Consider the following 230,686-nt stretch of genomic DNA (forward strand, 5'->3'; position numbering starts at 1 on the left):
AAATGGCTTCCGGGACAGAAGCTAGAGCCAGAGGATATGAAACTAGAACGTGTTGCGAAACTTTTGAAAAAAATACACTCCTCTAAAGCACTCGTGCAGATGATTCAAAGACTTGGGAAGCAGCCGCTTCACGCACAAGAGTTATTACAACAGCTGCAACTCGTTTTAAGAGGAGATATAAGGGATGAGGAAACAATTCAGCAAGGTCTTCAATATTTAATGGATTCATTAAAGGATATTGAATACAATGAATTCGTTGTATGCCATTGTGATGTAAACCATAACAATTGGCTATTGTCAGATGAAGATGAGTTGTTTTTAATTGATTGGGATGGAGCTGTAATTGCTGACCCAGCTCTAGACCTCGGTATGTTATTATATTGGTACATTCCGCGCCAAGAATGGAGTGAGTGGCTCGGTTACTATGATATTGAAATGGATGAATCGCTGCTTAAACGTATGAGATGGTATGTGATAGCACAAACGATTTTGTCTATTCAATGGCATACAACAAAAAAGCAGCAAGCAGAAGCTGAATATTGGCATCAATATTTACAGCAACTACTTGCTTCAGAGTAATACTTAAGAAAAATTGTCCATTCCAGCAATCCACTGAGTAAGTTGTTCTTGATTATTGGAAATGTGGTTGTCCAAATTAGAGGAAGATTTACCCGATTGACTATAAGAATATACATCGTTTAGCATTGCTTTAGCGTCACTACTTATATTATCGTTTGCGAGTAACGATTGAATGAGACGCTCTAATTGCTCGCATTCAGAAACTGTCCCGCAACAATCACTTTGGTGATTGACTAAAATATCTTTCAGCACTTCTAATTGATGTTGTTGATTAATTGGCATGAACGGATCATCCTTTCGATTGTTTTTCTCTTCTTAGAAAAGTAAGAGAAAAAGCTGTTTCGTCATGGAATGTTTAATGCTGTATGTAGTTTTTATCAAAATGGTACATCTTATACTTGAAAGAAACGGACCGAGTGCTCGTACGTACTTGGTTTTTTGTTTGGTAGATTGATTAAAAACAGAAAGAAGGAATTATTCCTTTAAAATAGCTATGTAAAGAGAGGGAAACATCTATGCGTTTAAGACATAAACCATATGCAATGGATCGAATTAATGAGTATTCACATATCGTAATCGGCAACCCAGAGGAGCGCGCTGGTAACTGGAAAGAAGTATTTGGAAATGAGCAACCCATTCACATTGAAGTAGGTACAGGTCGTGGCCGCTTTATGTATGATATGGCAAAAGCCAATCCACATATTAATTATATTGGAATTGAAAAATTCACAAGTGTTGTTGTAGACGCACTTGATAAATTAATTGAAGAAGAATTACCGAACTTAAAGTTAATTAATAAAGATGCTGAAGATTTAACAGTTTTCTTTGCAAAAGGTGAGATTGATCGCGTTTATTTAAACTTCTCAGATCCATGGCCAAAGAAACGTCATACGAAGCGTCGTTTAACGTATAAAACGTTTTTACGCAATTATGAAGAAGTGCTAGTAGAAGGCGGAGAAATTCATTTCAAAACAGATAACCAAGGTTTATTTGAATATTCTCTTATGAGTATGGCTGAGTATGGTATGTTACTAACTTACTTAAGCTTAGATCTTCATAACAGTGACTTTGAAGGTAACATTATGACTGAGTACGAAGAGAAATTCTCTAGTAAAGGTCATCGCATTTACCGAGTAGAAGCAAAATATCGTACAGAGCCTATGCAGTAATGCATAGGTTTTTTGTATCTAAAATAATCAGAATTTTATGTTAGTATTAAAAGAAAAGGGGGATGAAAAATGGAACAGTTACAAGTTGGAGATATAAAAGTGACTTGGCTAAAAGGTGGGAACACATATTTAGACGGAGGAGCAATGTTTGGCGTTGTGCCGAAAGTACTTTGGTCACGTAAATATAAACATAATGATACAAATCATATTTATTTACGAACAGATCCGTTACTTTTACAAACGAAAGATGGCAACATGCTCATTGATTCCGGAATAGGAAACGGTAAATTGAGTGAGAAAATGAAGCGAAACCAAGGTGTAACAGAAGAATCATCGGTTTATGAGTCATTAGAAAAACTAGGATTAAAGCCTGAGGATATACACTGCGTTTTAATGACGCATCTTCATTTTGATCATGCATCCGGCTTAACAAAATGGGAAGGGGATCACCTTGTGCCAGCTTTTCCGAATGCGAAAGTTTACGTAAGCGAAACAGAGTGGAATGAAATGAGGAATCCAAATATTAGATCCCGTAATACATATTGGAAGGAAAATTGGGAGCCGATTGTAGACCAAGTTATTACGTTTCAGCAAGAAATAGAAATTACAGATGAAATAAAAATGGCGCATACAGGCGGTCATAGTGATGGACATGCAGTTATTGCTTTAGAAAGCAAAGGAGAAACAATGCTGCATTTAGCAGACTTATTGCCGACGCACGCCCATCAAAATGTATTATGGGTAATGGCTTATGATGATTATCCGATGACATCAATTGAAAATAAGCAAAAGTGGATGAAGTATGGCGCTGAAAAAGATGCTTGGTTCACTTTTTATCATGACGCGTATTACCGTGCAGTAAAGTGGAATGAGGAAGGTCATATCGTAGAAAAAATAGAACGAAAAACGGATATAGAAGCATAAAAAGGGGGGAGCAGTCTCATTTTTGTTGTCGTTTTTTGTCGGTAAGTCGATATATTTGAAAAATCGCCGATATAATTTGAGTTACGGTCGATATATTCGAAAAATCGCCGATATAATTTCAATTACTATCCACAATTAAAAAATAAGAGGTTCACCTAATGGGAACCCTCCTGTTTATGCTGCTATAACCTCTAAAACAGTACCTGTTTTAGCATCAACTAAAAATTCAAATCGTTCTTGTATATCATTTAACATCGTTGTAAGACCGCCGCGATATACTTCGTATGCGACATCATATTTTTCAAATGTCTCTGGAACCATATGTACCCAAGAGCCAGTAATTTCACCTTTATGACTTAATGCTTGTTTTACCATTTTCAATGCTTTTTCTGAAGAAATATGGGATTGTTCTTGTACTTTGTTTGCAACAAGATAACCAGCTGCGAAACCAACGCCAAGACCTGCTACTAAACCTTTCCAGCTCATATATTCACCTCAATTCTATAAAATAAAAATAGTGTACCGATAATAATTATAAAGCAAATACAGCTAAAAAAGAAGAAACTAGAAACATTTCGAAAATTTCGTTACAATAAAAGAGGTATTCTACTAAGGTTTGAAAGAAGGGGACTTCGTGAATAAAGAGACATTACAATTATTTCGTACGTTAACAGAATTACAAGGTGCATCAGGTTTCGAACATGATGTACGCCGTTTTATGAAGCAAGAATTAAGCAAATATGCAGATGAAATTGTACAAGACGGTTTAGGTAGCGTATTTGGTCTGAAAAAAGGGGACGAAACTGGCCCGCGTGTTCTTGTAGCAGGTCATATGGATGAAGTAGGTTTCATGATTACGCAAATTACGAAAAACGGAATGCTTCGTTTTCAACCTTTAGGCGGCTGGTGGAGCCAAGTACTATTAGCTCAGCGCGTACAAGTGATGACGAAGAATGGCCCTGTCGTTGGGGTTGTTGGTTCTATCCCTCCTCATTTATTAAGTGACGCGCAACGTGCAAAACCGATGGATATAAAAAATATGTTAATTGATATAGGCGCAGATAGCTATGAAGATGCGATTGAGATTGGTGTAAAACCAGGACAACAAATCGTGCCAATCTGCCCGTTTACGCCGATGGCAAACGAAAAGAAAATTATGGCGAAAGCTTGGGACAACCGTTACGGATGTGGCCTTGCAATCGAATTACTAAAAGAATTAAAAGACGAAACATTACCAAACACATTATACTCTGGTGCGACTGTACAAGAAGAAGTTGGTCTTCGCGGTGCACAAACTGCTGCAAATATGATTCAACCAGACATTTTCTATGCGCTTGATGCAAGTCCAGCTAACGATGCATCTGGTGACAAAACACAGTTCGGTCAATTAGGAAAAGGTGCTCTTCTTCGTATTTATGACCGTACGATGGTAACGCATAGAGGAATGCGCGAATTCATTTTAGATACAGCAGAAACACATAACATTCCGTACCAATACTTTATTTCGCAAGGTGGTACAGATGCGGGCCGTGTACATACAAGTAACTCAGGTATCCCATCAGCAGTAATTGGTGTTTGCGCACGTTACATTCATACACATGCTTCTATTTTACATGTTGATGATTATGCGGCAGCAAAAGAGCTAATTACGAAGCTTGTAAGAGCAACGGATAAAACGACGTTAGAAACAATTAAGAATAACGCGTAGAGAAGAAGGGCGAAAAACCCTTCTTTTTTTAGGTTGAATAGATGCTCGAGCGATGTATGGTAGCGGTCAGTGCTTAATTGATTCTCGCACGGGGGATTAAAACCCCGGGAGGAAGTAAGAGTAAGATTGCTTTTGGATTCGAGGTCCGCAATGTTGTGAGAAAAACTCTTCTTTTTTAGAGTGAAGAGACAAACAAGCGATGTGTATTGGCCGTGCTTCCGTGTATAAAGAACAATTTGATTAAGGGGAAATGATAAATTTTTATAGAGGTGAACGAAATGAAAGTAGTAGTTGGATCTAAGAATAAAACGAAGGTTGGAGCTGTGGAGAAGGTTTGGAAAGATGCTACAATTACATCTCTTTCTGTTCCTTCAGGAGTAGCAGCACAACCGTTTTCAGATGAAGAGACGATGCAAGGAGCGATCAATAGAGCGAAGCGAGCGCTAGAGGAAGCGGGAGCTCAAATTGGCATTGGACTAGAAGGCGGCGTAATGAAAACAGAGCACGGTTTATTTATGTGTAACTGGGGGGCGCTAGCAACAAGTGATGGTAAAATATTTGTTGCCGGCGGGGCACGTATTACGTTACCAGATGATTTTTTAGCACCTCTTGAAGATGGCAAAGAGTTAAGTGAAGTGATGGAAGAGTTTGTACAGAGAAAAGATATTCGTAGTCATGAAGGTGCGATCGGTATTTTTACGGATGATTATGTGGACCGTACGGAATTATTTGTACACGTTGTTAAGTTACTTGTTGGGCAATATAAGTATGATGAAAAGCAAGCATAAACCTTGCACCGTGCGCGATGTATGGTAGTATAAAAGAAAGATTATAACATGAAAAACTGCACTCGTTAGAGGAGGAAATATAGATGAAATCATTAGAAAGCATGGAGCAATTCCAAGAGTTAAAAAATGAAGAGAATGTAATCTTTATGTTCTCAGCAGAATGGTGTCCAGACTGCCGCTTCGTAGATCCATTTATGCCAGAAGTAGAAGAGAAATATAATGATTTCTCATTTTACTATGTAGATCGTGATGAGTTTATTGATCTATGCGTAAAATTAGACGTATTTGGCATTCCGAGCTTTGTAGCGTACAATAAAGGTGAAGAAACAGGTCGCTATGTAAACAAAGATCGAAAAACACAAGAACAAATCGAAGAGTTCATTGAAGGTTTAAAATAAGGCAATTTGCCAATTGAATTGTAAAACAACCTCTACCTTCGCGGGGGAGGTTATTTTTTTGGAAGGGAGGAAAAAGAGATGAAGATGACAAGTAAAAAGATGAAAGACGAGTTAATGAAGAAATTATCTCGCCCGGAATGGGACTTTCAGTATGATAGCGAGAAAGAGGTTCTACGTATAGAACAGAAAGACTCGAAAAAAGGTATTAACGTATCGCTTCCAGGAGTTGTAGCAAAATGGGAAGTGAATAAAGAAAAGGCGATTGAAGAGGTTGCCTATTACGTACAAGAAGCGTTAATTGCGATGCATAAGGAAGAAAATAGCGCGGCGAAAATTTTACCTGTTATTCGCTCTACTTCTTTCCCGAAACAAGCAGAAGAAGGAAATCCGTTTATTATGACGGATCATACGGCGGAAACACGTATTTACTATGCGCTAGATTCGAATAAAACATATCGTCTCATTGACGAGCGTTTATTACAAAAATTAGGGCTTACAGAGCAACAAGTACGTGAAATGGCATTATTCAACGCTCGCTCATTAGGTTATGAATTTAAACAAGACACAGTAGCAGGTAATACATTTTACTTTTTAAACACAAATGATGGGTATGATGCGACTCGTATTTTAAACGAATCGTTACTACAATCGATGCGTGAAAAGATTTCTGGTGACATGGTTGTTGCTGTTCCTCACCAAGATGTATTAATTATTGCTGATATCGTCAACGAAATCGGTTATGATATTATTGCACAAATGACAATGAAATTTTTTGCCGAAGGGCATGTTCCGATTACATCACTTTCATTCGTATATGAAGATGGGGACTTTGAACCAATCTTTATTTTAGCGAAGAATCGGAAGAAGACAGATGGAAAAGAGAAAGGATGAACGAAGTGAACGTTTTTTACAACCTTGAAGGAATTGGTGACACTCTAATTGTTGCCTTACAAGATATTACTTTAGAGAACCGTACTTTTGATCGCAAAGGAGATGTTGCACGCGTATATGATCGTGAAAGCAACGAAACAGCAGGATTCAACATCTTTCATGCATCTTCTTACTTAGAAGTAAAAGAAACAGGTAACCTTACATTAACGAAAGAACTTGTAGAAAAAATCAACGAAATTTTAGCGAAGAACGGCTTTGAAGAAACAGTAGAAGCAGATCTTTCTCCAAAATTTGTTGTAGGCTATGTAGCTGAAAAAGAAAAGCATCCAAATGCTGATAAGTTAAACATCTGTAAAGTAGAAATCGGTACAGAAACATTACAAATTGTATGTGGTGCACCAAACGTTGATGCAGGACAAAAAGTTGTCGTTGCAAAAATCGGGGCTGTAATGCCAAGCGGTATGTTAATCAAGCCAGCTGAGCTTCGCGGAGTTCCTTCTGCTGGAATGATTTGTTCAGCACGTGAATTAGAGCTTCCAGATGCTCCACAAGAAAAAGGTATTCTTGTATTAGAAGATAGCTTTGAAGTTGGACAAGAGTTTAAATTTTAATTGATATAAGAAAAGAGAGGTTGTCCTTTTGGATGACCTCTCTTTTCGTTTTTTTTTGTCAGTAAATCGATATCCTGTGTTGAATCGTTGATATATTGCGAGTTGTGATAGATATATTCAGGAAATCATTCATATTCATAAGGATGTCACTTTTTTTCTTAAAATCTATATTGTATTTTATAAACAATCTAGTTAAAATTTAGAAAAATAGAAGGGGATAGACGTATGAAACAACAACTAAAAATCGCAGAACTTCTGAAACGAATTGAAACTTCAAAACAGCAAGATATCGAGTTAGGTACTTATGAGATATATTTGTTTAGTGAAAATGAATTAGAAAAAGGACAAATCGGTTATCGATATGATAAACATAAAAATTCATTAATAAGTGAAGACCACGGAAAATGGAAAGAAGAATGGATCGTTATCGGATATGAAACAGATATGGGGGACCCAGTTTTCGTAAATGTGTCTGATGATGCGTATTTAGTTTATACTGCAGAGCGCGGTACAGAAACGTGGCAACCCGTTCATATTGGAAATATGGATGAGATTATAAAACAATTATAAAAAACTTTGAGACCGGTGCAAAGTGATGGGAGAAAAACATGAAGTATATAAAAATAATGAGCATGATTGCATTCATTGGCATATATATGGGAGGTTGCTCACAAGAACAACCGAAAAAAGAGACAACAGCTTCTATAAAAGAAACAAGCGAAAATAAAAAGGTAGACGCACCGGTAGAAAAGCAGCAAGAAGAACAAGAAAAGAAAGAAGAACCGCAAGCAGTTCAAACAAATGAGCAAGTGGAGCAAAAGCAGGAGGAAGTGCCGGCCGAAGAAAAGAAAGAGGAATCTACGCCAGCGCAGCCAGCAGAGCAACCAGTGCAAAATAATGAACAAAAAGTAGAGAGTAATGAAAAACAAGGAAAGTTTCTCGTTGTTATTGATCCAGGACACCAACAAAAAGCAAATTTAAATTTAGAGCCGATTGGGCCAGGCGCAACGACGCAAAAATATAAAGTGACAGATGGTACAACTGGTGTTGTGACGAAAAAAAGAGAGGCTGTTCTTGTATTAGAAATGGCTTTCGTATTAAAAGAAAAGTTAGAAGCAAAGGGAATGCAAGTATTGATGACGAGAACGTCACAAGATGTGGATATAAGTAATAAAGAACGCGCGACATTTGCGAATGATCATAAGGCAAACTTGTTTTTACGTCTTCATGCAGATGGTTCTGAAAATCCGAATCAAAGTGGATTCGCTGTATTGACGCCGGCAGAAGGAAGTCCGTATACGAAAGAGATTTATGCGGAAAGCCTTCAAATCTCTCAAACGATAGTAAATAAAATGAGAGAGAATCATCAAGTGAAAGTAAATGGAATTAAATTCAGGGATGATCTTTCTGGATTTAATTGGGCCAAAGTACCTGGCGTACTATTAGAACTTGGGTTTATGTCAAACCATGAAGAAGATAAAAAATTATCTGACCCGCAGTATGTAAATTCTTTATTGCAAAGTGTAACGGATAGTGTAGATGAGTATCGGAAGAGTAAAGCTTAAACGCAGTCTTACATGTAAGGCTGCGTTTTTCCATATGAAAACACTCGTAAATTAGAATATTATGGATAAATATGACATGCTTAATTTTACCTGCACTTTTTGCCGAATGCTGATACAATAAAGGATGTTACTATTTAGTAGAAAGAGTGGTAAGCATGTTAGATTGGATGAAAAAGCTGTTTAACAAAGAGGAAGAACAAACAGCGATGAATAAAGAAGTACAAAAGCAAGTTGAAAGTCAGCCGAAAATTCCTCGTGTAAACCACTACACCGAAGCAAGAGAAGCACAAATGGCAAGTAGGAATGCAGGTAAATGCCGTTTTCCATTAGTACCGGATAATGGGTTCGACGAAGAAGATGTTATAGAAACAGGGCATTTTGAAGAACAGCCTGTTCAAGCTGTAACGTATGAAAATCAGCCTATTCAAAGAGGAATCAAAGTGGAAAGAAGCAGACGACAGTATGTGGAGAAGGTAGTTTCTACATATGAAGAGCCGGAAATGCAATATGAACCGGAGCAAGAGCCTGTCGTAAAGAAAGCATCTACACCAGCGCAAGAAAGTAACCGTAGACCATTTCGTCCAACAGAAATGATTTCGCCAATTTACGGATATAATCGTCCTTCAGTAGAGAAAAAGGAAGAAAAGCAGGAGGAAGTAAAGGAAAGAGAAGACCTTGAAATATCTGTAGAGGGCAAATCAGTCGTTGATGCATGGTTAGAGAAAAAAGGATATACATTATCCCATTTCTCAGAAGGACAAGCACCGACTTCTTCCAGTCATGAAAGAGTTGATCAGCAAGATCAACAGAGTAAAAAGGAAGAAAAGTCAGTTGTCGATCAATGGCTAGAGAAAAACGGTTATGAAATTGAACGCCAAGAGCCTATAGTAGAAGAAAAAGAAGTGGTTCAAGAAATGAGTGCACCGCAGGAAGTTCCAGCGGCTGAATTACTTCATGAAACAATTGCTGAGCGTATGGAAGATGCGAAGCAAGAAAAAGATGTAGTGGTAGAAAATGTTCTACAAACAGAATCATTAGCTTCTAAAGTAGAGCACGAGGATACAATATTATCAGAAGAAATGAAACGTAATACAGAAATAGAACAGCCTACTATTGAAGTAGAAAAACAAGCACCAGAAGAATCAGTGATTGTTAAAGCAGAAGAAAAGCTTGAAGAAACAATCATTGTAGAAATACCAGAAGAAGTAGAAGTAATTGCGGAAGCAGAAGAGTCAGAAGAAGTGGAAGTAGTTGCAGAAGCAGAAGAGTCAAAAGAAGTGGAAGTAATTGCGGAAGCGGAAGAGTCAGAAGAAGTTGGAGTAATTGCAGAAACAGAAGAGTCAGAAGAAGTGGAAGTAATTGCGGAAACAGAAGAGTCAGAAGAAGTGGAAGTAATTGCGGCAACAGAAGCACCAGAAGAAGTGGAAGTAATTGCGGAAGCGGAAGAAACAGAAGCACCGGAAGAAGTGGAACCTGTAGTACTTGAGGAAACGCAGCAAGAAATGGTGTTAAATGAAGCAATTGAACAAAAGAATGAATTCATACATGTTGCTGAGGCTGATGAACAAACGAAAAAAGATGTTCAAAGCTTTGCGGATGTTTTAATTGCAGAAGAAGCAGCGATTGTAGAAGAACAACCAGTTGTGGAAGAAGCAGTGATTGCAGAAGAACAACCAGTTGTAGAGGAAACAGCGATTGCAGAAGAACAACCAGTTGTGGAAGAAGCAGTGATTGCAGAAGAACAACCAGTTGTGGAAGAAGCAGTGATTGCAGAAGAACAACCAGTTGTAGAGGAAACAGCGATTGCAGAAGAACAACCAGTTGTGGAAGAAACACTGGTCGCAGAAGAACAATCAGTTGTAGAAGAAGCACCGATTGTAGAAGAACAACCAGTTGTACAAAAAGAAGAACCAAAACGTGAGAAAAAGCGTCACGTACCATTTAATGTTGTTATGTTGAAACAAGACAGAACGCGATTAATGGAAAGACATGCGGCTAGAACAAATGCAATGCAACCTTCTATGAGTGAACGAGTAGAGAATAAGTCTGTACATCAAGTAGAAGAAAAACCAATGCAGCAAGTAGTGGTAGAACCACAAGTGGAAGAAAAACCAATGCAGCAAGTGGTAGTAGAACCACAAGTGGAAGAAAAACCAGTGCAGCAAGTGGTAGTAGAACCACAAGTGGAAGAAAAACCAGTGCAGCAAGTGGTAGTAGAACCACAAGTGGAAGAAAAACCAATGCAGCAAGTGGTAGTAGAACCACAAGTGGAAGAAAAACCAGTGCAGCAAGTGGTAGTAGAACCACAAGTAGAAGAACGTCCAGTGCAGCAAGTGGTAGTAGAATCTCAACAAGTACAAAAGCCAATTTCAAGTACGGAAGTAGAAGAGAAAGCATATGTTGTAAATCAAAGAGAGAATGATGTGCGAAATGTATTGCAAACACCACCGACGTATACGATTCCACCATTAACATTGCTATCGATTCCGCAGCAAGCAGCATTAGATAATACAGAATGGTTGGAAGAACAGAAAGAATTATTAGATACAACGTTTAATAATTTCCACGTTGGCGCACATGTTATTAATGTATCGCAAGGTCCAGCAGTAACTCGTTTTGAAGTACAGCCAGATCCAGGTGTGAAAGTAAATAAAATTACAAACTTAAGTGATGATATTAAGCTAAGTTTAGCGGCGAAAGATATTCGTATTGAAGCGCCGATTCCAGGGAAGAGTGCGATTGGAATCGAAGTTCCAAATAAAGAAAGTAAGCCAGTATTTCTTCGTGAAATTTTAAGAAGTCCTGTGTTTACAAAGAGCGAATCACCGCTTACAGTTGCGCTTGGACTTGATATTTCAGGTGATCCAATTGTAACGGATATTCGAAAAATGCCACACGGACTTATTGCGGGTGCAACAGGTTCTGGTAAAAGTGTATGTATTAACGCCATTTTAACGAGCATTTTATATAAAGCGAAACCACATGAAGTGAAGTTAATGTTAATCGATCCGAAGATGGTTGAGCTTGCACCATACAATTCTGTTCCACATCTTGTAGCACCTGTTATTACGGATGTAAAAGCAGCGACAGCTGCATTAAAATGGGCAGTTGAAGAAATGGAGCGCCGTTATGAATTATTTGCGCACGCAGGAGCTCGTGATTTAACTCGTTACAATACGATTGTAAGTGAGCGAGAAATTCCGGGAGAGACATTACCTTATATCGTTATTGTCATTGACGAGTTAGCCGACTTAATGATGGTAGCACCTGGTGATGTTGAGGAAGCAATTTGTCGTATTGCGCAAAAGGCACGTGCTTGTGGTATTCATTTATTAGTAGCGACGCAGCGTCCATCTGTAGATGTTATTACAGGTTTAATTAAGTCAAACATTCCAACGCGTATTGCGTTTACTGTATCATCTCAAGTTGATTCGCGTACGATTATCGATATTGGGGGCGCAGAGAAATTACTTGGCCGTGGTGATATGTTATTCTTAGGGAACGGTACATCTAAGCCAGTTCGTGTACAAGGTGTATATGTATCGGATGATGAGATTGAAAAAACAGTTGATCATGTGAAAAAGCAAATGAAGCCGAATTACTTATTTAAGCAAGAGGATTTATTAGCGAAAACAGAACAAGCTGAGTCGGAAGACGAATTGTTCCTTGATGCATGTCAATTTGTTGTAGAACAAGGGGGAGCGTCCACATCTTCTGTACAGCGAAAATTCCGCATCGGTTATAATCGCGCGGCACGTCTCATTGAAGAGATGGAATCGCAAGGAATTATTTCTGAAGGTAGAGGAACGAAGCCAAGAGACGTCCTTATTTCTGAGGATGAATTTGCCGCTATGCAGGAAACAAATGTATAGTAAACGGTTTTGCTGTATACTAAGAGAAAATGTTGGATAGTAAAGTAGGGAGTAAAGCGACATGAAAGAAATTGAATTAAAATTAAAAGGTGAAATAAATAGACTAACAAATAAAACATTTAAATTTGACGAACGCGTTGGAGAAGGTTGGTTCTCTGCCGTTTACTTTTTAAAGACTAGAGAAATCATCGAAGAATTTCGCCCGAAAAGTGTTGTAACGATGCAATTTTTCCAAAAGGAAAATGCAGTTCTTTGCGGAACAGACGAAGTCATTGCATTGCTACAAACATTCGCTAAAAATCCTGAGGAACTTGAGATTAACTCTTTAAAAGATGGCGATAAAATTAGTCCATTTGAAACAGTGTTAACAATTCATGGTCCTTATGAAAATTTCGGATTTTTAGAAGGTGTCATTGATGGGATTTTAGCTCGTCGTACATCGGTTGCGACAAACGTATATAACGTTGTCCAAGCTGCGCGTAGCGTAGATAAAGAAAAACCAGTTATTTTCATGGGAGATCGTGATGATCATTATACACAACAAGCTGGTGACGGTTATGCAGCATACATCGGAGGTATGAGCGCACAAGCGACGCATGCGATGAATGAATGGTGGGGCAAAAGTGGTATGGGGACGATGCCTCACGCATTAATTCAAATGTTTAATGGTGATGTTGTGGAAGCGGCAAAAGCATATCATAAGAAATTCCCAGAAGATGAATTAGTTGTATTAATTGATTACAACAATGATGTTATTACAGATGCACTTCGCGTAGCGCGTGAATTTGGATCAACATTAAAAGGTGTACGTGTAGATACGTCCCGCACGATGATTGATCAATACTTCATTCGCCACCCAGAAGTACTTGGAACATTCGATCCACGTGGTGTAAACCCATCGCTCGTATTCGCACTTCGTAAAGCACTTGATGAAGAAGGATTCCAGCATGTAGACATCGTTGTAACTGGTGGATTTGATGAGAAGCGTATTCGTGAATTTGAAGCTCAAAACGTACCTGTTGATATATACGGAGTAGGAAGTAGCTTATTAAAAATGAATATTGGCTTTACTGGTGATAACGTAGAATTAAATGGAAAACCAGAAGCGAAAGCTGGTCGTAAATATCGTCCAAACCCACGTTTAGAGCGTGTTCAATTAGAAAAAAGAGAAGATATGTAAAAGACAGAAAAACTGATAGGTGATTGACCCTATCAGTTTTTCTGTTATCATAGTATAGCGGCTTCTTTTTTGCTATAATGGATTTGTTATGGACATAAAAAAGAAGTACGTACGAGTTTATCCTGATAAGTGAAGGGAAGAATAACTTCACTACATCAAAAATGTATGATGATTACCAAAATAAGAAAAGATTCATATACTGTCTTATAGATAGGCCGTTGTATTAGTTCGAAATGTTGGAGGTTCTTTAAGATGACAGTTTACCATTTTGTAGGAATTAAAGGAACAGGAATGAGTTCATTAGCGCAAATTCTTCATGACATGAAGCATACTGTTCAAGGGTCTGATTATGAAAAGCGTTTCTTTACACAAACAGCGTTGGAAAAGCGTAGTATCTCGATTCTTCCTTTTGATAAAAGTAATGTAAAAGAAGGACAAGTGATTATTGCAGGAAATGCATTTCCTGATACGCATGAAGAAATCGTAGCAGCAAAAGAATTAAACATCCCAGTACATCGTTACCATCACTTCTTAGGTGACCTTATGAACCAATACACAAGTGTTGCTGTAACTGGTGCACATGGAAAAACATCAACAACTGGTTTGTTAGCCCATGTAATGCAAGGTGCACACCCTACATCTTACCTTATTGGAGATGGAACAGGGCATGGGGTAGAAAATAGTAAGTATTTTGTATTTGAAGCTTGTGAGTATCGTCGTCATTTCTTGTCTTACAATCCAGACTATGCGATTATGACAAACATTGATTTTGATCATCCGGATTATTTCACAGATATCAATGATGTATTCAATGCATTCCAAGAGATGGCATTGCAAGTGAAAAAAGGCATTATTGCATGTGGAGATGATGAAGAACTTCAAAAAATTCAAGCGAAAGTACCTGTTATTTTCTATGGATTTGGAGAAGATAATGATTTCCAAGCACGTAACATTCAAAAGAGAACAGATGGTACTATTTTCGATGTATTCGTTCGTAATACGTACTATGACACGTTCAAAATTACAGGATACGGCAATCACAGCGTATTAAATGCATTAGCAGTAATCGCGCTTTGCCATTATGAAAACGTTGATGTAGAAGCAGTTAAGCATCAGTTAACAACTTTTGAAGGCGTAAAACGTCGCTTTAATGAGAAGCCGATGGGAGAGCAAGTTATTATCGATGACTATGCACACCATCCGACAGAAATTAATGCAACGATTGAAGCAGCTCGTCAAAAACATCCAGAACGTGAAATTGTTGCTGTATTCCAGCCACACACATTCTCACGTACAGAAAAGTTCTTAGATGAGTTCGCTGAAAGCCTAAGCAAAGCGGATCAAGTATACTTATGTGATATTTTCGGATCAGCGCGCGAAAACAAAGGTGAATTAACAATCGAAGATCTGCAAAAGCGTATTGACGGTGCAGAACTAATTACAGATACAACAACGGATGTACTAAAGAAACATAAAAACGGCGTTCTCATTTTCATGGGCGCAGGAGACATCCAAAAATTCGAAGCAGCTTACGTAAAAGAAGTTCAAGTTGCAGAGAAGTAATAGAAAAGACGCATAGCTTAGCTGTGCGTCTTTTTTTGTTGTGTTTGATTTTTAATTACGTATTGACCTAGAGCTAACTCTAGGTTGTAAGATGAATATGTAAAAACAAGGGGGAGAGAACATGTATAAAATCGGTGAAGTAGCAGAATTAACAGGGATGGGCATTCACACTTTGCGCTACTATGAGAAATTAGGTTTATTACCACCACCAACGCGAAATAGCGGGATTCGTCAATATACAGAAGGCGATGTACGTTTATTAAAATTTTTATATTCATTAAAACAAACCGGGATGTCATTAGAAGAGATGGCTGAGTTTGCAAGTGATGGGTGCATTATAGAGGAAATTAGGCAGAAGAAAGAGGAAGTACCAGCGAAAGTGAAAAAGAGAATTTCAATTTTAAAAACTCACTTAGAAAGGTTAAAAGAACAGCAAGAACAATTGCGAAAAGTTGTCCAGCTAACAGAAGAGAAGTTAGAAATTTATTACGGTTTTCTAGAAGGAAAAGACTCGGAGGCCGGCAATGAAAAATAAAGTATATGCGCAGTTATTAGGATTTGCAATATTTACTGGAGGAACATTTAATGCTTCGAAATATGCGGTGCAGTATTTCGAAGCGATTCATATAGCGGCATGGCGTTTTGGGATTGCTGCATTTGTGATGTTATGTTTGTTAAAAATACGAAAAGATTTTGAGGTGGAGGTATGGAGGCAGAACAGGGTCTATTACTTTTTGTTAGGTATTGTTGGTGTATTCGGTTTTAACTTCTTTTTCTTTTTAGGAATGAAACATACAGAAGCTATGAATGGTGCACTTATTATGGCGACAAACCCGCTTGTTACGACGCTGTTAGCAAGTGTCATTTTACGGGAGAAAATAGTAAAGCGCCAAGGTATTGGAATGTTACTTGCACTACTTGGTGTTGTTTTTGTACTTACACAAGGTTCGTTTACAATACTACAACATTTATCATTTTCAAAAGGGGATTTTTATATTTTATTAGGGAATATTTGCTGGGCGTTATACGGCGTGCTAGGCAGAAGGTTTATTAAAACTGGTAATCCAATACAAACGACGACATATACGATGACTATTGGTGCACTTGCCTTTATGATCATATCTTCTACACAAAAAAGTATAGTACCAGTTTTAGAAATTCCTTTGTTGGCATGGGGAGCGATTCTCTTTATGGCAATCGGAATGAGTGTGCTCGGTTACTTATGGTGGAACAATGGGATTGCTCAAATTGGTGCAGCAAGGACATCTTTATTTTTTAATCTAGTCCCTGTTGTTACAATGATTATTTCTTTTGTAGAAGGAGTAAATATAGCACCCGCACAATGTATAGGGATGATATTAGTTATTATGGGAGTATTGTGTTCATCAGGTTTTATACAAATAAAATCAAAAGAAAGTGTGAATATTTAACATTTTTTATTTAGAAATGTTAGAATAATAAGAAAAATAAAAAGGAGAGCTAAAAAATGTTCACACTCCGAGTAGACGACGAAATCGAATTACAGTTATTAGAAAAGCATCATAAAGAGGAACTATATCAATTAATAAATCAAAACCGCAATCATTTAAGAAGATGGCTTCCTTGGGTAGATGGGACGAAATCTGCTGATGCTTATAATGAGATTTGTCCGATGTGGTTAAAGAAGTTTGCAGAGGGAGACGGTTTTGAAAGTGGCATACGTTATAAAGGAAAGCTCGTTGGGATGGTAGGTATTCATCCAGTGAGCTGGGGGAAGAAAGCGGCAAGTCTCGGATATTATCTTGCAGAAGATGCTGGTGGGAAAGGTATTATGACGCGTAGCGTGAAGGCTGTACTTCACTATGCATTTGAGAATTTAAAATTAAATAAAATGGAAATTAGATGCGGTGTTGAAAATGTGAAAAGTCGCGCTATTCCAGAACGTTTAGGGTTTAAGTTAGATGGTATTTTAAGAGATGATGAATGGCTATACGATCATTTTCACGATATCGCTGTATATAGTTTACTAGCTTCAGAATGGAAGGAGATCCGATGAACGAGAAGATACGCATTATTCCGTATGAAAGTACGTTTCAAGATGAAGTAGTAGATCTTATCGTTCATATTCAGCAAAAAGAGTACAATGTTCCCATTACGAAAGAAGAGCAGCCAGACCTACTTGAAATAGAAACGTTCTATCAAAGGAATCATGGGAACTTTTGGGTAGCAACTTATGATAGTAAAGTAGTCGGAACAGTGGCCTTATTAGATATTGGGAACGATCAAGTAGCACTAAGAAAAATGTTCGTAAAAAAAGAGTTTCGCGGAAAAGAGTGGGGCGCATCACATAAGTTGCTCCAAACGGCAATTTCGTGGGCTGAGAATAAAAAGCTGAAAGACATTTACTTAGGAACGACAGTTAAATTTTTAGCAGCACATCGCTTTTATGAAAAGAATGGTTTTCAAAGTGTGAGTATAGATGAGTTGCCAAAAAGTTTTCCAGTGTTGCAGGTGGATAAGAAATTTTATAGATATATTGTTTAAGAAGGTCATGTAGAAATGGCCTTTTTTTTTATGAACTAAAATGGAAAAAGTGGTATAATTTAGGTTAGGGGGTGCGTGTATGAACTTTCCGATTCAAAGAAGTAAGTCAGTAGTCATTTTCGTTTGTCTTACGTTAGCTTTTATGTTTGTATATCCACTCGTCATGATTATCGCTAATAAAGAGCAGTGGATGACAGCGTTAATTGGGATGAGTTTATGCTTCCTTGTTAATGTACCACTCGTTTGGGAAGTATTTATTAAAAAGCATAAAGTAGAAAATGGTGTATTAAAGTACGGTGTTTTAAATGACGATATCGTATTGAAAGAGATAAGAATCATTCGTCAAGTTGGGAAATCTCTTGAAATTACGACCAATGCATACAAAGTACATATGGTTGCGATGCCGCAACATATGACTGAATTTTTGGCGCTTATTGAGAAAGAGAATCCAAATGTGAAAATAGAAATGGTAGGGAAGAAATGAAATATGTAAAACCTTTGTTTTGCTTAGAAATCTTATTTGTGCTTATTGGTTGCACTAGAGTATATATGAAATGGGATCTGCCTTTATATGTACCAATATTAATAGGTACTATCGCAGTGGCGCTTTTATATTATTTTCATTTTCAGCAAACGAAAAGCGAGAAAAGTAGCTCTATATAGTTAGGAGAATTAGAAATGAAAAAAGTCCTTATGTTATTTGTATTTCTGCTAACCGCATCCTTTCTTTTACTAGGATGTAGTACGAAGAAGGAAAAGACGGATCTAAACTTAGAAAAGGCACAAAAAGTTGAAATTGAATCACTTACTGATTCAATTGAAAAGAAAGTAATTATCGATAAGAAAGAAATTGAAAAGCTGTTTGAAGTCATGAAAATGGATAAGTGGGAAATGCAGTCAGCTCCTTTAGATACTCCGCAAGGGAAAACATTTAAAATGTATCAAGAAGGTACAACAAAATTATCGGAGTCGAGTAAAGATAAAAAGGAATTACATGAAATTGGTACGATGATAGTATATAAAGATGTCCCGTATGTTGAAGTTGAAATGAAAAATAAGAAAATGAGTTTTAAAGTGCCAGAAGATGTGGCGAAAGAGTTATTAAAGTATTAAAAAAACGCTCGGAAAAAATCCCGAGCGTTTTTCATTATTTTAAGTTCTCTGGGTTTAAAGCTTCTAATTCAGGTACAACAAAGCGTCCGTCTTTACGGATTAGTACGTCGTCGAAGTAAATTTCGCCGCCGCCGTATTCAGGGCGTTGGATACATACTAAATCCCAGTGAATGTTCGAGTTGTTACCGTTCCATGCATCGTCGTAAGCTTGTCCAGGAGTGAAGTGGAAGCTGCCATCGATTTTTTCATCGAATAGGATGTCTCCCATTGGATGTAAGATGTATGGGTTTACGCCAATTGCGAACTCACCAACGTAGCGTGCGCCTTCGTCTGTATCGAAGATTTTGTTAATGCGCTCTGTATCGTTTGCAGTTGCTTCAACGATTTGGCCGTTCTCGAACTTAAGTTGTACATTTTCAAATGTATAACCGTTGTAAGGAGATGGCGTGTTGTAAGAAACTGTACCGTTAACAGAATCACGAACTGGTGCAGAGTATACTTCACCGTCTGGAATGTTTAAATGACCTGAGCATTTAATTGCTGGAATGTCTTTAATAGAGAATGTTAAGTCAGTTCCAGGTCCAGTTAGGCGCACTTTATCTGTTTTATTCATTAATGTAACAAGGCTATCCATCGCCTTATCCATTTTACCGTAGTCTAAGTTACAAACTTCGAAGTAGAAGTCTTCGAAAGCTTCTGTGCTCATTTTAGCAAGCTGCGCCATAGAAGCATTTGGGTAGCGAAGAACAACCCAGCGTGTTTTTGGAACGCGAATGTCTCTATGAACTTTCTTACCAACTGTTTGACCGTGAATTTGCATTCTTTCACTTGGCACGTCAGCTTGTTCGTTAATGTTATCGCCAGAGCGAAGACCGATATAAGCGTCCATATCTTTCATTACGCTTGCTTCATATACAGCGATTTGTTCAAAATGTTCTTCAGTAGCACCCATTAATAAAGAGCGATCTACTTGATGATCTTTTAAAGAAACGAATGGGAAACCACCAGCTGCATATGCTTCTTTAACAAGTGCAGTTACAAGTTCTTTTTGTAAGCCAAAGTTTTCAATTAATACTTTTTCGCCTTTTTGTAAGCGAATAGAGTAGTTAATTAAATTGTATGCTAACTTTTCAATGCGTGGATCTTTCATATGTAAAGCCTCCCTACTAATTATGTATCCTCTCCTATTGTAACCTACTTAGTGGAATTTGTTGAATCATTTATGTTAAAGTTAACGAATAAGTATGAAAATTCTAACGGAAAGATAGGGATTAGAACGAAACGGAAAATGATTGTATAATAGGGGAAAGTATGAAAAAGATAAAGGAAGTGATGAAATGCAAGTTCTTTTATATGTAAGTGCAGCTATTATCGCGGTTGCTTTCGCTGTATTAGTAGTGTATGTATGCAGAACGTTGTTATCGGTTCAGAAGACGTTAGAAAACGTTGCAAGCACGCTAGAAGGTTTAGAAAAGCAAATGCAAGGAATTAGCGTAGAGACGGAGCAATTATTACATAAAACAAATGCGTTAGCTGATGACATCCAACAGAAGTCACAATCATTAAATAAAGTAGTATCGGGTGTAGATGGAATTGGAACGACAATCCATTCCTTAAATACGAAACTTCGTAATGTATCAGAGTCTGTTACGGACGAAATTGAAAATAATGCAGATAAAGTAGCGCAAGTTGTACAGTGGAGTAGCGCGGCAATTGAAGTATACAATCATTATCGTGCGACAAGACAAGAGAAAAAAGTTGAAAAAGAAGAGCGTAAATTAGAAAGACTTGAGAAAAAAGCTGAAAAGAAAGAGAAGCGCTCTAGACTTCGTATGAGAGGTGAATCGTAATGAATATGACAAAACTTGAAACAATTGAAGAGCTTGAAGTACTAGTAGAAAAAAACGAGCCTTATGTTCTTTTTAAACATAGTACGACATGCCCGATTAGTCATGGTGCCTATACAGAATTTCAAGCTTATTGTAGTGAAGAAAGAGCGGTACCAGCGTATTACTTATACGTACAAGATGCGAGAGATGTTTCGAATCGTGTTGCAGAACAGTACAGCATGAAACATGAATCTCCGCAAGTGTTATACATAAAAGATGGGATGGTAGTATGGAATACGTCTCATTGGAACATTAAAAAAGATGCTTTAGAAGAGAATATTAAGTAAAAAGAAGCAAGCGAAAGGTGCTTGCTTCTTTTTTTTGTTTTTGTTGAAATATATTTAATGGTAAACTGTTAATAGTTCAAACTAAATAACTAGATTGTTGAAAGTAGGTTTTAAGTAATGAAGAAAATGGCATTATCCTTCGCAGTCGTAAGTTTATTACTAGGAGCTTGTAGTAATGATACGATTAGTAAGAAGGATGAAGTTATACAGAAAGATACGAAAGAAAAAAGCATGATTCCGAGAACTGCTGTTTCTAAAGATTATTATAGAACTGTAATTCCTTTAAAAGAACAAAAGGTTATAAATACAGCTAATGTAAAAACAAATTCTAAATTAGATTTAGCAGAGTATGAAAATGGTTTAATGAATATTGCAAAAGAGCAATTTGATACAGAAAATCATGTGCTTCAATTGAATCAGTATATTCCTGAGAAGTTAGTTGATGAACTAGTCGCAAAAGTAGAAGCGCCCGTTTTGACAAATATTATAGAACAAGACTATTTCGGGAAACAGAATTCAAATGAATTAAGTTTATCTGGCGTTGTAATTGGGTTAGCTATGTCTTCAAGTGTATCGAATGAAGAAGCAATGTCTAAAGGGACTGAAGTTGCCAAGCAGCTTATTGAAGCTATTCATAAAAATGACAAGTATAATAAATCCCCAATTACGTTTGCTATTTTTAAGCAAGAAAGTACAAGTTCTTTAAAAAATGGTACGTATATTGCTAGTGCTACCGTTCAAAAGAATGATATGAACCTTGGAAATTGGAATGCGATTGAAGAAAAAGCGTATTCATATCCTTCCGATGAATTTACACAAGCACATGGAGAAGATAATGAAAAAATAAATAAATTTGCTAAGGCAATGAAAGATTTTTCTCCTGGAGATTTTATCCCAGTAAATGCTAAAGTTTCTTATAAGAAAGATCAAATGGATACATTAAATATGAATATTGTTATTAAATATAACGGTAAAACAGAATTAATGGCTCTTACTCAACTCGCTGCTCAAAGTATGTTAGAACAGTTACCTAAAGATGCAAAAGTACAATTGCAGATAAAGTCCGAGAATAAAATCGAGGCAATTGTTATAAAAGAGAAAAACAGCGATAAACCGTTTGTTTCCTTCTTATAAAAAAAGACAGTGTTTAAACTGTCTTTTTTTATTGTAAATAAAAGTGTGTTATGACGGGTGAGCCAAATCAAATTCAGAAAAGTAAGAGGTGAATAATATGAACTTAAAAGATTTAAAACATAAACATATTAAGTATGATTGGAAAACTATTTTTGTAGGCGTCCAAGAAAATTATTTTAGCAAAGACGTTATTTCTGATTATGCAGTAGAGTTAATGGGAATTGGTGATGAAAGCGAGTTTGTTAATGAACTTACATGGGGATTCTCTAATGAAGATTTAGGTAAGATAATGTTAGAAATAAAAACTAATTATTTTCCTCAATTAGATGAAGAAAACAAAATGTTAGTGGAGGAGAAAAGAAAACTAAGATTTGTTTATTTATCTGAAATAAAAGAAAGGTGTAAAGAAGATAATGAGTTATTAAATAAAATTACAGAGTTTTATGGAAATCATCACTATCCAGAAGATATGGTGAGATTTGTTAATTATATGCCTCAAGAAGTTTCGACTACGAAAGAAGATATATTGAATAGGTTTGGGGAATTTTTGAAATTAGAGGAAATACGTTATAGTTAGTGTCTGAAAATGGAAAAATAAAATGTATTGAAATTAATGGTGATGGAAATCAGTATTTTATTATGGGACCATGCGCAGTGGAAAGTTATAAACAAATATATTAAGTTGCTGAAGTAATGAAAGAACGCCGCGTAATACGCTCCATATTTCCCACTGTACTGATTTTAAAGAGAGAAGCCTATTTATACCCCTTGCATCGACAATTGTGAAGTACTCCCAGATCCAGCGCATCAAATGCCTATCATTGTCGGTTTTTGTTGGTAAGTCGATATATGAAAAAAATCGCTAATATAATTGGAGTCGTGGTTGATATATTTGGGAAATTGCTAATATATTTTGAGTTGCGGTCGATATATTCGAAAAATCACCAATATAAATTTCATTTACTATTGTACTGCTTGAAATAAGGTTTCTACTTATGAAACATCTATATTTTTACAAAAAATGCCCTTTTTTTCATAAAAAATACGAAAATACGAGAAAAGAAGCGAATTTTTTCGAAACTTTTGCGGGAAAATATTGTATGAGTCTGCGTTTTTATCGTATCATTAGTAAAAGGAAGAACTCGGGACGATTGGTGGCATCTGCAAATAGAGTTGATGTCTTTTTTTCATTCAAGTAACCGATACATAAAAATAGATAACAAAAATAGAAGGAGTGTGCGATGAGATGAACGTAACAATATATGATGTAGCGCGCGAAGCGAACGTTTCAATGGCTACCGTATCACGCGTTGTGAACGGTAACCCAAATGTAAAGCCTACAACAAGAAAGAAAGTATTAGAAGCAATTGATCGTTTAGGATACCGCCCAAATGCGGTAGCACGTGGACTAGCAAGTAAGAAGACAACTACAGTAGGTGTTATTATTCCTGATATCTCAAATACGTTTTATGCAGAACTTGCTCGTGGAATTGAAGATATCGCAACAATGTACAAATATAACATCATTTTAAGTAACTCTGACCAAAACAAAGAGAAGGAGTTCCATTTATTAAATACGATGCTTGGAAAACAAGTGGACGGAATTGTTTTCATGGGTGAAGATATTACAGACATTCACATTGAAGAATTCAAAAAGTCTCCAGTACCAATCGTATTAGCAGCGTCATTTGATGAGCAAAATGAAACGCCATCAGTAAATATTGATTATACACAAGCAGCTTACGACGCAATGAAGCACTTTATTGAACAAGGACATAAGCGTATCGGTTTCGTCTCTGGTCCTTTCATTGATAAAGCGGGAAGCGCGAAGAAGTTACAAGGTTATAAAAAAGCTTTAGAAGAAGCAGGTATTTCATATGATGAAAATCTTGTAATCGATGGAGATTACACATATGATTCAGGTATCGAAGCATTTGAAAAGCTTTGGGGCCTTGATGAAAAGCCAACAGCGATCTTCGTATCTTCTGACGAAATGGCACTAGGTGTAATTCACGCAGCACAAGACGCTGGATTAAATGTACCAACTGATGTAGAAGTACTTGGTTTCGATAATACACGCCTTGCATTAATGGTTCGTCCACAACTTTCAACAGTTGTACAACCGATGTATGATATCGGTGCAGTAGCAATGCGTCTATTAACAAAGTATATGAACAAAGAAAAAGTGGAAGATCACACTGTTATCTTACCTCACCGTATCCAATTTAGAGATTCAACGAAGTAAGGATAAAAAAGCTCACAGCGATTGCTGTGAGCTTTTATTCATATTCAGGATAGTATGCTTTTACTACGGTATTCACCGTTTCATTTTTCTTAACGTGTAAAAATCTTGCGTATAATTCTTTTCCAGTTTCAAATGGTGTCTCGTCTAATTCAAACACATGCAATAGTTTTCGAAACGTCCACGTTACTTGCTCACCGTACATATTATCGTACGTATGCTCAGACTGTATAGCGATTTGTTCACCTAGTGCATGAGCTTCTTCCAAACTGCTTGCTTTAACAAGAATAATACTTTCTTCAAAAAGTGTATCGCAATCCTTTTCATAATCCTCATCAATTTTCGGAGGATTAGGCTCACCAGAATGAACAGATTCAAACAATAATTTTACAGCGTACATATTATGCTGCATGTTTCACTTTATAAATAATACTTGCAACAAGCGAAGCAGGTATTGTAAATACGTTACTTTGATAATGGTAATGTATTTGAGATTCTTCATAAGACATGTTGTCATATAATTCGTTTTGTGACACATTCATTTTCTTCTGTTTTTCTTTGAGTATTTTAATGTAGTTATACTGTATTGGGACGAGAATGATGAAATAGGCTAATACGATTAGTGAAATCCAAATCATTATGAACACTCCCTTATAAAGAATATTTATATATGATAATTATATCAATCAATAGAAAAAATAACCATTTTTAATTGGGGCTAATTTTCTTCTAGAAATGCGAACAGTTCCTCTTGGTTGCTTAAATTGCGATCAATACATGTTTGTGCAACACATTTTAACCCTTGTAATAATGCTTCTATGTGCAAAGTATCGTACTGAATTGTATTTCCCTCTATCATCGTTTCGTCTTTTTCTAAGTTAATTGATATTTTTAGTACAGCTTTATTGCTTTGTAGATTTACAACTTCGATATAAAAGAACTGTTTGTCTAAGTCAATCATAACATAATCGAATCGTTCGACTAACTCTAAATCCCCTACAGTAGTATATTCCAAATGAACCACTCCTCATTGTGTAAGTGTATGTTGTAATGCTTTCGCTACAGTTGGGGGTATTCCTTGTTATATGTCACATAAGTGTAAAAATAACTATTATAGGGCAATGTCATGTATAATAGAAAGAAAAGGCTTGTGAGGGGGGAGAAGAGATGATCGTTCTTTGGATAATTACGCTTTGTATGACTGCTATTTTTGCATATATGACGTTAAAACAAAATGGTTTAAAGCGATTTGTTCCAGGAAGTATTCTTGCGGGAATTGCCCTTATCACGTATGTAATTTCTATTTTTATTGAAAGTGTATCGGTGGAAATGAGCACAAGTTTAATGTTTATCGGTATTACACTATTTGCAAGTAGTATTATGGTACTTATGGTTGCTGGTATTATTTTATTTATTCATATGAATTCGGAAACGTTATAGCATATAGAAAAGGCATGTCCCTAAGGGGCATGCCTTTTTATCCGTTCAATTATGCTCTATCTTTAGAAGAGTTTTGTTGTTTTAATAAGTCGCGAATTTCGCTAAGAAGAACTTCTTCTTTTGTTGGTTCTGGAATTTCTTCCTCTTTTTCTTCTTCTTTTTTAGATGTTAGTTTGTTGAACACTTTAACAAACATAAAGATAGAAGCTGCAATAATTAAGAAATCAAAAATTGTTTGGATGAAGTTACCATACATAACAGCAGATTTACCGTATCCAAAGTGTAAACTTGTAAAGTCAACGCCACCTAATACCATACCAAGTAATGGTGTAATAATATCTTTTACTAAAGAACTAACGATTTTACCGAATGCAGCACCGATTACAACCCCGACAGCTAAATCAACGACATTCCCTTTGAAAGCGAACTTTTTAAACTCGTTCCACATGTGTTAATCCCATCCTTTCCACGATTCATTATGAAATTTATAATTCCTATCAACATATTCTATAGAAATTTGCGTGAGAAATAAAGGGGAAATGGGAATGAAAGTAAATTCTGAAAAATGTATCCGTTTTAATTTTTACTTGTAGCGTCCAGTAGGGATTGCAGCAGTTGCTGCGTTTTTAATCCTTCTAATCCATCTACAACAGGCTTTGTATCTCCTTGTACACATGCAATAAAATGATGAACAGCATCTTCAAAACCACGTTGTTTTAACGTCGTATCCCATGATGGGGAACCAATTTGAGAAACTGCATTTTCTTGCTCAACTTCAAATGTGTTCATGTTTTTTACGCGAATGATTTTTCCTGTTGTGACAAGTTCAATTTGTTCTAAATTTGTACCGGCATGGCGGTGCATTGCGGTAGAAAGTAACATTCCATTTGCAGTTGTATATGTATGATGTCCGTAAAGAAGTTCATTCTTTTCATTGATTTGCATCATATTATGAACGACGTTAAGCTCATCGTTAGCTAACCAGCGAGCGGTATCTACAATATGTAAGTAATCATCTAACATCGTAAAGTCGTACGTATAGGGCCCAACTTTATTTGTACGATGCTTTTCAATTCGAATCCATGAGATATTATGAGCTTGCTCTTTTGCCGCAACATACATAGGAACGAAGCGGCGATTAAATCCAACCATTAACTTTCGGTTATACTTTTCGCTCAACTCAACTAGTTTCTCAGCTTGTTCTACTGTAGCAGCTAGCGGCTTATCAACATAAACATCGATTCCTTTTTTCAGAAGTTCAGAAACGATTTCATAATGGGATGCAGTTGAACTATGAACGAAGATTGCATTGCATTCTGAAGCTAACGTTTCAATAGAATGGAAGTCTTGTATGCGGTATTGCTGGCAAACTTGTTTCCTTTTCTCTGCATTAGGTGTAAAAGCCCCTACAAAATTCCAATCTGTTTCTTTTGTAAGTGTTGGAAGATAGGCTTTTTGTGCGATACTTCCAAGTCCAATCATCCCAATTTTCGGTTTGTTCATATGTATTCCCACCCTATTCATATTAATATAACGGGTTAAATGTAGCATAGAGCGGGGGAGGAAGGCAAAAATTAGCTTTTTACTTATGTCCTTCTAGCAAAATCTTTTCTATCTCTTTAAAGTTATGAGCATGTTGCAATGGAGGGAACATGATTACGGTTGTCCACATTTGTAACTGTAAGTAAAAGGATATATAAGGTAATTTATGTTAAAATATAAAGAGGGATAAAACATCTCTGCTAATACGCACGATGGTTTGAAGGGGAGTGCAACATTTTGGGGGCTGAATTAAAGGATAATAAATCAAACAAGGTCTTAAGGATTGGAACTAATATTATAATTATTTTATTAATTATTGGTGCAATACAAATGTTTTATGATGACGATTATACGAATGATCATTTCGGCTGGTTATTTTTGGTGTTAGGTTGGATAGTTAGAAGCATTTTTAATATTACGATAGGTTTGAAAGAAGGAGATAAAAAGTCAGTGTTGCTTGATGTAGGTTTGGTGCTCTTTTCCTTTTATCTTTTATTTTTATATAGTACGAAATATTTCGTTTGAAAAGAAAGCTCATAGTCTTATAGAGGCTGCGAGCTTTCTCTAATAATAACGGTACTAGTGTAACGATTTATAAAATTTTTGAGTAGTAGAAATAAATTGAGCAGCTTCTTCTAAAAAAGGATAATGATTACTCTCTTCAAATATCACAAAAATAGAATTGCGTATGCCCTCATGCATCTCGATAGAATACTGAATCGGGCACTGCACATCGTGTCTTCCACATATAATAAGAGTCTTTGTTTTCATAGAAGGTAAATGTTCTCGTAAATTAAATGTTGGATATTCGTGAGAAAAAGCATTCATTCGGCTAGCAGACATTGTTTTTTGGATTGGCTTATCAAAATAAGAGTTGTAGTTTTCCGGTTTATATAAAGATAATTTTGTTCGTTTAGTAGATAATTCTTTCCGCTCTTCACTTGTAAGGTGAGGGCTTTTTAAGCTTTTGATGAGTTGTTGCATATAATGAAATTGTGGATGTTCTGGATGATAAATGCAAAAAGGTGTTTCGGTGTAGTTGCTTGCTGCCGCTCCAACGAGTACTAACGATTGTAAGGATTTTGGATAGGTAATTGCATATAAAAGTCCAAGCATACCACCTGTTGAATGACCAGCGAAATGCCATATTGGAAGTTGTAAAGCTTCTCGTATTGCTTCTAAGTCGTGAGCCGTTTCAATCATACGTAATTCTTTTTCTGAATTGGCTTTTGCGGAGTTACCAGCATCTCGTAAATTAATGAGCAATACACGATGTGTAGAAGTGAAAACATCCGCAAAGTAATCACCAGTTTCATTAAATTGTGAATAGTGATGTGTAATGCAAAGCGGTTCGCCACTGCCTTTAGTAAAAAGCTCGAATGTGCCGCGTTTCGTGTAGATCATTTGTTGTGTCCACATAATATCACGACCTTTCCTTATAAAGTCCGTTAGTACATAAAAATATATCAGCGATTTTCCAAATATATCGACCGCAACTCAAAATATATCAGCGATTATCAAGATATATCGACTTACCGACAGAAACCGACAATAAATAAAAGGAGGCTATTCAAAAACGAGCCTCCTTTTCCTTTAGTACAAAGATTTTGTCATATTATTCCGAATAATTTCAAGAGCTTTCGCTACAGTTAATGCGTTCTTTTCTTCAATTTCTGGTTTACGGGGGATAGGTTTATACATGTTGTCTGGATCTTCCCATGTGAGGGGAAGTTCTGTTTCTGCTTGTCCTTTCCAAGCGTCAATCCATTCTGGAGGGAGATAACCTGAGATGTTTTGGATGTTGTTCATTTCGAGCCAAATGAGTGCCCACGCTCTTGGGACGACGCGCCAATGGTCATAGCCACCACCGCCGACAGCAATCCAACGACCTTCGCAATATTCGTTAGCGATTTCGCGAGCGAGCTTCGGTATTTCACGGTAAATATTCATCGTTGCGCAAAGGTGTGTAAGTGGATCGTAGTAATGTGCGTCAGCGCCATTTTGCGTTAAAATAATATCCGGTTTAAAGTATGCGGCCACTTCTTTTACGACAGTTCGATAGGAATCTAAGAAAGATTCGTCTTCTGTAAAAGCATCGAGTGGAACGTTAAAAGAATAACTATAACCATTACCTTGTCCGCGTTCATTTACAGCACCAGTTCCAGGGAATAAATATCGACCAGTTTCATGTAGTGAAATGGTGCATACGTTGGGATCGTCATAAAAAGACCACTGTACACCATCACCGTGATGAGCATCTGTATCAATATATAAAATGCGTAAACCGTATTTCTTTTGAATATATTTCATTGCGATGGAGCTATCGTTATAAATACAAAATCCAGATGCTTTGCCGCGGAAGCCATGATGTAAGCCGCCTCCTAAGTTAAGCGCGTGTTTTACTTTCCCGGAAAGAACAGCATCGACAGCTGTTAACGTACCACCAACGAGTAATGCGCTTGCTTCGTGCATATTTGGAAACATCGGTGTATCTTCTGTTCCGAGTCCATATGTCATCGCAATTGATTTTTCTAACTTACCTTCTCCAGCACGTTTTACCGCATTTATGTACTCTTCTGTATGAACGTAGGCGATCTCTTCATCTGTAGCCATCCTTGGTGAGATGATTTGAGAAGGAGAGATGAAACCGCCCTTTTGTAATAAGTCATACGTAAGTGTGACGCGCAGTTGGTTAAAAGGATGATCAGGGCTAAATGAATAGCCCCGAAAGTCATCCGAATAAATAAACGCGCTACTCATGCTTGCATCCCCATAATGTTCGGCCATAATACGCGGTAGCCTTCTGCTTCAAGTGCATCAATCACTTTTAGCGGATTCATCGTTTGAATGCGGAAAACGAGTACTTTATCATTCTCATCTTTTGCTGGGTAGACGAGAACGCTCACGATATTGATTTGTAAATCGCTAAAAATAGCAACGACTTTTCCAAGAATACCAGGTTCATTTTTTACTTGAATTTCAATTTGTGAACTCGGTTGATGTGCCCCTGTTAATTTCACTAACGTATGCAGTACAGTTGATTCAGAAATGATTCCAACTAACTTTCCAGCCTTTGTAACAGGAAGACAGCCAATTTTATTTTCAAAAAATAAAGTAGCAATTTCCTCAACGAAATCGAGAGGATGGCAAGTCATAACAGGATGTTTCATGATCAGTTCAAGCGGTTGCTTCAGCATATCGAGTGAAACTTGTTCATCTAAAATAGACGGACTTGCATCTCTTACATCCCGATCAGAAATAATGCCTACGACATGATTATTTTGATCGACAATTGGAATGTGCCGAATGCCTTTCGTACGTATCGTTCGGATTGCTGTTTCGATTGTATCGTTTGGATGTAATGTCACTACATCTTGATTCATAATTTCTTCTACAATCATTCCAGTTGCCCCCTTTATTAGTACATAAAACGATTGTGAAAACGTAGACGATCAAATGCTTGAATAGAATCCGTATCAACGCGTTTACCGATGCGGACCATTAAACAGTTAGCAGGATGTGAACAAATTTCAGGATCATCTGTAGCCATCCATTGTAACCCGCCAGCATTCATCATCTTTTCCATTACTTTTCGGTACTCCCAAACATTTAAGCCTGTTTGTTTTAAATCCCAGTGCCAATAATATTCAGTCGTCAATATAATGTAATCTTCCATATAATCGTCCATCATGGAAACTTCTAATAAGTTTTTTCCGACAGCGCAACCACGGAAGGCTGGGACAACTTCAATTGCCCCGAGTTCAATTAAGTTTTCCATTTTTCCTTCTGACCATCGTTCAAGTGGATCAGGATACAAGTATGTAACATACCCAACAATCGTTTGGTCATGTCTAGCAATAATGAGACGAGCTTCTGGTAATTTAGAAATTTCGACAATTGCTTTATATTGCTGCTCGGCAGGACGAAACGCAATTAAGTCTGGATGAAACTCATACATTTCTAAGTTATGTGTAGAGACAGGCCCTTCAATAATTAAAGTGCCTTTCGCTGTTTTTAAGTTTCTAGCATTATATATTTTTTTATGAATCAATGTATTGCTCACCACCTTGAGGGTTTGTGAATCTATTCATATCGTACTTTATAATATATGCGATGTGAATCGAAATTTGTCATTAAAAATTTGTCTAAAAATCAACAAATATACTGAAAATTTTAAATAATGTTATTATAATAGATAATAGAATACATAGGAGGGGGATGTAAAGTATGAAAGTAGAAACGCTTCCTGTCATTAAAGGAGAAAATAATTTGCCGAATTATGATGAGGCATACGCAAATTTTAACTGGGAAGAGGTTAATAAAAACTTTACTTGGAATGAAACAGGCCGAGTAAATATGGCGTATGAGGCAATTGATAAGCATGCGAAATCCGATCGAAAGAATAAAGTAGCCCTTTATTATCAAGATGGATCGCGAAAAGAGAAGTATACATTTAAGGAAATGAAGGATTTTTCTAATAAAGCAGGAAACGTCCTGAAAAATTATGGCGATGTAGAAAAAGGCGATCGCGTTTTTATTTTTATGCCGCGTTCCCCAGAGTTATATTTCGCCCTTCTTGGTGCAGTGAAATTAGGGGCAATTGTTGGTCCGTTATTTGAAGCATTTATGGAAGGCGCAGTTCGCGATCGTTTAGAAGATAGCGAAGCAAAAGTGTTAATTACAACGCCTGAATTGTTAGAGCGTGTACCATTAAATGATTTACCAGCTTTAAAAACAGTTTTCCTTGTTGGAGATCATGTAGAAGAAGGCGGTAAAACAGTAGCATTCAATCCTTTATTCGAACAAGCTTCAAAAGAATTACATATTGAATGGTTAGGCCGTGAAGACGGTTTGATTCTACATTATACGTCTGGTTCTACTGGTAAGCCAAAAGGTGTGCTTCATGCGCAGAACGCAATGGTTCAGCACTATCAAACGGCAAAATGGGTATTAGATTTAAAAGAAGACGATGTATATTGGTGCACAGCTGACCCAGGCTGGGTAACTGGTACAGCTTACGGTATTTTCGCACCGTGGTTAGTCGGAGCATCAAATGTTATTTTAGGCGGACGCTTTAGTCCAGAGGCTTGGTATGAAGCACTGCAAGATTACAGTGTAACAGTTTGGTATAGCGCACCAACAGCTTTCCGTATGTTAATGGGTGCTGGACAAGATGCAATTAAAAAATACGATTTATCACAAGTGCGCCACGTATTAAGCGTTGGTGAACCGTTAAATCCAGAAGTAATTCGATGGGGTATGAACGCATTTGGACTTCGTATTCATGATACGTGGTGGATGACAGAAACAGGTGGACAAGTTATTTGTAACTACCCTTGTATGGAAATCCGTCCAGGTTCAATGGGTAAACCAATTCCAGGTGTGAAAGCAGCGATTGTTGATAATGAAGGAAATGAAGTGCCTCCATACACAATGGGTAACTTAGCAATTAGCAAAGGTTGGCCAGCGATGATGCGCGGAATTTGGAATAACAAGCAAAAGTATGAGTCTTACTTCATGCCAGGCGATTGGTACGTATCAGGTGACTCTGCATACATGGATGAGGATGGATACTTCTGGTTCCAAGGGCGTATTGACGATGTAATTATGACGTCAGGTGAGCGCGTTGGACCATTTGAAGTAGAAAGCAAATTAATCGAGCATGCTGCTGTTGCAGAAGCTGGTGTAATTGGTATTCCTGATCCGGTGCGCGGCGAAATCATTAAAGCATTTATCGCACTTCGTGCAGGATACGAACCATCTGAAGAATTAAAAGAAGAAATTCGTCAATTTGTAAAGAAAGGTCTAGCAGCTCATGCAGCGCCAAGACAAATTGAATTTAGAGATAAATTACCGAAAACGAGAAGCGGTAAAATTATGCGCCGCGTATTAAAAGCGTGGGAGTTAAACTTACCAACAGGTGACTTATCAACGATGGAAGATTAAGAGAGAAAGGTCTGAACGAAATAATGTTCAGGCCTTTCTTTTTTATTCTCTCTTTAACCTACATAGAAATTAAAGAGGGAATAAAATGAAAACAGAAAAAGAAAAAATGATACTAGGAGAAATATATATACCGACTGATCCAGTTGTATGAAAAGATGTGCCAGATCATGTAGTAGTTGGCGGAAATCCTGCAAAGATTATAAAAAAATAAAATATTATTTGAACGAAGTGCCTTCCTCGTCTGTATACATTTATGAAAGAATAGATGAGGGAGGCTTTTTTATGTCTAATAAATTACTTCTTACTTTTGCTTTAATTGGAGTTATAGTCGTATTTTCTTGTGGTTTGCTATTACCGATGCCAATCGGATTTAAAGTATCAATGATTACAGCTGGAGTTATGATGATTGTTATATTTTCAATCATTATTCCATTTGATAGAAAACATATAGTAAGAAAAAATGGATATAAAATTGATTTTACAAAAACAAAAGTATATTTTCGCTGGAATGTATTTGATACGATTTCGGCTTGCCTGGCAGTGTATGCATGTATATGTGTGCAAGCATTAAATATTTTAGTTTCAACTGGCGAGACAATTCAAAACCCGTATGTTCAATTTTTTACGAATCAATCACAAGTATGGATTATTGTCGCAAGTTGCTATTTAATTTCCCGTATTTCATTAACGTTAAAAGGAATAAAGGAGATCAAAAATCATGGCGCAGATTGGGATTGAGGAGGAACTTATGCTTGCGTATCAAAGTGGAGATAAGCAGGCTGGGGAAAAACTATACGTTTTAATCAAACCAGCGCTATATACATTTTTGTATCGTTTTAACCGAGATGAACAATTAAGTATCGACCTTGTGCAAGATACGTTTTTGACGCTAGAGCGTAAGAAACATATGTATGAACCTGAAAAGGGAAAAATAAAAACGTATTTATTTCAAATTGGTTATCGTCTTATGATTAATAAATTAAATAGGAGAAAAAAGTGGCGTACGCTTTTGCCATTTTTAGTGCCGATTCCGGAAAAAGAATTTTCTCACGAAGATCGGCTCACAGTAAGAGAAGCAATTTTGAAAGTTCCAGAAGAGCAAAGAGCAGTCCTAATCCTTTCTTATTATCATGACATGCAGCAAAAAGAAATTGCAGAGGTATTAGATATTCCAGTTGGAACGGTGAAGTCGAGACTTCATAACGGGATAAAGAAATTGAAACAATTGCTGGAGGTGGACGAAATTGAGCGAAAATCCCTTTAAGAGTGAATATAAATTAAAACAGCATTTAGATAGTGACCATGTAGAAGTACCGGACTTTCCAAAAACGGTAAGTCGATTCGATCGATTAATCGGGTTTCTTGGTTCCCCGGCGAAAGATCCTGTGGAGGCTACGATTGGGAATGATTTATCAATTGTATTTCATGTATCGTTATTAGTTGGGGTTCCAATTCTTTCTCTTATTACGATACTCTTTATGGCGTTATAAAGGATTGGCAAGGAGGGAAAACTGACCTCTATTTGACACGCCTATATAAATGATGGTATAAAGAAAAGTATATGAATAATTGAGCGTGGAAAGGGAGAAGTAGTGATCATTTCCCTGTTTTAGAGAGCTGATGGCCGGTGAAAATCAGCACATAGATGATCGCGAATTACGCCCCTAGAGCATCTTTTTTCGATTGAATTGTATTCAAAAGGGAAGAGACGGTGCTAAGCCGTTATGTAAATAAGGTGGTAGGCTTTTTTTGGTCTGCAACTAGGGTGGTAACGCGATAATCAAAATCGTCCCTTATTTGAAGGGGCGATTTTTTTATGTTTTTAACCTTCACGCCAGTAATGAACTTAAAGGAGAGTATGTAGGATATGGGTATTTTACAAGATCTTGAATTTCGCGGTCTAATTAATCAGCAAACAGACGCTGAGGGCCTTGAGCAATTATTAGAAAAAGAAAGCGTTAAATTATACTGTGGTTTCGACCCGACAGCGGATAGCTTACACATCGGTCATATGTTACCAGTATTAATGTTACGTCGTTTCCAATTAGCTGGTCACCAACCAATCGCACTTGTTGGCGGTGGTACTGGTATGATCGGTGACCCAAGTGGTAAAAAAGCAGAGCGTACATTAAATACGAAAGATACAGTTGCTTACTACACAGAAAGCATTAAAAATCAACTTTCAAACTTCTTAGAGTTCGAAAACGTGGACAACCCAGCAACAATGGCTAACAACTATGACTGGCTTGGTAACTTAGATGTCATTTCATTCTTACGCGATATCGGTAAAAACTTCGGTTTAAACTATATGTTAGCAAAAGATACAGTAGCATCTCGTTTAGAAACTGGTATTTCATTTACTGAGTTTAGTTACATGATTTTACAATCATACGACTTCTTAAACTTATACCAACACCATAATTGCCGCCTACAAATCGGTGGTAGTGATCAATGGGGTAACATTACAGCTGGTCTTGAATTAATCCGTAAATCAGAAGAAGATGCGAAAGCATTCGGTTTAACAATTCCACTTGTTACAAAATCTGACGGTACGAAGTTTGGTAAAACAGAAGGCGGCGCAATTTGGTTAGACCCAGAGAAAACAACTCCTTACGAGTTCTACCAATTCTGGATTAACACAGATGACCGTGATGTTGTTAAATATTTAAAATACTTTACATTCTTATCTCATGAAGAAATTCTTGAGCTTGAGAAACAAGTAGCTGAAGCACCAGAAAAACGTGCAGCACAAAAAGCATTAGGTGCAGAAATGACAAAACTTGTTCACGGCGAAGAAGCATTAGAACAAGCGATTAAAATTTCAGCTGCATTATTCAGCGGTTCTGTAGCAGAACTAACTGCAAGCGAAATCGAGCAAGGATTCAAAGACGTACCATCTGTAGAACGTACTGCAGAAGATACAGTATTAATCGACTTACTTGTAGAAAGCAAAATCTCTCCATCAAAACGTCAAGCACGTGAAGATGTAACGAACGGCGCAATCTACGTAAACGGTGAGCGTACACAAGCATTAGACTACGTTGTAACAGAAAACGACCGCATCGAAGGTAAATTCACAATCATTCGCCGCGGTAAAAAGAAATATTTCTTAATTCGTTACTAATCCGAAACGAATATAAACAAATAATACCCCGAATTATAGGCTGAAAAGTTTATGATTCGGGGTTTTTTATGTATGGATTTAAATCGCCGGATCTTTTCTTTTAAATAGAATATAAAGAACTAATATGAGCATATAAAGTAAACTAACTAACATAACGATAAATGCTGTTGGATAAAATTTTGCTGCATATATAAAGAAATCAATTTGATAAATATCTTCGTAATTAGAAACGGTGCCTTTGAAGTAATTCGTAAACTTAGCGCTATATTTCCATTCATCAGGATCATCTATTAAATTACTTCCCTGATACCAATTAATAAGCGCGGAAGTAATAAACAACATACATGCACTACCCAATTGAACCATTTGGTTTATTGTCAAAAGAGTCCACCTCCTATTTAATGGTTATTATAGCGTGCATTCATAGTTCTGTAACCTTTTTGTTGTAATCTCCTTTTCGAGTTCATACGGAAATCACATGTAAGCGGTATGATAAATGTATAACAACTAGAAAGGAGTGGTAAAACAAAATGTCACTAGAAGCGCTCATTATTTTTTCTTTGCTAAACGCGGGTCAGCTTGCAGAGAATTCGAAGGTGGATGTACATAAAGAGCAGAAAGATGCTTATGTATATGTTCAGAAAGAGGAAAATAAATAATTTTATTTTATATATAAACGACAAAAGAGGGTATCCCAAAAGGTCTTTAAAAATGGCCCTTTGGAGATATCTTCTTTTGTTATTCATTCAGCTTTGGTATACAAATCCAATACCACCTCTCAAATCCCTGCCATTACTGCATTTATTGCTAATATCATGAAGGAGGGAGAATAAGGTGGGATTCAAATGCCAAATTGGTTAATCGTACAGTTAGCTATTGGGCTTTTATGGTTTATCACTTGGTCAATAATTGGTATTTTTAGATCTCGAAAAGTAAGTTTTTTATTTGATAAAAAGGATGCTTTCAAGCTTGTATATTATATTTGCTTACCCATTAGTTATTTTGTTACTGTAATTTTAATTGAGATAATATCTTTATTGAAAAAAGGATGGGATACTTTTAGTTTTGCTCAATTAGTAATCCCTTGTATTTTTATTATTAATGCTTTTCTCAGTATTAATGTATTATCAAATACAAAAGAAAAATGAAAAAAATATTGAACAAAACATTTATCATAAGAGACAAGAATGCTTGGAATGGTTTAGAAACTTTTCATTTGTGGATGAAAAAAAAGTCCAAATCCAAATCTATGATATAAAAAACTCTATTGCTGGTAAGGCTATAATCAGCAATGTGACAGATGAAGAAGCTATGGAGTTAAAAGCATCCAAAGATTCATTTCCTGAAAATATTTCATTGCTAATTTTAAAAAAAAAAGTTAGTGGATATCAATTAAATTAAAGTTAATTAAATAGTTTTAGATAAGTATCAAGAGAATAAAATTGTAATCGGGATTAAAGAAATTAGGATATAAAATTGAGGTAAATTCAAACTTATAGAATTATTTTAGTTGAAAAAACAGCCTTTTTAAGAGTTCATCTTGAGAAGGCTGTTTTTTCTATTCTTAATTAATTTATGAAGGTTAGTTTTTGAAACTTTCTATAAATTGTAAAACATCATAAAGGCGATACATCTTAACTTCAGGACGTTTTTCCCTCATTTCAGCAGTTCCTAATTTTGATTCATCAATCTTAAAAATGAAAGATTTGGCTCTTTTTGCTTGTGAGGCATAAATGCGTCCCCCATGTTCTTTCACAAAAGATTCAACTTCTTTTACTTTCTTTTCTAATTCTTCGAAAGGATCCTCAACCTTAAAATCAAATACTTCTAAAATTGCATTTTGGCTCACTCCTCGATGAATAAAATGAGTGGCTAATAAGTCTTCAAGTGTTACTTTATCATACTGGGGTAAATTCATTGTTTCTTTTTTTGGTAATGAATCCACAATGAGTGATTCTGCTATTTGATAAACCGCACTTTTCCAATTCCTTTTAGATAAATCTACGTTTCGGTATAATTCCTCTTCCGAATAACCGAGTCTTTTTTCAACTAACCAATAAATGTTTGGTATACTAAATGGAGTTATACGGTTTATTAATGTATTCCCCTCAAAAAAGCGCTGTATGGCTAATTCACTTTCTTTGTCTAAAGATTCTTCTTCAGACAAGTTGCTATACACTATTCTGGTATCAATAGATAGTTTTTCTTGTATAGTTTTGAATAGCTCATCTCTACTTTTATCTTTATATCTTCCTGATCGCCCTTTACCGACATAAAATACTTCATTTGTATTTGTAACGAACCATTCATAAACATAATAATCACAGTGTTCTTCTCCAGTTGGTGAGATTCCACCCATTGTTGATGTAATTGTTAATGTAGATTCTATATTATTTGGTGTATCGTCTAAGAGTTTTGATGGTTTCTTTGCACCATTTGTTCTAAATAGAAACTTAAAGAGACTCATATTAATCCTCCAATTATATGTACTAGTAAATGTTTTCTTTCCCATTGTACTAATAAGTATAGTTATTTCATACATAAAGACATTACTAAAGTAGAGTTTGTCCATCAAATATTTTTAAGATATCTCAAAGTAAACGTTCCTATATTTAAAATGAAAGGCTAGTTCCTCTTATGGAATGTAATAAATAAACTGTATTGGATAATCCATCAGGGGAAGACAAAAAGTTAAAAGCGGAGTATTTTTACAAAAGAGCATCTCTAATGGATGCTCTTTTGGTCAGTTACATTTTGGATGAAGAGGTTTTTCTTGTTTTGATCTTTGAGTATTTTAAATACACTTTAGATGAAAAATCACATACATAAAAAGGTCCTTCTTCTTCTTTGTACTTTTCGTGGAATACACTTCTTTTATCATCGATAATAAAATTATGTATTAATTGTAATTCTTTTATTTTTTCTTCGCTTAAGCTTTCTACAAGATATTGTGTTTGATGTCTATCTCTCAATTGTTGATTTAAATATTTATAAAAGAAGCTCATAAATAATGGGATACAGAGGAAGATTAATACCAAAGTATTCTTTGAAGTTTGAAAGAGATTAATATCAATTTTGATATTGAAAAGGACCCAATAAATGAACATGAAATTAATCATATTAAATAGGCCAACATATCTAGTGATTCTACAAAATAGACTATTTCTATTAGTTTTAATAAAGGGAAGGGTGGTTGCTATTATTAAAAGTATTAAAAATATCAAAGAAAATAAGAGTGCACTTACTTGATATAATTTTTTAAAAATGAAAGAATAGTCAATTGGTACACTTACACTAGGTATAAAAAATTTAAAATAAAGTGCAGGGAGAATAAATACACATATTGCAGCAAGGACTATATCTTGCCAAAACATAAAAATATCCATCTGCTTACGTTTAGTTTTGTCCTTAAATAATTGATCGAATTCATTGGTAGTGGAAGATTCCATGTAAAATGAACCGAATCCTTTTATGATTCCCCACACGCCTACAGCTGCACCTACAATTTTAGCGATATCAGCAATTTCGGTAAATGACATATAACTTATATATCCTCCTTTGAAAGTTTAGGTTTAATATTCCAACTGAACCATTATATCACAATTTAATGGTGTTATTGATGCTCGCTATATATTCATTCTTTATCAAAACGGAATTTGTTCAATAAGTTATTTGCGTAACTTATGAGAGGAAGTTTTTTCTGGAAGATAGGAAGTTGTATACAATACTCACTTACAAAGGGAATAAAAAGAAAAGAGATGGAAACCAATGAATGAAAGAGATGATCTTATGGACAGGAAAGAACGTACTATATACGATAACTCACCAAGTAAAAAGTGAACGCATAGGGGGAATATTTGTTCACTGTTATTTCATTCTTTACGTTAAATATAATTCATAATCCTCATTAATACTGCTTGGATCTCCGAATGTTTCCTCGTATAGATTACACGCTTTTGTAAACCTATTTTTTAATGAAAAGTGGTAACCTTCTTTGGTTATGACTTCTTGTAATACTAAACGCTCGAAGCCTTTTTCTTTTGTGAATGTTTTAAACCATTCAAGAATAATGCTTCCTTTTCCTTGATTACTTGGTGTAATGCTTATAGCAGCAATTGCTAAATATGGTTTTGGAAAAAGCTCACTTCTAAGGCTAATAGTTATTTTAGATTCTTTAGATGAAATATGTAAAGTATATTTAGAAAACCCTTCAAACAATTCTATTTCGTCTTGTATTATTTCTTCTAATAACAATTTTAATGTTTGAAAGTCATGTATATAAAGAGGAATTTTCATGAAGTTTTCTTTCAAAATAAGTAGCTCCTTTTAGTATCTGCTTTTTGATACTTCCCCATCTCTATATACACGCCAGCTTTTTTTTTATTGTGGCCCCAATTACATTCTTTTTTATGCCTTATCTTGCATTGTTAAATAAAATAAAAAAAGCCCAGGCCCCTTGATAAACAAGGTTCCTAAGGCTTTTAATACGACTCTTTTCAGAGTACCGAGATTAACGAGAGTAGAACTCTACGATTAATGCTTCGTTGATTTCAGCTGGTAACTCAGCACGCTCAGCGTGACGAGTGTAAGTAGCTTCTAATTTGTCAGCATCGAAAGTTAAGTATTCTGGTACGAAGTTGTTAACTTCGATCGCTTCTTTAACAACAACAAGGTTGTTAGATTTTTCGCGAACGCTGATAGTTTGACCAGGTTTTACACGGTAAGATGGGATATCTACGCGAGCGCCATCAACCATGATGTGACCGTGGTTTACTAATTGGCGAGCTGCACGACGAGTGCGAGCTAAGCCCATACGGTAAACTAAGTTGTCAAGACGAGCTTCAAGAAGGATCATGAAGTTTTCGCCGTGCTTACCAGGCATTTTACCTGCTTGGTCAAATGTGCGACGGAATTGACGCTCAGTCATGCCGTACATGTGACGAAGTTTTTGTTTCTCTTGTAATTGTAAACCGTATTCTGAAAGTTTCTTACGTTGGTTAGGACCGTGAGGACCTGGTGCGTAAGGGCGTTTTTCTAATTCTTTTCCTGTGCCGCTTAGAGAGATTCCAAGACGACGAGACAGTTTCCAAGCTGGACCTGTATAACGAGCCATAGTTGACTCCTCCTTTAAAATGTTTTTATTTACGTAAAATAAAAACAGACGTAATCGATATTTACGGGCATTTTGTTTTCATGTACCTTCGCTCCAGCAGCAGGGAGTTACGAGATACACCTCCGTAGAGGAACAAAATACAAACGATAAACTCACATTACAAGGCTGCCTTTTTATTTTACACAAACGCTATTATATCTTTTACCCAGAGTTTCGTCAAGCGAGTACGTTTTTGTTTTATGCATATAAATTTTGGAAATGAACAAGAAGGAATTTAAAACGATATAAAAGAAGAGATAGAAACACAAATAAAACGCTTACATAAAATGTAGTAAAAACGTTCATCAAATTTTTGTTGGTGAATATGCGGTAATAAAAACATAAAGGGGATGTTTTTATGAAAAAGAAGCATATGGAGACAGCGTTAATTCATCACGGTTATACATCAGAGGAACATAAAGGAAGTTTGACACCGCCTTTATTTCAAACGTCTACATTTACATTTGAGACTGCGCAGCAAGGAGAAGCGAGTTTTGCGGGAGTGGATCCATCTTATATTTACTCAAGACTTGGAAATCCAACTGTGAAATTATTTGAAGAACGTATGGCGGTGTTAGAAGGAGGAGAAGAAGCGCTTGCTTTCGGATCCGGTATGGCAGCTATTTCCGCAACGTTAATTGGTTTTCTAAAAGCTGGAGATCATATTATTTGTTCAAATGGATTATACGGATGCACGTACGGCTTTTTGGAAGTGTTGGAAGAAAAATTTATGATTATGCATTCGTTTTGTGATATGGAGACAGAGGCTGATATTGAAAATAAAATTCGCCCAAATACAAAGCTTATTTTCGTTGAAACACCGATTAATCCGACAATGAAATTAATTGATTTAAAACAAGTGATTCAGGCTGCGAAGCGAAATGGTTTACTTGTCATTGTTGACAATACGTTTTGTTCACCTTATTTACAAAGACCGCTTGAACTTGGCTGTGACGCCGTTGTTCATAGTGCGACAAAATATATTGGTGGTCACGGTGACGTTGTAGCGGGTGTAACAATTTGTAAAACGAAAGCGTTAGCTGAAAAGATTCGCCCGATGCGAAAAGATATCGGCGGTATTATGGCGCCGTTTGATGCGTGGTTATTGTTACGCGGATTAAAGACACTAGCGGTAAGAATGGACCGCCATTGTGATAATGCAGAAAAAATTGTATCGTTCCTAAAAAATCATGATGCGGTAGAAGGTGTTTGGTACCCAGAAGGAGAGTTAGCATCTCGCCAAATGAAACGTGGGGGTGGCGTTATATCTTTTTCAATTAAAGGCGGGAAAGAAGAGACGCAGGCGTTTATTAATGAGCTTCACTTTATTACAATTGCGGTAAGTTTAGGAGATACAGAAACGTTAATTCAGCATCCGGCAACGATGACGCACGCTGCGATTCCAGCTGAGTTAAGACAAGAAATGGGCATTTATGATAATTTAATACGTTTATCTGTCGGTTTAGAATCGTGGGAGGATATCGTTTCTGATTTAGAGCAAGCGTTAAAGAAAATATCTACTGTTAGTAATCAATAAAAAAGAGCTAGCTATCGGTTTTGTACGTCATGTACTTAATCGATAACTGGCTCTTTTTTGTTACATATGTTTTAGGAGTGTTTCCACAAACTTTTCTAAATAGCGCTGATCTACTTCGTCGAAACGATTTTTTTCAGGACTATCAATATCAAGTACACCAATGACATTCCCATCTTTAATAATCGGTACGACAATTTCTGAATTTGAAGCACTGTCGCAAGCGATATGCCCTGGGAATTGGTGGACGTCTGCTACAAGCTGCGTTGTTTTCGTTTCAGCTGCAACGCCGCAAACGCCTCGTCCAAATGGAATGCGCACGCAAGCAGGCATTCCTTGGAATGGTCCAAGAACAAGCTGATTTCCTTCTGTTACGTAAAAGCCAACCCAATTAACGCGATCCAAAAATTGGTTTAATAATGCGGACGCATTTGATAAGTTTGCGACTACGTTTGATTCACCAGTTAATAATGCATCCAGTTGTTTTATTACTGTCTCATATTGCTGCACGCGAGATCCTGCATAACTTTCTTTAGTAAACATGGAAACAGCTCCTTTTTTATCGAGATGTGTAAAATATTAGCAAAATACGATGTATTTCACATGACTTTGTCGATAGAAAATTAAAGGAATTTGTCTTAAAAGTCAAGAAATTTACACTATAGCTGTTCAGTGAGAGGAAGTGAGCGCATGAAACAGACGAAACAAAAAGTAATCGATGCGGCAATATCGTTGTTTAACACGAAAGGGTATGATGGAACGTCGGTGCGAGACATTGCAAAGCGAGCGGATGTGAATGTAGCGAATATTTCATATTATTTTGCTGGAAAGCAGGGCCTATTAGAGCAGCTTATTACTAATTTTTTAGAAGGGTATATTCATGTGATTGAAACATCCTTTGAACAGAGGGAGTATTTGTCGGCTAAAGATGTAATGGTGCAAATGGTACGAGGGATTTTACGATATCAATTTGATAATAGGGAGCTGACACGTTTCTTTTACCGAGAGCTGTCGCTTGATACGACATTAATTCGCGAAGTGATGACCGTTTATTTTTCTAAAGAAAGATATTATATAGAGCAAGTGATTAGACAAGGACAAATGAAACAAGAGTTTAAGAAGGTATCTTTTACAATGTTTATGACGCAATTAAAAGGCATGATGAATATGCCGTTTTTATATCCGCAATATATATCAGAAGTGCTGCATTCTTTTCCATCTGAGACCTTTTTCTTAGAAATGTACACGAAAGAAATTGAACAATGGATGGAACAAACATTATGTATAACGAATATGTATCAGGAATGGCCAAGAGCTGTTCATATGTGAGAAATCCCCACCTAACGAACTGAGGTGGGGATTTTTGTGCTTTTCTTTCTTTGCCATAAATTGTTGCATAAAAGCGCGATAATTGTTAATGAAGCTCCGGAAATTTCAACCTTGTCGACTATATAACCTCGAAAGATGGAACCGATAAGTGCAAGCACAGGAACTAAATTCATAAATAATATGCCGTTAATAGATGAAATGTAGCGATTTCCTGCGTTCCAGCAAAATACTGCGATAACGCCTGCAATAATTGACATATATAAGAGTTCAAAACGAACGTTCATAATTGTAGATGGTGAAGGTACAGTGACAACGTTTGTATAAGTTAAAAAAGTGACGATAGTGATGAGTGAAATTGAGCCAAATAAACAAGTTAACGTCGTATACCTAAGTGGTGACCAAGATTGAAAACTAGCACCACCGTTTGTATAAATGACCCAGCAAGTAACGCCGCACAGCATAAGTATATTTGTTGAGAGGTGACTGGCAGCTCCAAATAATAAGTGAATATTTCCTTTTGAAATGACAAGCATAACACCGATAAGTGCAACGAACATACAAAGGAAAGTGTAGTTTTGTGGGCGTTTGTTTTTAGTTATCCACTGCAATAATAAAGCGATGAGTGGCATAAGAGACTGAATCATCGCGGCATGGATGGCTCCAGACGGTCCGGCAAGTTGTTGTCCGTAGAAAACGAGAAAACCATATCCTGCGAAACCGACTGTTCCGTAAAAAAGTAACGAAAGTGTTTTCTTTTCTAAGCGGAGTGACTTTGTCCCTTCGGTAAGTAATAACAGAATAAGAAAAATAATAGCTGCTGATCCATAGCGAATCGTTGTGAAGAAGAACGGATCGATAAACTGTAAGGCGTTTGCCATGACAGGAAACATAAATCCCCAAGCCGTTACGGCAAGTAAGCATAGGAGGGATCCGAGTAGCATTTGTTTTTTGTTCAAGAGTATCTTTCCCCTTTACATTTCGTTATAGTAAGTTGATGAAATAAGTATAAAGAGTAATTGTTTATAGAAGGAAATATCGATTTTTTATGACAGTTATAACTTTTTGTTAGAGGTGTGTACGATGGATTTAGAGGCAGTACGATCGTTTATTGAAGTAAAAAATACACGAAGTTTATCAAAGGCGAGTAAAATTTTACATATTTCTCAGCCGGCGCTTAGTAAACAAATTCAAAGGTTAGAGGCGGATTTAGAAGTTACTTTACTGAAGCGTTCCGCGCAAGGAGTGGAGTTAACAGAGGCTGGAGAGTTATTTATAAAAAGAATGTTACCGATTTTGGAACACATACATGAAGTGAAAGCCGAAATGAAGAAATTTCAAGAGAAGAGGAACATTTCAATAGGCATATTGCCAAGTTTAGCAGCACATTACATATCAAAATGTAAAGATACATTAGGTGACGGGTTCGAAATAGAATGGAAAATTGAGCATACGAAAGTACTGATAGGACTTTTTAAAGAACGGAAGATTGAAGCGATGTTCATCGATTCAGTAGTAGAAGGTGCTACGTGTATAAAAGAAATACGAGAAGAAAAAATTGTGTGTGTCGTTTCAAATGATCATCTTTATAAAGAGAAAACAGTAATTCGAATGGAAGATTTGCAAAATGAAAAGTTAATCGTATACCCAGAAATCTGTGATGTTAGAAAAATGATTACGAATCTGTTTCAAGGGATAGGTGCGAAACCGATTATTGCATTTGAAACTTCTTATGCAGAACCGATGCTTGCGATGGTTAGTGCCGGACTTGGCATCACATTACTTCCAGAAATATCAGTAGAGCAAGCGGTAAGGCAAGGAAATGTGCATGCGATTTCTATTGAACCGCCACTTGTACGTAAAATATATTTCGCATCTCATATGGAAGAAGGCCCTTTGCTGCATTCATTTGATGATGAGAGGTAATCCAAACGGAATATTGAGAAAGATTACAATTGCATTGAAAGAAACATGAAATTTTAAAAAAAACTAGGTCAAAAACAAACCATTACATGGTATGATTAGTACATTGTTAGTTGTTAAATATAGGGGAATTCCCTTTTTATACATAATGCCTTCCATTTCATAAACGGAACGGACAAAAAAAGAGATATAACTAGGAGGCTTTTTTGCATGGATTCTATCCTGACGATCGTTATCATTGTAGTAAGCTCTATTCTAGTGCTGCTCATGATAGAGCTTGTGATAAGAAATCGTTCATATAAAGATATTGAAGCACTTGAGCAGTGGAAACAAGAGATAAAAGATAAACCTGTGGCAGATGAACTAAAACGGGTGAAAGATTTAAATATGACGGGTCAAACAGAAGAACTGTTTGGTAAATGGCGTGAAGAATGGGATGAAATTGTATCAACAACCATTCCGAAAGCTGACAAAGATTTAGCGCAAGCGCGAAAATTCGCCTCGCAATTCTCCTTCCGAAAAGCAAAGCATGCGATGAATGAATCCATAAGTGGTTTAGATGACGCTGATAATCGTATTACAGACATTTTAAATGAATTACAGCAATTGTTAGAAAGCCATGAAAAAAATAGCTCGGAAATCGAAGGGTTACGTGATACATATCGTAGTATGAAGAAGAGTGTTCTTGCTCATAGACATATGTATGGAGCAGCAGAGCAGAAAATTGAAGAGATGCTAGACGCTGAATCTGAGAAATTTAAAACCTTTGAAGAAGCAACAAATAATGGTGACTATTTAAAAGCGAGAGAAATTGTTATTAGTTTGGAAGAAGGTTTAGCAGATTTAGAAATCATTATTCACCAAATTCCAGATTTATTGGTAGAGTGTCAAGCGACGTTACCAGTTCAGCTGGAAGATTTATTACACGGACATAATGACATGGTAAGACAAGGTTATGTATTAGAGTATTTGGAAATCCCTAAAGAAGTTCGCGATATGAAGAAACAACTACAAATATGTTTAATGGATATACAGGAGCTTCACATAACGGAAGCGGCTGAAAAAGTAGAAAACTTAAAAACGAGTTTAGATAGCTTCTATGATCAACTAGAACAAGAAGTACATGCGAGACATTATGTGGAGCAAAAAACACTTTCTGTTTATGAAGACTTAGAAGAAATTCGCACTGAAACGATTGAAACAAAAGCAGAAACACAGCTTGTGAAACAAAGCTATCAGTTGCAAGATAAGGACATTGAGTCTCAAAAAGTAATTGAAAAGCAAATGCACATTTTAATGAAACGTTTTGAAATGCTGCAATTACGCGTTGCGGAACAAGATATTGCCTTCTCTATTATTCGTGAGGAACTAGAAGAGATTTATGAGCAATGTGAAACATTAAAAGTACTTCATGCAGAATATAAAGAAATGCTGCAAACGATGCGCAAAGAAGAATTTGAAGCACGTGAGAAGTTACAAGAAATGCGAAATACTATTTTCGAAACGAAACGCTTTATGCAAAAGTCGAATTTGCCAGGGCTTCCAGAGAGCATTATGGAAGATTTAAAAAGAGGACAAATGGCAATGCAAGCTGTATATGAGCAATTAGAAGTGAAGCCGTTAAATATGAATGCTGTAAATAGCAGTTTAGAAGAAGCTTACACAACTGTTAATGGTGTTGCTGAAATGACAGAAGAGTTAATTGGACAAGCGTATTTAGTTGAAAAATTAATTCAATACGGTAATCGTTACCGCAGTCATGATGAAAACCTTGCAGAGAGCTTAAATTATGCGGAGAAATTATTCCGTGAATATCAATACGATGCAGCTTTAGAACAAGCGGCTTCTGTACTAGAGCAACTTGAGCCTGGCGTTGTTCAAAAAATAGCTGAATATGTAGACAATGAACAAACCCTTTCATAAGGGTTTGTTTTTTTGTGTAATTTTGCAGGCGATGTTGCTATAATGAAGAGCGGAATACAGTAAGGTTATTCGTTTTAAAATATAACGGAACCTTTGAGTAGTCTTAGCGTAATGACACGTATTTGTGATATGATTATATGATGTGACAGCGCTGAAAGGGGAAGAACGATGATCTATTTTGATAATAGTGCGACGACAAAGCCATATCCAGAAGCTCTTCAATCGTACGTAACGGTTGCGGGGAAATATTTTGGGAATCCTTCTTCTATTCATTCGCTTGGAGGAGAGGCAGAGCGTCTATTAACACAATCAAGAACAATTGCAGCGCAGCTTCTTCACGTTAAGCCTTCTGAAATTATTTTCACATCAGGTGGAACGGAAGGGAATAACCTTGCGATTAAAGGAATAGCGATGAGGAATCGTTCGCGCGGTAAACATATCATTACAACAAATATTGAACACGCGTCTGTGTTTGAAGCATATAAACAATTAGAAGATCTCGGTTTTGATGTAACATATTTACCGGTTAATGAGCATGGTGTTGTATCGGTAGAGGATGTAAAACGAGCGCTTCGTGAAGATACGATTCTTGTGTCAATTATTCACGTGAACAACGAGACTGGAGCAATTCAGCCTGTTGCTGAAATTGGAACGTTATTATCGAATTATCCGAAAATAAGATTCCATGTGGACCATGTACAAGGGATAGGAAAAGTACCGCTTAATTTATACGCTTCTCATATTGATCTTTGCTCAATATCTGGACATAAATTCCACAGTGTAAAAGGAACGGGTCTTCTTTATGTACGTGATGGCGTAAGGTTAGATCCAATTTTATCAGGTGGTCAACAAGAGCTGAAGTATCGCTCTGGTACAGAGAACTTACCTGGCATTGTAGCGATGGTGAAAGCACTTCGCATGACAATGGAGCAAGTGAAAGAAAAGGTAGCTCATTTGCAAAGTTTACAAGCAGAGCTTGTTCGTTTCTTTAAAGAAATGGAAGATGTAACGATTAATACGTCGCTTGCATATGCAGCACCGCACATTTTAAATGTATCATTTGTAGGTTTAAAACCAGAAGTGGTCGTTCATGCTTTAGAAGAGCACGGTGTATATGTATCAACGAAATCTGCTTGTTCTTCAAAAGCAAATGAAGTGAGCAGAGTGTTAGTGTCAATGGGAGTACCGCATGCCGCTGCTGCAAGTGCTATTCGCATTAGTTTGGCGCCAGAAAACACGATGGAAGAAGTAAAGCAATTTGAAGGTATTGTGAAAGAAACGATGCCAAAATTATATGAAGTGATGAGGTAAAGGAATATGATGACATATGAATATATTTTAGTTCGTTATGGAGAGATGACGACTAAAGGTAAGAACCGTTCTAAATTTGTAAGCACATTAAAAGATAACGTGAAGTTCAAACTGAAAAAATTCCCGAATATTAAAATCGATGCAACACATGACCGTATGTATATCCAATTAAATGGCGAAGATCATGAAGCGGTATCTGAAAGATTGAAAGATGTATTTGGTATTCATAAGTTTAACTTAGCGATGAAAGTACCATCAGAATTAGAAGATATTAAAAAAGGTGCATTAGCAGCTTTCTTACAAGTAAAAGGCGATGTGAAAACATTTAAAATTACTGTACACCGTTCTTATAAGCATTTCCCAATGAGAACGATGGAATTATTACCTGAGATTGGTGGACACATTCTAGAAAATACAGAAGATATTACTGTAGATGTTCATAATCCAGATGTAAATGTACGTGTAGAAATTCGCAGTGGTTATAGCTATATTATGTGCGATGAGCGTATGGGAGCTGGCGGTTTACCAGTTGGCGTTGGCGGAAAAGTAATGGTACTTCTTTCTGGTGGTATCGATAGCCCAGTAGCAGCGTACTTAACGATGAAACGCGGCGTATCTGTGGAAGCAGTTCACTTCCATAGCCCACCTTTCACAAGTGAGCGCGCGAAACAAAAAGTAATCGATTTAGCACAAGAGTTAACGAAATACTGTAAACGTGTAACACTTCACCTTGTTCCATTTACAGAAGTGCAAAAAACGATTAATAAAGAAATCCCATCTAGCTATTCAATGACAGTTATGCGCCGTATGATGATGCGTATTACAGAGCGTATCGCAGAGGAGCGTAACGCACTTGCAATCACGACTGGTGAAAGTCTTGGACAAGTAGCAAGTCAAACATTAGATAGTATGCATACGATTAACGAAGTAACAAACTATCCAGTTATTCGTCCGCTTATTACGATGGATAAATTAGAGATTATTAAAATCGCTGAAGAAATCGGCACATATGAAATTTCAATTCGTCCGTATGAAGATTGCTGTACAGTATTTACACCAGCAAGCCCAGCGACGAAGCCGAAGCGTGAAAAAGCGAATCGTTTTGAAGCGAAATACGATTTCACACCATTAATCGATGAAGCTGTAGCAAACAAAGAAACAATGGTATTACAAACGGTAGAAGTAGTGGCGGAAGAAGAAAAATTCGAAGAACTTTTCTAAAACCATAAATTACCATATCTAAAACGTGTATGAAGTCATGTTATTTATCACACTCTATACTCACAAGGAGGTGATATAACATGTCACGTAGCACAAATAAATTAGCGGTTCCTGGTGCTGAATCAGCATTAGACCAAATGAAATACGAAATCGCTCAAGAGTTTGGTGTTCAACTTGGAGCTGATGCAACAGCTCGCGCTAACGGTTCTGTTGGTGGTGAAATCACTAAACGTCTAGTTTCACTAGCTGAGCAACAATTAGGCGGTTACCAAAAATAATCCCATATGATGGCTTAGAAAGAGCGGGTTCTCCCGCTCTTTCTTTTTTGTGTTATGTCACTATTTGTCGGTAAGTCGATATATTTAATTTTCGTTAATATATTCCAAGTTGTGTTAGATATATTTGAAAAACTCTCGATATAATTTCATTTACCAATTCGACAGAACTGAAAAATTTGTCAAAAGAAGAGGGTTCAAAATTTACAGAAAATTCTTTATTATATAAGGGAGGCATAAAGAAAAAGGAGGATGTTTATGAAGAGAGAAGAATTGTTGGCACCGCCGTCTTATAATTTAGTTTCTGAAATAGAGAAATATACAGGCGATAAAGAGAAGCTTGCTTTAATTTGGCAAGATGATAAAGGGAATCGACGAGAAGTTACATACGCTGAGTTAATGAAAGGTGCAAATAAAATTGGAAACGCTTTTATAAAGAGTGGTCTGCAAAAAGGGGACAAGCTCCTCATTATGATGCCTCGTTTAATTGAAGCATACATGACGTATATCGCTGCGATTAAAGCAGGGTTTGTCGTAATTCCGAGTTCAGAAATGTTACGTAAAAAGGATATCGAATACCGTATTGGACACGGGGAAGTAAAAGCAATCGTAAGTTATGAGCCGTACATTGGACAGTTTGATGATATAGAAGCGATGGACTCTCTTCAAAAATTCGTTCTGAGCGAGCAGTCAGTAGATGGATGGATTAATTTAAAAACAGCGTTAGAAAAAGAGAGTGATATGTTAGAAATGGCGAAGACAGATAAAGAAGATATGGTCTTTTTATCTTACACGTCAGGAACGACAGGAAATCCAAAAGGTGTTGTTCATACGCATGCGTGGGCATACGCTCATTTACGTACGAGCGCTCCAAATTGGCTCGGAATTGAAGAGAATGATGTTGTGTGGGCGACGGCTAGTCCAGGCTGGCAAAAGTGGATTTGGAGCCCGTTTTTAGCAACTCTAGGCTCAGGGGCAACAGGATTTGTATACCACGGTAAGTTTGAACCAAAAACGTATTTAAATTTATTAGACGATAATAAGGTGAATGTGCTTTGTTGTACGCCGACTGAGTATAGATTAATGGCAAAAGTAGAAGACTTAAGCCAGTACAATTTAGAGGCGTTACATAGTGCTGTATCCGCAGGTGAGCCGTTAAATAGAGAAGTCATTGAAACGTTCCAAAAGCACTTTCATATTACAGTGAGAGACGGCTATGGACAAACGGAAAATACATTGCTTGTTGGTGTAATGAAAGGGATGGATATTAGACCAGGATCAATGGGAAAACCAACGCCAGGTAACCACGTTGATATCGTAAATGAGGAAGGTGTTCCAGTTAAAGTAGGCGAGGTTGGTGATATTGCAGTTCACATTGAAACGCCAGCCCTCTTTAAACAATACTACAAAGACGATGAGCGCACAGCGATGCAATTCCGCGGTGATTATTATATTACCGGTGATAAAGCGAAGAAAGATGAAGACGGCTATTTCTGGTTTGAAGGACGCGGTGATGATATTATTATTAGCTCTGGTTATACAATCGGGCCGTTTGAAGTAGAAGATGCACTTGTAAAACATCCATACGTAAGAGAATGTGCAGTTGTCGCAAGCCCTGATGAAATTCGCGGAAGTGTCGTGAAGGCATTCATCGTATTAAGAGAGAATATAGAAAAGAGCGAAGAAACATTAATTCCAATACTTCAACAACACGTCAAAGAACTCACTGCACCATATAAATACCCTCGCAAAATTGAATTTGTAGACGAACTACCAAAAACGATTTCCGGAAAAATTCGCCGTATTGAACTTAGAAAACAAGAGATGGAGATTCCTTCAAAATAATGTTGAAAATAGTGAAATAAATAGTTGAACGAAGTATTAAGCATATGATATTATAGAAACGAACGTAAGTTCGGTTTTATAAATTAAAAAGAAGAGGTGTCCGTATGATTTTAGGTATTAATCCGTACTTAGTTTTAGATGGTAGTGGGCAAGAAGCTGTACAGTTTTATAAAGAGGCGTTAGATGCAAAAGTAGAAGTCATGCAAACGTTTGGTGACATGCCTGAAAATCCAGAATACCCGGTTCCAGCTGAAGCAAAAGAGCGCGTTTTACATGCTACTTTAAAAGTTGGTAATACGGACCTTATGATTTCTGATACATTCCCAGGTAAAGGGCATACAATTGGATCTCAAGTAACAATCGCAATTCAAATTAGTAATGCAGAAAAAGCGAAAGAAGTATTCAACAAGTTACAAGAAGGTGGCGAAGTTATTATGCCACTTCAAGAAACGTTCTGGAGCCCAGCATACGGACAAGTAAAAGATAAATTTAGCATTGAGTGGCAAATTACAACGTCTACTACTGAACAAAAGTAATGTTTAGAAAAGCACCATGTTTTGAAATGGTGCTTTTTTTTATACAATAAAAAATAAAGGAGATGAAATATATGGGGGAAATTTGGTATGGCGGCACCATTTACACAATGAGAGAAGAAAATGAAAAAGTGGACGCTGTTTACGTTGAAAACGGTATGATTGTTGATGTTGGAAGTAAAGAAGAGTTAGAAAACCGATATGCTGCGGTTACATTGTACGATTTAGAAGACAAAACGATGATTCCAGGCCTTGTTGATAGCCATATGCATCTTATTGGTCACGGGGAGAGATTACTTCGTCTAGATTTATCAAACTGCACATCTTATAGCGAAGTGCTGACTCTCGTTCGGAAGCGCGTAGAAGAAGCACCAAAAGGTTCTTGGATTATTGGAGAAGGTTGGAATGAGAATAACTTTACAGATACGAAAGATGTTCACGCGCGTGATTTAGATGGAATTTCGAAAGAACATCCCATTTTATTAAAGAGAGTTTGCCGTCACGTTACATGGGTGAATTCATACATACTGCAAGAAGCAAATATAACAGAAGCGACAGAAGATCCAAAAGGTGGGAAAATTGGCCATGATTCATCAAATATGTTAACAGGGCTTTTATATGAACAAGGACAAGAATTAATTAAACATGTGCAGCCTGAAATTGATGAAGCCTATTTACAAAGAGCTCTGCAAACAGCGATTAAAGATTGTTGGCAATATGGTCTCGTTGGTGGGCATACGGAAGATTTAAATTATTACGGTGGTTTTAGAAAAACGCACAATGCGTTTTCTCATGTTATAAAGGAAATGCCATTTAAAGCACATTTACTCGTTCACCATGAAGTAGCACATGAACGAAAAGAATATGAAAATGAGCATTATATTGAATTTGGGGCAATGAAAATTTTTTCTGACGGTTCTTTTGGCGGAAGAACAGCTTTATTAAGTGAACCGTATGAAGATGCAAAGGAAACAAATGGTGTTGCAATCTTCTCACGTGAAGAGCTTGCAGAGTTAGTGAAAAAAGCACGAGACTTACATATGCCGGTTGCGATTCATACTATCGGTGACTTATCGCTTGAATATGTCATTGATGCACTTGAATTGTATCCGCCAGCAGAAGGATTACGTGACCGCATTATTCATTGTCAGCTAGCTCGTGAAGAGTTGATTGAAAGAATGAAAAACTTACAAGCCATTATTGATATACAACCAGTCTTTGTTTCATCGGATTTTCCATCAGTCATTGAAAAACTAGGTGAGCAACGTCTTCGTTATGCGTACGCTTGGAAGACGTTACTGGAAGCAGGATTACACTGTAACGGGGGCTCGGATGCTCCAATTGAGCAAGTGAATCCGTTTCTAGGCATATATAGCGCTGTTACACGTAGAAGTTTTATTGACGGTGTGTGCTATATGCCAGAGGAAAGGCTAACGGCATATGAGGCTGTCTCTTTATTTACAACAGGAAGTGCCTATGCAATTGGAAAAGAAGCGAAGCGAGGGCAAATTACAAAAGGATATGAAGCGGACTTTACGATATTAGACCGCAATATTTTTGAAATAGAGGCAGAAGAAATAAAAGAAGTACAAGCAGAAATGACCGTAATAGATGGCCGAGTCGTCTATAGAAAAGATGAGTAAAAATATATCAGCGATTATCGGAATATATCGACCGTAACTCGAAATATATCAGCGATTATTGAAATATATCGACTTACCGACAAAAACTGACAAGAATAACGGCCGGATAGCGAGAGGTTGTTGTTCGCGCCAATAGGGGTAAATAAATAACCGTAGAATTATGGGCCACCATAATTCTACGGTTATTTTAATACTATAAAAACGTTCTCTGTACTTTTTCCCAGAAAGAGTTGTTTTTTAATTTAACTGTTTTAATTTGTTTATCGCTTAAGCGTACAACAGCTTTTTCCACTTGTTTAATGCTAAGCGCTTCATTATCCATACCGATAACAGGATAATCGTTACCGTCTGGTCTTAGTTTTAAAGTTAATGTACGTTCGTGATTTAAAATGAACGGTGAACCAAGTGTACGGTATGTGTTGTTATTTAAAGATGCTAATTCACTTACTTGGAAGCAAGGGATAAGCGGATCAACAACTGCACCACGTAACGATTTATTGTAAGCTGTACTTCCTGTTGGAGTAGAGACAACTAAACCATCGCCTCTAAATGTTTCGAAATATAAATCATCAACGTGAACATCTACAACGAACGTTTTAATAATGCTAGAACGTAATGAGAACTCATTTAAACAATGGAAGGATGTACTGCCATCTACATCTACCTCAATTGTTGGATATTTTCGCACTTCAATTTCATTTTTTGTAATTTCTTGAAGGGCTGTATCAACGTGATCAATATGGAAATCGCAGTAGAATGAAATTTCATCTTTCGTAGAAATTCCTGCGTATAAACAATCTTCCCTAAAACCAGTTTTACGAACGGCTTGTAAGAAAGTTGCATCATCTCCAACACTGACGATAGCGTTTGCATTTTTTGGATGATCTAATATGGTAAATCCATTCTCTTCTAAAATACGATAGATTGGTTTCATTTTTTCAACGAGCTTTGCTTTGTCATCACCATAAAAGAAAAATAAATTGCGACGATCTGCCATTATGTATCCCTCCACTGCAGTTAAATTTTCTATGCTTCGTACTACATATCATTAGAGTCCGTTCCCTGATGATATGTTCAAATAATATATTTCGATATAAATTGTCAAAATACCTTTTTATTTTTAGAAAAATTTTTATATTCAATCTTATAAAACTCTGTTTAATGATGAATAAAGTTGTCGATAATGGGTACGGAGTGAAAGGATGATACGTATGAAGTGGTTCGTAATTGGAATAATAATTCTTCTCCTTTTTATTTTGCTTATACTATTGTCGAAAATAAAGCTTAAAGTGACATTTTTATATTCAGAAATGGAAAAGCAATGTTTGTTTCAAGTGAAAATATGGATGATTCGCTATACATTTGATGTGTTGGAAAGAATTGAGAAGCAACAGAAGAAAACCGGGCAAAAAATCGAAAAAGCTGAAGAGGATGGCGGGCTCGATAATAAAATTATGGCACAACTTGATAGCATTGGGGAACTGATAAAAAAGCTGCAAGAAGTTCATACTATCGTTAAAGATTTTCTCAAACGAGTGAAAATCAATGGTTGGAGATGGCACACGCAAATTGGTGCAGGTGATGCAGCTAGTACTGGAATTGTTACCGGATATGCATGGGGGACAAAAGGAATGGCTGCTGGAGTTGTAGGACAATATATGCATATTGTCGACGTACCAGAATTTGAAATTACTCCTGTTTTTCAAGGGAAAGGGTTTGCGTCAAGATGTGAATTAACAGCATCCTTTCGTATATTCCGTGCTATAAAAACAGGTATTAAATTAATCGCGTTTATGAGAAAACAAAGATCTGGTACGACTGAAAAATCTGTTCAAGCATAAGGGGGGATATAGAATGGACCATCCAATTCAAGGTTTAATGACAACCGCAATGCAGCATTTAAAACAAATGACTGATGTAAATACAATTGTAGGCGATCCAATTAAAGCTGCTGATGGAAGTGTAATTCTTACCGTTTCAAAAGTTAGCTTCGGATTTGCCGCTGGTGGAAGTGAATTTGGTAAAATAGAACATTCAGGCCGTCATCCATTTGGCGGGGGAAGTGGTGGAGGAGTTTCTATTAATCCTGTTGCTTTTCTCGTTATAAATGGAGAAGGCGTAAAAGTGTTACATTTAGATAAGCAAACACACGTCATCGATAAAATAATTGAATTAGCGCCACAAGCTGTTGATAAAGTGAAAGAAATGATGGATAAACGAAAAGAAGACGATCCGGAATTTCAAATTTAATGAATAAAGAAGCTGATCAATGGATTAGCTTCTTTAATTTTTTTGTAAATAAAGCGATTTTATTTGCATTATCGATAGGGACAAACTATCATTTACATTGTACATATTTTGTTTAAATAAGGGAGGATTTTCAAGTGGCAAACGTAACTTTTAAAGGTAACCCAATGACTTTAGTTGGAACAGAAGTTAAAGTTGGCGATCAAGCGCCAAACTTCCAAGTGTTAGCAAATGACTTATCTCCAGTAAGTTTAGAAACATACAAAGGCGAAGTGAAATTAATTAGTGTTGTACCTTCAATCGACACAGGTGTATGTGATGCACAAACACGTCGTTTTAACCAAGATGCAGCAGGTATTGAAAACGCGAAAGTATTAACAATTAGCGTAGACTTACCATTCGCTCAAAAACGCTGGTGTGCAGCAAACGGTTTAGAAAATGTTGTTACACTTTCTGACCACCGTGACCTTTCATTCGGTGAAGCTTACGGCTTAGTAATGAAAGAGCTTCGTTTACTTGCTCGTGCAGTATTCGTAGTAGATAGCAATGACAAAGTAGTTTACGTAGAATACGTAAGCGAAGGTACAAGCCATCCAAACTATGAAGCAGCATTAGAAGCAGCTAAAGCTGCAAAATAATGCAAAAGAAATGGCCTCTTATAAAGAGGTCGTTTTTTCTCATATATTGCTCTGTAACGGCATCGATATATGAGAAAAAACGTTATATCATATATAACTTAAAGGGGAGCTCTTTGTAGGAGGTCGCTTTTTCTTTTTGGAAAAAAACACTTTGTGGTATGATATAAGTTATGTGTAAAAGAGAGAAGGAGGAATGTACGTGAGTCAGACAGTAGAAACATTATTTTCTATTTTTGATTCTTCTGCGGTAGTTTTACGTAAAGAATTAGATGTAACATATTTAGAGGCGCTTGTAGAAACAGGTGATAACTTGTTTGAAGGAGCAATTTTACAAGAGGAATTATCAGAATCAGCAATTGAAAGGCTGAATCGTGAATATAGTACGTTTAATGAAGAAACATATAAAGGTGAAGAAATTCGTAAAGCATTTCAGTTAGCCATCTTAAAAGGAATGAAAGAAGGCGTACAAGCGAATCACGAAATGACGCCTGATGCAGTTGGTATGTTCATGAGCTACTTATTCCATAAATTTATGCAAGGTCAAAATGAAATTACTGTGTTAGACCCTGCAATTGGAACAGGTAACTTGATGACTACCGTATTTAATAGTGCCAAAGAAGGACTAACAATGAGTGGATTTGGTGTAGAAGTGGACGAAGTGCTAATTAAACTTGCTTTAGTAAATGCGAATTTACAAAAGCATGCAATCGAATTCTTCCATCAAGATGGACTAGCACCGCTTTATATCGATCCAGTTGATGCAGTCGTTTCAGACTTACCGGTTGGTTACTATCCAAATGAAATCGGTGCAAGTGAATATAAGTTAAAAGCAGATGAAGGAATGTCATATGCCCACCACCTATTTATTGAACAAAGTGTGAAGCATACGAAAGAAGGCGGATACTTATTCTTCTTAGTGCCGAACTTCATTTTTGAAAGTGATCAAGCACCGAAATTGCATGCATTTATTAAAGAAACATGCTTTATTCAGGGGTTATTACAGCTACCTGTTTCCATGTTTAAAAACGAGAAAAATGCAAAAAGTATATTTGTTCTCCAAAAGAAAGGCCCTAGTGTAACGATGCCAAAACAGGCGTTATTAGTGGAGTTACCTAAATTCTCCAACATGAAGGCGATGGAGGACATTATGGACCAATTAAATACTTGGTTTGCAACGCATAAATAAGGCTAGGTATATGTAACAGGGTTAGTAATTCATGTAGTACAGTTTTATATGATATGTCATATTTTTAAATATATACAAGATTTAACTGAATTTTTTTGAAATCTGTAATATATTTTTTTTCTTGGTGTTACAATTTTTTCACTTGAAATATATGTCGTACGATGTTTAAATTAAAATCGTGAGTATAAAATTTGCTAATGATGAAACGTTTTCATATTTAGTAAATTTGATCAGATAAAATCGAGCGGTTTGTGGAAACATCCACACAACTACCAAGAGAAAAAGGGGCGAAAGACTAGATGTCAAAAATCATCGCGATTAACGCAGGAAGCTCTTCCTTAAAATTCCAATTATTTGAAATGCCAAGTGAAACAGTATTAACAAAAGGTTTAGTAGAACGTATCGGTTTAGAAGATAGTATCTTCACTATTACTGTAGATGGCGAAAAACAAAAAGAAATTACAAACATTCCAGATCACGCAGTAGCAGTTAATATGCTTCTTAAAAAATTAACTGAAAACGGAATCGTTAAATCTCTAGATGAGATTGGCGGTATCGGTCACCGTGTTGTTCACGGCGGCGAAAAATTTGCTGACTCTGTTCTAATTACTGATGAAGTATTAGCTGATATCGAAGAATTAAGCGATTTAGCACCACTTCACAACCCAGCAAACGTTGTTGGTATTAAAGCATTCCAAGAAGTATTACCAAACGTACCAGCAGTAGCAGTATTCGATACAGCATTCCACCAAACAATGCCGGAATCTGCATTCCTATACAGCTTACCATATGAGTACTATGAAAAATTCGGTATCCGTAAATACGGTTTCCACGGAACTTCTCATAAATATGTAACTGAGCGTGCAGCTGAGCTATTAGGTCGTCCACTTGAAAGCTTAAGCTTACTGTCTTGTCACTTAGGTAACGGTGCAAGTATCGCAGCAGTAGAAGGCGGTAAATCTATCGATACTTCTATGGGCTTCACTCCACTTGCTGGTGTAACAATGGGTACACGTTCTGGTAACCTTGACCCTGCGTTAATTCCATACATCATGGAAAAAACAGGTCAAACAGTAGAAGAAGTGGTTAACGTATTAAACAAGAAGAGTGGTATGTTAGGTCTTACTGGTTTCTCTAGTGACCTACGTGACATCATTGCGAAAGAAGAAGAAGGCGACCACCGTGCGAAAGTAGCACTTGACGTATTCGTAAGCCGTATCCACAAATACATCGGTTCTTACACTGCTCGTATGAAAGGTGTAGACGCAATCATCTTTACAGCTGGTGTAGGTGAAAACAGTGCGATTATTCGTGAACGCGTATTAGAAGGCCTTGAGTACATGGGCGTATACTTCGATGCAAAACGCAATAACGTATTCGGTGAGGAAGCATTCATCAACTTCCCACATTCTCCAGTAAAAATTATTGTAATTCCAACTGACGAAGAAGTTATGATCGCTCGTGACGTACTACGTCTTGGGGATATTGGTTAATATACTATATGAAAAGAAAGACGAGATCCTATAGGATTTCGTCTTTTTTCTTTTGAATATAGTTTAAAATTCCATCTGGATACAGTGCTTTTTTCTCTTGAATGAATGCTGTAATGGGAATCCATTTCGCATATGATACTGTTTGCTCATCTTGTATCTTCACTTTTTCCATTCCATATAGTGATGTGTCTAATAAGCGTAAAGAATATAGTTGAATGATTTCATGAGCAATTTCTCCATCAAGATGAAAGATATTTTCTAAGCAACCTAAATAATCGGTGATTTCCACTTCTGTATGAAGCTCTTCTTGAAATTCACGAATAATCGTATGTGCTGATTTTTCACCAAGTTCAATTGAACCGCCAAGAGGCCGGTAATATGTTTCATCGCCTGTATGATATTCTTGTACGAGAAGCCGCTCGTGATGTATAGCAAGACCGAAAGCTTTTGCACGTGGATACATATACAATCACTCCTTATTTATTCTATATAAGGATGATTATAATGTGTTTTGTAATAAAAAGTGCCATGTATTTAAGGATGTGGTCTAATCGTAATCCCATCAAATAAGTCATTCCAAAATGCTTCATTGTACTGAAATACATGCATAATAGGACATTTTATAACGCAAATATTTTGCAATCCCCAATCTTCTTCCGTAACAGTTGGTACATCTTCAGGAATGAGTAATAGGACAGAGAATGTATGTGTAACGATTTGAGATAAAATGTGTTCCAAGGAACGTGCTTCTTCGTATGTTCCTCCAGTTCTAATAAACAATATAGATTGTGCCGTTTCAATTGTATTTAGAAAACGAGTAATACGATGCTCATAATTTAACTTAATTTCTGTATAAGAAGGCCAAGAAGTTGGTGTGTTTACATCTGTTTTAAAGTCGTGGCAGGAGTCGATTTCATATAGATTGTCCCGTAGTCTTAATTTCGCACCATCATCCCAAAATGAGATGAAGGATAAGTTTTCTAACTGTAAAAAACGGTCAAATCGATTTTGTAATAATATATTCACCTTTTCTAATGATGGGCTTAGCATAAAATCAATAACGCCAAAAAATGGTGATAATTTGAATTGATATAACGCCCAAGCAGGCCAACAGTTTTGTCCTAAACTGAATACTGCATGATATTCTTTTTTTATATCGGATAGATTCATGTGATTTATCTCATCCTTTTTTGTTAATATTTTATGTTGTGAAAAAATAGTGTGTGAATAAAGATAGACAAGCATATTTGCAAAGAATAAGCAGAAATATGTTACAATAGAAAAAAATCGAACGAGGTGGTTGTTACGATGCGATCGAAGCGAGAACAAGCCATTTTAGACAATATAAAAGAATGGGAATCGCAATTAGTTGAGCAAGAAGCGACTGATTTTCAAAAACTGTTTGATAAATGGGTACATACTACAATTGCGAAACTACCTGAGAAAAAACGAAAAGATTTCTTTACGAAAGCAGATGGATGGCTCTTTCATTTGCATGCATTGATTCAAAGTTCACAATCACAGTTAGATGCGCGTAATCGTATTTTAGGAACATCGAGATTATTTGATGAATCGATTGAGCAACTAGAGGATTTAAAAGCATTATCTATTGATCAATTAACATACATAGCAGAGCAGCAAACAGCACGCCATCGCCTATATTCATTCGTACAAGGCGGAGCAACGGGTGCTGGAGGTTTATTATTATTAACAGCTGATTTTCCGGTTATGATTGCGTTAAATGTGAAGGCTGTCCAACTTATTGCAACGTCATTTGGGCATGATGTGAACAAGCCTTATGAAATGATGCTTGCGTTAAAGGTCTTTCATGCGTCATTACTACCAGGAAGACTTCAGCAATACGCATGGTACAATTTACTGCAAGAGTTAGAGCAAGAAGATTCGTTCTTCTACGAAGGAGACGAAGCGGTGTTACAACCAGCTTCTACTGAAGTTGTGCTAAAACAAATTTTGAAAACATTTTCGATTTATGCTCTTCGTCGTAAATTATTCCAAGGTATTCCGGTAATTGGAATGGCAATCGGGTCTACAGTAAATTATCGTTTAACAAGAAACGTTACTGAATTTGCAAATAGATTTTATCAAGTGCGCCACATAGTCGAGAAGGAAAAACGGGCATAAAAAAAGCGAGAGGCCGAAGCCTTTCGCTTTTTTAATTTGTTGCATGCTTTTTGGACATTGGAAGAGATACTGGCTGCTTTTCTTCTGCTTTTTCTGTTTTTGGATAATAAATTAAATCCAATGTTTTTGCCTGTACGGCAATCGAAAGAATAGTAAAAGCAATTTCTGTCCAATTTAAATAATATAATGAAAGCGCAAGAACAATCGCGTCAAAGACGAAGAAAATTTGCCCAATTGTAAAACGTGTTTTTTTACTTAATACAATTGTTAAAATATCGTCTCCACCGGTTGCACCGCCAAATCGCAATATAAAACCGAGTCCAATACCAGCTAACGCACCGCCAACTACTGCAGCTATAAATAAATTGTTTGATAAATCGACCGTAAATGGAGAATAATTTTCCATAAGAGAATAAAATACTCCGAATGAAATTGAACCTAAAAATGAATAGCCAACCATTTTTCTACCTAACAATGACGCACATAGTAAAATAATTGGGATATCCATCATTACAGTTGAGATAGATGGTGAAATATCATAAAAATTTTGGATGAATAGTGCGATACCTACAAAGCCACCTTCTGTTAAGTGGTTTTGGAAGTGAATGTGATATAGCGCTGCTGCTAAAATAAATGAACCGATTAAAACCATAAAAATTTCTTTAATAATTTGTCGACTTTGGATGTTCCTCATCGTTATTCCTTCTTTCCGTAGTTAGTAGTCCTTTTTTGTGTTGTAAACTAACTACGAGCTCACATGTAGCTTCAGTTAGTTTACGAAAAAACTAACTACGCTATATGTCGCTGAAGAAATAACGAATAATCCTCTCGTCCATCAATTCTCCCTACTTTCGTTTTAGTTTAAGTCTTAAAACGACTAAACAAAACGTGGAGTAGGATTCTTCATTTAGCAATCCTGCTCTTCTTTGTTTTGTTTAGCTAGTAACAATTAAGCCCTAAACAAAACGCTATGTGTAAGAAGAGTCTTTTTTTTGCCAAATTATCCTTCGGGCAATCATAATTTCCCCACTCTCGTATTTTTTTCGCTAGACTAAAGTATCTGAGCTGGAAAATACGCTACGTGTATGATTCGTCAATACGATGCCACATGCTCCTTCGAGCGATCATGATATCAAAATCCCTTCCTTCAAGATTTATATTATTATATCATACTTTCAAAAAATGTATGCGGATGGAAACCGACAATAAACGGAGGAAATCTACAAAAATTGTTATGTTTAAATATTTTTGTAGAAAAGCCTAAGTTATTTTGGAGAATTGGAAAGTTTTTTTAGTTTGTCCAATAAGTAAGAAAAGAAGAGTTTCTATTCAGTTGTATTTTTATCATCATTTTTATCTTTAAAAAACGCATCCCAGCTAATCACACTGAAAAAAGTTAAAGCGATAATAACGAAAGCGCGCATAAGTGTAAGGCCTCCTTTTGTACATAGTATATGAATCGTTCACTTTGGAATGTGTCATTTTTTTACAAGTCTTAACTATTATGAGAGTATATTAATATAGATGGATGAAAGGGGAAGTGAGAATATGCTAAAAGACATGTTTAAAAGAAAAGAATTAACATGTGTTTCATGTCAGAAAAAGATTCAATATGAAGAAGAGCTCGTTGCTTTTGTAAAGTTACCGAAAGAGAGAAGTATATTAGTTGGCCCATTTGATGTGTGTTTGGCGAAGACAGCACAAGAGATATATTGTAAATCGTGTTACGACAAAAAAGCATGACCCAAAGTAATTGAGGGGCATGCTTTTTTTATTGGTGTGCTTTCCCCTCAGATACATTTTGAGTGAGTCGATACCAAAGCCAAAGGTCATTAATGATGGAAGCGAGATCGGCAATTTCTGAATTCAGTTTGCAAGAAATTTCGAAGTCTTCTTCGTTATTTAAATGATGCTGTTTTGTATTAATATAATGTTCGAGTTCTTTTATACGATCAGGAATCTTTCCGCGAACTTGTTCCCATTTTAATAAAATCGCATGTTGCATTTTTTCGGGGATATCTTCCCAGTCTTCTTGTAAATGCGGAATTTCAATTCCGAGATGTTCATCGTATAAGAAATACTTTTCCATAAGTTCACCCCCGTTTTCCTGCTTATATTGTACAAAAAAACAGAAAGAAGTTCGACGAAATTGTTTGAAAAAATTTGAAAATGACTCTTGATACATTTTGTAAAAGGTGTTAAAGTGTGAATTATTATAAAAGAAAATGAATATTTATTCTTTAGGGGGATGCAAAATGGAGAAGAAAAAAGTTGTATTAGCATATTCCGGAGGTCTTGATACTTCCGTTGCAATTAAATGGTTACAAGAGAAGAATTATGATATTATCGCGCTTTGTTTAGACTTAGGGGAAGGTAAAGACTTAGCATTTGTAAAAGAAAAGGCACTTTCAGTAGGTGCAATTAAATCATATATGATTGATGTTCAAGAAGAATTTGCAAATGAATATGCATTGATGGCGATGCAAGCGCACACGTTATACGAAGGGAAATACCCTCTCGTTTCAGCGTTATCACGTCCGCTTATCGCGAAGAAATTAGTAGAGATTGCAGAACAAGAAGGCGCGACTGCAGTGGCACACGGATGTACAGGGAAAGGGAATGATCAAGTTCGTTTTGAAGTTTCTATTCAAGCATTAAATCCTTACTTAGAAGTGATTGCGCCTGTACGTGAATGGAAATGGTCACGTGAAGAAGAAATTGCATATGCAAAAGAAAACAATGTACCAATTCCGATTAATTTAGACAGCCCATTTTCAATCGATCAAAACTTATGGGGACGTAGCAATGAATGTGGCATTTTAGAAGATCCATGGGCAGCGCCGCCAGAAGATGCATATGAGATGACATTAGCATTAGAAGATACACCGAATAAACCAGAGTTTGTAGAAATCGGCTTTGAAGCAGGCGTACCGACCACTTTAAATGGTACTGCATACCCACTCTCAGAACTAATTAAAACGTTAAATGCACTTGCTGGAAAACATGGCGTTGGACGTATCGATCACGTAGAAAATCGTCTTGTCGGTATTAAATCGCGTGAAGTATATGAATGCCCAGCAGCGATGACATTAATTACGGCGCACAAGGAACTGGAAGATTTAACACTCGTAAAAGAAGTAGCACACTTTAAACCGATGATTGAGCAGAAAATAACAGAACTTATTTATAACGGTTTATGGTTCTCGCCTTTAAAACAAGCGCTGAATGCTTTCTTACAAGAAACGCAAAAGAATGTAACAGGCATGGTGCGTGTGAAATTATTTAAAGGCCATGCGATTGTAGAAGGACGTAAATCTGAGTACTCTTTATATGATGAAAAATTAGCAACGTATACTGCTCAGGATGAATTTAATCATGATGCAGCAGTTGGATTCATTTCACTATTCGGTTTACCGACGAAAGTATACAGCCAAGTGAATCAAAAGAAGGTGGAAGCGTGAGCAAACTTTGGGGCGGACGTTTTACAGAAGAAGCGGAAGCATGGGTTGAAGAGTTCGGAGCATCCATCTCCTTCGATCAACAATTAGTAAATCAAGATATAAACGGAAGTATTGCACACGTAACGATGCTAGCAAAGCAAGGCATCGTTACGAAAGAAGAAGCAGAGAAAATAAAGATAGGTCTTCAATATTTATTAGAAGAAGCGAAACAAAATAAATTGAATTTTTCGGTTGAAGCTGAAGACATTCATTTAAATATCGAAAAGATGTTAATTGAAAAAATCGGTGAAGTAGGCGGGAAACTTCATACTGGACGAAGTCGTAACGATCAAGTAGCGACTGATATGCATTTATATTTAAAAGAAAAAGTAGAACATATTATAAAAGCTACAAAACAATTGCAAACTGTTCTTGTTCATCAAGCAGAAAATAACATTGAAACAATTATGCCTGGCTATACGCATTTGCAGCGTGCCCAGCCGATTTCATTTGCGCATCATATTCTCGCTTATTTTTGGATGTTAGAGCGTGATGTGAATCGTTATGAAGATTCGTTAAAGCGTATTAACATGTCGCCATTAGGAGCAGGAGCGTTAGCTGGAACGACATTCCCGATTGACCGAGAATATAGTGCGGAGCTTCTTGGATTTAATGGAATGTATGAAAATAGTTTAGATGCAGTAAGCGATCGTGATTTCATACTGGAGTTCCTAAGTAACTCATCTATGCTTATGATGCACTTATCGCGCTTTTGCGAAGAACTTATTTTATGGAGTAGCCAAGAGTTTCAATTTATTGAAATGAGCGATCAATATGCAACGGGAAGCAGCATTATGCCGCAAAAGAAAAACCCGGATATGGCAGAACTTATTCGTGGTAAAACAGGCAGAGTATACGGTAATTTATTTAGTTTACTTACAGTAATGAAAGGATTACCACTCGCTTACAATAAAGACTTGCAAGAAGATAAAGAAGGAATGTTTGATACAGTAAAAACAGTAGAAGGATGCCTTCATATTATGGCAGGCATGCTAGAGACAATGACTGTAAACAAAGAAAAAATGGGGCAAGCTGTAACGCAAGATTTCTCTAACGCAACAGAAATTGCCGACTACTTAGCAAACAAAGGACTACCATTCCGTCAAGCTCATGAAATTGTTGGAAAGCTAGTGCTACACTGCACACAAAAAGGAATTTATTTAGTAGATGTACCACTTGCAACGTATAAAGAAATGAGCTCGTTATTTGAAGAAGATTTGTATGAAGTGCTGTCACCATATGCAGCTGTAAAGCGTCGTAACAGTGCTGGTGGGACTGGATTTGAGCAAATTGAAAAAGCTTTGGAGAAGGCGAAGGGATTGGTTGGAGAGTTTGTAGGAATTAAATGATGTATGAGATAGAAGGTAAGGTGCTTTTTATAGAAAGCACCTTACCTTTTTGTATTTAGATTTTTACAGGAGTATTTATCATTTCATAATCATAAAATGATGTTTCTCATGTATTGCTAATAGTTGAATAGATTGAATTAAATTAGGATAGTGAGCAATTGGATCTAAAAATACGATATGCCCTGCAATATTTTCTTCTATATTTTGAACGAGTTTTTTTATTTCATTTGTTTCACGTGTAAGTAATTCTTCTAATTCAGTTACATTCATAGAGCGATAGACTTTTTTTGAAGGGATTAAAATCCAAGGTGCTTTCATTCCTTTACCATACTTTTCTTTATATTCGGCATAAATGTCATGTATGTCAGTTACAAATGGAGCATTTTTTCTTAGCTTTGCATAAGGGATAAGGATGAACGAGAATTTAATTGCTACTTTGAGCATTTTTGTAATTAAATATAAGTGATAAAAATGCTCCCCGATAGACCATTTTCTATTCTGCGGGCGATACCATAGTTGTTCTTGAGATAGTGAATGGAGATGAGGAAGGAACTCGTTCCTTTGTACATGTAATGTATGAAAATACTTTGAGATATTTTCAGATTTCATATTTTGACACCCTCCACATTTTTTCTAATTATAGCATTTTTCGTGTGGATGTAAGTAGGCCTAGAGCAATTTGCTCTAGGCCTAAAATGTATTGATTAATCGTACTTATGTCGATCTTCCGTAATTCGAATATACTCAATATCCATCAAATCTCTAAGCAATGCACCGTTACTTAGTTCCACACCATGTTTCTCTTTAAAATGAGTACGAATCGTATCTAACATTTCGATTTCTTTCCCATTCACATCTAAAATAATACGTTCAGAATCATCCATGTTGCATCCTCCTTTTTTAAACATATATATTTTGTCCGTCTATTTCTAAAAAATGTATGTTAACGTAATGTTAGGAAATAAGAAAGGGATGGAAAATGAGACGTATTTATTTTATAGGTTTAATTTTGTACACATTAATTGTATTACACAGTGCATTCCCAAATATCTTTTCATTTGAGGATGTAGAAACAGTGCATATCGGGATATTTATCTTTATTCTATTTGTAGTAGACTGCTGTATTTCGATATGGCTTTCGAAAAGAAAACATGTACATGATAAAAAAGAGATAGAACGAAAAAAGAGAAAACGTTCATTTTGGATGACGACGTATTGTTTTTCTTTAGCGATTGCTGCTGCTTTTTTTAGTGAGAATATCCCATTAGAAAGATTAAATATTGGCTTTGGAGCGTTCGTATTTGCATACTATTTTTTCATGCATTTTCTTCCTTATATGAAAGAAAAGCGAGGAGAAGAGGAAGATCCGATTGTAGAAGAAGCGAGAGAACAAGAGCATAAGAGAATAGAAGAAGATATAAAGAAACTCGGGGAACAAAAATGGTATTTGAAATCTAAAATCATATATGTTCTTTGCTTTATTACGCCGCCAATTGGTTATTTGTATGTATTCTGCCTTCGTAAAAAAATGACAGAAGATGCAAGGCAATCTTATTTAACGGTAGCTACGATTATGATGGCACTGTGGTCTTTGAAGTTTCTTCCGCCTTATGTGCTGGCGATTACCGTTGTTGTTATAGCTTGTCTTGTATTTCTAGTAAAATATGTGAAATGAAAACCACCAAGCCCATCTGGACTTGGTGGTTTATTTATAAATTAAAGCTCACCTTGCTCCTCATCACCACGAACAACAAGGACATCGCATTTCGCATAGCGAATAATATGTTCAGAGACGCTACCAATTAGGAAACGCTCAACAGCATTTAAACCAGTTGCACCACACATAATTAAATCTACTTTATGATTTGGAGCGATTTCTTTTGAAATTTTTGATTTAGGATTACCAAACTCTAATACAGTTTCAATTTTTTCAAGGCCAGCTTCAAGCGCAGTTTTTTTGTAGTCTTCTAATAAGTCTTCTGCAAATAGATTTGCACGTTCAGCAATTGCACGGCTATAAGCTTCTACTGCTGAGTATGCTTTTACATCAACGATATGAGCAATAGTTAATGTTGCATTGTTGCGTTTTGCGACTTGAATTGCTTTTTTAAAGGCTTTTTCTGCTTCTTTAGAACCATCCACCGCGATTAAAATATTTGTATATGTATTATTCATAGTAAATTCCTCCCAATCATTTTTATTACCGTTTACAACTTTATTATAAAACAAATTTTGGTAATGTGCTTGTCGGAAACGTTACAGAATTTCGAAAACTCTGTTTTGATTCATTTTAGTTGTAATTGGTGCGAGAACTTGTTACATATGAACTATAGCAATTTAAAAGGAGGCAGTTTTGTGAGACATGCGCTCATTACAGCCGGTACGAAAGGTTTAGGAAAGCAAGTAACAGAAAAGTTATTGGCTAAAGGATATTCAGTAACAGTAACGTATCATAGCGATATCACGGCTATGGAAAAGATGAAAGAAACATATAAAAATATGGAAGAGCGTCTACAATTCGTGCAAGCGGATGTCACGAAAAAGGAAGATTTACATAAAATAGTAGAAGAAGCGATAAGCCGTTTTGGCAAAATTGATTTCTTAATTAATAATGCTGGTCCATATGTATTTGAACGAAAAAAGTTAGTCGATTATGAAGAAGATGAATGGAATGAAATGATTCAGGGTAATTTAACAGCGGTATTTCATTTGTTGAAACTTGTCGTTCCGGTTATGAGAAAACAGAACTTTGGCCGTATTATTAATTACGGATTTCAAGGGGCGGATAGCGCACCGGGATGGATTTATCGTTCAGCTTTTGCCGCAGCGAAAGTAGGACTTGTTTCATTAACGAAAACAGTTGCTTACGAAGAAGCTGAATATGGTATTACTGCAAACATGGTATGTCCTGGTGATATTATTGGTGAAATGAAAGAAGCGACGATTCAAGAAGCACGTCAGTTGAAAGAACATAACACACCAGTTGGTAGATCTGGAACAGGTGAAGATATTGCAAGAACAATTGCGTTTTTATGTGAGGACGATTCCGATATGATTACCGGTACAATTATTGAAGTGACTGGTGCAGTTGATGTTATTCATAGACATCGATAGAGAAAAATAAAGAGAAGTTTCGAATAATTGGACAGTTTATCCTTTATGCAAAGAGGTGCGGATAATACTGTCCTTTCATGTAAGATTAAATCTATCGGAAAACTTGTATTATTTTTTGTCAAATATTGAGATATTATGTTAAAATATAAGAGCGTAGAAAGCGCTTTAAAAAATGATTCAGGGGTCATTTCATAACTCAAGGGGGAACTAATCATGCGTATCGGTATTCCAACAGAAATTAAAAACAATGAAAATCGCGTGGCAATGACGCCAGCGGGAGCAGTACATTTAGTACAAAATGGTCATGAAGTTTTTGTTCAAAAAGGAGCAGGTTTAGGATCTGGCTTTACGGATGAAGAATACGTACAAGCTGGTGCGAAACTTGTTGAAACTGCTGAAGAAGCATGGAATCAAGATATGGTTATGAAGGTAAAAGAGCCAGTAGCAAGTGAATACGGCTATTTCCGTGAAGGTTTAATTTTATTCACATACTTACACTTAGCTCCAGAACCAGAATTAACGAAAGCATTAATCGATAACAAAGTTGCATCAATCGCATATGAAACAGTACAATTAGACAATCGTTCACTGCCATTACTTGCACCTATGAGTGAAGTAGCTGGTCGTATGGCTGCACAAATCGGTGCACAATTCCTTGAGAAAAACAAAGGTGGTAAAGGTATTTTACTTGCAGGCGTTCCAGGGGTAAAACGCGGCAAAGTAACAATTATCGGCGGTGGTCAAGCTGGTACAAACGCAGCTAAGATTGCAGTAGGTTTAGGTGCAGATGTAACAATCATTGACTTAAGTGCAGAACGTCTTCGTCAATTAGATGATATTTTCGGTAACCAAGTAAAAACATTAATGTCTAATCCATACAACATTGCAGAAGCTGTAAAAGAATCTGATCTTGTTATTGGTGCAGTATTAATTCCAGGGGCAAAAGCGCCAAAACTTGTAACAGAAGAAATGATTCAATCAATGGAGCCAGGTTCTGTCGTTGTAGATATCGCGATTGACCAAGGTGGTATTTTCGAAACAACTGACCGTATTACAACTCATGATAACCCAACTTACGAAAAATATGGCGTTGTTCATTATGCAGTTGCTAATATGCCAGGTGCGGTTCCACGTACATCAACTCTTGCATTAACAAACGTAACAGTACCATATGCAGTACAAATTGCGAACAAAGGCTACAAAGATGCTTGCTTAGGCAACACTGCATTATTAAAAGGTATTAACACATTAGATGGATATGTAACATTCGAAGCGGTTGCAGAAGCTCATGGCTTACAATATGCTGATGCGAAAGAGCTTCTTGAAAAAGCTCCTGCTTTATCATAATAGAAATACATTCGAGACCTTCCTTTATGAGGAGGGTCTTTTTTTATGGAGAAATAAAATGTGAATAATTGTTATTTATTGGTGTAAATCGATTTTTATTATGATAATTTAGAATTATATAACAAAAAGAAGGGATTCAATGGGGAGCAAAAAGAGGAAGAAAAAGCAAGCTAAAAGACAAAAGTATATAAAGAAAAAACAGGAACAGAATATACCTCTTTCAAAAAAAGTAGTCCTTATGATAGAAAAAACATTTCGATATATTTGTATGTTCTTGTATGTAATTTTTTGTGTGTTTTTATGTGGGATGGTTAAAAGTTTGGGGATAACCCCTAATGTTATTGAAGGTATTTTTGGCGTTATACTTGTTATGGTAGAAGGAATCTTATTCTTTATATTATTTGATAAAGTGTGGCCTAGTCATGAAAGTAAAAAAGATAGAAAAAGAAGCAAAAAATCTTCATCCGATTCAAGTTTATCAAGTGGATTCGGTGACTACAGTAGCAGTGATTGTAGTAGCTCAAGTGATGGCGGAGGAGATTGTGGAGGTGGTGGAGATTAAATTAGTTTTTTCAGAAGAACGATTAATGAAAGGGTGGGACGAAATATGGAGACTGTGAATTTATTAGAATTAACAAAAGACATTCAAGATCAACATAAAAACTTCGTCGTTTCAAATGTAAATAGTCATTGCCTACGAATTGCTGTATTTACTGGTGAATACGATTGGCACTATCATTCTAATTCGGATGAATTATTTATTGTACTAGAGGGAGAATTACTTATCGATTTTGAAGATGGAGAAACAGTGGTATTAAAGCCGAATGATTCTATCTTAATTCCAGCATGCACGATTCATAGAACGAGAGCATTAAAGAGAACGGTAAATCTTTGTTTTGAAAATATAGAGGCGGATACGATTAAAGTGGAGCAATTATGAAAAAATTATCTGTAGCCGAGTATAGAAAAATCCTTCCGATTTTAGAAAGCCATACAAAAACGACGACGTTTGCTTATGCGGTATGTGATCAAGTAATAGATGGTGAGGTTTTTGCAAACGAGAAATTAACAGCAGGACTAATTCGTACAGCTAACGGTATTTATTATGTATTTGGTCATACGGATGATCAAAATTATAAAGAAGATTTATTTTCTTTTATAAAAAAGGCTATTGAAAAAACAGAGAAGAGATTTACATTGTTCTCTTCGAGTGACGAGTGGGAAATGATGATAGAAGAGCGTTTTAGTCATGTACTTCGGAACATTCCGCGAATGAAATTTCAAAGCGTAACCTTTGAAGAGAGAAAACGAGATTGTAACAAAAATACATATGAAGTGAAGCGTATTGATAGAAGAGATATAGAACGAAGCAGTGAATTTACAGAGGAGTACTACAAAGAATATTGGGGATCAAAAGAAACGTTTTTAAACGGTGGTTTTGGATTTTGTATAGAACAAGGGGGAATGATTGTAGCGGAATGTGTTTCGATATTTAGTGGGAACGGATTTGCGGAGATTGATATTGTGACGCATAAAGCATATCAAGGGAAAGGATTAGCCCAAGCTGTTGCAACACGTTTTATTGAACATTGCATGCAAAATGATATTACACCGTGCTGGGATTGTAATGTAGATAATATTTCTTCTCAAAAATTAGCTAACAAATTAAGTTTTCATAATCCGATAGAATATAGTTTGTTTGTGCGTAAGAAAATGGGGGAATAAAAATGAATGTGGAATTAACGAGATTTAAAGTGAAGCCTGGTAAAAGTCATCGTGTAGATGAATGGATGCAGCTTCTGAATGACAATATGAAAGAAGTGCTTTTGACATTAAACGACGAAAAGATGTACGTTGAGACAATTTTCCGGGAAATAAGAGATGGAGAAGAGTACTTATATTGGTATTCTGTGCAAGGGGAAGGCGGGGCTCTTGTCGAAAATTCTCATCATGAAATTGATAAAAAGCATTTGGAATTTTGGTGTGAATGTATCGATGAGGAAATACCGTCTGTTGATATGAAAACAGAAGTTGTTATGATTCAAGATGTTGTGAAGAACGCGATGAAATAATAGAATAGTATGTCGGAGAGAAGCGCATCAAAATAGATGTGCTTTTTTATTTTGAAAAAAATTAAAGAAAAGCTGTATACATTTTACACTCTTAAACGTTGAGTATATAGAGAGGAGAGCTAGATGAGCCATGATACGTTTGAATCGTTATTAATAGAGAAGTCAAAAGCAGTGTTTGGATACTTAATTAAGATTGGAGCAAACCGAAAAGAAGCAGAAGATATTGTACAAGATACGTTGTATAAAGCTTTATTGCTTATGGAGGAAATACCGTTAGAGCATTTAACACCGTGGCTCTTTAGAGTTGCGATCAATCAGCATCGAGATTTATATCGAAAAGAAAAAAGACTAAATCCCATTGCGATTGAATCTGTTGTTCTTATTGGTCAAAAGTCATTAGATGAGTTGCTTTTAACAAGTGAACTACAAGGCGAGGTGCAAGAAATATTAGAGACGATGACGGAGGATTATCGTCATATTTTACTGTTGAAATATGAATATGAACTATCTTATAAGGAAATTGCCATTTTATTAAACATGAAAGAAGAAACAGTGAAAACAAGTTTGTACAGAGCAAGAAATCAATTTAAAAAATTGTACAGGAGGAGAAACGATGGGGCGGAAGGACTTTGATTTGAATATGGATGATAAGCAGATGAAGACTTTGATGAAGAAGGCAAAGAGGAAGCAGCTTTGGAGAAACCTAGTGATTTCAGTAGTTGTGACATTAATCTTGATTGTAGGTAGTATCAGTTTATTAATTTATTTTAATCAGAAGAGTAAGCGGGAAATGGATCAGAGGGTATATTTACGACAAAGTGTTCAAGGGCCTAATATTATTTTTAATGGACATACAAAACTAAGTATGGGAATAGCTAGTGGTACGATGCTGTACAGTTCCTATAAAAATATTCAAGGACAACCAGTTAAGTGGATTGATGAAATTTATGAGTATTCGATCTTTGGTTATGGTCAAATAAATTATAATGGAAATACAGGTTTAGAAGAAGAGAACATAAATAAACAATCAGAATTTGCGACAAGGCAAGATTATAATAGACAGACAATGCAAAGAGAAATGCGGTTTTATTTACCTTTTGCAGAGTATGTAAACTATGTGAATGATTTAGAGAGGATTAGTGAATTGCAGAATAAGGTTGCAGAGGTAGCACTATCTTTTGATAAGGCATATACAGCGGAGGAAGTAGTAAAAATGCTTCCTGAAGGAATACGACCTGTGTGGCTTTGGGTAGATACATATGATGAAACGAAAGCAGAGACATATACTGGACTAGCAGATCCTGAAACCGGAGCAGTTTTAAATGCAGAGGTATCGATGAATATTTTTGGTTTTAAGGGGAGTTATGCTGATAAGAAGGAAGATGAGTACGAGGATATTAAAGGAAACTCAGCGGGATTTCTTGGATCTATGAAATCTTTAAGTGAAAATAAAGGGGGATATCAAGAGTATTTTAGGACAAACTATGATGAAATAAAAAACACTGAACCGAAAGACTTACGAATATACGGTGTAGTCGTAACAGGTAAAACAGAGGATTTACAAAGTTTACAAGGAGCACCATATATTAAAGCGGCTGTTAGAGGTGTAACAGTTGAGAAATATTAATCACAGTCTATTAATGTGAATAATCAGAAAATTTATGTTATACTATATGAAAAGGAGGTTAATATGAGGCAAATACATGGAGCAATTTATATTTACATAACAATGTTTTTCGTGGCAATATCTTATGGATTAGGGCACGTGTATTCGCATCCTATACTAACTTTTTTAAGCGGAGCATGTATGGCGTTTGCGCTTCTTGTCCACCTTTTCTCAGTTTGGATCGTGAAATTTCAATTAAATATTAGTGAAATAGAAGAAGGCACTTTCTAAGTGGCCTTCTTTTTTTAATAATATTTTGGAAGCTCTTGTAGCAATTTTTCAACTTCACATTCGGTTTCTTCACATATAGAAAGCTTGCGCAGTCTGAAAAATAAGCTGCGTAAGAAAGATTTTATGTTCCCATATAGAAACTCGTACGATTCAATATGTAATGTTTGTTTTTTGACGGGTAATTGAGCTACTAATTCATGAAGGGCTAATAGGAGTACTTCTTCCTTTAAGCCATTTTGCAGCATTGCGACAATTGGATAAACAATACGTTCATCTTCTTCATATTTGTAATAGATGGAATGGACACAAACTTTGTTTAATAAAGTTTGTAATATTTCTTCGTAATGTAAAGTTTCCAGTTTAGGACTACGAACAAGCGCTTCAAATGTATCGGAAGCATGAGCGATACTATGTGCCCAGCCGTGGTCTTGCACATATCCCCGGAAATCATGTTCATTGTTCATATATAGAATCAATTGATCTTTTACATTTAAAATATCATTCTGTGATAAGAAATTATGATTTGTATCGGCATCAATAATGAGCGCAATTAATAATGTTGTAAATGCACGGGTAAATACCGCATCTTCGTCATTTGAATAAATCTTATACAATAAATATTTTTCACTGATGCTTTCTAATAGTAGTTTCTGTAATTGCGTGTGTGAAAGGTATTCCTTTTTGATGAGATGATAAAAAGTAGAGTAAATAAGTTTGTCTCTTAAATAGCTATCGGTAACACCGATGTGCTCAAGCATATTGGAACTTAAAGAATCAATGTTAATTGTGTTATCCAGTATGTAATTATTATTACGAATTTCTTCTAACTGTTGTTGTAACATATAAACCTCCTATTTTAGAAAATTCTGTATTTTAATAGTATAATAAGAGGAAGGAATAAACAATAAATAAGTGCTTTTGAATGGAGGTACATTATGAAGAGAGCATTATTCTTTTTCATTAGTATTTTCTTTTTAGGAAGTTGTTCGATTTCGTATGTTACTTTTTCTAGTGAGAGCAAGAATTGGACGGGGCAATATAAAGGGTATATTAAGGATGACAGTGAAGATGGAATGTTTACATTTCAGTATAAGGGCGGAGATGGAAATACAGAATTTAAAAATTTAGAGATTACTATTAATGGAACCTTTAGTGCGATGACACAAACGTCAGAAAGTCATAGGGGAGCAAGGGTTGAAATGAAATCTTCTTGTGTAAGTTGCGCGCCTCTATCTAAAGATGAACCGATAGAGATTGTGATTAAATGGGATGATAAGTATGAGGAGAAGATGGTTTTAAAGCCGAAATAGCGTAGAGTGAGGAGTTGCGAATGGATAGGCATATGAAATTTTCTATGTTCATGTTTTTAGGTGTAGTTCTAATCATATTAGCAGCGTGTACTACAAAATCAGTAGAGCAAGTAGCGGTAAAAGATGTACCTAAAGAGGGGTATATCATATTAAGAAATGACACAGTGTTTTTGGCCGATGATAAAACGTTTGAAACAAAAGTAGAGTTACAAAATTATATAGAACAACAAATGAATGAAGAACATCTATCACATACGGTTTTAAGTTTTAAGGATAAAAGCGCATATAATCAATTAAAAACAGGGTGTAAAATAAAAGTATGGTCTTCTCAAACGCTTGAGAGTTATCCAGCGAAAATGATAGTAGAGAAATTCGAAATAGTAGAGAAATAAGAAGGCAGCAATTAAGCTGCCTTTTTATTATTTCACAAATTGTAATTCTTTCGGGAATTTCGTTAAAATTTCTGATCCGTCTTTTGTGATGTAAATATCATCTTCAATACGAACGCCACCTACGTTTGGTACGTAAATACCTGGCTCGATTGTGAAGACCATACCTTCTTTTAATGGAGATTCGTTGCCAGCTTTTACATCTGGATATTCATGTACGCTAATTCCAAGTCCGTGACCAAGGCGGTGCGGGAAGAAGTCGCCGTAACCTGCATCTGCGATAACAGAACGAGCAGCGTTGTCAATTGCGCCAAGTGTAACACCTGGTTTACATGCTTCAACTGCTTGTAGTTGTCCAGCAAGTACAGTGTTGTAAATACGAGTTTGTTCTTCAGAAATCTCGCCGAATGCTACTGTACGTGTAATGTCAGAGCAATAACCGTCAATGATTACGCCTAAATCAAATAGTACGAAATCGCCACGTTTCATTTTGTTTGCACCTGGAATACCGTGTGGAAGAGCAGAGTTTGCACCAGCTAATACCATCGTATCAAATGACATTTTATGTATGCCTTTTGTTTTTAATTCGTGTTCAATAATTGCTAATACTTCTAGTTCGCTACGATCTTCTTTAATTGCATTTACACCAACTTCAACAGCATAGTCTGCCATTTTAGCTGCTTCGCGTAAAATAGAAAGTTCTTTTTCGTCTTTAATTAAACGAAGTTCACGAACTTTTTCCTCAGCTGATTTGAAAGCTGCATTTGGGAATAGTTTTGTTAATTCTTCGTAGCGCTCTACGTTTAAATGTTCTTTTTCAATTGCAACTGCATTTGCATTAATACCGCGGTCTTTAATTGCTTTTGCAATCATATCCCATGGTCTGTCAGTATCAGTAAACCCGATAATTTCATGTGCCCAGCCAGCGTTACGTGCTTGGCCTTCTTCCATTTTAGGGCAAATTAAAATAGGTTCTTTTTCTTGGAATACAAACATACCAAGAAGTCTTTCGTGTGGTTCACAGTGGAAGTTTGTCATGTAGAAAACGTTTGGTGTAGAAGTTAAGAACGCAGCTTCTACGTTTTTTTCTTTTAGCCATTGCATTAAATTTTCTAATCTAGCATTCATCGATTGGCACCCCCGAGATATTTAATTACAAATATAACTTTAACTCGGAAGAAAGCGTTATGACAAGTAAATCGATGTTAGAAAAGACAGGGAATTGAAAAATCATGTAGAATAAAAAGTGAGAATGTAATAAGGGGAGGAATGTAATATGAAAGTATCTTATCATGGGCATTCAGTTGTAAAGATTGAAACGAATGGAAAAGTAATTTTAATTGATCCGTTTTTAACAGGAAATCCGAAAACAGATTTAAAGGCTGAAGATGTAAAAGTAGATGCGATTCTTTTATCGCATGGACATGGTGATCATGTTGGAGATACAGTAGAGCTTGCGAAGAAAAATAATGCAGTTGTAGTGGCACCATTTGAACTAGCGACATTTTTAAGTTGGGAAGGTGTAAAAACACATCCGATGCATATTGGTGGTTCACATGAATTTGACTTCGGAAAAGTGAAGTTTACACAAGCATTCCACGGCTCTAGTTATATTGATGAAGAAAATAAGACGATTACATATACAGGTATGCCAGCAGGTATTTTATTTATAGCAGAAGAGAAAACTGTGTACCATGCAGGGGATACCGCTCTATTCTCTGATATGAAATTAATTGGGGAACTAAATAACATTGATGTAGCATTTTTACCAATTGGTGATAATTTCACGATGGGACCAGAAGATGCTGTTTTAGCAGCAGAATGGGTTCAAGCGAAAACGGTTGTACCGATGCATTACAATACGTTCCCGGTTATTGAACAAGATCCATATCAATTTGTAGAAAAGCTACAAAATTGTACAGGGAAAGTATTAGAAGCTGGAGAAAGTATTACACTATAGAAAAGAAACCCTTCATTTGAAAAGACAAGTGAAGGGTTTTTTACGTGTGTAGGACAGCTTTTAAAGGTTGTACTTGTTTTGATGATTCTTTTCTTTTTGGAAGTGGCTGTTCAGGTGTTTCATTCAATTCCATTGCAACTTTTTTCCCGTCTACGAAAGCTAAAAATACAGCACCTACAACTTCTAATAATTTTTTCATCATGTATCCGCTCCTTTGTTTCATTTCTTGTCTTCATTGTATATGGAAGTGGCTGGACAAACTATTGAACGAGATGACAATACCATTACATTGTTGTAATGGAAGCAGTGGTGTAATGTAAGGCGTATTTTGTTATAAAAAAAATAGTACAGATATACAAAGAGAGAGTGTAACAGTTTTGAAAATATAGTATACTGAAAATACAACACATGAAGAATTTAGGGAAAAGAAAGTATGGTGAAACTATTTGGCTACCAAGCATAACCAAATTTTAGAACATATTAATAGCCTGCCAGTAGGGCATAAAATTTCTGTAAGGCAAATTGCAAAAGATTTGAGTGTAAGTGAAGGTACAGCTTATCGTGCAATTAAAGATGCAGAAAATAAAGGGTATGTTAGTACGATTGAACGTGTCGGAACAATTCGAATTGAACAAAAGAAGAAAGAAAATATTGAAAAGCTGACATATGCAGAAGTCGTTAACATTGTCGATGGTCAAGTACTTGGAGGCAGAGAAGGACTACATAAAACGTTAAATAAATTCGTAATCGGAGCAATGAAATTAGAAGCGATGATGCGCTATACAGAAGCTGGAAACTTACTTATTGTCGGTAATCGTACGAACGCACATCAATTAGCGTTAGAAACCGGAGCTGCGGTGTTAATTACGGGCGGATTTGATACGGAAGATCATGTGAAGAAATTAGCAGATGAATTAAAACTGCCGATTATTTCAAGTAGTTACGATACATTTACAGTTGCAACATTAATTAACCGTGCGATTTACGATCAGCTTATTAAGAAAGAAATTGTACTCGTTGAAGATATTTTAACGCCAATTGAAGAAACGTTATATTTAAAGCCAGATGATACAGTGCAGCAATGGCATGCGTATAACGAAGAGACGATGCACGGAAGATATCCGATTGTTGATGAAAATAAAAAGGTATTAGGTATTGTAACTTCAAAAGATATGATCGGTGTAGCGAAAGAAACACCAATTGATAAAGTGATGACAAAGCATCCGATTACGGTAAATGGAAAAATGTCTGTCGCAGCTGCGGCGCGTATGATGGTATGGGAAGGTATTGAGTTACTTCCAGTTGTTGATGAAGGAAATAAGTTGCAAGGTATTATTAGCCGTCAAGATGTACTTCAGGCGTTGCAAATGATTCAGCGTCAACCGCAAGTCGGCGAAACAATCGATGATATTGTAACAAATCAATTCATGACGCCGAAAGAAGCGAAAAATGAGCATCTATATCAATTTTCAGTGACACCGCAAATGACGAATTCAATCGGAACGCTATCTTACGGTGTATTCGCAACGATTGTGACGGAAGCAACAAATCGCGTTATTCGTGCGCAAAAGAAGAGTGATTTAATTGTTGAGAACTTAACAATTTATTTCGTAAAACCAGTTCAAATTGACAATGTTGTATCCGTTCATCCGAAAGTATTAGAAATTGGACGTAAATTTGGTAAGGTTGATGTAGAAGTACATCATGAAGGTAATGTTGTTGGAAAAGCATTGCTTATGGTGCAATTGATCGATAAATAAAAAGATGGAGCAAGCCGCTTTGGTTTGTTCCATTTTTTTTAGAACGCTACAATAGGGAGTTTGTAAATTTAGTTTGCAATCGAATCTATATTCATAAGTATGGGCACGCAATCGTTTGAAGATGCTTGAACAATAATTGTGGAGGTGTCGAATGGGAGTAATAATTCTCTTTTTAGGGGTAGTATTTGCAATAACTTTTCATGTGTTAACACATAGAAGAATGGATACAAAGAAAAAGAAATTGTATGTAGTAAGTTTGATTTTCGCTATTGTTTGTTCCTTTATCTCTACAGCTGGAGAAAATAAGGGCGATTTTCTATACTTTGGTGTACCAGCTGAAACATTTGTTTATTATGGCGGATGGGAAATTTCGTTTCATCCATTAGGCTTTTTCTTTAACTTTATTTTGTTTTGAATTTATTATTTAAGCTACGTAAGGGCTCGGGTAGAGAAGTAAAAAAATAGCAGGATATGTATCGGTGCGGATAGAAAATTGTTGATTACTCGATAAGAAAGTTTAAGCTATTAATTATTACTATGCTTTACTATACGAACTAGGGGGATAGGAATGGATTTTCACACTAGACAATGGTTATGTAAGCAATATGATTTAAATAGTTTTACGAAAGTTTCATTATTGCATGGGGGAGAAAATCAAACATATATATTTGAATCGGACAAAAATAAATTTGTAGTGAGGCAGTATAGAGAAGGTCGTTATACAGCCGAGCAAATAGAAGCTGAAATACATTGGTTAATAGCGATACAAAAACAAATGTTAGTACCAGAAGTAGTTGTAAATAAAGATGGTGACTGGGTCACACCTGTTATGAAAGATGAGGGAAGTATCCAGTATTTTGTTGTCTTTAGGTTTATAAATGGAAGTGAAATTATAGAACCAAAGGATAAAGATTATGAAAAACTTGGATCATTCATGCGCATGTTTCATGAAAAAACAAATGGAGTACTTAAAAGTGTGCCGCAAACTTGGAGAGGTTATGAAAGACCTATATATAGCGAGAAAAAGATGAATCATGAGCCTTTACAATATTTATTAAATACTTCTTTTTTATCTTATGAGGATAAAAATAAATGCTTGAGAATTGCAGAAAGAATACAAGAACTTACAAACTCAATTCAATTGGGAGAAAAACAATTTGTTCACGGAGATATGCATTTTGGAAATATTCTTGTAGACAAAGAGGATTGGTATTTACTCGATTTTGATGAATGTGGATTTGGGTATAAAGAGTTTGATATTGGTGTTCCGAGATTGCATTTAATTGCTTCGGGACAGTTAGAAGATGCATGGGGGAATTTTATGATGGGATATGGGGAACATATTTCAGAACTAGCCATTCGACTTGGAACTGCTTCAAGAATCTTTTATATGGCTGGAAAAATACCATTAAGGCTTGATATTGAACCTATTAGAAAAGATCCTGGCGCTTTTATTCGGCGATATGTTCAGTATGCTGAAAAAGAGTTATGTGGAGAAACAGTTATATAAAGAAAAGACAGAATAGTAATTCATTTAGGTTGTATATTATGTTATGATTATATTGTAAGAAAATGGATTTTAGGAAGGTGGTATGCATTATGTCATCAACAGTACTCTTTTTTGGTAGTATCGCACTATTTTACTTTCTTATAATGATACCGATTCAATATTTATACTTACAAGGTTTACATGAAAAAAAGAAAAAAACAGGATTATCTCAGCGAGAGCTATATGAAAAAATGTCTTTTGGGGAAGAACAATTACACCTTCATGTGCAAGGCAACCCATTTAATATCCCTTCTGCGTTTGTCGCATATATGATTTTAAAAGTTAGAGGACGTAAAAAAGCATCACAATGTTGATGCTTTTTTACGTTGTTTCATAGACTTCGGCTTCTTCAACTGCTAATGGTAAGAAATGTTTATATTGGCGAAATCCATTAAATACACTTGCACTACCAAATAGAACAAATAAAACACCAACGATAATACGAGCGGTTGAAAGTTCTAAAAAGAATTGGTTTATCCCGAAGAATAAGACGAATGAACCGAGTGCCATTGCGGATTTTCCTGAGAGCCAACCTTTCTCCATTGGGCGGTTTGTACGAAAGTATTTTGTTTTGTAGAAGAGATACAACATAAATGAGACGATAATACAGAAGACTAATACTGGCATCATGCACACTCCCATCGTTTTATGAAAAATAATAGTGGAGAAAAAATATCTAAACTTTCTAACTTTTATTATAAAGCAATTGTTCGCATGTATGAAATACTTTCCGTTATAATGGAGGATAAAGTGAGACTTTCATTAGTGTGGGGATGTTTCCGCGCGCTAATGATTAGCCTACATTCATTGTTTTTTTACTGCACGTTGAAGTGAAGAAGTTGAATAAAAAGGAGATTATACATATGCATGAGCAAATTTTAGGAGCAATTAAAGAGTTTGATACAATTATTATTCATCGTCATGTGCGTCCGGATCCAGATGCGTTAGGTTCACAAGGCGGCCTTAGTACAATTCTACAAGAATCGTTTCCAGAGAAAAATATTTATACAGTTGGGTACAATGAACCGTCATTAGCATATTTACGAGTAATGGATGATATTGAAGATAGTGTATACGAAAATGCGCTTGTTATCGTTTGTGATACAGCAAATCAAGAACGTGTTGACGATCAACGCTATACAAAAGGGAAGATGTTAATCAAAATTGATCATCATCCAAATGAAGATCCATACGGAGACATTACGTGGGTAGATACGACAGCAAGTTCTACAAGCGAAATGATTTATGAGTTTTATAATTATGGAAAAGATAAAGGATTACAAATAACAAAAGAAGCAGCTCGTCTTATTTTAGCAGGTATTGTTGGGGATACAGGTCGTTTCTTATTCCCGAATACAACAGCGAAAACACTTCGTTACGTAAGTGAGCTTGTTGATATGGATGTGAAATTCACAGATTTATACAATGAAATGTATAAAACAAAAGAAAAAATTGCTCGTTTAAACGGTTATATTTTACAAAACTTTACGATGGTAGAAGAAGGAGCAGCTTACATTAAATTAACGAAAGAAGTATTAGAAAAGTTTGATGTACTTCCTTCTGAGGCGTCTGGTGTTGTTGGAGCACTTGGTAATATTGATGGATTAAAGGCATGGGTTCTATTTTTAGAGGAAGACGATGTGATTCGTGTTCGCCTTCGTTCAAAAGGACCAGTTATAAATAAATTAGCAATGCAATATAACGGTGGAGGACATCCGATGGCTTCTGGTGCAAAAGCATCTTCTTGGGAAGAAGCGGATCGTCTATTTGCTGATTTACGTGAGATTTGTAAATAAGAAATTATATGTTAGAACGAAAAGAAGGAGTGGCGCTAAAGCCCTCCTTCTTTATCCCGCTTTAATGGGCAGTAAGACCCCCACCTCAAATTTCAGCGAAAGCAAAGAAGTTAGGTGGGGATCAACTGCCCATAAAAGCCCGATTGGTTCAACTAATAATCAGTGGGGGATGAAGAAAACCCCCACTGATTAAAGTTTCACTTTATTTTTCTTTCTCTATCGTAATGCTAATTTCAAGCACGGTATCAAAAGATATTGTATCGACTTTAAAACGGTATAGCCGATCGTAATGTTTGTACGTCTTGTTTTCGATTACTTTTTTGAGTAGGTCTTTATTTTTTGCGATACTTTGTATGTTTTTCGTTAAAAGATGCTGGAGGTCATTATGGATAGATGTAGTCATATTTTCGAGTGTAAGATTGTCTAAATCGTATTTTTCTCGATTTATAAGTTTTATTTTAATCTCTTGAATGGTTAAGAGCCGTTTATTTTCAGTATTCAATTTTTCTTGATCTTCGAGAAGGACGTGGAGCTTTGCTTCTTGTTTTTCTATAATTTCTCTTTGTTCTGCTATTTTACTAGCTTGTTCTTCTTGAAAAACACCGTATATGTACAAAAAAATAAACCAGCTCAACACGCCTCCAACAGCAGCGCCAGCTAAAACTAAATACCATCTTTTCGCTGTATTGGCACTTGGTACTCTCATACATGCTCCTGCGTTAGCCATTTAATAATAATAAGACCAGTTTGCATACCACCTGTTGCGAAAAAAATAAGGAGAATTTGTTTTACGATATCTTTCATATCCCCGCCAAAGAAACTTCTTTCAAAACTATAAAAAGTATCAAATGTTCCGCCAATCGCTGCAACGAGTGCCCAAATCCTTAAATTTTGGGCGAATTGATTAATGTAAGTGAGAGTTGGTTTTCCGATAAGAAATGCACCAAATCCACCAATTAATGAACCACCAAGTATAACCCCAAAGGCAATAAAATAACTAATAATAAGCAGAGAGAAAAAAGTGTGTTCTCTTACATCCATCGTCATTCCCCTTTCTTCTTCATATATATGGACAAAGTATAAGAAGTATGTTTTGATTTCCTCTTTCCTCTTCACCTATAATAAAAGTAGTCAAATAGGTAAAGAGAGGGTACAACAGTGAAGTTTGTGCATTTACAATGTCAAACCGTTTTTAGTTTATTAAAAAGTGCTTGTAAAATTAATGAACTTGTAGTTAGGGCGAAAGAGCTCGGTTATTCATCACTTGCTATTACGGATGAAAATGTGATGTATGGCGTTATTCCGTTTTATAAAGCATGTAAGAAACATGGTATACATCCTATTATCGGCTTAACAGCTTCTATTTTTAGTGAAGAAGAAGAAAAGTCTTATCCGCTTGTCTTACTTGCTGAAAATGAAATAGGTTATCAAAATTTATTAAAGATCTCTAGTAGCATTATGACGAAGTCAAAAGAAGGTATTCCTAAGAAATGGCTTGCACATTATGCGAAAGGATTAATTGCTATTTCACCAGGTAAAGATGGGGAAATCGAACAATTATTATTAGAAGACAAAGAGAGTCAAGCTGAAGAAGTAGCTCGTATGTATCAAAATATGTTCGGCAATTTTTATATGAGTTTACAGCATCATGCGATTCAAGATGAACTGCTTCTACAAGAGAAATTACCTGTATTTATAAGTAGGATAAATATTCCAGTCGTCGCAACAAACGATGTACGCTACATCAATCAAAGTGACGCACTTGTTCATGAATGCTTATTATCTGTTGAAAGTGGAACGAAAATGACGGATCCAGATAGGCCGAGGCTGAAAACAGATCAATATTATTTAAAATCATCAGATGAAATGGAAGCACTATTTTCTCACGTAGAAGAAGCGATTTATAACACAGTAGAAATTGCAGAACGTTGCAGAGTAGAAATACCGTTTCATGTAAATCAATTACCGAAATTTCCTGTTCCATCTAACGAAACGAATGATATGTATTTACGCCGCGTTTGTGAAGAAGGATTGCAGAAACGTTATGGTACGCCGAAAGAAGTACATATAAAGCGTTTGAATCATGAATTAAACGTGATTTCTAGCATGGGGTTTAGTGATTATTTCCTCATTGTCTGGGATTTTATGAAGTACGCGCATGAAAATCATATTTTAACAGGACCAGGTCGTGGATCAGCGGCTGGCTCACTCGTTTCTTACGTATTAGAAATTACAGATATTGATCCAATTGAATACGATCTATTATTTGAAAGGTTTTTAAACCCCGAACGTGTGACACTTCCAGATATTGATATTGATTTTCCGGATATAAGACGTGATGAGATGATTCGATATGTGAAGGATAAATATGGTCAGCTTCGTGTTGCTCAAATTGTAACGTTCGGGACGCTGGCAGCGAAAGCGGCAATTAGAGATATTGCGCGTGTAATGGGGCTTCCGCCACGAGATATCGACATATTTTCAAAACTTATCCCATCAAAGCTTGGTATAACGTTAAAAGATGCATATGAGGAATCGCAATCACTCCGGGAGTTTATACAAGGAAACCTTTTGCATGAGCGTGTTTTTGAAATTGCAAAACGTGTAGAAGGCTTACCACGTCATACGTCTATTCATGCAGCTGGCGTTATTATGAGCCAAGAGCCATTAACCGGAAGTGTTGCAATTCAAGAAGGGCATAACGATGTATATGTTACGCAATACCCCGCTGATGCATTAGAAGAACTTGGGTTGCTCAAGATGGACTTTTTAGGATTACGTAATTTAACGTTACTTGAAAATATTATAAAGTTTATCGTGCAAAAAACAGGAAAAGAAATCGATATAAGAAATTTACCACTTCAAGATGAAAAGACATTCCAATTGTTAGGTAGAGGGGATACAACAGGTGTATTCCAGCTTGAATCAGGTGGTATGCGAAATGTACTTCGCGGGTTAAAGCCGAATGAATTTGAAGATATTGTTGCTGTTAACTCGTTATATAGACCAGGACCGATGGAGCAAATTCCAACCTTTATTGAATCAAAGCACGGAAAAAGAAAAATTGAATATTTACATCCGGACTTAAAACCGATTTTAGAAAGAACATACGGTGTAATTGTATATCAAGAACAAATTATGCAAATTGCGTCGAAGTTGGCGGGCTTCTCGCTCGGAGAAGCAGATTTATTACGTCGTGCAGTGAGTAAAAAAAATCGTGATATTTTAGATCAGGAACGTAAGCATTTTGTGCAAGGTTGTTTACAAAATGGTTATGACGAGACATCGGCAGAGAAAATTTATGATTTAATTGTAAGATTTGCAAATTACGGTTTTAACCGAAGTCACGCTGTAGCCTACAGTATGATTGGATATCAACTTGCCTACTTAAAAGCGAATTATACGCTGGAATTTATGACGGCACTATTGTCGAGTGCAATTGGAAATGAAGATAAGATTGTGCAGTATATACGAGAAACGAAGCGAAAAGGTTTTCATGTTTTGCCGCCGTCTCTTCAGAGAAGTGGTTACAATTTCCAAATAGAAGGAAATGCGATACGTTACAGCTTACTTTCCATTCGAAACATCGGAATGGCTACAGTGACAGCATTAATCGAAGAACGAGAGAAAAAAATGTTTGAAGATTTATTTGAATTTTGTCTGCGCATGCCATCAAAGTTTGTAACAGAGCGAAATTTAGAGGCGTTCGTCTGGTCTGGATGTTTTGACGATTTTGGTGTTTCGAGAACGAATTTATGGAAAAGTCTTAAAGGAGCCTTAGAGTATGCCAATCTTGCACGTGATTTAGGAGATGCTGTTCCAAAATCAAAATACGTACAAGGAGAAGAGCTCTCTTTTATTGAACAGTTAAATAAAGAGAAGGAAGTACTAGGTTTTTATTTATCAAGCTATCCGACAGCGCAGTATGTGAAGTTAGCGAAAGAATTAGAAATTCCATCTCTCGCTCAGGCGATGCGACATAAGAAAAAAGTACAAAGAGCTATCGTGTACATAACAAGCGTGAGAGTGATTCGTACGAAAAAGTTGCAAAAGATGGCATTTATTACATTTTGTGATCAAAATGATGAAATGGAAGCAGTTCTTTTCCCCGAAACGTATATACATTTCTCAGATAAGTTACAAGAAGGAGCAATTGTTTTAGTTGACGGCATGATTGAGCTTAGAAATCATAAGCTGCAATGGATTGTAAATGGACTATATCCGTTAGAAGAAATGGATGTGTATGAGGAAAAAAAAGATGCGTCTGTTTACGTGAAATTGCCGTCTCAATATGAGAAAAAGCTTTTAAATCAGGTTACTAAAATATTGTTTGACTATTCGGGTTTTGCGAAAGTACTAATTTATTATGAAAAGGAACATAAAATGGTACAATTATCTCGAAGTTTATCGATTCATCCAAGTGAAGAATGTTTAGGAGCACTTCGTGAAATTGTCGGGGAAGAAAATGTGGTTGTGAAAATATAATGGACAATTTCCCTACACTTCGATTATTATAGTAGTAGTGTTCGTGGTCAGACCACTTGGAGAAATTGATATCAGCAAGAATAATTTGAGGAGAGTGGATAGTTTGTCAACACTTCGTGAAGAAGCACTTCACATGCATAAAGTGCATCAAGGAAAATTAGAAACTGTATCAAAAGTAAAAGTAGAAAATGCAAAAGATTTAAGTCTTGCATATTCTCCAGGGGTTGCAGAACCTTGTAAAGAAATTTATGACGATAAAAGTAAGGTATATGAATATACGATGAAGGGAAATATGGTAGCAGTTGTGACTGATGGAACGGCTGTACTTGGTCTTGGTAACATCGGACCTGAAGCATCTCTTCCAGTAATGGAAGGTAAAGCTGTATTATTCAAGAGCTTTGCTGGTGTAGATGCATTCCCAATTGCCTTAAATACAAACGATGTAGATAAAATTGTTGAAACTGTAAAATTAATGGAGCCAACTTTTGGCGGCGTTAACTTAGAGGATATCGCAGCACCAAACTGCTTCATTATTGAAGAACGTTTGAAAAAAGAAACAAATATTCCTATCTTCCATGATGATCAACACGGAACAGCTATCGTAACAGTAGCAGGTCTTGTGAACGCGCTAAAATTAGTTGGAAAGAAAATGTCTGACATTAAAGTTGTCGCAAATGGCGCAGGTGCAGCAGGTATTGCAATTATTAAACTTTTATATCGCTATGGCGTACGCGACATTATTATGTGTGACCGTAAAGGCGCGATCTATGAAGGTCGTCCTACAGGTATGAATCCGGTGAAGGATGAAGTGGCAAAATATACAAATAAGAATCGTATTGAAGGTTCTTTAGCTGATGTTGTACAAGGTGCGGACGTATTCATTGGTGTATCTGCAGAAGGTGCATTAACAGAAGAGATGGTTCGTACAATGAATGACGATGCGATTATTTTTGCAATGGCGAATCCAGTTCCAGAAATTATGCCAGAATTGGCAAAAGCAGCGGGCGCAGCTGTTGTTGGAACAGGTCGTTCTGACTTCGCAAACCAAGTAAATAATGTACTAGCGTTCCCTGGTATTTTCCGCGGTGCACTTGACGTACATGCGACACAAATTAACGAAGAAATGAAGATGGCAGCTGTACAAGCTATTGCTGAGCTTGTAGCAGAAGATGAGTTAAATGCAGACTATATCATTCCAGCACCGTTTGACGCGCGTGTAGCGCCTCAAGTAGCAGCTTACGTTGCGAAAGCTGCAATGGAGACAGGAGTAGCTCGCCGTCAAGTAGATCCAAATGAAGTTGCTGAGAAAACAAAACAATTAGCGCTGATTGGTAAAGAATAAGCGAGGAATTTCCATTGACATCATCAAATACAAAAGTATATCTCGAAATTGTAAAAAAAATCCGTTCCATTATGGAAGAGGATGGATTGGTAGCAGGGGATCGTTTGCCGTCTGAGCGTGAGTTAAGTTCACGTTTAAACGTAGGACGTTCCTCTGTCAGAGAAGCGTTGCGGGCTTTAGAACTTGTAGGATTAATTGAAACGAGACGTGGTGAAGGGACGTTTATTCGAAACTTTTACGATAACGGTCTTGTACAATTGATTGCTCCGTTCTTGCTGCAAGATGAGAAAACAATTCGTGATTTATTACAAACAAAACGATTGCTTGAGAAAGATATGATTCGAATTGTATGTAATTTACCGAAAGAAACGTTTTCTAAAGTGCTAAGTAAATTACATCAAGTGCTTGAAGGAAATGAAAACTCAGTTCCAATGCTTCACCAAACGTTCTTTAAAACACTTATTGAACAAGTCGATAATTATTTACTATATCGCATTTGGATGATCGTAAATGATTACGTATCAACTCTTTCTTGTAAAGTTTCAGGAGATTCTATCGATATGTATAGAAAGCTTTACGCTATTTTGGAAGAAAAACAAGAAAATGATGCACTAAAAATTTACGATGAATTAGTAGAGAATATACAGTTTCACTCGTAATGTATAAAATTTGTCGAAATGACCATGACACGTTATGACAAACATTCTATCGCGTAGCGGTTAAAGTTAAACGTAAAGAGTGAGGTTATTAGACAGATTGAGAAGATAAGGCTAACATCAAACTTTGGTGTTAGCCCAATTTTCTTCTTACGCTAACCTTAGCTCTCAACGAAGGGGGTCAAATTGTGCTAAGAGATTTATTCGTGAAAAAGAAAAAGTACGCTGCAATACCTTCAGAACAAGTACGAAAAGATGTGCCAGACGGCGTTATGACAAAATGTCCGAAATGTAAAAAAATCATGTATACGAAAGAGCTTCTAAAAAATTTAAAAGTATGTGTGAATTGTGGATATCATCACCCTATGAATGCATGGGAACGTCTTGATAGTATATTGGACGAAGGGTCATTCCGTGAGTATGACAAAGAAATGGTTTCATTAAATCCACTCGAGTTTCCAGGATATGAAGAGAAACTAGAGAGCGATCGTAAAAAGACTGAATTGAACGAAGCGGTTGTAACTGGTGAAGGAACAATTGATGACATGCTTGTTGTTGTTGCAGTAATGGATTCTCGTTTTCGAATGGGGAGCATGGGCTCTGTTGTAGGAGAAAAAATTGCCCGTGCGGTTGAAAAGGCGTACGACTTACAAGTTCCATTTATTATCTTTACTGCTTCGGGTGGTGCCCGTATGCAAGAAGGGATATTAAGTTTAATGCAAATGGCAAAAACAAGCGTAGCTTTGAAAAAGCATAGTAATGCAGGAGGATTATTTATTTCTGTTATGACTCACCCAACGACGGGCGGGGTTTCAGCGAGTTTCGCTTCACTTGGTGATTATAATCTTGCAGAACCAGGGGCGCTGATCGGATTTGCTGGTAGACGTGTAATTGAACAAACCGTGCGTGAGAAACTACCGGAAGATTTCCAAACGGCAGAATTCTTACTAGAACATGGTCAATTAGATGCGGTGGTACATCGTGATGATATGAGAGAATCGCTTCGTAAGATTTTAGAAGTTCATCAAGGAGGGGAAATGGCTGTATGGCAGAGCTAGAATTTGAGAAACCAGTTGTTGAGCTAAGAAATAAGATTCGTGAACTGAAAGACTATACGAAAAACAGCCAGATGGACTTCAGTGAGGAGATTCGTATTTTGGAAGACAAGCTAGAAAATTTAGAGGAAGATATATACGGCAATATGAAAGTATGGGACCGTGTTCAAATTGCTCGTCATGCAGAACGACCGACAACGCTCGATTATATTGAGCACTTATTTACTGATTTTTTTGAATGTCATGGAGATCGTCTATTTGGCGATGATGCAGCGATTGTCGGCGGCATTGCGAAGTATAAAGGGATGCCTGTAACTGTAATCGGGCATCAACGCGGAAAAGATACGAAAGAAAATATTCGCCGTAATTTTGGGATGCCTCACCCAGAAGGATATCGAAAAGCATTACGTTTAATGAAGCAGGCGGAAAAGTTCAATCGTCCAATTATTTGTTTTATTGATACAAAAGGAGCTTATCCTGGTAAAGCTGCTGAAGAACGTGGTCAAAGTGAAGCTATCGCCCGCAATTTATTTGAAATGGCAGGATTAACAGTGCCTGTTATTTGTATCGTTATCGGCGAAGGTGGTAGTGGTGGTGCACTAGGTCTTGGAGTAGGAGATTACATTCATATGCTAGAAAATTCCACTTATTCTGTTATTACGCCAGAGGGTGCAGCGGCAATTCTTTGGAAAGATGCAGGAAAAGCAAAGGAAGCTGCAGAGGCGATGAGAATTACAGCAGCAGATTTGAAAGAATTAGGTGTAATTGACGAAATTATTCCAGAGACAAAGGGTGGAGCACACCGTAATATTTTGAAACAATCAGAAAATATAGATTTAATGCTAGGGAAAACTTTTGAACAATTAAACGGAATTTCGAAAGATGAATTAATCGAAAAACGTTATGAAAAATATATGAAAATTGGGCAAGTTTCGTTTTCAAACGCTTCCATTTGGATAAAATAAGAAAAGCGTGCGTTCCACTTCGCGAATGCACGTTTTTATTATGAAAAGACACATCTTCTCCATTGTATTTTTATATTTTTTCGTGTTATTTTATTATAAGGCAAATAATCTTTATGAGGTGAGTACAAATGAAACGTATTGGTGTATTAACAAGTGGTGGAGATTCACCTGGTATGAATGCTGCCATTCGTGCAGTTGTTCGTAAAGCGATTTTCCATGATATTGAAGTATATGGTATTTACCATGGATACGCTGGATTAATTTCTGGTCACATTGAAAAATTAGAATTAGGTTCTGTTGGCGATATTATCCACCGCGGTGGTACGAAATTATATACAGCAAGATGTCCTGAGTTTAAAGACCCAGAAGTACGACTAAAAGGTATCGAGCAATTAAAGAAACACGGTATCGAAGGACTTGTTGTTATTGGTGGAGATGGTTCTTACCAAGGCGCTAAAAAATTAACTGAACAAGGATTTCCATGTGTTGGTGTACCAGGTACAATTGACAATGATATCCCTGGAACAGACTTCACAATTGGTTTCGATACAGCTTTAAACACTGTTATTGATGCAATTGATAAAATCCGTGACACAGCTACATCTCATGAACGTACATATGTTATCGAAGTAATGGGACGTCACGCTGGTGATATCGCATTATGGGCTGGTTTAGCTGATGGTGCGGAAACAATCTTAATTCCAGAAGAAGAGTATGACATGGAAGATGTTATCGCTCGTCTGAAGCGTGGTAGTGAACGTGGTAAAAAACACAGTATTATCGTTGTAGCTGAAGGTGTTGGAAGTGCAATTGACATCGGTAAGCACATTGAAGAAGCAACAAACTTTGATACTCGCGTAACTGTATTAGGTCACGTACAACGTGGTGGATCACCAAGTGCACAAGACCGTGTATTAGCAAGCCGTCTTGGCGCAAGAGCAGTTGAATTATTAATTGCTGGTAAAGGTGGACGTTGTGTAGGTATTCAAGATAACAAACTTGTTGATCATGACATTATCGAAGCGTTAGCTCAAAAGCATACAATCGATAAAGATATGTATCAATTATCTAAAGAATTATCCATCTAATCGGCTTAATGTCGGATATTTGGGAACGGTTTCATAATTTTCGGAGGTGCAATATGCGTAAAACTAAAATTGTATGTACTATAGGTCCTGCTAGTGAAAGTATTGAAAAATTAGAGCAATTAATCGAAGCAGGTATGAACGTTGCTCGTTTAAACTTCTCTCATGGTAGCCATGAAGAGCACGGCGCTCGTATTAAAAACATTCGTGAAGCTTCAAAGAAAACTGGTAAAACAGTTGGTATCTTACTTGATACAAAAGGTCCAGAAATCCGTACTCACGACTTCGTAGACGGACAAGCTGAGCTTGTAACAGGTGCAGAAGTAGTTCTTTCTACTGAGCAAGTATTAGGTACTGCAGAGAAGTTCTCTGTATCTTATGCTGGTCTTTATGACGATGTAGACCCAGGTTCTCGCATTCTAATCGATGACGGTCTTATCGAACTAGAAGTAATCGAAAAAGCTGACGGAAACATCCGTACAAAAGTTCTTAACAGCGGAACTGTAAAAAATAAAAAAGGTGTTAACGTACCAAACGTAAGCATTAAGCTTCCTGGTATCACTGAAAAAGACGTAAAAGATATCATCTTCGGTATCGAGCAAAAAGTTGATTTCATCGCAGCTTCATTCGTACGTAAAGCAGCTGACGTATTAGAAATCCGTGAATTATTAGAAGAGCATAACGCTCAGTATATCCAAATCGTACCAAAAATCGAAAACCAAGAGGGTATCGACAACATCGATTCAATCTTAGAAGTTTCTGACGGTTTAATGGTAGCTCGTGGTGACATGGGTGTAGAAATTCCACCAGAAGAAGTACCATTAGTACAAAAACGTCTAATCAAAAAATGTAACGTGTTAGGTAAACCAGTTATTACTGCAACACAAATGTTAGATTCTATGCAACGTAACCCACGTCCAACTCGTGCGGAAGCAAGTGACGTAGCTAACGCAATCTTCGATGGTACAGACGCAATCATGCTTTCAGGTGAAACAGCTGCTGGACAATACCCAGTAGAAGCAGTAACAATGATGGCTAACATTGCAGTACGTGTTGAAAAATCATTACAATATGAAGATATGTTCAAAAAACGTATTAAAGAGTTCACTCCAACAATTACAGATGCAATTAGCCAATCTGTTGCGCATACAGCACTTGCTCTTGATGTAGCTGCAATCGTAGCTCCAACAGAAAGTGGATATACTGCGAAAATGATCTCTAAATACCGTCCAAAATCTCCAATCGTAGCTGTAACATCTGACGAGCAAGTAGGACGTCGTCTTGCACTTGTTTGGGGTGTGCAAGCATTTATGGCTGAGAAGCGCGCAGCTTCTACTGACGAAATGTTAGATACAGCGATTCAAACAGGTATGGATGCAGGTCTAATCGGACTTGGAGACACTGTAGTAATCACTGCTGGTGTTCCGGTTGCTGAAACTGGTACAACAAACTTAATGAAAATCCACGTTGTTGGTGAAGAAGTTGCTAAAGGACAAGGAATTGGTCGTAAAGCTGCAAAAGGTAAAGTAGTTGTAGCGAAAACAGCTGCTGAAGCTGTAGCGAATGTAAACGAAGGTGATATCCTTGTTACAACAAGCACTGATAAAGATATGATCCCTGCAATCGAAAAAGCTGCTGCTCTAGTTGTAGAAGAAGGCGGTCTAACAAGCCATGCGGCTGTTGTAGGTGTATCAATCGGTATTCCTGTTATCGTTGGTGTAAACGGCGTAACAGCAACTTTAAAAAATGGCCAAGAAGTAACAGTTGATGCAGCACGCGGAATTGTTTATAATGGACATGCGGAAGTGCTATAAGTAATACGGAGAGAAGGATCGGAGTCCTTCTCTTTTTTTTACACAAAAATGAGGTGAAACTAGCTTAAAACGTCTGAAATTGCTTTTAAAAGCTGTTTATTATGAAGTTTGATGGGAAAGTACATTTGGCTATTATATGGTGTCTATGGACGTTGTGAGGGTGTTTAAAGTGATGATATATGAAAGGAGTGTAGAACGATGAAGTGGTTACTATTCTTGTTTATTTTAATACCAGCGATTGAGATTACAGTCTTAATTGGGTCGAGTCATGTAATAGGTTTGTGGTCTACGTTCGCTATGATCGTATTTACAGGTGTTGTAGGTGTATATTTGGCGAAAAGACAAGGGTTTAAAGTACTTGGAGAGATTCAATCTAAGTTGAATAGAGGAGAAATGCCAGGAGCAGCGGTCTTAGATGGTATTTTTATCTTTGTAGGAGGTATTCTTTTAGTGCTTCCTGGATATGTAACGGATATAATAGGTTTCATCTTTGTTGTCCCTATGACAAGGGCTTTATTGAAGCCGTTTGTTATGAAGTGGATGGAATGGAAGTTTAGAAAAAACGCAACTATTATTGTGCAGAAATAGTGCTTAGATTATAGCGATCTAAGCACTATTTTTTTGTCTGTAAAAGGATGAGAGGGTGGTTAAAGTTCAGTTAACGAAAGATGTGTTTTAACATGCGGCGAATGTGACGGTTAATAATCGACGGGGGATGAAGAAAACCCCCACTGATTAAAGTTTCACTTTATTGTATTTGTTGTGTATTTTTTCGATTGGATATGTGATTTGGGGAGTTATGAGCTCTTAATCAGTGTGTTTAAAGCGGGGATCTGAACTTAAGATTGTTTTTGTATGTAAAAGAATGAATTGGAACGAAAAAAGTTAAATAAGAGCAGGGAAATGGTCAGTTTAAGTCTCATTCTGCGCTATTTTGTATAATTATTCATTTACATAAAAAGTAATAAATGTAAGTAATAATTATAAAATTAATAGAATAAATATGTAAAAACACCGCGGAATATGCGTTTTTTATGCAAAAAAACAAGAGAATTATCTTTTTTGATTGCAATTCTCTTGTTTTATGTAATGAGTATGAAAAATAAGTGCAAGGAATAATCAGTGGGAATTTCCCACTGATTACATGTAAGTTTTTTGTTGTGTATGAATTAGAAACTATTATTTTGAAGGTGAGCCTTTAATATATTTCCACAAATCATGGAATACACGAGCTTTGTGCAATGTATTAAGTAGTACTAAGGTGACTGGACCGATGATTAATCCTAAGAAGCCGAAGAGCTTAAAGCCGACAAATAGAGCAATCAGTGTTGCTAATGGATCAAGGCCGATATTAGATGAAAGTACCTTTGGCTCCATAATTTGTCTTTGGACAATCACGACGATGTATAAAATGAGAAGACCGATGGCGAAAGCAGTGTCGCCAGTGAAAAATACGTATATAACCCAAGGAACGAAGACAGCTCCTGTTCCTAAATATGGGAGTAAATCTACAACTCCTGTAATAATCGCGATAGTAATGGCGTATGGTACGCGTAATATTAAAAGTCCGATTAATACAATAACAGTTGTCATAGATACGAGTGTAAGTTGTGCTTTAACAAAACCGAATAAAGCTTTTCTTAAATCCACAAAAATAGTTTTTCCATAGCCATGAACACGGTTGGGCAAAAACTTTCTTACTTTCTGAGCAAGACGATGCCAATCGTAACTAATGAAGAAAGTGGCTAATAAAACGAAAACAAGTACAGTTAAAGTAGTTGGTAGTGCACTAATAAAATTTGTTAACCCGCTTATAATAGCGGTTAAAAGTTCTTTCATTTGCGTCGTTGCTTCAGTTCCTAAGTTTTGAATGTTTTGTGTAATCGTATAGCGCTGTGGTTCCCCAAGATGATTAAATTTAGAAATTAAATCATCATAGAGAGGCATAATATGATTAAGTGCAAACTGCTGAGCGAATGCAACGATATCCGGAAATTTTACTGTAACAAGTTGTAGTAAGTATGTTGTAGCAGATATTGCTTCTGTTACAAGGTATGTAACGAGTCCGACGATAGCTCCAAATACGAGAATTAAGCTAACGAGTACTGCGAGTGCGCGAGGAAATTGTAGTTTTTGATTAAGGAAATTGACGACAGGATTAATCAAATAAGCAAATGCGAAAGCGATAATAAAAGGATAGATAAGTCCTGACATATATAGTAATGCATAGAACCCGGCTACCGTAGCTACAATGACAAATATGAGTCGCAATATCATATATAGTAAGTTTCGATTCAAAGATGTATACCTCCCATTCCAATTTGGATTATCCTAATTCGTTCAACTTATAACGAGTGTGCCCCACTGATTAAAGTTTCACTTTATGTTATAGTGGAATGATGGATTTTTCCTGCTTTTTCAGTATGTGAGTGACTGTGAAAGCTTGGTGTTGATGCTTCTACTATATGGTAAAAACTTCATTTTCTCTTCTTTTTATTTTACCTGTTTCTAATTAGAAAAGAAAGGAGAGACGCCCGTTTTTTAAAATGTATACATGCTTACATTTGGATGGTGAAAGTCTCAGTTTTTCATTTTAAAATGCATAAAAAATGAAGTGATTCATGTTGGATAGGCATCGATATAGCATGTATAACGATAGGTTTAAAGGTATTTTTGTTTGGAAATGAGTTCATTATTTTCAGAAAGGAAGTGCAAACATGATTAGTCAGTCAACGTTATTTTTATTCATACTACTTATTATAGGACTTATTGCGAAAAACCAATCGCTTACTGTAGCTATTGGTGTGTTATTTCTATTGAAATTTACGTTTCTAGGAGATAAAGTCTTCCCTTATCTACAAACGAAAGGGATTAACCTAGGTGTTACGGTTATTACAATAGCAGTACTCGTACCGATTGCAACGGGGGAAATAGGTTTTAAACAACTTGGGGAAGCGGCGAAATCGTATTATGCATGGATTGCTTTAGCTTCAGGGGTAGCAGTTGCTCTGTTAGCGAAAGGTGGCGTACAATTATTAACGACAGATCCTCATATTACAACTGCACTCGTTTTCGGGACAATTATAGCAGTTGCTTTATTTAATGGGGTCGCTGTAGGTCCATTAATTGGGGCTGGAATTGCCTATGCAGTTATGAGTATTATACAGATGTTTAAATAAAAAATTTTATAGTAATATAAAATTTTTGAATTCTTTCTGTTCACAAAAGTCAGATAATTGTTTATAATAGGATTAGAAACTTTGAAAAGTTACATAACAGCAGAGACTTTACACCAGATAAAATAAAAACAACATAAAACAATTTTATAATGATATTGCTTTATGTTGTTTTTATCATAAAACTCTTCGGAATTCATTTTCCTCACTAACTTGTTGTTTTGAGCGTGAGGATTCGGGGAGACATTCACGCTCATGCTTTCCATGTAAACAATGGACAATAAGAGGGGAACATCGCAACAAATTTGCATGATCGTGCATTTTGCTTGCCTAAAGAGTGAACGGGCGTTCATAATTCAAAAGGGGAGCAAATAGATATAAGGAGCAAGGTTGGGAGAATTTTCAGGAAAAGGAGAGAATGTCATGACTGTTATTCGAGGTTTAGAAGGGGTAGTAGCAACAACATCATCTGTGAGCTCTATTATTGATGATACATTAACTTATGTTGGGTATAATATTGATGATTTAGCTGAGAATGCTACATTTGAAGAAGTAGTGTACTTATTATGGCATCGCAAGCTTCCTAACGAGCAAGAACTAGCGGAATTTAAGGAGATTGTATCGGAATACTATAAAGTTCCAGGTGAGATTTTAGCATATTTGAAACAAGTAGATTTAAAAATCGCACATCCGATGTCTGTTTTACGAACTGCAATTTCCATGCTATCATTATACGATGAGAGCGCTGAAATTATGGATGAAAAGTCCAATTATTTGAAAGCGGTTAAATTACAGGCTCAAGTGGGAACTTTAGTTGCTGCTTACGCAAGAATCCGTAAAGGCTTAGATGTTGTTGAGCCTAGAAATGATTTATCATTAGCTGCAAACTTCTTGTACATGTTAAATGATCGCGAGCCAAATGAAGTTGAAATTGAAGCTTTTGATAAGGCGCTTGTACTTCACGCAGATCATGAGTTAAACGCTTCTACATTTACTGCACGTGTTTGTGTAGCTACACTTTCAGATGTATATTCTGGTATTACAGCAGCAATCGGTGCGTTAAAAGGTCCTCTTCACGGCGGGGCAAATGAAAATGTAATGAAGATGTTAACTGAAATTGGCGAAGAAGAAAATGTAGAATCATATATTCATAATGCTCTTCAAAATAAAGTGAAAATTATGGGCTTTGGCCACCGTGTATATGAGCATGGTGATCCACGTGCAAAACATTTACGCGAAATGTCTAAGAGATTATGCGTGCTTTTAGGAGAAGAGAAATGGTATAATATGTCTATCAAAATTGAAGACATTGTAACAAAAGAAAAAGGTCTTCCACCAAATGTTGATTTCTATTCAGCTTCTGTATACCATTGTTTAGGAATTGACCATGACTTATTTACACCTATTTTTGCAATTAGCCGTATGTCAGGCTGGTTAGCTCATATTCTAGAACAATATGAAAATAACCGTTTAATCCGTCCGCGTGCTGATTATAATGGACCAACACATCAAGTGTATGTTCCGATTGCACAACGATAAGCGAATAACACTATTTTGATAGTGAAAATACGCTTTCAAAAGTCTGATTTTTTCGGAAAGATGTAATGATTAGAATATTTTAATTTGACTAACGGTTTGAACTGAGGGGTTATTCCCTCAGTTTCATACATATGAAATTTCAAACATGGGGGTTATCACATTGACGACAGGTGAAAAAATTACTGTAACTAATGGTGTTATGAATGTACCAAACAATCCGATTATTCCATTTATTGAAGGAGATGGAATTGGTCCTGATATTTGGGTAGCTGCATCTCGTGTACTAGAAGCAGCAGTTGAAAAAGCTTATGATGGTGAGAAGAAAATCGTTTGGAAAGAAGTGCTTGCAGGGGAAAAAGCATTCAACCAAACAGGCGAGTGGTTACCAGAAGAAACTTTAAATTTAATTCGTGAATATTTAATCGCGATTAAAGGTCCACTTACAACTCCAGTTGGCGGTGGTATTCGTTCTCTAAACGTAGCACTTCGTCAAGAATTAGATTTATATGTATGTCTACGTCCAGTTCGTTATTTTGAAGGTGTTCCTTCACCTGTAAAACGTCCGGAAGATACTGATATGGTTATTTTCCGTGAAAATACAGAAGACATTTATGCTGGAATTGAATATGCGCAAGGATCTCCAGAAGCAGAAAAAGTTCTTACTTTCTTAAAAGAAGCAATGGGTGTGAATAAAATCCGCTTCCCAGAAACATCTGGTATTGGTATTAAACCAATCTCAGAAGAAGGGACAAAGCGTCTTGTTCGTGCTGCAATTCAATATGCAATTAACGAAAAACGCTCTTCTGTTACATTAGTTCATAAAGGAAACATTATGAAATTTACAGAAGGTGCTTTCAAAAACTGGGGTTACGAAGTGGCGGAACAAGAATTCGGCGACAAAGTATTTACTTGGGCTGAATATGATCGTATCGTTGAGAAAGATGGAAAAGATGCAGCGAATAAAGCGATGGCAGACGCTGAAGTGGCTGGAAAAATCATCGTAAAAGATTCTATTGCAGACATCTTCTTACAACAAATTTTAACTCGTCCACGTGAGTTCGATGTTGTTGCAACAATGAACTTAAACGGAGACTACATCTCTGATGCACTTGCTGCACAAGTAGGTGGAATTGGTATTGCACCTGGTGCAAACATTAACTATGTGACTGGACATGCTATCTTTGAAGCTACGCACGGTACAGCTCCAAAATATGCAGGTTTAGATAAAGTAAACCCATCTTCAGTTCTTCTTTCTGGTGTATTATTATTAGAGCACTTAGGATGGAACGAAGCTGCGAAATTAGTAACTGCTTCAGTTGAGAAAACAATTGCTTCAAAAGTAGTGACTTATGATTTCGCACGCTTAATGGAAGGTGCAACAGAAGTGAAATGTTCTGAGTTCGCTAATGAACTTATTAAAAACATGGATGTAGCGATAATCAAAAACGCATAATTAAAGCGGGGGGTAAATTATGACAATCAAACGCAAGAAAGTTTCAGTCATCGGTGCAGGATTTACAGGAGCAACAACAGCATTCTTATTAGCACAAAAAGAACTTGCAGATGTTGTATTAGTGGACATTCCACAACTGGAAAATCCAACAAAAGGGAAAGCGTTAGATATGTTAGAAGCGAGCCCAGTACAAGGTTTTGATGCTAACATTATTGGAACATCTGATTACGCAGATACTGCTGATTCTGACGTTGTTGTGATTACAGCAGGTATTGCGCGTAAGCCTGGTATGAGCCGTGATGACTTAGTAGCAACAAACTCTAAAATTATGAAAAGTATTACGCGCGACATTGCAAAACATTCACCAAATGCGATTATTGTTGTATTAACAAATCCAGTTGATGCAATGACATATTCTGTATTTAAAGAAGCGGGATTCCCGAAAGAACGTGTTATCGGTCAATCGGGCGTATTAGATACAGCTCGTTTCCGTACATTCATCGCACAAGAATTAAATCTTTCTGTGAAAGATATTACAGGATTTGTTCTTGGTGGACACGGCGACGATATGGTACCTCTTGTACGTTATTCTTATGCAGGTGGCATTCCGTTAGAAACGTTAATTCCGAAAGAGCGTTTAGAAGCAATCGTAGAACGTACCCGTAAAGGTGGCGGCGAAATTGTAGGCTTATTAGGAAACGGTAGTGCATATTACGCACCAGCTGCTTCTTTAGTTGAAATGACAGAAGCAATCTTAAAAGATCAACGCCGTGTATTACCGGCTATTGCATACCTTGAAGGTGAATATGGTTATAGCGACCTTTACTTAGGGGTACCAGTAATTCTAGGTGGTAACGGAATTGAAAAAATTATTGAATTAGAACTTCTTGCAGATGAAAAAGAAGCGTTAGATCGCTCTGTAGAATCTGTACGTAATGTTATGAAAGTTCTTGTTTAATAATGAAATAGAAGTAGAAAAAGATTCGGGGCCCCGAATCTTTTTCTACTATTTATACAAATGTTTTTTTGAAATAATATGAAAACGCTATCATTTGTAATATCCTATAATGAAACTGTAGATTTATACTATATATTGCCCTCATCATAGTAAATTTCGGATCAGGTATCGCTTTTAGTAGGATAATAAGGTGGAAAAATCGGAGGGGGTTGTAACATGTTAAAGAAAAAAGTTCAAATTGGTCGTAAAATGGATGAAATTACAGTAGGAGAGAAATTATCTATCACTGAAAAAATTGAGGATAAAGATTTGTTATTGTACTTAGGGTTAACGAATGATGCCAATCCATTATATATTCAGCATGATTACGCATCCCAAACTCCGTATGAAAAGCCGATTGTACCAAGCATTATGCTAACTGGAATGATTACAACGGCAGTTACGAAATATTTACCAGGTCCAGGTAGTCATATTACGAGAAAGGACCTTACGTTCGTGAAGCATGTTCACCATTATGAAACGTTACAAATCCACTTTGAAGTAGTGGCTGTTTCTGAGGAGGAACATACAATTGATATGCTTGTATCTGCTCATGATGAAAAAGGAGAAACGGTTGTAAAGGGTTCTTTAACAGTAACGCCGCCTTTTAAATCGGTTTCTATTATGGAAAAAGCATTAGATAATTTTTAAAAACTAAAAATATAGCGCTAGCATACCTTTCTATAAGGAGGCTAGCGCTATTTTTAGTTGAAGAATCCTTGTGTGAATCCTTCGGCGAAATCTGAACAACCTGTTTTAATTGTATCCCAGCTTGGGGCGTTGAATGTAAGAATACACGTTACTATTAAAGATAGAATAGGTAGTACTAGTCGCATAATAGACCTCCACATTGTTTATATCTATATATTTAAATTTATAATATATAAATTGTTAATGTAAGTCAATGAAAGGAGTGATTTTTAAGGTGAGATGGAAAAGAGAAGACGTTATCTTTGAAACGATGAGAGAGGCTGAAGTGTGGGCGGATTCAATTGTGAATGAAATGCATGGAAGAGTATTTGATGGGTATGAAACGCTAGATTATAAAATAGCGTATGCTCTTTCTTTTTTTTAGCCCAGGAGAGGGAGTTTACGGTTTGTACGGAAAAACATTTTGAAAAAGGTAGATTCATCTATCGAGTTTGGAGAGCGGAGAGGGGATGAAGTTTTAATTGCTTTTATTTTCGAAGTGTTAGTACAAATGAGCTCCATGTATAGACAATTATATTGAGAGGGACCTTGTTTTCTAGTATGATGAGAATAACGGGGAAAATACTAGGATGAAGAAGGTTTCAAGTCTATAACTTGGAGGAAAAGAATGAACAATCGTATTTTAGTAGTTGATGATGAGGAGTTTATCTTAACTTTAATCGAATTTAATTTACAACAAGCTGGTTTTGAAGTGATAACAGCGATGGATGGAGAAATGGCGCTTCAAAAAGCGACAACAGAACGTCCAGATTTAATTATATTAGATTTAATGCTTCCAAAAATGGATGGTATGGAAGTATGTAAAGAATTACGATTGCAGCGCGTTATGACGCCGATTTTAATGTTAACAGCAAAAGATGATGAATTTGATAAGGTGCTAGGTCTTGAACTTGGGGCTGATGATTATATGACGAAGCCATTTAGTCCAAGGGAAGTTGTCGCGCGTGTGAAGGCAATTTTACGCCGTACGAAATTACAACAAGAAGAGCAAGTTACAGAATCATCAGATGAAGAGAGCATTACAATTGCTGAACTTAAAATTTTACCAGAGTTTTATGAGGCTTATTTCCAAGGAAGAAAGCTTGAATTAACACCAAAAGAATTTGAACTACTTGTTTATCTTGCGAAAAATAAGAGCCGCGTGTTGACGCGTGATCAATTATTAAGTGCTGTATGGAATTATGATTTCGCTGGTGATACACGAATTGTTGACGTTCATATTAGCCATTTACGCGATAAAATTGAACAAAATACGAAAAAACCGACGTACATTAAAACGATACGTGGTTTAGGATATAAATTAGAGGAGCCAAAAGGGGATGAATAAATTTCGTTCCAGGCTTCTTTTTACATTTGTTTCTCTTATTGTTTTTATTTTAGTCGGACTCGGTTTATTACTGGAGACCGTGTTTGAAAACTATTATATAGATCATGCGAAAGAGAGAATGGTAAAAGAGACAGAGTATGTTGCGGTATTAGCAGAAGAACAAGGTTTTGATGATGTTTTAAAAAATCCATATGTATTTGAGAAGTTAGAAGAAAAAATACAGGCTTCTATTGCATTTGTAGATGAAAAAAAGAAGGTTCAATATAGCGGGGGAGAATCGTCTGCTTTTAGTCAAGGGATAATCAAAGATCTTTCCTCTGAAACAACGAAACAAAGAAATAAAGTCATTACGAAAGAAACAGATCAAAATAATGAATTTTACCATGCGGTGTTCGTGCAAGATGTAGCAGGGAAACAAGGATACATTTTGGTGAAGAGCACAATTGAGCCTTTGAAAGACGTTCATCAAAAAACGTGGGGATTATTAATTATCGGATTTGTTATCGCGTGTCTCGTCGTCGTATTTTTAGGTATGAAAATTACAGGGCAATATATTAGGCCGATTGAATCCGTTACGAAAGTTGCCATCGAATTAGCGAAGGGGAATTATAAAGCACGCGCTTATGAAAGTCATTCGGATGAAACGGGAATGTTAAGTAAAGCGATTAATATTTTAGCTCGTAATTTACAAGAGATGACACTTGAGCAAGAAATGCAACAAGATCGTCTGCATACGTTAATTGAAAATATGGGAAGTGGAATGATTTTAATTGATAGCCGCGGTTATATCAACCTTGTAAACCGTTCGTATAAGGAAACTTTTCACGTCACAGATGAAGAATATTTAGATCGTTTATATTATGAGTCGTTTCATCATCCGGAAATTATAGAGCTTGTGGAAGAAATCTTTATGACAGAAGTGAAAGTGCGCAAACAAATGTTATTGCCACTTGGAATTGAGCGAAAGCATTTCGAGGTATATGGAGCACCGATTATCGGGACGAACCATGAATGGAAAGGGATTGTCCTTGTATTCCATGACATTACTGAGCTGAAAAAGTTAGAACAAATGAGAAAAGACTTTTTAGCGAATGTTTCTCATGAACTAAAAACGCCGATTACTTCTATTAAAGGTTTTTCAGAAACACTTTTAGACGGTGCTATGGATAATAAAAAATTCTGCGAGCATTTCTTGCATATTATTTTAAAAGAAAGTGAACGTATGCAAGGATTAATTGAAGATTTATTAGATTTATCAAAGATTGAGCAACAAGGATTTAAATTGAGTATGGGGACCGTTGATATGAAGGGGCTTCTTGAAGACATTCATATGGTGCTTGATAATAAAGCGGGAGAAAAAGAAATCTCTTTACAAGTAAATACACTAAAACGTGTCTCTGTCATTGGAGATCCAAGTCGTTTGCAGCAGATCTTTATTAATTTAATGAATAACGCAATCGTATATACACCGGCTGGAGGCGTTGTTTCTGTAGAATTAGCAGAAGATAAATATAATGCTTATATAAAAGTATCAGATACTGGAATTGGTATTAGTAAAGATGAAATTCCACGTATTTTTGAACGCTTTTACCGAGTGGATAAAGCGAGAAGTAGAAATACTGGTGGTACAGGCCTTGGGTTATCGATTGTAAAGCATTTAGTTGAGGCGCATCACGGTACGATTACAGTGGATAGTGAAGTTGGGGAAGGGACAACATTTACAGTTGTTTTACCAAAATCAGCAACTGAAAAATAGGATGAAGGATGTTTACAATATATTAACAATGGCTTAATTAAATATTAATAAAGCTCTGTTAATATAATACATGAAAACCCCTTCATCCAAGGAGTAATTTTGGACGAGAATAGTTAAGCTGTTCTCGTCACTTCCCTTTATGCCAATATTAGTCTGTTTTATATATGAAAGAAAATAACCGTTATTTTTCTTCTCTCTATTAGTCATGTTAATATAGAGAGAGGAAAGAAACGGTTTTTTTCTGTGAAAAAAATCATTTCAAATTTGTATGGGGAGGTTTCTGATTTGGAAAAAAAGGTCGTATTAGTAGATGGTAATAATATCGCGTATCGTGCTTTCTTTGCACTACCGCTTTTAAATAACGACAAGGGTATACATACGAACGCAATTTACGGTTTTACAATGATGTTAATGAGAATATTAGAGGAAGAAAAACCGACGCACATGTTAGTAGCATTTGATGCGGGTAAAACGACATTCCGTCATAAAACATATAGTGAGTATAAAGGAGGACGTCAAAAGACTCCACCTGAGTTATCAGAGCAATTCCCGTTTATTCGTGAGATGCTCGATGCATTCAACGTACCGCGTTATGAATTAGAAAATTATGAAGCGGATGACATTATGGGAACGCTAGCGAAAGAAGCGAGTGAACAAGGAGCTAGTGTAAAAGTTATTTCAGGAGATAAAGATTTACTTCAACTTGTTTCTGATAACACGCTTGTATGCATTCCTAGAAAAGGGATTACGGAAGTAGATGAATATACGAAAGAAGCTTTATTTGAGAAATACAGCTTATCACCAAAGCAAATTATCGATATGAAAGGTTTAATGGGAGACCAATCAGATAATATTCCAGGTGTACCAGGAGTTGGTGAAAAAACTGCGATTAAATTGTTAACACAGTTTGGAACGGTTGAAGAAGTGTATGAAAATATAGATCAAGTAAGCGGGAAGAAATTAAAAGAAAAGCTGGAAGCAAATAAAGACCAAGCTCTTATGAGTAAAGATCTTGCAACGATTATTACAGATGCGCCGATTACAGTGCATGTGGATGATATGGAGTATAAAGGGTATGAAGCAAGTGATGTCATTCCAATGTTCGAGAATTTAGGATTCACATCTCTTTTAAATAAATTAGGCGTTACTCCAGAAGAAACGGCTCCAGCTGAATTAGATGATATTACATTTGATATCGTGGAAGAAGTTACAGAAGAAATGCTTCAACAAGATAGTGCGCTTATCGTTGAAGTACAAGAAGATAATTATCATAAAGCAGACATTCAAGGTTTCGGTATTCAAAATGAAAATGGATGTTACTTTATTCAGACAGACATTGCTCTTAAGTCAGATGCTTTTAAAGAGTGGCTTGCAGATGGAGAAATGAGAAAGTATACATTTGATGCGAAGCGTGCGATCGTTGCACTGAAATGGAACGGTATAGATATGCAAGGGATTGACTTTGATCTATTAATCGCTGCTTACTTACTTGATCCAGCTGATACAGATAAAGATTTCCGTACTGTAGCGAAAATGAAAGAAACGCATGCTGTGAAATCCGATGAAGAAGTTTACGGAAAAGGCGCGAAGCGTGCTGTTCCAGAGCTAGAGATAGTAGCGGAGCATGTAGCTCGTAAAGTGCATGTATTATATGATGTGAAGCAAACATTCGTTGAAGAGTTAGAAAAGAATGAGCAATATGAACTGTTTACAGAGTTAGAATTACCACTTGCACGTGTATTAGCTGATATGGAAGTAAAAGGTGTAAAAGTTGATACAGAACGTCTTCGTAATATGGGAGTAGAACTTGCAGGTAGATTAAAGGAAATGGAACAGGAAATTTATAAGCTGGCGGGAACAGAATTTAATATTAATTCACCGAAGCAGCTTGGCGTTATTCTGTTTGAGAATTTAAACTTACCGGTTATTAAGAAGACGAAAACAGGTTATTCTACGTCAGCTGATGTACTAGACAAGCTGATGGATCACCATGAAATTATTCCAAACATTTTACATTACCGTCAATTAGGGAAACTAAATTCAACTTATATTGAAGGTTTATTAAAAGTTGTACATGAAGATTCATCTAAAATTCATACTCGTTTCAATCAAGTATTAACGCAAACGGGCCGATTAAGTTCAACGGATCCAAACTTGCAAAATATCCCGATTCGACTAGAAGAAGGAAGAAAGATTCGTCAGGCATTCGTTCCATCAGAAGAAGGGTGGATTATGTACGCGGCAGATTATTCGCAAATTGAACTTCGTGTATTAGCTCATATTGCAAATGATAAAGGGCTAGTTGAAGCGTTCCAACATGACATGGATATTCATACGAAAACAGCTATGGATGTATTTGGCGTTGAAAAAGATGAAGTAACTTCAAATATGAGACGACAAGCGAAAGCTGTTAACTTCGGAATTGTGTATGGTATTAGTGATTATGGTCTTTCACAAAACTTAGGAATTACAAGAAAAGCAGCAGCGGAATTTATTGAAAAGTATTTAGAAAGTTTCCCTGGTGTACAAGAATACATGGATGACATCGTAAAAGATGCGAAACAAAAAGGATATGTGGCTACATTATTAAATCGCCGCCGTTACATTCCGGAAATTACGAGTCGTAATTTCAACTTGCGTAGCTTTGCTGAGCGTACAGCTATGAATACACCAATTCAAGGTACTGCAGCAGATATTATTAAAAAAGCGATGATTATTATGGCAGATCGTTTAGAAGAAGAAGGATTACAAGCGCGTCTTCTATTGCAAGTACACGATGAATTAATATTTGAAGCGCCAAAAGAAGAAATTGAAAAATTAGAGAAGCTTGTACCAGAAGTAATGGAGCATGCAATTGAACTCGCAGTTCCGCTGAAAGTTGATTATTCTTACGGCCCAACTTGGTACGACGCAAAATAAGGAAGTGATGAAATGCCTGAATTACCAGAGGTTGAAAACGTCAGACGGACACTTGAAAATCTTGTAACAGGAAAAACAATTGAAGATGTCATTGTTACCTATCCCAAAATAGTAAAACGTCCAGATGATGCAGAAATCTTTAAAGAAATGCTAAAAGGCGAGACGATTGAAAATATAAAGCGAAGAGGAAAGTTTTTGCTTTTATATGTAACGAATTATGTCATTGTTTCACATTTGCGTATGGAAGGTAAGTTTTTACTGCATCAAGAGGATGAGCCAATTGATAAGCATACGCACGTCCGTTTCTTATTTACAGATGGAACTGAATTACATTATAAAGATGTGAGAAAGTTCGGTACGATGCATCTCTTTAAAAAAGGTGAGGAAATGAATCAAATGCCTCTTGCTGACTTAGGTCCGGAGCCATTTGATGCTGAATTGACACCACAGTATTTACAAGAGAGATTGCAAAAGACAAATCGTAAAATAAAAGTTGTATTATTAGACCAGCGCCTTTTAGTAGGACTTGGAAATATATATGTAGATGAAGTTTTATTCCGTTCTCAAATTCATCCAGAACGAGAAGCGTCGTCTTTAACAGTAGAAGAAATTGAGCGAATTTATGAGGCGACTGTTACAACGTTAGGCGAAGCAGTGAAGCGTGGCGGAAGTACAATCCGAACGTATATCAACTCACAAGGGCAAATTGGCTCATTCCAAGAACTTCTAAATGTATATGGAAAAAAAGGAGAACCGTGTGTGACTTGCGGTACGATATTAGAAAAAACAGTTGTTGGCGGAAGAGGAACGCATTACTGCCCGATTTGTCAGCCAAGAATATAGAAAAGAGATAACATCGGATAGGCATTTGTCATATACATACAGCAGAGCTATGTATAAGGGAGGAGCTTACCGATGTACCTTTATTTATCTCTTATTTTATTAGCTTTTACATTAAGCTTGGATAGCTGTAGTGTAGGGCTAACATATGGTTTAAGAAGCGTAAGAATTCCACTAAGATCAATTATAATTATCGGAATGTGTTCAGCGGCTGTTATGCTTGTTTCAATGGGAATTGGACATATGATCGCGAAAGTATTTTCACCTGTTATCGCAACGCGTATCGGTGGGCTTGTTCTTATTGGAATAGGAATTTGGGTATTATACCAATTTTTTCGAAGTGAGAAAAAAGAAGAACCGAAGCAAGAGGAGAAGGTCTGGAAGTTAGAGATTGCCTCGCTTGGGTTAGTCATTCAAATTTTACGGAAACCGACTGTAGCAGATTTCGATAAATCAGGCACCATTTCTGCAGGAGAAGCATTGCTTCTTGGTATCGCTCTTTCTGTAGATTCATTCGGTGCTGGAATTGGTGCATCTTTATTAGGGTATACACCCGCTATGATGGCGATATTAGTTGCAGTGATGAGTTCTTTGTTTTTATTTATTGGAATGAAACTTGGAACGGTTTTATCAAATATGAAATGGTTGCAAAAATTTACATTCCTGCCTGGAGTATTACTCATTATTATTGGAATTTGGAAAATGTAAGTACGGGCGTGGAACATTAGTTTCGCGCCTTTTATTATGAGGAGGATTATTATGACAGTAGTAATTGGATTAACGGGAGGTATTGCAAGCGGAAAAAGTACAGTATCTCAAATGTTTCGCGAGCTCAGTATACCAGTTATTGATGCAGATATTATTGCACGAGAAGTTGTAGAACGAGGAAAGCCAGCATATAACAAAATTGTAGAAGTGTTTGGAACGGAAGTATTACAAGAAGATGGGGAACTGGATCGGCCGAAATTAGGAAGTGTCGTTTTTTATAATGAAGAGAAACGATTGCAGTTAAACAAAATTGTTCATCCTGCAGTGCGTGAGGAAATGAATAGGCAAAAGGAAATGTACATAAAAGAAGGTGCGCAAGCGGTTGTGTTAGATATTCCTCTCTTATTTGAAAGTAAATTAACAAGTCTCGTTGACCGCGTTTTAGTTGTAGCAGTTAAGCCACGTACGCAATTAGAACGTTTAATGAAGCGAAACAATTTTTCAGAAGAAGAAGCAACAGCTCGTATTCAATCTCAAATGCCGTTAGAAGAAAAAGTAAAACGTGCAGATGAAGTGATAAATAATGATGGCACAATTATGGGAACGAAAACACAATTACAGGTGATTTTAAAGAATTGGAACATTATTGATTAAAAAATTGTGAAATTAATGAAAATGCTTAGTGACATATCCCCTTTTTGTGTTATACTATTATTGGGATTGGAGATAAATAGTATAACGCATTCAAGGGGGATAACATATTATGACTCGTGTGGCAATTAATGGATTTGGACGTATTGGGAGAATGGTATTTCGTCAGGCAATAAAAGAAAGCGCATTCGAAATTGTAGCAATCAATGCAAGCTATCCATCTGAAACGTTAGCACATTTAATTAAATATGATACAGTTCACGGCAAGTTTGACGGAACAGTAGAAGCATTTGAAGATCACTTATTAGTTGATGGGAAAATGATTCGCCTTTTAAACAACCGCGATCCAAAGGAATTGCCTTGGACAGATTTAGGTGTTGAAGTTGTAATTGAAGCAACTGGTAAATTTAATTCAAAAGAAAAAGCAATTCTTCACGTTGAAGCTGGAGCGAAAAAAGTTATTTTAACGGCGCCTGGTAAAAATGAAGATGTAACAATTGTAGTAGGTGTGAACGAAGACCAATTAGATATTACAAAGCATACTGTTATTTCAAATGCATCTTGTACAACAAACTGTTTAGCACCTGTTGTGAAGGTGTTAGATGAGCAGTTTGGAATTGAAAACGGTTTAATGACGACAGTTCACGCTTATACAAATGACCAAAAAAATATTGATAACCCACATAAAGATTTAAGAAGAGCACGTGCTTGCGGACAATCAATTATTCCGACAACGACAGGTGCTGCGAAAGCGCTAGCAAAAGTTCTTCCGCATTTAAATGGAAAACTTCATGGTATGGCACTTCGTGTACCAACACCAAACGTGTCTCTTGTTGACTTAGTAGTAGATGTAAAACGCGATGTGACAGTTGAAGCTATTAACGATGCATTCAAAACTGTTGCAAACGGTGCGTTAAAAGGTATTGTAGAATTCAGCGAAGAGCCTTTAGTATCTATTGACTTTAATACAAATACACACTCAGCTATTATTGATGGTTTATCTACAATGGTAATGGGTGATCGTAAAGTGAAAGTACTTGCTTGGTATGATAACGAGTGGGGCTACTCTCGTCGTGTTGTAGATCTTGTAACGTTAGTTGTGGATGAATTAGCGAAACAAGAAAATGTGCAGCATATTTAATTGAATAAGGAGAGGGCAAGTGAATGTTTGCCCTCTTTTTTTTATTTTTTTCTGAAAAGGAAAAAAATTATATAAGTATATTTTTAGAAGTGGACATACCACGAAACGTTGGGGTTACTGTATTCGTGAATCATTTATTTTTTTTAGGGAAAAGTAAAGAGGAAAATATGACAGAAAATCGAAAAAACTGTTGTTGCAAAATGAAAATAAACAAAGTATACTAACACTCGTAAACTTAAGAGCTGAGGTACGTAGTCACTACTTAAAGGGTTAGGACCTCTCTGGACTAACTTTCCCCCGTGGTAGTGGAGCAAGCCAAATTGCAAATTAGTTTTCAATTCGAACAGTTAGAATAAATTTACAAGGGGGAACTGTAGAATGGATACTATGGATACGATGGGTCGTCACGTGATCGCTGAACTTTGGGATTGCGATTTCGACAAGCTTAATGACATGCCGTATATTGAACAATTATTTGTGGATGCAGCACTAAGAGCTGGTGCTGAAGTGCGTGAGGTAGCTTTCCATAAATTTGCACCACAAGGTGTAAGTGGAGTAGTTATTATCTCGGAATCACATTTAACAATTCATAGCTTTCCGGAGCACGGTTACGCGAGTATTGATGTTTATACTTGTGGGGATCGTATTGATCCAAATGTTGCTGCAGAATATATTGCAGAAGGTTTAAACGCGAAAACGCGTGAGAGCATCGAGCTTCCTCGAGGCACTGGTAGCTTCGAAATTAAGCAGAGAGAAACAAAAGCTCTTTAAAAAAGAACATAATTGATTTAAAATGTAAAGAGGTGTATAATGCACCTCTTTTTTAGTTTATAAAAAAGGAAAAATATGACGTACTCGTTAGTTGAATGAATTGAGCTCTTGCGAATAAGTTAACGCCCTATTCCACCATCTTATTTTTGGAACCGAGATGATAACATAATGCGTTTAAACTTAAAGTGGTAAGAGAGTTAGAATGAGTTATATAATACTGTATATATATTGTCAGATGAAGTAAGTAGAGAAAAATAAAGAGTATAGTGTAAAGGAGTGAATATATTGCGTTGTCCATCCTGTTCTCATAATGGTACAAGAGTGTTAGATTCGCGTCCGGTAGACGAGGGGCGCTCTATTCGAAGAAGGAGAGAGTGTGAAAGTTGTTTAAGCCGCTTTACGACATTTGAAAGAGTGGAAGAGTCACCTCTTATCGTTGTAAAAAAAGAAGGAACACGAGAAGAGTTTAATAAAGAAAAGATTTTACGTGGCTTAATTAAAGCGTGCGAAAAAAGACCAGTATCTTTAAGACAATTAGAAGAAGTAACTCAAAGTGTGGAACGTGAACTTCGTAATTTAGGTATATCAGAAGTGAAAAGTGATATGATTGGTGAAATTGTTATGGAAGAACTACGTGATATCGATGATGTTGCTTACGTGCGTTTTGCTTCTGTATATCGCCAATTTAAAGATTTAAATGTATTTATTGAAGAATTAAAAGATATACTGCAAAAAGAAAGAGAGTAGAATCTGTATTGTATTCTCTTTACATACCGTAAATAATGAGATAAGAGAGCTAGAAGCGAAAGCTAATAGCTCTTTTTCGCTAATAAATTATATAGTGAAGATTGGATGAGAGAAAGGAAAAGCAAGAATGGAAAAACAGTCATGGATGGAGCTATTGCCGATTGATCGTTATAAAGTAAGTGCGAAAGGGTTACTGCATAATTACGACCGAAAAGTGTTAACGATGTTATATCAGCCGTTAATAGGTAGTAGAGCTTTTAGCTTGTACATGACGCTATGGGGAGAGTTAGAGCAAGATCGTGTGTTTGGAAAAGAGAATACGCATCATTCCCTTATGGTGACCATGCAAATGCAACTTCCCGAAGTGTATGAGGAACGAGTAAAGTTAGAAGCAATTGGGCTTTTGAAAGTATATATTAAGAAAGAAAAAGATATTCGAATGTTTATATATGAGCTGCAACCACCTTTATCCCCGAAGCAGTTTTTTGATGATATTGTTTTAAGTATCTTTTTATACAATCGATTGAGTCGGACAAAATATAATCAAGTAAAACAATATTTCTTGGAAGAAGAATTTGATTTTGTATCGTATGAAAATGTTACGCGTTCTTTTAATGATGTATTTGGTTCGTTTAATCCAGGACAGCTTGAGCATGCGCAAGAAGATCTTCGTATTCCAAAAGCGACAGCTATGCCAAGTAATGAAAAGGGAGATGCTCCAAAAGTTTGGAATGATTTCTTTGATTTCTCCTTATTTGTAGACGGCTTGTCCGCTCTTGTTCCTAAAAAGGCGATTACAGATCAAGTGCGAGAATGTGTCATTACACTTGCTTACGTGTATGATGTAGATGTGTTATCGATGCAAAATATCGTTCTTGGTGCGGTGACAGAGATGCAGACAATTGATATCGAAAGGCTTAGAAAAGGAGCACGTGATTGGTATCAGTTCGAAAACGGTCAAGCGTTACCTGTATTAAGTGAAAGAGTACAGCCTCACGCTGCATGTATGATGAAAGAAAAAGAGCCTACATCCCAAGAAGAGATGTTAATCAAACAGTTAGAGGAAATCTCACCAAAGCAACTATTGAAAGAAATCTCTGGCGGTGCAGAGGCAACGAAGGCTGACTTGCAAATCGTTGAAGATGTAATGATGAATCAAAAGTTAACACCAGGTGTTGTGAATGTACTTATTTATTACGTTATGCTACGCTCAGATATGAAACTTGCGAAAACGTATGTGGAGAAGATTGCTGGACATTGGGCACGTAAAAAGGTCGGTACAGTTGCTGAAGCAATGGCATTAGCGAAAGAAGAAAATCGTCAATATCAAGAATGGGCTGAGACGAAGAAGAAAGGTCGTACATCCAAGAAAACAGTACGAAAAGAAATGGTACCAGATTGGCTGAAAGAAGAGCCGAAAGAACAAGAGAAAGAAACTGTGAAAAAAGATGTAAGTGCTGAAAAAGGTGCAAGTACGTTAGAGGACGAACGAAAACGATTAGAAGAAGTGTTAAAAAAATATAAGCGTGATTAATAGAAGAGAATGAACGCTCTTTGAGGTGAGAAAATGGAGCATATTCAAAATTCATTTGCAAAGTTAATGGAAAATGAAAATTTTAAAAATAGATATGAAGTATTAAAGGCGGAAGTAATGGCACATCCGCGTGTGAAAGAATTTATAGACGAACATAAAGGGGAAGTAACAACGTCTATGATTGAGCGCAGCCTTGTAAAATTATACGAATATATTGGACAAAGTGTAGGTTGCGCGGATTGTCCGGATCTAGGTTCGTGTAAAAACATGCTGCAAGGATATGAGCCAAAGCTCGTTATCCAAGGGAAGATGATTGATATTCAATATGATCGTTGCGTTAGAAAAGTAGCATATGACGAGAGGAAGAAATATGAAAAGCTCGTTCAAAGTGTATATATGCCAACTGATATTTTACAAGCAACGATGGAAAACTTAGACCCTTCAGATTTAGATGCGCGTATTGATGCGATTGGTGCAGCTAATGAGTTTTTAAGTACATATGAACCTGGTAAAAAAGTACAAGGTTTATATTTGTACGGTAAATTTGGTGTAGGGAAAACGTATTTGTTAGGAGCAATTGCGAATGAGCTTGCTCGAAAGAAAATAAGTTCGATGCTCGTATACTTCCCTGAATTTCTACGTGAAATTAAAAGTTCGATTCAAGATAATTCAATTGGGGAAAAGATTGATGCGGTGAAACGCGTACAAGTTTTAATGTTAGATGATATTGGAGCAGAAGCGATGTCAAGCTTTGTGCGTGATGATGTACTCGGTGCAATTTTGCAATTCCGTATGTTAGAAAACTTACCGACGTTCTTTACGTCTAACTTTGATTTTAAACAGCTAGAACATCATTTAACATATACGCAGCGCGGTGAAGCGGAAGAAATGAAAGCAGCTCGTATTATGGAGCGAATTAAATATTTAGCGAAACCAATTCCAATTGGCGGGAAAAACCGTCGTCATAAGTAAAGAGTAAGCTGAGAAGCTTGCTCTTTTTTTCGTAGTTAAACGCTTTTTAAAGTAGTCGAATGATAAAATGAAAAGTTCTTATTGAAAATTCCTAGTAGCTTGTATCATTTTTTTCTCCCTCCCTTAATATATATAAAATTAGCAAGCCATATCGAGTGGATTTTCTAACGATAGGAAATGTAATTCTACTAAGAGTGAACTTTCACGCGGGACGGACTCTTATAGGATTTGTAACGTATAGATACAGTCCTTTAGAGCAGGGATAAAAGGGGGGACAAAAGTGATTGAAATTTGCTTCGAAGAAAAAAATGATGCTATGCATGTATATAGACAACTACTGAAAAGAGCGGAACTGTTATATAAGGAAACGAGTGTATATTTACAGGAACAAAAAGTGGTGATTCACATACCAGTATGTGAATCAAATTATATTGAAAAGATTTTATTGCCAGTAATGGTATATTTCATTGTGAATGTGAAACAAAATGAGTGGATATATACAATATTAAAAGAGAAGTTTTTTTATGAAGAAGAGGAAGAGTGTCATCAAATATTGCATATGGCACAAGAGATTTTAAAAGGAAGAAGAAAAGGAATTGCTCGTGAATTAACACGTCACACATTTGAATCATATATTAAATCCTCTTTAAATAACTGGCTTTGTGATCCACTTTCATTCTCGTTTTCATCATATGTTCGTTTTCGTCTTCGTACATATAGGGAAATGGTAGCTAAGCTTGCTGAAGTGGCAATTGATGAGTATAAGTTAGAACAAGAATATCAAATGTTTATTGAAACGCTCCGGCAACAAGTTCGTAGCCGGAAATCACGTTTGTCATGTGTGCATCTTATTTTTGATGAAAGTTTTATTTTCTATGATGATAAAGGTAGACGTTTAAAACAAGAGAAATTGGTTCAATATATAGATGAAGACTTATTAAAACAAAAGGATGTATATATTGATACGAAAGTAATTGCACCACTTCTTTCTATTTCGCCGAAAAAAATTTATTTATATACGAAAGAACAAGACCATAATATGATTATTACTTTGCGAAATGTATTTCAAGAACGGGTACAATTACATGGATTACATGAGTTTGAGCGCAATGTGAAAAATTTAAAAAATAAAGGTAACGCCCTTGATTTTCTAAGTTTTTGAGCATATAATTACCTACATAAATGAAATATATTGAAATGTCATGATGAGGACATGAGTAGTTTTCTACGATTTTCAGAGAGGGAAGCCTTAGGGTGTGAGCTTCCTAGTACGGGATTATTACTTACCACCTCTAAACTTTAGCAGTGAACGGTTTTTCTAGTAATTGCTAACGGACAACACCGTTATGTTGAACTTGAGCAATTAACAATTATGTTAATTGGAACAAGGGTGGAACCACGAATTCAACACTCGTCCCTTTTTACGGGATGAGTGTTTTTTATTTTGAGAAAAAGAGGAGTGACCAGTGATGGCAGATGTAGTTAAAATTACTTTCCCTGATGGAGCTGTGAAGGAGTTTCCAAAAGGCGTAACAACTGAAGAAATCGCAGCTTCTATTAGCCCAGGCTTAAAGAAAAAAGCTGTGGCTGGAAAATTAAATGATGAGATGATCGATCTTGTTACACCAATCGAAGAAGATGGTGCAGTTTCTATCATTACATTAGATTCTGAAGATGGCTTATATATTTTACGCCACTCAACAGCTCACCTTTTAGCACAAGCGTTAAAACGTTTATATAAAGATGTTAAGGTTGAGCTTGGCATTGGTCCAGTAATTGAAAATGGCTTCTACTACGATATTGATATGGAAGAAGCAATTACAGTTGAAGACTTCAAGAAAATCGAAAAAGAAATGCAAAAGATTGTGAACGAGAACTTAGAAATCGTTCGTCATGAAGTACCACGTGCAGAAGCAATTCGTCGTTTTGAAGAAATCGGCGATGAGTTAAAATTAGATTTAATTAACGATCTTCCAGAAGATGCAGTTATTTCAATCTATGAGCAAGGCGAATTCTTCGACCTTTGCCGTGGTGTTCACCTTCCATCTACAGGGAAAATTAAAGTATTTAAATTATTAAGCGTTGCGGGTGCTTACTGGCGCGGCGATAGCAATAATAAAATGCTACAACGTATTTACGGTACTGCATTTGTTAAGAAAGCAGAATTAGATGAGCACTTACGTATGCTTGAAGAAGCGAAAGAGCGAGATCACCGTAAATTAGGTAAAGAATTAAAACTATTTACTAATAGCCAAAAAGTAGGACAAGGTTTACCACTTTGGTTACCAAAGGGTGCAACAATCCGCCGCATTATCGAGCGTTACATCGTTGATAAAGAAGCAAGCTTAGGCTATGATCACGTATACACTCCAGTACTAGGAAGCAGAGAGCTTTATGAAACTTCTGGTCACTGGAACCACTACCGTGATGGCATGTTCCCATCAATGGAAATGGATAATGAAGAGTTAGTTCTTCGTCCAATGAACTGCCCTCACCACATGATGGTTTATAAAAACGATATTCACAGCTACCGTGAATTACCAATCCGTATTGCGGAACTTGGAACAATGCACCGCTATGAAATGTCAGGTGCGTTATCTGGATTACAACGTGTACGCGGAATGACTTTAAACGATGCGCACATTTTCGTACGCCCAGATCAAATTAAAGAAGAGTTAAAACGTGTTGTAAACTTAACGCTAGAAGTGTACAAAGATTTCGGTTTAGAGAACTACTCATTCCGTCTATCGTATCGCGACCCAGCAGATACTAAAAAGTACTATGCTGATGATGAGATGTGGGAAAAGGCACAAGGTATGTTAAAAGAAGCTATGGATGAAATGGGTCTTGATTACTATGAAGCTGAAGGGGAAGCGGCATTCTACGGTCCAAAACTTGACGTTCAAGTTCGTACTGCTCTTGGAAAAGACGAAACACTTTCAACTGTACAATTAGACTTCTTACTTCCAGAACGCTTTGAATTAGCTTACGTTGGTGAAGATGGTAAACAACACCGTCCAGTTGTAATTCACCGTGGCGTTGTATCAACTATGGAACGTTTCGTAGCCTTCTTAATTGAAGAATACAAAGGTGCATTCCCAACTTGGTTAGCTCCAGTTCAAGCACAAGTAATTCCAGTTTCTCCGCAAGTACATTTAGACTATGCGAAGAAAGTACAAGATGAATTACGCCGTGCTGGTATCCGTGTTGAATTAGATACTCGTGAAGAGAAAATTGGTTACAAAATCCGTGAAGCACAAATGCAAAAAATTCCGTACATGCTTGTAGTAGGTGACAATGAAGTAACTGAAAACGGCGTAAACGTACGTAAATACGGTGAACAAAAATCAGAAACAATCGCATTAGATGCTTTTGTTGATATGATTAAAGTAGAAGGAAAACGATAAGAAAAAGCCGCGGTATACCGCGGCTTTTCTATGTAATATGAGTAAGGGAAATTAGAAAAAAAAACCATGTAACACTTATCGTAAAAAAGTATTGCAAGTATGTTAGTTGTTTGTTACAATATTTCTTGTTGTTAGTAAAACACATCGCGTCTTCTTGACAGACGTCATGTCCTATGATAAACTCATCAAGGATAATAGAATATTGTTTTGTGGAACAAGTAGAAGCACCCGCTTCTCACCTGATGGACGCATTCGCAGTTTACAGGTAAATGTATTTCTTACTTAAGATTTTACAAGTGTGGGTGTCGTATGCCCGCACTTTTTTTGTCGGGTTCTATGACTACAAACTATGTTCTGAGAAAACCTTGGAGGTGGCTTACTATTAGCAAGGATATGATGATTAACGAGCAAATTCGTGCACGTGAAGTACGTTTAGTTGGCGCAAATGGCGATCAACTTGGAATCAAGTCTCGTAATGACGCTTTAGACTTAGCTGCAAATCTTAATCTTGATTTAGTATTAGTTGCTCCAAATGCGAAACCGCCAGTATGCCGCATTATGGACTACGGTAAATTCCGCTTTGAGCAACAGAAGAAAGAAAAAGAACAGCGCAAAAATCAAAAAGTAATTAGCATGAAAGAAGTTCGTTTAAGTCCAACAATTGATGAACACGACTTTAACACAAAACTTCGTAATGCTATCAAGTTTTTAGAGAAAGGCGACAAGGTTAAAGCGTCAATTCGCTTTAAAGGACGTGCCATTACTCATAAAGAAATCGGTCAACGTGTTTTAGATCGCTTCTCAGAAGCTTGTGCTGAAGTTAGTACAATCGAATCTAAGCCTAAAATGGAAGGACGCAGTATGTTCTTAGTTTTAGCACCGAAAAACGATAAGTAATAGATAGAGGAGGAAATACCTATGCCTAAACAAAAAACTCATCGCGGCGCTGCAAAGCGTTTCAAAAAGACTGGATCAGGTAAACTGAAACGTTCTCACGCTTACACAAGCCATTTATTCGCTAACAAATCTACAAAAGCTAAACGTAAACTACGTAAAGCTGGTGTAGTAAGCGCTGGTGACTTCAAACGCATTCGTCAAATGCTTGACAACTTAAAATAAGTTCGGCTGATATATAGAACAATTAGGAGGTAATATTATGCCAAGAGTAAAAGGTGGTACAGTTACTCGTCAACGTCGTAAAAAAGTAATTAAATTAGCAAAAGGTTACTACGGTTCAAAAAATACATTATTCAAGGTTGCTAACCAACAGGTTATGAAATCTCTAATGTATGCATTCCGTGACCGCCGTCAAAAGAAACGTGACTTCCGTAAATTATGGATTACACGTATCAACGCAGCAGCTCGTATGAATGGTCTTTCTTACAGCCGCTTAATGCACGGTCTTAAAAATGCTGGCATCGAAGTTAACCGCAAGATGCTTGCTGACTTAGCTGTTCATGACGAAAAAGCTTTCGCTGAATTAGCAACAGTTGCAAAAAACAACATTAACTAATTAATTAGTTGAAACCTTAGAAGATTTTTCTTCTAAGGTTTTTTGTTTGTATACAAAGAGAGAGATGTCGTTATCGATATGACAAAACCCATATAAAAGCTATAGCAATATAGAAGAATATACATATGAAGTCAGGAGAATCCTCCTGGCTTCTTTTAATTATCACCCTCTGGAAAGAAGAGTATCTTTCCTACCTGAAACGACACTGCTATAATGGAAAGATGATATGGAACTTTCATCAGATAAAATAACATTTTCATTAGTGGACAATACACAGATAATGATTACCTATCACCAATCGGAGTGAACAATCTAATCGTGATGATTGAAACGTATTTGTAAATTAAGGACAAGCTATTTTGTAAAGAGGTAAATGGCTTACTTATTAATAAGAAACGAAAAATAATAATGAACTTTGAAATGAAACAACATTGTTGCGTAAAATGCGATGTTGGAGGAGGACAATAGAGTGGACTTACTACAACTATTTAAATTACAAAAGGAATTAGATGACCGTATTGCGAAAGAACATGACTTACAGCCGAAAAAATTGTTAAAAGAGAAAATGTTAGCTCTTCTTGTAGAAATTGGAGAACTTGCAAATGAAACACGTTGTTTTAAATATTGGAGCAACAAACCAGCATCAGAACGTGAAGTAATATTAGAAGAATACGTAGATGGTTTGCATTTTATTTTATCAATCGGAATTGATTTAGGTATTGATAAAAACTTCTTATTCTATAAGTGTGCACAGACGAATAAAACACAAGTAGAAATTTTCTTAGACACATATGCGAAGGTGATTCGTTTTACAGATCAACCGTCTATTACGAACTATATTGAATTATTTACAAGCTACCTTCGACTTGGACAAGCACTTGAGTTTGAACAAGAAGAGATTGAAAAGGCATATTTAGATAAAAACGAAGTAAATCATCAGCGTCAAACACAAGGATACTAAGTTAATTTTTGAATATTTCAATTTCCTTTTGTATAATGAAGTGACTGAAGAAAAAGGAGGGTGTTGGCAATGACAAAATTAGACGAGACATTGACAATGCTAAAAGAATTAACAGATGCACGTGGTATTGCGGGTAACGAGCGTGAACCACGTGAAGTAATGAAGAAATATATTGAGCCGTTTGCGGACGAACTTTCTACTGATAATTTAGGAAGTTTAGTTGCGAAAAAAGTAGGGGAAGAAAACGGCCCGAAAATTATGGTTGCAGGTCATTTAGATGAAGTTGGCTTTATGATTACACAAATTGATGATAAAGGTTTCCTTCGTTTCCAAACAGTTGGTGGCTGGTGGTCACAAGTTATGCTTGCACAGCGCGTAACAATTGTAACGCGTAAAGGAGATGTGACAGGTGTTATCGGTTCAAAACCACCTCATATCTTACCTCCAGAAGCGCGTAAAAAGCCAGTTGAAATTAAAGACATGTTCATCGATATTGGTGCTTCTAGCCAAGAAGAAGCAATGGAGTGGGGCGTACGACCAGGAGATCAAGTTGTACCTTACTTTGAATTCCAAGTAATGAAGAATGAAAAAATGTTACTTGCAAAAGCATGGGATAATCGAATTGGTTGTGCAATTGCAATTGACGTATTAAAACAATTAAAAGATGAAAAGCATCCAAACGTTGTATACGGCGTAGGGACTGTACAAGAAGAAGTCGGTCTTCGTGGTGCAAAAACATCTGCAAACTATATTAAACCAGATATCGCGTTCGCAGTAGATGTTGGTATCGCTGGCGATACACCTGGTGTAACGTCAAAAGAAGCGCAAAGTAAAATGGGTGATGGACCACAGATTATTTTATATGATGCTTCTGTTATTGGTCATACAGGTTTACGTGACTTTGTAGTTGATGTTGCTGATGAATTACAAATTCCATACCAATATGATTCAGTAGCGGGCGGCGGAACGGATGCAGGTGCAATTCATATTGCTGTAAATGGTATTCCGTCTATGGCCATTACGATTGCAACGCGTTACATTCATTCTCATGCGGCAATGTTACACCGTGATGACTATGAAAATGCAGTGAAGTTAATTGTAGAAGTTATTAAACGTCTTGATAAAGAGGCAGTACATAACATTACATTTAATTAATAGAAAAAGCGAAGGAGCCTCTCCTTCGCTTTTTTATGTTTTAAAAAGGCCGTTCTAATCCAGCTGCAGTATGAGCCCCTAAAATGATTAAACGAGTTAATTGCATAGCCATAAAATGTGGGGTATATATCATTCCTTTTTTTAGCCATGACATAATCATCCCAAGGTGGGCACCAGTAACGTAACTAATGAGAATATCACGTGGAACCATTAGTTTTTCATCGTTAGGTTGTGAAATAGAGAGGCTTAATGTTAAATGTGTTTGAATTGCTTTCATCATTTTATACGTATAATTTCCGGCAGCTTTATCACCAAGCATAACGTTATAGAAGTTCGCATTTTCTGCAATATGTTCGAACAAGGCCAAAAAACTTGGATGTGGTGAATCAAATGTAAGTTGAAAATCTTCTTTATTTCTATTTTTCGGTTTAATGACTTCTGTTAACTTCTCTAACATTTCTTCAATGCTTTTGTCTAATAAGTCATATTTATCGTGATAATGGCTATAAAACGTAGCACGATTTACAGGAGCACGTTCTGCAATATGTTGAACAGTTACATTTTCAAACCCTTTTTCGCCTACTAAAGCGACAAAAGCATCCTGTATGAGTTGTCTCGTCCGTTTTACACGTGGATCATTTGTATTTTTAATAGACATTTTTATTTCCCCTCGTTTAATTTTCTTTACTTAAACAACATATCAGCATTATATTGTTGTTTAAACGACATTTCATACGTAAATTGTCGGTTGTAGATTTAAAATAATTATTTATAATTATAAACGATAGTCCTTCAGAAATCAGCACCGCTCGCAGGTAGATAAATTTCGATTTACACCGCAGATGGTGTGATTTTTTTGTTTAAAAGTTAATATAATTAACAATTAAGCAATCTAAACAATAAGGACATAAATAGTTTAGAAAAAAATTATATGCGATATAAGGAGAGGAATGCAATGAATCAGTTTCGAAGAATGGTAATTATCAACATTATCACATTAATTGTACTAGTTGGCGGCGGTATTGGCGCTTATTACTATTACAACCAAACGGAAAATTACTTAAAAACAGACAATGCAAAGGTTGACGGAAAGGTAATTCCGATTGCCTCACCAGTAGCAGGTAAACTAACTGACTGGAAAGCTGAAGTAGGTAAGAACTACAATGAGAACGATAAATTAGGTGCTGTTACTGTAGCAGCAGCGAATGGAGAACAAACAGTAGATGTAACAATTCCACAAAACGCAACAGTTGTACAATCAAACGCAACAACAAATGCTTTCGTTGGAGCAGGTAGCCCGATTGCTTATGCATTTGATATGAACAATTTATGGGTAACAGCAAATATTGAAGAAACAGTAATTGATGATGTTCAAAAAGGCCAAACAGTAGATGTATATGTAGATGCATACCCAGATACAACGTTAACAGGAAAAGTAGAACAAGTTGGCTTAACAACAGCGAACACATTCTCAATGTTACCATCAAGTAACGCAACAGCGAACTATACGAAAGTAAAGCAAGTTGTACCAGTTAAAATTTCTTTAGATCATAGTAAATCAGTAAATATTGTTCCTGGAATGAATGTGTCAGTTCGTATTCATAAGTAAGGGGGAGATGAGATGTCCTCAATTGCAATTGCAGGATATGCACTATTTTGTATAATCGTCTTCTTCCTTGTAAATCGTCTTTTACGAAAGAAAAAAACGAACGTGGGAGAAGAACAAGTCCCAGCCGTAAGAAAAATAGAAGTAAGTAAAGTTGAAACAGAAGAGAAAGAAATTGAACACAAGCAAGAACCGGAAACTTCTAATGTAGTTGAGTTAGAAACAAGCAAGCAAGAAGAAGTAAAACAAGAAAAAGAAATGCCGAAAAAACAAACGTCTATGCCTATAGAGAATGTAAATGTAAAAGCAGTTGTAACAGTATTAATTCTCGGTATGTTCGTTTCTATTTTAAACCAAACAATTATTAACGTTGCATTGCCACCGTTAATGAATGAATTTAACGTATCAACTTCAACAGCACAATGGTTAATTACAGGATTCATGCTTGTAAATGGTATTTTAGTACCGATTAGTGCCTTTTTAGTTTCACGATTTACGTATCGTAAATTATTCGTAGCAGCAATGTTATTCTTTACTGTAGGATCTATCATTTGTGCTACATCAGGAAACTTTACAATGATGATGACAGGTCGTATTATTCAAGCGGTCGGTGCAGGTATTTTAATGCCGGTTGGTATGAATATCTTCATGACATTATTCCCACCTCATAAGCGCGGAGCAGCGATGGGATTACTAGGTGTAGCGATGATTTTAGCTCCAGCTATCGGACCAACTGTAACAGGTTGGGTAATTGAAAACTACAGCTGGAACTTAATGTTCTATGCGATGTTTATTATCGGTTTAATTATTACCTTCCTATCTTTAAAATTCTTTACACTAGCTCAGCCAGTATCTAAAACGAAATTAGATGTATTTGGTGTTATTAGTTCAAGTATTGGACTAGGAAGCTTGCTGTACGGATTTAGTGAAGCTGGAAATAATAGTTGGACTAGTGCCGAAGTTGTTATTTCACTTGTTATCGGTGTAATTGGTTTAGCGTTATTTATTTGGAGAGAGTTGACAACAGACAATAAAATGCTTGATTTACAAGTATTTAAATATCCAGTATTTACTTTCACTTTATTAATTAACGCAATCGTTACGATGGCATTATTCGGAGGTATGTTATTACTTCCAGTATATCTGCAAAACATTCGTGGCTTCACACCAATTGAATCAGGTTTATTATTACTTCCAGGTTCATTAATTATGGGAATCATGGGACCTATTGCAGGTAAACTATTTGATAAATATGGAATTCGTCCGTTAGCGATTGTTGGATTAGCTATTACAACGTTTGCGACATATGAATTTACCAAGTTATCAATGGATACACCATATAGCGTGATTATGACGGACTATATTATACGTTCAATTGGTATGTCATTCATTATGATGCCAATTATGACAGCTGGTATGAATGCACTGCCGATGAAATTAATTTCTCACGGTACAGCAACGCAAAATACATCAAGGCAAGTAGCTGGTTCAATCGGAACAGCGATTTTAATCACACTTATGACGCAACAAACAACTGCTCACGTAGCAGATTACGGTAACATGTTAACAACGTCAAACCCAATTTTAGTTGATAAAGTACATGGCATGGGGCAAAGCTTAGCGGCCTTAGCTGGATCAGCGCAAGCAGGAGATGCGATGAGTACACAACTATTATATGGACAAATTTCAAAGCTATCTGCAATTAACGGTATTAACGATGCATTCTTAATTGCAACAATATTAGCAGGTGTTGCATGGGTGTTATCGTTCTTCTTGCAATCAGGCAATAAACCAAATAGAAAAGCAGGGAATTAATTTCCCTGCTTTTTTTGTGTTGTTTATGCAGTTACATATAAAAGCTGATAACCAGCTACGGAGCAAAGCCCTGCTATAAACAAAATCGTCCCCATAGAACGAATACTCGATATGTGTCTGCCGCTTATAATAGCTAATAGTCCAGCTAAAGAGAAGAAGCACCAATATAAAGTTCCCGAAATTGGAACCATCCCCTCTAAATCTATTCCAGAACCTATACAAAAGATAGGAACAACGATAAGTAATATGCTAATGAAACCAGCTATAATAGTAAGTAATTTACGATATTTCATGCCAGCAATAATTAAAAAAATGCCGACGATGAATTCGCATAACATGAAAGTAAGAGCTAAAATCATCCAAGTTAATATTTCGAACACTTCTGTATTACCTCCGATTTTTGGGTTTCAAAAAATGTTATATATAGAATGAATCACCTACAGACATGAGCAACCAGAAAATAACCCCTAATATACCAGCGATAAAAATAATGAATCCCATATTACGGATACTTTTAATCTTTGCTTGTAATCCACTTAATCCAGCTAATAATCCGGTTAAAGAAAACAGTACCCAATATAAAGTAGTTGAAATAGGGATGATTGTATTACTCTCCACTCCCATGCCCCAAAAAACAAAAGGTAGTGTGACAAAGGAAAAGCTAAGTAGCCCCATTAAACCGACAAATAATTTACGGTGTTTCACGCTAGTAACAATTAAAAAAATACCACCGAAGAATCCACATAAAACAAGAAGTGGCATATAAACAACCCAAAGTAAGCTCAACATATATAATCTCCTTCTGTGTAATCAGTTATATTTTACTATATGAGGTTTATTTTGGATATTATTAATAAATATGTATAAATTGATAGAAATGAGTAGTACCGATACGAATTAATAGATGTAGAGCATGAGAGAGGGGAGGAGACGTATGAAAATTACAGAAGAAAATGTTGTAAATCAGCTAAGGAAAAGGAATGAAAAAGCATTATATTTTATTATTGACCAATACGGCGGACTTATAAAAAGTATTATTCAGAAGCATTTAGCTTCGTTTGAAGATGTGCAAGAGGAATGTATGGATGATGTGTTATTGGCAATTTGGAATCATATTGAAAAGTATGATGAAGAGAAAAATACGCTAAAAAATTGGATTGCAGCTATTACAAAATATAAATCTATCGATTATGCGAGAAAATATACGAAGACAGTAAATGAAAAAGGAATAGATCAAATAGATGAAATAGCGGTACATACCGATACTACTAAAAAAGAGATTAGTAATGATATGGAACATATATTAAATCATTTAAAGAAGAACGATAAAGAAATCTTTATGAAGCATTACGTGGAAGAGAATAGTGTAGAAGATATTGCGGAGAAAATGGGGGTGAAAACTTCTTTTATATACAATCGTCTATCAAGAGGTCGAAAGAAGTTAAGGGCATTATTTTTACATAACCGGATGAAATAAATAAGAAAAGAGGTGAAGGAAATGAAAGATCCATATGAAATGTTAAATGATATAAAAATGGATGAGAATGAATATGAAGAGATTAACTTAACGCACGTAGAGAAAAAGAAAATAAAAAAGCGAATTCACAAAAAAATAAACAAGAACAAAGCCCATACGAAACGGAATGTAGCTATTGTAACAACGGCCGCGGCATTATTTATTATGATGATGACTGTAGATATGAGAAGGATGATTGCAGATATACCGTTAATCGGAAGTAAAATGGAAGACTATGTGAACAGTAGAGGAGAACCTTTAAAAGAATATAAAACAACAATAGGACAAACGGTTTATGATAACGGTGTAGAAGTACGATTAGACGAAGTGATGATAGATGAGGGACAGATTATTGTTAATAGTACGTTTAAGTCTAGTCGGGTCAATTTAGAGGAAGCTTATCCTAGCCCTGATATTTATATAAATGGAAAACTGTTAAATGGCAGCGGGAGTGGCGGAGACAAAAAAATAAATGAATACACATATACATTTTTCTCAAATGTAGATTTAAAAGATGATGAAATGAGTCCTCTAGAAATTCGTGGAGAATGTGATATACAAGTTGTATATAGGGATATCTCTTTAAAAGAGGGGAATTCAACATGGAAAGGAGAATGGGGCTTTTCCTTCAAAGCATCTGGAGATAAATTAAAAGCTGAAACGAAAACAATTCCAATTCATAAGCATTTTAAATTAGAAAATGGTCAAAAAATAGAAGTGGAAAATTTAAAAGTGTCTCCTATATCTACAAAGTTGAACTATAAGATGTTGAATGGAACAAAGGTAGATGTAACATTTATCGGGAAGGATCAAGATGGTAAAGAGTTAAAACTAGATTCTGGCCTTACATTATCAAAAAATAGTTATTGGAGATTTGAAAAACTAGAGGACAGTGTAACGAAAATTGTACTGACACCTGTCCTAACTTCTGGTGAAGAGGGAGGACAGAAAACGAATTATCGAAAAGTATTAACGGAAGAAGAGTTTGAAGTTGTGATAAAAGAGTAAAGAGAGGTATCGTGATGATACCTCTCTTTATCCTAAAAAGGCTAACATATTATTCAAAATATGAAGTAATATAGCTGGAATAATGGATTTTGTTTTTTTACATAAAATGGCCATAAATAGACCCATGATGAACATACTAAACATCACACCAGTTGAGTATATATGACCTATTCCGAAGAGGAAGCTAGACCCAAGCGCTGCAATCCAAAAGGAGACGCGCTGTTGTAGGAAGTGAAGAATAATACCGCGAACTATAAGTTCTTCAAAAATAGGTACAAGTATAGCGCCACCTATAAGCAATAACAGTTTGTATTGTTTTAACATTTCTAGGTCTAAAGCGGATGACTGTTCTTTTACCGCATCAGGAAAAATATTATTAATTATAAATATATCATTAACGATATGTAGTCCGTAAAAAAGGATTATATAGATGTATGTGCTTATTTTTTTTAATGCTGTAAAGTTTAGTGTTGGGACAATTAAATTTCTTAACGGTTTATATGCATAAATTAAAATTAACAAAATACACAATACAAATAAATGTCTTCCAAAAGTAGTAAGTGATTTTGCTAAAGCAATTTGTTTTGGATCGGTTAAACCGTCTGTATAAATAACGGTAGGAAGACCTATAAAGAGGTCAGCTAGAAATCCTGTTCCCCAAATCGCGAAAACGAGCGAAAATAGAAATTGTGAGAGTGACATAGGATGTTTTTGTGGGTAAGTTAGTTGCTTGGCTTGTATAATAGTGAATCACCTATCCTTTTATACTTTATAATTATATATAAAAATTATAGGATATTTATACAAAAAAGTCATCATTGTAATAAAAATGATATTTTGAGGCTAATATTTACAGACCGTAGTAATTTTACATTGATGTTCTGTGTAAACGGAAGAAGAGTTTGAAGTTATGATAAAAGAGGTATCGCGATGATACCTCTTTTTAACTCAAGAACGCCAACATATTATTCATAATATGAAATAACATAGCTGGAATAATGGATTTTGTTTTTTTACATAAAATAGCCATTAATAATCCCATGAAGAAAGTAATTACCATAACCCCAAGTGAGTATGTATGAGCGATACCGAAGAAGAAACCTGTTACGATGGCTGCGATCCAAAATGGAAAACGTTCTGAGAAGAAGCGAAGTATAAAACCACGGAAAATAAGTTCTTCAAAAATGGGTGTGAGTATGGCGAAGCTGAGAAGCAATAATATTTGATATTGCTTAAAGACGTCTAAGCTTAGTGCGGAAGATTGCTGCTTCGTTGCGTCTTGGAACACATAATTTAACAGTATGTAATTGAGTACGATGTTTATAACGAAGAAAAGAAGTAAATATACGTATGTGCGCCATTCTTTCAGTGCTTTAAAGTTAAAAGATTTTAGTAGTAATTTTTTTGCGGGTTCGAATTTAAAAATGAAGAATAACAATACGGCTAGTTGTAATACGGTACTTGCGGTATTGGCAATAGATTCATACAGGGCAATTTGTTTTTTATTTGTGAGACCAGCTGTATAAATTGTTAATGGCATTGCGAGGAACACAGTAATAAGTCCGGTTCCGAAAAAAGCGAATAAAACGGAGCTAATAAATTGTCCCCATGACATAGAGTATTTCGGTTCATTAGAAAGTTGTGTAGCGGGTTGCATTTGTAAAATCACCTCTTTATATTTGTATATTTAATTATAAACTGTCTTGTTATCGGGTGTAATATTTAAATATTACATATAAAGGTGTATTTTCCATAAAATAATAAAAGAGGTATCACCCTATAGTGATGCCTCTTTCTTATTGATAACTATGTTCGGCTTTGTTATTCGATTTTGATTGCTCTATTTGTAATTCACGCTCTACCAATCGGTCTAACTGTTGAATTGCTTTTAGTGCTTTTTCATAAGAAATTGTTCGATAATGATGCGCTCCGCCTGGTTCTTCATCTGCTTCGTCTGCCCATTTAATAATATTTTGAAGAGACGTTCTTTCAATTTCTTGTTCCACTAAGAAAGAATCTGTATGAAGAAGAATGGCGATAGAAATTTCTTTTGCTAGTTTAGGGTGCTCTCCTAATCTAATAAGCAATTTATGAGCTCTTTCTGCTCCTTTAATTGCGTGTATATCATTCTTTTTATATAAATCATAGTCCCATTCGCCGCCTGTGTACCACGTATGATGTCCGATATCATGAAGGAAACCAGCCTTTGTAGCAGCATCGACTGAGGCGTGATGCTTTTTAGCTAAGTGGAACGCATGGTAAGCGACAGCGATCGCATGGACCATCCCAGAACGATTTACGTATTTTTGTGTAATATGGTGTTTAAAAATTTGTTCAAGCGTAATACGGTGCATAAAACATTCACTCCTTTTATCCCGCTTTAACGGGCAGTAAGATTCCTAATTCAAAATTCAGCGAATACGAGGAAGTTAGGTGAGGAATCAACTGCCCGTAAAAGCCCGATTGGTTCAACTAATAATTAGTGGGGATGAACACCCCTCCCCACTAATTAAAGTTTCACTTTATCTAATGGTGTATATGAAGAAAAATCGATCGGTTTAAATGTATTTTGAACATTGTACTCCATCATAGTTCGTTAGTAAAGTAGAAATGTTTAGGAGAAGAAAAAAATTTTTTCGCAAAAAAATCACCTTAGCTTATGCAAAGGTGATTTTCAAATTGCTTATTTTTTTAATCCTTGTTCTAGTGTTTCTAACATTTCGTGCTTTTCATTTTCATCGGCGTTTTTCCAAATGACTTCAAATAAAACACCAAGACCTGGAAGCATTTTTTCTTCACCGCTTTGAATTGCATCGACAATTGTTTCTTGTAATTGGTCTTGTGTATTACCAGATACATTTGCTAATACAGCACCGCGTAAATTAAAACTCATTGTTTTCACCTCTTCTTCAGAATTGAAACTGACGTTAGTTTTTGTTCTTTTTTATGTAAATATGTATGAAAAATAGGCTATAATGATAAGACAAGAAGAGAGGGAAATACATATTATGAAAAACATTGATTCAGTACAAAATCCGCGTGTGAAGCAGTGGAAAAAGCTGCAAACGAAAAAAGAGCGCGATAAAAAAGGTTTATTTTTTGTAGAAGGATTCCACTTAGTGGAGGAAGCTTTAAAAGCAGGAGTTGTAACAGAACTTATCGTTTCAGATCAGACAGACCTTCCGAAAGATTGGACAGTTAATGATGTAGAAATGTATATCGTACCGGAAGCAATCGTAAAAGTACTTCGTGAAACAGAGACGACGCAAGGTGTATTTGCTGTCTGTGAAAAGCATGAGAAAGAAGTAGCTCTTGCTGATGGAAAGTTTCTTTTACTAGATGGCCTGCAAGACCCAGGTAACTTAGGGACGATTATTCGTACAGCTGATGCAGCTGGCATTCATGCCGTTGTGCTTGGAGAAGGTTGTGTTGATGTTTATAATAGTAAAGTACTCCGTTCTACACAAGGCTCTATTTTCCACTTACCAATTGTAAAAGGGAACTTAGAAGAATGGGTAGACAAGTTAAAAGAAAATAACGTTCCTGTATATGGAACAGCTCTTGAAAATGGAGTTCCGTACGGGGAAGTAACACCAGCTGGTAGTTTTGCATTAATTGTAGGAAATGAAGGAAACGGCGTACGTCAAGAAATTCTTGCGAAAACGGATCAAAACTTGTATATTCCGATTTACGGCGGGGCAGAATCATTAAATGTTGCAGTTGCAGCAGGGATTTTAACGTATTATTTGCAAAGCCCGGTTGCGAACAAATAAAAAACTTCTTATAATAAGTTGAAGTACATTATATTAAAAGTTAAATAACGAAAAACGTTGATAGAGAAGAGTAGCTTACAAAATCGCCATATAGGGAGAGAATGCCGTAGACTGAAAGCATTCTTATGGTAGACGGAAGTGAATTCACCTCTGGAGTTGACGCCAGGACCATGTATATGTAAAGGCGTTCCGGTCAGAATTGATCGTTATAACTAATGAGTGGGCAGACATGTTCTGTCAATTTAGGGTGGTACCGCGAATTTACCTCGTCCCTTTTGGGGAGCGAGGTTTTTTTATTTTTAAAATTAGGAGGGTTCCAAATGGAAGCACGTTTAAAAGAGCTAAAGCAAAAAGCGTTAGAGCTTATTGAAGAAGCGAAAGAGCTAAAAGGCTTAAACGACGTACGCGTAGCGTATTTAGGAAAAAAAGGTCCAATTACAGAAGTATTACGCGGCATGGGAAAATTATCAGCAGAAGAGCGTCCACGTATGGGAGCATTAGTAAATGAAGTACGTGAAGCGATTCAAACGCGTCTAGACGACAAAATCAGCAACTTAGAAAAAGCAGTAATTGAAGCGAAATTAGCAACTGAAACAATTGATGTTACATTGCCAGGTCGTCCTGTTGAAACAGGTTGTCACCACCCGTTAACAGCTGTTGTTGAACAAATTGAAGATGTATTCATCGGTATGGGTTATGAAGTAGCGGAAGGAACAGAAGTAGAAAAAGACTACTACAACTTCGAAGCATTAAACTTACCGAAAGATCACCCAGCACGTGATATGCAAGATACATTCTACATTACAGAAGAAACGTTACTACGTACACATACATCTTCTGTGCAAGCACGTACGATGGAAAATAATAAAGAAAAAGGCCCAATTAAAATTATTTGTCCTGGTAAAGTGTATCGCCGCGATGACGATGATGCGACTCATTCACATCAGTTCATGCAAATTGAAGGTCTTGTAATTGATAAAAATATTCGTATGAGTGACTTAAAAGGTACACTGCAAGTATTCGTGAAAAAGATGTTCGGTGAAGATCGTGAAATCCGTCTTCGTCCAAGTTTCTTCCCATTCACAGAGCCATCTGTAGAGATGGATATTTCTTGTATGATGTGTCACGGCAAAGGTTGCGGCACTTGTAAAGGAACTGGTTGGATTGAAATTTTAGGCGCAGGTATGGTTCACCCGAACGTACTTGAAATGGCTGGTTATGATTCAAAAGAATATCAAGGTTTCGCATTCGGTATGGGCGCAGAGCGTATCGCAATGTTGAAATACGGCGTAGATGACATTCGTCATTTCTATACAAATGATGTACGTTTCTTACAACAATTCAAACGAGCGTAAGGGAAGGAGAGGATAAGTATGTTCGTATCATATCGTTGGTTACAAGAGTATGTAGATATTAAAGATGTAACGGCACAAGAACTAGCAGACAAAATCACGAAAAGTGGTATTGAAGTAGAAGGCGTTGAAGTATTAAATAAAGGTGTAAAAGGTGTTGTAGTTGGTCACGTATTAGAATGTGAAAAACACCCAGAAGCTGATAAGTTAAGCAAATGCTTAATCGATATCGGTGAAGAAGAACCGGTTCAAATTATTTGTGGTGCTGCTAACATTGCAAAAGGTTTAAAAGTACCAGTTGCAAAAGTTGGCGCTGTACTTCCTGGTAATTTCAAAATCAAAAAAGCAAAACTACGTGGTGAAGCTTCTCACGGTATGGTTTGTGCTCTTCAAGAGCTTGGCATTGATGGAAAGTTAGTTTCAAAAGAATATGCAGATGGTATCTTCATCTTCCCAAGTGACGCTGAAGTTGGTGCAGATGCACTTGAAATTTTAAACTTACATGATGAAGTACTTGAGCTTGGTTTAACACCAAACCGTGCAGATTGCTTAAACATGTTAGGTGTTGCATATGAAGTAGCTGCTATTTATGGCCGTGAAGTAAAACTTCCAGCTATCGACTTACAAGAAACAGCAGAAAAAACTGCTGATTACATTTCTGTAAGTGTAGAAGCGAAAGAAGAAAACCCATTATACATTGCAAAAATGGTAAAGAACGTAAAAATTGGTCCGTCACCAATGTGGATGCAAACTCGCCTTATGGCAGCTGGCATTCGTCCAATTAGCAACGTAGTTGATATTACAAACTACATTTTAATGGAATACGGTCAACCGTTACATGCATTCGATTACGATAAATTAGGTTCAAAAGAAATCGTTGTTCGTCTTGCAAAAGAAGGCGAAAAAATTGAAACGTTAGATGATCAAGAGCGTACATTACAAAGCCACCACCTTGTCATTACAAACGGAACAAAAGCTTTAGCTGTTGCTGGTGTAATGGGCGGAGCGGATTCTGAAGTTACAAATGAGACAGTAAACGTTCTAATTGAGTCTGCATACTTTGCGGGTCAAACAGTGCGCCGTACATCAAAAGACTTAGGTCTTCGCAGTGAATCAAGTGCGCGTTTCGAAAAAGGAATCGACCCAACACGTACATTTGAAGCAATTCAACACGCAGCTGCTTTAATGGCGAAATACGCTGGCGGTGAAGCACTTGAAGGTGTAGTAGAAGCTGATAACTTACAAGTACAAGAGCGTACAGTATCTGTTACTGCTGAAAAAGTAAACCGTGTATTAGGTACAAATATTTCTGCAAGTGAAATGGGTACAATGTTCACAAACTTAAAATTCCCATTCACAGAAGTAGAAGGAACATTCCACGTGAATGTACCAGCACGTCGTCCTGATATTACAATTTCAGAAGACTTAGTAGAAGAAGTGGGCCGTCTATACGGTTATGACCACATTCCAGTTACATTACCTTCTGGAACAATGACTCGTGGTAAATTAACATCAGCACAAACGAAACGTCGTAAAGTACGTCGCTTCTTAGAAGGTGCTGGTTTATATGAAGCAATCACGTATTCATTAACAAGCACTGACAAAGCGAAACAATATATGGTTGAGCCAAACGAAAAAGCGCCTGTAGCTCTTGCACTTCCAATGAGTGAAGAACGTAGCCAACTTCGTTTAAGCTTAGTACCACAATTGTTAGAAGCAGTTTCATACAATGTCGCTCGTAAAAACGACAGTGTTGCTTTATACGAAGTAGGTTCTATCTTCTTACCGACAGAAGAAGGAGAACTTCCGAAAGAAGAACAACATCTTGCAGGTGTTATGACAGGTCTTGCTCTTCACCATGCATGGCAAGGTGAGAAAAAAGTAGTAGACTTCTTCGTTATGAAAGGTGTACTAGAAGGACTATTCGACATACTTGGTGTTTCAAACCAAATCACATATGCACCAGCAAAACGTGAAGGTATGCACCCAGGTCGTACGGCTGACATCGTATTAGATGGCGAAGTAATTGGTTTCATCGGTCAATTGCACCCAGAAGCAGAAAAACAATTAGATGTGAAAAATACATTCGTATTTGAACTATCTCTTGTAAAAGTATTCGGTGCAGACGCAGAAGAAACTTACTACTCAGCGATTCCACGTTTCCCATCCATGACACGTGATATGGCTGTTGTTGTAACGAAAGAAACAAAAGCTGGCGAAATGAAGCAAGTTATTGCTGAAGCTGGTGGAGAACTTCTGAAAGACGTAACACTATTTGACTTATACGAAGGTGAAAAAATGGAAGAAGGCAAGAAGTCACTTGCATTCTCTATGACTTACTTCGATCCAGAACGTACGTTAACAGACGAAGAAGTAACAGAAGCACATAACCGTGTATTAACAGCGGTAGAAGAGAAATTTGGTGCGGAGTTACGTAAGTAATTTTTAAATAAAAAGGTTGAGTACCCTTTAATGGATACTCAACCTTTTTTATTTTTAATTACATTGTGCCTGTTTTTATTTCTGTAAAAACTTCGGTAGCAACCGTTAAAATGGTATTTAATGCTACAGGAAATCCGGCATATATAATCATCTGCATCATTACTTCAATGATTTCTTCTTCTGTCCATCCGACGTTTAAAGCTCCGTTTATATAAAATTTCAGTTGTTCAGTATTGCCTAAAGCTGTTAATCCAGCAACGGTCGCAAGTAATCGGGATTTCAAGTCGAGACCTGGTCTGGCAAAAATTTGACCGTAGTTAAATTCTACAGCTAATGTTCCTAAATCAGGTGCAACAGAATCTGCAAGGTTATTTACGATCTTTTGGTAATGTTCAGGAGCGATTTTTGCTAAAATTTTCATTCCTTTTTCATAATTCACACTAGGATTTTTCATTACATACATCTTCCTTTCTAGTATAGTGAGGCACCTTTATAAATGAGATTAGTGTAATACTTATCATGGAAATTCCAAGAATGCATACTCCGGTCCACTGCCATTTGCTCCAGACGAGTAGCCCGAAGTATGAGCCTATAGACCCACCGAGAAATGTTGCGACCATGTATATGCCGTTCAAACTACTTCGTTTCTCAGGATTTAATTGGAAAAGGTGTGCTTGACAAGCTACTTGATTTGCTTGAGTGCCAGCTGTAAGTAAAAGAGCCCCTACAATAAGTCCTGGTAACCAGTACCCTGAAAATAAAAATAGTAAAAAAGAAAAAAATGAAATAGACGTACATAAAGCGTTCGCAAATATGGCTCCTTTTTTATCTATAATGCGTCCAATAATAGGTGTTGCAAATGCTCCTGCTATTCCTACTAAACCGATTAATCCAACAGTAGAGCTTCCGTAATGATAAGGACGTGTGGTTAATAAGAAAATAAGTGTAGTCCAAAAAACACTGAAAGCTCCAAATACCATCCCTTGACTTAAACAAGCTTTTCGTAACATTTTCTCTTGCAACAAGAGTGGGATGAAAGAAAAGAGAAGCTTTTTATATTGCATGTGATGAGGCTTATCTCCTTTAGGGAAATATATTTTCACTAATAACATAAGAATGAAAGTACTTATGAAAAAAATCCCATAAACAGTTCGCCATCCGAAGTGAATATCAATGAATCCGCTAATTAATCGAGCTCCTAAAATGCCGCAAACTAGACCGATAGATACATTGCCTAAAATTTGACCCCTATTTCGATCAGTGGCGTATTGAGAGACGAAAGGGATTACAATCTGGGGAATGATTGTAACAAATCCAAGAATAAAATTAGCTCCAATTAGCCAAGTCATATCTGTTGAGAAAGCGGCTAAAGCTAAGTTAATACAAATGAGAGACAATAAAATTAAAATTAATTTTTTTCTCTCAAGTATATCCCCTAAAGGAACTATGAAGAGATTTCCTAGTGCATATCCGACTTGGGTTACAGTAGCGACAATACCGATTCTAGTTTCTGAAACATGAAAAGTATGGGCTACACTTACTAAAAGAGTTTGATTTATATACACGTTTGCTACTGTAAAACCACATATTACCGCCATAAATAAAACAAATCGCTGTGTTAGTTCAAAAGAATGTGTTTCTATATTTTTTATTATCATAAAATTCACCTCCTTTACTTATTAAGATAAAGGTAGGTTTATAATGAAAATAGGAGTGTATTTATACTGGTATAAAAACTACCACTAATAAAGGGGAATATTATATGTTAAGCGATGTAGATAGAAGGAAGGAACTAGCAGATTTTTTGAAAAGCCGCCGCGCTAGGTTGACTCCTGAGCAATTTAATTTACCAATTGGTCAGCGAAGAAAAACAAAAGGATTAAGACGAGAAGAAGTTGCACAATTAGCGGGAATTGGATTGACATGGTATACATGGTTAGAACAAGGGCGTGATATCCAAGTTTCTCAAGAAGTTATAGAGTCAATTTCTCGTGTATTTCGGTTGGAGGGAGAAGAAAGAAATCATTTGATTTTATTGGCAAATCTTTCACTATCTTCTCAAATAAGGAAGCCGATTGCTGGACATATAAATGGAGTTTTAGAGGGATTACTAGATCAATTACAATTTTGTCCTGCTTATGTAATTGATGAAAAACTTAACATTGTTCATTGGAATAAGGCTGCCAGCGTTGTATTTGGTGATTTTGGTGAAATGGATGAGAGAAATCGAAATGCGGTGTGGCGTTGTTTTACATCAAAAGAATACCGTAAACTATTTGAAAACTGGGAAAATCATGCACAGCGTTTAATTGCACAGTTCCGCGCTACATATACACAATTTATTGGGGACGAGTGGTTTAAAAATGTGATTGAGGAACTTACGGAAAGAAGTAGTGAATTTCGTATGTGGTGGTCAAATCATGAAGTGCAAGGAACACCTATTGGTCGGAAAGTACTTTTACATCCTGCCGTAGGAACGTTAGTTATGGATCATGTTACACTCCAGGTTTATGATGCACCTGAATTAAAGCTTACAATTTATCAGCCACGTACAGAGGAAGATACAGAAATGAAGATGAAAGAATTATTAAAAGTGAATTAGAATAATACGGTAGAGAATTAGTTTCTCATGGAAATCGTTTAAATATATGTTGTTAAAAAAAGAAAAATACTGATATGTTTTCCGACATCTTGCATCTTTCTCTCGAATGTAGTACATTAATTTTAGTTTAACAAAATGAAAGACGATGATAAGGAAAAGTAGTATATACTATAATCCAAAGCGAGTCAGGGACGGTGAAAGCCTGATGAGGAGGTATATGTGAAGAACACCTTGGAGTTGCTAACCGAAATTGAATCTTGTATTCAAGAGTAGACTTAGACGGGAATCCGGCCTGTTACAAACCGGGAAGTATGTATTACATACGAGTTAAAGTTGGTCTTTATGACAAATTGGGTGGTACCGCGAAGTTTAACCTTTCGTCCCTTTATGGATGAAAGGTTTTTTTGTATTTAAATATATCAGCAAAGGAGAATTTCACTATGGAAAACACATTAGTAAAAAGTCTGTATAGAGATACAGATAAATACGCAGGTCAAACAGTACAAGTATCAGGGTGGATTCGTAACTTACGTGATTCAAAAGCATTTGGTTTCATCGAATTAAACGACGGTAGCTTCTTCAAAAGCGTTCAAATCGTTTTCGATACAGAATTAGATAACTTCAAAGAAATTGCAAAACTTCCACTTAGCTCTTCAGTTAAAGTGGAAGGTAAAGTAATTGCAACGCCTGGAGCGAAACAACCATTTGAAATTAAAGCAGAAAAAATCGATATCGAGGGCTTATCAGATTCTGATTACCCACTTCAAAAGAAACGTCATACGTTTGAATACTTACGTACAATCGCTCACTTACGTCCAAGAACAAATGCATTCTCTGCAACGTTTCGCGTACGTTCTATCGCAGCGTTTGCGATTCACCAATTCTTCCAAGAGCGTGGATTCGTACATGTTCATACACCTATCATCACTGGTAGTGATACAGAAGGTGCTGGCGAAATGTTCCGCGTAACAACGCAAGATTTAAACAACGTTCCAAAAGGTGAAGACGGACAAGTTGATGAATCAAAAGACTTCTTCGGCAAAGAAACAAACTTAACAGTAAGTGGACAGCTGAACGCTGAAGCTTATGCATTAGCATTCCGTGATGTATACACATTCGGACCTACATTCCGTGCAGAAAACTCAAACACAACTCGTCACGCTGCTGAGTTCTGGATGGTTGAGCCTGAGATTGCATTCGCTGAACTAGGTGACGTAATGAACCTTACAGAAGATATGCTGAAATATGCAATGAAATACGTATTAGAGCATGCACCAGAAGAAATGGAATTCTTCAACAGCTTCGTTGATAAAACAGTTCTAGAGCGCATGAACAACGTAATCAACTCTGACTTCGGTCGTATCACTTATACAGAAGCAATTAAAGTACTTCAAGAATCAGGTGCTGACTTCAAATACCCAGTAGAATGGGGAATTGACTTACAAACAGAGCACGAAAGATACTTATCAGAAGAAATCTTCAAACGCCCTGTATTCGTAACTGACTATCCGAAAGACATTAAAGCATTCTACATGCGCTTAAATGACGACGGTAAAACAGTGGCTGCTACTGACCTTCTAGTTCCTGGCATCGGCGAATTAATCGGCGGAAGTCAACGTGAAGAAAGAATGGACGTTTTAGTAGACAGAATTAAAGAATTAGGTATGAACGAAGAGGACTACTGGTGGTACTTAGAACTTAGAAAATACGGCGGTACAAAACACGCTGGATTCGGTCTAGGTTTCGAGCGCTTCCTAATGTACATCACTGGCATGGCTAACATCCGTGACGTAATTCCATTCCCAAGAACTCCAGGTTCTTCTGAATTCTAAAATATGAAAAAAGCGAGAGGATTTCCTCTCGCTTTTTATTTTGTATAGTTTATTCTCCCGTAGCAAAAAGTAACGCGAAGGGGTGAATATAAATGAGTAAAAAAGTGAAAAAAGATCATTCAAGATCGGGCCTAGGTTCTCCAGAAGTAGAAGGACAAGGAACGACGACACATGAAACAGGTTCTCATAAAGTACCTTCATCAAATAAGAAGCAAAAACGAAGCTAACATAAAAAAGGAGGGTCTTGGCGACTCTCCTTTTTTATATATTACATCTTCTTATCGTTAATTTCTTTTGTAATGTTATCCACATCTTTGTCTAATCGATCTAAATAGAAAAACCACAGTAAGCTCATGAACACGTAATAGATTGCCATCACGCCAAGATTATCAGATATATTTTGAAATGTAGATTTAGTAGTGAAAAAAGCTCCCCAAATGGTAGAAATAGTGAGGTAAGAAAGAGGACCTACGATGTGTACGAAAGCATATAATACCTTTTTTACTTTTACAGCGTTCATATGAAAAACCTCCTTTTTCTAATCATACATTCAAGTTCCTCACAGAAGTGTTGCAGTTTTGCTGGATTATGTATTAACAAGCGGGCATCGTGTTTCCCGATAAATCTTCGAATCCGAAAGTTTAATAAGAAAGACCGGCAAGTTTAATAAGAAAGACCGGCCGTAACGCTCTATTAAATCGTTGAACTCTGTTTTCTCACTGAGCAGCTGAATGTTTTCTCTAATTTCAAACTGTCTTTCGTGTGGATCGCCTAGTAAAATATTTAGAATCATTTGTAGAAGTAGCAATGGGAATCTCCTCCTATGTTAGAATAATCTGTATATTATAATTATAACAAAACTATAAGGACAATAGTAGGGTGAAACAAAAAACAGGAGTTTGTAGGCTCCTGTTTTTGTCGATACTATTTTAATAAGCGAAACGCCTTCTCTGTATTAGCAAAATGCAGTTTCACAAACTCAGGTAATCGCTCTTTACCAAGCTTTTGAATTAATTTAGCAGCGGCGATATCAACTTGTTTACCAGCACCCTTTGGAAGCGGCATACCAGCTTTTTTACTTAGTTCGTCAAACTGTTTTACGAATGAGTAACGAGCTAAAATGGAAGCAGCGGCTACTGCTAAATGTACACTTTCACCTTTCGTCGCGAAATAAACATTTTCACGCTGTACCTGTTTTTGTTTAGCTAAATATTTGTAGTATGTATCAGGTTGTGTAAATTGGTCGATTAAGACGCCTTCAGGTTTTGTAGGTGCAATTTTAGCTAATAAGTTTGTAATAGCTTTATTGTGTAGTAAAGCTTTTAACTTACCTTGGTTGTTTCCTTTATCAAATAGCTCGTTATATTTTTCGTTATGAAGGACGAGAGAGCTGTAAGGAACAACGTGAAGAAGTTGTTTCGCAATGGCAGTAATTTGGTCGTCATTTAAGTTTTTAGAGTCTTTTACACCAAGCTCTTTTAGTAGTGGGATTTGCTTTGCATCCACATATACAGCAACTACTGTCATCGGTCCGAAGAAATCACCAGTACCCACTTCATCTGACCCTACGATTGACATTGTACCGATGGAAGCAGGCGGTGCATAACGGTGTGAATCGACAGATTTTTTTACAGCTGTTTTTGGAGTTTGGGAGACAGTTTGCCAACGGGCAGCTTCTGCTTCAGCACGTCCACCTTGGAACATTACTTTTCCGGATTTATACGCTGTAATGGTGCACGACGGCACTTTTGCCATGAAGATTCCGCCTTGCGGAGTTTTCGGGCTAAGCGAATGTTTATATTGTTGTTTCATGTCTTCAATTACTGTAGAACTTGTTTGAATTACGATAGAATTTGACATAATGTTCGCCCCTTTTTTTATATTGTTATTTTTATCATATCGGATTGTTCTTTCTGTTTCCATATTATGAAGGTTCATGGTATGATAAACTTTAGGATTCTGTACGTGATTGGAGGCCGGTGAGTTGTCACAACAAAAGGGAAAGAAAAGTCGAATTAATGTAGAAATCTATGGTCAGCAATATTCAGTTGTTGGCGATGAAAGTACAAGTCATATCCGCATGGTAGCAGCGATTGTGGATGATAAAATGCGCGAACTCAATGCCAAGAATCCTTCGCTTGACACGAGTAGACTAGCGGTATTGACGGCGGTAAACGTCATACACGATTACATAAAATTAAAAGAAGAACATGAGAAATTGAAAGAAAGTATGACAAAAAAAGGAATGGAATAACATGATTGATATTATTATCATTTTACTGCTTGTTATGGGATTTTTCCTCGGCTTACGCAGAGGGTTTATTCTGCAACTTGTAAAGTTAACAAGCTTTATTATCGCATACCTTGTTGCATACTGGTACTGTAAAGATTTAGCGCCAGCACTTGCGAAATTTATTCCGTATCCATTTGATAAAAACGTATCTGTTCCAGAATGGATTGATGCAAATAATATTGAGACAGTATTTTATCAAGCGCTTGCGTTTATCATATTGTTTATTATCACAAAAATTGCACTTTCATTACTTGGTAATTTGTTAAATATGTTTGCAGAAATACCGGTTTTAAAGCAAGTAAATGCGTTTGCGGGGGCAATCCTCGGGTTTTTAGAAGTATATATTATTTTGTTTGTCTTAATTATCATTGGGAACATTCTTCCGATTGAACAATTACAAACACCATTACAACAATCATCAATTAGCAAAATAATTGTAGACGATACACCGATTCTCTCTGAAAAGGTGAAGGAACTATGGCAGACAGGTAGCAGAGTATAACTTCTCTTTTTTCGGAAAGAGAAGTTTTTTTCTATGAAAGAAAGGCGGGACAATGATGAAAGTAAATAAAAAACAAGTGATTAAATTATTAGAGACAATCGGGCTTTTTATGGAACTAAAGGGCGCGAATCCATTTAAAATATCTGCATTTCGTAAAGCGGCAGCAGCATTAGAAAGTGATGATCGTAGTCTTTCTGAGATTGAAGATTTCACGAAGATTCCGGGCATTGGAAAAGGAACAGCGGCAGTTATTCAAGAATATATAGAATCGGGAACATCTGAAGTATTACAAGAGCTTGAACAAGAAGTGCCAAGTAGCTTATTACCTTTATTAAAATTGCCGGGCCTTGGTGGTAAAAAGGTAGCTAAGTTATATAAAGAACTTGGTGTTGTTGATATGGAATCGCTAAAAGCGGTTTGTGAGGAAAATAAAGTACAAGCTTTAGCTGGTTTCGGTAAGAAGACAGAAGAGAAAATATTAGAAGCAATCGATCAAGTAGGATCTCGTCCGGAGCGTTTACCAATCGCGATGGTATTGCCTATTGCCGGGGAAATAGAGGAGAAATTGTCGAATATTGCTGAGGTAATTCGTTTCTCGCGCGCTGGCAGTTTGCGCCGCGTTCGTGAAACAGTGAAAGATTTAGACTTTATCATTGCAACGAAAGAACCAGCTGTAGTACGTGAGCATTTACTACAATTTGATAATATGATTGAAGTAATCGCGAGCGGGGATACGAAAGTTTCTGTTCGTCTTCAATATGAATATGATATTTCAATTGATTTCCGTTTAGTAAAACCAGAAGAGTTTATTACAACTCTTCACCATTTCACAGGATCAAAAGACCATAACGTAAAAATGCGTCAAATTGCAAAAGATAAAGGCGAGAAAATTAGCGAGTACGGTGTAGAGAACTTGGAAACAGGTGAAGTGAAAACATTCGAGACGGAAGAAGAATTCTTTGCTCATTTCGGTCTTCCATTTATCCCGCCAGAAGTGCGTGAAGATGGAAAAGAAATTGAATTAATTAAAGAGTATCCAAACTTAATTCAGTTCTCTGATATACAAGGTGATTTACATATGCATACAACATGGAGTGACGGTGCTTTTTCTATTGAAGAGATGGTACAAGCGTGCCGTGCTCGTGGATATAAGTTTATGGCAATTACTGATCACTCACAATACTTGAAAGTAGCGAACGGTTTAACGAAAGAGCGCCTTCGTGAACAAGCGAAAGAAATTGAACGTATGAACGAAAAGTATCCAGACATTACAATTTTACGCGGGATTGAAATGGACATTTTACCGGATGCTTCGCTTGATTTTGATGATGAAGTATTAGCAGAATTAGATTATGTCATTGGAGCAATTCACTCGAGCTTCTCACAAGACCGTGAAACGATTATGAAACGTCTTCGTGTGGCGCTAGAGAATAAGCATGTCACAATGATTGCTCATCCGACAGGACGTCTTCTTGGACGCCGTGAGGGTTATGATGTAGATACAGACTTATTAATCGAACTCGCAAAAGAAACAAATACAGTTTTAGAATTAAATGCAAATCCAAACCGTCTAGATTTAAGCGCGAAATTATTAAAACAAGCACAAGATGCTGGTGTAAAAGTAGCGATTAATACGGATGCTCATACACTTGAAATGTTAGAAGATATGGAAACAGGTGTAGCGGCAGCGCGTAAAGGTTGGATCCAAAAAGATAACGTGATTAACACGTGGGATATTGAACGTTTATTAGACTATATTAAACGTAATAAGTAACACAAGGGGGACCTGCAACATGTTAGAAAGAACGTTGCGTGTATTAGAATACAATAAAGTAAAAGAACAATTACTTGAACATACAGCATCTTCACTTGGTCGTGACAAAGTGAAGCATTTAGTGCCGAGCACTGATTTTGAAGAAATTGTAGAAATGCAAGATACAACGGATGAAGCAGCGAAAGTCATTCGTTTAAAAGGTAGTGCACCATTAGGCGGTATTACGGATATTCGCTCAAATGTAAAGCGTGCAAAGATTGGAAGTATGTTAAGCCCAAATGAACTACTTGATATTGCGAATACGATGTATGGTAGTCGCAATATGAAACGTTTCATTGAAGATATGATTGATAATGGTGTCGAGCTTCCCATTTTAGAAACTCATGTCGCTCAAATTGTATCTTTATATGATTTAGAAAAGAAAATCACAAATTGTATCGGTGATGGCGGGGAAGTAGTCGATAGTGCAAGTGATAAACTGCGTGGTATTCGTACTCAAATTCGTACTGCGGAAAGCCGTATTCGTGAAAAGTTAGAAAACATGACGCGTTCTTCAAACGCGCAAAAGATGCTGTCTGACTCGATTGTAACGATTCGTAATGAACGTTACGTAATCCCAGTAAAACAAGAATATCGCGGCGTATATGGCGGTATTGTTCACGATCAGTCAGCTTCTGGACAAACGTTATTTATTGAACCGCAAGTCATTGTAGAATTAAATAACGCGCTTCAAGAAGCACGTGTGAAAGAAAAACAAGAAATCGAACGCATCTTATTGATGTTAACAGAAGAAGTGGCAGTAGAAGCCGATATCGTTTTATCAAATGTAGAAGTAGTTGCAAATCTTGATTTCATCTTTGCGAAAGCTTTTTATGCGAAGCGAATTAAAGCAACGAAACCGATTGTAAATAACGAGCGTTATATGGATTTAAGACAAGCTCGTCATCCGCTAATCGATCCAGAAATTATTGTGCCAAATAATATTATGTTAGGGAAAGATTTCACGACAATTGTTATTACAGGACCGAATACAGGTGGTAAAACAGTTACGCTGAAAACAGTTGGTATTTGTGTGTTAATGGCACAATCTGGTCTTCACATTCCAGTAATGGATGAGTCAGAGATTTGTGTATTCAAAAATATCTTTGCTGATATCGGTGATGAGCAATCGATTGAACAAAGTTTAAGTACGTTCTCCTCACATATGGTGAACATTGTTGATATTTTAGAAAAAGCTGATTTCGAAAGCTTAGTTTTATTCGATGAATTAGGTGCTGGAACAGACCCGCAAGAAGGGGCTGCACTAGCCATTTCCATTTTAGATGAAGTATGTAATCGTGGTGCTCGCGTTGTTGCTACGACGCATTATCCAGAATTAAAAGCATACGGATACAACCGTGAGCAAGTTATTAATGCGAGCGTTGAGTTTGACGTAAACACGTTAAGCCCAACGTATAAATTATTAATCGGTGTACCAGGACGTAGTAATGCCTTTGAAATTTCGAAACGCCTTGGATTATCTGATCGCGTCATTGATCAAGCGCGTAACCACATTAGTACAGATACAAACAAAATTGAAAATATGATTGCGAAGTTAGAAGAAAGTCAAAAGAACGCAGAGCGTGATTGGAACGAAGCAGAAGCGCTTCGCAAGCAATCTGAAAAACTGCATCGCGAATTACAACGTCAAATTATTGAATTTAACGAAGAACGTGATGAACGATTATTAAAAGCGCAAAAAGAAGGAGAAGAAAAAGTCGAAGCTGCAAAGAAAGAAGCAGAAGGCATTATTCAAGAACTTCGTCAATTGCGCAAAGCACAGCTTGCAAACGTGAAAGATCACGAGCTAATTGAAGCGAAGAGCCGTCTAGAAGGCGCAGCGCCAGAGCTTGTGAAGAAACAAAAGGTAAACGTGAAAAACACTGCGCCGAAACAACAGTTACGCGCGGGAGATGAAGTAAAAGTATTAACGTTCGGTCAAAAAGGTCAATTACTTGAAAAAGTAAGCGATACGGAGTGGAGCGTACAAATCGGTATTCTGAAGATGAAAGTAAAAGAGTCTAACATGGAATACATTAACACACCGAAGCAAACAGAGAAAAAAGCAGTTGCAACAGTAAAAGGTAGAGACTATCACGTTTCATTAGAACTTGACCTTCGTGGTGAACGATTTGAAAATGCAATGGCGCGCGTTGAGAAATACTTAGACGATGCCCAGCTTGCAAGCTATCCTCGCGTATCAATCATTCATGGTAAAGGAACAGGAGCACTTCGCCAAGGTGTACAAGATTACTTGAAGAAGCATCGCGGTGTGAAAACATTCCGTTACGGTGATATGGGCGAGGGAGGCCTAGGCGTAACAGTTGTTGAATTAAAATAGAAAACAACGAAACAAAGGGGAAACCATTATATGTTTATGGACAAACTTGCAAAAGTATTGTTAGCTTGTTGCGGAATATTTTTGGTGATTGGGGTTATTTATTTAGTTGTTTTTGCGAAGTAAACGAGCGTCAATCGTGGCATAATGATATTGCCATAGATTGACGCTTTTAATATATATGAAAAGGAATAAGCTATGAAAATCAACCAATACATAAGCGAAGCAAAATCTTGCTCAAGACGTGAAACAGATCGCCTTATTAAAGCTGGACGCGTGGCGATTAACGGCGAAATATGTACGCACGGTGCACTCGTGGGCGATGGTGATGTTGTAACGATTGATGGGCAGGTTATTGCAAAAGAAGAGAAAGAAAAGGTGTATATCGCCTTTCATAAGCCAGTTGGTATTACTTGTACAGCAGCTGATCATATTGAGGATAATATTATTGATTATATTAATTACCCTGAGCGTATCTTTCCTGTTGGAAGATTAGATAAAGCGTCAGAAGGCCTTATCTTATTAACGAATGACGGCGGCATTGCGAATCAAATTTTACACGGTGATCATGAGCATGAGAAAGAATATGTTGTCACAGTCGATAAACCTTTTACAGATTGGTTTATTGATGAGATGTCCAGCGGTGTAAAGATTAAAGATGGGATGACGAAGCCGTGTAAAGTGACGAGGGTTGATCAGTCTACATTTCGAATCGTTTTAACGCAAGGAATGAACAGACAGATTCGTAGAATGAGTCGGGCTTTCGGGTTTACTGTAACAAAGTTAAAGAGAGAACGCATTATGAATATAGAGCTAGACGATCTTGAAGTGGGAAAATGGCGAAACATTACAGATGGGGAATTAGAAATATTAATAGGACAGCTATAGGGAGGAAAAATTTTCTCCCTATATTTTTTTGTCAGAAAAAATAAAACTATTGATTTTTTAAAAAATAGCCCATATAATAAAAAACAACAAGTTTCGACAAGATATTTTATAAAAGTAATGATGAGGACATGAGTTGTATTTTACGATTCTCAGAGAGGGAAGCCTTAGGCTGTGAGCTTCCTAATACGAAAAGACAAGCTTACCACCTCTAAACTTCAAGAGTGAACTGCATACATGATGCATTGTAATTCTTGGCGGATAAAACCGTTATCAATTTACACGAGCTATAAAATGAGCTTATTTCGTTATAAATTCATTTTATTAGAATAAGGGTGGAACCACGATTTCAACACTCGTCCCTTTGTTAGGGACGGGTGTTTTTTGCGTTCTTTTACGGGGAAGTATGCTTGAAAGAGGATATGTGACGGAATTTAATTCAGAATATTTTGTTAATTCATGATTATTATGTAGGAGGTCAGTAGAAATGAAATCATCTTTAAAGTTTTCTGAGATGTTTGCAATAAGTTTAATGTTATTTGCACTATTTTTTGGTGCGGGTAATATGATTTTTCCACCAGCATTAGGACAAGGCGCTGGAACAGATGTATGGATCGCGCTATTTGGTTTTGTCGTAACAGGCGTTGGATTGCCTTTATTAGGAGTTATCGTTATAGCTTTAAAGGGAGATATTAATGAGCTAGCAGGACGTGTACACCCTATATTCGCACTAGTTTTTATTACTGCAATTTATTTATGTTTAGGCGTATTCGTAAGTGTGCCGCGTACAGGAACGGTTGCTTATGAAATGAGTGTTGCACCATTTTTACCAAGTGAGATAGCTGGTCAATCGTATCCACTTGTTATTTTTACATTTATTTTCTTTGCTGTAACTTTCTACTTAGCTTTAAACCCATCAAAATTAGTGGGCCGCATCGGTAAAGTATTAACTCCGATTTTATTAGCTGTTATTGCAATTATTGTAGTGAAAGCAATTATTACACCAATTGGAGAATTTGGTGCACCGACAGAAGCATATAATGCTCCGCTCTTTAAAGGTTTTATTGATGGATATTTAACTTTAGATGGACTTGCAGCACTTGTTTTCGGAAATGTTGTTATTAATGCTTTAAAAGCAAAAGGTGTTACAAATAAGAACAGCATTGCAAAAGTAACAATCTTTGCAGGATTTATTGCAGCGCTCGGTTTACTACTTGTTTATTTAGCACTTGCTTATCTGGGAGCTTCTAGTGTGTCTCTTGGAATGGGAGCAAACGGAGGAATTATTTTAACAAACGTTGTAAATCATTTATTTGGTAGTTACGGAACTTTATTATTAGGGATCGCAATTACAGCGGCATGTTTAACAACTTCTGTAGGTATTGTTGCAGCTTGTGGAGAATATTTCTCTTCTTTATTACCAAAACTTTCTTATCAAAAGGTTGTTTTCATTTTCTGCGTATTAGCATTTATGGTAGCGAATCTTGGATTAACTCAGTTAAATGCATTAGCATTACCAATTTTAATTGCAATTTACCCAATTGGTATCGTACTGATTGTATTATCACTTGTTGAAAACTATATTCGCCTTCCTTTAGTCATGTATGTAGGTGGTATTGTAGGAGCATTCATGATCAGCTTCTTTGATGGATTGCACAATGCAAATCTTCAAATTGCGGCATTAGCACCTATTTTGAATAAAATTCCATTATATAGTGTAGGGATTGGTTGGTTCGTTCCTGCTCTAGTAGGAATTGCAATTGGATATGTCATTTCTTTGTTTCAAAAGCAAGAAGTTGCTGTAGAAAAATAGTGAAAAGAGGCTTTCTTTCATAGGAAGCCTCTTTTTTTGTAGAAAAAGCCGTATATAGAGAAATTTAGATATTTAAAATTTTATACGTAATATAGTTGACAAAAAAATTATGAGTAGGCTAAGATTGACTTAGTTGTGGAAATATTGGAAGGAAAGTGAGGAGTGAAAGATATAAGGTTTTCTATAACGATATCATTTTTGTAAATAGAGGTGATAGAGTAGGAGAATGGGTAGTTTTATTTTTTTTGAGTTTTATTGAGAATGATAATCAACAGGATAAATAAGAACTTATGTTAAAATGTGAATCGCTCTTTATAAGGAATAAGGAGGGATATTATTTTTAACATGTAGTGAGAATGATAATCAATAATATCTAAATTACATAAATAAATTACAAGTAAATAATGGTAGAGGATTATTATTTTTTTCTTATAAATTGAGAATAATTATCATTTTCAAAAAGGTATGGATGATGGATGAACAAGGAGGAAGTAAGCCAAATGAGAAAGATTTTTGTATTACCCGCTTTTATTATAACGTTCGTATGTATGCTAGCTTTTCTTGTCATGCCATATGGGAAAGTTTCAGCACAACTAGCTGACGGTACTTACGATATTAATTACGTAATTCAAAAAGCAGAAAATGATTCAGCTTCAATGGCAAATGATTATTTTGAAAAGCCAGCAAAATTAATAGTAAAAAACGGTGAGATGAGAGTACAAGTTCCGATGAATCATAGTGCTTGGATTACAGAATTTAAAGCACCTGAGAACGGGAATTTTGTTGATGCAAAAGTTGTTAGTAAAGACGAATCGGCAGATAAAAGAACAGTAGAGTTTAAGGTAGATGACTTATCTAAGCCGGCAGCTGTAAAAATTCATGTTGTTGTACCAAGTGCAAACTATGACCACCACTATACAATTCGTTTTGCGTTTGATGCAAATGTAAAAGCTGTAGGTGGTGATAACGGCGTGACTGCTGCAATAAAAAATAATGATCAAGCGAAAACAGATACACAAGTAAAAGAAGAGAAAACAAAAGTAGAGAGTAAGGAAACAGCTAAAGAAGCGAGCAAAGAAACAAAAAATGAAAATGGAAAAGCTGAAAAAACAGATAACCCCAAAACCGGCGATGAAGCACGTATTGGATTGTTTGCAACGCTAATTCTTATTTCAGGTGTTTTCTTAATTCGTAAAGTACGTCAAAACTAAATAAAGGAGCGTTATTCCATTGAATAGATATCTTAAAATTGTTGTTGCGATGTGTTTAATGATATTTACATTCGTATCAACATTACAACCTCTTGCAGTTCAAGCAGCAAGCCAACTAGCTGACGGTGAATATTCAATCGGGTTCAAAGTTCTTAAGGATACATCAGATGAAGAATCTATGATGAATCAATACTCTGTAAGTCCAGGAACTTTAAAAGTGAAGGATGGGAAAAAGAAAGTATCCTTTACATTAACGAATAGTTCATGGATTACGAAGTTTGAAACAGAAAAAGCAGGTAAGCTAGTTGCGACAAATGTAATTAGTGAAGATAAAGAAAAAGATACAAGAGTAGTAGAATTTGATGTAGAAGATGTAGAGAAGGTATTAAATGCAAAAGTAAAAGTAGATATTGATTTTTTAAATTATCATCATGAGTACGACGTTCGTATTGCATTTGATCAAAATAGTATTACACCGATTCATGTGGAACAACCAAATGAAAAAGAGGACCCAGCTAATAAGCCAGATCCAAATGAAAAACCGGATCCAAGTCAGAAGCCCGACCAAAAGCCTGACCCAGATCAACAACCCAATTCTAACACAATTAACGATGGGAATTATAGTATTCCATTTAAAGTGTTAAAAGATAAGACAGATGAAGAATCTAAGATGAATACTTACATGGTAAATCCAGGAGTATTAAAAGTAGAAAACGGTAAGAAAAAGGCAATTGTAACACTAACAAGTAGCTCATTAATTAAAAATTTCCAAACGGAAAAAGATGGTGCATTTGTTGATGCAAAAGTAGTGAGTGAAGACAAAGCAAAAGATACAAGAGTAGTAGAGTTTGAAGTAAACGATTTATCAAAAAAACTAAATACAAAAGTATTTATCGAAATGGCATCAAGAAATTATAAGCAAACGCATGATGTACAACTTTTATTTGAACAAGATAAACTTGAGCCAATTAAAAACGAAGAAAAGCAACCAGATGGTGATAAGAAGCCAGAGGTAGAGAAACCAGAAGTAGAGAAGCCGAATGTTGAAACAATTAAAGACGGCGAATACAGCATCAATTTCAAAGCTTTAAAAGATCAAACAGATGAAATTTCAATGATGAACACGTATACAAAGAGTCCAGGTGTGTTAAAGGTGAAAGATGGTAAAAAATACGTATCATTCACATTAACGAATAGCTCATGGATTACAAAGTTTGAATTTGAGAAAGATGGTTCGTTTGTTGATGCAGGTGTATTAAGTGAAGATAAAAAAGCTGATACACGCGTAGTGGAAGTGAAAGTAGACGATTTATCTAAAAAGTTAAATGCAAAAGTAAAAGTAGATATCGATTCAATGAATTATCACCATTTCTACGACATTCAATTTGCATTTGATAAAGATAGCATTAAACCGTTAGACAACCAAGGCGGAAACGACAACCAAGGCGGAAACGACAACCAAGGCGGAAACGATAACCAAGGCGGAAACGATAACCAAGGCGGAAACGATAACCAAGGTGGAAACGATAACAAAGGCGGAAACGATAACCAAGGTGGAAACGATAACCAAGGCGGAAACGATAACCAAGGTGGAAACGATAACCAAGGCGGAAACGACAACCAAGGCGGAAACGATAACCAAGGTGGAAACGATAACAAAGGCGGAAACAATAATCAAGACAATAACACAACAATTGATCCAAACGCTCTTAAAGACGGTGAATATAGTATCGTTTTTAAAGTGTTAAAAGATAAAACTGAAGAAATTTCAATGATGAACACGTATACGAAGAGTCCAGGTATCTTGAAAGTAAAAGATGGTAAGAAATATGTATCATTCACATTAACGAATAGCTCATGGATTACAAAATTTGAGTTTGAAAAGAATGGTGCGTTCATCGATGCAAAAGTATTAGGAGCAAATAAAGAGCAAGATACAAGAGTAGTAGAAGTGGAAGTAGATGATTTATCTAAAAAGTTAAATGCAAAAGTGAAAGTGGATATTGATGCAATGAATTATCATCATTTTTACGATATTCAATTTGTATTTGATAAAAATAGTATTCAAGCTTTAGGTAATCAGGGTGGAGACAATAACCAAGGTGATAACAGTAATCAAGGCGGAAACGATAACCAAGGTGGAAGTAATAACCAAGATGGTAACGATAATCAGGGCGGAAACAACAACCAAGATGGAACGAATAACCTAAATGAAAATCCAACAGTTGATCCGAAAAATTTAAAAGACGGTCAGTACGATATTGCTTTTAAAGTGTTAAAAGATAAGACTGAAGAAATTTCAATGATGAATCAATATGTTGTAAGTCCAGCAAGATTAACTGTGAAAGATGGTAAGAAGTATGTTGCAATGACACTAAAAAATAGTGAATGGATTACAAAATTCCAAACAGAAAATAATGGTGGATTTGCAGATGCGAAAGTAGTAAGTGAAGATAAGGCTGCAAATACAAGAGTCGTAGAATTTGAAGCTAATGATTTATTTGCAAAATTAAATGCAAAAGTAAAAGTAGATATCGATTCAATGAACTACCATCACTTCTACGATGTACAAATTCAATTTGATACAAATAACATCGGAGCGGTAGGAACGATTAAAGAGGATTCAAAAAAAAATCCGAAGAATGATCCGGAAAATCCAGTAACTACACCGAAGGTAGATAATGTAAAAACAGTAGGAACTCCTGATTTTAACCGAAATGCAGATGGTAAAAAGAAAAACGAAGCTACAAATAATGATGCGAAAAAAGAGAAAAACTCAAAAACTGCAGACACAGCACAGCTTGGGTTATACATGGTGCTACTGCTTGGTTCACTTGCTTTACTAGTTCGTAAATATAGAGCAGGTAGATTGTAATTTTTGAAGTCTTGATGCATGTTGGCGTGCATCAAGACTTGTTTCATATTGTATGGAAAGGAGTGGTGATTGAGAGTGAAGAAAATTGCAAGTGTACTAATGGCTATTATTTTATTAGTGAGTATAGCTGGGTGCTCATCATCAAAGAAAGAAACGGCGAAGCAGGTAAAGAGCGAGAGTAAAGAGAGAGTTGTTGCAACGACAGTCGCTGTAACTGAAATTATGGATGCATTAGAAGTAGATTTAGTTGGTGTTCCAACAAGTTCTAAAATTTTACCAAAACGATATAAAGGTTTACCAGAAGTAGGGAATCCGATGAGCCCTGATATGGAAAAAGTAAAATCATTAAAGCCGTCAGAAGTATTATCCGTGACAACACTTGAATATGAATTAAAGCCAGTTTTTGATGGTGTGGGTATGAAAGCAAACTTTTTAGATTTAACAAGTTTGAAAAACATGCAAAATTCAATTAACGATTTAGGTAAGAAATATGGACGCGAAAAGCAGGCGGAAGAAGTTGTGACTAAGTTAAATAAAAAAGTCGCTAGCATTCAAAAAGAAGTAAAAGGAAAGAAAGAACCGACAGTGCTTATTTTATTAGGTGTTCCGGGGAGTTATTTAGTGGCAACAGAGCATTCTTATATTGGAGATTTAGTAAAACAACTAGGTGGTAAAAACATTGTACAAGGTGAACAAGTAGAGTATTTAGCTTCTAATACAGAGTATTTAAAGAAAGCTGATCCAGATATTATTTTACGAGCAGCACACGGTATGCCTGATGAAGTTGTAAAAATGTTCGATAAAGAATTTAAAACGAATGACATTTGGAAACATTTTGCGGCAGTTAAAAATAATCGTGTTTACGATTTAGAAGAGCGTTTATTTGGAACGACAGGAAACTTAGCAGCAATTGAAGCGTTAGATGAATTGAAAAAAATGATGTATCCGTGATGCATTTTAATATAAAGGAAGAGTGGAATGAATAAAAAAACTTGGAGTTTCCTCATTGTTACTGCATTACTTATTGTTATGACATCATTGTCAGCAACAAAAGGGAGTTTAGAAGTAGGTATTGTTGACCTTGTACAAGGGATATTTACAGGGGCCAATGAAGATGTTGAAGTAATTAAAGATTTACGTTTCCCGCGCATTATTATTGCACTATTTACTGGAGCAGCTCTTGCTGTTTCAGGTGTGCTCTTCCAAGCTGTTATGAAAAATCCACTTGCTGACGCTGGTGTAATCGGGATATCTTCAGGAGCAAGTTTTATGACGCTTGTTATTATTACGTTATTCCCGCAATTCTTTTTCTGGACACCAGTATTCGCCTTTTTAGGTGGTGCGTTTGCATGTTATCTCGTATATGCATTTTCGTGGAAATCAGGGTTAAGTCCACTTCGCATTATTTTAGTTGGTATAGCTATTAATGCGATGTTTACTGGATTAAATGAATCGTTCGTTACGATTTGTGGATATTTCATTAAGAGTATTAAGCAAACGACGACTTCTAACATAACGATGAAGACGTGGGGTGATGTAGAAATAATGGTTACGTATGGAACAATTGGTCTTATTCTTGCACTGTTGGTAGGAGCTTGGTGTAACTTATTATCACTACAAGATAAGACTGCGAAAAACTTAGGTTTGCATGTGACGAGAGTTCGTCTTATTATTTCTGCCATTGCAGTACTTTTAGCGGCAGTATCAACAGCGATTGCAGGAGTCATTGCTTTTGTTGGATTACTTGTTCCGCATATTTCGAGACAACTAGTTGGTTCAGACCATAAAGTGTTGATTCCATTTTCTGCTCTTGCAGGAGCGTTATTAATTTTGACGGCGGATACGATTGGAAGGTTAATTGTGCCACCTAATGAAATTCCAGCAGCAACAATTATGGCGGTCATTGGTGGGCCATTCTTAATATTCTTGCTTAGAAAGAGTGATAAAGTTCATGGAAATTAAAAATGTAACCTTTTCATACGATAATGTAACAAATCGTTTAAAGTCTGTTAGTAGTGAAATAGAAATTGGGAAAATTACAACAATCATTGGTCCGAATGGTTGCGGGAAATCAACATTACTTGGTGTTATGTCTAGAAATCATGCTCCTAATAGTGGGGAAGTAATACTTGATGGAAAAGCGATTAGTGAGTATAAACCGAAAGAGTTTGCTAGAAAGTTAGCAGTTGTCCATCAACAAAATGAGGCGCCAGCAGATATTACAGTGGAAAAACTAATAAGCTTTGGACGTATGCCATATAAAAATGTTTTTTCTTCGCAAACTGATGAAGATAGAGAAGCAATTGAGCGTGCACTAACATGTACGAATTTGCAAAGTAAGCGTGAAAAGCCAATTCATGCTTTATCGGGCGGAGAGAGACAGCGGGTTTGGATCGCGATGACATTAGCTCAAAGTACACCAATGCTTTTCTTAGATGAACCGACAACTTATTTAGATATTTATTATCAGCTAGAAATATTAGAGTTAGTGAAACAGTTAAATGAAGTGTATGGATTAACGATTGTGATGGTACTACATGATATTAATCAAGCCATTCGTTATAGTGATCATATTATCGTTATGAAAGATGGGGGAATTGTTACGAAAGGTAATCCTAATGAGGTAATAACAGAAGAAATGGTTAAAGCAATATATGGTGTAGATGTCGTTGTAAAACAAGACGAAGATACAGGGTTATACATGGTACCAATGGGAATTTAAAGGCTGGGCATAATCCGTTTTGAGGTGATAATTTGAATAGTAAGAAAGAACGGAAAAAGAATTCTTTTTTTCAACGAATACTTACAATTGTATTTTTAGGAATCTTTTTCTATTCAATGTATGAATTGGGTGGGATTTTCATGGATTATTATGAAAATCGTAAAGTAATGGCTGAAGCGCAACATATTTATAAGAGAAGTCCAATGGAAGAAAAATCAGAAGATGGGGAAGTGCGTAAACAGTTTCAAGCTCTCCAAAAAATTAATCCAGAAATAGTGGGATGGATTACGATGGATGATACACAAATCAATTATCCAATCGTTCAAGCGAAGGATAATGCTTACTATTTATTTCGTAATTACAAAGGCGAGGATATGAGAGCGGGAAGTATTTTTATGGATTATCGTAATGATGTGAAATCTCAAAACCGAAATACTATTTTATATGGTCATCGTATGAAGGACGGTTCTATGTTTGGAAGTTTAAAAAAGATGTTGGATGAAGATTTCTTCATGTCCCATCGTAAATTATATTACGATACATTATTTGAAGGATACGACGTTGAAGTTTTTTCAGTATATACGACAACGACGGACTTTTATTACATTGAAACGGATTTTGAAAGCGATGCAGCGTATACAGCGTTCTTAAAGCAAATTCAAGATAAATCCCTTTACAAAACGGATACGAAATTGACGGCTAATGATGAAATTATAACACTTTCTACATGTGACTATGCACTTGATCCAGAAGCAGGAAGATTAGTCGTGCATGCGAAACTAGTAAAAAGACAGTAAATAAAAAAGTATAGAATATGAGAAGTGGTAACGCTTCTCATATTCTATACTTTTAAAAAAACAGTCTTTACTGTGCTGCAGCCATTGGCATACGTACAACTTTCACATCATAGTAAGAGATTTTATTATCAAGAATATAATCTGGCATTCCACCTTGATGTGAGTGAGCTGCTTTAAATGCTGGGCTCTTTGTCCAACCTTGGAAATCTTCTTTTGCATTCCAGCGTGTGCTAATTGTTACCTCGTCATAATCAACTGTATTTTGCGTTAGAAGAACTTCTAATCCTAAAAATCCTGGCATTGTTTCGACTTGACCTACTTTATTAAAACGATCAATTAATTTATGTCCATTTCCCTTTGTAATTTTAGCTGTATTTGTAACAATAATCATGTTTATTCCTCCTATAAGTTGTAGCCTTTATTTTCGAGAACTCATATACATTAAATGATAATGAAAATCATTATCATTGTCAATGGTAAATATGAAATATATAAGTATTTTTTCTATTATGTTGGACAGTAAGATTTCCATTTCAAAATGTAGTAAATAGGTGGCGGTTAAGTGAGAGAATGAGTGAGTTGTACTAGCAAAGCAATAATATGGTATAGTGAAACGAGGCTGTTTTTTCAGTCTCGTTTTTCAAATGCTTCCTGTAGAGAAAGCATGCAAATGGAAAGGAAGTTATTATATGCGATCAGAAGTAACTGTAAAAATAAAACCGAAATTTATAAAAGAAATTAAAAGTGGATATCCGCTTATTTTAAAAGATGCGATTCAAAATTTAAATGATGTTCAGGAAGAAGGAACAATCATTAAAGTGGTAGATGAGAAGAACCACTTTGTCGGAAAAGGCTATTATGGAAAACAAAATAAAGGATACGGCTGGATTTTAACGAGAAAAGAGAGTGAACAAATTAATCAATCTTTCTTTGAAAGTAAAATAAAATCTGCCTTACATAAACGAAAGCAATTTTACAAATCAAGTGATACGACAGCATTCCGCGCCCTAAACGGTGAAGGTGATGGGCTTGGAGGCTTAATCATCGATTATTATGATGGCTATTATGTAGTTAGTTGGTATAGCGAAGGGATTTATACTTTCAGAGATGAGATTATAGCAGCTCTTCAAAAAGTAGCAAATTTTAAAGGTATTTATGAGAAGAAGCGTTTTGATACGAAAGGGAAATACATTGAAGGAGATGATTTCGTAGCAGGAGAGCGCGGTGAGTTCCCGCTTATCGTAAAAGAGAATGGTGTGAACTTCGCTGTTTATTTAAATGACGGAGCGATGGTTGGGGTATTTTTAGATCAGCGTAACGTGCGAAAACAAATTCGTGATAAGTATGCGAAGGGAAGAACAGTGTTAAATATGTTCTCTTATACAGGTGCCTTCTCTGTATTTGCAGCCCTTGGTGGAGCGAGCAAAACGACGAGTGTCGACCTTGCAAATCGTAGTTTAAGTAAAACGATTGAGCAGTTTAGTGTAAATGAAGTTGATTATGAAGCGCAAGATATCATTGTAGAAGATGTATTTCTTTACTTTAAATATGCAGCGAAGAAAAAAATGAAATTTGATATGGTCGTACTTGACCCTCCAAGCTTTGCACGTTCAAAAAAATATACATTTAGTGCAGCGAAAGATTATAAAAACTTATTAAAAGAAACAATTGCCATTACAGAAAATAACGGGATTATCGTTGCTTCAACAAATTGTAGCGCATTCGATATGAAAAAGTTTAAAGGCTTTATCGATACAGCATTTAAAGAAATGAATGGCAAATATAAAATATTAGAAGAACATTCTTTACCAGAAGATTTCCGTACAATCGATCAATTTAAAGAAGGAGACTATTTAAAAGTAGTTTTCATTGAGAAAATTAAAGGGTAATAAAGAAAAAGGAGCTCGAGTTTACTTGAGCTCCTTTTCTTATTGAATGATATTTTGTACTCTGCCCACTTGCCCGTCCTGCAAGCGCACTTTAATGCCATGCGGATGAGAAGGGGAGTTCGTTAAAATATCTTTTACAATGCCACGTGTTAATTTGCCAGTTCGTTGATCTTGTTTTAATACAATATCAACTTCAAGGCCGGGTACGATATTAGAACGTTTTTGTCCGTTCATTTATACACCTGTACGTCTACGTTGGTTGTTTGTTTTCTTTGTTTGTTGGTTTTGTAGTTTTTTTGTTTCTTGGCTTTGGTTTTTTGTATTTTGACCATTACCGTTACCTTGCTTTTTCTTTGCAAGTTGTTCACGCATTAAATCAGCTAAGCTTACTTTTTTGTTTTCTGACATGATAAGTCTCCTTTATATAAAGTTAATTATGAACTATCGTAGTAAATTTCATCATATCATTGTTATGGAAGGAAGGGAAGTTGGTTTGAAAATTCATATAATTGTTTCCAGTCTGTAGTAGTTACGATACAATTAAAATGTTAATGTTTGTAAAAAAGGGGATAGACATATGTCACATCATATTTTATTAGTGGAAGATGATATTTCAATTCAAGAGATGGTGCAAAAGTATTTAATAAAAGAGGGCTTTCAAGTTACAATCGCGTCTGATGGAGAGGAAGGTGTGAATACATATTTACAAGGTTCGTTTGATTTGATTATCCTCGACATTATGATGCCGAAGTTAGACGGATTAGAAGTTGTGCGCATTATTCGCGAGAAGAGTGCAGTACCGATTTTAATGATGTCTGCAAAAGATACAGATGTTGATAAAGCTGTTGGATTAGGACTAGGAGCAGATGATTACATTTGTAAGCCGTTTTCTATGATTGAATTAGCTGCCCGTGTAAAAGCAGGTATTCGGCGGTCTACGAAATATTCAGCTACAGAAACAACAGAAAAGATGATTCAAATTGGCGATTTAACAATCGATCCAATTAATTTTACTGTGGAAAAAAACGGGAAGCCTCTCAAGCTTACTTTAAAAGAATTTGAGATTTTAAAACTGTTTGTAAAGAATCAAAATCGTGTATTTACCAAAGCACAAATATATACGCTAATTTGGAACGAAGAGTATTACGGTGACGATAACGTTATTAATGTTCATATGAGAAGATTACGTGAGAAAATCGAAAGTGATCCATCTAATCCAGAATACATTAAAACGTTATGGGGTATCGGTTATAAGCTGGAAGTGATGTAATATGGTAAATTTGTTAATAGGTATTATTTTTATATTGTTATGTGTCATTTATATACAATATAAAATGAGGAAAAATAGTAGCAAAAATTTGCGATACACATATGAAAAGTTAGAAAGTATTGTTAATGAAAAAACAGGCGAGAAGTTACTCGTTATGACAGATGATCTAGAATTGCAAAAATTGTTAGTGGCAATTAATCAATTGTTAGATGCAAAACAGAAAACGAATGCAGATCATGCAAAAGTAGAAATTTCAATGAGAAAAATGCTTTCAAATATTTCACATGACTTGAAGACGCCACTAACAGTTATTCTTGGATATACAGAAATGTTAAATAAGGATAAAACGATGAATGAAGAAGAACAACAAATATTACTTGAAAAGGTGCATGTGAAAACACTAGAAGTAATGGAACTGATTCATAAGTTTTTTGATTTAGCAAAACTAGAATCTGGTGACAAGGCAATCGAGATGACAAAAGTAAATATGAATGAAGTTTGCCGTGAGAAAATTTTATCTTTTTATGATTTAGTGACGACGAAAGGTTTTCATGTTCATATTAATATACCAGAAAAAAATATATATGCACTTGGAAATGTAGAAGTATTAGGTAGAGTATTGAATAATTTAATATCAAATGCAATTACATATGGAGACGATGGAAAGACGCTCGGTATGACGTTAAGAGATGATGAAACGAATGTGTATATAGATGTATGGGATACAGGAAAAGGAATTGATGAATCTCATATTGATAAAGTGTTTGAGCGTATGTACACACTTGAAGATTCCAGAAATAGATTGTACCAAGGAAGCGGTCTAGGTTTAACGATTACGAAAAGGCTTGTAGAAGCGATGGACGGAGAAATACATCTTTCTAGTAAGCCGTATGAAAAAACAATTTTTACAGTTGCATTAAAGAAGATGCAGTTTTAGCTTGTAGAGAAGTAGATTCTACAAGCTTTTTTTTCAGCGTAAGGAATTTGTAAGGAACGGGTAAGAAAAAAGAGATTTCCGTTGTCTATTATAGAAGTATAAAGTAGTGCGAAAGGAGAAAACGACATGACATATATATTAAAAACGAATCAGTTAACGAAAGTGTTTAAGGGGAAAGAAGTTATTTCTAGCGTTAACATGCATGTGAAAAAAGGAGAGATATACGGTTTCTTAGGACCAAACGGTGCTGGTAAAACAACGATTATGAAAATGATCACAAATTTAATAAAACCGACGAGCGGTGATATTGAAATTTTCGGTGAGAAGTTAACGGATACATCTTATGAAGTATTAAAGCGCATGGGGACAATTATCGAATATCCAATCTTTTATGATAAATTAACGGCGAAAGAAAACTTAGAATTACATTGTGAATATATGGGCTATTACGATAAAAACGCAATTGACCATGCTTTACATTTAGTAAAATTGCACGGTATAGATGATAAAAAAGTAAAAGATTTTTCATTAGGGATGAAACAACGACTTGGTATTGCAAGGGCGATCATGACAAAGCCAGAATTACTCATTTTAGATGAGCCAATTAACGGTTTAGATCCAATTGGTATTAAAGAGCTACGAGACTTATTTAAAATGCTCTGCAAAGAATATGGCATTACATTGTTAGTTTCTAGTCATATTTTAGGTGAGATGGAACTAATGGCGGATACAATTGGTGTAATTCAAAATGGAAAACTAGTAAAAGAAGTTTCAATGAAGAGTATTAACGGAAAACAAACAGAGTACATTGAAATTACTGTTCCTGATGTGAAACGTGCAGCTTATATTTTAGAAGATAAACTTGGCATAAAAAATTATAAAATAATGAGTGGAAATATGATTCGCGTGTATGAATTGAAGGCGACGCAGCAAGCCATTTCAAAAGCACTTATTATGAACGATGTGGAAATTGAAAGTATGAATAAGAAACATAGTTCCTTAGAGGAATATTTCTTAAATGTAATGGATGGAGAGGGCATTCATGCTTAATGGATTGTTAGTGAATCTAGTAAGTGGATTGGTCGTAATGTTCATAAGCGGGATTTTATATTATAGGAAACCAGAGCGGAAATGGTTGTTAATTCTACTAATGATAGGAATGTTAAGCGTAGTTACTGCTGGAATTAGAATGTTAGTAGCATAGAGATAATTATGTCAGTAATGGAGGCTTGGTTTATATGTTTAAATTGATGAAACTTGAATGGAAGAAACATAAATTATCTAGTTATTTTAAAGGGGTAGCAATTTGTATTATAGCAATTTTTGCTGCGGTAAGTCTTATGGGATTGGGAGTGAAAGATGAAGTAGACGCAGCACTCACTGATTTCACAAAATATATGACTTTGGCAAACATTTTTATAAGAATGACATTTCTTATTTTTAGTGCAGTCATTTTATCGCGTTTAGTAATTGATGAATATAAGAACAAAACAATGCAACTATTGTTTATGTACCCATTACAAAGGAAATTGCTAATGAGGGCGAAATTAACAATTGTTTTTAGTTTTTGTTTTATCAGCATGATTATTGCTACGTTCACTATTAGTTTGCTCATGTTTTTTATGAACCCAATGATGGGGTTAATTGAAACACCTATTACGATGGGTGAAATAATAGCTACTGTTCCAGCTACCTTTATAAGTGCATTTATGATATCTGGTATAAGCTTAATTCCTTTATTTTTTGGGATGAGAAAGAAATCTACACCGACAACAATTACTTCTGCAGTAATAATTGGGATGCTAATGAACAGTAACGTAGGTCCTGGAAGCGGTCAAGTAAGTATGTATGATTTTATATTTATCCCAATTGTACTCTGTTTATTAGGAATTTTTATTAGTTATTTATCGTATCGTAAAATCGACAAGATCGATGTGGCGTGAAGCGAGCCTAAAACAAAAATGAACTGGGGTATAAATGGTGAAAAAAATAATAGTAATTGCAATATTATTCATTACAATTGCTAGTGCGGTTTTTGGTTTTAAAGTATTTCAAGGGAAAGATTTTAAGAAAGAAAAGTCTTTTGAGATAAATCATATAAAAGAAATAGAAGTGGATAATGAAAACTGGGACATTGAATTTAAAAGTACAGAAGCTAACAAAATAGTCATTTCGGCTCAAGGTAAACGATTAGATAAAGAGGTAGATCCTGTCGAAATAGAACAGGCAGGGAATAAAGTTATAGTTAAGCAAAAACAAACGGAGACCAGATTTTTTAATGGTTTTACGTTTAGGAAGAAAAATAGTATATGTATAGCTATTCCGAAGAAAGAAATAGATAAAATTGTATTAAATAATAAATCGGGTGATGTGAAAATAAGCGATATAGTAGTAAAAAGTATCGTGACAAAAAGCAAGTCTGGAGATGAAATGGTTGTAGGGCTATCAGCTGAGAAAGGTGAATTCATATCGCAAAGTGGAGAGTTAGCTGTAAAAGATAGTTCAGTACAAGAATTAAATATAAAGTCTACGACTGGTGATAACTATATAACAAATGTAAGTAACTCAAATATGAACATCACTTCAACATCGGGGGAAGTATTACTGAAGAATATGAAAGAAGGAAAATCGTTATTTGTAGAAACAAAATCAGGAGATATTGGCGTACGGTATAAAGGTGTTCCGACTTCTTTAAAACTTACGGCTAAAAGTAATTCGTCTGACGTAATGGTGAATGTAAAAGGACTTAAGAAAGATGAAAATACAGAAAATGTAAAATTAGGAACCATTGGTGATGCAAAAAATGAAGTGCAGATTTTAAGTGAAACAGGGGTAATTTATATCGATTAAAATGTAAATGAAAGGAGGACTATTATGCTACGTCTTATGAAGCTAGAAATGAAGAAGTTTAAGCTTGGATGGTATGTAAGGGGAGCGATTATTGCAAATATCGCTATATTGGCATTACTGATCTTTACGAGCATCGTTTCTCAAATAGAAGGCGATCCAGAAATAAGAGATCCACAGATGGTTTTGTTAATGGCTAGTACATTAGTAAGAGCAACATTTATTATTTTTGGTAGTGTGTTAATCGCAAGGTTAATAATTGGTGAATATAAAAACAAAACAATACTACTTATGTTTTCTTATCCAATTAACCGAAAGAAAATGATGGTTAGTAAGTTGGTTATTACAGCAACATTAACATTTATAACAGTTATTTTATCTAATATTTTAGTAGTAGGAGTTTTCTTTGGGATAGATAGCTATTTTTCAATTCTTCCTCATTCATTCACAGTAGATCAATTGATGCAAGAAGGGATAAACCTTGTTCCTTTAGCCGTTGCAGCTGCGGGAATAAGTTTAATTCCACTATATTTCGGAATGCGTAAACGTTCAGTGCCAACTACAATTGTTTCATCAATTATCGTTGTATCAATTGTAATTAATAACACCCCAATGTTTTCAACGGCAACTTTTCTTCCCCTTCAACTAGCATTGGCAGCAATTGGAGTTGTGATTGCATATTACGGAATTAAAAATATAGAGAAGGAAGATATAACAGTCTGATAAGAATAAATAAAAAAAGAGTTGGCGTTACACCAACTCTTTTTTGTATATGTATGCTTCGTTACTACTCTGTAAATTTGGAGTGTTTGCTTAAATACGCTTGTACTCCTGGAGAAATATTAAAGTTATTAGGACTTTTATATTCGATAGTAAACTCTCCATCTTTATTTGTTTCAAAGGCGATTGCATAGCTATTCATTTTAGCATCGTAAGAAGTGTTTTTGACTTCTGCATCTAGATTAAAATATTTTGTAATATACTCTTTTGATTCCGTAATTGCTGCTTGTTTTCCCCAAGGGGTACCATAATAGGTGAAATAAAGAGATACACTAATAACTCCAATAATAGAAGTTAATAAAATAGTTCCCAGAGCTATTTTTTATTCTTTGTATTCAATTTGGTTACTCCTCTTTATAGTATGTATTCATTTTAACCTATCTTTTCCATAAAACAACCATTTTAAAAAAATAGTTTCACATGAAACAAGTTACAGAAAAAGACAAGATGTGTAAACACCTTGTCTTTTTTTGTTGTTACATTTTAGGTGCTTCCATTCCAGCGGCAGCCCATTCTTCTTTTGCGGGACCATACACGCCAGGAACTGTTAAGCCAGCTTGACGCATTAAAACGGTCATTTGTCCGCGGTGATGATTTTGATGATTAATAAGTGTCATTAAAAATATAGAATTTGGCATAGGACGACCGAAGAAGTCATTAATAGTAGCTAAGTCTTTATCAGTCCATTTACTTTGAAGTGTTTCAACAAAAGCCGCGTTTACTTTACGGTATTCAGCTGCAATTGTTTTTGCAGAAGTTGGAACAGGATAATCTTTTGTTTCTCCTTCAAACTTTAGCCCTGTGCCAGATAGTATAACAGGAATTGCCGTCACGATATGCCAAGCGACTTTTCCTAACGTCCAGTGCCCAGGTGCGATTTCTTGTGACAAAGATTCATCTGTTAGTACATCGAGCATTTTTTGAGTAGACTCAGTCTCGTATGTCCATGATTGCAAGAAGCCTTCAATTGTTTGGTACATAGTTATCCCTCCTAGTTATGTTCATAGGTTACATTCGTGAAAAAAAGATAGTTTCCTTTTGGCCTATAAGAACAAATAAAAAAGAAGACTCCTAACAAGAAGCCTCTTTTTTATTAACTTTCTTCCCACTCTCCCTCATCAACTATAAGAAATAAGGTGCTCCAAGTACGAGAACATCAAGCTGTTTTATTAAGAAAAAGAATTTCGGTTGAGTAAGAAGGCAAAAGTACAAGCAAAAGGGGTAAGAATCGCATGTAATAATTATTAGAATGTACGGAGTAAAGTTATTCTGGGTTATTTGATAGGTGTTTTTTATTTGTTGCTTATACTTAAAAGATTGAATTTGAAGGAAGGGATCAACATGTCTTCATGGCGCAATAATATAAATGGGTATTGTGAGTGTAATAATCAAAATGGTGTACATGTTGATTCTTGTTGTTTTAGTTGCGATGGGACAGTGCCTAAGCTAGGCCCAACCGGTCCGACGGGAGCAACGGGTCCAACGGGAGCGACAGGCCCAACCGGAGCAACCGGAGTGACGGGAGTAACGGGAGCAACAGGCCCAACCGGAGTAACAGGAATAACGGGGGCAACAGGTCCAACGGGAGCGACAGGATCAACAGGCCCAACCGGAGTAACAGGAATAACGGGGGCAACAGGTCCAACGGGAGCGACGGGAATAACGGGGGCAACAGGTCCAACGGGAGCGACGGGAATAACGGGATCAACCGGGGCGACGGGAATAACAGGATCAACAGGATCAACAGGAGCGACGGGAATAACGGGGGCAACAGGTCCAACGGGAGCGACGGGAATAACGGGATCAACCGGGGCGACGGGAATAACAGGATCAACAGGATCAACAGGATCAACAGGATCAACAGGAGCGACGGGAATAACGGGGGCAACAGGTCCAACGGGAGCGACGGGAATAACGGGGGCAACAGGTCCAACGGGAGCGACAGGAATAACGGGAGCGACAGGAATAACGGGCCCAACAGGAGCGACAGGAATAACAGGATCAACGGGTCCAACGGGAGCGACAGGAATAACGGGAGCAACGGGTCCAACCGGAGTGACGGGAGTAACGGGAGCAACAGGCCCAACCGGAGTAACAGGAATAACGGGAGCAACGGGCCCAACAGGAGCGACAGGAATAACAGGATCAACGGGTCCAACGGGAGCGACAGGAATAACAGGAACAACAGGTCCAACCGGGGCGACAGGAATAACGGGCTCAACAGGTCCAACAGGTCCAACAGGCTCAACGGGGGCAACCGGAGCTACAGGTACAAGTATCACGGCGACATATGCATTTGCAAATAATACGTCAGGAACAGCGATATCAGTACTTCTTGGTGGAACGAATGTCCCGCTTCCAAATAATCAAAACATTGGTCCCGGAATTACTGTTTCTGGTGGAAATACAGTATTTACGGTTGCAAATGCTGGGAATTATTATATTTCATATACGATTAATATAACGGCTTCATTATTAGTCAGTTCACGGATTACAATTAATGGAGCACCACTTGCTGGAACGATCAATGCTCCTGCGTTAGCAACGACATCATTTAGCGCAACAATTATTACAACTCTTGCAGCAGGAGATGCCATTAGTTTGCAACTATTTGGCGTGTTAGCTGTTGCAACACTATCAACAACTACACCAGGAGCTGTGTTAACGATAATAAGATTAAGCTAAATAATAACTCTCTTACTTTTTTAGATTAGGAGAGTTTATACATATAATAAGAAGTTAATGAAGTAAAGCATAGTTATGTAAAAGTCAGAATATTATGATTGTAACGTTGTGGTGACTATAATATAATGAAAACAACCTCATGAATGAACATTCATTTATTTTTTATGTATTCGAAGGGGGAATGAAGGTGGAAAAACCATGGTTGAAAAATTATCCAGAGGAAATTCCAAGTACGATTTCTTATGATATTCAGCCGCTTCATAAATATGTAGAACAGATGGCTTCTCGCTACCCAGAAAAGAAAGCGCTTCACTTTTTAGGGAAGAATATTACATTTTCAGACTTTCATGATAAGGTGAAGAGGTTTGCAAATTATCTTCAAAAGCTCGGTGTGGAAAAGGGTGATCGAGTTGCTATTATGTTGCCGAACTGTCCGCAAGCTGTAATTGGTTATTACGGTACATTACTTGCAGGAGGTATCGTAGTACAAACAAATCCACTATATACAGAAAGAGAATTAGAATATCAGCTTCATGACTCGGGAGCAAAAGTAATTCTTTGCCTCGATTTAGTATTTCCAAGAGTAACGAATGTTCAATCTGCTACAAAAATTGAGCATATTATCGTAACGCGTATTGCGGACTTTTTACCCTTCCCTAAAAATCTATTGTATCCATTTGTGCAGAAAAAACAGTCGAATTTAGTTGTGAAAGTATCAGAGAGTGAAACGATTCATCTTTGGAATTCAGTAGAAAAAGAAGTGAATACGGATGTTGAAGTGCCTTGTGATCCTGAAAATGATCTAGCTCTTTTACAGTACACAGGAGGAACAACCGGATTTCCGAAAGGCGTTATGTTAACGCATAAAAACCTCGTTTCTAACACTTTGATGGGAGTTCAATGGTTATATAATTGCAAAGAAGGAGAAGAAGTCGTTCTTGGGGTTCTTCCATTTTTCCACGTGTACGGCATGACGGCTGTCATGAATTTAAGTATTATGCAAGGATATAAAATGGTTCTTATTCCAAAATTTGATATGAAAATGGTTTTTGAAGCGATTAAGAAGCATAAAGTGACATTATTTCCAGGGGCACCAACTATTTATATCGCTCTTTTAAATAGCCCGCTTTTAAAAGAATACGATATATCTTCTATTCGTGCTTGTATTAGTGGATCAGCACCACTGCCAGTAGAAGTACAGGAAAAGTTCGAAACAGTTACAGGGGGCAAACTAGTAGAGGGATATGGTTTAACAGAATCATCTCCAGTTACACATAGTAATTTTTTATGGGAAAAGCGAGTGCCAGGTAGCATTGGAGTTCCGTGGCCAGATACAGAAGCAATGATTATGTCGCTTGAAACTGGTGAGGCATTACCACCGGGAGAAATCGGTGAAATTGTTGTAAAAGGTCCTCAAATTATGAAAGGGTATTGGAATAAGCCAGAAGAAACAGCAGCTGTACTGCAAGATGGATGGCTCCATACAGGGGACGTTGGCTACATGGATGAAGATGGCTTTTTCTATGTGAAAGATCGTAAGAAAGATATGATTGTTGCGAGTGGATTTAATGTGTATCCTCGTGAAGTAGAAGAAGTATTATATGAGCATGAAAAAGTGCAAGAAGTAGTGACGATTGGAGTTCCCGATCCATACCGAGGAGAGACAGTTAAAGCGTTTATTGTGTTAAAAGAAGGTACGGAGTGTTCTGAGGAAGAATTAAATCAGTTTGCTCGTAAATATTTAGCGGCCTATAAAGTGCCGAAAGTATATGAGTTTAGAGATGAACTGCCTAAAACGACAGTCGGAAAAATTTTGCGCCGTGTCCTAATTGATGAAGAGAAAAGAAAGAATGAGGATGAGCAAACGGGCTAAGGCCCTTTCTTTTTGAAAAAATAGGATTGACACTTTTCTAAATAGTCAGTATTATAAGAATATGAATGACTATTCATTCAGTCATCTTCTTGAAGGGGACAGTAAAGTGAAGAAAAATAGACCGAAATACAATCAAATTATTGATGCGGCAGTCATTGTGATTGCGGAGAACGGGTACCACCAAGCGCAAGTTTCTAAAATAGCAAAGCAAGCTGGGGTAGCTGATGGCACGATTTATTTATATTTTAAAAATAAAGAAGATATATTAATATCCTTATTCCAAGAGAAGATGGGAGAATTTGTCGAAACAATTCGTCAAAAAACAGCAGGAATTGAAAGCGCTGTATCGAAGTTATTCATGTTGGTAGAAACGCACTTCTTGCTGTTGTCGCAAAATGATCCTCTTGCTATCGTTACGCAATTAGAGCTAAGACAGTCCAATCAAGACTTACGCCTGAAAATAAATGAAGTATTAAAAGGCTACTTACAAGTTATGGATGAGATTTTAGAGACAGGTATAAAGCAAGGTGAATTCCAAGCGGATTTAAATGTTCGCGTGGCAAGACAAATGATCTTTGGAACAGTAGATGAAGTTGTGACCAATTGGGTAATGAGCGATCATAAGTATGATCTGGTCGCACTTTCAAAAACGGTACATGGGCTACTTATTGCAGCTTGTGGTTATCGTCAATAATGGGAGGGATCATGTTGAAATTCCTATCTGTAAGAGTTGAAGATCATATCGCGGTGGCTACGTTAAATCATGCGCCAGCTAACGCGATGTCTTCACAAGTTATGCATGACGTTACTGAATTAATTGATCAAGTGGAGAAGGATGATAACATTCGTGTTGTTGTTATTCACGGTGAAGGGCGCTTCTTCTCGGCGGGAGCAGATATTAAAGAATTTACATCTGTTACTGAAGCGAAACAAGCGACTGAATTAGCGCAGCTTGGACAAGTTACGTTTGAGCGCGTTGAAAAATGTTCAAAACCAGTTATCGCGGCAATTCATGGAGCGGCACTTGGCGGCGGCCTTGAGTTTGCTATGTCTTGCCACATGCGCTTTGCAACTGAAAGTGCAAAACTTGGTTTACCTGAATTAACACTTGGATTAATTCCTGGATTTGCAGGTACACAGCGATTACCGCGTTATGTTGGGAAAGCAAAAGCTTGTGAAATGATGTTAACAAGTACACCGATTACTGGTGCAGAAGCATTAAAATGGGGACTAGTTAACGGAGTTTTTGCTGAAGAAACATTTTTAGATGATACGCTTAAAGTTGCAAAACAGATTGCTGGAAAAAGCCCAGCGACGACTCGTGCTGTACTAGAGTTATTGCAAACGACGAAATCGTCTCATTATTATGAAGGTGTACAACGCGAAGCTCAAATCTTTGGTGAAGTATTTACGAGTGAAGATGGAAGAGAAGGTGTAGCGGCGTTTTTAGAAAAACGTAAGCCTTCATTTAGCGGCAGGTAGTTCAATTATTTTTTTAATATAAATTAACAGAAAATTAGAATTGATAGAATCTTTCTGAAAAACAAGGGGGTAAATGGAATGAACATCTACGTACTCATGAAACGAACATTTGATACAGAAGAAAAAATCGTAATTAAAAACGGTGCAATTTACGATGGCGAAGCGGAATTCATCATCAACCCTTACGATGAATATGCAATTGAAGAAGCAATTCAAGTAAGAGACGCACAAGGTGGAGAAGTTACTGTCGTAACAGTTGGTGGCGAAGATAGCGAGAAAGAACTTCGTACGGCGTTAGCGATGGGCTGCGATAAAGCGGTATTAATTAATATTGAAGATGATGTAGAAAATGGTGACCAGTTCACGACTGCAAAAGTGCTTGCTGAGTATTTAAAAGATAAAGATGCAGATTTAATTTTAGGCGGAAACGTTGCAATTGATGGTGCATCTGGACAAGTTGGCCCGCGTGTAGCTGAAGCGTTAAATATTCCGTATGTAACGACAATTACAAAACTTGTAATTGACGGTAAAAACGTGAAGATTGAGCGTGATGTTGAAGGCGATACAGAAGTGATTGAAACTTCATTGCCAGTTTTAGTAACAGCACAACAAGGTTTAAATGAACCACGTTATCCATCGCTTCCAGGTATTATGAAAGCGAAGAAAAAGCCACTAGAAGAATTAGAATTAGATGATTTAGATTTAGAAGAAGATGATGTGGAAGCAAAGACAAAAACAATTGAAATCTATTTGCCTCCTAAGAAAGATGCAGGAAAAGTGTTACAAGGCGAGCTGCAAGATCAAGTAAAAGAACTTGTATCGTTGCTCCATACAGAAGCGAAAGTAATCTAATAAAATACGAAATTATATATGCAGGAGGGAAAATCTATGGCTCGTAAAGTATTAGTAATGGGTGAAGTTCGTGATGGATCGCTACGTAACGTTTCATTTGAAGCGGTAGCAGCAGCAAAAACAATTGCAGAAGGCGGTGAAGTAGTAGGTCTTCTAGTTGGAGACAGCGTTGCCTCTTTTGCAAATGAGTTGATTCATTACGGTGCAGATCGCGTTGTGACAGTTGAAAATGATAAATTAAAATCATATACATCTGATGGGTATGCACAAGCATTTTTAGCTGTATATGCTGAAGAAAATCCAGAAGGTATTGTATTTGGACATACAGCACTTGGTAAAGATTTATCACCAAAATTAGCAGCGAAGCTTGAAGCTGGTCTAGTTTCTGACGTAACTGCTTTAGAAGTTGAAGGTGGAAATGTTATCTTTACTCGTCCAATTTACTCTGGTAAAGCATTTGAGAAGAAGATTGTAACAGACGGCATCTTATTTGCGACAGTGCGTCCAAATAACATCGCAACGCTTGAAAAAGATGAGTCTCGCAGTGGTGACGTGTCTTCTATTACAGTAGATGTGAAAGACTTACGTACAATCATTCAAGATGTCGTCCGTAAGACGGCAGAAGGCGTTGATCTTTCTGAAGCAAAAGTTATTATCGCTGGCGGACGCGGTGTGAAGAGTGAAGAAGGATTCAAGCCATTAAAAGAGTTAGCTGACGTATTAGGCGGCGCTGTTGGAGCATCTCGTGGTGCTTGTGACGCTGAGTATTGCGATTACTCATTACAAATTGGTCAAACTGGTAAAGTTGTTACGCCAGACTTATACATTGCATGTGGTATTTCTGGAGCGATTCAGCATTTAGCTGGTATGTCTAACTCAAAAATAATCGTTGCGATTAATAAAGACCCAGAAGCAAGTATTTTCAAAGTAGCTGACTACGGTATTGTTGGCGATCTATTTGAAGTGGTACCTCTTTTAACAGAAGAGTTTAAAAAGTTAAAAGTACATTCATGATTTGAGTACCCTTGAGTTCCAAGTGAAGTACCCCTATATATAGAAAAAGGTGAGAGATCCCCTGTCTCTCATCTTTTTAGTATGTAATCCGTATTTTTATATAGTATAAAGGAACACTTTTTTGTTACAATACATAACGATACATATTATTCGCCACGTATATAAGTTAATGATATACTCTTGGTAGAATATACTTGAAGGAGGAAATAAAATGGCAATTGTAAACGCAAATGACCAAAGCTTCGCAGCTGAAACTAGCGAAGGTGTTGTATTATTAGATTTCTGGGCACCTTGGTGTGGACCTTGTAAAATGATCGCTCCTGTATTAGAGGAAATTGATGCAGAACTAGGCGAAAAAGTAAAAGTAGTAAAAGTAGACGTGGATGAAAATCAAGAAACTGCTCGTCAATTCGAAGTAATGAGCATTCCAGCTCTTTTCGTATTAAAAGACGGTAAAGTAGTTGATCAAGCGTTAGGTTACAAACCGAAAGAAGCGTTAGTAGAATTAGTTTCTAAACACTTCTAAAATAAAAGGGCTACCATTTGGTAGCTTTTTTTATTTTCCTTTTTTACACCTTTCCGTTACAATAAAAGAACGTATGTTGGGTGTTTTGGCATAGTATGTTTTCATGTGAAAATAAAAATGCTAAGCATGTAGAAATGGAGGGTAACGAGTGCACGAACATTTAAAAGAAAAATTGGCTATTTTACCAGATCAACCTGGTTGTTATTTAATGAAAGATAAGCAAGGAACGGTTATATATGTCGGAAAGGCAAAAGTGCTTAAAAATCGAGTGCGCTCGTACTTTACTGGTTCGCATGACGGGAAAACACTTCGGCTAGTAGGAGAAATTGTAGATTTTGAATATATTGTAACCTCCTCAAATCTAGAGGCTCTCATTTTAGAGTTGAACTTAATAAAAAAGCATGATCCAAAATATAACATTCAATTAAAAGATGATAAAACATATCCTTTTATTAAAATTACAGCTGAGAAACAACCACGATTACTTATTACGCGAAATGTAAAAAAGGATAAGGGAAAGTATTTTGGCCCTTATCCGAATGCACAATCAGCTCATGAAACGAAAAAACTGCTAGATCGTATGTATCCGCTTCGTAAGTGCTCAAATATGCCCGATAAAGTTTGTTTATATTATCATATGGGTCAATGTTTAGCACCCTGTGTGAAAGAAGTGACGGAAGAACAAAACAAAGAAATTGTAGATGAAATTATTAAGTTTTTAAATGGTGGGCATAAAGAAGTTCGTTCAGAATTAGAAACAAAAATGTATGAAGCTTCAGAGAAACTAGAGTTTGAACGTGCAAAAGAGTTACGTGATCAAATCGCTCATATCGATGCGATTATGGAAAAACAAAAGATGATTATGAGTGATTTAGTGGATCGTGATGTGTTTGGGTATGCAGTGGATAAAGGGTGGATGTGTGTTCAAGTTTTCTTCGTTCGAAAAGGAAAGCTAATCGAACGTGATGTTTCTATGTTTCCAATCTACGATGAACCAGAAGAGGGGTTCTTAACGTTTATCGGTCAATTTTATGAAAACAGCAGTCATTTTAAGCCGAAGGAAATTGTCGTTCCAGGAAGTATAGACTCAGAATTAGTAGAACGCTTTTTAGAAGTAGAAGCGACACAGCCGAAACGTGGTAAGAAAAAAGATCTTGTAGAACTGGCAAATAAAAATGCGAAGATTGCCTTGGAAGAGAAATTCTATTTAATTGAGCGCGATGAAGAGCGAACGATTAAAGCTGTGGAGAATTTAGGGAAGCAGCTTGGAATTGAAACGCCTTATCGTATTGAAGCGTTTGATAACTCAAATATTCAAGGCACAAATCCTGTTTCTGCAATGATTGCTTTTATTGATGGGAAACCAGCTAAGAAAGAATACAGGAAATATAAAATTAAAACGGTTCAAGGGCCAGATGATTATGAGTCTATGAGAGAAGTTGTGAGACGCCGTTATACAAGGGCACTGAAAGAGAACTTACCTTTACCGGATTTAATCATTATTGATGGCGGAAAAGGTCATCTGGCGGCTGCAAGTGATATTCTAGAAAATGAGCTCGGTTTATATATTCCGATGGCAGGTCTTGTAAAAGATGACAAACATAAAACATCCCATTTAATTATTGGGGATCCACCTGAACCTGTGATGCTTGAGAGAAATAGCCAAGAATTTTATTTATTGCAGCGCATTCAAGATGAAGTGCATCGATTTGCAATTACATTTCATCGTCAATTACACGGGAAATCTGTCATTCAATCGGCATTAGATGATATTCCTGGAATTGGAGATAAAAGAAAAAAGATATTGTTAAAACATTTCGGATCGCTAAAAAAGATGAAAGAGGCTTCTGTAACAGAATTTGTCGAAGCGGGTATGCCGAAAAATGTCGCAGAGACGATTTATACTTATTTAGCGGATAAGAAGACGTTGTAGTTTACAACGTCTTCTATTTTTTGGTATAATTTCTGAAGATTTAAAATAAATCCAAATGAATGAAAATGCAAAAAGTCAACTAAACTGATATGTCTAGTTGACTGCGGGTAATGCTACACTTCAATGAGATCTTTTATATCCCATTTTACAAGAAATGTAATAGAGTCTGAACGTTTTTTCTTTTCTTCGTAGGACTCTGCAACGACGTTTCGTTGCTTTTGAATTTGTTCAGCGATGAACCCAGCTTCTAATTGATAAGAAGAATGTCTTTTTTGTTTTTGACGTTCAGCGATGAGTGTGCCTTTAAGTTGGAACTGCATTTCACGACGCTTATGTTCAATAATGCTTAAAGTGCCCCAGCCAGCTTTTTCAAAGAACTGAATGACTTCTTCAATTGTGTCTAGTGGATATTTTCTTGCAAGGTTTCTACCGGACCAGTATAAAATACCATCTAGATCGTTACCGATTAAATCAGGTAGTAATTCTTCACGTAGCAATTCGTAAGCGAAGGCGTTCAATGAAACATCTTCTAAAGATGTTGTATCGATTGTATTTTTACTCACAATATTCCCCTCTTTCTATAGGGATTATTATATAACATTTCTCATTTATAAAAACAGATTTTTCTTTGGGAAAATCTGAATATATAAGAAGAAAAAAAGAATTGGCAAATTATATGCAAATTATGTATACGTTTTCTTGACGCTTCGACAAAAATAGGAGTAAAATGAACTTGGTATCAAATTATGCTGAAATATTTCGAATAATTTTTTCAGTTTTTCTTATGCCAATAGTGAAAAAACATTATTGCCATAAACTAATCTGAAAACAGCAGTCAATCATTCAAGGGGGGTAATGGGGACATGAAAGGCCGCGAGTATACGTTTCGTAAGTGGCACTCATTAATGGGGGTCATCCCGGTTGGTGTCTTTTTGACGCAACATTTAATTGTAAACAACTTTGCAACACGAGGAGCAGAGGCTTTTAACAAAGCTGCAGGCTTTATGGAGCTCCTTCCATTCCGGTATGCGCTAGAAATTTTCATTATCTTTTTACCAATACTGTACCATGCTATATATGGCTTATATATTGCATTTACAGCTAAGAACAATGCGGTTTCTTACGGTTATTTCCGTAACTGGATGTTTGTCTTCCAAAGAATTTCAGGTATCGTTACACTGATTTTCATTTCTTGGCACGTCTGGGAAACTCGTATTCAAGCAATGTTAGGTAAAGAGGTAAACTATGATATGATGGCAGATATTTTAAACAATCCAGCTATGTTTGCATTCTACTTAGTTGGTGTTGTTTCAACAATTTTCCACTTTGCAAATGGACTATGGACATTCTGCATCAGCTGGGGAATTACAGTATCTCCACGTTCACAAAGAATCTCTACTTATGTAACATTAGCTATTTTCTTAGGTCTATCTTATGTAGGTGTGAGTGCATTATTAGCGTTCATCGATCCACAGCTAGCAAACCAGTAAGGAGTGGGAGAGCATGAAAGGGAAACTTATAGTAGTCGGCGGTGGCTTGGCTGGCTTAATGGCAACGATTAAAGCGGCGGAAGCAGGAGTAAATGTTGAACTGTTCTCTTTAGTACCAGTAAAACGTTCGCATTCTGTATGTGCCCAAGGTGGAATTAACGGTGCCGTAAATACGAAAGGTGAAGGGGATTCTCCATGGATCCACTTTGACGATACAATTTATGGTGGGGACTTCTTAGCGAACCAACCACCAGTTAAAGCAATGTGTGAAGCAGCACCTGGTATCATTCATTTAATGGACCGTATGGGTGTTATGTTCAACCGTACGGAAGAAGGACTTCTTGATTTCCGTCGTTTTGGTGGAACGCAACATCACCGTACAGCATTTGCTGGCGCAACAACTGGACAGCAATTACTATACGCATTAGATGAGCAAGTACGTCGTCACGAAGTAGCAGGACTTGTAACGAAATATGAAGGTTGGGATTTCTTACGAGCTGTTGTTGATGATGAAGGTGTGTGCCGAGGAATCGTTGCACAAGACTTACAAACTATGGAGATTAGAAGTTTCCGAGCTGATGCCGTGATTATGGCAACAGGGGGCCCTGGTATCATCTTCGGAAAATCAACAAACTCCATTATCAATACAGGTACAGCAGCTTCTGCTGTATATCAACAAGGCGCATATTATGCAAACGGTGAGTTCATTCAAATTCACCCAACGGCAATTCCTGGAGACGATAAATTACGTCTGATGAGTGAATCTGCACGTGGTGAAGGTGGACGTGTTTGGACATATAAAGATGGTAAACCATGGTACTTCTTAGAAGAAAAGTATCCGGCTTACGGAAACCTTGTACCTCGTGATATCGCAACGCGTGAAATCTTTGATGTTTGCGTAGAGCAAAAACTAGGTATTAACGGTGAAAACATGGTGTACTTAGATCTTTCTCATAAAGATCCGAAAGAACTAGATATTAAACTTGGTGGAATTATTGAAATCTATGAGAAATTTACAGGTGACGACCCTCGTAAACTACCAATGAAAATCTTCCCAGCTGTTCACTATTCAATGGGCGGGCTATGGGTTGATTATAAGCAGATGACAAGCATTCCAGGTTTATTTGCAGCAGGTGAGTGTGATTATTCTATGCACGGTGGTAACCGTCTTGGTGCGAACTCACTATTATCAGCAATTTACGGTGGTATGGTAGCAGGACCAAATGCAATTGAATATATGAAAGGTCTTTCTAAATCATCAGATGCTGTTTCATCTACTGTTTATGAACAAAATGAATTAATCGAAACAGAGAAATTTAACAATATTTTAATGCTCGATGGTAATGAAAATGCGTATGTTCTTCATAAAGAGCTTGGAGAATGGATGACAGATAACGTTACAGTAGTTCGTGAAAATAAAAAATTATTAGAAACAGATGCAAAAATTGAAGAGTTAATGGCTCGCTACAAACGTATTAACATTAACGATACAGCGAGATGGAGCAACCAAGGTGCTTCATTTACACGCCAACTTGCAAATATGTTTGAATTAGCACGTGTTATTACAATTGGCGCATATAACCGTAATGAGAGCCGTGGGGCGCATTACAAACCTGAATTCCCAAATCGTGATGATGCAAACTTCTTAAAAACTACGATGGCGAAATTTGAAGGAGAAGGAAATGCACCGGCATTCCATTACGAAGACGTGGATATTTCATTAATTAAACCACGTAAACGTGATTATTCTTCAAAACACGATGTAGCTGCTAAGAGTGAAGAGAAGGGGGATAAACAACATGTCTGAGAAAACAATCCGCCTCATCATTACGAGACAAGACGGACCAGATGCGCAAGCGTTTGACCAAGAGTTTGAAATTCCGTATCGTCCGAATATGAATATTATTTCGGCGCTTATGGAAATTCGTCGTAATCCTGTTGATTCAAAAGGAAATCAAACAACGCCGATTGCATGGGATATGAACTGTTTAGAGGAAGTATGTGGTGCATGTTCGATGGTGATTAACGGAAAACCACGTCAATCATGTACAGCGCTTATCGATCAATTAGAACAACCAATTCGCTTAAAGCCGATGAAGACATTCCCGGTTGTACGTGACTTACAAGTTGACCGTAGTCGCATGTTTAATGCTCTAAAACGTGTTAAAGCTTGGATTCCAATTGATGGTACGTATGACTTAGGACCAGGGCCAAGAATGCCTGAGAAGAAACGTCAGTGGGCTTATGAGCTTTCAAAATGTATGACATGTGGTGTTTGCTTAGAATCATGTCCAAACGTAAATAGTAAATCGGACTTTATTGGACCAGCTCCGTTATCACAAGCTCGTCTATTCAACTCACATCCAACGGGTGAAATGCATAAAGCAGATCGCTTACGTGCAATTATGGGTGATGGAGGACTTGCAAACTGTGGTAACTCTCAAAACTGTGTGCAATCATGTCCAAAGGGTATTCCATTAACAACTTCAATTGCGGCGTTAAACCGTGATACAACAATTCAATCGTTCAAAGATTTCTTTGGTAGCGACAATAACTATTAAAAAATATTGCCTCTTCATTTCGAAGGGGCAATATTTATAACTGTATTTTTCTGTTTATTCTGTTTATTTAGAAGTGAAAAGGAGAGGGAACAATGAAGAGGATTTCTTATATTGAAGACTTTGAGCAATGGGAAAGTGGTTTTTCGTTTTACAATCCTGTAAAGGTTCGTTTTGGTGAAGTAGATATGTTTGGACATGTAAATAATGTCGTTGCCTTTACCTATTTTGAAGAAGCGCGTATCGCATTGTTTAAAGAACTTGGATTTATGCAAGAATGGACGCATGAATCTTCAGAAACGATGATTGTTGTTGCGGATTTACAATGTAATTTTATTAAGCAAATATATTTTGATGAACAGTTGAAGGTGTATGTAAAAGCGGGATCAGTTGGGAATTCTTCATTAGATTTGCATTATATGGTGAAGAATGCAGAAGGAGAAGTTTGCTTAGTTGGTCGTGGTATGATGGTCCAAGCGTCGAAAAAAACGGGAAGAGGCGAACCGTGGCCTGAAGAGTGGAAGAAAAAACTAATACAATGATAGAGTGAAAGAAAAATAAGAGAGCAAATTGCTCTCTTATTTTTTGTCTTCCATCGCCTCTTCTAATGTTAAATGATGTTTATATATGTATGTAGCGTATGGATTTCCAACGTAGCGCAAGTGCCACGGTTCATATGAATATTCTGTTGTTTCTGTTTTATCTTCTAAATAACGAATGACAAAGCCAAATTCATGAGCATGCTTTGCAACCCATTTACCTTCGTTTGTCTCTCCAAAAATAGGCTCTAATTGGAATTTAGCAGATTTTGAACTAATATCCATTGCTAAACCAGTTTGATGTTCACTCGTACCGGGAATGGCACTTACTGAATCCGCCTCAGCTTTTCCTTGACGTCTAACGTATGTATCATGTAATGATTTTTGGCGTTTGTATGAACGATAACCAGATACAGCTGTAAGTTCAAGTCCTTCTTTCTTTGCCGCTTCAAACATACTTTCAAGCGCATCTGCAGCATCTTTGCGCAGCAATGTTTTTTCTTTATCTTTTGGACTAGTAAATGGTACGTTTGGTCTCGTTAAGTCTTCAGGTGTGTATCCGTCTGGTAGTTTTCGATGTTTATTAACTAATACAAGATTAGACTCTGGATTTGTTACAACGGAAAAATCATTGTCTAGCTTCTTTGCATTATGATCAGCTTTTGGAAAAGCAGGAATCTCTTCTTTTTGGTGGTTACTATGCTGTTGACTTTCGACAGCTTTCGCATTATTTTGTAGTGGTGATTTAGAACTAAAGTAAGCGAAAGAAGTGATACCGATTACAATAGTAGTGGCAGAAATAATAATTATCTTTTTCATGATGCCTTGTAATCACAGTCCTTTCTTAATAAAATGTGTATCGTTTTTTATTATAAGTCTAGTTTACTGAAAAAGAAATATAAGAGTCGTAACGTAATAGAAATGCAAAGAAAATGTCAGAAAATGTGTGAAATTGTAGTATTTTTTCATTTAATTCATTTCTTATCTTTCATGAAATGAATTTTTTATGTAATATATATACATAAGAAGATGTAGCGATTATCGAGAATAAAGAACTTCTTGTATAGACTAGGAGTGAATGGGAATGGATTTTGCAACAATTATTGGACTTATTTTAGGATTTGTAGCAGTGGTAGTAGGGATGGTCGTCAAGGGCGCTGACGTAAATGCCTTATTGAATCCTGCCGCAGCATTAATTATTTTTATCGGTACATTTGCTGCAGTATGTATCGCATTTCCGATGAATCAACTAAAAAGGGTTCCAAAATTATTTAAAGTTCTTTTTGGTTCAAATAAAAAGGATTTGAGTTATGAACAGTTGCTAGAATTGTTTGTTCATTGGACATCAGAAAGTAGAAAATACGGTATTTTGTCTTTAGAGCAGCAATTAGACAAAATTCAAGATGAATTTCTTTTGCGTGGTATGAAATTTGTGATTGATGGCGTATCTGCAGAAGATTTAGAACAGATTCTAGAAGCCGAATTGGAAGCAATTGAAGAAAGGCATGCAAAAGGAGCGGCAATTTTTTCTCAAGCTGGTACGTATGCACCAACATTAGGGGTTTTAGGTGCTGTTATCGGTCTTGTAGCTGCACTTGGCAATTTAACAGATATTGAAAAGTTAGGACATGCTATTTCAGGTGCGTTTATTGCAACGATTTTTGGTATTTTCTCAGGTTATGTATTATGGCATCCATTTGCAAATAAGTTAAAACAAAAATCTGCAGCTGAAATCGAGAAAAAGCGTTTAATCATTGATTGTTTATTAATGTTACAAGAAGGTACATATCCGTTTATTATGAAGAACCGCATTTTAGGTTCACTTTCTGCAACTGAGCGTAAAAAGCTAGAAAAAGGAGCAGAAAACAATGCGGAGTAAGAAAAATAGAAGAGGCAAAAAGAAAAAACACGATGAGCATATCGACGAAACTTGGTTAATTCCATATTCTGATATGTTAACGTTGTTATTTGCATTGTTCATCGTTTTATTCGCAATGAGTAGTATAGATGCTGCGAAGTTTAAACAGATGGCTGTTGCTTTTCGAAGTGAATTAGCCGGTGGAACAGGCAACAAAGAATTTTTAAGTGATCAGAAGCCAAATGATGAAAAGGAATTATCAGCGAGTAGCCTTGAGGCAGAACAAACAAAAAAACAAGAAGAAGCTAGAGCCAAAGAAAAAAAAGAAATGGATGAATTGAAAGCATTACAAAAAAAGATTGATCAATATATTAATGAGAAACAATTATCCTCTTCTTTTCAAACTAAATTAACTGAAAAGGGATTAATGGTGACAATATTAGAGAATGTGTTGTTTGATTCCGGGAAAGCAGATGTGAAATTAGAATCTTTAGGGATTGCAAAAGAGATGTCTAGCTTACTTGTTTCAGCATCACCCCGTGAAATTACAGTATCCGGTCATACGGATAATGTCCCAATTGCCAATGCACAGTTTGCATCGAATTGGGAATTAAGTACGCAGCGGGCAGTTAATTTTATGCAAGTATTACTGCAAAATAAAGAATTACAACCAGAAAAATTTAGTGCGATTGGTTACGGAGAATACCGTTCAATTGCTCCAAACGATACACAAGAAGGAAAGGCAAAGAATAGACGTGTGGAAGTGTTTATCTTGCCTTTAACAGAGAATGCAAAGTAAAGAGGATGGCGAATGCCATCCTCTTTACTTTGCATCAAATGATTTTAAGTTGTCATGGCGGATTTTACCTTTTTCTGCATCTGATTTTTTGAAATCATAATCATATAAAGCACCTTCCCAATCGCCATACATTGGATTCGGGAAAATAATAAATTTCTCCCCAAATTGTGCTTTTGAATCTGCTACCGCTTGGTTTCGGTCCTTTACAGACTTTCCGTCAAAACCAGTGAAATCAGACAAGTTATCACCGAAGAATAAGACGATATCATGTGTTTGAGAAACGAGTTCACGGCGTTTTTCTTTTCCTTTTTCTTTCGGGTCTTGTAGTAATATATGTTCTTTCGTTGCTTGAGGAGCGCCTACACGCTCAAGGTTTTTAATTGTTGCATCTAGTTGGTTTGTTTTACGATTTGAGATGTAGTAAATATCTACACCTTTAGACTCTGTATATTTTAAGAAATCAATTGCACCTGGAAGGGCAGCAGCTTCAGCCTTATTAATCCAATCATCCCATTTATACGGATAGCCTTTTCCTGTTTTTACGCTCATTGCTTGATGAGGACTGTTATCTAAAACAGTTTCATCTAAATCAAGTACGATAGCGGGTTTTTTCTCCGTTCCTTTTGCAAGAGCTGCATCAAGCTTCAATTGACCGATATTGTATCCTTGGTAGTACAGTGCTTTTGTTTCACCGGCTGTTTGATACCATAAATCAGCCATTAATTGCTGGTCTGTTAATTTTACTTTCTCTTCTTTCGCCACTGTTTTCTCTTGTGTTCCTGAACATGCTACAAGCGATGTAGATAGAACCGCTACAGATAATAAAGTGGTAATGCCCCTCTTCATCTTCATATGTATCCTCCTTGATGTTAGAAAATCAGTTAATATTATATATCGAAAAATAATATTTTTCGTATGAACATTTGCATATTGTCTTTTGTATATATAGTAGTATGTCCTATATTAGAAAGATGAGAAAAAATAGTGGGAATTATTTTGACAAGTTTAATTGTCGAAATGACAATAATAATTGACAAATCATGCGATAATATTTACAATTTTAACTAAATAGAACAAATGATGGATTAAGGAGATGTTACATATTAAGAGGATGAAGTGTAGTGCTATATTTTATCTTGTATAAACATAGTCTTTGAAAGAGAGTATGAATGATAATAAAGGGGAGGCTTTATACTTTGAGTTTACAAATTCAAAACTTAACGAAACAATTTGGGGAATCAAAAGCAGTTAACGGCTTGCAAATTTCGTTACCAAAAGGTGAAGTGTTAGGATTACTTGGACGAAATGGTGCAGGAAAAACAACGACAATCAAAATGCTTCTCGGATTATTAACGCCTAATGAAGGCTCTATTACATGGGATGGAAAACCATTTGGGACTAGTGGGGTAACGATAGGATACTTACCAGAAGAAAGAGGTTTATATACTAAAAGTAGAGTAATAGACCAGTTGCGATATTTTGGTAGATTAGAAGGCATGACGAAAAAAGAAGTAGATCTTGCTATTGATCACTGGTTAGATCGATTAGCAATACCAGAATATAAATTTAAAACAGCAGGAGAGCTTTCAAAAGGGAACCAGCAAAAAATTCAATTAATTGCTGCTCTTCTTCATAATCCAGAACTTCTCATTTTAGATGAGCCATTTAGCGGACTGGATCCAGTGAATGCTGGAATGTTAGCTAGCATTATTGAAGAACAAGTACAGAGCGGAAAGACAATTATTTTATCTAGTCATCGCATGGAACAAGTAGAGGCTTTTTGCCAACATGTATGTATTTTGAAAAAAGGTGAAGCAGTCGTAAAAGGCCAATTAAGTGATATTAAAAAAGAATATGGTTTCCGTAATTTAACGATTGAAGATACAGAAGCGAATGAGAAGGGATTAGAATCTATACATGTATCGTATGAAAAACAACAAGGCCTTCTTTATGTGCGAGTACAAGATGATGCAGAAGCTCTAAACATTTTACAACAATTACAAGAACAAGGTGTTACCTTACGACAATTTAAGATGTTAGAGCCGACGTTAAACGAAATCTTTGTAGAGAGGGCGAAATAACGATGCGTAAATTTTCTCATGTATTTTCATTTTATTTTAGAGAAGCATTTTTATCTAAAAAATCATTAATTACGAGTGCGATTTTGTTTTTAGTTGTGTTTGGCCTTTTTGCCTTTAATCATTTCACTGCTGATAATGATAAAGGAAAAGATAAATTTGCTGTAATAACAGAAAGCGATACGTATAAAGTGCAAGAAAGTGATATAACAAAGTTACTTCCGTCTGCTAAAGTGATTGTAGAAAATAAGGATAAGTTTAATGAGCTACGTAAGCAAGTGGAAGATGGGGATTTAGACGGTTTATTCCGTATTACAGAAAAGAATGGTATTCCAGAAGTGATGTATATGTATAGTGGTTTTCCAAGTCAATCAACTGCTACACTTATGGCGAGTTATTTAAAAGAACAATATACAGCGGTAATGATCGAAAAAAATAATGTATCTGCCGAAGTAGCAAAGCAGTTACAGATGGAAATTCCGTTAAAGCAAGAGGCAGTAAAGGATCATGCATCTTCCTTTGGAATTGGTTATGTTTTCTCGTTTGCTTTATATATGTTTATTATTATCTTCGGTGCTGCAATTGGAACAACTGTAGCATCTGAAAAATCATCCCGTGTTATGGAGTTAATGCTTCCGAAAGTAAAACCATTAACAATGCTACATGCTAAAATTTTAGCAATTGTTTCTAGTGCTTTACTATTACTTGTTATTGCTTCCTTTGGTTTTCTTGTACCAAATTTATTAGGGTGGATAGATTTAGAAAATGCATCCTTAATAGGACTCACATTAGATTTTTCTAAATTGGATGCTGTAGTAATTAGTATGTTCTTTGTGTATTTTGTTATGGGTTACTTACTATACGCAATGCTGTATGCAGCGGTTGGTGCTGTTGTATCAAAAATTGAGGATGTGCAATCTCTTTCGTTCCCAATTACAATGTTAGGTATGGCGGCATTTTTTATTAGTCTTAAATCATTATTTGATCCAAATAGTACATTAGCTATAGTTAGTTCATATATTCCATTCTTTACACCTATGGTTACTTTTTCAAGACTTGTATCTGGTGAAGCAGGCACTGTAGAAATTATTGTGACGTTAGTCATTTTATTGGTGACTATTGTTATCGTCAATATGCTAACAAGCCGCATTTACGTAAATGGTGTAATGAATTACTCAGACAAAGTGAAATTTAAAGATTTAGCGAAATTTATAAAGCGTCAATAATGAGAGAAAAGCATGATTTCCTGTTGAAATCATGCTTTTTCTTTATGTATAAATTAAAAATAGTATATAATAATAAGAGTCGTCTTTTAATAGAATGAATAAAAAGGAGGGTGTGCAGATGGGAATTAGTAGTCGTTTTACAGTAGGTGTTCATATGTTGACATTACTTGCGATAGATCGAAACTCTCGCTGTACCTCTGAATGGATTGCCGGTAGTGTGAATACAAATCCAGTTGTGATTCGTCGCATTACAGGAATGTTGAAGAGAGCAGGACTTGTTGATGTACAAGCTGGTAAAGGTGGTACGACACTTGCTCGTGATTTAGAAGAAATTACATTACTTGATGTATATAAAGCAGTGGAAGTTGTAGAAGAAGGACAGCTATTTTCCTTCCATGAAAATCCCAACATTGAATGTCCAGTAGGAGCTAATATTCAATCAGTATTAGAAATTATTTTAATGCAAGCGCAAGAAGCGATGGAAAATGTACTTGCAAATGTAACAGTAGATCAATTAGTTACAAATTTAAAGTCTAAAATGAAAGAGTAAAAAAGCGAGCATCCTCATAATGAGGGCTCGCCTTTTTTATTTAGAAATATTGAAAATTTTATTTTTCAGTATTTAAAATGAATTTACCTACGATAGCTGCTACGATACCACCAAGAATTGGTGCGATGATGAATACCCATAGTTGAGAAAGTGCTTCTCCGCCAGCAAATAAAGCTGGTGCGATACTACGAGCGGGGTTAACAGAAGTTCCAGTTAACGGAATACCTAATAAGTGAACTAAAACTAATGTGAAACCAATTACTAATCCTGCTAGAGAAGAACTTCCTTTTTTACCTGTTACAGCAACGATTACTAAAATGAATACGAAAGTTAAAATAAATTCAACTAGAAATGCTCCAGATAAACCAAGAGTTCCAAAACCGTTTTGACCTAAATTATCTAAAGGTGTTTTAGCAGATTTTAAAATTGTTACTAACGTTGCAGTTCCTAATAAAGCACCTAAAATTTGAGCTAATACATAATAACAAAGTTCCATAGCGTTCATTCTTTTATTGATGAACATAGCTACTGATACTGCTGGGTTAATGTGACATCCAGAAATTGTTCCGATGCTATATGCCATAGCCACAATAGATAGACCGAAAGCCATAGCGATTCCTAATGTTCCAATTCCTTCAATTCCGCCGCCAATGACAGCTACTCCAGTTCCGAATAATACTAGTACAAATGTACCAATAAATTCAGCGATTGCTTTTTTTAACATAATTTACCTCCTATTGTTGCGCATGAACCGTATTATAACATAGGTTTTAGTATAAACCGTTAATGAAATACTATTCTGATAAGGCGCAATAGGGGGACAATAAAAAAAGAGTATGGTTCTTTGTCACAGAACCATACTCTTTTTTTATGCTGTTTTTTTCTGTTTAACGACTGGAACAGAACGATTTAAAATGCTATTTGCAACCATTCCTAACATAATAATAATCATTCCAAGTAGGGAAAGCCCACCAGGAAATGAACCATTCAAGAAAACAATTTCGCCAAGCACGGTAAAGACCATCGTTCCAGCTTGCGTTGCTTCAACAGCTCCAAGTAGAGCGAGATTATCTTTGGCTAAGTCAGTAGCGAAGAAAAATGTCATTGTCGCTATAACGCCAGAACATAATGCTAACAAAAATCCTTGCAGCATTTGGTTTGATGTTGGAATACCTGTAGTAGAAAATCCGTATATACCAAGTAAAATTGTTATAGGAAGACTGCCTATTGCCATTCCTAATACACGTTGGAATGTATCAAGACGCCCGCCAACAAGTTCCATCATTTTTCGGTTACCGAATGGATATAAGAAAGCAGCTAACACGACAGGTAAAAATCCTGAAATGAACTGAGTCATTGTAATGTGACCTGCTGCAGTTGCTTGCATACAAATTACACCAAGTAAAATAAATAATGCGACATATAAACTACGAAGTGGAATTTTTCCGCGTACAAGTTTCGTACCTGATTTTGTTTCTATTTTAACGAAAAATAATGGCGAGAGTAGTAAGCCTGCTAATATAGTAACTTGCCAAGTTCCAGCAACGAGCCAAGCGGGAGAAAAGACAGCTGCAAAACTTAATAAAGAATAGAAACCTATACCAGCAACAGACCCCCACCCGATCCAAGCCAATGGATGTTTCTTTAATTCTTCCCATAACCCCCTTAAGTTTTTGCGAAATAAAACGATAAGGAATAAAATAGGGAGAGCGAATAAAAAGCGGAAGGAAGCTGTCCAAGCCCAGCTCGTTCCAGATACATTCATCGCTCGATTAATAATAAAGGTTGCGGAAAAAAAGGCTGATGATAAAAGGCCTAATAAAATTGCGCGCATGAAGTATAGCACTCCTTTCGAAATTTGAATAATATGTATAGTATAATATACTTTATTATTATAAAAGTAAACTATTTTATATTTTAAGGTGGTTTTATAGATGAAAGAACATGAAGATATGCAAACGAAAGAAGTCATTCAGCAAGTAGGTCAGTTATTAAGGCAAATTCGAAATGAGCAAAAATTAAGTTTAGAAGAATTAGCTCAAAAAACAGGAGTTAGTAAATTAACGTTAGGAAAGATTGAAAGAGGTGAAACGAATCCGACGTTAGCTGTCATTTGGAAAATAACGAAAGGATTATCAATTCCTTTATCAAGATTGATGGTTGTTGGAGAACCTGTAGCTGTTGCGCGCTGCGGAGAAGGATTTGCAGTAGATGTAGGACAAGCATGGCATTTAGAAACAATGTTCCGTTATACGAAAGAAACGGGGATGGAAATGCACCGTGCTTGTTTACGATCGAATAGTATATATGAACCAGAAGCGCATCATGAAGGTGCTATTGAGCTTGTAACGGTAATGAAAGGGAAAGTATCGATTCAAGTAGAAAGCGATGTATACGAATTAAATGAGTTTGACTCGATTCAATTTGAAGCGAATAAGAAACATAGTTATAAGAATGAAGAAGATGAAGTGGCGGTATTACATTTAACGATGAAATATTCTTCATGAAAAAATCCCCTATAGAAAAATCTATAGGGGATTTTGTATACGCTATGCTCAAATATATGAAAGAAAGTTATTAGTAAGAGCGTGGCATAAGTAATAAACAAATAAAATAAACTAAAAACCCCGTCCCAAAACATAAAACAGCAATGACCCAAAGTATGCGAATGAGAGTAGAGCTAATATCAAAATATTCTCCTAAACCACCGCATATACCAAATAGCATTTTATCAGTTTCGGATTTACATAACCTTTTTGACATCTTCCAATCCACTCCTTTTTATGACAAGCTATATACTTCTATTCTATATGGAAATTTATGAGAAGACTATGAGGTTGTATTACATTTTTTTTAGGAAACAGTCGTATTAATTGTCTTAATTTTCAGTGGATATTAAAATTATATCATGAGGTGAGTTTCAATAAAGGGTGGGAGGAATAGAGATGACAGTATATTGGCTGACTAATGTAATGCTTGAATCAGGGTATACATATGAAGAGGGTAGAATTTCTCAAACAGAAACAGAATTATGTAGTTTACTCATTGAAGATGGAAGAATTAAAAAAATGATAACAGGGGCTATTCAAGAGGAAGGGGCATCAATTTTTGATGCCAATCGTTTATTAATTTTGCCTGCTTTCGAAGAGATGCATATTCATATTGATAAAACATATTATAGTGGTCCTTGGAAAGCTTGTATGCCAGCAGAAAGTATTTTTACACGTTTTCATGAAGAAGAGGAAATTTTGCCGAAGCAATTAGCAACTGCTCAAGATAGGGCGGAAAATATGCTAGCGTTATTGCTTCAAAATGGTGCAACGAATATAAGAACGCATTGTAATGTTGATCCGATTATTGGACTTGGTAATTTGGAGGCGACGTTAGCGGCGTTGGAAACATATAAAAAAACAGGTTTCTGGTAGAATTGTTGCTTTTCCGCAACATGGATTATTGCGCAGTAATTCTGTGCAACTTGTGAAAGATGCGATGCGTATGGGTGCGCATCTAGTCGGTGGAGTGGATCCAGCTACAGTGGATAATGATATTGAAAAATCATTACATACCATTATGGATATCGCAGTAGAATTTAATGCGGACGTTGATATTCATCTGCATGATGCGAATAATCTTGGGACGTTTACGATGAAGAGATTGGCAAGTTTAACAGAAGAAGCGGGATGGCAAGGTCGCGTAACGATTAGTCATGCGCTTGGACTTGGTGGTGTTACAGATAAAGAAGCTGAAGAAGTGGCGGAAAGACTAGCAACTTTACATATTGATATTACTTCAACAGTACCAATTGGGAAACAAGTAATACCAATTCCGTTATTAGATAAAAAAGGTGTGAAAGTTTCGTTAGGGAATGATAGTATTACAGATCATTGGTCACCGTTTGGAACAGGTGATATGTTGCAAAAGGCAAATCGATTAGCGGAACGTTTTGGATGGAGTGATGAAAGATCGTTAGGAAAAGCACTTCGCTTTATTACGGGAGGAAAAGAAACGTTAAACAGTGAAGGGAAGCGAGCTTGGCCGAATGTAGGGGATGAAGCGAGTTTTGTTTTGACGAATGCAACATGCGTCGCTGAAGCAGTAGCGCGTCAAACAGAGAAGAATTTAGTCGTGCATAAAGGAAATATTGTTGTTGGAAGTTTAAGTGAGGTTAAATTAAATAATCTTGTGTAAAAGAATCGTTTAAATGTTTTGAGGAGGGTTCTAATGGTGAGTAGAGAACCCTTCTTTTTTATTCTTACAATATATTTTTTATAGGAAGCTAGAAGGGATGAAAAATTTGGACAATCAACATAACCAAAATCATATTATGGGAACTTTGCAATGGTTTATCTTTTTATTAGCGAATTCAATTGCACTACCAATTGTCGTTGGCGGATTATTTCATCTTACGACGGAAGAAATATTTTATTTAATGCAGCGTACATTTTTTGTAGTTGGTATATCATCTTTTTTACAAGGGTGGGTTGGGCATAGACTGCCAATTGCGGATGGGCCAGCTGGATCTTGGGTTGGAGTATTTACCGTACTTGCTTACGCAACGGCCGGACAAGATCAATTACATAGTACATTGCAAATTTTAGAATTAGGAATGATAATTTCTGGTGTTATTTTAATAGGGTTAGGTGTAACTGGTTTTATCGGACGTATTTTATTTTTGTTTACGCCGCTTGTGACAGGGACGTTTTTACTTTTATTATGCTTACAATTAAGCGGTGTATTTTTAAAAGGAATGCTAGGAATTACTGCTACTGTTTCTCAAATCGATGGATTTACAGCAATGATCGCTTTTAGTATATTTCTGTTCGTTATTATACTATCTAATTTTGGAAAAGGTTTTGTCAAAAGTTATGCAGTTTTAATAGGATTAATTAGTGGATGGATTCTTTTTCTCATTGCAGGAAAAGTGACAATTCCAGCTCAAGTAACTCATTTTGTGCAACTTCCGCAAATATTTGCTTGGGGACTTCCAAAATGGAATACAGGTATGGCTGTATCGAGTTTCGTTATGGTATGTATTTTAGTTTCAAATACAGTGGCGGCGATTATAGCAATTAATCAAGTTACCATTCAAAAAGGGACTATTGAGCGGAAACAGTTGAAGGATGGTACGTGGGTTGGAGGGATTTCACATATCATTTCTTCTGCATTTTCAACTGTAGGTGTCGTGCCGTTACCAGCAACGGCAGGATTTATACGTTTAACGAAACAAAAATATATACGCTCGTTCTTACTAGCATGTATGTTACTAGTCGTAATGTCGATGTTCCCAAGTATTATTCGTTATTTAGCATCTTTACCATCCGCTGTCGCTTCTGCGGTTTTAATGGCTTCATTCGTACAGCTAATTGGAATTGGATTCAATAATATAAAACAAGTGGAGCTTAATGAAAGGAATGTAACAATTTTAGGCGTTGCAGTATTATTTGGCAGCGGCGTTATGTTTCTACCGTCTGGAGCGCTCCAATCATTGCCATCTGTTATGCAATATATATTTGGAAATGGTTTATTTGTAGGTACTGTTGTAAGTATATTGCTAGAACAAATATGGCGTACTGAAAAGTGAGTGGATGCAAGGAGTGTCTGCACTGTATAAAAGTCTAAAATAACATGTGAAATAAAGCCCATTTTCATTCACCACCCGCACATTTCGTTCATACAATATCTTGACTAAATAAACACCCAACTTACACATACACAGCTCTGGCTTAAGCAAGGAGGGTTATACCAGTTGAAGGAAAAAGCGTATCAATCTAAACCTTTACTCACAAAGAGAGAGAGAGAAGTATTTGAATTACTGGTTCAAGATAAAACAACGAAGGAAATTGCAGGTGAACTTTTTATCAGTGAAAAGACAGTTCGTAACCACATCTCAAACGCAATGCAAAAGCTAGGGGTTAAAGGACGTTCACAAGCAGTTGTTGAGCTTCTTCGCATGGGAGAGCTCGAGTTATAAAAAGAAAGCCGACTTTTATAAAAGAGTCGGCTATTTTTTTGCTTATATTTTGAATTAAAAAAGGTATCTCAGACTTGGAGAGGGAAGATATGTTTCAGGAAGAAATGTTAAAATAACTGTTTTAGAACATGATGAGGTATGCAGGATAGGTATTTTTGTCATTTATAAATAAGAAGGTGCACATATGAAGTTGTATTTTAAGGGTATGGAGATAGGTGAAATTAAAGATATTTTTGGAGACATGCCATGGATGTATGGAACAATTCGTTTATTCGAGAATAGTAAACTTTTCCAAAAATATTTTCGTGAGATGGTAGACGAAGATAGTATATTTGATTTTGAAAGCATAGACCCTGAATTTTTATATGAAGAAAATTGGGCTATTTTTGATGAGGATGCTCAGCGGTATTTAGGGATTGATATACCTGCTATTCATATGGAGGATAACACGATTGCGTGGCGCTGGAGATAAAGTTATCAGGTTGTGAACATCTTTGTATGAAAGAATTCAAACGAGAACAATAAGCCGACTTTTATAAAAAAGGTCAGCTAGTTGTTCTCGTTTTTTTCGCTTGCTATATGAATGATAAGAACACTCCATACATAAATAGGTAGTAAGGAGGGGATATGTTGAAAAGGATATTGTTAGTTTCAACAAGCGCTCATGATATGAATGGACACCCGACTGGTTTGTGGCTGGAAGAGCTCGCAGCTCCTTATAATTTGTTTAAAAAGGCTAAGTTCGATGTTGATATTGTGTCGATACAGGGCGGTAGAGTGCCGATTGATAGAGTTTCTATTCCGAACGGGATACCTCGTGAATTTAAGCATGTCGCTTCTTTATTGCAAAATACGAAGCCGATCTCAACGGTTCATTTTTCGGATTATGATGCAGTTTTATTTGGTGGTGGACACGGGGCGATTGTAGATTTTCCAGGTAATCCATATGTTGCAAATTTAATTGTGAATATGTACAACAACAACCGAATTGTAGCGGCTGTTTGTCACGGAGTAAGTTCCTTAGTCGGTGTGAAAAATAAGGACGGCTCGTTTTTTAGTGCGGGTAAGCATATAACAGGTTATACAAATGATGAGGAAAAAGCTGTACATTTAGAAAAGCGAGTGCCGTTTTTGTTAGAAAGTAAATTGAAAGAAGAAGGGGCTTTGTTTTATGTTGCTCCAAACTTTACGCCGCACGTCGTAGTAGATGGGCGTTTAATTACAGGGCAAAATCCGCAGTCTAGTATGGAAATAGGGAAAGCTATAAGAAGAGCTGTAAATAAATTATAGAGAAAGTGCTCGTTACTCATAAAGGTAGCGGGCATTTTTTCTATAGTGTAAATTGAAAACCACTTAAACTAAAAAGATGTATCGAGTATAATGACTTCATTTATAATTAATCGTGAATTTGCTATACTATTTTGTATGGACAAAAGGGGAGGCTCTTTTAATGAGAAAAGTTGCGTGTGCAAATACTTATATTAATAAAATAAAGCCCGTTATTAGAAAAACGAGTTTTAGTCAATTGAAAATAGATGAAATTGCGAAGTATATGGATATTAGTAAAGCTACTTTATATAAACGTTTTTCTTCAAAAGATGAGATTATTGAAGCTGTGGTAGAAGATTTTATGAACTACCTTCTTGAAGGGGATGCGGATAATCAAGATGAAAGTATGTCTTTTGCAGAACGTTTCCAAAAGACGTTTATTCACTCTTTAAAATGTGTGACGTATATTTCAGATGTCTTTTTACAGGATTTGAAAGAGGCATATCCGCACTTATCTGATCAGTTAGTCGCTGCACAACAAAATCGTAATCATAATTTGCAAATGTTTTTTGAAGCGGGTATGGAACAAGGTTACTTTAATAAAATGAACGCACAATTATTTATGGTGCAAGATGATGTGATGTTAAGACGTATAATAGATCATTCTTTTTGCATTCAGTACGATATTACGTTAAAAAAAGCGATACTTGATTTTTATCAATTAAAGAAATACCAACTGTTTAAACCGGAGTATATAGAAGCAATTGATGATTCGGAAATTGAAAAAGAAGTTATGGCTATTTTGCAAATGATTTCGTAAAAAAGCAGATTTTCCTATATGAATGGAAAATCTGCTTTTTTATTACATGTTATTTGTTTATGTGTTGCAATACTAATTCGGCTACTGGACCACCTGAAGCCGGGTTTTGACCAGTGATAACACGGTCATCTTCTACAGCAAAAGCTTCCCAAGGCTGCGTAGCTTTTTCGTAAAGTCCTCCATTTTTAATAAGTTCATCTTCTGTTAAAAATGGAACGAATTGATCTAATTCAGCTAGTTTTTCCTCTTCATTTGAGAATCCTGTTACTTTTTTACCACTAATTAAACGTTCTCCATTACTTAATGTAATATGAAATAAACCAGCAGCTCCATGACAAACAGAGGAAACAATTCCGCCATTTTCATAAATGCTACGGCTAATCATTTGGAGTTCTTTATTTTCAGGGAAGTCCCAAATCACACCGTGACCACCTGCGTAATAAATAACAGCATAGTCTTCCGGATTCACCTCACTCGGTTTCAGTGTAGAACCGAGGCGATTCATAAATTCTTTCTTTTGATACCATTCCCAATCGATGCTCTCCGCCATTGCTAAACTATGCGGATCAATCGGTGTATAACCACCTTGTGGGCTAACATAATCTACTTCGTAACCAGCTTCTTCAACTTTTTTTACGAAATGAACAGCTTCACCAAGCCAAAGGCCAGTAGCTCGATTTAAATTTGGATATTTTTCAACGCTTGTTAATACAACTAACATTTTTTTCTTCATCATAATCCTCCTGTAATGTTTCTTCTATATACAAGTTCATTATTTTATTAAGTTAGAAATTGCAAATTTGAATAACCGTGTCAGTCCTCCTTATATCGGATTCGAAATTAGTGTATAACAATTTTTGAACAAAGTAAACTAAAAACACTAAATTAGTTTACTTTGTATATTTTTCGTTGACAAACTGTAATGCTGAAACTATGATAGTTCCATGAATATCGAACAACGTACATGTTTCGTTTCGAATTCAATTTGTCGCGCGATACATTTATACATTTGATGAAGTTGTCTAGTGATAATAGAAGAGCTAAACAACTTCATTTTTCGTTTTCAATTACTACAATCAGGAGAGGTGTTACACATGGGGAAAGATATAAGTAACCATTCAAAATGGTTTGTTTTCACATTATGTTTTATCGTTTTATTGGGACCGATGAATGCGGTTTTATTTAATGTTGCGTTAGAGGATATTGCTCATGATTTATCTATTAGTCAATCGAAAGTAAGTTGGGTTGTAGTAGGTTATTCTTTAGTTGTCGGTATTGGTTCAATGATATATGGGAAGCTTGCTGATCGTTACAGTGTAAAAAAACTATTAATTATTTCGATTATCATATTTGTAGTGGGTTCTATTATTGGATTTATGAATCAATCTTATGTGATTACCATTCTTGCAAGATTAGTGCAAGCGAGCGGGGGTGCAGCGTTTATTGCGCTTAGTATGATTGCAGTGGCCAAATTAGTTGTTCCTCATAAGAAGCCTGGTGCGTTAGCGATGATTAGTTCTTCTATTGCATTAGCAGTAGGTATTGGCCCTTTAGTTGGCGGGGCTATTACAAATACACTAGGGTGGCCATATTTATTTTTATTTATGGTTATTTCAGTAGTGGGGATTTTCTTGCTTATAAAATTTATGCCAGAAGAAGCACGGCACACGGATGAAGCGTTTCATTTTGATTACATTGGAGCGGCGTTACTATTTGCATTCATTACGACTGTTTTATTAGGTGTCAATATGAATAGTTGGCTATTTGTGTTATCGATAATTTCTTTATTTTTATTCACGGTTCGTATGAAGAAAGCGGAGCATCCATTTATCGATATTGAGTTGTTTTCGAACAAAGCATTTCTTCGTTTAATAACAGTCGGATTTATAATTAATGTGGCGTTATGTGCTAATTTATTATTGTTGCCATTACTGTTAGGAAGAGAGCACGGATTGTCTCCGTTTGTTATCGGAATTGTATTATTTGTTGCATCACTCTTTGGTATTGTGTCTAGTTTTATTACTGGAAAGATTGTCCCTTCGTTTGGAAACGTGAATATAATTTATGTAGCGTCTGTCATTATGATTGTTGGCTTTTTAATTTTAGGGTTTATTCCGAATGGAAGTATAGTCGTTATTGTATTGGCGATTATTTTGACATTTATGAGTTATTCTGCCATTCAAGTATCATTGAACACATTTATACCGAAAACATTACATGCAGCTAAAGTTGGAGTCGGTCTTGGCTTATATAATTTAATTAACTTTTTCGGTATGGCATTTGGACCAGCTGTTGCGAGCAAAATTATGGAATCTACAAATAGTTATCGTTTCAATTTTATTTTAATCGTCATGTTAATTTCTGCCCATTTTTTCTTATTAATAGGAATGTCTTCTTTCCAAAAAAAGATGGAGCATTAAAGATGTACTTTATTATAGAAGAAACCGACTTTCATATAGAAGGTCGGTTGTTTTTCTGTCTTGCAAATTATGAAAAAAAGGAGCAAAATAAAAAAGGTCCTAGTCTATACAGGTACAAATGAAAATTTTCATATAGAAGCAGTTTAAGTGAGCGAACTTAAAGTGTGAAAAATATAATGATAAAATAAGATGATGAATGAGAAAACGGGTGATGAAGTTGAATAGAGCAATCGGTGTTATCGATTCAGGAGTTGGCGGTTTAACAGTGGCGAAGGAATTAATTCGTCAGTTGCCGAAAGAGCGCATTATATATTTAGGGGATACAGCACGTTGCCCTTATGGTCCACGTTCTCGAGAAGAAGTGCGTCAATTTACGTGGGAAATGACGGAGCATTTACTAGGTTTAAATATCAAAATGTTAGTTATTGCATGTAATACAGCAACTGCAGTTGTATTAGAAGAGATGCAGAAACAATTACCAATTCCAGTGGTAGGAGTTATTCATCCAGGATCACGTACAGCTTTAAAAATGACAAACACGTATCATGTTGGGATTATTGGAACGATTGGAACGGTGAAAAGTGGTGCATACGAAGAAGCGTTAAAGTCTATTAATAATCGTGTTATGGTAGAAAGTTTAGCGTGTCCACCTTTTGTTGAGCTTGTAGAGAGCGGTAATTTCGAAAGTGAAATGGCGTATGAAGTTGTAAGAGAAACGTTGCAACCGCTGAAAAACACTGATATTGATACGCTTATTTTAGGCTGTACACATTATCCAATTTTAGGTCCTGTTATTAAACAAGTAATGGGAGATAAAGTGCAACTCATTAGTTCTGGTGATGAAACGGCGCGTGAAGTAAGTACCATTTTATACCATAGTAAAATGTTGAATGAGGGAGAGGAACAAAGTGATCATCTCTTCTTAACAACAGGGAAAATAGGTCTATTTAAAGAAATTGCATCAAAATGGTTCGGTCAACCGATTGAAAATGTGAAACATATTTATTTAGAAAAAGAATAATAATAGAATTCATATAAGTGGACTCCTGAGAAATCAGGAGTTTTTTTGTTTATAGGGAGCACAGCTTGTTCTAAAACATGAAACAGCTCGTATACATAATAGTACAAACTTAGATTTTAGGGGGGAATGGCATGCCTAAATCCACTTTTAAATGGGTTGTTGGTGCTACTGTGAGCGCTGTTTTACTAACAGGGTGTGGCTTTATAAATCAAGAGAAAGCAACGGAGCAAATTGATCCACCAAAACAAGTTACGTATACAGAGGGTGGAAAGAAAGAAGTATCTAAGAAAGATAAGCAAGGACAAACGGTGAATAGAGAACTATACCTTGTTGATAAAAATGGCTATGTTGTACCGCAAACGTTAGCTATACCTACTCCGAAAGCAAATGAGGTTATTCAGCAAACGTTAGAGTACCTTGTGAAAGATGGACCGGTAACGAATTTGTTACCGAATGGGTTCCGTGCAGTCATTCCAGCGAATACATCGATGACCCTAAACTTGAAAAAAGATGGGACGGCAGTCATTGATTTTTCTAAAGAAATGAAAAACTATGCAAAAGAGGAAGAACGTCAAATCGTTGAATCTATTGCATGGACGTTGACGCAATTTAAAGAAATAAAACAAGTGCAGTTCCAAATAAATGGTGAAAAATTAGCGAAGATGCCTGTTGGTGGTACACCGCTTGGTGAAGGGGTGAGCCGTGCGAACGGTATTAACTTCGATGATGAGCAAGTAGCGGATGTAACAAATACAAAACCAGTAACACTTTATTTTATGGCACAAAATAATAATAAACAGCAATACTACGTACCAGTAACACGCCGCGTTGTAGAAGGAAAAGAAAATGATTATGCAGCAATTGTAGATGAACTTGTAAAAGGACCGATTCATCAATCTCTTCTGAACGATTTCAATCCAGGAGTTAAGCTGATTACGAATCCGAAATTACAAGATGGAAATCTTACATTAAACTTTAATGAAAATATATTTATAAACCCAGATAAAAATATGATTTCAAATTACGTATTGAAGTCATTAGTTTTATCTTTAACAGAAAAGAAAGGCGTGAAAAGCGTTTCTATTGAAGTAAATGGTAAAGCGAATCTTATAGATGAAAAGGGCGGAAAGTTAATAAAACCTGTAGATCGTCCAGAAAACGTGAATACAGGTAGTTTTTAATCGCCAATAATTTGATATACTTAAGTAAGAAAGGGGAATTGCTTTTTGGGTTCCCCTTCTTTTATTGTATACATATCATACATTTAAATTTGGCTATACTAACAAGTAGTTATGAGGAGGTTATTTTTATGCGAGTAGATGGTAGAGAGAAAACAGAATTACGCCATATACATATTCATACGAATTATTTAAAACATCCAGAAGGATCAGTGTTAATTGAGGTTGGGGATACAAAGGTAATTTGCTCAGCGACAATTGAAGAGCGTGTCCCGCCTTTTATGCGTGGCGAAGGAAAGGGCTGGGTAACAGCTGAATACGCGATGATTCCACGTGCGACAGAACAACGTACAATTAGGGAGTCGAGTAAAGGGAAAGTAACAGGACGTACAATGGAAATCCAACGCTTAATTGGACGAGCATTACGTGCGGTAGTTGACTTAGAAGCGCTTGGTGAGAGAACGGTTTGGATTGATTGTGATGTTATTCAAGCGGATGGTGGAACGAGAACAGCTTCTATTACAGGTGCATATGTAGCAATGGTATTAGCGTTTGAGAAGTTATTACAAGCAGAAAAAGTATCTAAAATTCCAGTAAAAGATTATTTAGCAGCAACGTCAGTAGGAATTGTTGAAGAACAAGGTGTTGTTTTAGATTTAAACTATGCAGAAGATTCTAAAGCAGACGTTGATATGAACGTGATTATGACTGGAAAAGGTCAGTTCGTTGAAGTGCAAGGAACTGGAGAAGAAGCGACGTTTAGTAGAGCGCAGTTAAATGAATTACTTGATGCTGCGGAACAAGGCATTTTCCAACTGATTGACATGCAAAAAGAAGTGTTAGGTGACATCGTATCTCATATAGAGTAGAGGTGGAAAGTATGAAACAAGTTGTTGTAGCGACAAAAAATATGGGGAAAGTACGTGAATTTGCTGAGTTATTTGAGCGATTTGATTTAGAAGTGAAATCATTACACGATTTTCCTCATATTGAAGAAGTCGAAGAAACTGGTGAAACATTTGAAGAAAATGCAATCTTAAAAGCGGACAGTTTGAGTAGACAATTGAATGCAATTGTAATTGCGGATGATTCAGGTCTTATTGTAGATGCTTTAAACGGGAAACCAGGTGTGTATTCAGCACGTTTTGCTGGAGAGCCGAAAGATGATCAAGCAAATATTGATAAAGTTTTACAAGAATTAAATGACGTAGCGTTTGAAAAGCGTAAAGCTCGTTTCTACTGTGCATTAGCAGTGGCTTTCCCTGAAGGGGATAAAAAGCCTGTCATTGTAAATGGGACGTGCGAAGGGTTTATTTTAGAACAACGCCGCGGGGAAAACGGCTTCGGATATGATCCGATTTTTTATGTGGAAGAATATAAAAAAGCGATGGCCGAACTAAGCTCAGATGAGAAAAATGCTATTAGTCACCGCGGACGTGCTCTACGTAAGCTAGAAGAAAAAATCCCTGAATGGTTTTTAGGAGAATAAGGGAGAGAGATTGATGAAAGCTTTAATCGTAAGCGATAGTCATAGCTCTGTGAAGGAATTACAGCAGTTAAAAGAGAAGTATGAAGGAAAAGTAGATATCATGATTCATTGCGGTGATTCAGAGCTAACGCCTGCTCATGAAGAGCTGCAAGGTTTCCATGTTGTAAAAGGGAATTGTGATTATGCTAACTTTCAAGACGAAATTGTAACGGATGTAGATGGTATTCGTTTCATAGTTGTGCACGGACATCGTCATAACGTGAAAATGACGTTACAAACATTAGTGTACCGTGCTGAAGAGGTAGGGGCGCAAGTTGCATGCTTCGGACACTCTCACGTATTAGGTGCGGAATTAATCGACGGCGTCTTATTTATTAATCCAGGCAGTATTTTATTACCGCGTCAGCGTGTAGAAAAGACATTTGCTTTATTAGAAATGGATGAAAATCAAATGGAAGTTCGTTTTGAAACACTAGACGGACAGCTAGTTGAACAAGCAGTTTTTAAAAGAGGATAAGAAAAATTATCCTCTTTTAAAAAAGGTGTTGACTTTATGTATGGTTATACATATAATAAATATTGTCGATAGGGCAACGGCGCTAACGAATGAAAATAAAATAACATATGCGGGTGTAGTTTAGTGGTAAAACAAGAGCCTTCCAAGCTCTGGTCGAGAGTTCGATTCTCTTCACCCGCTCCATGTCCCAGTAGCTCAGCAGGATAGAGCAACGGCCTTCAAGAAAAATAGGAGCCTTTATAGGGAAACAAGAACCTATAAAGTGGACGACACTATATCGGTGAAGCCTTAACAGTTCGGCTGATGGTAATACCGAGGAAACTTACGATCTTGAAAAAGATTAAGGAGTTTTGAATGATTAAGTGAAACTTAATGGTAAAGACTCTGAAGTATGATGAAAATCATCGTGAGGTTCCGTAGAGACTACACGTGTCGCACCTGAAATGGTGAAGATATAGTCCAGACTACAAACAGTAATTGCTGGTAGCGAAAGCTATGGTGGTAAGCTAAGCCGTCGGTCGGGAGTTCGAATCTCTCCTGGGACGCTAAAAAAACCTTGTTATCTTTTGATAACAAGGTTTTTTGTTTGTCTACAAATTGATGTATGTGCAAAAGGTGTGAAAAATACAACGTAATATATGGTAATTATTATGTGTAACGGATTGAAGTGCATGAAGAAAAGAGCGCCATTTATGCGCCCGATTCCTCTTATTTCATTTCAAGAATCAATAGGTTTATGATGGAACTCAAATCCATATCCAGATTCTCCTAACTGTTCACTTACAATATTATAAAACTTTTTACCGTCCTAGTACGATTGAGCAACCGTTATCGAAACTTATCCCCGTTAGTGTGTTACAATGGATAGAAGCGGAAAACGAGAATCTCCAATTGACTGGACCTGTGATTGGTTAGATGGTTTAAGAAGGTCGTATAAAAAAGGGAGATGGCGCAAAGATGGCGAGATCAAATGAGAATGAGTTAACGGAGAAATTGGCAGAAGGTCAACGGAAATATGGTGATGGCAACTTTACAGTACAGAACATCGGTGATGAAACTAATCCGAATTGGACTGTCGTAAAAAATGTGAGGAAGGGATCGGCAGGCATTCGCGAAGGAGAAGATATATTAAGACTGCGATCAAAATATATAAAATAGTACGGAAATGGGCGGAGTGGGAGTTCAAATCTCTCCTGGGACGTTAAGAAACCCTTGTTATCTTTTGATAACAAGGGTTTCTTATTTAGTTATTAATAAACTTCTCAAACACAAAACCATAATCTTTCACATTATATTGTTTCTTCGTATCAACGAGCCAGTTAAAGGCGATTTCATTCATTTCTTTAAACTGCTCTGCTAAATTTACTTGTGCGTTTGAAATACGGCTAAAAGCGTTAGAGGCCATATCTAGACTTTTATGTGCATACTGCAATGTAATGTCGTTGTCGTATGAAATTTCTTCGATTTTAAGTAAAGCCTTGTATAAATCTTTTAATTCTTCAATATGTTTTTTATGAACATCAATTGAGTAATGCTCATCTCCCATTTGAAATTTAATTTCTACATCTAAATCAATTGTTCCCGCAGTTTCAAGTGCTACATTTTTAATTTGATATTTACTATAGCTAAAGCGGCGTAGTGTACGTTTTTTACTTGTCGCACTTGTCCCGTCTAGGTGAAGTAATCCTTTGTTTGTGAAGCAATATTCATCTGATTTCGATTTAATTAGAAAATAAATTTTCTCTCCATCTTCATGCATTACGTAATCATCAGCATCGACCTTATCATAATCTTTCGGTGTAATGACAGAACCTACATCGCTTAACCCTAAAACATCAGCAGCTACTTTTTTGAACATATATAAAATCCCCCTTGTGAAAAAATTCTTAATTGCACAAAAATATATTAACATGATTTTAACAAAGAGTTTTCTTTTAATGAGAAAATGTTGGGAGGTAAGTTAAGAAAAGGAACGAATATTATTTTGAAAATATGTAAAAAGGTGCTGAGAAAAAGTGTACCATCATACAAAAACAAAAGGAGATTTAGCTGTTTTAAAGGCACAAGTTGATTTGTATGAAAAAGGATATATGATTTTAATGCCACAAACAGAGCATTCACCGTTTGATCTTGTAGTGTATAAAGATGGGATATTTAAAAGGGTGCAAGTGAAATATAGAGAGTTGAATGCAAGAGGGATACTAGAAATAAGATTTCGATCTAGTTATTCTACAGCAAGCGGAGTCACTACAAAAGAAGTGAATAAAGAAGAAATAGATGTGTATGGTGTATATTGTCAAACGGATTTTTGTTATTATTTTAGCCCGAAATTATTTAGTAAATCTATTAGTTTAAGAGTGGATTCTCCGAAAAATAACCAAGAGAAAAAAGTTAATTTTGCAAGTGATTATAGAGAAATTCCATGAAAGCACCTCAAGTGATATGAGGTGTGTTTTTCAATCTCTCTTTGAAATCTTACAATTCTGTAAGGTAACTGTAAGGTAGTTCGATGGTAACAAATTGTTAATCCTCTATAATGAAGGTAACAACGATAAAACGAGGAGGAAGAAATAATGAAGGGATTAATCGTAACAGGTTTAACAGTTGCTTTTGGATTTGTAGCGTATGAGAAATTAACGTATGTAGTTGATGTTGTAAAACATTTAATTGCGTAGAGGAAACTACCATGAGAGGGAAAGGGAATGAGTGAATGAATGGAATGGTTATTTGGAATTATAGGTACTTGTAGTGTAGTGTTATTGTTCTTTGTCCCAAGTGGTATACTTAGTTCGACGACGAGTTTGTTCTTCTTAAGTTTGTTTGCTTGTACGATGCTCATCATTATGTTTTTAATGAAGCGAAGTAAACCAATCTTCTATTTTAGCATGATTGTTATGGCAATTATTGTTCTCCAAATTATTACCCTTGTTATATACCCCACTATTATAAACGCTTTCCATTAATGATGAATCCTCTGCTTGAATTGCTGAGGGTTTTTATTTGCATATTTTTAATTTTGAGTAGGAATTCACTTGTATTGAAATGTAAAAATTAAATATTTCTATATTTCAAACAAAGGGTTTCGGGATGTTGTGTTCTCATTACTCATTTGATATATTTACTTTAAAGATAATTAAAATCTAGAAAAAGAGGCGGACGTATGGATAAAAAAGAAAATACGGTCGTATTGTTTCCGCAACTATCAGAGCGCTATATTGATGAAGGTTTTTTAGCGCTGAAAGAGCGGAAATTCGAAGATGCATTGCGCTGCTTTGAAATATTACGTCAGTATAATGCAGAAACGGAACAAACGGAACTAGCTTCGGTTATTTGTTTGTTAGAATTAAAACATATGGAAGAAGCGAAAGAGAAATGTGAACAGTTATTGGAAACGGGAGCTGTCTTATTTGGTGATATTCTTGAAACGTATGTGACAATTTTAGTTCAAACAAATGATTATGAAGGTGTTATTGAAACTGTTGAAAAAGTTTTGCAAACGAAAGATATAATGCCTGAACAAAAGGAAAAGTTAGCGCAGCTCGCTTTATTTGCAGAAGGTATGTTAAATGAAGTGGATACATCACGAGTTGATTCGAATTTTGAGTTAGATGAATTTACTAATGAAATATTTGGAGAAAGCTTTGGGCAAAAGCTAAGAGCGATTCAGCAACTTTCGTTAAAAGACTTGGATCTTGCATTACCTATTTTAAAGAAATTTTTAATAGACGAAAAACAGCACCCTTATTTGAAAACTTCTATGTTATATAAAATGATAGAAAATCAAATAGAAGAAGAGATAGAGGTAGAAAAGTTTGGGAATACGATCAAGGTAATTCCGGCATTTACAGGTCATAATGAGGAGCAATCCGATAACGTTATACATAGATTATCAAGTCGATTAGAGCAAAATTATCCTGATATATTTGATGCGATGGTTACATATTGGAAAGAATTGCAAATTAGCATTTTCCCATTCGCTCTATTAATGGATAAAGTGGAGATTTGGGCTGCTGTTTTAGAGAGAATTGGTAGAAAGCGTTTCGGGTTGACTATTGATGAAGAAGAGCTTATGACAGCGTATAATATTGAATTAGAAGAGTTTCATATTGCCTATCAATGGTTATTACGTGTTGAAAGAGAAGGATATTTGCCCGTATAATTATGAAAAAGAATCGTTCGGTTCTTGAAACGAGCATATTCTATGTTATAATGTAAGGGTTGCAAAAGGCAGAAATCTGCCTGTTTGTAAGAGAAGAGAAGTGTAATTCTCTTACTTAATATGTTTCATATTATTCTCGAACAAAATATACCGTAGTTGTCTTTTAGGCAATTAGTAGATTGGAACATTATATCTGAAAGCTTTTGCTAGATGATTATTTGTACTTTTGTTATTTCAAAAAAAGAGATAATGAAGATCTTAATCTATAGAGGTATGTGCATACATTATTATAGTTGGAGGGAAAGAATAAATGGCTGCAAAATGGGAAAAATTAGAAGGTAACGTAGGCGTTTTAACAATCGAAGTTGATGCTAAAGAAGTAAACAACTCTATCGACGCTGCGTTCAAAAAAGTAGTAAAAACAATCAACGTACCAGGTTTCCGTAAAGGAAAAATGCCTCGTCCGTTATTCGAACAACGCTTTGGTGTTGAATCTTTATACCAAGATGCTTTAGATATCATCTTACCAAAAGCATACGGTGAAGCAATCGATGAAGCTGGTATCTTCCCAGTTGCTCATCCTGAAATCGACATCGAGAAGTTCGAAAAAAATGCTAACCTTATCTTCACTGCAAAAGTTACAGTGAAACCTGAAGTTAAATTAGGTGAGTACAAAGGTTTAGCAGTAGAAAAAGTTGAAACAACTGTAACTGACGAAGATGTAGAGAACGAATTAAAATCTTTACAAGAGCGTCAAGCTGAGCTAGTTGTTAAAGAAGAAGGAACTGTTGAAAACGGTGATACAGCTGTAATCGACTTCGAAGGTTTCGTTGATGGCGAAGCATTTGAAGGCGGAAAAGGCGAAAACTACTCTCTAGCAATCGGTTCTGGTACATTCATCCCAGGTTTCGAAGAGCAAGTAATTGGTCTTAAATCTGGTGAGTCTAAAGACGTTGAAGTATCATTCCCAGAAGAGTACCATGCTGCTGAATTAGCTGGCAAACCAGCAACATTCAAAGTAACAGTTCATGAAATCAAAACAAAAGAACTTCCTGAGTTAAACGACGAGTTCGCTAAAGAAGCTGACGAAGCGGTTGCAACTCTTGATGAATTAAAAGCAAAACTTCGCACAAACTTAGAAGAAGGCAAAAAGCACGAAGCTGAGCACAAAGTACGTGACGAAGTAGTAGAATTAGCTGCTGCTAACGCTGAAATCGACATTCCAGAAGCTATGATCGACACTGAGTTAGATCGTATGGTTCGTGAATTCGAGCAACGTTTAAGCCAACAAGGTATGAACCTTGAGCTTTACTACCAATTCACAGGTACTGATGCTGACAAGTTAAAAGAGCAAATGAAAGAAGACGCTCAAAAACGCGTAAGAATCAACCTTGTTCTTGAAGCTATCATTGAAGCTGAAAACATCGAAGTTACTGAAGAAGAAGTAACTGCAGAAGTTGAAAAAATGGCTGAAATGTACGGTATGCCAGTAGACGCTATCAAGCAAGCTCTTGGAAGCGTAGACGCTTTAGCTGAAGATCTTAAAGTTCGTAAAGCTGTAGACTTCTTAGTAGAAAACGCTGCATAATAAAATAACAAGGCGCGATTTTAATCGTGCCTTGTTTTATAAATATAGAAATATATTTATAAAACTTTTCGATGAAGAAGGAAAACTTCCTTAATGAGTCGAATATACATATTTCAAAAGTTTTAAAAACTTTTTATTTGTACATAACTAGTCATATTATTTGTATTTCTCGCCACGTAGTGACATAATATGTATTTACATACGATACATTTATCGTGTACATACGAAGGCAAGAGGTTAGCACTTTGTAAGGGGTGTGAAAATATGTTTAAATTTAATGATGAAAAAGGGCAATTAAAATGTTCTTTCTGTGGTAAAACACAAACGCAAGTTCGAAAGTTAGTTGCAGGTCCAGGTGTTTACATTTGTGACGAGTGTATCGAACTTTGTACTGAAATTGTACAAGAGGAGCTTGCGAAAGACGAAGAAGTAGAATTCAAAGATGTACCGAAACCGGTAGAAATTCGTGAAATCTTAGATGAGTATGTCATCGGACAAGATAACGCGAAAAAAGCACTAGCGGTAGCGGTATATAACCATTACAAACGCATTAATTCTAACAGCAAAATTGATGATGTAGAATTAGCGAAGAGTAATATCGCACTTATCGGGCCAACAGGTAGTGGTAAAACATTACTGGCACAAACGTTAGCGCGTATTTTAAATGTTCCATTTGCAATCGCGGACGCAACATCTTTAACTGAAGCTGGTTACGTTGGGGAAGATGTAGAAAACATCTTACTTAAATTAATCCAAGCAGCTGATTATGATGTAGAGAAAGCGGAAAAAGGAATCATTTATATTGATGAGATTGATAAAGTGGCACGTAAGTCCGAAAATCCATCAATTACACGTGATGTATCTGGTGAAGGTGTGCAGCAGGCACTTCTGAAAATTTTAGAAGGTACTGTAGCAAGCGTTCCACCTCAAGGTGGCCGTAAGCATCCGCATCAAGAGTTTATTCAAATTGATACAACGAATATCTTATTCATCTGTGGTGGAGCGTTTGATGGCATCGAGCCAATTATTAAACGTCGTCTTGGTGAAAAAGTAATTGGATTTGGTTCTGAGAAGAAAAATGCTGATGTAAATGAGAAGCATGTTTTATCTCACGTATTACCAGAGGACCTTTTAAGATTTGGTTTAATTCCAGAGTTTATCGGTCGTCTTCCAGTTATTGCGAACCTAGAGCCGCTTGATGAAGATGCTCTTGTTGATATTTTAACGAAACCGAAAAATGCACTTGTTAAGCAATTCCAAAAACTATTGGAGCTTGACGATGTTGAGTTAGAGTTTGAAGAAGGCGCACTAATTGAGATTGCGAAAAAAGCAATTGAACGTAAAACAGGTGCTCGTGGACTTCGTTCTATTATTGAAGGCTTAATGCTTGAGGTAATGTTCGAGCTACCATCTCGCAAAGATATCGAGAAGTGTATTCTTACAAAAGAAACAGTAGCTGATAACGCAGCGCCAAAATTGGTGTTACAAGACGGTACTGTACTTGATACAAAAACATCTGCATAATGCGAAGGAGAAACAGCAATTTTTATAATTGCTGTTTTTCTTTATGTTTAGCTATGTTCCTCCGCGGAAATACTAAGAGATAAAACATTGCGGGAGGAAATAAATGATGAGCTGGACAAATATATTTTTACTTGTTCAACTTGTTTTTGGTGTAATTGTCGGATTGTATTTTTGGCATTTACTTCGAAATCAGCGAACACAAAAAGTTTCAATTGATCGAGAATCAAAAAAAGAATTAGAACAGCTTCGTAAAATGCGTGAGATTTCTTTAACAGAGCCGCTTGCGGAAAAGGTGCGTCCTACATCCTTTTTAGATATTGTGGGGCAAGAGGACGGGATTAAGTCGTTAAAAGCGGCTCTTTGTGGTCCAAACCCGCAACATGTGATTATATATGGTCCACCAGGTGTAGGAAAGACAGCGGCAGCACGTCTTGTATTAGAAGAAGCAAAACGAAATCCAAAATCTCCATTTCGCACAAATGCAACTTTTATTGAACTGGATGCGACGACAGCTCGGTTTGATGAACGTGGTATTGCAGACCCTTTAATTGGTTCGGTGCATGATCCAATTTATCAAGGTGCTGGTGCGATGGGGCAAGCAGGTATTCCGCAACCGAAAAAAGGTGCGGTAACAGATGCTCACGGTGGTATTTTGTTTATTGATGAGATAGGTGAACTACATCCGATTCAAATGAACAAAATGTTAAAGGTGCTAGAAGATCGAAAAGTGTTTTTGGAAAGTGCATACTATAGTGAAGAAAATACGATGATTCCAACGTATATACATGATATTTTTCGAAAAGGTTTACCAGCCGATTTTCGCTTAGTTGGGGCGACGACACGTTCGCCAGATGAGATACCTCCTGCTATTCGGTCGCGCTGTTTAGAAGTGTTCTTCCGTGAGTTAGATACAGAAGAAATTCAAAAAGTAGCGAAGAATGCGGCTGACAAAGTGGAAATGCAAATCGGTGAAAATGGTATTGAAATGATTGGGATGTATGCGAGAAATGGACGAGAAGCGATTAATCTTGTACAAATTTCTGCTGGAATGGCAATAAATGAAGAACGTCCTTTCATTAAAGATGAAGATATAGAGTGGGTTGTTCACTCTAGTCAGCTCACACCGAAGTATGAAAAACGCATTTACCCTATTCCGAGAATCGGTCTTGTAAATGGACTTGCTGTATACGGACCAAATACAGGCGCATTATTAGAAATTGAAGTAACAGCAATCAAGGCGAAAGATAAAGGATCGGTAAATGTTACCGGAATTGTTGAAGAGGAAAGTATTGGTAGTCAAACGAAATCCATTCGTCGTAAAAGTATGGCGAAAGGTTCTGTAGATAATGTATTAACAGTACTTCGATCTCTAGATGTGTTGCCAGAAGGATACGATATACATATTAATTTTCCAGGTGGTATCCCGATTGATGGGCCTTCGGCGGGAATTGCTATGGCAACAGGCGTGTATTCAGCAGTGCATCATACGTATGTGAATAATGAAGTAGCGATGACTGGTGAGATAAGTATACACGGGGAAGTGAAACCTATCGGTGGTGTGTACGCAAAAATAAAAGCTGCGAAAAAGGCAGGAGCTAAGAAAGTTATCATTCCTGCTGAAAACATGCAACCATTTTTGTACACAATAAAAGGAATTGAAATTATTCCTGTTCGGAAGTTGAAGGAAGTATTTGAGCTAACGTTTATACAGGAAAATATACATCGAGAGCTTGATGTACATACTACGATAGACGAAACAGATGCACAATCAATGTGAGAATGAACGATAATAGTATTTGCCAGACTTCGTTTAAGTTTGTATGCTTAAGCGGGGTCTTTTTTCTTTTACAAGGGAGAAAAAACGAGGGATTTACAGTTGCGGAGAATCTCTGCAATTGCATCTAGATGTATTGTAATATAAAATAGTTGAACAGGAGTTTAATTTATTATGGAGGTGCTATGTCTAGTATGAATACGAATGAAAGAATCGTGCCCCTCCTACCATTAAGAGGCGTTCTCGTATATCCAACGATGGTTCTGCATCTTGATGTAGGACGTGATAAATCGATACAAGCACTAGAGCAGGCGGCAATGGATGAAAATATCATCTTTTTAGCAATGCAAAAAGAAATGAATATCGATGATCCGAAAGAAGATGACATATATAGTGTAGGTACAGTGGCGAAAGTGAAGCAAATGTTAAAATTGCCGAACGGTACGCTTCGTGTCCTTGTAGAAGGTTTACATAGAGCAGAAGTAGTAGAGTTTATCGAAGAAGAAAATGTAGTGCAAGTTTCTATTAAAACGATAACGGAAGAAGTGGAAGCTGATTTAGAAGAGAAAGCCCTTATGCGTACATTACTGGAGCATTTTGAACAATATATTAAAGTTTCGAAAAAAGTTTCAAATGAAACATTTGCAACGGTAGCTGATGTAGAAGAGCCAGGAAGATTAGCTGATTTAACTGCTTCTCACTTGCCAATTAAAACGAAGCAGAAACAAGAGATTTTAGAGATTATATCTGTGAAAGAACGATTACATACACTTATTTCAATTATTCAAGATGAACAAGAATTACTTAGTTTAGAAAAGAAAATTGGACAAAAAGTGAAACGTTCAATGGAGCGCACGCAAAAAGAATATTTCTTACGTGAGCAAATGAAGGCGATTCAAACTGAACTTGGCGATAAAGAAGGTAAGGGCGGGGAAGTTGAAGAACTTCGTGAGAAAATTGAACAGTCAGGAATGCCTGAAGAAACAATGAAGGCTGCGCTGAAAGAATTAGATCGTTATGAAAAGTTACCAGCAAGTTCTGCGGAGAGCGGTGTAATTCGAAATTATATCGATTGGTTATTAGCGCTTCCGTGGACAGAAGCAACAGAGGATATGATTAATCTTGCTCATTCTGAAGAGATTTTAAACAAAGATCATTACGGTCTTGAGAAAGTGAAAGAGCGCGTACTTGAATATTTAGCGGTACAGAAGTTAACAAATTCATTAAAAGGACCTATCCTTTGTTTAGTAGGACCTCCTGGGGTCGGAAAAACTTCGTTAGCGCGTTCCATTGCAACATCATTAAATCGTAATTTTGTCCGTGTATCCCTTGGTGGTGTACGTGATGAATCTGAAATTCGTGGTCACCGCCGTACGTACGTTGGAGCAATGCCAGGACGCATTATTCAAGGTATGAAAAAGGCGAAATCAGTTAATCCAGTCTTTTTATTAGATGAGATTGATAAAATGTCTAACGATTTCCGTGGAGATCCATCAGCCGCATTACTTGAAGTGTTAGATCCAGAACAAAACCATAACTTCAGTGATCATTACATTGAAGAACCATATGATTTATCCAAGGTTATGTTTGTAGCAACTGCAAATACACTTTCAAGTATTCCAGGTCCATTGCTTGACCGTATGGAAATTATTTCGATTGCTGGTTATACTGAACTTGAAAAAGTACACATTGCCCGTGAACATTTATTGCCGAAACAATTAAAAGAGCATGGCTTACGAAAAGGTAATTTACAAGTACGTGATGAAGCGCTTCTTGAAATGATTCGCTATTATACACGTGAGGCTGGTGTTCGTACACTAGAGCGCCAAATTGCAAAAGTTTGTCGTAAAGCAGCAAAGATTATCGTTACAGCAGAGCGCAAGCGTATTGTAGTAACAGAGAAAAATGTTGTTGATTTACTTGGCAAGCACATATTCCGTTATGGGCAAGCTGAGAAAACAGACCAAGTTGGTATGGCAACAGGGTTAGCGTATACAGCAGCGGGTGGCGATACACTTGCGATTGAAGTGTCTGTAGCGCCAGGTAAAGGGAAATTAATTTTAACAGGGAAACTTGGGGATGTTATGAAAGAATCTGCACAAGCAGCGTTTAGCTATATTCGTTCTCGTGCAGAAGAGCTTCAGATTGATCCTGATTTCCATGAGAAAAATGATATTCATATTCATGTTCCAGAAGGAGCAGTTCCAAAAGATGGACCGTCAGCAGGTATTACGATGGCAACAGCACTTATTTCTGCACTAACAGGTATTCCTGTAAGTAAAGAAGTGGGGATGACAGGTGAAATTACACTTCGTGGTCGTGTATTACCGATTGGTGGTTTAAAAGAAAAAACATTAAGTGCTCACCGCGCAGGTTTAACAAAGATTATTTTACCGGCGGAAAATGAGAAAGATTTAGATGATATTCCAGAGAGCGTAAAAGAAAACCTTACGTTTGTGCTTGCATCTCATTTAGATGAAGTATTGGAGCACGCATTAGTAGGAGTGAAACAATGAAAGTAACAAAAGCAGATATTGTAATTAGTGCTGTTAAACCAGAACAATATCCAGACAGTGATTTACCGGAAATTGCATTAGCAGGTCGTTCAAATGTCGGGAAGTCTTCCTTTATTAATAAAATTTTAAATCGTAAAAAGTTAGTGCGTATTTCTTCTAAACCAGGAAAAACGCAAACGTTGAACTTTTTCTTAATCAATGAAATGATGCATTTTGTTGACGTTCCAGGTTATGGATATGCGAAAGTATCTAAATCAGAACGCGCAGCATGGGGCAAGATGATTGAAACTTACTTTACAACGCGTGAACAATTGGACGCAGCTGTATTAGTAGTTGATTTACGTCACAAACCAACAAGCGATGACGTGATGATGTATGATTTCTTAAAGCATTATGAAATCCCAACAATTATTATTGCGACGAAAGCCGATAAAATTCCGAAAGGGAAATGGCAAAAGCATTTAAAAGTTGTAAAAGAAACGCTTGCTGTTGAAATTGGCGATGAAATTGTTCTATTCTCTTCTGAAACAGGACTTGGAAAAGAAGAAGCATGGAAGGCTATTCATAAAATGACAAAAACAAAAAACGCGTGACGAATGTCGCGCGTTTTTTTTATTTATTAATTTTTTTAGCGTACGTTTAATGTAACCTCAATATTTCCTCGTGTTGCTTTAGAGTAAGGACATACACCGTGAGCGGCTTCTACAAGTTCTTGTGCTTCGCTATGTGAGATGCCGGCAACATGTACATCAAGTACAGCGGATAGGCCGAAACCACCGTCTGTATCTTTTCCGATAGAAACGTGAGCAGTTACTTCTGTACTTTCTACTTTTACACGTTTTGTACGAATGACAAGTTGTAATGCACTATCAAAACAAGCAGCATAACCAGCAGCAAATAGTTGTTCTGGATTTGTTGCCTCTCCGCCTGCACCACCTAGTGCTTTCGGCATTTTTACATCAAGATTTAATATGCCATCATCTGAAACTACTTTTCCGTTTCTTCCACCTGTAGCAGTTACTGAAGCAGTATATAATTTATCCATGTTTATTCCCCTTTTCTATCATTAATTGTTTTCATTGTTTCAATTAGTTTATTTAATTGAATTAATAAAGAACGATATTCTCGTTCTGTAATTCCTAAATTGGTTGCCATCGTTGTCGGCAACGAACAAGCCTTGTCTTGTAAATCTTTACCTTGTTCCGTTAATTCAATACATACTTTTCGTTCATCTTCTTTGGAACGAACGCGTTTTACAAGGTTTAATGATTCCATTCGTTTTAGCATAGGTGTTAACGTACCGGAATCTAAAAATAGACGTTCTCCAATTTCTTTTACTGTTAGTCCATCTTGCTCCCATAGTACGAGCAAAGTAATGTACTGTGGATACGTAATGCCCATTTCTTCTAAATATGGTCGGTAAAAGCGTGTAACCTCTCTAGAACAGGCGTAAATAGAAAAACAAAGTTGGTTATCTAGATGTAAAGAATCCTCTGTCATACATAACTCCTTTCTAATTAAGTTGTGCACAATTTAATTTTGTAAAACCAATATAACGAAAAAGAAATACAATGTCAAATACATTGTATTGAGAAAGTTTGTGCTACAATTTGGAACAATCATACATATTTTTCTTCATGATGAAAGAAGATAGGAAAGATGATGTTATAATTCATATGGAATAGTTTCCATCACTTGATTATGAGGACTTTTTTTGGTAACGTACAAATAGAGTTATTATTTTATAATCATTATAAAGTAGAAAGTTTTTATTTATTTTACAGAATCTCCTTTCTTACATATGGAGAATAAATAAAAAAATAATCGGTTGTTCACACGATTGTCAGATTCATAAGAGGAAAGTTGTATTATGATAGTAGATAAAGTGATAAAACGGGTGAAGGGGGACATGCTGCGTGCATATTCTTGTTGTTAGTGTAAATTATCGAACAGCCCCTGTAGAATTTCGTGAGAAACTCACATTTCAGGCAGCAGAACTAGAGCAAGCAATGACGACATTACAAAAGCAAAAGAGCGTGTTAGAGAATGTCATTGTATCAACTTGTAATCGCACTGAGATTTACGCTGTTGTCGATCAATTACACACGGGACGGTATTATATTAAGAAGTTTTTAGCTGATTGGTTTCAGCTTGAAATAGAAGAAGTCGCACCATATTTAACTATTTTTGAACAAGATGGTGCAATAGATCATTTATTCCGCGTAACGTGCGGTTTAGATTCTATGGTAGTTGGAGAGACGCAAATTTTAGGTCAAATAAAAGATAGCTTTTTAGAAGCGCAGCAAGTAAAAGCAACAGGGACAATTTTTAATGAATTGTTTAAGCAAGTCATTACATTAGCGAAACGTGCTCACTCAGAAACGACAATTGGTGAAAGTGCGATGTCTGTTAGTTATGCTGCTGTTGAGCTAGGGAAAAAAATATTCGGCGAGTTAACAGATTGTCACGTGCTTATTCTCGGTGCTGGTAAAATGGGTGAACTTGCACTGCAAAACTTATATGGAAGTGGTGCTCGTAAAGTAACAGTCATGAATAGAACGCTTTCAAAAGCAGAAATAATGGCTGAGAAATATATGGGACACGCAAAACCTTTAAGTGAATTACAATGTGCATTATTAGAAGCTGATATTTTAATTAGTTCAACTGGTGCATCGGATTATGTCATTACGAAAGAGATGATGACAAAGGTAGAGAAAATGCGCTCTGGTCGGCCATTATTTATGGTTGATATTGCAGTGCCGCGTGATATTGATCCAGCAATTGATGAGCTAGAAGGTTCTTTCTTGTATGACATTGATGATTTGCAAGGAGTAGTAGAAGCAAACCGTGTTGAGCGTTTGAAAGAAGCAGAGAAAATTCAATTTATGATTGAAGAGGAAATTGTTTTATTTAAAACGTGGTTAAGTACACTTGGTGTCGTTCCGTTAATATCAGCTCTTCGTGATAAGGCACTTGCTATCCAAAGTGAAACGATGGAAAGTCTGGAACGAAAAATACCAAATCTTAGTGATCGTGAGAGAAAAGTAATTAGTAAGCATACGAAAAGTATTATTAATCAATTATTAAAAGACCCAATTCTAGTAGCGAAAGAAATAGCTGCTGAAGAGGGAGCAGACGAAAAATTAGCGTTATTTGCAAAGATTTTCGATTTAGAAATGGAAGACGTAGAGAGTCGTGCGGAAGAAGTAGAACATAAAAGAGCGTGGACACCATCCGTTCCATCTTTATAATTTGGAAGGATGATCGGATGAGTTTTTTAAATAACAGTATTATTTATCATATCGCAATTATTTTATATGCTTGTAGCATTAGTTTATATTTTATAGATTATTTCCAAAGTAACCGAAAGGCGAACCGATTTGCTTTTTGGTTACTTTCGATTGTATGGGTTCTGCATTCTATTTTTATGTTGCTTAGAGCTACAGATTCAGAAACGAACCCTCTTTTAACCTTATTATCGGGCATTTATTTTTATGTTTGGCTATTGATTACGATGTCGTTAGTCATTAATCGATTTATGAGAATCGATTTTTTAGTCTTTTTTACAAATGTTGTTGCATTTGGCGTAAGCGCTTTTTCTATTTTTACGCCGCTTGGAAAGATGTCGCCGGTACTTGCAGAGCAATTAGTTTCGGAGCTTGTATACGTACATGTTGGTATGGCTATTATTTCTTATGCAACTTTTACTGTATCGTTCATTTTTTCTATTATGTATTTATTGCAATATCGCCTATTAAAAAAGAAAAAATGGAATGCGAGATTAAGAAGGTTAGGGAATTTACCGAAGCTAGAATCGATGTCTTACGGATTAAATTTATTTTCTGTTCCATTTTTCTTACTAGCTATTTTATTAGGGTGCATATGGGGATATACAAAATTGGACAATTTCCATTGGTATGATACGAAAGTAATCGGGTCTTTTGTCGTTCTATTTGTATATTGTGCTGGCCTATATTTACGAGCGGCAGATGTGTTACAAGGGAAGAAAATCGTACAGTGGAACATCGGAGCATTTCTCGTAATGCTAATTAATATTTTTCTATTAAGCAGTTTATCCAACTTCCACTTTTGGTATTTATAATGAGGAGAGAAAATTATGCGCAAAATTATTGTAGGGTCACGAAAGAGTAAATTAGCATTAACGCAAACAAACTGGTTTATTGATCAGTTAAAAGCGCTAGGTTTACCATATGAATTTGAAGTGAAAGAAATCGTCACAAAAGGCGATGTTATTTTAGATGTTACTCTTTCAAAAGTAGGCGGCAAAGGCTTGTTTGTGAAAGAGATTGAACATGCGCTACTTACGAAAGAAATTGATATGGCTGTACATAGTATGAAAGATATGCCGGCCGTACTTCCAGAAGGATTAATGATCGGTTGTATACCAAAGCGTGTTGACCCTCGTGATGCTTTTATCTCAAAAAACGGAGCGTCGTTTAAAGAGTTAGCAGAAGGCGCTATTTTAGGTACGAGTAGTTTAAGACGTAGTGCACAGCTACTCGCTGCGAGACCAGACTTACAAGTGAAGTGGATTCGCGGAAATATCGATACACGTTTACGCAAATTAAAAGAAGAAGATTACGATGCAATTATTTTAGCGACAGCAGGATTACAAAGAATAGGCTGGGATAATGAAGTTATTACAGAACATTTAGATGAGACGTTATGTGTACCTGCTGTAGGACAAGGTGCATTAGCGATTGAGTGTCGTGAGGATGATAAGGATTTACTGCAGTTGTTAGCTCATATGAATGATGGAGTAACAGAAAAAACAGTGGCAGCAGAACGCGTATTTCTTCATAAACTTGAAGGTGGATGCCAAGTTCCGATCGCTGGATATGCAACTCTTACAGAAAACGATGCAATCGAATTAACAGCTCTTGTCGGGTCTATGGACGGTTCTGTTTTATTGAAAGAGACAGTAGTAGGAACTGATCCAGAGAAAGTAGGATTAGAGGCTGCGGACCGTTTAATTAACCAAGGCGCAAAAGAACTTATTCTTGCTGCAAATAAGGGGCAACAATAAGTATGAACGCTCTCGCTGGCAAAACGGTATTGGTTACACGTGCCCAGCATCAAGCAAAACAAATGAGTGTAGCGGTGAAAGAAAAGAGCGGAATTCCATTGGAAATTCCGCTTTTGCGTATGGAAGGTATGTCTCATAGGCAAATTCAACATATAGCAGGGCAGTTACATTCGTATGACTGGGTTATTTTTACGAGTAAAAATGGGGTAGCTTTTTTTCTAGATCGTTTGAGACAGAAGCTACCTGTAACGACTAAAATTGCTGCAGTAGGTGTGAAAACAAAGTTAGAGTTAGAAAAACGAGGCTATCGAGTGGATTTTGTTCCAACTTCATTTGTTGCAGAAGTATTTGCAGAAGAGTTTGTAAAAAGACTAAGTGGAAACGAATGCATTTTGTTTCCGAAAGGGAATTTAGCAAGAGATGTAATTCCAGTTGCACTTCGCGAAATTGGTGTTTCTCTAGATGAGCTAATCGTGTATGGTACGAAAGAGAATGTAGAGAAAAAGCGAGAGCTGATAGAAGCGTTAGAAGTAGGGAAAGTAGACATTATTACATTTACGAGCCCTTCAACTGTTACTAGTTTTGTTCGTTTACTTGAGGGTACAAACTGGAGAGAATGGACAAAAAAATGTACAATTGCTTGTATAGGGCCTATTACGGAAAAAGAGGCGAGCCTTTATTTTCCGCATATTATTATGCCGAAAGAGTACACTGTAGAAGCATTACTACAATGTGTTTGTGAATCTATAAAATAAAAGAATGGGGATAGAAGTCTATGAACTCTTTACAATTTAATCGTCATCGTCGCTTAAGACAAAGCGGGGGCATGCGTGCGCTTGTGCGTGAAACGTTTTTACATACGGAAGATTTTATTTACCCTATTTTTGTATTAGAAGGAGAAAATGTTCGTAATGAAGTGCCTTCTATGCCAGGCGTATATCAAATATCTTTAGATTTATTGCAAGCTGAAATGCAAGAAGTTGTTGATTTAGGTATTCGTTCTGTTATTGTATTTGGTTTACCTGCTGAAAAAGATGAAGTTGGATCATCAGCATATTGTGATCATGGAATTGTGCAACGTGCGATTCAGCAAATTAAAGGTGAATTCCCTGATCTAGTAGTAGTTGCGGATACATGTTTATGTCAATTCACAAGCCATGGTCATTGCGGTGTAATTGAAGATGGTATTATTTTAAATGACGAGTCTCTTGCAGTTCTTGCAAAAACAGCTGTAAGTCAAGCGAAAGCAGGAGCGGACATTATTGCGCCATCAAACATGATGGACGGATTCGTAACAGCAATTCGCCACGCATTAGATGAAAATGGTTTTGGACATGTACCAGTTATGTCGTACGCTGTGAAATATTCATCAGCATTTTACGGACCATTCCGTGATGCTGCGCACGGTGCACCGCAATTTGGTGATCGTAAAACATATCAAATGGACCCAGCGAACCGCATGGAAGCATTCCGTGAAGCAGAATCAGATGTAATGGAAGGGGCAGATTTCTTAATTGTAAAGCCAGCTCTTTCTTACTTAGATATCGTTCGTGATGTGAAAAATAACTTTAACTTACCAGTCGTTGCTTATAACGTAAGCGGTGAATATTCAATGATTAAAGCGGCAGCGCAAAATGGCTGGATTAATGAAAAAGAAGTTGTACTTGAAAAATTAATTAGTATGAAACGCGCAGGAGCAGATTTAATTATTACGTATCATGCGAAAGATGCAGCAAGATGGTTACAAGAAGGAGGCGCTAAATAATGAAAAAGTTTGATAAGTCGATTGCAGCGTTTGAAGAGGCTCAAGATTTAATGCCTGGTGGCGTAAATAGCCCAGTTCGTGCATTTAAGTCTGTCGGTATGAATCCGTTGTTTATGGAGCGTGGAAAAGGCTCTAAAGTATATGATATCGATGGAAATGAATACATCGATTACGTATTATCATGGGGTCCTTTAATTCATGGTCATGCAAATGATCGTGTTGTTGAGGCTTTAAAAGCTGTTGCTGAAAGAGGTACGAGCTTCGGTGCTCCAACGGAAATTGAAAATAAATTAGCGAAACTTGTTATTGAGCGTGTTCCATCAATTGAGATTGTGCGTATGGTTAACTCTGGAACAGAAGCGACAATGAGCGCGCTACGTTTAGCTCGTGGTTATACAGGCCGTAACAAAATTTTGAAATTTATCGGTTGTTATCACGGTCATGGTGACTCGTTATTAATTAAAGCGGGTTCTGGTGTAGCGACGCTAGGTTTACCAGATAGCCCAGGTGTACCAGAAGGTGTAGCGAAAAATACGATTACAGTAGCGTATAACGATTTAGAAAGTGTGAAATACGCTTTCGAACAATTCGGTGATGATATTGCCTGTGTCATTGTAGAACCAGTAGCAGGGAATATGGGTGTTGTTCCTCCGCAACCAGGATTTTTAGAAGGTCTTCGTGAAGTAACAGAGCAAAATGGTGCATTGCTTATTTTTGATGAAGTAATGACAGGATTCCGTGTTGCATATAATTGTGGACAAGGTTATTACGGTGTAACACCTGATTTAACTTGTTTAGGTAAAGTAATCGGTGGTGGATTACCGGTAGGAGCATACGGTGGTAAAGCAGAAATTATGCGCCAAGTTGCACCGAGCGGACCAATTTATCAAGCAGGTACTTTATCAGGGAACCCACTAGCAATGGCAGCAGGTTATGAAACGTTAGTACAGTTAACGCCAGAATCGTATGTAGAATTTGAGCGTAAAGCTGAAATGCTAGAAGCTGGCTTACGTAAAGCGGCTGAAAAACATGGCATTCCGCATCATATCAATCGTGCGGGTTCTATGATTGGTATCTTCTTTACAGATGAACCAGTTATTAATTACGACGCAGCAAAATCTTCAAACTTAGAGTTCTTTGCGGCTTACTATCGTGAAATGGTAGAACAAGGTGTATTTTTACCGCCATCCCAATTTGAAGGTTTATTCTTATCGACAGCACATAGTGATGCAGATATTGAGGCGACAATTGCAGCGGCTGAAATTGCAATGTCAAAATTAAAAGCTTAATTGAATAAAGAAAATCGCTCTCCGTAAGGGGGGCGATTTTTTTTATTCATAAAGTCAGCTTTCCGTACATAAATCTGTAATGACATATAGTTTGGGAGGGGGAAAAGAAGTGGCAACAGATCATTCATTACGTTTTTCATTAAAAGAATCTGTTTGGTTCCAAAAAGGACAGGAAGTCGAAGAACTTTTGTCAATTTCGTTAGATCCAGACGTTGAGATAGAAGAGCTTGATCATGAGGTAATTGTGAGAGGGCAATTAGATTTAACGGGAGAGTATGTTGCACGAAAAGATGATTCAGCTTATTCATTAAGAGATCTATCGCCAGCGAAGTCCATTGATTATGTAGAAACAAGAGAAGATGGGGTTAATGAACTTGTTCATTCCTTCCCGCTTGAAATATCAATCCCAAGAAACCGTGTGAAAGTAATTGAAGAACTATATGTATCTATCGAGGAATTTGATTATGAACTAAAGGAAAATGGTTGCTTACAATTATTAGCCGATATATCTATTACAGGTTTATGTGATGAAGAAAGAATTGAGGATGAAGAGGAAGAAACGGCGTATGCTGAGTTAGAGGATGATTCTGCGCAAGAGCATGAAACTAGACCGACGCCACAAGTCGAAGAGCCAGCCTATAAGGAATCAGATGAGTGGGAAGATTACGCATTTGAACCGTTCCAACTAGAAGAAAGAAAAGAGCAGGAAGTAGAAGAAGAGGAAATAGAAGAACATGAATTTGTAGAGCGTGAAGAGGAGAAAGAAACAACGCCGCAATTTGAATTGTTCGGAAGAAAAGATTTCAAGAAAGAACAAGCGAAAAAACAAGAAGTACAAGAAGAGGAAACGTATTCACAGCGGGATGAAAATGCGCTTTATTTAACGAAATTATTTACGAAAGAACCGGAAGAAGAATTTACAAAGTTAAGAATGTATTTTGTGCAAGAAGGAGATACGATCGAATCTGTTGCAGAACGTTATGAAACATCTGTACAAAACTTATACCGTGTCAATCAAACAGAAGATATATATTTAACTACAGGACAAATTATTTATATTCCTGTTTCAAGAGCAAAAGCGAAATAAGTGAGTGTTTTCACTCACTTATTTTTCTAAGGCTATGTTTTGAATAGAAAGGGTTATTCGTATGGATATGGAATTACGAAATCGCTATGAACCCATTGTAAGGCAATATAGATTGGATACGCAGCATATGGAAGAGCACGGAAGTGTGACGAAAATTTATACGAATCAAGGTCCATATGCGCTCAAGAAAATAGAAGGCAGGAAGTTAGAGCGGAATAACTTTTTGCATCATATTCAATATTTGAAGGAGAAAGGTTTTTCAAATTATGTACCTATATACCATGCGACGGACGGAAATTATATTTTAAGTGATGGTACGTACAATTATTATTTAATGCCTTGGTTAGAGCGTGCGGAAGGGAACGGCGAGGATAATGATCAATACCATAAAATGTTTCAGACTCTCGGAACGTTGCACCAAAAAACGGTAAAAGAAGAAACATATACAGAAGAGGATTTAGAAAAACATTATACAAATATATCCGATCGCTGGGAAAATGATGGAGAGATGTTAGAAGAGTTTCTTGTAGAATCTGAAGCGAAGTGGTATATGTCTCCGTTTGAATTGCAATATTGTACGTACTATCATCATGTAATGAGGGCGCGTGAGTTTGCAACGAAGCAATTAAATGAGTGGAACGATGCGATGAAAGAAAAAGAAACAACGCGCATTACTTTTGTACATGGTAACGTATCGCTTAATCATTTTTTATTTGATTATGAACGGAATGGCTATTTTATTAGTTTAGAAAAATCGAAGTTTGCAACACCTGTGCAAGATATTGTAGGGTTTTATTCTCGGTCGTTAAACACATATCCAATTGCGCGAAGTGATCGGTTTGAATGGTATCAAATGTATCAAAAAAATTTCCCTTTTACGAAAGAAGAGCAACTACTCATGTTTGCGTATATGACGTATCCATCGCAATTTATTCGGCAAATCCACTCTTATAAGAAAAGAAGAGAGCGGCGCAATGAGGAAAATGAACTTCTCGGAGTAAAGAGTTTGCAACAAGCGCATTGGCTCGTTAGTAATATAGAATATTTCCTTTCGCAATTACAAGCTGCCCAGCAAGGGAACGGATAAAGAAGATAAGTAGAGGATGCTACTTATCTTCTTTTTTTTACTCAAAAAGCTGTAGTCTTAAATTTATCTTGACGAATAAGGTTTCGTTTTTTACACTATTGTATATAATAATTAACAATCATATAAATGCCTTGAAGGGGAAGAGTATAACAAGAAACGTCTTCAGAGAGGAGAATCATTAGCTGGGAGATTCTCTAGATAGTTATGTTAGAAGGTAGCCCTGGAGCATCTTTTCTGAACAGAATAGTTCTCATTAGGAAAAGACGGATTTGTCCGTTATCAAATTAAGAGTATAAGCAAATTCCTGAATTTGTTTGTAAATAAAGGTGGTACCGCGATGTCCCTCGTCCTTTTTTGGATGAGGGACATTTTTTATTTTAAGGAGGGAAAATAATGTCAAACACGGAAAAGAATTTACCAACTAAATATGATCATATGTCCGTTGAAGAAGGCCTTTATCAGTGGTGGCTAGAAGGCAAATATTTTGAAGCAACAGGAGACGAGAAGAAACAACCGTATACAATTGTAATTCCACCTCCGAACGTAACTGGTAAGTTACACCTAGGTCATGCTTGGGATACAACTCTTCAAGATATTTTAACTCGTACGAAGCGTATGCAAGGTTACGATGTATTGTGGCTTCCAGGAATGGACCATGCGGGTATCGCAACACAAGCGAAAGTAGAAGGGAAACTTCGTGAAGAAGGTATTTCACGTTACGATCTTGGCCGTGAGAAATTCCTTGAAAAAGCTTGGGAATGGAAAGAAGAATACGCTTCTCACATTCGTCAACAATGGGGGAAAGTTGGTTTAGGACTAGACTATTCTCGCGAACGTTTCACATTAGACGAAGGTTTATCTGATGCGGTTAATAAAGTATTCGTTCAATTATACGAAAAAGGCTTAATTTACCGCGGTGAATATATTATCAACTGGGACCCGGCAACACGCACAGCTCTTTCTGATATCGAAGTAATTCATAAAGAAGTTCAAGGTGCATTCTACCATATGAACTATCCGTTAACAGATGGTTCTGGTCACATTCGTCTTGCAACAACTCGTCCAGAAACGATGCTTGGTGATACAGCGGTAGCGGTTCATCCAGAAGACGATCGTTACAAGCATTTAATCGGAAAAACAGTTACACTTCCAATCGTAGGCCGTGAGATTCCGATTATTGCTGATGAGTACGTAGAAGAAGATTTCGGAACAGGCGTTGTAAAAATTACGCCAGCTCATGACCCGAATGACTTTGAAGTAGGTAACCGTCATGACTTACCGCGTATCTTAGTAATGAACGAAGATGGATCGATGAACGAAAAAGCTGGTAAGTATAACGGTATGGATCGTTTCGAGTGTCGTAAAGCGTTAGTGAAAGATTTACAAGAAGCGGGCGTATTAGTAGAAATCGAGCCTCATATGCATTCAGTAGGCCATAGTGAGCGTAGTGGTGCAGTTGTTGAGCCTTACTTATCAACACAATGGTTCGTAAAAATGGCTCCACTTGCTGAGAAGGCAGTAGCGCTTCAACAAAAAGAAGAAGAGAAAGTAACGTTCGTACCAGATCGTTTCGAAAACACATATTTACGTTGGATGGAAAACATTCACGACTGGTGTATTTCTCGTCAATTATGGTGGGGACACCGCATTCCAGCTTGGTATCATAAAGAAACTGGTGAAGTATACGTAGGTACAGAAGCGCCAGCAGATATTGAAAATTGGAATCAAGATAACGACGTACTTGATACATGGTTCAGTTCAGCGTTATGGCCATTCTCAACACTTGGTTGGCCAAATGAAGATGCAGCGGACTTCAAACGTTACTATTCAACTGATGCACTAGTAACTGGTTATGACATCATCTTCTTCTGGGTATCTCGTATGATTTTCCAAGGTTTAGAGTTTACAGGCGAGCGTCCATTTAAAGATGTATTAATTCACGGTTTAGTTCGTGATGAGCAAGGACGTAAAATGAGTAAATCTCTTGGTAACGGTATTGACCCAATGGAAGTTATTGAGAAGTACGGTGCAGATGCAATGCGTTTCTTCTTATCAACAGGAAGTGCACCAGGTCAAGATTTACGCTTCAGCATGGAGAAAGTAGAATCTACTTGGAACTTCATTAATAAAATTTGGAATGCATCACGTTTCGTATTAATGAATATGGATGACATGAAATATGAAGAAATCGATTTAACTGGTGAAAAGTCAGTTGCAGATAAGTGGATTTTAACTCGCTTAAATGAAACAATCGAAAGCGTAACACGTAACATGGATAAATATGAGTTCGGTGAAGCTGGTCGCTCATTATACAACTTCATCTGGGATGATTTCTGTGACTGGTACATCGAAATGGCGAAACTTCCTCTATACGGTGAAGATGAAGCAGCTAAGAAAACAACTCGTTCTATTTTAGCTTACGTATTAGACCAAACAATGCGTCTATTACACCCATTCATGCCATTCGTAACAGAGAAGATTTGGCAACATTTACCGCACGAAGGCGAATCTATTACAGTAGCAGCGTGGCCAACAGTTCGCGAAGATTTACAAGATACAGAAGCTGCAGCAGAAATGCACCTTCTAGTTGATATCATTCGCTCTGTTCGTAACATTCGTGCAGAAGTTAATACGCCAATGAGCAAAAAAGTTCAAATGCAAATTAAAGCAAAAGATGAGGCTGTACTTGCTCAGCTTACGAAAAATAGCTCTTACATTGAGCGTTTCTGTAACCCAAGCGAGTTAACAATTCAAACGGATTTACAAGCACCAGAAAAAGCGATGACTGCAATTGTAACAGGTGCAGAGTTATTCTTACCGTTAGCTGATCTTATCAATCTTGATGAAGAGAGAGCACGTCTTGAGAAAGAACTTGAGAAGTTCGATAAAGAAGTAGAACGTGTACAGAAGAAACTTTCAAACCAAGGTTTCGTAGCGAAAGCTCCTGCAGCAGTTATTGAAGGAGAGCGTGCGAAAGAGCAAGATTACCTAGAAAAACGCGAAGCAGTTCGTCAACGTCTAGCGGATCTTGAGAAATAAAAATGTTTTTTAGAGACTCACTATATTGGTGAGTCTCTTTTCTTTGCGTATAATAGAATGATGAAGGTTGTCTTTTGAAAGGGGAAAGCATACGTGATACATACATACGAAGAAGCGATAGGTTGGATTCATAGCCGATTGAGATTTGGTATTAAACCGGGATTAGAAAGAATGAGATGGATGCTAGAAGAGCTCGGAAATCCAGAGCGTCACATAAAATGTGTTCACCTTGCTGGTACAAATGGAAAAGGTTCAACGTTAACATATATGCGCTACATGTTAGAAGGTGCAAAATATAAGGTAGGAACTTTTACCTCCCCTTATATTGAAACATTTAACGAGCGTATTAGTGTGAACGGAACACCAATTGCAGATGAAGAGATTACTGAACTTGTAAAGATGGTAAAGCCAGTCGTTGAAAAACTAGATGAGACGGATTTAGGGGAAGCGACTGAGTTTGAAATTATTACTGTTATGGCAATTTGTTATTTCGGTAAAGTTAATTTCTGTGATGTTGTTTTATTTGAAACAGGGCTTGGAGGGCGCTTTGATTCTACGAATGTGATTCATCCAGTTCTCACGATAATTACGAATATCGGTCACGATCATATGCATATTTTAGGTAATACATTAGGAGAAATTGCATATGAAAAGGCGGGGATTATTAAGTCTGGTGTTCCGGTTATTACTGGTGTGCAAGATGAGGAAGCGCTGCAAGTCATTCAAAAAGTTGCAAAGGAAAATCATGCAAATGTATACGAGATAGGCAACCATTTTACATCGTTACATAAACAGTCTAGTGAAGATGGAGAACAGTTCGATTTCACTTGTCCTTTCGCCTCTTTTGAAGATGTGCGAATCACAATGAAAGGCAGCCATCAAGTAGGAAACGCAACACTTGCACTTATGGCAGTCATGTATGTAAAAACATACTTATCATTTTTAATTGAGGAAGAAGAAATAAGAACTGGATTACAGGAAGCGTATTGGGTGGGGCGCTTTGAAAAACTGCAAAGTAATCCGGATATTATTATAGATGGTGCTCATAACCCAGAAGGTATTGAAAGTCTTGTGAAAACGGTAGAATCACATTACAAAGATAAAAATGTAATAGTTTTATTTACTGCCCTTGGTGATAAACAATTGCACAATATGGTAGGTCAATTAGAAAGCATCGCCGATGAAATTATTTTTACAACATTTGCCTTTGATCGTGCTATTTCTGCTGACAAACTTGCATCGTATTCAAAGGAAGAGTCAAAATTAGTTTTTGAAAATTGGAAAGAGGCAATTGATACGAAGGTTGAAATGCTTGGAGAAAATGACGTTTTTATCATAACAGGTTCTCTTTATTTCATTTCGGAAGTTCGAAAATATATTCGCGAGAAAAACTAGATAGTCTGTACTATCTAGTTTTTTTGTTCTACAAATGAAGTCAAATGCATACATATAAGATAAATATATAGGGTTATTTGGCGAATTCCTCTGACAAATATCTCGTTTTTTTGTGAAATGAATATGATATGATGCGGACAACGATAAGAGGTGAGGTGTGAGTGTATGGACAAGCAATCACGAACGATCTCAGTGAAAGTGAATGGAACAGAAGCGAAGTATGAGGAGAAGAAGAAAGACGAATTTGACTGGATGGTAGTAGAAAGTGAAAGATCAAAAAACGTTGTTCCGTTTCAAAAATCGAAAGTAGCGTCTACGGAAAAAAATCGAAAGAAGTGGAGCAATACGTTAATTGCAATCGTTGCAACTGCAATTATTATTGGTACGGCGTTTGGAATGGGGATGCTACAGTTACTGCAAGGACAAGGTGCGACAGGAGGAAGTGAAGTAACAGCTTCGAAGCAGATGCGAAAGGAAGAATCAAAGGTGGGCGGAACGGTAGAACAAACACCAGCACCAAAAGAGGAAAAAACAAAAGCACAGACAGGAACGTCATTAGAGCCAATGAAATTATTTTTTGTTCAAGGAGGAATCTATTCTTCTGAAGAAAAGGGACAGGCCGCTCTTGAAGAGTGGAAAGGTAATGGAGGTGTAGCAGCCTTAAAACCGAGCGGTGATAAGTATGCATTAGTTGTTGGTATTGCTAGCGATGAACAAGGCATAAACCAATTAATGACGCAGTATAAA

Annotated in this window: 242 protein-coding genes, 1 tRNA gene, 5 pseudogenes and 7 other annotated features (2 of these 255 only partly in view); of the genes and pseudogenes, 185 read left to right on the forward strand and 63 right to left on the reverse strand. The window is 36.5% G+C overall.

The features are described from left to right. Positions 1 to 579: the 3' portion of a phosphotransferase family protein gene (locus ACTFRS_RS11950; protein WP_001055736.1), read on the forward strand. Its footprint begins 219 nt before the window's first position; the window shows 579 of its 798 coding nt (coding positions 220-798); the start codon falls outside the window, past its left edge; its stop codon occupies positions 577 to 579. 3 nt (positions 580 to 582) lie between these two features. On the opposite strand, the gene ACTFRS_RS11955 is transcribed toward ACTFRS_RS11950, so the two are convergent. Next, positions 583 to 861 carry a YtzH-like family protein gene (locus tag ACTFRS_RS11955; RefSeq protein ID WP_001122234.1) on the reverse strand — a complete coding sequence of 93 codons (279 nt, stop codon included), beginning with the start codon at positions 859 to 861 and terminating at the stop codon, positions 583 to 585. A 233-nt stretch (positions 862 to 1,094) separates the two neighbouring features. Here ACTFRS_RS11955 and trmB point away from each other — a divergent pair, with 233 nt between their 5' ends. Then, the gene (trmB, locus tag ACTFRS_RS11960) at positions 1,095 to 1,748 is read left to right on the forward strand and encodes a tRNA (guanosine(46)-N7)-methyltransferase TrmB (RefSeq protein ID WP_001239380.1); all 654 of its coding nucleotides are present in this window, start codon (positions 1,095 to 1,097) and stop codon (positions 1,746 to 1,748) included. 69 nt (positions 1,749 to 1,817) lie between these two features. Continuing rightward, entirely contained in the window at positions 1,818 to 2,672 is an 855-nt protein-coding gene (locus ACTFRS_RS11965; protein WP_440024938.1) for a YtnP family quorum-quenching lactonase, read from the forward strand. A 174-nt stretch (positions 2,673 to 2,846) separates the two neighbouring features. Here ACTFRS_RS11965 and ACTFRS_RS11970 read toward each other — a convergent pair whose 3' ends face one another. Next, on the reverse strand, positions 2,847 to 3,158 hold the full coding sequence (locus tag ACTFRS_RS11970; protein WP_000118543.1) for a PepSY domain-containing protein: 312 nt from the start codon (positions 3,156 to 3,158) through the stop codon (positions 2,847 to 2,849). Positions 3,159 to 3,306: 148 nt separating this feature from the next. Between ACTFRS_RS11970 and ACTFRS_RS11975 the strand changes: the two genes are divergently transcribed. The 17 genes from ACTFRS_RS11975 (at position 3,307) to ACTFRS_RS12055 (ending at position 18,884) form a co-directional block, all read left to right on the forward strand. Beyond that, entirely contained in the window at positions 3,307 to 4,380 is a 1,074-nt protein-coding gene (locus ACTFRS_RS11975; protein ID WP_139866404.1) for a M42 family metallopeptidase, read from the forward strand. Positions 4,381 to 4,658: 278 nt separating this feature from the next. Further along, on the forward strand, positions 4,659 to 5,168 hold the full coding sequence (locus ACTFRS_RS11980) for a DUF84 family protein (protein ID WP_242269735.1): 510 nt from the start codon (positions 4,659 to 4,661) through the stop codon (positions 5,166 to 5,168). Positions 5,169 to 5,251: 83 nt separating this feature from the next. Further along, complete coding sequence (locus tag ACTFRS_RS11985) at positions 5,252 to 5,566, forward strand: thioredoxin family protein (protein WP_139866406.1); 315 nt, start codon at positions 5,252 to 5,254, stop codon at positions 5,564 to 5,566. A gap of 78 nt (positions 5,567 to 5,644) precedes the next feature. Continuing rightward, positions 5,645 to 6,457, forward strand: coding sequence for a DUF1444 domain-containing protein (locus ACTFRS_RS11990; RefSeq protein WP_000784603.1), 813 nt, complete (start codon positions 5,645 to 5,647; stop codon positions 6,455 to 6,457). Then, complete coding sequence (gene ytpR, locus ACTFRS_RS11995) at positions 6,454 to 7,068, forward strand: YtpR family tRNA-binding protein (protein ID WP_001006757.1); 615 nt, start codon at positions 6,454 to 6,456, stop codon at positions 7,066 to 7,068. Before ACTFRS_RS11990 ends, ytpR begins: the two co-directional genes overlap by 4 nt. Before the next feature lie 225 nt (positions 7,069 to 7,293). Then, complete coding sequence (locus ACTFRS_RS12000; protein ID WP_139866407.1) at positions 7,294 to 7,638, forward strand: thiamine transporter; 345 nt, start codon at positions 7,294 to 7,296, stop codon at positions 7,636 to 7,638. Positions 7,639 to 7,676: 38 nt separating this feature from the next. Continuing rightward, complete coding sequence (locus tag ACTFRS_RS12005) at positions 7,677 to 8,633, forward strand: N-acetylmuramoyl-L-alanine amidase (protein ID WP_139866408.1); 957 nt, start codon at positions 7,677 to 7,679, stop codon at positions 8,631 to 8,633. A 155-nt stretch (positions 8,634 to 8,788) separates the two neighbouring features. Further along, entirely contained in the window at positions 8,789 to 12,505 is a 3,717-nt protein-coding gene (locus tag ACTFRS_RS12010) for a DNA translocase FtsK (protein WP_440024936.1), read from the forward strand. Positions 12,506 to 12,566: 61 nt separating this feature from the next. Continuing rightward, on the forward strand, positions 12,567 to 13,685 hold the full coding sequence (locus ACTFRS_RS12015) for a nicotinate phosphoribosyltransferase (protein WP_000658369.1): 1,119 nt from the start codon (positions 12,567 to 12,569) through the stop codon (positions 13,683 to 13,685). Positions 13,686 to 13,937: 252 nt separating this feature from the next. Beyond that, positions 13,938 to 15,248 carry a UDP-N-acetylmuramate--L-alanine ligase gene (murC, locus tag ACTFRS_RS12020; RefSeq protein WP_139866410.1) on the forward strand — a complete coding sequence of 437 codons (1,311 nt, stop codon included), beginning with the start codon at positions 13,938 to 13,940 and terminating at the stop codon, positions 15,246 to 15,248. A gap of 121 nt (positions 15,249 to 15,369) precedes the next feature. Next, positions 15,370 to 15,783, forward strand: a complete 414-nt coding sequence (locus tag ACTFRS_RS12025) for a MerR family transcriptional regulator (protein WP_139866411.1) — start codon at positions 15,370 to 15,372, stop codon at positions 15,781 to 15,783. Then, the gene (locus ACTFRS_RS12030; RefSeq protein ID WP_087954071.1) at positions 15,773 to 16,678 is read left to right on the forward strand and encodes a DMT family transporter; all 906 of its coding nucleotides are present in this window, start codon (positions 15,773 to 15,775) and stop codon (positions 16,676 to 16,678) included. The genes ACTFRS_RS12025 and ACTFRS_RS12030 overlap by 11 nt, the downstream gene beginning before the upstream one ends. Before the next feature lie 56 nt (positions 16,679 to 16,734). After that, on the forward strand, positions 16,735 to 17,283 hold the full coding sequence (locus ACTFRS_RS12035) for a GNAT family N-acetyltransferase (protein ID WP_070806976.1): 549 nt from the start codon (positions 16,735 to 16,737) through the stop codon (positions 17,281 to 17,283). Next, positions 17,280 to 17,771, forward strand: a complete 492-nt coding sequence (locus tag ACTFRS_RS12040; RefSeq protein ID WP_088326022.1) for a GNAT family N-acetyltransferase — start codon at positions 17,280 to 17,282, stop codon at positions 17,769 to 17,771. Before ACTFRS_RS12035 ends, ACTFRS_RS12040 begins: the two co-directional genes overlap by 4 nt. Positions 17,772 to 17,850: 79 nt before the next feature. After that, on the forward strand, positions 17,851 to 18,255 hold the full coding sequence (locus ACTFRS_RS12045; protein ID WP_139866414.1) for a PH domain-containing protein: 405 nt from the start codon (positions 17,851 to 17,853) through the stop codon (positions 18,253 to 18,255). After that, a complete protein-coding gene (locus ACTFRS_RS12050) occupies positions 18,252 to 18,434 on the forward strand; it encodes a hypothetical protein (RefSeq protein WP_087954074.1) in 183 nt (60 codons plus the stop codon). Before ACTFRS_RS12045 ends, ACTFRS_RS12050 begins: the two co-directional genes overlap by 4 nt. Positions 18,435 to 18,449: 15 nt before the next feature. Beyond that, on the forward strand, positions 18,450 to 18,884 hold the full coding sequence (locus ACTFRS_RS12055) for a hypothetical protein (RefSeq protein ID WP_139866415.1): 435 nt from the start codon (positions 18,450 to 18,452) through the stop codon (positions 18,882 to 18,884). A 34-nt stretch (positions 18,885 to 18,918) separates the two neighbouring features. On the opposite strand, the gene ACTFRS_RS12060 is transcribed toward ACTFRS_RS12055, so the two are convergent. Continuing rightward, the gene (locus ACTFRS_RS12060; RefSeq protein WP_440024933.1) at positions 18,919 to 20,034 is read right to left on the reverse strand and encodes an aminopeptidase; all 1,116 of its coding nucleotides are present in this window, start codon (positions 20,032 to 20,034) and stop codon (positions 18,919 to 18,921) included. Positions 20,035 to 20,221: 187 nt separating this feature from the next. On the opposite strand from ACTFRS_RS12060, the gene ACTFRS_RS12065 reads away from it, so the two are divergent. From ACTFRS_RS12065 to ccpA, 5 genes are all read left to right on the forward strand, one after another. After that, positions 20,222 to 20,734 carry a DUF948 domain-containing protein gene (locus ACTFRS_RS12065; protein WP_001197726.1) on the forward strand — a complete coding sequence of 171 codons (513 nt, stop codon included), beginning with the start codon at positions 20,222 to 20,224 and terminating at the stop codon, positions 20,732 to 20,734. Next, positions 20,734 to 21,060 carry a bacillithiol system redox-active protein YtxJ gene (gene ytxJ / locus ACTFRS_RS12070; protein WP_001057468.1) on the forward strand — a complete coding sequence of 109 codons (327 nt, stop codon included), beginning with the start codon at positions 20,734 to 20,736 and terminating at the stop codon, positions 21,058 to 21,060. Before ACTFRS_RS12065 ends, ytxJ begins: the two co-directional genes overlap by 1 nt. A gap of 117 nt (positions 21,061 to 21,177) precedes the next feature. Continuing rightward, a complete protein-coding gene (locus tag ACTFRS_RS12075) occupies positions 21,178 to 22,194 on the forward strand; it encodes a CamS family sex pheromone protein (RefSeq protein WP_087996634.1) in 1,017 nt (338 codons plus the stop codon). Between the two features lie 97 nt (positions 22,195 to 22,291). After that, positions 22,292 to 22,771, forward strand: a complete 480-nt coding sequence (locus tag ACTFRS_RS12080; RefSeq protein WP_440024930.1) for a DUF2247 family protein — start codon at positions 22,292 to 22,294, stop codon at positions 22,769 to 22,771. Between the two features lie 669 nt (positions 22,772 to 23,440). Next, positions 23,441 to 24,439, forward strand: coding sequence for a catabolite control protein A (gene ccpA / locus ACTFRS_RS12085; RefSeq protein WP_001103293.1), 999 nt, complete (start codon positions 23,441 to 23,443; stop codon positions 24,437 to 24,439). A 34-nt stretch (positions 24,440 to 24,473) separates the two neighbouring features. On the opposite strand, the gene ACTFRS_RS12090 is transcribed toward ccpA, so the two are convergent. From ACTFRS_RS12090 to dhp61, 3 genes are all read right to left on the reverse strand, one after another. Continuing rightward, entirely contained in the window at positions 24,474 to 24,836 is a 363-nt protein-coding gene (locus ACTFRS_RS12090; protein WP_139866417.1) for a DUF4288 domain-containing protein, read from the reverse strand. Position 24,837: 1 nt separating this feature from the next. Continuing rightward, on the reverse strand, positions 24,838 to 25,074 hold the full coding sequence (locus ACTFRS_RS12095) for a DUF3949 domain-containing protein (RefSeq protein ID WP_139866418.1): 237 nt from the start codon (positions 25,072 to 25,074) through the stop codon (positions 24,838 to 24,840). Between the two features lie 80 nt (positions 25,075 to 25,154). Then, complete coding sequence (dhp61, locus tag ACTFRS_RS12100; protein ID WP_087954079.1) at positions 25,155 to 25,451, reverse strand: protein Dhp61; 297 nt, start codon at positions 25,449 to 25,451, stop codon at positions 25,155 to 25,157. A gap of 152 nt (positions 25,452 to 25,603) precedes the next feature. Between dhp61 and ACTFRS_RS12105 the strand changes: the two genes are divergently transcribed. Then, complete coding sequence (locus tag ACTFRS_RS12105) at positions 25,604 to 25,876, forward strand: DUF3917 domain-containing protein (protein ID WP_440024928.1); 273 nt, start codon at positions 25,604 to 25,606, stop codon at positions 25,874 to 25,876. 49 nt (positions 25,877 to 25,925) lie between these two features. Here ACTFRS_RS12105 and mscL read toward each other — a convergent pair whose 3' ends face one another. Together mscL and ACTFRS_RS12115 are read right to left on the reverse strand one after the other, a co-directional pair. Further along, on the reverse strand, positions 25,926 to 26,324 hold the full coding sequence (gene mscL, locus ACTFRS_RS12110) for a large conductance mechanosensitive channel protein MscL (protein WP_000267012.1): 399 nt from the start codon (positions 26,322 to 26,324) through the stop codon (positions 25,926 to 25,928). A 128-nt stretch (positions 26,325 to 26,452) separates the two neighbouring features. Further along, positions 26,453 to 27,379 (reverse strand): Gfo/Idh/MocA family protein, encoded by a 927-nt coding sequence (locus ACTFRS_RS12115; protein WP_431084525.1) that lies wholly within the window; start codon positions 27,377 to 27,379, stop codon positions 26,453 to 26,455. Between the two features lie 276 nt (positions 27,380 to 27,655). Between ACTFRS_RS12115 and ACTFRS_RS12120 the strand changes: the two genes are divergently transcribed. Then, a complete protein-coding gene (locus tag ACTFRS_RS12120) occupies positions 27,656 to 27,943 on the forward strand; it encodes a hypothetical protein (RefSeq protein ID WP_087954081.1) in 288 nt (95 codons plus the stop codon). Between the two features lie 54 nt (positions 27,944 to 27,997). On the opposite strand, the gene ACTFRS_RS12125 is transcribed toward ACTFRS_RS12120, so the two are convergent. The 4 genes from ACTFRS_RS12125 to acuA all read right to left on the reverse strand — a co-directional run bounded on the left by ACTFRS_RS12125 (position 27,998) and on the right by acuA (position 31,469). Continuing rightward, complete coding sequence (locus ACTFRS_RS12125) at positions 27,998 to 28,837, reverse strand: alpha/beta fold hydrolase (protein ID WP_440024925.1); 840 nt, start codon at positions 28,835 to 28,837, stop codon at positions 27,998 to 28,000. 174 nt (positions 28,838 to 29,011) lie between these two features. Continuing rightward, positions 29,012 to 30,178, reverse strand: a complete 1,167-nt coding sequence (gene acuC / locus ACTFRS_RS12130) for an acetoin utilization protein AcuC (RefSeq protein WP_440024923.1) — start codon at positions 30,176 to 30,178, stop codon at positions 29,012 to 29,014. Then, entirely contained in the window at positions 30,175 to 30,819 is a 645-nt protein-coding gene (locus ACTFRS_RS12135; RefSeq protein WP_000634566.1) for an acetoin utilization AcuB family protein, read from the reverse strand. Before ACTFRS_RS12135 ends, acuC begins: the two co-directional genes overlap by 4 nt. A 17-nt stretch (positions 30,820 to 30,836) precedes the next feature. Further along, entirely contained in the window at positions 30,837 to 31,469 is a 633-nt protein-coding gene (gene acuA, locus ACTFRS_RS12140) for an acetoin utilization protein acetyltransferase AcuA (protein WP_000581384.1), read from the reverse strand. 176 nt (positions 31,470 to 31,645) lie between these two features. Between acuA and acsA the strand changes: the two genes are divergently transcribed. The 5 genes from acsA to tyrS all read left to right on the forward strand — a co-directional run bounded on the left by acsA (position 31,646) and on the right by tyrS (position 36,488). Next, positions 31,646 to 33,364 carry an acetate--CoA ligase gene (gene acsA, locus ACTFRS_RS12145; protein ID WP_440024921.1) on the forward strand — a complete coding sequence of 573 codons (1,719 nt, stop codon included), beginning with the start codon at positions 31,646 to 31,648 and terminating at the stop codon, positions 33,362 to 33,364. A 282-nt stretch (positions 33,365 to 33,646) separates the two neighbouring features. Beyond that, on the forward strand, positions 33,647 to 34,102 hold the full coding sequence (locus ACTFRS_RS12150; RefSeq protein WP_000066452.1) for a hypothetical protein: 456 nt from the start codon (positions 33,647 to 33,649) through the stop codon (positions 34,100 to 34,102). Continuing rightward, a complete protein-coding gene (locus ACTFRS_RS12155) occupies positions 34,083 to 34,628 on the forward strand; it encodes an RNA polymerase sigma factor (protein WP_029440135.1) in 546 nt (181 codons plus the stop codon). The genes ACTFRS_RS12150 and ACTFRS_RS12155 overlap by 20 nt, the downstream gene beginning before the upstream one ends. Next, on the forward strand, positions 34,609 to 34,854 hold the full coding sequence (locus tag ACTFRS_RS12160; protein ID WP_431084522.1) for a hypothetical protein: 246 nt from the start codon (positions 34,609 to 34,611) through the stop codon (positions 34,852 to 34,854). Before ACTFRS_RS12155 ends, ACTFRS_RS12160 begins: the two co-directional genes overlap by 20 nt. Positions 34,855 to 34,931: 77 nt before the next feature. Continuing rightward, positions 34,932 to 35,161, forward strand: a binding site (T-box leader). A 70-nt stretch (positions 35,162 to 35,231) separates the two neighbouring features. Next, positions 35,232 to 36,488: a tyrosine--tRNA ligase gene (gene tyrS, locus ACTFRS_RS12165; protein WP_001994474.1), complete on the forward strand. Its 1,257-nt coding sequence runs from the start codon at positions 35,232 to 35,234 to the stop codon at positions 36,486 to 36,488. A 78-nt stretch (positions 36,489 to 36,566) separates the two neighbouring features. On the opposite strand, the gene ACTFRS_RS12170 is transcribed toward tyrS, so the two are convergent. Continuing rightward, the gene (locus ACTFRS_RS12170; protein ID WP_016718675.1) at positions 36,567 to 36,869 is read right to left on the reverse strand and encodes a YjdJ family protein; all 303 of its coding nucleotides are present in this window, start codon (positions 36,867 to 36,869) and stop codon (positions 36,567 to 36,569) included. A 149-nt stretch (positions 36,870 to 37,018) separates the two neighbouring features. Here ACTFRS_RS12170 and ACTFRS_RS12175 point away from each other — a divergent pair, with 149 nt between their 5' ends. The 3 genes from ACTFRS_RS12175 (at position 37,019) to ACTFRS_RS12185 (ending at position 37,889) form a co-directional block, all read left to right on the forward strand. Then, positions 37,019 to 37,147 (forward strand): hypothetical protein, encoded by a 129-nt coding sequence (locus ACTFRS_RS12175; RefSeq protein ID WP_000050944.1) that lies wholly within the window; start codon positions 37,019 to 37,021, stop codon positions 37,145 to 37,147. Between the two features lie 186 nt (positions 37,148 to 37,333). Then, a complete protein-coding gene (locus ACTFRS_RS12180) occupies positions 37,334 to 37,636 on the forward strand; it encodes a hypothetical protein (protein ID WP_440024918.1) in 303 nt (100 codons plus the stop codon). A 43-nt stretch (positions 37,637 to 37,679) separates the two neighbouring features. Further along, positions 37,680 to 37,889 (forward strand): hypothetical protein, encoded by a 210-nt coding sequence (locus ACTFRS_RS12185; RefSeq protein ID WP_440024916.1) that lies wholly within the window; start codon positions 37,680 to 37,682, stop codon positions 37,887 to 37,889. Between the two features lie 181 nt (positions 37,890 to 38,070). On the opposite strand, the gene ACTFRS_RS12190 is transcribed toward ACTFRS_RS12185, so the two are convergent. The 4 genes from ACTFRS_RS12190 to rpsD all read right to left on the reverse strand — a co-directional run bounded on the left by ACTFRS_RS12190 (position 38,071) and on the right by rpsD (position 41,601). Further along, the gene (locus ACTFRS_RS12190) at positions 38,071 to 38,955 is read right to left on the reverse strand and encodes a hypothetical protein (protein WP_431084520.1); all 885 of its coding nucleotides are present in this window, start codon (positions 38,953 to 38,955) and stop codon (positions 38,071 to 38,073) included. Between the two features lie 280 nt (positions 38,956 to 39,235). After that, entirely contained in the window at positions 39,236 to 40,027 is a 792-nt protein-coding gene (locus ACTFRS_RS12195; protein WP_431084519.1) for a hypothetical protein, read from the reverse strand. Positions 40,028 to 40,367: 340 nt separating this feature from the next. Then, the gene (locus ACTFRS_RS12200) at positions 40,368 to 40,799 is read right to left on the reverse strand and encodes an N-acetyltransferase (protein WP_440024913.1); all 432 of its coding nucleotides are present in this window, start codon (positions 40,797 to 40,799) and stop codon (positions 40,368 to 40,370) included. A 199-nt stretch (positions 40,800 to 40,998) separates the two neighbouring features. After that, the gene (gene rpsD / locus ACTFRS_RS12205) at positions 40,999 to 41,601 is read right to left on the reverse strand and encodes a 30S ribosomal protein S4 (RefSeq protein ID WP_000135311.1); all 603 of its coding nucleotides are present in this window, start codon (positions 41,599 to 41,601) and stop codon (positions 40,999 to 41,001) included. 397 nt (positions 41,602 to 41,998) lie between these two features. Between rpsD and megL the strand changes: the two genes are divergently transcribed. Next, positions 41,999 to 43,177, forward strand: a complete 1,179-nt coding sequence (gene megL / locus ACTFRS_RS12210) for a methionine gamma-lyase (protein ID WP_440024912.1) — start codon at positions 41,999 to 42,001, stop codon at positions 43,175 to 43,177. Between the two features lie 60 nt (positions 43,178 to 43,237). Here megL and ACTFRS_RS12215 read toward each other — a convergent pair whose 3' ends face one another. After that, the gene (locus ACTFRS_RS12215; protein ID WP_000494335.1) at positions 43,238 to 43,717 is read right to left on the reverse strand and encodes a GAF domain-containing protein; all 480 of its coding nucleotides are present in this window, start codon (positions 43,715 to 43,717) and stop codon (positions 43,238 to 43,240) included. A 147-nt stretch (positions 43,718 to 43,864) separates the two neighbouring features. Between ACTFRS_RS12215 and refZ the strand changes: the two genes are divergently transcribed. After that, positions 43,865 to 44,503 (forward strand): forespore capture DNA-binding protein RefZ, encoded by a 639-nt coding sequence (gene refZ, locus ACTFRS_RS12220; protein WP_000814933.1) that lies wholly within the window; start codon positions 43,865 to 43,867, stop codon positions 44,501 to 44,503. Positions 44,504 to 44,514: 11 nt separating this feature from the next. Here refZ and ACTFRS_RS12225 read toward each other — a convergent pair whose 3' ends face one another. Next, positions 44,515 to 45,459: a DMT family transporter gene (locus ACTFRS_RS12225; protein ID WP_242293726.1), complete on the reverse strand. Its 945-nt coding sequence runs from the start codon at positions 45,457 to 45,459 to the stop codon at positions 44,515 to 44,517. Positions 45,460 to 45,583: 124 nt separating this feature from the next. Between ACTFRS_RS12225 and ACTFRS_RS12230 the strand changes: the two genes are divergently transcribed. The 8 genes from ACTFRS_RS12230 to ACTFRS_RS12265 all read left to right on the forward strand — a co-directional run bounded on the left by ACTFRS_RS12230 (position 45,584) and on the right by ACTFRS_RS12265 (position 55,174). Beyond that, a complete protein-coding gene (locus ACTFRS_RS12230) occupies positions 45,584 to 46,426 on the forward strand; it encodes a LysR family transcriptional regulator (RefSeq protein ID WP_139866430.1) in 843 nt (280 codons plus the stop codon). Between the two features lie 207 nt (positions 46,427 to 46,633). Then, on the forward strand, positions 46,634 to 48,346 hold the full coding sequence (gene ezrA / locus ACTFRS_RS12235; protein WP_000377292.1) for a septation ring formation regulator EzrA: 1,713 nt from the start codon (positions 46,634 to 46,636) through the stop codon (positions 48,344 to 48,346). A gap of 168 nt (positions 48,347 to 48,514) precedes the next feature. Beyond that, positions 48,515 to 49,657, forward strand: a complete 1,143-nt coding sequence (locus tag ACTFRS_RS12240) for a cysteine desulfurase family protein (protein ID WP_000638965.1) — start codon at positions 48,515 to 48,517, stop codon at positions 49,655 to 49,657. Positions 49,658 to 49,663: 6 nt separating this feature from the next. After that, entirely contained in the window at positions 49,664 to 50,878 is a 1,215-nt protein-coding gene (thiI, locus tag ACTFRS_RS12245) for a tRNA uracil 4-sulfurtransferase ThiI (protein ID WP_000989288.1), read from the forward strand. An 80-nt stretch (positions 50,879 to 50,958) separates the two neighbouring features. Further along, a complete protein-coding gene (locus ACTFRS_RS12250; RefSeq protein ID WP_000091640.1) occupies positions 50,959 to 51,156 on the forward strand; it encodes an alpha/beta-type small acid-soluble spore protein in 198 nt (65 codons plus the stop codon). 255 nt (positions 51,157 to 51,411) lie between these two features. Beyond that, positions 51,412 to 52,998 (forward strand): acyl-CoA synthetase MbcS, encoded by a 1,587-nt coding sequence (mbcS, locus tag ACTFRS_RS12255; protein WP_139866432.1) that lies wholly within the window; start codon positions 51,412 to 51,414, stop codon positions 52,996 to 52,998. Positions 52,999 to 53,102: 104 nt separating this feature from the next. Beyond that, entirely contained in the window at positions 53,103 to 53,534 is a 432-nt protein-coding gene (locus ACTFRS_RS12260; RefSeq protein ID WP_139866433.1) for a VOC family protein, read from the forward strand. A 71-nt stretch (positions 53,535 to 53,605) separates the two neighbouring features. Next, on the forward strand, positions 53,606 to 55,174 hold the full coding sequence (locus ACTFRS_RS12265) for an amidohydrolase (protein WP_139866434.1): 1,569 nt from the start codon (positions 53,606 to 53,608) through the stop codon (positions 55,172 to 55,174). 193 nt (positions 55,175 to 55,367) lie between these two features. On the opposite strand, the gene ACTFRS_RS12270 is transcribed toward ACTFRS_RS12265, so the two are convergent. Beyond that, positions 55,368 to 56,171 carry an NAD kinase gene (locus ACTFRS_RS12270; protein WP_000785168.1) on the reverse strand — a complete coding sequence of 268 codons (804 nt, stop codon included), beginning with the start codon at positions 56,169 to 56,171 and terminating at the stop codon, positions 55,368 to 55,370. A 205-nt stretch (positions 56,172 to 56,376) separates the two neighbouring features. Between ACTFRS_RS12270 and ACTFRS_RS12275 the strand changes: the two genes are divergently transcribed. From ACTFRS_RS12275 to ackA, 5 genes are all read left to right on the forward strand, one after another. After that, entirely contained in the window at positions 56,377 to 57,015 is a 639-nt protein-coding gene (locus ACTFRS_RS12275; protein WP_139866435.1) for a DUF2953 domain-containing protein, read from the forward strand. A 13-nt stretch (positions 57,016 to 57,028) separates the two neighbouring features. After that, a complete protein-coding gene (gene ytfJ, locus ACTFRS_RS12280; protein WP_000350002.1) occupies positions 57,029 to 57,424 on the forward strand; it encodes a GerW family sporulation protein in 396 nt (131 codons plus the stop codon). A 134-nt stretch (positions 57,425 to 57,558) separates the two neighbouring features. After that, entirely contained in the window at positions 57,559 to 58,059 is a 501-nt protein-coding gene (gene tpx, locus ACTFRS_RS12285; protein ID WP_000024530.1) for a thiol peroxidase, read from the forward strand. 199 nt (positions 58,060 to 58,258) lie between these two features. Then, a complete protein-coding gene (locus tag ACTFRS_RS12290) occupies positions 58,259 to 59,245 on the forward strand; it encodes a class I SAM-dependent methyltransferase (RefSeq protein WP_139866436.1) in 987 nt (328 codons plus the stop codon). Between the two features lie 299 nt (positions 59,246 to 59,544). Then, positions 59,545 to 60,738, forward strand: coding sequence for an acetate kinase (ackA, locus tag ACTFRS_RS12295; RefSeq protein WP_000034580.1), 1,194 nt, complete (start codon positions 59,545 to 59,547; stop codon positions 60,736 to 60,738). Between the two features lie 28 nt (positions 60,739 to 60,766). On the opposite strand, the gene ACTFRS_RS12300 is transcribed toward ackA, so the two are convergent. Together ACTFRS_RS12300 and ACTFRS_RS12305 are read right to left on the reverse strand one after the other, a co-directional pair. Further along, complete coding sequence (locus tag ACTFRS_RS12300) at positions 60,767 to 61,201, reverse strand: NUDIX hydrolase (RefSeq protein ID WP_139866437.1); 435 nt, start codon at positions 61,199 to 61,201, stop codon at positions 60,767 to 60,769. Positions 61,202 to 61,272: 71 nt separating this feature from the next. Continuing rightward, positions 61,273 to 61,908, reverse strand: a complete 636-nt coding sequence (locus ACTFRS_RS12305) for a DUF1796 family putative cysteine peptidase (protein ID WP_139866438.1) — start codon at positions 61,906 to 61,908, stop codon at positions 61,273 to 61,275. 138 nt (positions 61,909 to 62,046) lie between these two features. Between ACTFRS_RS12305 and ACTFRS_RS12310 the strand changes: the two genes are divergently transcribed. Next, positions 62,047 to 62,880: an EcsC family protein gene (locus ACTFRS_RS12310; protein WP_087954100.1), complete on the forward strand. Its 834-nt coding sequence runs from the start codon at positions 62,047 to 62,049 to the stop codon at positions 62,878 to 62,880. A gap of 31 nt (positions 62,881 to 62,911) precedes the next feature. Here the strand turns inward: ACTFRS_RS12310 and ACTFRS_RS12315 are convergent, their stop codons facing one another. Next, positions 62,912 to 63,574: a YitT family protein gene (locus ACTFRS_RS12315; RefSeq protein ID WP_139866439.1), complete on the reverse strand. Its 663-nt coding sequence runs from the start codon at positions 63,572 to 63,574 to the stop codon at positions 62,912 to 62,914. 854 nt (positions 63,575 to 64,428) lie between these two features. On the opposite strand from ACTFRS_RS12315, the gene ACTFRS_RS12320 reads away from it, so the two are divergent. Continuing rightward, positions 64,429 to 64,623 (forward strand): hypothetical protein, encoded by a 195-nt coding sequence (locus tag ACTFRS_RS12320; RefSeq protein WP_000910292.1) that lies wholly within the window; start codon positions 64,429 to 64,431, stop codon positions 64,621 to 64,623. Positions 64,624 to 64,651: 28 nt separating this feature from the next. On the opposite strand, the gene ACTFRS_RS12325 is transcribed toward ACTFRS_RS12320, so the two are convergent. Next, positions 64,652 to 64,969, reverse strand: a complete 318-nt coding sequence (locus tag ACTFRS_RS12325; protein ID WP_000417213.1) for a hypothetical protein — start codon at positions 64,967 to 64,969, stop codon at positions 64,652 to 64,654. 166 nt (positions 64,970 to 65,135) lie between these two features. Between ACTFRS_RS12325 and ACTFRS_RS12330 the strand changes: the two genes are divergently transcribed. Next, on the forward strand, positions 65,136 to 66,341 hold the full coding sequence (locus ACTFRS_RS12330; RefSeq protein ID WP_042514621.1) for an argininosuccinate synthase: 1,206 nt from the start codon (positions 65,136 to 65,138) through the stop codon (positions 66,339 to 66,341). Further along, positions 66,338 to 67,729, forward strand: a complete 1,392-nt coding sequence (argH, locus tag ACTFRS_RS12335) for an argininosuccinate lyase (protein ID WP_139866440.1) — start codon at positions 66,338 to 66,340, stop codon at positions 67,727 to 67,729. The genes ACTFRS_RS12330 and argH overlap by 4 nt, the downstream gene beginning before the upstream one ends. Before the next feature lie 78 nt (positions 67,730 to 67,807). Here argH and ACTFRS_RS12340 read toward each other — a convergent pair whose 3' ends face one another. Next, positions 67,808 to 68,338, reverse strand: coding sequence for a DinB family protein (locus ACTFRS_RS12340; RefSeq protein WP_440024907.1), 531 nt, complete (start codon positions 68,336 to 68,338; stop codon positions 67,808 to 67,810). Between the two features lie 95 nt (positions 68,339 to 68,433). Beyond that, positions 68,434 to 68,613 (reverse strand): hypothetical protein, encoded by a 180-nt coding sequence (locus ACTFRS_RS12345; RefSeq protein WP_000342760.1) that lies wholly within the window; start codon positions 68,611 to 68,613, stop codon positions 68,434 to 68,436. A gap of 95 nt (positions 68,614 to 68,708) precedes the next feature. Here ACTFRS_RS12345 and ACTFRS_RS12350 point away from each other — a divergent pair, with 95 nt between their 5' ends. Then, complete coding sequence (locus tag ACTFRS_RS12350; RefSeq protein ID WP_139866442.1) at positions 68,709 to 69,404, forward strand: hypothetical protein; 696 nt, start codon at positions 68,709 to 68,711, stop codon at positions 69,402 to 69,404. 41 nt (positions 69,405 to 69,445) lie between these two features. On the opposite strand, the gene ACTFRS_RS12355 is transcribed toward ACTFRS_RS12350, so the two are convergent. Next, a complete protein-coding gene (locus ACTFRS_RS12355; RefSeq protein WP_001066673.1) occupies positions 69,446 to 69,904 on the reverse strand; it encodes a universal stress protein in 459 nt (152 codons plus the stop codon). 147 nt (positions 69,905 to 70,051) lie between these two features. Between ACTFRS_RS12355 and ACTFRS_RS12360 the strand changes: the two genes are divergently transcribed. From ACTFRS_RS12360 to ACTFRS_RS12400, 9 genes are all read left to right on the forward strand, one after another. After that, on the forward strand, positions 70,052 to 70,843 hold the full coding sequence (locus ACTFRS_RS12360) for an SDR family oxidoreductase (protein ID WP_087954921.1): 792 nt from the start codon (positions 70,052 to 70,054) through the stop codon (positions 70,841 to 70,843). A gap of 213 nt (positions 70,844 to 71,056) precedes the next feature. After that, positions 71,057 to 72,190 carry an alanine dehydrogenase gene (gene ald / locus ACTFRS_RS12365; protein ID WP_440024905.1) on the forward strand — a complete coding sequence of 378 codons (1,134 nt, stop codon included), beginning with the start codon at positions 71,057 to 71,059 and terminating at the stop codon, positions 72,188 to 72,190. A 139-nt stretch (positions 72,191 to 72,329) separates the two neighbouring features. After that, positions 72,330 to 72,752 carry a hypothetical protein gene (locus ACTFRS_RS12370; RefSeq protein WP_242293719.1) on the forward strand — a complete coding sequence of 141 codons (423 nt, stop codon included), beginning with the start codon at positions 72,330 to 72,332 and terminating at the stop codon, positions 72,750 to 72,752. A 45-nt stretch (positions 72,753 to 72,797) separates the two neighbouring features. Continuing rightward, positions 72,798 to 73,130, forward strand: coding sequence for a cupin domain-containing protein (locus tag ACTFRS_RS12375; protein WP_139866444.1), 333 nt, complete (start codon positions 72,798 to 72,800; stop codon positions 73,128 to 73,130). Further along, complete coding sequence (locus ACTFRS_RS12380; RefSeq protein WP_139866445.1) at positions 73,127 to 73,915, forward strand: GNAT family N-acetyltransferase; 789 nt, start codon at positions 73,127 to 73,129, stop codon at positions 73,913 to 73,915. Before ACTFRS_RS12375 ends, ACTFRS_RS12380 begins: the two co-directional genes overlap by 4 nt. A gap of 2 nt (positions 73,916 to 73,917) precedes the next feature. Beyond that, the gene (locus ACTFRS_RS12385) at positions 73,918 to 74,262 is read left to right on the forward strand and encodes a DUF6176 family protein (protein WP_139866446.1); all 345 of its coding nucleotides are present in this window, start codon (positions 73,918 to 73,920) and stop codon (positions 74,260 to 74,262) included. Positions 74,263 to 74,385: 123 nt separating this feature from the next. Continuing rightward, positions 74,386 to 74,895 (forward strand): RNA polymerase sigma factor, encoded by a 510-nt coding sequence (locus ACTFRS_RS12390; protein ID WP_139866447.1) that lies wholly within the window; start codon positions 74,386 to 74,388, stop codon positions 74,893 to 74,895. Beyond that, positions 74,876 to 75,889: an anti-sigma factor gene (locus ACTFRS_RS12395; RefSeq protein ID WP_242293718.1), complete on the forward strand. Its 1,014-nt coding sequence runs from the start codon at positions 74,876 to 74,878 to the stop codon at positions 75,887 to 75,889. Before ACTFRS_RS12390 ends, ACTFRS_RS12395 begins: the two co-directional genes overlap by 20 nt. Positions 75,890 to 75,952: 63 nt before the next feature. After that, positions 75,953 to 76,159, forward strand: coding sequence for a hypothetical protein (locus tag ACTFRS_RS12400; protein ID WP_001248905.1), 207 nt, complete (start codon positions 75,953 to 75,955; stop codon positions 76,157 to 76,159). A gap of 14 nt (positions 76,160 to 76,173) precedes the next feature. Here ACTFRS_RS12400 and ACTFRS_RS12405 read toward each other — a convergent pair whose 3' ends face one another. Then, positions 76,174 to 77,001, reverse strand: a complete 828-nt coding sequence (locus ACTFRS_RS12405; protein WP_242293717.1) for a DUF2785 domain-containing protein — start codon at positions 76,999 to 77,001, stop codon at positions 76,174 to 76,176. A 93-nt stretch (positions 77,002 to 77,094) separates the two neighbouring features. On the opposite strand from ACTFRS_RS12405, the gene ACTFRS_RS12410 reads away from it, so the two are divergent. Together ACTFRS_RS12410 and ACTFRS_RS12415 are read left to right on the forward strand one after the other, a co-directional pair. Continuing rightward, the gene (locus tag ACTFRS_RS12410; RefSeq protein ID WP_242293716.1) at positions 77,095 to 77,469 is read left to right on the forward strand and encodes a hypothetical protein; all 375 of its coding nucleotides are present in this window, start codon (positions 77,095 to 77,097) and stop codon (positions 77,467 to 77,469) included. 20 nt (positions 77,470 to 77,489) lie between these two features. Continuing rightward, on the forward strand, positions 77,490 to 77,861 hold the full coding sequence (locus ACTFRS_RS12415) for a DUF3221 domain-containing protein (protein WP_087954112.1): 372 nt from the start codon (positions 77,490 to 77,492) through the stop codon (positions 77,859 to 77,861). 27 nt (positions 77,862 to 77,888) lie between these two features. Here the strand turns inward: ACTFRS_RS12415 and pepQ are convergent, their stop codons facing one another. Further along, complete coding sequence (pepQ, locus tag ACTFRS_RS12420) at positions 77,889 to 78,986, reverse strand: Xaa-Pro dipeptidase (RefSeq protein ID WP_000994026.1); 1,098 nt, start codon at positions 78,984 to 78,986, stop codon at positions 77,889 to 77,891. Between the two features lie 148 nt (positions 78,987 to 79,134). Here pepQ and ACTFRS_RS12425 point away from each other — a divergent pair, with 148 nt between their 5' ends. Continuing rightward, positions 79,135 to 79,818: a metal-dependent hydrolase gene (locus tag ACTFRS_RS12425; protein ID WP_440024901.1), complete on the forward strand. Its 684-nt coding sequence runs from the start codon at positions 79,135 to 79,137 to the stop codon at positions 79,816 to 79,818. 40 nt (positions 79,819 to 79,858) lie between these two features. Here the strand turns inward: ACTFRS_RS12425 and ACTFRS_RS12430 are convergent, their stop codons facing one another. Further along, on the reverse strand, positions 79,859 to 80,020 hold the full coding sequence (locus ACTFRS_RS12430) for a hypothetical protein (protein ID WP_000976301.1): 162 nt from the start codon (positions 80,018 to 80,020) through the stop codon (positions 79,859 to 79,861). A 244-nt stretch (positions 80,021 to 80,264) separates the two neighbouring features. On the opposite strand from ACTFRS_RS12430, the gene ACTFRS_RS12435 reads away from it, so the two are divergent. From ACTFRS_RS12435 to ACTFRS_RS12450, 4 genes and pseudogenes are all read left to right on the forward strand, one after another. Beyond that, positions 80,265 to 81,578 (forward strand): CBS domain-containing protein, encoded by a 1,314-nt coding sequence (locus ACTFRS_RS12435; protein ID WP_000201583.1) that lies wholly within the window; start codon positions 80,265 to 80,267, stop codon positions 81,576 to 81,578. Between the two features lie 151 nt (positions 81,579 to 81,729). Then, a pseudogene (locus ACTFRS_RS12440) lies at positions 81,730 to 82,043 on the forward strand (hypothetical protein). A gap of 103 nt (positions 82,044 to 82,146) precedes the next feature. Further along, entirely contained in the window at positions 82,147 to 83,088 is a 942-nt protein-coding gene (locus tag ACTFRS_RS12445; RefSeq protein ID WP_242293714.1) for a phosphotransferase enzyme family protein, read from the forward strand. 89 nt (positions 83,089 to 83,177) lie between these two features. After that, positions 83,178 to 83,441 carry a DUF3949 domain-containing protein gene (locus tag ACTFRS_RS12450; RefSeq protein WP_049111430.1) on the forward strand — a complete coding sequence of 88 codons (264 nt, stop codon included), beginning with the start codon at positions 83,178 to 83,180 and terminating at the stop codon, positions 83,439 to 83,441. Between the two features lie 7 nt (positions 83,442 to 83,448). On the opposite strand, the gene ACTFRS_RS12455 is transcribed toward ACTFRS_RS12450, so the two are convergent. Beyond that, positions 83,449 to 83,754 carry a YtpI family protein gene (locus ACTFRS_RS12455; protein ID WP_001144773.1) on the reverse strand — a complete coding sequence of 102 codons (306 nt, stop codon included), beginning with the start codon at positions 83,752 to 83,754 and terminating at the stop codon, positions 83,449 to 83,451. Between the two features lie 236 nt (positions 83,755 to 83,990). Here ACTFRS_RS12455 and ACTFRS_RS12460 point away from each other — a divergent pair, with 236 nt between their 5' ends. After that, positions 83,991 to 84,923, forward strand: a complete 933-nt coding sequence (locus ACTFRS_RS12460) for a DHH family phosphoesterase (protein WP_000545149.1) — start codon at positions 83,991 to 83,993, stop codon at positions 84,921 to 84,923. A 202-nt stretch (positions 84,924 to 85,125) separates the two neighbouring features. On the opposite strand, the gene ytrI is transcribed toward ACTFRS_RS12460, so the two are convergent. Next, on the reverse strand, positions 85,126 to 85,629 hold the full coding sequence (gene ytrI, locus ACTFRS_RS12465; RefSeq protein ID WP_001265736.1) for a sporulation membrane protein YtrI: 504 nt from the start codon (positions 85,627 to 85,629) through the stop codon (positions 85,126 to 85,128). Further along, on the reverse strand, positions 85,626 to 86,039 hold the full coding sequence (locus ACTFRS_RS12470; RefSeq protein ID WP_001998397.1) for a YtrH family sporulation protein: 414 nt from the start codon (positions 86,037 to 86,039) through the stop codon (positions 85,626 to 85,628). The genes ytrI and ACTFRS_RS12470 overlap by 4 nt, the downstream gene beginning before the upstream one ends. A gap of 42 nt (positions 86,040 to 86,081) precedes the next feature. Here ACTFRS_RS12470 and dnaE point away from each other — a divergent pair, with 42 nt between their 5' ends. The 8 genes from dnaE to ACTFRS_RS12510 all read left to right on the forward strand — a co-directional run bounded on the left by dnaE (position 86,082) and on the right by ACTFRS_RS12510 (position 96,913). Then, positions 86,082 to 89,408: a DNA polymerase III subunit alpha gene (gene dnaE, locus ACTFRS_RS12475; protein ID WP_139866455.1), complete on the forward strand. Its 3,327-nt coding sequence runs from the start codon at positions 86,082 to 86,084 to the stop codon at positions 89,406 to 89,408. Positions 89,409 to 89,541: 133 nt separating this feature from the next. Then, the gene (locus tag ACTFRS_RS12480) at positions 89,542 to 90,750 is read left to right on the forward strand and encodes an NAD(P)-dependent malic enzyme (RefSeq protein WP_011199012.1); all 1,209 of its coding nucleotides are present in this window, start codon (positions 89,542 to 89,544) and stop codon (positions 90,748 to 90,750) included. Between the two features lie 14 nt (positions 90,751 to 90,764). Then, positions 90,765 to 91,409 (forward strand): FadR/GntR family transcriptional regulator, encoded by a 645-nt coding sequence (locus ACTFRS_RS12485; protein WP_000204442.1) that lies wholly within the window; start codon positions 90,765 to 90,767, stop codon positions 91,407 to 91,409. Positions 91,410 to 91,594: 185 nt separating this feature from the next. Continuing rightward, on the forward strand, positions 91,595 to 92,464 hold the full coding sequence (gene accD / locus ACTFRS_RS12490) for an acetyl-CoA carboxylase, carboxyltransferase subunit beta (protein ID WP_000942865.1): 870 nt from the start codon (positions 91,595 to 91,597) through the stop codon (positions 92,462 to 92,464). Next, the gene (accA, locus tag ACTFRS_RS12495; RefSeq protein WP_000818797.1) at positions 92,452 to 93,426 is read left to right on the forward strand and encodes an acetyl-CoA carboxylase carboxyl transferase subunit alpha; all 975 of its coding nucleotides are present in this window, start codon (positions 92,452 to 92,454) and stop codon (positions 93,424 to 93,426) included. Before accD ends, accA begins: the two co-directional genes overlap by 13 nt. A gap of 128 nt (positions 93,427 to 93,554) precedes the next feature. Next, a complete protein-coding gene (gene pfkA / locus ACTFRS_RS12500) occupies positions 93,555 to 94,514 on the forward strand; it encodes a 6-phosphofructokinase (RefSeq protein WP_000821163.1) in 960 nt (319 codons plus the stop codon). Between the two features lie 53 nt (positions 94,515 to 94,567). Further along, positions 94,568 to 96,325, forward strand: coding sequence for a pyruvate kinase (gene pyk / locus ACTFRS_RS12505; RefSeq protein WP_001232664.1), 1,758 nt, complete (start codon positions 94,568 to 94,570; stop codon positions 96,323 to 96,325). Between the two features lie 198 nt (positions 96,326 to 96,523). Beyond that, positions 96,524 to 96,913, forward strand: a complete 390-nt coding sequence (locus ACTFRS_RS12510; RefSeq protein ID WP_440024897.1) for an FxsA family protein — start codon at positions 96,524 to 96,526, stop codon at positions 96,911 to 96,913. 591 nt (positions 96,914 to 97,504) lie between these two features. On the opposite strand, the gene ytvI is transcribed toward ACTFRS_RS12510, so the two are convergent. Next, on the reverse strand, positions 97,505 to 98,623 hold the full coding sequence (gene ytvI, locus ACTFRS_RS12515) for a sporulation integral membrane protein YtvI (RefSeq protein WP_001081377.1): 1,119 nt from the start codon (positions 98,621 to 98,623) through the stop codon (positions 97,505 to 97,507). 419 nt (positions 98,624 to 99,042) lie between these two features. Between ytvI and ACTFRS_RS12520 the strand changes: the two genes are divergently transcribed. The 5 genes from ACTFRS_RS12520 (at position 99,043) to ACTFRS_RS12540 (ending at position 104,141) form a co-directional block, all read left to right on the forward strand. After that, positions 99,043 to 99,504, forward strand: a complete 462-nt coding sequence (locus ACTFRS_RS12520) for a DUF441 domain-containing protein (protein ID WP_000625507.1) — start codon at positions 99,043 to 99,045, stop codon at positions 99,502 to 99,504. A 387-nt stretch (positions 99,505 to 99,891) separates the two neighbouring features. Continuing rightward, complete coding sequence (citZ, locus tag ACTFRS_RS12525; RefSeq protein ID WP_000503657.1) at positions 99,892 to 101,040, forward strand: citrate synthase; 1,149 nt, start codon at positions 99,892 to 99,894, stop codon at positions 101,038 to 101,040. Between the two features lie 160 nt (positions 101,041 to 101,200). Next, entirely contained in the window at positions 101,201 to 102,493 is a 1,293-nt protein-coding gene (gene icd, locus ACTFRS_RS12530) for an NADP-dependent isocitrate dehydrogenase (protein WP_440024895.1), read from the forward strand. A 19-nt stretch (positions 102,494 to 102,512) separates the two neighbouring features. Further along, complete coding sequence (mdh, locus tag ACTFRS_RS12535) at positions 102,513 to 103,451, forward strand: malate dehydrogenase (protein WP_000153232.1); 939 nt, start codon at positions 102,513 to 102,515, stop codon at positions 103,449 to 103,451. Positions 103,452 to 103,667: 216 nt separating this feature from the next. Further along, positions 103,668 to 104,141: a MaoC family dehydratase gene (locus tag ACTFRS_RS12540; RefSeq protein ID WP_000914180.1), complete on the forward strand. Its 474-nt coding sequence runs from the start codon at positions 103,668 to 103,670 to the stop codon at positions 104,139 to 104,141. A gap of 53 nt (positions 104,142 to 104,194) precedes the next feature. On the opposite strand, the gene ACTFRS_RS12545 is transcribed toward ACTFRS_RS12540, so the two are convergent. Beyond that, positions 104,195 to 104,326 (reverse strand): hypothetical protein, encoded by a 132-nt coding sequence (locus tag ACTFRS_RS12545; protein WP_001241581.1) that lies wholly within the window; start codon positions 104,324 to 104,326, stop codon positions 104,195 to 104,197. Positions 104,327 to 104,415: 89 nt separating this feature from the next. Here ACTFRS_RS12545 and ACTFRS_RS12550 point away from each other — a divergent pair. From ACTFRS_RS12550 to ACTFRS_RS12640, 19 genes and pseudogenes are all read left to right on the forward strand, one after another. Then, positions 104,416 to 104,654: pseudogene (locus tag ACTFRS_RS12550) on the forward strand (hypothetical protein). Between the two features lie 154 nt (positions 104,655 to 104,808). Then, positions 104,809 to 105,528, forward strand: a complete 720-nt coding sequence (gene phoP / locus ACTFRS_RS12555) for a two-component system response regulator PhoP (RefSeq protein ID WP_001065225.1) — start codon at positions 104,809 to 104,811, stop codon at positions 105,526 to 105,528. Continuing rightward, positions 105,521 to 107,284: a sensory box histidine kinase PhoR gene (gene phoR / locus ACTFRS_RS12560; RefSeq protein WP_062821910.1), complete on the forward strand. Its 1,764-nt coding sequence runs from the start codon at positions 105,521 to 105,523 to the stop codon at positions 107,282 to 107,284. Before phoP ends, phoR begins: the two co-directional genes overlap by 8 nt. A 285-nt stretch (positions 107,285 to 107,569) precedes the next feature. After that, positions 107,570 to 110,203 carry a DNA polymerase I gene (gene polA, locus ACTFRS_RS12565; RefSeq protein WP_139866457.1) on the forward strand — a complete coding sequence of 878 codons (2,634 nt, stop codon included), beginning with the start codon at positions 107,570 to 107,572 and terminating at the stop codon, positions 110,201 to 110,203. A gap of 12 nt (positions 110,204 to 110,215) precedes the next feature. After that, a complete protein-coding gene (gene mutM / locus ACTFRS_RS12570) occupies positions 110,216 to 111,046 on the forward strand; it encodes a DNA-formamidopyrimidine glycosylase (RefSeq protein ID WP_001114483.1) in 831 nt (276 codons plus the stop codon). A 72-nt stretch (positions 111,047 to 111,118) separates the two neighbouring features. Further along, positions 111,119 to 111,751 carry a sporulation membrane protein YtaF gene (gene ytaF, locus ACTFRS_RS12575; RefSeq protein WP_139866458.1) on the forward strand — a complete coding sequence of 211 codons (633 nt, stop codon included), beginning with the start codon at positions 111,119 to 111,121 and terminating at the stop codon, positions 111,749 to 111,751. Positions 111,752 to 111,802: 51 nt separating this feature from the next. Next, positions 111,803 to 112,405: a dephospho-CoA kinase gene (gene coaE, locus ACTFRS_RS12580; protein WP_073529853.1), complete on the forward strand. Its 603-nt coding sequence runs from the start codon at positions 111,803 to 111,805 to the stop codon at positions 112,403 to 112,405. Between the two features lie 109 nt (positions 112,406 to 112,514). Further along, positions 112,515 to 113,543 (forward strand): glyceraldehyde-3-phosphate dehydrogenase, encoded by a 1,029-nt coding sequence (locus tag ACTFRS_RS12585; RefSeq protein WP_000198972.1) that lies wholly within the window; start codon positions 112,515 to 112,517, stop codon positions 113,541 to 113,543. A gap of 387 nt (positions 113,544 to 113,930) precedes the next feature. After that, positions 113,931 to 114,314 carry an adenosylmethionine decarboxylase gene (speD, locus tag ACTFRS_RS12590; protein ID WP_002003660.1) on the forward strand — a complete coding sequence of 128 codons (384 nt, stop codon included), beginning with the start codon at positions 113,931 to 113,933 and terminating at the stop codon, positions 114,312 to 114,314. Positions 114,315 to 114,599: 285 nt separating this feature from the next. Then, positions 114,600 to 115,061, forward strand: a complete 462-nt coding sequence (nrdR, locus tag ACTFRS_RS12595; RefSeq protein ID WP_001203687.1) for a transcriptional regulator NrdR — start codon at positions 114,600 to 114,602, stop codon at positions 115,059 to 115,061. Positions 115,062 to 115,188: 127 nt separating this feature from the next. Then, entirely contained in the window at positions 115,189 to 116,595 is a 1,407-nt protein-coding gene (locus ACTFRS_RS12600; protein ID WP_139866460.1) for a replication initiation and membrane attachment family protein, read from the forward strand. Between the two features lie 33 nt (positions 116,596 to 116,628). Then, the gene (gene dnaI / locus ACTFRS_RS12605) at positions 116,629 to 117,567 is read left to right on the forward strand and encodes a primosomal protein DnaI (protein ID WP_000400101.1); all 939 of its coding nucleotides are present in this window, start codon (positions 116,629 to 116,631) and stop codon (positions 117,565 to 117,567) included. A gap of 280 nt (positions 117,568 to 117,847) precedes the next feature. Then, complete coding sequence (gene ytxC / locus ACTFRS_RS12610) at positions 117,848 to 118,729, forward strand: putative sporulation protein YtxC (protein ID WP_000569618.1); 882 nt, start codon at positions 117,848 to 117,850, stop codon at positions 118,727 to 118,729. A gap of 31 nt (positions 118,730 to 118,760) precedes the next feature. Then, positions 118,761 to 118,989: a binding site (T-box leader), on the forward strand. Positions 118,990 to 119,036: 47 nt separating this feature from the next. Further along, positions 119,037 to 120,974 (forward strand): threonine--tRNA ligase, encoded by a 1,938-nt coding sequence (gene thrS, locus ACTFRS_RS12615; RefSeq protein WP_000786081.1) that lies wholly within the window; start codon positions 119,037 to 119,039, stop codon positions 120,972 to 120,974. 210 nt (positions 120,975 to 121,184) lie between these two features. Next, positions 121,185 to 121,305, forward strand: a sequence feature (ribosomal protein L20 leader region). 62 nt (positions 121,306 to 121,367) lie between these two features. Then, on the forward strand, positions 121,368 to 121,871 hold the full coding sequence (gene infC / locus ACTFRS_RS12620; RefSeq protein ID WP_000973214.1) for a translation initiation factor IF-3: 504 nt from the start codon (positions 121,368 to 121,370) through the stop codon (positions 121,869 to 121,871). 21 nt (positions 121,872 to 121,892) lie between these two features. Continuing rightward, positions 121,893 to 122,093: a 50S ribosomal protein L35 gene (gene rpmI / locus ACTFRS_RS12625; protein ID WP_001125945.1), complete on the forward strand. Its 201-nt coding sequence runs from the start codon at positions 121,893 to 121,895 to the stop codon at positions 122,091 to 122,093. Positions 122,094 to 122,130: 37 nt separating this feature from the next. Beyond that, positions 122,131 to 122,487 carry a 50S ribosomal protein L20 gene (gene rplT, locus ACTFRS_RS12630; RefSeq protein WP_001138362.1) on the forward strand — a complete coding sequence of 119 codons (357 nt, stop codon included), beginning with the start codon at positions 122,131 to 122,133 and terminating at the stop codon, positions 122,485 to 122,487. Positions 122,488 to 122,956: 469 nt separating this feature from the next. Continuing rightward, positions 122,957 to 123,448 (forward strand): dUTP diphosphatase, encoded by a 492-nt coding sequence (locus ACTFRS_RS12635; RefSeq protein WP_000365050.1) that lies wholly within the window; start codon positions 122,957 to 122,959, stop codon positions 123,446 to 123,448. A 69-nt stretch (positions 123,449 to 123,517) separates the two neighbouring features. Further along, the gene (locus ACTFRS_RS12640; RefSeq protein WP_000163568.1) at positions 123,518 to 124,603 is read left to right on the forward strand and encodes a M42 family metallopeptidase; all 1,086 of its coding nucleotides are present in this window, start codon (positions 123,518 to 123,520) and stop codon (positions 124,601 to 124,603) included. 40 nt (positions 124,604 to 124,643) lie between these two features. Here the strand turns inward: ACTFRS_RS12640 and ACTFRS_RS12645 are convergent, their stop codons facing one another. Continuing rightward, a complete protein-coding gene (locus ACTFRS_RS12645; RefSeq protein ID WP_087954137.1) occupies positions 124,644 to 125,261 on the reverse strand; it encodes a TetR/AcrR family transcriptional regulator in 618 nt (205 codons plus the stop codon). Between the two features lie 297 nt (positions 125,262 to 125,558). Between ACTFRS_RS12645 and ACTFRS_RS12650 the strand changes: the two genes are divergently transcribed. Further along, positions 125,559 to 126,212 (forward strand): HlyD family secretion protein, encoded by a 654-nt coding sequence (locus ACTFRS_RS12650; protein ID WP_139866461.1) that lies wholly within the window; start codon positions 125,559 to 125,561, stop codon positions 126,210 to 126,212. Positions 126,213 to 126,224: 12 nt separating this feature from the next. After that, positions 126,225 to 128,024: a DHA2 family efflux MFS transporter permease subunit gene (locus ACTFRS_RS12655; RefSeq protein ID WP_139866462.1), complete on the forward strand. Its 1,800-nt coding sequence runs from the start codon at positions 126,225 to 126,227 to the stop codon at positions 128,022 to 128,024. 23 nt (positions 128,025 to 128,047) lie between these two features. Here ACTFRS_RS12655 and ACTFRS_RS12660 read toward each other — a convergent pair whose 3' ends face one another. Together ACTFRS_RS12660 and ACTFRS_RS12665 are read right to left on the reverse strand one after the other, a co-directional pair. Then, entirely contained in the window at positions 128,048 to 128,404 is a 357-nt protein-coding gene (locus ACTFRS_RS12660; protein WP_139866463.1) for an ammonia permease, read from the reverse strand. Between the two features lie 37 nt (positions 128,405 to 128,441). Beyond that, complete coding sequence (locus ACTFRS_RS12665) at positions 128,442 to 128,813, reverse strand: DNA-binding protein (protein WP_431084507.1); 372 nt, start codon at positions 128,811 to 128,813, stop codon at positions 128,442 to 128,444. A 145-nt stretch (positions 128,814 to 128,958) separates the two neighbouring features. Between ACTFRS_RS12665 and ACTFRS_RS12670 the strand changes: the two genes are divergently transcribed. Together ACTFRS_RS12670 and ACTFRS_RS12675 are read left to right on the forward strand one after the other, a co-directional pair. After that, the gene (locus ACTFRS_RS12670) at positions 128,959 to 129,501 is read left to right on the forward strand and encodes a sigma-70 family RNA polymerase sigma factor (protein ID WP_139866465.1); all 543 of its coding nucleotides are present in this window, start codon (positions 128,959 to 128,961) and stop codon (positions 129,499 to 129,501) included. A 21-nt stretch (positions 129,502 to 129,522) separates the two neighbouring features. Further along, positions 129,523 to 130,548, forward strand: coding sequence for a DUF4179 domain-containing protein (locus ACTFRS_RS12675; RefSeq protein ID WP_139866466.1), 1,026 nt, complete (start codon positions 129,523 to 129,525; stop codon positions 130,546 to 130,548). 27 nt (positions 130,549 to 130,575) lie between these two features. On the opposite strand, the gene ACTFRS_RS12680 is transcribed toward ACTFRS_RS12675, so the two are convergent. From ACTFRS_RS12680 to sspI, 4 genes are all read right to left on the reverse strand, one after another. Beyond that, entirely contained in the window at positions 130,576 to 131,250 is a 675-nt protein-coding gene (locus tag ACTFRS_RS12680; RefSeq protein ID WP_139866467.1) for a CPBP family intramembrane glutamic endopeptidase, read from the reverse strand. Between the two features lie 241 nt (positions 131,251 to 131,491). Next, positions 131,492 to 132,205, reverse strand: a complete 714-nt coding sequence (locus ACTFRS_RS12685) for a lysostaphin resistance A-like protein (RefSeq protein ID WP_440024888.1) — start codon at positions 132,203 to 132,205, stop codon at positions 131,492 to 131,494. A gap of 139 nt (positions 132,206 to 132,344) precedes the next feature. Continuing rightward, positions 132,345 to 132,902, reverse strand: coding sequence for an HD domain-containing protein (locus tag ACTFRS_RS12690; protein WP_000554788.1), 558 nt, complete (start codon positions 132,900 to 132,902; stop codon positions 132,345 to 132,347). A gap of 329 nt (positions 132,903 to 133,231) precedes the next feature. Next, positions 133,232 to 133,441, reverse strand: a complete 210-nt coding sequence (gene sspI, locus ACTFRS_RS12695; protein ID WP_000009513.1) for a small acid-soluble spore protein SspI — start codon at positions 133,439 to 133,441, stop codon at positions 133,232 to 133,234. A gap of 82 nt (positions 133,442 to 133,523) precedes the next feature. Here sspI and ACTFRS_RS12700 point away from each other — a divergent pair, with 82 nt between their 5' ends. From ACTFRS_RS12700 to pheT, 3 genes are all read left to right on the forward strand, one after another. Beyond that, a complete protein-coding gene (locus tag ACTFRS_RS12700) occupies positions 133,524 to 134,321 on the forward strand; it encodes a TrmH family RNA methyltransferase (RefSeq protein ID WP_041184144.1) in 798 nt (265 codons plus the stop codon). Between the two features lie 48 nt (positions 134,322 to 134,369). Further along, positions 134,370 to 134,598: a binding site (T-box leader), on the forward strand. Positions 134,599 to 134,641: 43 nt separating this feature from the next. Further along, positions 134,642 to 135,676 (forward strand): phenylalanine--tRNA ligase subunit alpha, encoded by a 1,035-nt coding sequence (gene pheS / locus ACTFRS_RS12705; protein ID WP_000388219.1) that lies wholly within the window; start codon positions 134,642 to 134,644, stop codon positions 135,674 to 135,676. Between the two features lie 18 nt (positions 135,677 to 135,694). Beyond that, positions 135,695 to 138,115, forward strand: a complete 2,421-nt coding sequence (gene pheT, locus ACTFRS_RS12710; protein ID WP_139866469.1) for a phenylalanine--tRNA ligase subunit beta — start codon at positions 135,695 to 135,697, stop codon at positions 138,113 to 138,115. Between the two features lie 58 nt (positions 138,116 to 138,173). Here pheT and ACTFRS_RS12715 read toward each other — a convergent pair whose 3' ends face one another. Continuing rightward, complete coding sequence (locus ACTFRS_RS12715; RefSeq protein ID WP_016718635.1) at positions 138,174 to 138,569, reverse strand: carboxymuconolactone decarboxylase family protein; 396 nt, start codon at positions 138,567 to 138,569, stop codon at positions 138,174 to 138,176. Further along, a complete protein-coding gene (locus ACTFRS_RS12720) occupies positions 138,556 to 139,773 on the reverse strand; it encodes an MFS transporter (RefSeq protein ID WP_139866470.1) in 1,218 nt (405 codons plus the stop codon). Before ACTFRS_RS12720 ends, ACTFRS_RS12715 begins: the two co-directional genes overlap by 14 nt. A gap of 104 nt (positions 139,774 to 139,877) precedes the next feature. Between ACTFRS_RS12720 and ACTFRS_RS12725 the strand changes: the two genes are divergently transcribed. The 3 genes from ACTFRS_RS12725 (at position 139,878) to ACTFRS_RS12735 (ending at position 142,776) form a co-directional block, all read left to right on the forward strand. After that, a complete protein-coding gene (locus tag ACTFRS_RS12725) occupies positions 139,878 to 140,717 on the forward strand; it encodes a helix-turn-helix transcriptional regulator (protein WP_139866471.1) in 840 nt (279 codons plus the stop codon). 136 nt (positions 140,718 to 140,853) lie between these two features. Further along, positions 140,854 to 141,105, forward strand: a binding site (T-box leader). Between the two features lie 52 nt (positions 141,106 to 141,157). Beyond that, positions 141,158 to 142,549, forward strand: a complete 1,392-nt coding sequence (asnS, locus tag ACTFRS_RS12730; RefSeq protein ID WP_000432163.1) for an asparagine--tRNA ligase — start codon at positions 141,158 to 141,160, stop codon at positions 142,547 to 142,549. Between the two features lie 92 nt (positions 142,550 to 142,641). Further along, positions 142,642 to 142,776 (forward strand): YuzL family protein, encoded by a 135-nt coding sequence (locus ACTFRS_RS12735; protein WP_000039588.1) that lies wholly within the window; start codon positions 142,642 to 142,644, stop codon positions 142,774 to 142,776. Positions 142,777 to 142,817: 41 nt separating this feature from the next. On the opposite strand, the gene ACTFRS_RS12740 is transcribed toward ACTFRS_RS12735, so the two are convergent. From ACTFRS_RS12740 to rnhC, 3 genes and pseudogenes are all read right to left on the reverse strand, one after another. After that, positions 142,818 to 143,069, reverse strand: coding sequence for a hypothetical protein (locus ACTFRS_RS12740; protein ID WP_139866472.1), 252 nt, complete (start codon positions 143,067 to 143,069; stop codon positions 142,818 to 142,820). After that, positions 143,066 to 143,357: pseudogene (locus tag ACTFRS_RS12745) on the reverse strand (hypothetical protein). The gene ACTFRS_RS12740 and the pseudogene ACTFRS_RS12745 overlap by 4 nt, the downstream one beginning before the upstream one ends. 116 nt (positions 143,358 to 143,473) lie before the next feature. Beyond that, on the reverse strand, positions 143,474 to 144,409 hold the full coding sequence (gene rnhC / locus ACTFRS_RS12750) for a ribonuclease HIII (protein ID WP_139866474.1): 936 nt from the start codon (positions 144,407 to 144,409) through the stop codon (positions 143,474 to 143,476). 124 nt (positions 144,410 to 144,533) lie between these two features. Here rnhC and zapA point away from each other — a divergent pair, with 124 nt between their 5' ends. The 12 genes from zapA (at position 144,534) to srtB (ending at position 159,798) form a co-directional block, all read left to right on the forward strand. Further along, entirely contained in the window at positions 144,534 to 144,803 is a 270-nt protein-coding gene (gene zapA / locus ACTFRS_RS12755; RefSeq protein ID WP_000082701.1) for a cell division protein ZapA, read from the forward strand. Between the two features lies 1 nt (position 144,804). After that, positions 144,805 to 145,344, forward strand: a complete 540-nt coding sequence (locus ACTFRS_RS12760; RefSeq protein ID WP_000565408.1) for a CvpA family protein — start codon at positions 144,805 to 144,807, stop codon at positions 145,342 to 145,344. A gap of 55 nt (positions 145,345 to 145,399) precedes the next feature. Then, positions 145,400 to 147,118: a DNA polymerase/3'-5' exonuclease PolX gene (polX, locus tag ACTFRS_RS12765; RefSeq protein WP_439195068.1), complete on the forward strand. Its 1,719-nt coding sequence runs from the start codon at positions 145,400 to 145,402 to the stop codon at positions 147,116 to 147,118. 19 nt (positions 147,119 to 147,137) lie between these two features. Next, the gene (locus ACTFRS_RS12770) at positions 147,138 to 149,498 is read left to right on the forward strand and encodes an endonuclease MutS2 (protein ID WP_139866476.1); all 2,361 of its coding nucleotides are present in this window, start codon (positions 147,138 to 147,140) and stop codon (positions 149,496 to 149,498) included. 195 nt (positions 149,499 to 149,693) lie between these two features. Beyond that, the gene (locus tag ACTFRS_RS12775) at positions 149,694 to 150,383 is read left to right on the forward strand and encodes a 23S rRNA pseudouridine(2604) synthase RluF (protein ID WP_139866477.1); all 690 of its coding nucleotides are present in this window, start codon (positions 149,694 to 149,696) and stop codon (positions 150,381 to 150,383) included. Positions 150,384 to 150,491: 108 nt separating this feature from the next. Beyond that, positions 150,492 to 150,747 (forward strand) — a binding site (T-box leader). Positions 150,748 to 150,867: 120 nt separating this feature from the next. After that, entirely contained in the window at positions 150,868 to 152,193 is a 1,326-nt protein-coding gene (gene brnQ6, locus ACTFRS_RS12780) for a branched-chain amino acid transport system II carrier protein BrnQ6 (protein WP_139866478.1), read from the forward strand. Positions 152,194 to 152,693: 500 nt separating this feature from the next. Next, positions 152,694 to 153,404 (forward strand): heme uptake protein IsdC, encoded by a 711-nt coding sequence (gene isdC, locus ACTFRS_RS12785; protein ID WP_440024885.1) that lies wholly within the window; start codon positions 152,694 to 152,696, stop codon positions 153,402 to 153,404. A gap of 49 nt (positions 153,405 to 153,453) precedes the next feature. Further along, a complete protein-coding gene (locus ACTFRS_RS12790) occupies positions 153,454 to 156,279 on the forward strand; it encodes an NEAT domain-containing protein (RefSeq protein ID WP_440024958.1) in 2,826 nt (941 codons plus the stop codon). Between the two features lie 69 nt (positions 156,280 to 156,348). Further along, positions 156,349 to 157,230 (forward strand): heme ABC transporter substrate-binding protein IsdE, encoded by an 882-nt coding sequence (gene isdE / locus ACTFRS_RS12795; protein ID WP_011040739.1) that lies wholly within the window; start codon positions 156,349 to 156,351, stop codon positions 157,228 to 157,230. A gap of 27 nt (positions 157,231 to 157,257) precedes the next feature. Then, positions 157,258 to 158,241 carry a FecCD family ABC transporter permease gene (locus ACTFRS_RS12800; protein WP_139866481.1) on the forward strand — a complete coding sequence of 328 codons (984 nt, stop codon included), beginning with the start codon at positions 157,258 to 157,260 and terminating at the stop codon, positions 158,239 to 158,241. Then, entirely contained in the window at positions 158,231 to 159,001 is a 771-nt protein-coding gene (locus ACTFRS_RS12805; RefSeq protein ID WP_318157541.1) for an ABC transporter ATP-binding protein, read from the forward strand. Before ACTFRS_RS12800 ends, ACTFRS_RS12805 begins: the two co-directional genes overlap by 11 nt. A 32-nt stretch (positions 159,002 to 159,033) precedes the next feature. Then, positions 159,034 to 159,798, forward strand: a complete 765-nt coding sequence (gene srtB / locus ACTFRS_RS12810; RefSeq protein WP_318157543.1) for a class B sortase — start codon at positions 159,034 to 159,036, stop codon at positions 159,796 to 159,798. A 67-nt stretch (positions 159,799 to 159,865) separates the two neighbouring features. Here the strand turns inward: srtB and isdG are convergent, their stop codons facing one another. Beyond that, complete coding sequence (gene isdG, locus ACTFRS_RS12815) at positions 159,866 to 160,189, reverse strand: heme oxygenase (protein ID WP_000587815.1); 324 nt, start codon at positions 160,187 to 160,189, stop codon at positions 159,866 to 159,868. A 298-nt stretch (positions 160,190 to 160,487) separates the two neighbouring features. Here isdG and ACTFRS_RS12820 point away from each other — a divergent pair, with 298 nt between their 5' ends. Continuing rightward, positions 160,488 to 161,687, forward strand: a complete 1,200-nt coding sequence (locus ACTFRS_RS12820; protein WP_001255958.1) for a class I SAM-dependent rRNA methyltransferase — start codon at positions 160,488 to 160,490, stop codon at positions 161,685 to 161,687. A 39-nt stretch (positions 161,688 to 161,726) separates the two neighbouring features. Here ACTFRS_RS12820 and ACTFRS_RS12825 read toward each other — a convergent pair whose 3' ends face one another. Continuing rightward, a complete protein-coding gene (locus ACTFRS_RS12825) occupies positions 161,727 to 161,921 on the reverse strand; it encodes a YwbE family protein (RefSeq protein WP_139866483.1) in 195 nt (64 codons plus the stop codon). Continuing rightward, positions 161,922 to 162,095, reverse strand: coding sequence for a hypothetical protein (locus ACTFRS_RS12830; RefSeq protein WP_001293581.1), 174 nt, complete (start codon positions 162,093 to 162,095; stop codon positions 161,922 to 161,924). A gap of 169 nt (positions 162,096 to 162,264) precedes the next feature. Here ACTFRS_RS12830 and ACTFRS_RS12835 point away from each other — a divergent pair, with 169 nt between their 5' ends. The 7 genes from ACTFRS_RS12835 to ACTFRS_RS12865 all read left to right on the forward strand — a co-directional run bounded on the left by ACTFRS_RS12835 (position 162,265) and on the right by ACTFRS_RS12865 (position 167,464). Further along, positions 162,265 to 162,957 (forward strand): response regulator transcription factor, encoded by a 693-nt coding sequence (locus ACTFRS_RS12835; protein ID WP_000018054.1) that lies wholly within the window; start codon positions 162,265 to 162,267, stop codon positions 162,955 to 162,957. Position 162,958: 1 nt separating this feature from the next. After that, positions 162,959 to 163,894 carry a HAMP domain-containing histidine kinase gene (locus ACTFRS_RS12840; protein WP_139866484.1) on the forward strand — a complete coding sequence of 312 codons (936 nt, stop codon included), beginning with the start codon at positions 162,959 to 162,961 and terminating at the stop codon, positions 163,892 to 163,894. Positions 163,895 to 164,020: 126 nt separating this feature from the next. Beyond that, positions 164,021 to 164,944, forward strand: coding sequence for an ABC transporter ATP-binding protein (locus ACTFRS_RS12845; protein WP_139866485.1), 924 nt, complete (start codon positions 164,021 to 164,023; stop codon positions 164,942 to 164,944). Beyond that, positions 164,937 to 165,098 (forward strand): hypothetical protein, encoded by a 162-nt coding sequence (locus ACTFRS_RS12850; protein ID WP_167496959.1) that lies wholly within the window; start codon positions 164,937 to 164,939, stop codon positions 165,096 to 165,098. The genes ACTFRS_RS12845 and ACTFRS_RS12850 overlap by 8 nt, the downstream gene beginning before the upstream one ends. Before the next feature lie 34 nt (positions 165,099 to 165,132). Beyond that, complete coding sequence (locus tag ACTFRS_RS12855; protein ID WP_139866486.1) at positions 165,133 to 165,837, forward strand: ABC transporter permease; 705 nt, start codon at positions 165,133 to 165,135, stop codon at positions 165,835 to 165,837. A gap of 34 nt (positions 165,838 to 165,871) precedes the next feature. Next, positions 165,872 to 166,744, forward strand: a complete 873-nt coding sequence (locus ACTFRS_RS12860; protein WP_139866487.1) for a DUF4097 family beta strand repeat-containing protein — start codon at positions 165,872 to 165,874, stop codon at positions 166,742 to 166,744. Positions 166,745 to 166,768: 24 nt separating this feature from the next. Continuing rightward, positions 166,769 to 167,464, forward strand: a complete 696-nt coding sequence (locus ACTFRS_RS12865) for an ABC transporter permease (protein ID WP_139866488.1) — start codon at positions 166,769 to 166,771, stop codon at positions 167,462 to 167,464. Positions 167,465 to 167,528: 64 nt separating this feature from the next. Here the strand turns inward: ACTFRS_RS12865 and ACTFRS_RS12870 are convergent, their stop codons facing one another. Beyond that, positions 167,529 to 167,834 (reverse strand): YfjL-like protein, encoded by a 306-nt coding sequence (locus ACTFRS_RS12870; protein ID WP_318160428.1) that lies wholly within the window; start codon positions 167,832 to 167,834, stop codon positions 167,529 to 167,531. 163 nt (positions 167,835 to 167,997) lie between these two features. Next, a complete protein-coding gene (locus ACTFRS_RS12875) occupies positions 167,998 to 168,501 on the reverse strand; it encodes a DinB family protein (protein ID WP_318157563.1) in 504 nt (167 codons plus the stop codon). Between the two features lie 361 nt (positions 168,502 to 168,862). Here ACTFRS_RS12875 and ACTFRS_RS12880 point away from each other — a divergent pair, with 361 nt between their 5' ends. The 8 genes from ACTFRS_RS12880 to uvrC all read left to right on the forward strand — a co-directional run bounded on the left by ACTFRS_RS12880 (position 168,863) and on the right by uvrC (position 177,886). After that, complete coding sequence (locus ACTFRS_RS12880) at positions 168,863 to 170,206, forward strand: BclA C-terminal domain-containing protein (protein WP_406846484.1); 1,344 nt, start codon at positions 168,863 to 168,865, stop codon at positions 170,204 to 170,206. 187 nt (positions 170,207 to 170,393) lie between these two features. Further along, the gene (locus ACTFRS_RS12885; RefSeq protein ID WP_139303026.1) at positions 170,394 to 172,079 is read left to right on the forward strand and encodes a long-chain-fatty-acid--CoA ligase; all 1,686 of its coding nucleotides are present in this window, start codon (positions 170,394 to 170,396) and stop codon (positions 172,077 to 172,079) included. Between the two features lie 106 nt (positions 172,080 to 172,185). Then, entirely contained in the window at positions 172,186 to 172,773 is a 588-nt protein-coding gene (locus ACTFRS_RS12890) for a TetR/AcrR family transcriptional regulator (protein WP_000742223.1), read from the forward strand. 11 nt (positions 172,774 to 172,784) lie between these two features. After that, positions 172,785 to 173,561 (forward strand): enoyl-CoA hydratase, encoded by a 777-nt coding sequence (locus ACTFRS_RS12895; protein WP_000911295.1) that lies wholly within the window; start codon positions 172,785 to 172,787, stop codon positions 173,559 to 173,561. Positions 173,562 to 173,639: 78 nt separating this feature from the next. Then, a complete protein-coding gene (gene etfB, locus ACTFRS_RS12900) occupies positions 173,640 to 174,413 on the forward strand; it encodes an electron transfer flavoprotein subunit beta (protein WP_074615408.1) in 774 nt (257 codons plus the stop codon). A gap of 36 nt (positions 174,414 to 174,449) precedes the next feature. After that, complete coding sequence (gene etfA, locus ACTFRS_RS12905; protein WP_000101965.1) at positions 174,450 to 175,427, forward strand: electron transfer flavoprotein subunit alpha; 978 nt, start codon at positions 174,450 to 174,452, stop codon at positions 175,425 to 175,427. Between the two features lie 211 nt (positions 175,428 to 175,638). Continuing rightward, positions 175,639 to 175,953, forward strand: coding sequence for a thioredoxin (gene trxA, locus ACTFRS_RS12910; RefSeq protein ID WP_001018943.1), 315 nt, complete (start codon positions 175,639 to 175,641; stop codon positions 175,951 to 175,953). Between the two features lie 148 nt (positions 175,954 to 176,101). Continuing rightward, entirely contained in the window at positions 176,102 to 177,886 is a 1,785-nt protein-coding gene (gene uvrC / locus ACTFRS_RS12915; protein WP_000544276.1) for an excinuclease ABC subunit C, read from the forward strand. Positions 177,887 to 177,999: 113 nt separating this feature from the next. On the opposite strand, the gene ACTFRS_RS12920 is transcribed toward uvrC, so the two are convergent. Continuing rightward, on the reverse strand, positions 178,000 to 178,449 hold the full coding sequence (locus tag ACTFRS_RS12920; protein ID WP_000042220.1) for a YslB family protein: 450 nt from the start codon (positions 178,447 to 178,449) through the stop codon (positions 178,000 to 178,002). 300 nt (positions 178,450 to 178,749) lie between these two features. On the opposite strand from ACTFRS_RS12920, the gene sdhC reads away from it, so the two are divergent. The 4 genes from sdhC to ACTFRS_RS12940 all read left to right on the forward strand — a co-directional run bounded on the left by sdhC (position 178,750) and on the right by ACTFRS_RS12940 (position 182,476). Next, positions 178,750 to 179,376: a succinate dehydrogenase cytochrome B558 gene (gene sdhC, locus ACTFRS_RS12925; RefSeq protein ID WP_000678354.1), complete on the forward strand. Its 627-nt coding sequence runs from the start codon at positions 178,750 to 178,752 to the stop codon at positions 179,374 to 179,376. A gap of 13 nt (positions 179,377 to 179,389) precedes the next feature. After that, positions 179,390 to 181,183, forward strand: coding sequence for a succinate dehydrogenase flavoprotein subunit (gene sdhA, locus ACTFRS_RS12930; protein ID WP_139866494.1), 1,794 nt, complete (start codon positions 179,390 to 179,392; stop codon positions 181,181 to 181,183). Further along, positions 181,176 to 181,937, forward strand: a complete 762-nt coding sequence (gene sdhB / locus ACTFRS_RS12935) for a succinate dehydrogenase iron-sulfur subunit (protein ID WP_001291827.1) — start codon at positions 181,176 to 181,178, stop codon at positions 181,935 to 181,937. The genes sdhA and sdhB overlap by 8 nt, the downstream gene beginning before the upstream one ends. 92 nt (positions 181,938 to 182,029) lie before the next feature. Beyond that, entirely contained in the window at positions 182,030 to 182,476 is a 447-nt protein-coding gene (locus tag ACTFRS_RS12940; protein WP_000822739.1) for an acyl-CoA thioesterase, read from the forward strand. Positions 182,477 to 182,512: 36 nt separating this feature from the next. Here ACTFRS_RS12940 and ACTFRS_RS12945 read toward each other — a convergent pair whose 3' ends face one another. Further along, complete coding sequence (locus ACTFRS_RS12945) at positions 182,513 to 183,292, reverse strand: M15 family metallopeptidase (RefSeq protein ID WP_000720209.1); 780 nt, start codon at positions 183,290 to 183,292, stop codon at positions 182,513 to 182,515. A gap of 265 nt (positions 183,293 to 183,557) precedes the next feature. Here ACTFRS_RS12945 and motA point away from each other — a divergent pair, with 265 nt between their 5' ends. Together motA and motB are read left to right on the forward strand one after the other, a co-directional pair. Beyond that, on the forward strand, positions 183,558 to 184,352 hold the full coding sequence (gene motA, locus ACTFRS_RS12950) for a flagellar motor stator protein MotA (protein WP_087954167.1): 795 nt from the start codon (positions 183,558 to 183,560) through the stop codon (positions 184,350 to 184,352). Continuing rightward, a complete protein-coding gene (motB, locus tag ACTFRS_RS12955) occupies positions 184,342 to 185,130 on the forward strand; it encodes a flagellar motor protein MotB (protein WP_087954168.1) in 789 nt (262 codons plus the stop codon). Before motA ends, motB begins: the two co-directional genes overlap by 11 nt. A 24-nt stretch (positions 185,131 to 185,154) precedes the next feature. On the opposite strand, the gene ACTFRS_RS12960 is transcribed toward motB, so the two are convergent. Next, positions 185,155 to 185,982 (reverse strand): 5'-nucleotidase, lipoprotein e(P4) family, encoded by an 828-nt coding sequence (locus tag ACTFRS_RS12960; RefSeq protein WP_242294159.1) that lies wholly within the window; start codon positions 185,980 to 185,982, stop codon positions 185,155 to 185,157. A gap of 344 nt (positions 185,983 to 186,326) precedes the next feature. On the opposite strand from ACTFRS_RS12960, the gene ACTFRS_RS12965 reads away from it, so the two are divergent. The 3 genes from ACTFRS_RS12965 (at position 186,327) to ACTFRS_RS12975 (ending at position 188,984) form a co-directional block, all read left to right on the forward strand. Next, the gene (locus tag ACTFRS_RS12965; protein ID WP_033691285.1) at positions 186,327 to 187,211 is read left to right on the forward strand and encodes an ABC transporter ATP-binding protein; all 885 of its coding nucleotides are present in this window, start codon (positions 186,327 to 186,329) and stop codon (positions 187,209 to 187,211) included. A gap of 2 nt (positions 187,212 to 187,213) precedes the next feature. Then, on the forward strand, positions 187,214 to 188,434 hold the full coding sequence (locus ACTFRS_RS12970) for an ABC transporter permease (RefSeq protein WP_033691284.1): 1,221 nt from the start codon (positions 187,214 to 187,216) through the stop codon (positions 188,432 to 188,434). Positions 188,435 to 188,552: 118 nt separating this feature from the next. Continuing rightward, positions 188,553 to 188,984 (forward strand): Rrf2 family transcriptional regulator, encoded by a 432-nt coding sequence (locus ACTFRS_RS12975; RefSeq protein ID WP_000512998.1) that lies wholly within the window; start codon positions 188,553 to 188,555, stop codon positions 188,982 to 188,984. Between the two features lie 58 nt (positions 188,985 to 189,042). On the opposite strand, the gene ACTFRS_RS12980 is transcribed toward ACTFRS_RS12975, so the two are convergent. Together ACTFRS_RS12980 and ACTFRS_RS12985 are read right to left on the reverse strand one after the other, a co-directional pair. Further along, positions 189,043 to 189,708 carry an MIP/aquaporin family protein gene (locus ACTFRS_RS12980; protein WP_139866497.1) on the reverse strand — a complete coding sequence of 222 codons (666 nt, stop codon included), beginning with the start codon at positions 189,706 to 189,708 and terminating at the stop codon, positions 189,043 to 189,045. Between the two features lie 144 nt (positions 189,709 to 189,852). Next, on the reverse strand, positions 189,853 to 190,818 hold the full coding sequence (locus ACTFRS_RS12985; RefSeq protein ID WP_242294162.1) for a DMT family transporter: 966 nt from the start codon (positions 190,816 to 190,818) through the stop codon (positions 189,853 to 189,855). Between the two features lie 100 nt (positions 190,819 to 190,918). On the opposite strand from ACTFRS_RS12985, the gene ACTFRS_RS12990 reads away from it, so the two are divergent. Beyond that, on the forward strand, positions 190,919 to 191,491 hold the full coding sequence (locus ACTFRS_RS12990) for a helix-turn-helix domain-containing protein (RefSeq protein WP_000658051.1): 573 nt from the start codon (positions 190,919 to 190,921) through the stop codon (positions 191,489 to 191,491). 70 nt (positions 191,492 to 191,561) lie between these two features. Here ACTFRS_RS12990 and ACTFRS_RS12995 read toward each other — a convergent pair whose 3' ends face one another. Continuing rightward, complete coding sequence (locus tag ACTFRS_RS12995; protein WP_000044337.1) at positions 191,562 to 191,747, reverse strand: PspC domain-containing protein; 186 nt, start codon at positions 191,745 to 191,747, stop codon at positions 191,562 to 191,564. Positions 191,748 to 191,929: 182 nt separating this feature from the next. Between ACTFRS_RS12995 and ACTFRS_RS13000 the strand changes: the two are divergent. The 6 genes and pseudogenes from ACTFRS_RS13000 (at position 191,930) to ACTFRS_RS13025 (ending at position 197,044) form a co-directional block, all read left to right on the forward strand. Beyond that, positions 191,930 to 193,172 (forward strand): annotated as a pseudogene (locus ACTFRS_RS13000) (amidohydrolase family protein). A 97-nt stretch (positions 193,173 to 193,269) separates the two neighbouring features. Beyond that, a complete protein-coding gene (locus tag ACTFRS_RS13005) occupies positions 193,270 to 194,565 on the forward strand; it encodes a purine/pyrimidine permease (RefSeq protein WP_440024876.1) in 1,296 nt (431 codons plus the stop codon). A gap of 165 nt (positions 194,566 to 194,730) precedes the next feature. Continuing rightward, entirely contained in the window at positions 194,731 to 194,955 is a 225-nt protein-coding gene (gene gerE, locus ACTFRS_RS13010; RefSeq protein WP_000659484.1) for a spore germination transcription factor GerE, read from the forward strand. Between the two features lie 184 nt (positions 194,956 to 195,139). Beyond that, the gene (locus ACTFRS_RS13015; protein ID WP_139866501.1) at positions 195,140 to 195,427 is read left to right on the forward strand and encodes a hypothetical protein; all 288 of its coding nucleotides are present in this window, start codon (positions 195,140 to 195,142) and stop codon (positions 195,425 to 195,427) included. Positions 195,428 to 195,582: 155 nt separating this feature from the next. Further along, complete coding sequence (locus ACTFRS_RS13020) at positions 195,583 to 196,245, forward strand: type 1 glutamine amidotransferase domain-containing protein (protein ID WP_139866502.1); 663 nt, start codon at positions 195,583 to 195,585, stop codon at positions 196,243 to 196,245. Between the two features lie 160 nt (positions 196,246 to 196,405). Beyond that, positions 196,406 to 197,044, forward strand: coding sequence for a TetR/AcrR family transcriptional regulator (locus ACTFRS_RS13025; protein WP_001233021.1), 639 nt, complete (start codon positions 196,406 to 196,408; stop codon positions 197,042 to 197,044). Between the two features lie 49 nt (positions 197,045 to 197,093). Here ACTFRS_RS13025 and ACTFRS_RS13030 read toward each other — a convergent pair whose 3' ends face one another. Then, positions 197,094 to 197,777, reverse strand: coding sequence for a type 1 glutamine amidotransferase domain-containing protein (locus ACTFRS_RS13030; protein WP_139866503.1), 684 nt, complete (start codon positions 197,775 to 197,777; stop codon positions 197,094 to 197,096). 361 nt (positions 197,778 to 198,138) lie between these two features. Here ACTFRS_RS13030 and ACTFRS_RS13035 point away from each other — a divergent pair, with 361 nt between their 5' ends. From ACTFRS_RS13035 to ACTFRS_RS13065, 7 genes are all read left to right on the forward strand, one after another. Next, positions 198,139 to 199,464 carry an MFS transporter gene (locus ACTFRS_RS13035; RefSeq protein WP_139866504.1) on the forward strand — a complete coding sequence of 442 codons (1,326 nt, stop codon included), beginning with the start codon at positions 198,139 to 198,141 and terminating at the stop codon, positions 199,462 to 199,464. Between the two features lie 211 nt (positions 199,465 to 199,675). After that, positions 199,676 to 200,485, forward strand: coding sequence for a glutamate racemase (gene racE / locus ACTFRS_RS13040; protein ID WP_440024872.1), 810 nt, complete (start codon positions 199,676 to 199,678; stop codon positions 200,483 to 200,485). Positions 200,486 to 200,616: 131 nt separating this feature from the next. After that, positions 200,617 to 201,666: a spore germination protein GerM gene (gerM, locus tag ACTFRS_RS13045; RefSeq protein WP_001126762.1), complete on the forward strand. Its 1,050-nt coding sequence runs from the start codon at positions 200,617 to 200,619 to the stop codon at positions 201,664 to 201,666. A 128-nt stretch (positions 201,667 to 201,794) separates the two neighbouring features. Beyond that, positions 201,795 to 202,532 (forward strand): ribonuclease PH, encoded by a 738-nt coding sequence (gene rph / locus ACTFRS_RS13050; protein ID WP_001261766.1) that lies wholly within the window; start codon positions 201,795 to 201,797, stop codon positions 202,530 to 202,532. A gap of 11 nt (positions 202,533 to 202,543) precedes the next feature. Then, a complete protein-coding gene (locus ACTFRS_RS13055; protein WP_000815935.1) occupies positions 202,544 to 203,152 on the forward strand; it encodes an XTP/dITP diphosphatase in 609 nt (202 codons plus the stop codon). Positions 203,153 to 203,165: 13 nt separating this feature from the next. After that, the gene (locus tag ACTFRS_RS13060) at positions 203,166 to 203,669 is read left to right on the forward strand and encodes a metallophosphoesterase (RefSeq protein ID WP_440024869.1); all 504 of its coding nucleotides are present in this window, start codon (positions 203,166 to 203,168) and stop codon (positions 203,667 to 203,669) included. 109 nt (positions 203,670 to 203,778) lie between these two features. Further along, positions 203,779 to 203,852, forward strand: a tRNA-Gly gene (locus ACTFRS_RS13065). Between the two features lie 535 nt (positions 203,853 to 204,387). Here the strand turns inward: ACTFRS_RS13065 and ACTFRS_RS13070 are convergent. Further along, positions 204,388 to 204,474: pseudogene (locus ACTFRS_RS13070) on the reverse strand (DUF6572 domain-containing protein); the annotation flags it as partial. 152 nt (positions 204,475 to 204,626) lie between these two features. On the opposite strand from ACTFRS_RS13070, the gene ACTFRS_RS13075 reads away from it, so the two are divergent. After that, positions 204,627 to 204,827, forward strand: coding sequence for a hypothetical protein (locus tag ACTFRS_RS13075; RefSeq protein ID WP_000124462.1), 201 nt, complete (start codon positions 204,627 to 204,629; stop codon positions 204,825 to 204,827). 85 nt (positions 204,828 to 204,912) lie between these two features. On the opposite strand, the gene ACTFRS_RS13080 is transcribed toward ACTFRS_RS13075, so the two are convergent. Beyond that, positions 204,913 to 205,527, reverse strand: coding sequence for a PH domain-containing protein (locus ACTFRS_RS13080; RefSeq protein WP_000475206.1), 615 nt, complete (start codon positions 205,525 to 205,527; stop codon positions 204,913 to 204,915). Positions 205,528 to 205,684: 157 nt separating this feature from the next. Here ACTFRS_RS13080 and ACTFRS_RS13085 point away from each other — a divergent pair, with 157 nt between their 5' ends. From ACTFRS_RS13085 to ysxC, 8 genes are all read left to right on the forward strand, one after another. Continuing rightward, a complete protein-coding gene (locus ACTFRS_RS13085) occupies positions 205,685 to 206,095 on the forward strand; it encodes a group I intron-associated PD-(D/E)XK endonuclease (RefSeq protein ID WP_440024867.1) in 411 nt (136 codons plus the stop codon). Between the two features lie 288 nt (positions 206,096 to 206,383). Next, positions 206,384 to 206,632 (forward strand): hypothetical protein, encoded by a 249-nt coding sequence (locus tag ACTFRS_RS13090; RefSeq protein ID WP_002094402.1) that lies wholly within the window; start codon positions 206,384 to 206,386, stop codon positions 206,630 to 206,632. A gap of 197 nt (positions 206,633 to 206,829) precedes the next feature. Then, positions 206,830 to 207,828, forward strand: coding sequence for a hypothetical protein (locus ACTFRS_RS13095; RefSeq protein ID WP_440024866.1), 999 nt, complete (start codon positions 206,830 to 206,832; stop codon positions 207,826 to 207,828). Between the two features lie 310 nt (positions 207,829 to 208,138). Next, a complete protein-coding gene (tig, locus tag ACTFRS_RS13100; protein WP_000729259.1) occupies positions 208,139 to 209,416 on the forward strand; it encodes a trigger factor in 1,278 nt (425 codons plus the stop codon). A 264-nt stretch (positions 209,417 to 209,680) separates the two neighbouring features. Continuing rightward, on the forward strand, positions 209,681 to 210,940 hold the full coding sequence (gene clpX / locus ACTFRS_RS13105) for an ATP-dependent protease ATP-binding subunit ClpX (RefSeq protein WP_000472282.1): 1,260 nt from the start codon (positions 209,681 to 209,683) through the stop codon (positions 210,938 to 210,940). A gap of 106 nt (positions 210,941 to 211,046) precedes the next feature. After that, complete coding sequence (gene lonB, locus ACTFRS_RS13110) at positions 211,047 to 212,717, forward strand: ATP-dependent protease LonB (protein WP_139867096.1); 1,671 nt, start codon at positions 211,047 to 211,049, stop codon at positions 212,715 to 212,717. Positions 212,718 to 212,899: 182 nt separating this feature from the next. Further along, positions 212,900 to 215,230: an endopeptidase La gene (gene lon / locus ACTFRS_RS13115; RefSeq protein WP_139866508.1), complete on the forward strand. Its 2,331-nt coding sequence runs from the start codon at positions 212,900 to 212,902 to the stop codon at positions 215,228 to 215,230. Continuing rightward, the gene (gene ysxC, locus ACTFRS_RS13120) at positions 215,227 to 215,823 is read left to right on the forward strand and encodes a ribosome biogenesis GTP-binding protein YsxC (protein WP_048531469.1); all 597 of its coding nucleotides are present in this window, start codon (positions 215,227 to 215,229) and stop codon (positions 215,821 to 215,823) included. The genes lon and ysxC overlap by 4 nt, the downstream gene beginning before the upstream one ends. A 35-nt stretch (positions 215,824 to 215,858) precedes the next feature. Here ysxC and ACTFRS_RS13125 read toward each other — a convergent pair whose 3' ends face one another. Both ACTFRS_RS13125 and ACTFRS_RS13130 read right to left on the reverse strand, forming a co-directional pair. Beyond that, a complete protein-coding gene (locus ACTFRS_RS13125) occupies positions 215,859 to 216,275 on the reverse strand; it encodes an organic hydroperoxide resistance protein (RefSeq protein ID WP_139866509.1) in 417 nt (138 codons plus the stop codon). 2 nt (positions 216,276 to 216,277) lie between these two features. After that, positions 216,278 to 216,730, reverse strand: coding sequence for a MarR family winged helix-turn-helix transcriptional regulator (locus ACTFRS_RS13130; protein ID WP_139866510.1), 453 nt, complete (start codon positions 216,728 to 216,730; stop codon positions 216,278 to 216,280). Positions 216,731 to 217,146: 416 nt separating this feature from the next. On the opposite strand from ACTFRS_RS13130, the gene hemA reads away from it, so the two are divergent. The 11 genes from hemA to ACTFRS_RS13185 all read left to right on the forward strand — a co-directional run. Next, positions 217,147 to 218,481: a glutamyl-tRNA reductase gene (hemA, locus tag ACTFRS_RS13135; RefSeq protein WP_139866511.1), complete on the forward strand. Its 1,335-nt coding sequence runs from the start codon at positions 217,147 to 217,149 to the stop codon at positions 218,479 to 218,481. A 17-nt stretch (positions 218,482 to 218,498) separates the two neighbouring features. Further along, positions 218,499 to 219,332: a cytochrome C assembly family protein gene (locus tag ACTFRS_RS13140; protein ID WP_000008996.1), complete on the forward strand. Its 834-nt coding sequence runs from the start codon at positions 218,499 to 218,501 to the stop codon at positions 219,330 to 219,332. A 15-nt stretch (positions 219,333 to 219,347) separates the two neighbouring features. Beyond that, the gene (hemC, locus tag ACTFRS_RS13145; RefSeq protein WP_440024863.1) at positions 219,348 to 220,277 is read left to right on the forward strand and encodes a hydroxymethylbilane synthase; all 930 of its coding nucleotides are present in this window, start codon (positions 219,348 to 219,350) and stop codon (positions 220,275 to 220,277) included. A gap of 2 nt (positions 220,278 to 220,279) precedes the next feature. After that, the gene (gene hemD, locus ACTFRS_RS13150) at positions 220,280 to 221,032 is read left to right on the forward strand and encodes a uroporphyrinogen-III synthase (protein WP_139866513.1); all 753 of its coding nucleotides are present in this window, start codon (positions 220,280 to 220,282) and stop codon (positions 221,030 to 221,032) included. A gap of 20 nt (positions 221,033 to 221,052) precedes the next feature. Beyond that, entirely contained in the window at positions 221,053 to 222,042 is a 990-nt protein-coding gene (hemB, locus tag ACTFRS_RS13155; RefSeq protein WP_001087058.1) for a porphobilinogen synthase, read from the forward strand. Beyond that, positions 222,042 to 223,331: a glutamate-1-semialdehyde 2,1-aminomutase gene (gene hemL, locus ACTFRS_RS13160; RefSeq protein ID WP_000712928.1), complete on the forward strand. Its 1,290-nt coding sequence runs from the start codon at positions 222,042 to 222,044 to the stop codon at positions 223,329 to 223,331. The genes hemB and hemL overlap by 1 nt, the downstream gene beginning before the upstream one ends. A 109-nt stretch (positions 223,332 to 223,440) precedes the next feature. Beyond that, positions 223,441 to 224,418 carry a stage VI sporulation protein D gene (gene spoVID / locus ACTFRS_RS13165; RefSeq protein WP_000179722.1) on the forward strand — a complete coding sequence of 326 codons (978 nt, stop codon included), beginning with the start codon at positions 223,441 to 223,443 and terminating at the stop codon, positions 224,416 to 224,418. A gap of 61 nt (positions 224,419 to 224,479) precedes the next feature. Then, positions 224,480 to 225,505, forward strand: a complete 1,026-nt coding sequence (ysxE, locus tag ACTFRS_RS13170; protein ID WP_139866514.1) for a spore coat protein YsxE — start codon at positions 224,480 to 224,482, stop codon at positions 225,503 to 225,505. A 122-nt stretch (positions 225,506 to 225,627) separates the two neighbouring features. Then, positions 225,628 to 225,860 (forward strand) — a binding site (T-box leader). A gap of 38 nt (positions 225,861 to 225,898) precedes the next feature. Next, the gene (locus ACTFRS_RS13175) at positions 225,899 to 228,544 is read left to right on the forward strand and encodes a valine--tRNA ligase (RefSeq protein WP_440024861.1); all 2,646 of its coding nucleotides are present in this window, start codon (positions 225,899 to 225,901) and stop codon (positions 228,542 to 228,544) included. 93 nt (positions 228,545 to 228,637) lie between these two features. Beyond that, the gene (locus tag ACTFRS_RS13180) at positions 228,638 to 229,939 is read left to right on the forward strand and encodes a bifunctional folylpolyglutamate synthase/dihydrofolate synthase (RefSeq protein ID WP_440024859.1); all 1,302 of its coding nucleotides are present in this window, start codon (positions 228,638 to 228,640) and stop codon (positions 229,937 to 229,939) included. A gap of 165 nt (positions 229,940 to 230,104) precedes the next feature. Further along, positions 230,105 to 230,686, forward strand: the 5' portion of a protein-coding gene (locus ACTFRS_RS13185; RefSeq protein ID WP_139866517.1) for a stage II sporulation protein B. Its footprint extends 381 nt past the window's final position; the window shows 582 of its 963 coding nt (coding positions 1-582); the start codon lies at positions 230,105 to 230,107; its stop codon lies beyond the right edge, outside the window.

Origin of the sequence: Bacillus cereus group sp. MYBK139-1 (genome assembly GCF_051916915.1) — a bacterium.
Classification (GTDB): domain Bacteria; phylum Bacillota; class Bacilli; order Bacillales; family Bacillaceae_G; genus Bacillus_A; species Bacillus_A pacificus.

Bases quoted from the DNA above. Each gene is read 5' to 3' on its own strand.
- ACTFRS_RS12360 (WP_087954921.1), top strand. From the start codon at position 70,052: ATGAACTATAGCAATTTAAAAGGAGGCAGTTTTGTGAGACATGCGCTC.
- sdhB (WP_001291827.1), top strand. From the start codon at position 181,176: ATGTCTGAGAAAACAATCCGCCTCATCATTACGAGACAAGACGGACCA.
- ACTFRS_RS12800 (WP_139866481.1), top strand. From the start codon at position 157,258: ATGAATAAAAAAACTTGGAGTTTCCTCATTGTTACTGCATTACTTATT.
- ACTFRS_RS12010 (WP_440024936.1), top strand. From the start codon at position 8,789: ATGTTAGATTGGATGAAAAAGCTGTTTAACAAAGAGGAAGAACAAACA.
- pheT (WP_139866469.1), top strand. From the start codon at position 135,695: ATGTTCGTATCATATCGTTGGTTACAAGAGTATGTAGATATTAAAGAT.
- ACTFRS_RS12540 (WP_000914180.1), top strand. From the start codon at position 103,668: ATGTTAAAGAAAAAAGTTCAAATTGGTCGTAAAATGGATGAAATTACA.
- coaE (WP_073529853.1), top strand. From the start codon at position 111,803: ATGACAGTAGTAATTGGATTAACGGGAGGTATTGCAAGCGGAAAAAGT.
- ACTFRS_RS12445 (WP_242293714.1), top strand. From the start codon at position 82,147: ATGGATTTTCACACTAGACAATGGTTATGTAAGCAATATGATTTAAAT.
- speD (WP_002003660.1), top strand. From the start codon at position 113,931: ATGGATACGATGGGTCGTCACGTGATCGCTGAACTTTGGGATTGCGAT.
- tig (WP_000729259.1), top strand. From the start codon at position 208,139: ATGGCTGCAAAATGGGAAAAATTAGAAGGTAACGTAGGCGTTTTAACA.
- ACTFRS_RS12850 (WP_167496959.1), top strand. From the start codon at position 164,937: ATGCTTAATGGATTGTTAGTGAATCTAGTAAGTGGATTGGTCGTAATG.
- ACTFRS_RS12450 (WP_049111430.1), top strand. From the start codon at position 83,178: ATGTCATCAACAGTACTCTTTTTTGGTAGTATCGCACTATTTTACTTT.
- ccpA (WP_001103293.1), top strand. From the start codon at position 23,441: ATGAACGTAACAATATATGATGTAGCGCGCGAAGCGAACGTTTCAATG.
- ACTFRS_RS12655 (WP_139866462.1), top strand. From the start codon at position 126,225: ATGTCCTCAATTGCAATTGCAGGATATGCACTATTTTGTATAATCGTC.
- ACTFRS_RS11990 (WP_000784603.1), top strand. From the start codon at position 5,645: ATGAAGATGACAAGTAAAAAGATGAAAGACGAGTTAATGAAGAAATTA.
- ACTFRS_RS12015 (WP_000658369.1), top strand. From the start codon at position 12,567: ATGAAAGAAATTGAATTAAAATTAAAAGGTGAAATAAATAGACTAACA.
- ACTFRS_RS11980 (WP_242269735.1), top strand. From the start codon at position 4,659: ATGAAAGTAGTAGTTGGATCTAAGAATAAAACGAAGGTTGGAGCTGTG.
- ACTFRS_RS12430 (WP_000976301.1), bottom strand. From the start codon at position 80,020: ATGATGAAAAAATTATTAGAAGTTGTAGGTGCTGTATTTTTAGCTTTC.
- ACTFRS_RS12830 (WP_001293581.1), bottom strand. From the start codon at position 162,095: ATGTCAGAAAACAAAAAAGTAAGCTTAGCTGATTTAATGCGTGAACAA.
- ACTFRS_RS12600 (WP_139866460.1), top strand. From the start codon at position 115,189: ATGGAAAAACAGTCATGGATGGAGCTATTGCCGATTGATCGTTATAAA.
- ACTFRS_RS12715 (WP_016718635.1), bottom strand. From the start codon at position 138,569: ATGAAAAATCCTAGTGTGAATTATGAAAAAGGAATGAAAATTTTAGCA.
- ACTFRS_RS12350 (WP_139866442.1), top strand. From the start codon at position 68,709: ATGAGACGTATTTATTTTATAGGTTTAATTTTGTACACATTAATTGTA.
- ACTFRS_RS12690 (WP_000554788.1), bottom strand. From the start codon at position 132,902: ATGCACCGTATTACGCTTGAACAAATTTTTAAACACCATATTACACAA.
- ytrI (WP_001265736.1), bottom strand. From the start codon at position 85,629: ATGAGAGTACCAAGTGCCAATACAGCGAAAAGATGGTATTTAGTTTTA.
- accA (WP_000818797.1), top strand. From the start codon at position 92,452: ATGGCAGAGCTAGAATTTGAGAAACCAGTTGTTGAGCTAAGAAATAAG.
- ACTFRS_RS12585 (WP_000198972.1), top strand. From the start codon at position 112,515: ATGACTCGTGTGGCAATTAATGGATTTGGACGTATTGGGAGAATGGTA.
- clpX (WP_000472282.1), top strand. From the start codon at position 209,681: ATGTTTAAATTTAATGATGAAAAAGGGCAATTAAAATGTTCTTTCTGT.
- ACTFRS_RS12030 (WP_087954071.1), top strand. From the start codon at position 15,773: ATGAAAAATAAAGTATATGCGCAGTTATTAGGATTTGCAATATTTACT.
- trmB (WP_001239380.1), top strand. From the start codon at position 1,095: ATGCGTTTAAGACATAAACCATATGCAATGGATCGAATTAATGAGTAT.
- ACTFRS_RS12390 (WP_139866447.1), top strand. From the start codon at position 74,386: ATGAGCCATGATACGTTTGAATCGTTATTAATAGAGAAGTCAAAAGCA.
- ACTFRS_RS13175 (WP_440024861.1), top strand. From the start codon at position 225,899: ATGTCAAACACGGAAAAGAATTTACCAACTAAATATGATCATATGTCC.
- ACTFRS_RS12980 (WP_139866497.1), bottom strand. From the start codon at position 189,708: ATGTTAAAAAAAGCAATCGCTGAATTTATTGGTACATTTGTACTAGTA.
- rph (WP_001261766.1), top strand. From the start codon at position 201,795: ATGCGAGTAGATGGTAGAGAGAAAACAGAATTACGCCATATACATATT.
- ACTFRS_RS12805 (WP_318157541.1), top strand. From the start codon at position 158,231: ATGGAAATTAAAAATGTAACCTTTTCATACGATAATGTAACAAATCGT.
- lon (WP_139866508.1), top strand. From the start codon at position 212,900: ATGTCTAGTATGAATACGAATGAAAGAATCGTGCCCCTCCTACCATTA.
- ACTFRS_RS12735 (WP_000039588.1), top strand. From the start codon at position 142,642: ATGAGTAAAAAAGTGAAAAAAGATCATTCAAGATCGGGCCTAGGTTCT.
- ACTFRS_RS12310 (WP_087954100.1), top strand. From the start codon at position 62,047: ATGCGATCGAAGCGAGAACAAGCCATTTTAGACAATATAAAAGAATGG.
- ACTFRS_RS13075 (WP_000124462.1), top strand. From the start codon at position 204,627: ATGGCGAGATCAAATGAGAATGAGTTAACGGAGAAATTGGCAGAAGGT.
- ACTFRS_RS12000 (WP_139866407.1), top strand. From the start codon at position 7,294: ATGAAACAACAACTAAAAATCGCAGAACTTCTGAAACGAATTGAAACT.
- sdhA (WP_139866494.1), top strand. From the start codon at position 179,390: ATGAAAGGGAAACTTATAGTAGTCGGCGGTGGCTTGGCTGGCTTAATG.
- ACTFRS_RS12090 (WP_139866417.1), bottom strand. From the start codon at position 24,836: ATGTACGCTGTAAAATTATTGTTTGAATCTGTTCATTCTGGTGAGCCT.
- ACTFRS_RS12510 (WP_440024897.1), top strand. From the start codon at position 96,524: ATGAAGTGGTTACTATTCTTGTTTATTTTAATACCAGCGATTGAGATT.
- ACTFRS_RS12055 (WP_139866415.1), top strand. From the start codon at position 18,450: ATGAAAAAAGTCCTTATGTTATTTGTATTTCTGCTAACCGCATCCTTT.
- ACTFRS_RS13130 (WP_139866510.1), bottom strand. From the start codon at position 216,730: ATGACAGAGGATTCTTTACATCTAGATAACCAACTTTGTTTTTCTATT.
- ACTFRS_RS13015 (WP_139866501.1), top strand. From the start codon at position 195,140: ATGAAGTTGTATTTTAAGGGTATGGAGATAGGTGAAATTAAAGATATT.
- ACTFRS_RS13125 (WP_139866509.1), bottom strand. From the start codon at position 216,275: ATGGATAAATTATATACTGCTTCAGTAACTGCTACAGGTGGAAGAAAC.
- ACTFRS_RS12330 (WP_042514621.1), top strand. From the start codon at position 65,136: ATGGAGAAGAAAAAAGTTGTATTAGCATATTCCGGAGGTCTTGATACT.
- ACTFRS_RS12135 (WP_000634566.1), bottom strand. From the start codon at position 30,819: ATGATTGTAGAAGAAATTATGAATCAAGATGTAGTGACATTACATCCA.
- ACTFRS_RS12045 (WP_139866414.1), top strand. From the start codon at position 17,851: ATGAACTTTCCGATTCAAAGAAGTAAGTCAGTAGTCATTTTCGTTTGT.
- ACTFRS_RS12395 (WP_242293718.1), top strand. From the start codon at position 74,876: ATGGGGCGGAAGGACTTTGATTTGAATATGGATGATAAGCAGATGAAG.
- rpmI (WP_001125945.1), top strand. From the start codon at position 121,893: ATGCCTAAACAAAAAACTCATCGCGGCGCTGCAAAGCGTTTCAAAAAG.
- pheS (WP_000388219.1), top strand. From the start codon at position 134,642: ATGGAAGCACGTTTAAAAGAGCTAAAGCAAAAAGCGTTAGAGCTTATT.
- rplT (WP_001138362.1), top strand. From the start codon at position 122,131: ATGCCAAGAGTAAAAGGTGGTACAGTTACTCGTCAACGTCGTAAAAAA.
- isdC (WP_440024885.1), top strand. From the start codon at position 152,694: ATGAGAAAGATTTTTGTATTACCCGCTTTTATTATAACGTTCGTATGT.
- ACTFRS_RS12520 (WP_000625507.1), top strand. From the start codon at position 99,043: ATGATTAGTCAGTCAACGTTATTTTTATTCATACTACTTATTATAGGA.
- megL (WP_440024912.1), top strand. From the start codon at position 41,999: ATGAAAAAGAAGCATATGGAGACAGCGTTAATTCATCACGGTTATACA.
- asnS (WP_000432163.1), top strand. From the start codon at position 141,158: ATGGAAAACACATTAGTAAAAAGTCTGTATAGAGATACAGATAAATAC.
- ACTFRS_RS12065 (WP_001197726.1), top strand. From the start codon at position 20,222: ATGCAAGTTCTTTTATATGTAAGTGCAGCTATTATCGCGGTTGCTTTC.
- ytxJ (WP_001057468.1), top strand. From the start codon at position 20,734: ATGAATATGACAAAACTTGAAACAATTGAAGAGCTTGAAGTACTAGTA.
- ACTFRS_RS12770 (WP_139866476.1), top strand. From the start codon at position 147,138: ATGTTAGAAAGAACGTTGCGTGTATTAGAATACAATAAAGTAAAAGAA.
- ACTFRS_RS11965 (WP_440024938.1), top strand. From the start codon at position 1,818: ATGGAACAGTTACAAGTTGGAGATATAAAAGTGACTTGGCTAAAAGGT.
- ACTFRS_RS13025 (WP_001233021.1), top strand. From the start codon at position 196,406: ATGAGAAAAGTTGCGTGTGCAAATACTTATATTAATAAAATAAAGCCC.
- rpsD (WP_000135311.1), bottom strand. From the start codon at position 41,601: ATGGCTCGTTATACAGGTCCAGCTTGGAAACTGTCTCGTCGTCTTGGA.
- phoR (WP_062821910.1), top strand. From the start codon at position 105,521: ATGAATAAATTTCGTTCCAGGCTTCTTTTTACATTTGTTTCTCTTATT.
- hemB (WP_001087058.1), top strand. From the start codon at position 221,053: ATGAACTCTTTACAATTTAATCGTCATCGTCGCTTAAGACAAAGCGGG.
- ACTFRS_RS12460 (WP_000545149.1), top strand. From the start codon at position 83,991: ATGCATGAGCAAATTTTAGGAGCAATTAAAGAGTTTGATACAATTATT.
- ACTFRS_RS12760 (WP_000565408.1), top strand. From the start codon at position 144,805: ATGATTGATATTATTATCATTTTACTGCTTGTTATGGGATTTTTCCTC.
- trxA (WP_001018943.1), top strand. From the start codon at position 175,639: ATGGCAATTGTAAACGCAAATGACCAAAGCTTCGCAGCTGAAACTAGC.
- ACTFRS_RS12940 (WP_000822739.1), top strand. From the start codon at position 182,030: ATGAAGAGGATTTCTTATATTGAAGACTTTGAGCAATGGGAAAGTGGT.
- ACTFRS_RS12995 (WP_000044337.1), bottom strand. From the start codon at position 191,747: ATGTCAAAAAGGTTATGTAAATCCGAAACTGATAAAATGCTATTTGGT.
- ACTFRS_RS12080 (WP_440024930.1), top strand. From the start codon at position 22,292: ATGAACTTAAAAGATTTAAAACATAAACATATTAAGTATGATTGGAAA.
- acsA (WP_440024921.1), top strand. From the start codon at position 31,646: ATGAAAGTAGAAACGCTTCCTGTCATTAAAGGAGAAAATAATTTGCCG.
- ACTFRS_RS12455 (WP_001144773.1), bottom strand. From the start codon at position 83,754: ATGCCAGTATTAGTCTTCTGTATTATCGTCTCATTTATGTTGTATCTC.
- ACTFRS_RS12125 (WP_440024925.1), bottom strand. From the start codon at position 28,837: ATGTGGACACAACAAATGATCTACACGAAACGCGGCACATTCGAGCTT.
- ezrA (WP_000377292.1), top strand. From the start codon at position 46,634: ATGGATTCTATCCTGACGATCGTTATCATTGTAGTAAGCTCTATTCTA.
- ACTFRS_RS12380 (WP_139866445.1), top strand. From the start codon at position 73,127: ATGAAAAAATTATCTGTAGCCGAGTATAGAAAAATCCTTCCGATTTTA.
- ACTFRS_RS12155 (WP_029440135.1), top strand. From the start codon at position 34,083: ATGGCGCAGATTGGGATTGAGGAGGAACTTATGCTTGCGTATCAAAGT.
- ACTFRS_RS12855 (WP_139866486.1), top strand. From the start codon at position 165,133: ATGTTTAAATTGATGAAACTTGAATGGAAGAAACATAAATTATCTAGT.
- ACTFRS_RS12300 (WP_139866437.1), bottom strand. From the start codon at position 61,201: ATGTATCCACGTGCAAAAGCTTTCGGTCTTGCTATACATCACGAGCGG.
- ACTFRS_RS12175 (WP_000050944.1), top strand. From the start codon at position 37,019: ATGTCACTAGAAGCGCTCATTATTTTTTCTTTGCTAAACGCGGGTCAG.
- ACTFRS_RS12095 (WP_139866418.1), bottom strand. From the start codon at position 25,074: ATGATTTGGATTTCACTAATCGTATTAGCCTATTTCATCATTCTCGTC.
- ACTFRS_RS12720 (WP_139866470.1), bottom strand. From the start codon at position 139,773: ATGATAATAAAAAATATAGAAACACATTCTTTTGAACTAACACAGCGA.
- ACTFRS_RS12040 (WP_088326022.1), top strand. From the start codon at position 17,280: ATGAACGAGAAGATACGCATTATTCCGTATGAAAGTACGTTTCAAGAT.
- ytaF (WP_139866458.1), top strand. From the start codon at position 111,119: ATGTACCTTTATTTATCTCTTATTTTATTAGCTTTTACATTAAGCTTG.
- ACTFRS_RS12545 (WP_001241581.1), bottom strand. From the start codon at position 104,326: ATGCGACTAGTACTACCTATTCTATCTTTAATAGTAACGTGTATTCTT.
- ACTFRS_RS12150 (WP_000066452.1), top strand. From the start codon at position 33,647: ATGTCTAATAAATTACTTCTTACTTTTGCTTTAATTGGAGTTATAGTC.
- ACTFRS_RS12375 (WP_139866444.1), top strand. From the start codon at position 72,798: ATGGAGACTGTGAATTTATTAGAATTAACAAAAGACATTCAAGATCAA.
- ACTFRS_RS13055 (WP_000815935.1), top strand. From the start codon at position 202,544: ATGAAACAAGTTGTTGTAGCGACAAAAAATATGGGGAAAGTACGTGAA.
- ACTFRS_RS12355 (WP_001066673.1), bottom strand. From the start codon at position 69,904: ATGAATAATACATATACAAATATTTTAATCGCGGTGGATGGTTCTAAA.
- ACTFRS_RS13060 (WP_440024869.1), top strand. From the start codon at position 203,166: ATGAAAGCTTTAATCGTAAGCGATAGTCATAGCTCTGTGAAGGAATTA.
- ACTFRS_RS13090 (WP_002094402.1), top strand. From the start codon at position 206,384: ATGGAATGGTTATTTGGAATTATAGGTACTTGTAGTGTAGTGTTATTG.
- ACTFRS_RS12480 (WP_011199012.1), top strand. From the start codon at position 89,542: ATGCATAAAGTGCATCAAGGAAAATTAGAAACTGTATCAAAAGTAAAA.
- motB (WP_087954168.1), top strand. From the start codon at position 184,342: ATGCGGAGTAAGAAAAATAGAAGAGGCAAAAAGAAAAAACACGATGAG.
- ACTFRS_RS13080 (WP_000475206.1), bottom strand. From the start codon at position 205,527: ATGTTCAAAAAAGTAGCTGCTGATGTTTTAGGGTTAAGCGATGTAGGT.
- ACTFRS_RS12060 (WP_440024933.1), bottom strand. From the start codon at position 20,034: ATGAAAGATCCACGCATTGAAAAGTTAGCATACAATTTAATTAACTAC.
- ACTFRS_RS12325 (WP_000417213.1), bottom strand. From the start codon at position 64,969: ATGGAAAAGTATTTCTTATACGATGAACATCTCGGAATTGAAATTCCG.
- lonB (WP_139867096.1), top strand. From the start codon at position 211,047: ATGAGCTGGACAAATATATTTTTACTTGTTCAACTTGTTTTTGGTGTA.
- ACTFRS_RS12970 (WP_033691284.1), top strand. From the start codon at position 187,214: ATGCGTAAATTTTCTCATGTATTTTCATTTTATTTTAGAGAAGCATTT.
- mdh (WP_000153232.1), top strand. From the start codon at position 102,513: ATGACAATCAAACGCAAGAAAGTTTCAGTCATCGGTGCAGGATTTACA.
- ACTFRS_RS12840 (WP_139866484.1), top strand. From the start codon at position 162,959: ATGGTAAATTTGTTAATAGGTATTATTTTTATATTGTTATGTGTCATT.
- infC (WP_000973214.1), top strand. From the start codon at position 121,368: ATGATGATTAACGAGCAAATTCGTGCACGTGAAGTACGTTTAGTTGGC.
- ACTFRS_RS13140 (WP_000008996.1), top strand. From the start codon at position 218,499: ATGAGTTTTTTAAATAACAGTATTATTTATCATATCGCAATTATTTTA.
- ACTFRS_RS12370 (WP_242293719.1), top strand. From the start codon at position 72,330: ATGGGGAGCAAAAAGAGGAAGAAAAAGCAAGCTAAAAGACAAAAGTAT.
- ACTFRS_RS12270 (WP_000785168.1), bottom strand. From the start codon at position 56,171: ATGGCAGATCGTCGCAATTTATTTTTCTTTTATGGTGATGACAAAGCA.
- ACTFRS_RS11970 (WP_000118543.1), bottom strand. From the start codon at position 3,158: ATGAGCTGGAAAGGTTTAGTAGCAGGTCTTGGCGTTGGTTTCGCAGCT.
- ACTFRS_RS12945 (WP_000720209.1), bottom strand. From the start codon at position 183,292: ATGAAAAAGATAATTATTATTTCTGCCACTACTATTGTAATCGGTATC.
- ACTFRS_RS13020 (WP_139866502.1), top strand. From the start codon at position 195,583: ATGTTGAAAAGGATATTGTTAGTTTCAACAAGCGCTCATGATATGAAT.
- ytfJ (WP_000350002.1), top strand. From the start codon at position 57,029: ATGGACCATCCAATTCAAGGTTTAATGACAACCGCAATGCAGCATTTA.
- ACTFRS_RS12240 (WP_000638965.1), top strand. From the start codon at position 48,515: ATGATCTATTTTGATAATAGTGCGACGACAAAGCCATATCCAGAAGCT.
- murC (WP_139866410.1), top strand. From the start codon at position 13,938: ATGACAGTTTACCATTTTGTAGGAATTAAAGGAACAGGAATGAGTTCA.
- ACTFRS_RS12675 (WP_139866466.1), top strand. From the start codon at position 129,523: ATGAAAGATCCATATGAAATGTTAAATGATATAAAAATGGATGAGAAT.
- ACTFRS_RS12880 (WP_406846484.1), top strand. From the start codon at position 168,863: ATGTCTTCATGGCGCAATAATATAAATGGGTATTGTGAGTGTAATAAT.
- refZ (WP_000814933.1), top strand. From the start codon at position 43,865: ATGAAACAGACGAAACAAAAAGTAATCGATGCGGCAATATCGTTGTTT.
- pfkA (WP_000821163.1), top strand. From the start codon at position 93,555: ATGAAACGTATTGGTGTATTAACAAGTGGTGGAGATTCACCTGGTATG.
- isdG (WP_000587815.1), bottom strand. From the start codon at position 160,189: ATGATTATTGTTACAAATACAGCTAAAATTACAAAGGGAAATGGACAT.
- pyk (WP_001232664.1), top strand. From the start codon at position 94,568: ATGCGTAAAACTAAAATTGTATGTACTATAGGTCCTGCTAGTGAAAGT.
- sspI (WP_000009513.1), bottom strand. From the start codon at position 133,441: ATGAGTTTTAATTTACGCGGTGCTGTATTAGCAAATGTATCTGGTAAT.
- ACTFRS_RS12230 (WP_139866430.1), top strand. From the start codon at position 45,584: ATGGATTTAGAGGCAGTACGATCGTTTATTGAAGTAAAAAATACACGA.
- ACTFRS_RS12265 (WP_139866434.1), top strand. From the start codon at position 53,606: ATGGGGGAAATTTGGTATGGCGGCACCATTTACACAATGAGAGAAGAA.
- brnQ6 (WP_139866478.1), top strand. From the start codon at position 150,868: ATGAAATCATCTTTAAAGTTTTCTGAGATGTTTGCAATAAGTTTAATG.
- ACTFRS_RS13035 (WP_139866504.1), top strand. From the start codon at position 198,139: ATGGGGAAAGATATAAGTAACCATTCAAAATGGTTTGTTTTCACATTA.
- ACTFRS_RS12340 (WP_440024907.1), bottom strand. From the start codon at position 68,338: ATGAAATCTGAAAATATCTCAAAGTATTTTCATACATTACATGTACAA.
- ACTFRS_RS12025 (WP_139866411.1), top strand. From the start codon at position 15,370: ATGTATAAAATCGGTGAAGTAGCAGAATTAACAGGGATGGGCATTCAC.
- ACTFRS_RS12895 (WP_000911295.1), top strand. From the start codon at position 172,785: ATGTTGAAATTCCTATCTGTAAGAGTTGAAGATCATATCGCGGTGGCT.
- phoP (WP_001065225.1), top strand. From the start codon at position 104,809: ATGAACAATCGTATTTTAGTAGTTGATGATGAGGAGTTTATCTTAACT.
- motA (WP_087954167.1), top strand. From the start codon at position 183,558: ATGGATTTTGCAACAATTATTGGACTTATTTTAGGATTTGTAGCAGTG.
- ACTFRS_RS12315 (WP_139866439.1), bottom strand. From the start codon at position 63,574: ATGAGGAACATCCAAAGTCGACAAATTATTAAAGAAATTTTTATGGTT.
- ACTFRS_RS12005 (WP_139866408.1), top strand. From the start codon at position 7,677: ATGAAGTATATAAAAATAATGAGCATGATTGCATTCATTGGCATATAT.
- ACTFRS_RS12985 (WP_242294162.1), bottom strand. From the start codon at position 190,818: ATGCGCGCAATTTTATTAGGCCTTTTATCATCAGCCTTTTTTTCCGCA.
- ACTFRS_RS12050 (WP_087954074.1), top strand. From the start codon at position 18,252: ATGAAATATGTAAAACCTTTGTTTTGCTTAGAAATCTTATTTGTGCTT.
- ACTFRS_RS12775 (WP_139866477.1), top strand. From the start codon at position 149,694: ATGAAAATCAACCAATACATAAGCGAAGCAAAATCTTGCTCAAGACGT.
- ACTFRS_RS12670 (WP_139866465.1), top strand. From the start codon at position 128,959: ATGAAAATTACAGAAGAAAATGTTGTAAATCAGCTAAGGAAAAGGAAT.
- ACTFRS_RS12320 (WP_000910292.1), top strand. From the start codon at position 64,429: ATGCTAAAAGACATGTTTAAAAGAAAAGAATTAACATGTGTTTCATGT.
- ACTFRS_RS12260 (WP_139866433.1), top strand. From the start codon at position 53,103: ATGATTTTAGGTATTAATCCGTACTTAGTTTTAGATGGTAGTGGGCAA.
- ACTFRS_RS13005 (WP_440024876.1), top strand. From the start codon at position 193,270: ATGAAAAATTTGGACAATCAACATAACCAAAATCATATTATGGGAACT.
- ACTFRS_RS12825 (WP_139866483.1), bottom strand. From the start codon at position 161,921: ATGAACGGACAAAAACGTTCTAATATCGTACCCGGCCTTGAAGTTGAT.
- ACTFRS_RS12415 (WP_087954112.1), top strand. From the start codon at position 77,490: ATGGATAGGCATATGAAATTTTCTATGTTCATGTTTTTAGGTGTAGTT.
- ACTFRS_RS12725 (WP_139866471.1), top strand. From the start codon at position 139,878: ATGTTAAGCGATGTAGATAGAAGGAAGGAACTAGCAGATTTTTTGAAA.
- ACTFRS_RS12195 (WP_431084519.1), bottom strand. From the start codon at position 40,027: ATGTCATTTACCGAAATTGCTGATATCGCTAAAATTGTAGGTGCAGCT.
- ACTFRS_RS12820 (WP_001255958.1), top strand. From the start codon at position 160,488: ATGCGATCAGAAGTAACTGTAAAAATAAAACCGAAATTTATAAAAGAA.
- mbcS (WP_139866432.1), top strand. From the start codon at position 51,412: ATGAAGAGAGAAGAATTGTTGGCACCGCCGTCTTATAATTTAGTTTCT.
- pepQ (WP_000994026.1), bottom strand. From the start codon at position 78,986: ATGAATGCTAGATTAGAAAATTTAATGCAATGGCTAAAAGAAAAAAAC.
- ACTFRS_RS12275 (WP_139866435.1), top strand. From the start codon at position 56,377: ATGATACGTATGAAGTGGTTCGTAATTGGAATAATAATTCTTCTCCTT.
- gerM (WP_001126762.1), top strand. From the start codon at position 200,617: ATGCCTAAATCCACTTTTAAATGGGTTGTTGGTGCTACTGTGAGCGCT.
- ackA (WP_000034580.1), top strand. From the start codon at position 59,545: ATGTCAAAAATCATCGCGATTAACGCAGGAAGCTCTTCCTTAAAATTC.
- tyrS (WP_001994474.1), top strand. From the start codon at position 35,232: ATGGGTATTTTACAAGATCTTGAATTTCGCGGTCTAATTAATCAGCAA.
- ACTFRS_RS12835 (WP_000018054.1), top strand. From the start codon at position 162,265: ATGTCACATCATATTTTATTAGTGGAAGATGATATTTCAATTCAAGAG.
- ysxE (WP_139866514.1), top strand. From the start codon at position 224,480: ATGGATATGGAATTACGAAATCGCTATGAACCCATTGTAAGGCAATAT.
- ACTFRS_RS12650 (WP_139866461.1), top strand. From the start codon at position 125,559: ATGAATCAGTTTCGAAGAATGGTAATTATCAACATTATCACATTAATT.
- etfB (WP_074615408.1), top strand. From the start codon at position 173,640: ATGAACATCTACGTACTCATGAAACGAACATTTGATACAGAAGAAAAA.
- acuC (WP_440024923.1), bottom strand. From the start codon at position 30,178: ATGAGTAGCGCGTTTATTTATTCGGATGACTTTCGGGGCTATTCATTT.
- rnhC (WP_139866474.1), bottom strand. From the start codon at position 144,409: ATGTCAAATTCTATCGTAATTCAAACAAGTTCTACAGTAATTGAAGAC.
- ACTFRS_RS12975 (WP_000512998.1), top strand. From the start codon at position 188,553: ATGGGAATTAGTAGTCGTTTTACAGTAGGTGTTCATATGTTGACATTA.
- mutM (WP_001114483.1), top strand. From the start codon at position 110,216: ATGCCTGAATTACCAGAGGTTGAAAACGTCAGACGGACACTTGAAAAT.
- ACTFRS_RS12345 (WP_000342760.1), bottom strand. From the start codon at position 68,613: ATGGATGATTCTGAACGTATTATTTTAGATGTGAATGGGAAAGAAATC.
- ACTFRS_RS12190 (WP_431084520.1), bottom strand. From the start codon at position 38,955: ATGAGTCTCTTTAAGTTTCTATTTAGAACAAATGGTGCAAAGAAACCA.
- hemC (WP_440024863.1), top strand. From the start codon at position 219,348: ATGCGCAAAATTATTGTAGGGTCACGAAAGAGTAAATTAGCATTAACG.
- ACTFRS_RS12990 (WP_000658051.1), top strand. From the start codon at position 190,919: ATGAAAGAACATGAAGATATGCAAACGAAAGAAGTCATTCAGCAAGTA.
- ACTFRS_RS12700 (WP_041184144.1), top strand. From the start codon at position 133,524: ATGATAAGACAAGAAGAGAGGGAAATACATATTATGAAAAACATTGAT.
- mscL (WP_000267012.1), bottom strand. From the start codon at position 26,324: ATGTGGAACGAGTTTAAAAAGTTCGCTTTCAAAGGGAATGTCGTTGAT.
- ACTFRS_RS12250 (WP_000091640.1), top strand. From the start codon at position 50,959: ATGTCACGTAGCACAAATAAATTAGCGGTTCCTGGTGCTGAATCAGCA.
- ACTFRS_RS12665 (WP_431084507.1), bottom strand. From the start codon at position 128,813: ATGTTGAGCTTACTTTGGGTTGTTTATATGCCACTTCTTGTTTTATGT.
- ACTFRS_RS12385 (WP_139866446.1), top strand. From the start codon at position 73,918: ATGAATGTGGAATTAACGAGATTTAAAGTGAAGCCTGGTAAAAGTCAT.
- dnaI (WP_000400101.1), top strand. From the start codon at position 116,629: ATGGAGCATATTCAAAATTCATTTGCAAAGTTAATGGAAAATGAAAAT.
- ACTFRS_RS13095 (WP_440024866.1), top strand. From the start codon at position 206,830: ATGGATAAAAAAGAAAATACGGTCGTATTGTTTCCGCAACTATCAGAG.
- polX (WP_439195068.1), top strand. From the start codon at position 145,400: ATGAAAGTAAATAAAAAACAAGTGATTAAATTATTAGAGACAATCGGG.
- ACTFRS_RS12105 (WP_440024928.1), top strand. From the start codon at position 25,604: ATGATCGTTCTTTGGATAATTACGCTTTGTATGACTGCTATTTTTGCA.
- sdhC (WP_000678354.1), top strand. From the start codon at position 178,750: ATGAAAGGCCGCGAGTATACGTTTCGTAAGTGGCACTCATTAATGGGG.
- ACTFRS_RS11955 (WP_001122234.1), bottom strand. From the start codon at position 861: ATGCCAATTAATCAACAACATCAATTAGAAGTGCTGAAAGATATTTTA.
- ACTFRS_RS12960 (WP_242294159.1), bottom strand. From the start codon at position 185,982: ATGAAGATGAAGAGGGGCATTACCACTTTATTATCTGTAGCGGTTCTA.
- ACTFRS_RS12685 (WP_440024888.1), bottom strand. From the start codon at position 132,205: ATGCAACCCGCTACACAACTTTCTAATGAACCGAAATACTCTATGTCA.
- ACTFRS_RS12640 (WP_000163568.1), top strand. From the start codon at position 123,518: ATGACAAAATTAGACGAGACATTGACAATGCTAAAAGAATTAACAGAT.
- thiI (WP_000989288.1), top strand. From the start codon at position 49,664: ATGATGACATATGAATATATTTTAGTTCGTTATGGAGAGATGACGACT.
- ACTFRS_RS12680 (WP_139866467.1), bottom strand. From the start codon at position 131,250: ATGTCACTCTCACAATTTCTATTTTCGCTCGTTTTCGCGATTTGGGGA.
- ACTFRS_RS12115 (WP_431084525.1), bottom strand. From the start codon at position 27,379: ATGAACAAACCGAAAATTGGGATGATTGGACTTGGAAGTATCGCACAA.
- ACTFRS_RS12035 (WP_070806976.1), top strand. From the start codon at position 16,735: ATGTTCACACTCCGAGTAGACGACGAAATCGAATTACAGTTATTAGAA.
- ACTFRS_RS12845 (WP_139866485.1), top strand. From the start codon at position 164,021: ATGACATATATATTAAAAACGAATCAGTTAACGAAAGTGTTTAAGGGG.
- etfA (WP_000101965.1), top strand. From the start codon at position 174,450: ATGGCTCGTAAAGTATTAGTAATGGGTGAAGTTCGTGATGGATCGCTA.
- ald (WP_440024905.1), top strand. From the start codon at position 71,057: ATGCGTATCGGTATTCCAACAGAAATTAAAAACAATGAAAATCGCGTG.
- ACTFRS_RS12865 (WP_139866488.1), top strand. From the start codon at position 166,769: ATGCTACGTCTTATGAAGCTAGAAATGAAGAAGTTTAAGCTTGGATGG.
- ACTFRS_RS12410 (WP_242293716.1), top strand. From the start codon at position 77,095: ATGAAGAGAGCATTATTCTTTTTCATTAGTATTTTCTTTTTAGGAAGT.
- ACTFRS_RS12075 (WP_087996634.1), top strand. From the start codon at position 21,178: ATGAAGAAAATGGCATTATCCTTCGCAGTCGTAAGTTTATTACTAGGA.
- ACTFRS_RS13030 (WP_139866503.1), bottom strand. From the start codon at position 197,777: ATGAAGAAAAAAATGTTAGTTGTATTAACAAGCGTTGAAAAATATCCA.
- ACTFRS_RS12875 (WP_318157563.1), bottom strand. From the start codon at position 168,501: ATGTACCAAACAATTGAAGGCTTCTTGCAATCATGGACATACGAGACT.
- thrS (WP_000786081.1), top strand. From the start codon at position 119,037: ATGGCAGATGTAGTTAAAATTACTTTCCCTGATGGAGCTGTGAAGGAG.
- hemD (WP_139866513.1), top strand. From the start codon at position 220,280: ATGAACGCTCTCGCTGGCAAAACGGTATTGGTTACACGTGCCCAGCAT.
- ACTFRS_RS12180 (WP_440024918.1), top strand. From the start codon at position 37,334: ATGCCAAATTGGTTAATCGTACAGTTAGCTATTGGGCTTTTATGGTTT.
- ACTFRS_RS12305 (WP_139866438.1), bottom strand. From the start codon at position 61,908: ATGAATCTATCCGATATAAAAAAAGAATATCATGCAGTATTCAGTTTA.
- ACTFRS_RS11985 (WP_139866406.1), top strand. From the start codon at position 5,252: ATGAAATCATTAGAAAGCATGGAGCAATTCCAAGAGTTAAAAAATGAA.
- hemL (WP_000712928.1), top strand. From the start codon at position 222,042: ATGAAAAAGTTTGATAAGTCGATTGCAGCGTTTGAAGAGGCTCAAGAT.
- ACTFRS_RS12790 (WP_440024958.1), top strand. From the start codon at position 153,454: ATGTGTTTAATGATATTTACATTCGTATCAACATTACAACCTCTTGCA.
- ytpR (WP_001006757.1), top strand. From the start codon at position 6,454: ATGAACGAAGTGAACGTTTTTTACAACCTTGAAGGAATTGGTGACACT.
- ysxC (WP_048531469.1), top strand. From the start codon at position 215,227: ATGAAAGTAACAAAAGCAGATATTGTAATTAGTGCTGTTAAACCAGAA.
- ACTFRS_RS12405 (WP_242293717.1), bottom strand. From the start codon at position 77,001: ATGTTACAACAACAGTTAGAAGAAATTCGTAATAATAATTACATACTG.
- ACTFRS_RS12740 (WP_139866472.1), bottom strand. From the start codon at position 143,069: ATGAACGCTGTAAAAGTAAAAAAGGTATTATATGCTTTCGTACACATC.
- ACTFRS_RS12860 (WP_139866487.1), top strand. From the start codon at position 165,872: ATGGTGAAAAAAATAATAGTAATTGCAATATTATTCATTACAATTGCT.
- racE (WP_440024872.1), top strand. From the start codon at position 199,676: ATGAAGTTGAATAGAGCAATCGGTGTTATCGATTCAGGAGTTGGCGGT.
- ACTFRS_RS12400 (WP_001248905.1), top strand. From the start codon at position 75,953: ATGAGGCAAATACATGGAGCAATTTATATTTACATAACAATGTTTTTC.
- ACTFRS_RS12425 (WP_440024901.1), top strand. From the start codon at position 79,135: ATGAAAGTATCTTATCATGGGCATTCAGTTGTAAAGATTGAAACGAAT.
- ACTFRS_RS12215 (WP_000494335.1), bottom strand. From the start codon at position 43,717: ATGTTTACTAAAGAAAGTTATGCAGGATCTCGCGTGCAGCAATATGAG.
- ACTFRS_RS12645 (WP_087954137.1), bottom strand. From the start codon at position 125,261: ATGTCTATTAAAAATACAAATGATCCACGTGTAAAACGGACGAGACAA.